The organism is Parviterribacter kavangonensis (assembly GCF_056863335.1).
In genome coordinates this window covers 884,388-1,096,597 of the sequence record NZ_JBXPJA010000001.1, presented here as the reverse complement: position 1 = coordinate 1,096,597, position 212,210 = coordinate 884,388, and the positions used below count along the sequence as shown (strand labels likewise).

252 protein-coding genes, 2 pseudogenes and 1 riboswitch (2 of these 255 cut by a window edge) are annotated in these 212,210 nt (G+C 73.2%); of the genes and pseudogenes, 130 read left to right on the top strand and 124 right to left on the bottom strand.

Annotation, left to right across the window (positions count from 1 at the left end):
• The 9 genes in view from AC1UE4_RS05725 to AC1UE4_RS05685 are tightly spaced (at most 46 nt apart) and all read right to left on the bottom strand, a layout consistent with a single transcriptional unit that may run on beyond the window.
• Positions 1–970: the 5' portion of a glycine betaine ABC transporter substrate-binding protein gene (locus tag AC1UE4_RS05725; RefSeq protein WP_482916256.1), read on the bottom strand. The gene continues 17 nt to the left of window position 1, outside the view; the window shows 970 of its 987 coding nt (coding positions 1–970); its start codon is at positions 968–970; its stop codon lies beyond the left edge, outside the window.
• Positions 967–1,383 carry a response regulator gene (locus AC1UE4_RS05720; protein ID WP_482916255.1) on the bottom strand — a complete coding sequence of 139 codons (417 nt, stop codon included), beginning with the start codon at positions 1,381–1,383 and terminating at the stop codon, positions 967–969. Before AC1UE4_RS05720 ends, AC1UE4_RS05725 begins: the two co-directional genes overlap by 4 nt.
• Positions 1,383–3,125, bottom strand: coding sequence for a sensor histidine kinase (locus AC1UE4_RS05715; RefSeq protein WP_482916254.1), 1,743 nt, complete (start codon positions 3,123–3,125; stop codon positions 1,383–1,385). Before AC1UE4_RS05715 ends, AC1UE4_RS05720 begins: the two co-directional genes overlap by 1 nt.
• Before the next feature lie 46 nt (positions 3,126–3,171).
• The gene (locus tag AC1UE4_RS05710) at positions 3,172–4,566 is read right to left on the bottom strand and encodes an aldehyde dehydrogenase family protein (RefSeq protein WP_482916253.1); all 1,395 of its coding nucleotides are present in this window, start codon (positions 4,564–4,566) and stop codon (positions 3,172–3,174) included.
• Positions 4,557–5,243 carry an SDR family oxidoreductase gene (locus AC1UE4_RS05705; protein WP_482916252.1) on the bottom strand — a complete coding sequence of 229 codons (687 nt, stop codon included), beginning with the start codon at positions 5,241–5,243 and terminating at the stop codon, positions 4,557–4,559. The genes AC1UE4_RS05710 and AC1UE4_RS05705 overlap by 10 nt, the downstream gene beginning before the upstream one ends.
• A gap of 28 nt (positions 5,244–5,271) precedes the next feature.
• Complete coding sequence (locus AC1UE4_RS05700; protein WP_482918208.1) at positions 5,272–5,979, bottom strand: type 1 glutamine amidotransferase; 708 nt, start codon at positions 5,977–5,979, stop codon at positions 5,272–5,274.
• Between the two features lies 1 nt (position 5,980).
• A complete protein-coding gene (locus tag AC1UE4_RS05695) occupies positions 5,981–6,703 on the bottom strand; it encodes a class I SAM-dependent methyltransferase (RefSeq protein ID WP_482916251.1) in 723 nt (240 codons plus the stop codon).
• Positions 6,691–8,070, bottom strand: a complete 1,380-nt coding sequence (locus tag AC1UE4_RS05690; protein ID WP_482916250.1) for a Mur ligase family protein — start codon at positions 8,068–8,070, stop codon at positions 6,691–6,693. The genes AC1UE4_RS05695 and AC1UE4_RS05690 overlap by 13 nt, the downstream gene beginning before the upstream one ends.
• Positions 8,067–8,936, bottom strand: a complete 870-nt coding sequence (locus tag AC1UE4_RS05685) for a diacylglycerol/lipid kinase family protein (RefSeq protein WP_482916249.1) — start codon at positions 8,934–8,936, stop codon at positions 8,067–8,069. Before AC1UE4_RS05685 ends, AC1UE4_RS05690 begins: the two co-directional genes overlap by 4 nt.
• 64 nt (positions 8,937–9,000) lie before the next feature.
• On the opposite strand from AC1UE4_RS05685, the gene AC1UE4_RS05680 reads away from it, so the two are divergent.
• Positions 9,001–9,705, top strand: a complete 705-nt coding sequence (locus tag AC1UE4_RS05680) for a peptidylprolyl isomerase (protein WP_482916248.1) — start codon at positions 9,001–9,003, stop codon at positions 9,703–9,705.
• On the opposite strand, the gene AC1UE4_RS05675 is transcribed toward AC1UE4_RS05680, so the two are convergent.
• Positions 9,702–10,307, bottom strand: a complete 606-nt coding sequence (locus AC1UE4_RS05675) for a hypothetical protein (protein WP_482916247.1) — start codon at positions 10,305–10,307, stop codon at positions 9,702–9,704. The two genes, AC1UE4_RS05680 and AC1UE4_RS05675, sit on opposite strands and share 4 nt — an antisense overlap.
• A gap of 27 nt (positions 10,308–10,334) precedes the next feature.
• Here AC1UE4_RS05675 and AC1UE4_RS05670 point away from each other — a divergent pair, with 27 nt between their 5' ends.
• From AC1UE4_RS05670 to AC1UE4_RS05660, 3 genes are read left to right on the top strand one after another with little or no spacing between them, the layout of a single operon-like run.
• On the top strand, positions 10,335–10,727 hold the full coding sequence (locus tag AC1UE4_RS05670) for a hypothetical protein (protein WP_482916246.1): 393 nt from the start codon (positions 10,335–10,337) through the stop codon (positions 10,725–10,727).
• Between the two features lie 27 nt (positions 10,728–10,754).
• Positions 10,755–11,336: a DNA-3-methyladenine glycosylase I gene (locus AC1UE4_RS05665; RefSeq protein WP_482916245.1), complete on the top strand. Its 582-nt coding sequence runs from the start codon at positions 10,755–10,757 to the stop codon at positions 11,334–11,336.
• A gap of 40 nt (positions 11,337–11,376) precedes the next feature.
• Positions 11,377–11,754, top strand: coding sequence for a response regulator (locus AC1UE4_RS05660; protein WP_482916244.1), 378 nt, complete (start codon positions 11,377–11,379; stop codon positions 11,752–11,754).
• A 2-nt stretch (positions 11,755–11,756) separates the two neighbouring features.
• On the opposite strand, the gene AC1UE4_RS05655 is transcribed toward AC1UE4_RS05660, so the two are convergent.
• Complete coding sequence (locus tag AC1UE4_RS05655; RefSeq protein ID WP_482916243.1) at positions 11,757–12,506, bottom strand: metallophosphoesterase family protein; 750 nt, start codon at positions 12,504–12,506, stop codon at positions 11,757–11,759.
• 37 nt (positions 12,507–12,543) lie between these two features.
• On the opposite strand from AC1UE4_RS05655, the gene AC1UE4_RS05650 reads away from it, so the two are divergent.
• Positions 12,544–13,176, top strand: coding sequence for a nucleotidyltransferase (locus AC1UE4_RS05650; RefSeq protein ID WP_482916242.1), 633 nt, complete (start codon positions 12,544–12,546; stop codon positions 13,174–13,176).
• Here AC1UE4_RS05650 and AC1UE4_RS05645 read toward each other — a convergent pair whose 3' ends face one another.
• Both AC1UE4_RS05645 and AC1UE4_RS05640 read right to left on the bottom strand, forming a co-directional pair.
• Positions 13,177–13,842 (bottom strand): superoxide dismutase, encoded by a 666-nt coding sequence (locus AC1UE4_RS05645; protein WP_482916241.1) that lies wholly within the window; start codon positions 13,840–13,842, stop codon positions 13,177–13,179. It lies immediately after the preceding gene.
• A 219-nt stretch (positions 13,843–14,061) separates the two neighbouring features.
• Positions 14,062–14,646 carry a TetR/AcrR family transcriptional regulator gene (locus tag AC1UE4_RS05640; protein ID WP_482916240.1) on the bottom strand — a complete coding sequence of 195 codons (585 nt, stop codon included), beginning with the start codon at positions 14,644–14,646 and terminating at the stop codon, positions 14,062–14,064.
• A 69-nt stretch (positions 14,647–14,715) separates the two neighbouring features.
• Between AC1UE4_RS05640 and AC1UE4_RS05635 the strand changes: the two genes are divergently transcribed.
• Genes AC1UE4_RS05635 through AC1UE4_RS05620 form a run of 4 tightly spaced genes read left to right on the top strand, consistent with a single transcriptional unit; the run spans position 14,716 to position 18,257 of the window.
• Entirely contained in the window at positions 14,716–15,768 is a 1,053-nt protein-coding gene (locus AC1UE4_RS05635; protein WP_482916239.1) for a sigma-70 family RNA polymerase sigma factor, read from the top strand.
• 11 nt (positions 15,769–15,779) lie between these two features.
• Positions 15,780–16,193, top strand: a complete 414-nt coding sequence (locus tag AC1UE4_RS05630) for a MerR family transcriptional regulator (protein ID WP_482916238.1) — start codon at positions 15,780–15,782, stop codon at positions 16,191–16,193.
• 9 nt (positions 16,194–16,202) lie between these two features.
• Entirely contained in the window at positions 16,203–17,840 is a 1,638-nt protein-coding gene (locus AC1UE4_RS05625) for an ABC-F family ATP-binding cassette domain-containing protein (protein ID WP_482916237.1), read from the top strand.
• Entirely contained in the window at positions 17,841–18,257 is a 417-nt protein-coding gene (locus AC1UE4_RS05620; protein WP_482916236.1) for a Rieske (2Fe-2S) protein, read from the top strand.
• Here AC1UE4_RS05620 and AC1UE4_RS05615 read toward each other — a convergent pair.
• Together AC1UE4_RS05615 and AC1UE4_RS05610 are read right to left on the bottom strand one after the other, a co-directional pair.
• Positions 18,243–19,679: an aldehyde dehydrogenase family protein gene (locus tag AC1UE4_RS05615; RefSeq protein WP_482916235.1), complete on the bottom strand. Its 1,437-nt coding sequence runs from the start codon at positions 19,677–19,679 to the stop codon at positions 18,243–18,245. The two genes, AC1UE4_RS05620 and AC1UE4_RS05615, sit on opposite strands and share 15 nt — an antisense overlap.
• The gene (locus tag AC1UE4_RS05610; RefSeq protein WP_482916234.1) at positions 19,676–21,667 is read right to left on the bottom strand and encodes a GMC family oxidoreductase N-terminal domain-containing protein; all 1,992 of its coding nucleotides are present in this window, start codon (positions 21,665–21,667) and stop codon (positions 19,676–19,678) included. The genes AC1UE4_RS05615 and AC1UE4_RS05610 overlap by 4 nt, the downstream gene beginning before the upstream one ends.
• Positions 21,668–21,803: 136 nt before the next feature.
• On the opposite strand from AC1UE4_RS05610, the gene AC1UE4_RS05605 reads away from it, so the two are divergent.
• Complete coding sequence (locus AC1UE4_RS05605) at positions 21,804–22,139, top strand: STAS domain-containing protein (RefSeq protein WP_482916233.1); 336 nt, start codon at positions 21,804–21,806, stop codon at positions 22,137–22,139.
• Here AC1UE4_RS05605 and AC1UE4_RS05600 read toward each other — a convergent pair.
• On the bottom strand, positions 22,136–22,840 hold the full coding sequence (locus tag AC1UE4_RS05600; protein WP_482916232.1) for a DUF6766 family protein: 705 nt from the start codon (positions 22,838–22,840) through the stop codon (positions 22,136–22,138). The genes AC1UE4_RS05605 and AC1UE4_RS05600 overlap by 4 nt on opposite strands.
• Entirely contained in the window at positions 22,840–22,977 is a 138-nt protein-coding gene (locus AC1UE4_RS05595) for a hypothetical protein (RefSeq protein WP_482916231.1), read from the bottom strand. The genes AC1UE4_RS05600 and AC1UE4_RS05595 overlap by 1 nt, the downstream gene beginning before the upstream one ends.
• A 43-nt stretch (positions 22,978–23,020) precedes the next feature.
• Between AC1UE4_RS05595 and AC1UE4_RS05590 the strand changes: the two genes are divergently transcribed.
• The 8 genes from AC1UE4_RS05590 (at position 23,021) to hemW (ending at position 29,998) form a co-directional block, all read left to right on the top strand.
• Positions 23,021–23,641, top strand: a complete 621-nt coding sequence (locus AC1UE4_RS05590) for a J domain-containing protein (RefSeq protein ID WP_482916230.1) — start codon at positions 23,021–23,023, stop codon at positions 23,639–23,641.
• Entirely contained in the window at positions 23,641–24,033 is a 393-nt protein-coding gene (locus tag AC1UE4_RS05585; RefSeq protein ID WP_482916229.1) for an acyl-CoA thioesterase, read from the top strand. The genes AC1UE4_RS05590 and AC1UE4_RS05585 overlap by 1 nt, the downstream gene beginning before the upstream one ends.
• A complete protein-coding gene (locus AC1UE4_RS05580) occupies positions 24,030–24,773 on the top strand; it encodes a HipA family kinase (RefSeq protein WP_482916228.1) in 744 nt (247 codons plus the stop codon). The genes AC1UE4_RS05585 and AC1UE4_RS05580 overlap by 4 nt, the downstream gene beginning before the upstream one ends.
• Complete coding sequence (gene pdxH, locus AC1UE4_RS05575) at positions 24,770–25,777, top strand: pyridoxamine 5'-phosphate oxidase (RefSeq protein ID WP_482916227.1); 1,008 nt, start codon at positions 24,770–24,772, stop codon at positions 25,775–25,777. The genes AC1UE4_RS05580 and pdxH overlap by 4 nt, the downstream gene beginning before the upstream one ends.
• Before the next feature lie 98 nt (positions 25,778–25,875).
• Complete coding sequence (locus tag AC1UE4_RS05570; protein ID WP_482916226.1) at positions 25,876–27,498, top strand: carbamoyltransferase family protein; 1,623 nt, start codon at positions 25,876–25,878, stop codon at positions 27,496–27,498.
• A complete protein-coding gene (locus AC1UE4_RS05565) occupies positions 27,495–28,421 on the top strand; it encodes a glycosyltransferase family 2 protein (RefSeq protein ID WP_482916225.1) in 927 nt (308 codons plus the stop codon). The genes AC1UE4_RS05570 and AC1UE4_RS05565 overlap by 4 nt, the downstream gene beginning before the upstream one ends.
• Before the next feature lie 72 nt (positions 28,422–28,493).
• Positions 28,494–28,835, top strand: coding sequence for a hypothetical protein (locus AC1UE4_RS05560; protein WP_482916224.1), 342 nt, complete (start codon positions 28,494–28,496; stop codon positions 28,833–28,835).
• A gap of 26 nt (positions 28,836–28,861) precedes the next feature.
• A complete protein-coding gene (gene hemW / locus AC1UE4_RS05555; protein ID WP_482916223.1) occupies positions 28,862–29,998 on the top strand; it encodes a radical SAM family heme chaperone HemW in 1,137 nt (378 codons plus the stop codon).
• A gap of 18 nt (positions 29,999–30,016) precedes the next feature.
• On the opposite strand, the gene AC1UE4_RS05550 is transcribed toward hemW, so the two are convergent.
• A complete protein-coding gene (locus tag AC1UE4_RS05550; protein WP_482916222.1) occupies positions 30,017–30,448 on the bottom strand; it encodes a PaaI family thioesterase in 432 nt (143 codons plus the stop codon).
• A gap of 19 nt (positions 30,449–30,467) precedes the next feature.
• Here AC1UE4_RS05550 and AC1UE4_RS05545 point away from each other — a divergent pair, with 19 nt between their 5' ends.
• Both AC1UE4_RS05545 and AC1UE4_RS05540 read left to right on the top strand, forming a co-directional pair.
• Positions 30,468–31,175 (top strand): class I SAM-dependent methyltransferase, encoded by a 708-nt coding sequence (locus AC1UE4_RS05545; protein ID WP_482916221.1) that lies wholly within the window; start codon positions 30,468–30,470, stop codon positions 31,173–31,175.
• 69 nt (positions 31,176–31,244) lie between these two features.
• Positions 31,245–31,436, top strand: a complete 192-nt coding sequence (locus tag AC1UE4_RS05540) for a hypothetical protein (protein WP_482916220.1) — start codon at positions 31,245–31,247, stop codon at positions 31,434–31,436.
• A gap of 258 nt (positions 31,437–31,694) precedes the next feature.
• Here the strand turns inward: AC1UE4_RS05540 and AC1UE4_RS05535 are convergent, their stop codons facing one another.
• Positions 31,695–32,936 carry a M20/M25/M40 family metallo-hydrolase gene (locus tag AC1UE4_RS05535; RefSeq protein WP_482916219.1) on the bottom strand — a complete coding sequence of 414 codons (1,242 nt, stop codon included), beginning with the start codon at positions 32,934–32,936 and terminating at the stop codon, positions 31,695–31,697.
• Between the two features lie 26 nt (positions 32,937–32,962).
• Here AC1UE4_RS05535 and AC1UE4_RS05530 point away from each other — a divergent pair, with 26 nt between their 5' ends.
• Positions 32,963–33,127 carry a hypothetical protein gene (locus AC1UE4_RS05530; RefSeq protein WP_482916218.1) on the top strand — a complete coding sequence of 55 codons (165 nt, stop codon included), beginning with the start codon at positions 32,963–32,965 and terminating at the stop codon, positions 33,125–33,127.
• A gap of 4 nt (positions 33,128–33,131) precedes the next feature.
• Positions 33,132–33,644, top strand: a complete 513-nt coding sequence (locus AC1UE4_RS05525) for a DUF1697 domain-containing protein (protein WP_482916217.1) — start codon at positions 33,132–33,134, stop codon at positions 33,642–33,644.
• A 70-nt stretch (positions 33,645–33,714) separates the two neighbouring features.
• Here the strand turns inward: AC1UE4_RS05525 and AC1UE4_RS05520 are convergent, their stop codons facing one another.
• Together AC1UE4_RS05520 and AC1UE4_RS05515 are read right to left on the bottom strand one after the other, a co-directional pair.
• A complete protein-coding gene (locus tag AC1UE4_RS05520) occupies positions 33,715–35,010 on the bottom strand; it encodes a cytochrome P450 (protein ID WP_482916216.1) in 1,296 nt (431 codons plus the stop codon).
• 45 nt (positions 35,011–35,055) lie between these two features.
• Positions 35,056–35,985, bottom strand: a complete 930-nt coding sequence (locus tag AC1UE4_RS05515) for a DsbA family protein (protein ID WP_482916215.1) — start codon at positions 35,983–35,985, stop codon at positions 35,056–35,058.
• A gap of 80 nt (positions 35,986–36,065) precedes the next feature.
• Here AC1UE4_RS05515 and AC1UE4_RS05510 point away from each other — a divergent pair, with 80 nt between their 5' ends.
• Together AC1UE4_RS05510 and AC1UE4_RS05505 are read left to right on the top strand one after the other, a co-directional pair.
• Complete coding sequence (locus AC1UE4_RS05510) at positions 36,066–37,625, top strand: serine hydrolase domain-containing protein (protein ID WP_482916214.1); 1,560 nt, start codon at positions 36,066–36,068, stop codon at positions 37,623–37,625.
• 39 nt (positions 37,626–37,664) lie between these two features.
• Entirely contained in the window at positions 37,665–37,934 is a 270-nt protein-coding gene (locus AC1UE4_RS05505) for a hypothetical protein (protein ID WP_482916213.1), read from the top strand.
• On the opposite strand, the gene AC1UE4_RS05500 is transcribed toward AC1UE4_RS05505, so the two are convergent.
• On the bottom strand, positions 37,931–38,140 hold the full coding sequence (locus tag AC1UE4_RS05500; RefSeq protein ID WP_482916212.1) for a hypothetical protein: 210 nt from the start codon (positions 38,138–38,140) through the stop codon (positions 37,931–37,933). The genes AC1UE4_RS05505 and AC1UE4_RS05500 overlap by 4 nt on opposite strands.
• A gap of 341 nt (positions 38,141–38,481) precedes the next feature.
• Between AC1UE4_RS05500 and AC1UE4_RS05495 the strand changes: the two genes are divergently transcribed.
• Positions 38,482–39,678 (top strand): DEAD/DEAH box helicase, encoded by a 1,197-nt coding sequence (locus AC1UE4_RS05495; RefSeq protein WP_482916211.1) that lies wholly within the window; start codon positions 38,482–38,484, stop codon positions 39,676–39,678.
• On the opposite strand, the gene AC1UE4_RS05490 is transcribed toward AC1UE4_RS05495, so the two are convergent.
• Positions 39,590–40,918, bottom strand: a complete 1,329-nt coding sequence (locus AC1UE4_RS05490) for a cytochrome P450 (RefSeq protein WP_482918207.1) — start codon at positions 40,916–40,918, stop codon at positions 39,590–39,592. The two genes, AC1UE4_RS05495 and AC1UE4_RS05490, sit on opposite strands and share 89 nt — an antisense overlap.
• A 129-nt stretch (positions 40,919–41,047) precedes the next feature.
• On the opposite strand from AC1UE4_RS05490, the gene AC1UE4_RS05485 reads away from it, so the two are divergent.
• From AC1UE4_RS05485 to AC1UE4_RS05475, 3 genes are read left to right on the top strand one after another with little or no spacing between them, the layout of a single operon-like run.
• Positions 41,048–41,362 (top strand): STAS domain-containing protein, encoded by a 315-nt coding sequence (locus AC1UE4_RS05485; protein WP_482918206.1) that lies wholly within the window; start codon positions 41,048–41,050, stop codon positions 41,360–41,362.
• 31 nt (positions 41,363–41,393) lie between these two features.
• Complete coding sequence (locus tag AC1UE4_RS05480) at positions 41,394–42,572, top strand: pyridoxal phosphate-dependent aminotransferase (protein ID WP_482916210.1); 1,179 nt, start codon at positions 41,394–41,396, stop codon at positions 42,570–42,572.
• The gene (locus tag AC1UE4_RS05475; RefSeq protein ID WP_482916209.1) at positions 42,569–42,757 is read left to right on the top strand and encodes a hypothetical protein; all 189 of its coding nucleotides are present in this window, start codon (positions 42,569–42,571) and stop codon (positions 42,755–42,757) included. The genes AC1UE4_RS05480 and AC1UE4_RS05475 overlap by 4 nt, the downstream gene beginning before the upstream one ends.
• Here AC1UE4_RS05475 and AC1UE4_RS05470 read toward each other — a convergent pair.
• Positions 42,754–43,101: a hypothetical protein gene (locus tag AC1UE4_RS05470; RefSeq protein WP_482916208.1), complete on the bottom strand. Its 348-nt coding sequence runs from the start codon at positions 43,099–43,101 to the stop codon at positions 42,754–42,756. The two genes, AC1UE4_RS05475 and AC1UE4_RS05470, sit on opposite strands and share 4 nt — an antisense overlap.
• Before the next feature lie 23 nt (positions 43,102–43,124).
• On the opposite strand from AC1UE4_RS05470, the gene AC1UE4_RS05465 reads away from it, so the two are divergent.
• The 9 genes from AC1UE4_RS05465 to AC1UE4_RS05425 all read left to right on the top strand — a co-directional run bounded on the left by AC1UE4_RS05465 (position 43,125) and on the right by AC1UE4_RS05425 (position 49,060).
• Positions 43,125–43,778, top strand: coding sequence for an HAD family acid phosphatase (locus tag AC1UE4_RS05465; RefSeq protein WP_482916207.1), 654 nt, complete (start codon positions 43,125–43,127; stop codon positions 43,776–43,778).
• A 4-nt stretch (positions 43,779–43,782) separates the two neighbouring features.
• Positions 43,783–43,995: a hypothetical protein gene (locus AC1UE4_RS05460; RefSeq protein WP_482916206.1), complete on the top strand. Its 213-nt coding sequence runs from the start codon at positions 43,783–43,785 to the stop codon at positions 43,993–43,995.
• Complete coding sequence (locus AC1UE4_RS05455; RefSeq protein ID WP_482916205.1) at positions 43,992–44,786, top strand: SDR family NAD(P)-dependent oxidoreductase; 795 nt, start codon at positions 43,992–43,994, stop codon at positions 44,784–44,786. Before AC1UE4_RS05460 ends, AC1UE4_RS05455 begins: the two co-directional genes overlap by 4 nt.
• Positions 44,787–44,822: 36 nt before the next feature.
• Positions 44,823–45,512: an SOS response-associated peptidase gene (locus AC1UE4_RS05450; RefSeq protein WP_482916204.1), complete on the top strand. Its 690-nt coding sequence runs from the start codon at positions 44,823–44,825 to the stop codon at positions 45,510–45,512.
• Positions 45,513–45,566: 54 nt separating this feature from the next.
• Positions 45,567–46,391, top strand: a complete 825-nt coding sequence (locus AC1UE4_RS05445) for a sigma-70 family RNA polymerase sigma factor (protein ID WP_482916203.1) — start codon at positions 45,567–45,569, stop codon at positions 46,389–46,391.
• A gap of 21 nt (positions 46,392–46,412) precedes the next feature.
• Positions 46,413–47,888, top strand: coding sequence for a glutamate-cysteine ligase family protein (locus AC1UE4_RS05440; protein ID WP_482916202.1), 1,476 nt, complete (start codon positions 46,413–46,415; stop codon positions 47,886–47,888).
• Between the two features lie 75 nt (positions 47,889–47,963).
• A complete protein-coding gene (locus AC1UE4_RS05435) occupies positions 47,964–48,329 on the top strand; it encodes an STAS domain-containing protein (protein ID WP_482916201.1) in 366 nt (121 codons plus the stop codon).
• 58 nt (positions 48,330–48,387) lie between these two features.
• Positions 48,388–48,753: a hypothetical protein gene (locus AC1UE4_RS05430; RefSeq protein ID WP_482916200.1), complete on the top strand. Its 366-nt coding sequence runs from the start codon at positions 48,388–48,390 to the stop codon at positions 48,751–48,753.
• 85 nt (positions 48,754–48,838) lie between these two features.
• Positions 48,839–49,060, top strand: a complete 222-nt coding sequence (locus AC1UE4_RS05425; protein ID WP_482916199.1) for a hypothetical protein — start codon at positions 48,839–48,841, stop codon at positions 49,058–49,060.
• On the opposite strand, the gene AC1UE4_RS05420 is transcribed toward AC1UE4_RS05425, so the two are convergent.
• Complete coding sequence (locus AC1UE4_RS05420; protein WP_482916198.1) at positions 48,994–50,064, bottom strand: LLM class flavin-dependent oxidoreductase; 1,071 nt, start codon at positions 50,062–50,064, stop codon at positions 48,994–48,996. The two genes, AC1UE4_RS05425 and AC1UE4_RS05420, sit on opposite strands and share 67 nt — an antisense overlap.
• 27 nt (positions 50,065–50,091) lie before the next feature.
• On the opposite strand from AC1UE4_RS05420, the gene AC1UE4_RS05415 reads away from it, so the two are divergent.
• From AC1UE4_RS05415 to AC1UE4_RS05390, 6 genes are read left to right on the top strand one after another with little or no spacing between them, the layout of a single operon-like run.
• Entirely contained in the window at positions 50,092–50,715 is a 624-nt protein-coding gene (locus tag AC1UE4_RS05415) for a peptidyl-tRNA hydrolase (RefSeq protein ID WP_482916197.1), read from the top strand.
• A gap of 19 nt (positions 50,716–50,734) precedes the next feature.
• Positions 50,735–51,316 carry an MBL fold metallo-hydrolase gene (locus AC1UE4_RS05410; RefSeq protein WP_482916196.1) on the top strand — a complete coding sequence of 194 codons (582 nt, stop codon included), beginning with the start codon at positions 50,735–50,737 and terminating at the stop codon, positions 51,314–51,316.
• Positions 51,307–52,125, top strand: coding sequence for a rhodanese-like domain-containing protein (locus AC1UE4_RS05405; protein WP_482916195.1), 819 nt, complete (start codon positions 51,307–51,309; stop codon positions 52,123–52,125). Before AC1UE4_RS05410 ends, AC1UE4_RS05405 begins: the two co-directional genes overlap by 10 nt.
• Positions 52,126–52,137: 12 nt before the next feature.
• On the top strand, positions 52,138–52,923 hold the full coding sequence (locus AC1UE4_RS05400; RefSeq protein WP_482916194.1) for a sulfite exporter TauE/SafE family protein: 786 nt from the start codon (positions 52,138–52,140) through the stop codon (positions 52,921–52,923).
• Positions 52,924–52,944: 21 nt separating this feature from the next.
• Positions 52,945–53,280, top strand: coding sequence for an ArsR/SmtB family transcription factor (locus AC1UE4_RS05395; RefSeq protein WP_482916193.1), 336 nt, complete (start codon positions 52,945–52,947; stop codon positions 53,278–53,280).
• A gap of 9 nt (positions 53,281–53,289) precedes the next feature.
• Positions 53,290–54,678, top strand: a complete 1,389-nt coding sequence (locus AC1UE4_RS05390; RefSeq protein WP_482916192.1) for an RNB domain-containing ribonuclease — start codon at positions 53,290–53,292, stop codon at positions 54,676–54,678.
• Between the two features lie 84 nt (positions 54,679–54,762).
• Here AC1UE4_RS05390 and AC1UE4_RS05385 read toward each other — a convergent pair whose 3' ends face one another.
• The 8 genes from AC1UE4_RS05385 to AC1UE4_RS05350 all read right to left on the bottom strand — a co-directional run bounded on the left by AC1UE4_RS05385 (position 54,763) and on the right by AC1UE4_RS05350 (position 60,911).
• Positions 54,763–54,945: a hypothetical protein gene (locus AC1UE4_RS05385; protein ID WP_482916191.1), complete on the bottom strand. Its 183-nt coding sequence runs from the start codon at positions 54,943–54,945 to the stop codon at positions 54,763–54,765.
• A 322-nt stretch (positions 54,946–55,267) separates the two neighbouring features.
• On the bottom strand, positions 55,268–56,191 hold the full coding sequence (locus AC1UE4_RS05380; RefSeq protein ID WP_482916190.1) for an alpha/beta fold hydrolase: 924 nt from the start codon (positions 56,189–56,191) through the stop codon (positions 55,268–55,270).
• A gap of 40 nt (positions 56,192–56,231) precedes the next feature.
• Positions 56,232–56,546, bottom strand: coding sequence for a c-type cytochrome (locus tag AC1UE4_RS05375; protein WP_482916189.1), 315 nt, complete (start codon positions 56,544–56,546; stop codon positions 56,232–56,234).
• 14 nt (positions 56,547–56,560) lie between these two features.
• Entirely contained in the window at positions 56,561–57,691 is a 1,131-nt protein-coding gene (locus tag AC1UE4_RS05370; protein ID WP_482916188.1) for an acyl-CoA dehydrogenase family protein, read from the bottom strand.
• A 32-nt stretch (positions 57,692–57,723) separates the two neighbouring features.
• Positions 57,724–58,287: a hypothetical protein gene (locus AC1UE4_RS05365; protein WP_482916187.1), complete on the bottom strand. Its 564-nt coding sequence runs from the start codon at positions 58,285–58,287 to the stop codon at positions 57,724–57,726.
• A gap of 10 nt (positions 58,288–58,297) precedes the next feature.
• Positions 58,298–58,870: a TetR/AcrR family transcriptional regulator gene (locus AC1UE4_RS05360; RefSeq protein WP_482916186.1), complete on the bottom strand. Its 573-nt coding sequence runs from the start codon at positions 58,868–58,870 to the stop codon at positions 58,298–58,300.
• A gap of 12 nt (positions 58,871–58,882) precedes the next feature.
• The gene (locus AC1UE4_RS05355) at positions 58,883–60,301 is read right to left on the bottom strand and encodes an MFS transporter (protein WP_482916185.1); all 1,419 of its coding nucleotides are present in this window, start codon (positions 60,299–60,301) and stop codon (positions 58,883–58,885) included.
• A 106-nt stretch (positions 60,302–60,407) separates the two neighbouring features.
• Positions 60,408–60,911 carry a hypothetical protein gene (locus AC1UE4_RS05350; protein ID WP_482916184.1) on the bottom strand — a complete coding sequence of 168 codons (504 nt, stop codon included), beginning with the start codon at positions 60,909–60,911 and terminating at the stop codon, positions 60,408–60,410.
• 78 nt (positions 60,912–60,989) lie between these two features.
• Here AC1UE4_RS05350 and AC1UE4_RS05345 point away from each other — a divergent pair, with 78 nt between their 5' ends.
• Entirely contained in the window at positions 60,990–62,276 is a 1,287-nt protein-coding gene (locus AC1UE4_RS05345; RefSeq protein WP_482916183.1) for a cysteine desulfurase-like protein, read from the top strand.
• Positions 62,276–63,865, top strand: a complete 1,590-nt coding sequence (locus AC1UE4_RS05340) for an alpha-amylase family glycosyl hydrolase (protein WP_482916182.1) — start codon at positions 62,276–62,278, stop codon at positions 63,863–63,865. The genes AC1UE4_RS05345 and AC1UE4_RS05340 overlap by 1 nt, the downstream gene beginning before the upstream one ends.
• On the opposite strand, the gene AC1UE4_RS05335 is transcribed toward AC1UE4_RS05340, so the two are convergent.
• The 5 genes from AC1UE4_RS05335 to AC1UE4_RS05315 form a co-directional block, all read right to left on the bottom strand.
• Positions 63,862–65,601 (bottom strand): alpha-amylase family protein, encoded by a 1,740-nt coding sequence (locus AC1UE4_RS05335; RefSeq protein ID WP_482916181.1) that lies wholly within the window; start codon positions 65,599–65,601, stop codon positions 63,862–63,864. The genes AC1UE4_RS05340 and AC1UE4_RS05335 overlap by 4 nt on opposite strands.
• Before the next feature lie 75 nt (positions 65,602–65,676).
• A complete protein-coding gene (locus tag AC1UE4_RS05330; protein ID WP_482916180.1) occupies positions 65,677–66,531 on the bottom strand; it encodes an aldo/keto reductase in 855 nt (284 codons plus the stop codon).
• Complete coding sequence (locus AC1UE4_RS05325) at positions 66,528–68,111, bottom strand: peptide chain release factor 3 (RefSeq protein WP_482916179.1); 1,584 nt, start codon at positions 68,109–68,111, stop codon at positions 66,528–66,530. Before AC1UE4_RS05325 ends, AC1UE4_RS05330 begins: the two co-directional genes overlap by 4 nt.
• A gap of 9 nt (positions 68,112–68,120) precedes the next feature.
• Positions 68,121–68,750, bottom strand: a complete 630-nt coding sequence (locus AC1UE4_RS05320) for a TetR/AcrR family transcriptional regulator (RefSeq protein ID WP_482916178.1) — start codon at positions 68,748–68,750, stop codon at positions 68,121–68,123.
• Positions 68,747–70,726, bottom strand: coding sequence for an acyl-CoA dehydrogenase family protein (locus AC1UE4_RS05315; protein ID WP_482916177.1), 1,980 nt, complete (start codon positions 70,724–70,726; stop codon positions 68,747–68,749). The genes AC1UE4_RS05320 and AC1UE4_RS05315 overlap by 4 nt, the downstream gene beginning before the upstream one ends.
• 104 nt (positions 70,727–70,830) lie before the next feature.
• Here AC1UE4_RS05315 and AC1UE4_RS05310 point away from each other — a divergent pair, with 104 nt between their 5' ends.
• On the top strand, positions 70,831–71,412 hold the full coding sequence (locus tag AC1UE4_RS05310; RefSeq protein ID WP_482916176.1) for a hypothetical protein: 582 nt from the start codon (positions 70,831–70,833) through the stop codon (positions 71,410–71,412).
• 1 nt (position 71,413) lies between these two features.
• Here AC1UE4_RS05310 and AC1UE4_RS05305 read toward each other — a convergent pair whose 3' ends face one another.
• The gene (locus AC1UE4_RS05305; protein WP_482916175.1) at positions 71,414–72,421 is read right to left on the bottom strand and encodes a cytochrome P450; all 1,008 of its coding nucleotides are present in this window, start codon (positions 72,419–72,421) and stop codon (positions 71,414–71,416) included.
• Between the two features lie 131 nt (positions 72,422–72,552).
• Complete coding sequence (locus tag AC1UE4_RS05300) at positions 72,553–73,383, bottom strand: crotonase/enoyl-CoA hydratase family protein (protein WP_482916174.1); 831 nt, start codon at positions 73,381–73,383, stop codon at positions 72,553–72,555.
• Positions 73,384–73,407: 24 nt separating this feature from the next.
• Here AC1UE4_RS05300 and AC1UE4_RS05295 point away from each other — a divergent pair, with 24 nt between their 5' ends.
• A complete protein-coding gene (locus AC1UE4_RS05295) occupies positions 73,408–73,845 on the top strand; it encodes a DUF488 domain-containing protein (RefSeq protein ID WP_482916173.1) in 438 nt (145 codons plus the stop codon).
• On the opposite strand, the gene AC1UE4_RS05290 is transcribed toward AC1UE4_RS05295, so the two are convergent.
• Both AC1UE4_RS05290 and AC1UE4_RS05285 read right to left on the bottom strand, forming a co-directional pair.
• A complete protein-coding gene (locus AC1UE4_RS05290) occupies positions 73,842–75,014 on the bottom strand; it encodes a ZIP family metal transporter (protein ID WP_482916172.1) in 1,173 nt (390 codons plus the stop codon). The two genes, AC1UE4_RS05295 and AC1UE4_RS05290, sit on opposite strands and share 4 nt — an antisense overlap.
• Before the next feature lie 2 nt (positions 75,015–75,016).
• Entirely contained in the window at positions 75,017–76,057 is a 1,041-nt protein-coding gene (locus tag AC1UE4_RS05285; RefSeq protein ID WP_482916171.1) for a multicopper oxidase domain-containing protein, read from the bottom strand.
• A gap of 141 nt (positions 76,058–76,198) precedes the next feature.
• Here AC1UE4_RS05285 and AC1UE4_RS05280 point away from each other — a divergent pair, with 141 nt between their 5' ends.
• Positions 76,199–77,770: a choice-of-anchor Q domain-containing protein gene (locus tag AC1UE4_RS05280; protein WP_482916170.1), complete on the top strand. Its 1,572-nt coding sequence runs from the start codon at positions 76,199–76,201 to the stop codon at positions 77,768–77,770.
• Positions 77,771–77,791: 21 nt separating this feature from the next.
• On the opposite strand, the gene AC1UE4_RS05275 is transcribed toward AC1UE4_RS05280, so the two are convergent.
• A complete protein-coding gene (locus AC1UE4_RS05275; RefSeq protein ID WP_482916169.1) occupies positions 77,792–78,382 on the bottom strand; it encodes a hypothetical protein in 591 nt (196 codons plus the stop codon).
• 21 nt (positions 78,383–78,403) lie between these two features.
• On the opposite strand from AC1UE4_RS05275, the gene AC1UE4_RS05270 reads away from it, so the two are divergent.
• The 3 genes from AC1UE4_RS05270 to AC1UE4_RS05260 are packed head-to-tail and all read left to right on the top strand — an operon-like array spanning position 78,404 to position 79,941.
• Positions 78,404–79,261, top strand: coding sequence for a DsbA family oxidoreductase (locus tag AC1UE4_RS05270; RefSeq protein WP_482916168.1), 858 nt, complete (start codon positions 78,404–78,406; stop codon positions 79,259–79,261).
• A 12-nt stretch (positions 79,262–79,273) separates the two neighbouring features.
• Positions 79,274–79,720, top strand: a complete 447-nt coding sequence (locus AC1UE4_RS05265) for a type II toxin-antitoxin system RatA family toxin (RefSeq protein ID WP_482916167.1) — start codon at positions 79,274–79,276, stop codon at positions 79,718–79,720.
• A complete protein-coding gene (locus AC1UE4_RS05260; RefSeq protein ID WP_482918205.1) occupies positions 79,717–79,941 on the top strand; it encodes an RNA-binding S4 domain-containing protein in 225 nt (74 codons plus the stop codon). Before AC1UE4_RS05265 ends, AC1UE4_RS05260 begins: the two co-directional genes overlap by 4 nt.
• On the opposite strand, the gene AC1UE4_RS05255 is transcribed toward AC1UE4_RS05260, so the two are convergent.
• Genes AC1UE4_RS05255 through AC1UE4_RS05245 form a run of 3 tightly spaced genes read right to left on the bottom strand, consistent with a single transcriptional unit; the run spans position 79,938 to position 82,903 of the window.
• Positions 79,938–80,735 (bottom strand): ABC transporter permease, encoded by a 798-nt coding sequence (locus tag AC1UE4_RS05255; protein ID WP_482916166.1) that lies wholly within the window; start codon positions 80,733–80,735, stop codon positions 79,938–79,940. The two genes, AC1UE4_RS05260 and AC1UE4_RS05255, sit on opposite strands and share 4 nt — an antisense overlap.
• Positions 80,735–81,634: an ABC transporter ATP-binding protein gene (locus AC1UE4_RS05250; protein WP_482916165.1), complete on the bottom strand. Its 900-nt coding sequence runs from the start codon at positions 81,632–81,634 to the stop codon at positions 80,735–80,737. Before AC1UE4_RS05250 ends, AC1UE4_RS05255 begins: the two co-directional genes overlap by 1 nt.
• Positions 81,635–81,658: 24 nt before the next feature.
• Positions 81,659–82,903, bottom strand: a complete 1,245-nt coding sequence (locus tag AC1UE4_RS05245) for an MFS transporter (protein ID WP_482916164.1) — start codon at positions 82,901–82,903, stop codon at positions 81,659–81,661.
• Between the two features lie 319 nt (positions 82,904–83,222).
• On the opposite strand from AC1UE4_RS05245, the gene AC1UE4_RS05240 reads away from it, so the two are divergent.
• Positions 83,223–83,774 carry a PASTA domain-containing protein gene (locus AC1UE4_RS05240; protein WP_482916163.1) on the top strand — a complete coding sequence of 184 codons (552 nt, stop codon included), beginning with the start codon at positions 83,223–83,225 and terminating at the stop codon, positions 83,772–83,774.
• A 3-nt stretch (positions 83,775–83,777) separates the two neighbouring features.
• On the opposite strand, the gene AC1UE4_RS05235 is transcribed toward AC1UE4_RS05240, so the two are convergent.
• Positions 83,778–85,313, bottom strand: a complete 1,536-nt coding sequence (locus tag AC1UE4_RS05235; protein ID WP_482916162.1) for a serine/threonine-protein kinase — start codon at positions 85,311–85,313, stop codon at positions 83,778–83,780.
• Between the two features lie 45 nt (positions 85,314–85,358).
• Between AC1UE4_RS05235 and AC1UE4_RS05230 the strand changes: the two genes are divergently transcribed.
• The 4 genes from AC1UE4_RS05230 (at position 85,359) to AC1UE4_RS05215 (ending at position 88,719) form a co-directional block, all read left to right on the top strand.
• Positions 85,359–85,826: a hypothetical protein gene (locus AC1UE4_RS05230; protein WP_482916161.1), complete on the top strand. Its 468-nt coding sequence runs from the start codon at positions 85,359–85,361 to the stop codon at positions 85,824–85,826.
• Positions 85,827–85,897: 71 nt separating this feature from the next.
• Positions 85,898–87,079, top strand: coding sequence for a zinc-dependent alcohol dehydrogenase (locus AC1UE4_RS05225; RefSeq protein WP_482916160.1), 1,182 nt, complete (start codon positions 85,898–85,900; stop codon positions 87,077–87,079).
• A 27-nt stretch (positions 87,080–87,106) separates the two neighbouring features.
• Positions 87,107–87,970, top strand: a complete 864-nt coding sequence (locus tag AC1UE4_RS05220; RefSeq protein WP_482916159.1) for a short-chain dehydrogenase/reductase — start codon at positions 87,107–87,109, stop codon at positions 87,968–87,970.
• Positions 87,967–88,719 carry a class I SAM-dependent methyltransferase gene (locus tag AC1UE4_RS05215; RefSeq protein ID WP_482916158.1) on the top strand — a complete coding sequence of 251 codons (753 nt, stop codon included), beginning with the start codon at positions 87,967–87,969 and terminating at the stop codon, positions 88,717–88,719. Before AC1UE4_RS05220 ends, AC1UE4_RS05215 begins: the two co-directional genes overlap by 4 nt.
• Here the strand turns inward: AC1UE4_RS05215 and AC1UE4_RS05210 are convergent, their stop codons facing one another.
• From AC1UE4_RS05210 to AC1UE4_RS05200, 3 genes are all read right to left on the bottom strand, one after another.
• Positions 88,720–89,523 carry an SDR family NAD(P)-dependent oxidoreductase gene (locus tag AC1UE4_RS05210; RefSeq protein ID WP_482916157.1) on the bottom strand — a complete coding sequence of 268 codons (804 nt, stop codon included), beginning with the start codon at positions 89,521–89,523 and terminating at the stop codon, positions 88,720–88,722. It lies immediately after the preceding gene.
• A gap of 29 nt (positions 89,524–89,552) precedes the next feature.
• Complete coding sequence (locus tag AC1UE4_RS05205) at positions 89,553–89,912, bottom strand: STAS domain-containing protein (RefSeq protein WP_482916156.1); 360 nt, start codon at positions 89,910–89,912, stop codon at positions 89,553–89,555.
• Positions 89,913–90,013: 101 nt separating this feature from the next.
• The gene (locus tag AC1UE4_RS05200) at positions 90,014–90,583 is read right to left on the bottom strand and encodes a hypothetical protein (protein WP_482916155.1); all 570 of its coding nucleotides are present in this window, start codon (positions 90,581–90,583) and stop codon (positions 90,014–90,016) included.
• Positions 90,584–90,664: 81 nt separating this feature from the next.
• Between AC1UE4_RS05200 and AC1UE4_RS05195 the strand changes: the two genes are divergently transcribed.
• Positions 90,665–90,937: a hypothetical protein gene (locus AC1UE4_RS05195; protein WP_482916154.1), complete on the top strand. Its 273-nt coding sequence runs from the start codon at positions 90,665–90,667 to the stop codon at positions 90,935–90,937.
• Here the strand turns inward: AC1UE4_RS05195 and AC1UE4_RS05190 are convergent.
• The 5 genes from AC1UE4_RS05190 to AC1UE4_RS05170 are packed head-to-tail and all read right to left on the bottom strand — an operon-like array spanning position 90,934 to position 95,294.
• Positions 90,934–92,196 (bottom strand): cytochrome P450, encoded by a 1,263-nt coding sequence (locus AC1UE4_RS05190; protein ID WP_482916153.1) that lies wholly within the window; start codon positions 92,194–92,196, stop codon positions 90,934–90,936. The genes AC1UE4_RS05195 and AC1UE4_RS05190 overlap by 4 nt on opposite strands.
• A gap of 33 nt (positions 92,197–92,229) precedes the next feature.
• Entirely contained in the window at positions 92,230–92,568 is a 339-nt protein-coding gene (locus AC1UE4_RS05185) for a co-chaperone GroES (RefSeq protein ID WP_482916152.1), read from the bottom strand.
• Entirely contained in the window at positions 92,565–93,329 is a 765-nt protein-coding gene (locus tag AC1UE4_RS05180) for a methyltransferase domain-containing protein (RefSeq protein ID WP_482916151.1), read from the bottom strand. Before AC1UE4_RS05180 ends, AC1UE4_RS05185 begins: the two co-directional genes overlap by 4 nt.
• Before the next feature lie 19 nt (positions 93,330–93,348).
• Complete coding sequence (locus AC1UE4_RS05175; RefSeq protein ID WP_482916150.1) at positions 93,349–94,077, bottom strand: HAD family hydrolase; 729 nt, start codon at positions 94,075–94,077, stop codon at positions 93,349–93,351.
• Positions 94,074–95,294: a mannitol dehydrogenase family protein gene (locus AC1UE4_RS05170; RefSeq protein WP_482916149.1), complete on the bottom strand. Its 1,221-nt coding sequence runs from the start codon at positions 95,292–95,294 to the stop codon at positions 94,074–94,076. Before AC1UE4_RS05170 ends, AC1UE4_RS05175 begins: the two co-directional genes overlap by 4 nt.
• Positions 95,295–95,469: 175 nt before the next feature.
• Between AC1UE4_RS05170 and AC1UE4_RS05165 the strand changes: the two genes are divergently transcribed.
• The 3 genes from AC1UE4_RS05165 to AC1UE4_RS05155 are packed head-to-tail and all read left to right on the top strand — an operon-like array spanning position 95,470 to position 98,456.
• Positions 95,470–96,534 carry a CDP-glycerol glycerophosphotransferase family protein gene (locus AC1UE4_RS05165; RefSeq protein ID WP_482916148.1) on the top strand — a complete coding sequence of 355 codons (1,065 nt, stop codon included), beginning with the start codon at positions 95,470–95,472 and terminating at the stop codon, positions 96,532–96,534.
• Positions 96,531–97,196, top strand: coding sequence for a glycerophosphodiester phosphodiesterase (locus tag AC1UE4_RS05160; RefSeq protein ID WP_482916147.1), 666 nt, complete (start codon positions 96,531–96,533; stop codon positions 97,194–97,196). Before AC1UE4_RS05165 ends, AC1UE4_RS05160 begins: the two co-directional genes overlap by 4 nt.
• 12 nt (positions 97,197–97,208) lie before the next feature.
• On the top strand, positions 97,209–98,456 hold the full coding sequence (locus tag AC1UE4_RS05155; protein ID WP_482916146.1) for a hemolysin family protein: 1,248 nt from the start codon (positions 97,209–97,211) through the stop codon (positions 98,454–98,456).
• On the opposite strand, the gene AC1UE4_RS05150 is transcribed toward AC1UE4_RS05155, so the two are convergent.
• Positions 98,453–98,668 (bottom strand): hypothetical protein, encoded by a 216-nt coding sequence (locus AC1UE4_RS05150; protein ID WP_482916145.1) that lies wholly within the window; start codon positions 98,666–98,668, stop codon positions 98,453–98,455. The genes AC1UE4_RS05155 and AC1UE4_RS05150 overlap by 4 nt on opposite strands.
• A 102-nt stretch (positions 98,669–98,770) precedes the next feature.
• Between AC1UE4_RS05150 and AC1UE4_RS05145 the strand changes: the two genes are divergently transcribed.
• Both AC1UE4_RS05145 and AC1UE4_RS05140 read left to right on the top strand, forming a co-directional pair.
• Positions 98,771–99,124, top strand: coding sequence for a P-II family nitrogen regulator (locus AC1UE4_RS05145; protein ID WP_482916144.1), 354 nt, complete (start codon positions 98,771–98,773; stop codon positions 99,122–99,124).
• 41 nt (positions 99,125–99,165) lie between these two features.
• The gene (locus AC1UE4_RS05140; RefSeq protein WP_482918204.1) at positions 99,166–100,428 is read left to right on the top strand and encodes an ammonium transporter; all 1,263 of its coding nucleotides are present in this window, start codon (positions 99,166–99,168) and stop codon (positions 100,426–100,428) included.
• On the opposite strand, the gene AC1UE4_RS05135 is transcribed toward AC1UE4_RS05140, so the two are convergent.
• The 3 genes from AC1UE4_RS05135 to AC1UE4_RS05125 are packed head-to-tail and all read right to left on the bottom strand — an operon-like array spanning position 100,425 to position 103,351.
• Entirely contained in the window at positions 100,425–102,542 is a 2,118-nt protein-coding gene (locus AC1UE4_RS05135; protein WP_482916143.1) for a CocE/NonD family hydrolase, read from the bottom strand. The two genes, AC1UE4_RS05140 and AC1UE4_RS05135, sit on opposite strands and share 4 nt — an antisense overlap.
• Positions 102,543–102,578: 36 nt before the next feature.
• Entirely contained in the window at positions 102,579–103,001 is a 423-nt protein-coding gene (locus AC1UE4_RS05130) for an SRPBCC family protein (RefSeq protein ID WP_482916142.1), read from the bottom strand.
• 11 nt (positions 103,002–103,012) lie between these two features.
• Positions 103,013–103,351 (bottom strand): cupin domain-containing protein, encoded by a 339-nt coding sequence (locus AC1UE4_RS05125; protein ID WP_482916141.1) that lies wholly within the window; start codon positions 103,349–103,351, stop codon positions 103,013–103,015.
• 17 nt (positions 103,352–103,368) lie between these two features.
• Here AC1UE4_RS05125 and AC1UE4_RS05120 point away from each other — a divergent pair, with 17 nt between their 5' ends.
• Genes AC1UE4_RS05120 through AC1UE4_RS05100 form a run of 5 tightly spaced genes read left to right on the top strand, consistent with a single transcriptional unit; the run spans position 103,369 to position 105,347 of the window.
• Complete coding sequence (locus tag AC1UE4_RS05120; protein WP_482916140.1) at positions 103,369–103,758, top strand: nuclear transport factor 2 family protein; 390 nt, start codon at positions 103,369–103,371, stop codon at positions 103,756–103,758.
• Positions 103,755–104,162: a PaaI family thioesterase gene (locus AC1UE4_RS05115; RefSeq protein ID WP_482916139.1), complete on the top strand. Its 408-nt coding sequence runs from the start codon at positions 103,755–103,757 to the stop codon at positions 104,160–104,162. The genes AC1UE4_RS05120 and AC1UE4_RS05115 overlap by 4 nt, the downstream gene beginning before the upstream one ends.
• A 5-nt stretch (positions 104,163–104,167) precedes the next feature.
• On the top strand, positions 104,168–104,611 hold the full coding sequence (gene merB / locus AC1UE4_RS05110; protein ID WP_482916138.1) for an organomercurial lyase: 444 nt from the start codon (positions 104,168–104,170) through the stop codon (positions 104,609–104,611).
• 6 nt (positions 104,612–104,617) lie between these two features.
• The gene (locus tag AC1UE4_RS05105; protein WP_482916137.1) at positions 104,618–104,833 is read left to right on the top strand and encodes a hypothetical protein; all 216 of its coding nucleotides are present in this window, start codon (positions 104,618–104,620) and stop codon (positions 104,831–104,833) included.
• A gap of 22 nt (positions 104,834–104,855) precedes the next feature.
• Positions 104,856–105,347, top strand: a complete 492-nt coding sequence (locus tag AC1UE4_RS05100; protein ID WP_482916136.1) for a hypothetical protein — start codon at positions 104,856–104,858, stop codon at positions 105,345–105,347.
• Here AC1UE4_RS05100 and mtnA read toward each other — a convergent pair.
• Both mtnA and AC1UE4_RS05090 read right to left on the bottom strand, forming a co-directional pair.
• Positions 105,344–106,276 carry an S-methyl-5-thioribose-1-phosphate isomerase gene (gene mtnA, locus AC1UE4_RS05095; RefSeq protein ID WP_482916135.1) on the bottom strand — a complete coding sequence of 311 codons (933 nt, stop codon included), beginning with the start codon at positions 106,274–106,276 and terminating at the stop codon, positions 105,344–105,346. The genes AC1UE4_RS05100 and mtnA overlap by 4 nt on opposite strands.
• A 21-nt stretch (positions 106,277–106,297) precedes the next feature.
• A complete protein-coding gene (locus AC1UE4_RS05090; RefSeq protein WP_482916134.1) occupies positions 106,298–108,634 on the bottom strand; it encodes a glycoside hydrolase family 31 protein in 2,337 nt (778 codons plus the stop codon).
• A 54-nt stretch (positions 108,635–108,688) separates the two neighbouring features.
• On the opposite strand from AC1UE4_RS05090, the gene AC1UE4_RS05085 reads away from it, so the two are divergent.
• Together AC1UE4_RS05085 and AC1UE4_RS05080 are read left to right on the top strand one after the other, a co-directional pair.
• Positions 108,689–109,714: a BtrH N-terminal domain-containing protein gene (locus tag AC1UE4_RS05085; RefSeq protein WP_482916133.1), complete on the top strand. Its 1,026-nt coding sequence runs from the start codon at positions 108,689–108,691 to the stop codon at positions 109,712–109,714.
• Between the two features lie 10 nt (positions 109,715–109,724).
• Positions 109,725–111,617: a hypothetical protein gene (locus tag AC1UE4_RS05080; protein WP_482916132.1), complete on the top strand. Its 1,893-nt coding sequence runs from the start codon at positions 109,725–109,727 to the stop codon at positions 111,615–111,617.
• A gap of 43 nt (positions 111,618–111,660) precedes the next feature.
• Here the strand turns inward: AC1UE4_RS05080 and AC1UE4_RS05075 are convergent, their stop codons facing one another.
• Genes AC1UE4_RS05075 through AC1UE4_RS05060 form a run of 4 tightly spaced genes read right to left on the bottom strand, consistent with a single transcriptional unit; the run spans position 111,661 to position 113,649 of the window.
• Positions 111,661–112,011, bottom strand: a complete 351-nt coding sequence (locus AC1UE4_RS05075; protein ID WP_482916131.1) for a hypothetical protein — start codon at positions 112,009–112,011, stop codon at positions 111,661–111,663.
• Positions 112,008–112,559 carry a dihydrofolate reductase family protein gene (locus AC1UE4_RS05070; protein ID WP_482916130.1) on the bottom strand — a complete coding sequence of 184 codons (552 nt, stop codon included), beginning with the start codon at positions 112,557–112,559 and terminating at the stop codon, positions 112,008–112,010. The genes AC1UE4_RS05075 and AC1UE4_RS05070 overlap by 4 nt, the downstream gene beginning before the upstream one ends.
• A gap of 12 nt (positions 112,560–112,571) precedes the next feature.
• On the bottom strand, positions 112,572–112,949 hold the full coding sequence (locus tag AC1UE4_RS05065; RefSeq protein ID WP_482916129.1) for a DUF1330 domain-containing protein: 378 nt from the start codon (positions 112,947–112,949) through the stop codon (positions 112,572–112,574).
• A gap of 22 nt (positions 112,950–112,971) precedes the next feature.
• Complete coding sequence (locus AC1UE4_RS05060) at positions 112,972–113,649, bottom strand: alpha/beta hydrolase (RefSeq protein ID WP_482916128.1); 678 nt, start codon at positions 113,647–113,649, stop codon at positions 112,972–112,974.
• Positions 113,650–113,720: 71 nt separating this feature from the next.
• On the opposite strand from AC1UE4_RS05060, the gene AC1UE4_RS05055 reads away from it, so the two are divergent.
• From AC1UE4_RS05055 to AC1UE4_RS05030, 6 genes are read left to right on the top strand one after another with little or no spacing between them, the layout of a single operon-like run.
• Positions 113,721–115,046: a flavin-containing monooxygenase gene (locus AC1UE4_RS05055; protein ID WP_482916127.1), complete on the top strand. Its 1,326-nt coding sequence runs from the start codon at positions 113,721–113,723 to the stop codon at positions 115,044–115,046.
• Positions 115,043–115,840 (top strand): SDR family NAD(P)-dependent oxidoreductase, encoded by a 798-nt coding sequence (locus tag AC1UE4_RS05050; RefSeq protein WP_482916126.1) that lies wholly within the window; start codon positions 115,043–115,045, stop codon positions 115,838–115,840. The genes AC1UE4_RS05055 and AC1UE4_RS05050 overlap by 4 nt, the downstream gene beginning before the upstream one ends.
• Positions 115,840–116,709: a bile acid:sodium symporter family protein gene (locus AC1UE4_RS05045; protein WP_482916125.1), complete on the top strand. Its 870-nt coding sequence runs from the start codon at positions 115,840–115,842 to the stop codon at positions 116,707–116,709. The genes AC1UE4_RS05050 and AC1UE4_RS05045 overlap by 1 nt, the downstream gene beginning before the upstream one ends.
• A gap of 15 nt (positions 116,710–116,724) precedes the next feature.
• Positions 116,725–117,477: an SDR family NAD(P)-dependent oxidoreductase gene (locus tag AC1UE4_RS05040; RefSeq protein ID WP_482916124.1), complete on the top strand. Its 753-nt coding sequence runs from the start codon at positions 116,725–116,727 to the stop codon at positions 117,475–117,477.
• Complete coding sequence (locus tag AC1UE4_RS05035) at positions 117,477–117,905, top strand: organic hydroperoxide resistance protein (RefSeq protein ID WP_482916123.1); 429 nt, start codon at positions 117,477–117,479, stop codon at positions 117,903–117,905. The genes AC1UE4_RS05040 and AC1UE4_RS05035 overlap by 1 nt, the downstream gene beginning before the upstream one ends.
• A gap of 8 nt (positions 117,906–117,913) precedes the next feature.
• Entirely contained in the window at positions 117,914–118,897 is a 984-nt protein-coding gene (locus AC1UE4_RS05030) for an aldo/keto reductase (protein ID WP_482918203.1), read from the top strand.
• Here AC1UE4_RS05030 and AC1UE4_RS05025 read toward each other — a convergent pair.
• Positions 118,894–119,280, bottom strand: coding sequence for a VOC family protein (locus AC1UE4_RS05025; protein ID WP_482916122.1), 387 nt, complete (start codon positions 119,278–119,280; stop codon positions 118,894–118,896). The genes AC1UE4_RS05030 and AC1UE4_RS05025 overlap by 4 nt on opposite strands.
• A gap of 29 nt (positions 119,281–119,309) precedes the next feature.
• Complete coding sequence (locus AC1UE4_RS05020) at positions 119,310–119,684, bottom strand: YybH family protein (protein WP_482916121.1); 375 nt, start codon at positions 119,682–119,684, stop codon at positions 119,310–119,312.
• A gap of 93 nt (positions 119,685–119,777) precedes the next feature.
• On the opposite strand from AC1UE4_RS05020, the gene AC1UE4_RS05015 reads away from it, so the two are divergent.
• Entirely contained in the window at positions 119,778–120,377 is a 600-nt protein-coding gene (locus AC1UE4_RS05015) for a TetR/AcrR family transcriptional regulator (RefSeq protein WP_482916120.1), read from the top strand.
• Here AC1UE4_RS05015 and AC1UE4_RS05010 read toward each other — a convergent pair.
• Together AC1UE4_RS05010 and AC1UE4_RS05005 are read right to left on the bottom strand one after the other, a co-directional pair.
• Positions 120,352–120,684 carry a PilZ domain-containing protein gene (locus AC1UE4_RS05010; RefSeq protein ID WP_482916119.1) on the bottom strand — a complete coding sequence of 111 codons (333 nt, stop codon included), beginning with the start codon at positions 120,682–120,684 and terminating at the stop codon, positions 120,352–120,354. The genes AC1UE4_RS05015 and AC1UE4_RS05010 overlap by 26 nt on opposite strands.
• Position 120,685: 1 nt before the next feature.
• Positions 120,686–121,093, bottom strand: coding sequence for a VOC family protein (locus AC1UE4_RS05005; protein ID WP_482916118.1), 408 nt, complete (start codon positions 121,091–121,093; stop codon positions 120,686–120,688).
• A gap of 102 nt (positions 121,094–121,195) precedes the next feature.
• Here AC1UE4_RS05005 and AC1UE4_RS05000 point away from each other — a divergent pair, with 102 nt between their 5' ends.
• The gene (locus AC1UE4_RS05000) at positions 121,196–122,980 is read left to right on the top strand and encodes a glycoside hydrolase family 15 protein (protein WP_482916117.1); all 1,785 of its coding nucleotides are present in this window, start codon (positions 121,196–121,198) and stop codon (positions 122,978–122,980) included.
• 10 nt (positions 122,981–122,990) lie between these two features.
• Here the strand turns inward: AC1UE4_RS05000 and AC1UE4_RS04995 are convergent, their stop codons facing one another.
• Positions 122,991–123,602: a class I SAM-dependent methyltransferase gene (locus tag AC1UE4_RS04995; protein WP_482916116.1), complete on the bottom strand. Its 612-nt coding sequence runs from the start codon at positions 123,600–123,602 to the stop codon at positions 122,991–122,993.
• Between the two features lie 49 nt (positions 123,603–123,651).
• Between AC1UE4_RS04995 and AC1UE4_RS04990 the strand changes: the two genes are divergently transcribed.
• The 9 genes from AC1UE4_RS04990 (at position 123,652) to AC1UE4_RS04950 (ending at position 128,546) form a co-directional block, all read left to right on the top strand.
• Complete coding sequence (locus AC1UE4_RS04990) at positions 123,652–123,957, top strand: hypothetical protein (RefSeq protein WP_482916115.1); 306 nt, start codon at positions 123,652–123,654, stop codon at positions 123,955–123,957.
• A 22-nt stretch (positions 123,958–123,979) separates the two neighbouring features.
• Positions 123,980–124,198: a glutaredoxin domain-containing protein gene (locus AC1UE4_RS04985; protein WP_482916114.1), complete on the top strand. Its 219-nt coding sequence runs from the start codon at positions 123,980–123,982 to the stop codon at positions 124,196–124,198.
• 85 nt (positions 124,199–124,283) lie between these two features.
• On the top strand, positions 124,284–124,694 hold the full coding sequence (locus tag AC1UE4_RS04980; RefSeq protein WP_482916113.1) for a hypothetical protein: 411 nt from the start codon (positions 124,284–124,286) through the stop codon (positions 124,692–124,694).
• A gap of 3 nt (positions 124,695–124,697) precedes the next feature.
• On the top strand, positions 124,698–125,174 hold the full coding sequence (locus AC1UE4_RS04975; RefSeq protein ID WP_482916112.1) for a hypothetical protein: 477 nt from the start codon (positions 124,698–124,700) through the stop codon (positions 125,172–125,174).
• 19 nt (positions 125,175–125,193) lie between these two features.
• Positions 125,194–125,769, top strand: coding sequence for a dihydrofolate reductase family protein (locus AC1UE4_RS04970; protein WP_482916111.1), 576 nt, complete (start codon positions 125,194–125,196; stop codon positions 125,767–125,769).
• Positions 125,766–126,683: an NADP-dependent oxidoreductase gene (locus tag AC1UE4_RS04965; protein WP_482916110.1), complete on the top strand. Its 918-nt coding sequence runs from the start codon at positions 125,766–125,768 to the stop codon at positions 126,681–126,683. Before AC1UE4_RS04970 ends, AC1UE4_RS04965 begins: the two co-directional genes overlap by 4 nt.
• A 64-nt stretch (positions 126,684–126,747) precedes the next feature.
• Complete coding sequence (locus AC1UE4_RS04960) at positions 126,748–127,605, top strand: VOC family protein (RefSeq protein ID WP_482916109.1); 858 nt, start codon at positions 126,748–126,750, stop codon at positions 127,603–127,605.
• Between the two features lie 102 nt (positions 127,606–127,707).
• Positions 127,708–128,145 (top strand): MarR family winged helix-turn-helix transcriptional regulator, encoded by a 438-nt coding sequence (locus AC1UE4_RS04955; RefSeq protein ID WP_482916108.1) that lies wholly within the window; start codon positions 127,708–127,710, stop codon positions 128,143–128,145.
• Positions 128,142–128,546, top strand: a complete 405-nt coding sequence (locus AC1UE4_RS04950) for an SRPBCC family protein (RefSeq protein ID WP_482916107.1) — start codon at positions 128,142–128,144, stop codon at positions 128,544–128,546. Before AC1UE4_RS04955 ends, AC1UE4_RS04950 begins: the two co-directional genes overlap by 4 nt.
• Here the strand turns inward: AC1UE4_RS04950 and AC1UE4_RS04945 are convergent.
• Positions 128,536–128,697 (bottom strand): hypothetical protein, encoded by a 162-nt coding sequence (locus AC1UE4_RS04945; protein WP_482916106.1) that lies wholly within the window; start codon positions 128,695–128,697, stop codon positions 128,536–128,538. The two genes, AC1UE4_RS04950 and AC1UE4_RS04945, sit on opposite strands and share 11 nt — an antisense overlap.
• A gap of 21 nt (positions 128,698–128,718) precedes the next feature.
• Here AC1UE4_RS04945 and AC1UE4_RS04940 point away from each other — a divergent pair, with 21 nt between their 5' ends.
• Complete coding sequence (locus AC1UE4_RS04940; protein ID WP_482916105.1) at positions 128,719–129,474, top strand: AfsR/SARP family transcriptional regulator; 756 nt, start codon at positions 128,719–128,721, stop codon at positions 129,472–129,474.
• Here AC1UE4_RS04940 and AC1UE4_RS04935 read toward each other — a convergent pair.
• The gene (locus tag AC1UE4_RS04935; protein WP_482916104.1) at positions 129,464–129,970 is read right to left on the bottom strand and encodes an SRPBCC family protein; all 507 of its coding nucleotides are present in this window, start codon (positions 129,968–129,970) and stop codon (positions 129,464–129,466) included. The genes AC1UE4_RS04940 and AC1UE4_RS04935 overlap by 11 nt on opposite strands.
• Positions 129,971–130,121: 151 nt before the next feature.
• Between AC1UE4_RS04935 and AC1UE4_RS04930 the strand changes: the two genes are divergently transcribed.
• A complete protein-coding gene (locus AC1UE4_RS04930) occupies positions 130,122–130,439 on the top strand; it encodes a hypothetical protein (RefSeq protein WP_482916103.1) in 318 nt (105 codons plus the stop codon).
• 3 nt (positions 130,440–130,442) lie between these two features.
• Here AC1UE4_RS04930 and AC1UE4_RS04925 read toward each other — a convergent pair whose 3' ends face one another.
• Positions 130,443–130,778, bottom strand: coding sequence for a winged helix-turn-helix transcriptional regulator (locus AC1UE4_RS04925; RefSeq protein ID WP_482916102.1), 336 nt, complete (start codon positions 130,776–130,778; stop codon positions 130,443–130,445).
• A 70-nt stretch (positions 130,779–130,848) separates the two neighbouring features.
• Here AC1UE4_RS04925 and AC1UE4_RS04920 point away from each other — a divergent pair, with 70 nt between their 5' ends.
• Positions 130,849–132,228, top strand: a complete 1,380-nt coding sequence (locus AC1UE4_RS04920; protein ID WP_482916101.1) for an FAD-dependent monooxygenase — start codon at positions 130,849–130,851, stop codon at positions 132,226–132,228.
• On the opposite strand, the gene AC1UE4_RS04915 is transcribed toward AC1UE4_RS04920, so the two are convergent.
• A complete protein-coding gene (locus tag AC1UE4_RS04915; protein WP_482916100.1) occupies positions 132,225–134,102 on the bottom strand; it encodes an AAA domain-containing protein in 1,878 nt (625 codons plus the stop codon). The two genes, AC1UE4_RS04920 and AC1UE4_RS04915, sit on opposite strands and share 4 nt — an antisense overlap.
• A gap of 69 nt (positions 134,103–134,171) precedes the next feature.
• On the opposite strand from AC1UE4_RS04915, the gene AC1UE4_RS04910 reads away from it, so the two are divergent.
• Together AC1UE4_RS04910 and AC1UE4_RS04905 are read left to right on the top strand one after the other, a co-directional pair.
• The gene (locus AC1UE4_RS04910) at positions 134,172–135,392 is read left to right on the top strand and encodes a thrombospondin type 3 repeat-containing protein (RefSeq protein WP_482916099.1); all 1,221 of its coding nucleotides are present in this window, start codon (positions 134,172–134,174) and stop codon (positions 135,390–135,392) included.
• Positions 135,393–135,397: 5 nt separating this feature from the next.
• Positions 135,398–135,664 carry a DUF1905 domain-containing protein gene (locus tag AC1UE4_RS04905; RefSeq protein WP_482916098.1) on the top strand — a complete coding sequence of 89 codons (267 nt, stop codon included), beginning with the start codon at positions 135,398–135,400 and terminating at the stop codon, positions 135,662–135,664.
• Between the two features lie 18 nt (positions 135,665–135,682).
• On the opposite strand, the gene AC1UE4_RS04900 is transcribed toward AC1UE4_RS04905, so the two are convergent.
• From AC1UE4_RS04900 to AC1UE4_RS04880, 5 genes are all read right to left on the bottom strand, one after another.
• Positions 135,683–136,942 carry a PP2C family protein-serine/threonine phosphatase gene (locus tag AC1UE4_RS04900; protein ID WP_482916097.1) on the bottom strand — a complete coding sequence of 420 codons (1,260 nt, stop codon included), beginning with the start codon at positions 136,940–136,942 and terminating at the stop codon, positions 135,683–135,685.
• A gap of 69 nt (positions 136,943–137,011) precedes the next feature.
• On the bottom strand, positions 137,012–137,644 hold the full coding sequence (locus tag AC1UE4_RS04895; RefSeq protein ID WP_482916096.1) for a dihydrofolate reductase family protein: 633 nt from the start codon (positions 137,642–137,644) through the stop codon (positions 137,012–137,014).
• A gap of 13 nt (positions 137,645–137,657) precedes the next feature.
• A complete protein-coding gene (locus AC1UE4_RS04890) occupies positions 137,658–138,236 on the bottom strand; it encodes a dihydrofolate reductase family protein (protein ID WP_482916095.1) in 579 nt (192 codons plus the stop codon).
• Positions 138,237–138,266: 30 nt separating this feature from the next.
• A complete protein-coding gene (locus tag AC1UE4_RS04885; RefSeq protein ID WP_482916094.1) occupies positions 138,267–138,761 on the bottom strand; it encodes an SRPBCC family protein in 495 nt (164 codons plus the stop codon).
• The gene (locus tag AC1UE4_RS04880) at positions 138,745–139,095 is read right to left on the bottom strand and encodes an ArsR/SmtB family transcription factor (protein ID WP_482916093.1); all 351 of its coding nucleotides are present in this window, start codon (positions 139,093–139,095) and stop codon (positions 138,745–138,747) included. The genes AC1UE4_RS04885 and AC1UE4_RS04880 overlap by 17 nt, the downstream gene beginning before the upstream one ends.
• A 60-nt stretch (positions 139,096–139,155) precedes the next feature.
• Here AC1UE4_RS04880 and AC1UE4_RS04875 point away from each other — a divergent pair, with 60 nt between their 5' ends.
• On the top strand, positions 139,156–139,593 hold the full coding sequence (locus tag AC1UE4_RS04875; RefSeq protein ID WP_482916092.1) for a VOC family protein: 438 nt from the start codon (positions 139,156–139,158) through the stop codon (positions 139,591–139,593).
• Between the two features lie 85 nt (positions 139,594–139,678).
• Positions 139,679–139,996, top strand: a complete 318-nt coding sequence (locus tag AC1UE4_RS04870; RefSeq protein WP_482916091.1) for a DMT family transporter — start codon at positions 139,679–139,681, stop codon at positions 139,994–139,996.
• On the opposite strand, the gene AC1UE4_RS04865 is transcribed toward AC1UE4_RS04870, so the two are convergent.
• The 3 genes from AC1UE4_RS04865 to AC1UE4_RS04855 are packed head-to-tail and all read right to left on the bottom strand — an operon-like array spanning position 139,983 to position 142,566.
• Positions 139,983–141,101, bottom strand: a complete 1,119-nt coding sequence (locus tag AC1UE4_RS04865) for a trans-sulfuration enzyme family protein (RefSeq protein ID WP_482916090.1) — start codon at positions 141,099–141,101, stop codon at positions 139,983–139,985. The two genes, AC1UE4_RS04870 and AC1UE4_RS04865, sit on opposite strands and share 14 nt — an antisense overlap.
• Before the next feature lie 20 nt (positions 141,102–141,121).
• Positions 141,122–141,532: a (R)-mandelonitrile lyase gene (locus AC1UE4_RS04860; RefSeq protein ID WP_482916089.1), complete on the bottom strand. Its 411-nt coding sequence runs from the start codon at positions 141,530–141,532 to the stop codon at positions 141,122–141,124.
• The gene (locus AC1UE4_RS04855; RefSeq protein ID WP_482916088.1) at positions 141,532–142,566 is read right to left on the bottom strand and encodes a zinc-dependent alcohol dehydrogenase family protein; all 1,035 of its coding nucleotides are present in this window, start codon (positions 142,564–142,566) and stop codon (positions 141,532–141,534) included. The genes AC1UE4_RS04860 and AC1UE4_RS04855 overlap by 1 nt, the downstream gene beginning before the upstream one ends.
• 68 nt (positions 142,567–142,634) lie before the next feature.
• Between AC1UE4_RS04855 and AC1UE4_RS04850 the strand changes: the two genes are divergently transcribed.
• Positions 142,635–143,513 (top strand): LysR family transcriptional regulator, encoded by an 879-nt coding sequence (locus tag AC1UE4_RS04850; protein WP_482916087.1) that lies wholly within the window; start codon positions 142,635–142,637, stop codon positions 143,511–143,513.
• Here AC1UE4_RS04850 and AC1UE4_RS04845 read toward each other — a convergent pair.
• From AC1UE4_RS04845 to AC1UE4_RS04815, 7 genes are all read right to left on the bottom strand, one after another.
• Entirely contained in the window at positions 143,506–144,327 is an 822-nt protein-coding gene (locus tag AC1UE4_RS04845; protein ID WP_482916086.1) for an ornithine cyclodeaminase family protein, read from the bottom strand. The genes AC1UE4_RS04850 and AC1UE4_RS04845 overlap by 8 nt on opposite strands.
• Positions 144,324–145,295, bottom strand: a complete 972-nt coding sequence (locus AC1UE4_RS04840) for a proline racemase family protein (RefSeq protein ID WP_482916085.1) — start codon at positions 145,293–145,295, stop codon at positions 144,324–144,326. Before AC1UE4_RS04840 ends, AC1UE4_RS04845 begins: the two co-directional genes overlap by 4 nt.
• Positions 145,292–145,672 carry a DUF1801 domain-containing protein gene (locus AC1UE4_RS04835; protein ID WP_482916084.1) on the bottom strand — a complete coding sequence of 127 codons (381 nt, stop codon included), beginning with the start codon at positions 145,670–145,672 and terminating at the stop codon, positions 145,292–145,294. Before AC1UE4_RS04835 ends, AC1UE4_RS04840 begins: the two co-directional genes overlap by 4 nt.
• Positions 145,665–148,037, bottom strand: coding sequence for an ATP-binding cassette domain-containing protein (locus tag AC1UE4_RS04830; RefSeq protein ID WP_482916083.1), 2,373 nt, complete (start codon positions 148,035–148,037; stop codon positions 145,665–145,667). Before AC1UE4_RS04830 ends, AC1UE4_RS04835 begins: the two co-directional genes overlap by 8 nt.
• Positions 148,038–148,448, bottom strand: a complete 411-nt coding sequence (locus AC1UE4_RS04825; protein ID WP_482916082.1) for a VOC family protein — start codon at positions 148,446–148,448, stop codon at positions 148,038–148,040.
• 10 nt (positions 148,449–148,458) lie between these two features.
• Positions 148,459–148,890, bottom strand: coding sequence for a helix-turn-helix transcriptional regulator (locus tag AC1UE4_RS04820; protein ID WP_482916081.1), 432 nt, complete (start codon positions 148,888–148,890; stop codon positions 148,459–148,461).
• A 186-nt stretch (positions 148,891–149,076) separates the two neighbouring features.
• Positions 149,077–149,379 carry a YciI family protein gene (locus AC1UE4_RS04815; protein WP_482916080.1) on the bottom strand — a complete coding sequence of 101 codons (303 nt, stop codon included), beginning with the start codon at positions 149,377–149,379 and terminating at the stop codon, positions 149,077–149,079.
• A 260-nt stretch (positions 149,380–149,639) separates the two neighbouring features.
• On the opposite strand from AC1UE4_RS04815, the gene AC1UE4_RS04810 reads away from it, so the two are divergent.
• Genes AC1UE4_RS04810 through AC1UE4_RS04800 form a run of 3 tightly spaced genes read left to right on the top strand, consistent with a single transcriptional unit; the run spans position 149,640 to position 150,820 of the window.
• Complete coding sequence (locus tag AC1UE4_RS04810; protein WP_482916079.1) at positions 149,640–150,071, top strand: hypothetical protein; 432 nt, start codon at positions 149,640–149,642, stop codon at positions 150,069–150,071.
• A gap of 10 nt (positions 150,072–150,081) precedes the next feature.
• A complete protein-coding gene (locus AC1UE4_RS04805; protein ID WP_482916078.1) occupies positions 150,082–150,636 on the top strand; it encodes an ester cyclase in 555 nt (184 codons plus the stop codon).
• A 10-nt stretch (positions 150,637–150,646) separates the two neighbouring features.
• Complete coding sequence (locus tag AC1UE4_RS04800) at positions 150,647–150,820, top strand: hypothetical protein (RefSeq protein ID WP_482916077.1); 174 nt, start codon at positions 150,647–150,649, stop codon at positions 150,818–150,820.
• Between the two features lies 1 nt (position 150,821).
• On the opposite strand, the gene AC1UE4_RS04795 is transcribed toward AC1UE4_RS04800, so the two are convergent.
• Positions 150,822–152,123: an NAD-binding protein gene (locus tag AC1UE4_RS04795; RefSeq protein WP_482916076.1), complete on the bottom strand. Its 1,302-nt coding sequence runs from the start codon at positions 152,121–152,123 to the stop codon at positions 150,822–150,824.
• A gap of 64 nt (positions 152,124–152,187) precedes the next feature.
• Here AC1UE4_RS04795 and AC1UE4_RS04790 point away from each other — a divergent pair, with 64 nt between their 5' ends.
• The 3 genes from AC1UE4_RS04790 to AC1UE4_RS04780 are packed head-to-tail and all read left to right on the top strand — an operon-like array spanning position 152,188 to position 155,304.
• Complete coding sequence (locus tag AC1UE4_RS04790) at positions 152,188–153,336, top strand: M20/M25/M40 family metallo-hydrolase (RefSeq protein ID WP_482916075.1); 1,149 nt, start codon at positions 152,188–152,190, stop codon at positions 153,334–153,336.
• Positions 153,333–154,409 carry a pyridoxal-phosphate dependent enzyme gene (locus tag AC1UE4_RS04785; protein WP_482916074.1) on the top strand — a complete coding sequence of 359 codons (1,077 nt, stop codon included), beginning with the start codon at positions 153,333–153,335 and terminating at the stop codon, positions 154,407–154,409. Before AC1UE4_RS04790 ends, AC1UE4_RS04785 begins: the two co-directional genes overlap by 4 nt.
• A 10-nt stretch (positions 154,410–154,419) precedes the next feature.
• The gene (locus AC1UE4_RS04780) at positions 154,420–155,304 is read left to right on the top strand and encodes a neutral zinc metallopeptidase (RefSeq protein ID WP_482916073.1); all 885 of its coding nucleotides are present in this window, start codon (positions 154,420–154,422) and stop codon (positions 155,302–155,304) included.
• On the opposite strand, the gene AC1UE4_RS04775 is transcribed toward AC1UE4_RS04780, so the two are convergent.
• Positions 155,305–155,922, bottom strand: coding sequence for a calcium-binding protein (locus tag AC1UE4_RS04775; RefSeq protein WP_482916072.1), 618 nt, complete (start codon positions 155,920–155,922; stop codon positions 155,305–155,307).
• A 185-nt stretch (positions 155,923–156,107) separates the two neighbouring features.
• On the opposite strand from AC1UE4_RS04775, the gene AC1UE4_RS04770 reads away from it, so the two are divergent.
• Entirely contained in the window at positions 156,108–156,923 is an 816-nt protein-coding gene (locus tag AC1UE4_RS04770) for a TylF/MycF/NovP-related O-methyltransferase (protein WP_482916071.1), read from the top strand.
• Position 156,924: 1 nt separating this feature from the next.
• Here the strand turns inward: AC1UE4_RS04770 and AC1UE4_RS04765 are convergent, their stop codons facing one another.
• Positions 156,925–157,362, bottom strand: coding sequence for a hypothetical protein (locus AC1UE4_RS04765; protein ID WP_482916070.1), 438 nt, complete (start codon positions 157,360–157,362; stop codon positions 156,925–156,927).
• A 97-nt stretch (positions 157,363–157,459) separates the two neighbouring features.
• On the opposite strand from AC1UE4_RS04765, the gene hrpA reads away from it, so the two are divergent.
• Together hrpA and AC1UE4_RS04755 are read left to right on the top strand one after the other, a co-directional pair.
• Positions 157,460–161,140, top strand: a complete 3,681-nt coding sequence (gene hrpA / locus AC1UE4_RS04760) for an ATP-dependent RNA helicase HrpA (RefSeq protein WP_482916069.1) — start codon at positions 157,460–157,462, stop codon at positions 161,138–161,140.
• 47 nt (positions 161,141–161,187) lie between these two features.
• Complete coding sequence (locus tag AC1UE4_RS04755) at positions 161,188–162,594, top strand: hypothetical protein (RefSeq protein ID WP_482916068.1); 1,407 nt, start codon at positions 161,188–161,190, stop codon at positions 162,592–162,594.
• Here AC1UE4_RS04755 and AC1UE4_RS04750 read toward each other — a convergent pair.
• The gene (locus AC1UE4_RS04750; RefSeq protein ID WP_482916067.1) at positions 162,591–163,706 is read right to left on the bottom strand and encodes a DUF3089 domain-containing protein; all 1,116 of its coding nucleotides are present in this window, start codon (positions 163,704–163,706) and stop codon (positions 162,591–162,593) included. The two genes, AC1UE4_RS04755 and AC1UE4_RS04750, sit on opposite strands and share 4 nt — an antisense overlap.
• Before the next feature lie 40 nt (positions 163,707–163,746).
• On the opposite strand from AC1UE4_RS04750, the gene AC1UE4_RS04745 reads away from it, so the two are divergent.
• Both AC1UE4_RS04745 and AC1UE4_RS04740 read left to right on the top strand, forming a co-directional pair.
• Entirely contained in the window at positions 163,747–164,487 is a 741-nt protein-coding gene (locus AC1UE4_RS04745) for an AzlC family ABC transporter permease (protein ID WP_482916066.1), read from the top strand.
• Complete coding sequence (locus AC1UE4_RS04740; protein WP_482916065.1) at positions 164,484–164,795, top strand: AzlD domain-containing protein; 312 nt, start codon at positions 164,484–164,486, stop codon at positions 164,793–164,795. Before AC1UE4_RS04745 ends, AC1UE4_RS04740 begins: the two co-directional genes overlap by 4 nt.
• A 20-nt stretch (positions 164,796–164,815) precedes the next feature.
• Here AC1UE4_RS04740 and AC1UE4_RS04735 read toward each other — a convergent pair whose 3' ends face one another.
• The 7 genes from AC1UE4_RS04735 to AC1UE4_RS04705 form a co-directional block, all read right to left on the bottom strand.
• Complete coding sequence (locus AC1UE4_RS04735) at positions 164,816–165,550, bottom strand: MFS transporter (protein ID WP_482916064.1); 735 nt, start codon at positions 165,548–165,550, stop codon at positions 164,816–164,818.
• Between the two features lie 525 nt (positions 165,551–166,075).
• Positions 166,076–166,279: a cold-shock protein gene (locus AC1UE4_RS04730; RefSeq protein WP_482916063.1), complete on the bottom strand. Its 204-nt coding sequence runs from the start codon at positions 166,277–166,279 to the stop codon at positions 166,076–166,078.
• 180 nt (positions 166,280–166,459) lie between these two features.
• Entirely contained in the window at positions 166,460–166,675 is a 216-nt protein-coding gene (locus AC1UE4_RS04725) for a hypothetical protein (RefSeq protein WP_482916062.1), read from the bottom strand.
• Positions 166,676–166,782: 107 nt separating this feature from the next.
• On the bottom strand, positions 166,783–167,436 hold the full coding sequence (locus AC1UE4_RS04720) for a GntR family transcriptional regulator (RefSeq protein WP_482916061.1): 654 nt from the start codon (positions 167,434–167,436) through the stop codon (positions 166,783–166,785).
• Positions 167,433–168,422, bottom strand: a complete 990-nt coding sequence (locus AC1UE4_RS04715; RefSeq protein ID WP_482916060.1) for a DMT family transporter — start codon at positions 168,420–168,422, stop codon at positions 167,433–167,435. The genes AC1UE4_RS04720 and AC1UE4_RS04715 overlap by 4 nt, the downstream gene beginning before the upstream one ends.
• A 21-nt stretch (positions 168,423–168,443) precedes the next feature.
• On the bottom strand, positions 168,444–169,073 hold the full coding sequence (locus AC1UE4_RS04710; protein ID WP_482916059.1) for a class I SAM-dependent methyltransferase: 630 nt from the start codon (positions 169,071–169,073) through the stop codon (positions 168,444–168,446).
• 5 nt (positions 169,074–169,078) lie between these two features.
• On the bottom strand, positions 169,079–169,459 hold the full coding sequence (locus tag AC1UE4_RS04705; RefSeq protein WP_482916058.1) for an ATP-binding protein: 381 nt from the start codon (positions 169,457–169,459) through the stop codon (positions 169,079–169,081).
• Between the two features lie 71 nt (positions 169,460–169,530).
• On the opposite strand from AC1UE4_RS04705, the gene AC1UE4_RS04700 reads away from it, so the two are divergent.
• Together AC1UE4_RS04700 and AC1UE4_RS04695 are read left to right on the top strand one after the other, a co-directional pair.
• Entirely contained in the window at positions 169,531–169,845 is a 315-nt protein-coding gene (locus AC1UE4_RS04700; RefSeq protein WP_482916057.1) for an STAS domain-containing protein, read from the top strand.
• Positions 169,846–169,847: 2 nt separating this feature from the next.
• Positions 169,848–171,314 (top strand): PP2C family protein-serine/threonine phosphatase, encoded by a 1,467-nt coding sequence (locus AC1UE4_RS04695; protein WP_482916056.1) that lies wholly within the window; start codon positions 169,848–169,850, stop codon positions 171,312–171,314.
• On the opposite strand, the gene AC1UE4_RS04690 is transcribed toward AC1UE4_RS04695, so the two are convergent.
• From AC1UE4_RS04690 to AC1UE4_RS04665, 6 genes are all read right to left on the bottom strand, one after another.
• The gene (locus AC1UE4_RS04690; RefSeq protein ID WP_482916055.1) at positions 171,311–172,201 is read right to left on the bottom strand and encodes a YhjD/YihY/BrkB family envelope integrity protein; all 891 of its coding nucleotides are present in this window, start codon (positions 172,199–172,201) and stop codon (positions 171,311–171,313) included. The two genes, AC1UE4_RS04695 and AC1UE4_RS04690, sit on opposite strands and share 4 nt — an antisense overlap.
• Before the next feature lie 30 nt (positions 172,202–172,231).
• Positions 172,232–172,603, bottom strand: a complete 372-nt coding sequence (locus AC1UE4_RS04685; RefSeq protein WP_482916054.1) for a hypothetical protein — start codon at positions 172,601–172,603, stop codon at positions 172,232–172,234.
• A complete protein-coding gene (locus tag AC1UE4_RS04680) occupies positions 172,600–173,115 on the bottom strand; it encodes a pyridoxamine 5'-phosphate oxidase family protein (protein ID WP_482918202.1) in 516 nt (171 codons plus the stop codon). Before AC1UE4_RS04680 ends, AC1UE4_RS04685 begins: the two co-directional genes overlap by 4 nt.
• Positions 173,116–173,188: 73 nt before the next feature.
• The gene (locus AC1UE4_RS04675) at positions 173,189–173,962 is read right to left on the bottom strand and encodes a thioesterase family protein (protein ID WP_482916053.1); all 774 of its coding nucleotides are present in this window, start codon (positions 173,960–173,962) and stop codon (positions 173,189–173,191) included.
• Positions 173,959–174,369: a DUF3052 domain-containing protein gene (locus AC1UE4_RS04670; protein WP_482916052.1), complete on the bottom strand. Its 411-nt coding sequence runs from the start codon at positions 174,367–174,369 to the stop codon at positions 173,959–173,961. The genes AC1UE4_RS04675 and AC1UE4_RS04670 overlap by 4 nt, the downstream gene beginning before the upstream one ends.
• Positions 174,369–174,827, bottom strand: a complete 459-nt coding sequence (locus AC1UE4_RS04665) for a MarR family winged helix-turn-helix transcriptional regulator (RefSeq protein WP_482916051.1) — start codon at positions 174,825–174,827, stop codon at positions 174,369–174,371. Before AC1UE4_RS04665 ends, AC1UE4_RS04670 begins: the two co-directional genes overlap by 1 nt.
• A gap of 70 nt (positions 174,828–174,897) precedes the next feature.
• Between AC1UE4_RS04665 and AC1UE4_RS04660 the strand changes: the two genes are divergently transcribed.
• Both AC1UE4_RS04660 and AC1UE4_RS04655 read left to right on the top strand, forming a co-directional pair.
• The gene (locus AC1UE4_RS04660) at positions 174,898–176,427 is read left to right on the top strand and encodes an MDR family MFS transporter (protein ID WP_482916050.1); all 1,530 of its coding nucleotides are present in this window, start codon (positions 174,898–174,900) and stop codon (positions 176,425–176,427) included.
• The gene (locus tag AC1UE4_RS04655; RefSeq protein ID WP_482916049.1) at positions 176,424–176,909 is read left to right on the top strand and encodes a universal stress protein; all 486 of its coding nucleotides are present in this window, start codon (positions 176,424–176,426) and stop codon (positions 176,907–176,909) included. Before AC1UE4_RS04660 ends, AC1UE4_RS04655 begins: the two co-directional genes overlap by 4 nt.
• Here the strand turns inward: AC1UE4_RS04655 and AC1UE4_RS04650 are convergent.
• A complete protein-coding gene (locus tag AC1UE4_RS04650) occupies positions 176,906–177,706 on the bottom strand; it encodes an alpha/beta fold hydrolase (RefSeq protein WP_482916048.1) in 801 nt (266 codons plus the stop codon). The two genes, AC1UE4_RS04655 and AC1UE4_RS04650, sit on opposite strands and share 4 nt — an antisense overlap.
• A gap of 62 nt (positions 177,707–177,768) precedes the next feature.
• Between AC1UE4_RS04650 and AC1UE4_RS04645 the strand changes: the two genes are divergently transcribed.
• Positions 177,769–178,146 carry a nuclear transport factor 2 family protein gene (locus tag AC1UE4_RS04645; RefSeq protein WP_482916047.1) on the top strand — a complete coding sequence of 126 codons (378 nt, stop codon included), beginning with the start codon at positions 177,769–177,771 and terminating at the stop codon, positions 178,144–178,146.
• A 31-nt stretch (positions 178,147–178,177) separates the two neighbouring features.
• Entirely contained in the window at positions 178,178–178,921 is a 744-nt protein-coding gene (locus AC1UE4_RS04640; protein ID WP_482916046.1) for a thioredoxin family protein, read from the top strand.
• Here the strand turns inward: AC1UE4_RS04640 and AC1UE4_RS04635 are convergent.
• From AC1UE4_RS04635 to AC1UE4_RS04620, 4 genes are all read right to left on the bottom strand, one after another.
• Complete coding sequence (locus AC1UE4_RS04635; protein WP_482916045.1) at positions 178,918–179,727, bottom strand: alpha/beta fold hydrolase; 810 nt, start codon at positions 179,725–179,727, stop codon at positions 178,918–178,920. The genes AC1UE4_RS04640 and AC1UE4_RS04635 overlap by 4 nt on opposite strands.
• A 10-nt stretch (positions 179,728–179,737) precedes the next feature.
• The gene (gene dinB / locus AC1UE4_RS04630) at positions 179,738–180,832 is read right to left on the bottom strand and encodes a DNA polymerase IV (RefSeq protein WP_482916044.1); all 1,095 of its coding nucleotides are present in this window, start codon (positions 180,830–180,832) and stop codon (positions 179,738–179,740) included.
• 30 nt (positions 180,833–180,862) lie between these two features.
• Positions 180,863–181,564, bottom strand: coding sequence for a septal ring lytic transglycosylase RlpA family protein (locus AC1UE4_RS04625; RefSeq protein ID WP_482916043.1), 702 nt, complete (start codon positions 181,562–181,564; stop codon positions 180,863–180,865).
• A 46-nt stretch (positions 181,565–181,610) separates the two neighbouring features.
• Positions 181,611–181,786, bottom strand: a riboswitch (cyclic di-AMP (ydaO/yuaA leader).
• Positions 181,787–181,834: 48 nt separating this feature from the next.
• Positions 181,835–182,959, bottom strand: coding sequence for an amidohydrolase family protein (locus AC1UE4_RS04620; RefSeq protein ID WP_482916042.1), 1,125 nt, complete (start codon positions 182,957–182,959; stop codon positions 181,835–181,837).
• 292 nt (positions 182,960–183,251) lie between these two features.
• On the opposite strand from AC1UE4_RS04620, the gene AC1UE4_RS04615 reads away from it, so the two are divergent.
• The 3 genes from AC1UE4_RS04615 to AC1UE4_RS04605 all read left to right on the top strand — a co-directional run bounded on the left by AC1UE4_RS04615 (position 183,252) and on the right by AC1UE4_RS04605 (position 188,167).
• The gene (locus AC1UE4_RS04615) at positions 183,252–186,071 is read left to right on the top strand and encodes a phage tail protein (protein ID WP_482916041.1); all 2,820 of its coding nucleotides are present in this window, start codon (positions 183,252–183,254) and stop codon (positions 186,069–186,071) included.
• 87 nt (positions 186,072–186,158) lie between these two features.
• A complete protein-coding gene (locus AC1UE4_RS04610; RefSeq protein WP_482916040.1) occupies positions 186,159–187,460 on the top strand; it encodes a peptidoglycan-binding domain-containing protein in 1,302 nt (433 codons plus the stop codon).
• A 59-nt stretch (positions 187,461–187,519) separates the two neighbouring features.
• Positions 187,520–188,167, top strand: coding sequence for a hypothetical protein (locus AC1UE4_RS04605; RefSeq protein WP_482916039.1), 648 nt, complete (start codon positions 187,520–187,522; stop codon positions 188,165–188,167).
• Between the two features lie 6 nt (positions 188,168–188,173).
• On the opposite strand, the gene AC1UE4_RS04600 is transcribed toward AC1UE4_RS04605, so the two are convergent.
• Positions 188,174–188,722: a sigma-70 family RNA polymerase sigma factor gene (locus AC1UE4_RS04600; RefSeq protein ID WP_482916038.1), complete on the bottom strand. Its 549-nt coding sequence runs from the start codon at positions 188,720–188,722 to the stop codon at positions 188,174–188,176.
• A gap of 104 nt (positions 188,723–188,826) precedes the next feature.
• On the opposite strand from AC1UE4_RS04600, the gene AC1UE4_RS04595 reads away from it, so the two are divergent.
• Genes AC1UE4_RS04595 through AC1UE4_RS04585 form a run of 3 tightly spaced genes read left to right on the top strand, consistent with a single transcriptional unit; the run spans position 188,827 to position 192,450 of the window.
• Positions 188,827–190,281, top strand: coding sequence for a WS/DGAT/MGAT family O-acyltransferase (locus AC1UE4_RS04595; RefSeq protein WP_482916037.1), 1,455 nt, complete (start codon positions 188,827–188,829; stop codon positions 190,279–190,281).
• Entirely contained in the window at positions 190,278–190,694 is a 417-nt protein-coding gene (locus AC1UE4_RS04590) for a thioredoxin-like domain-containing protein (protein ID WP_482916036.1), read from the top strand. The genes AC1UE4_RS04595 and AC1UE4_RS04590 overlap by 4 nt, the downstream gene beginning before the upstream one ends.
• 4 nt (positions 190,695–190,698) lie before the next feature.
• Positions 190,699–192,450: an NAD+ synthase gene (locus AC1UE4_RS04585; protein WP_482916035.1), complete on the top strand. Its 1,752-nt coding sequence runs from the start codon at positions 190,699–190,701 to the stop codon at positions 192,448–192,450.
• On the opposite strand, the gene AC1UE4_RS04580 is transcribed toward AC1UE4_RS04585, so the two are convergent.
• Positions 192,451–192,843: a PaaI family thioesterase gene (locus AC1UE4_RS04580; protein WP_482916034.1), complete on the bottom strand. Its 393-nt coding sequence runs from the start codon at positions 192,841–192,843 to the stop codon at positions 192,451–192,453.
• Positions 192,844–192,910: 67 nt separating this feature from the next.
• Here AC1UE4_RS04580 and AC1UE4_RS04575 point away from each other — a divergent pair, with 67 nt between their 5' ends.
• Entirely contained in the window at positions 192,911–193,861 is a 951-nt protein-coding gene (locus AC1UE4_RS04575) for an RNA polymerase sigma factor (RefSeq protein ID WP_482916033.1), read from the top strand.
• Here AC1UE4_RS04575 and AC1UE4_RS04570 read toward each other — a convergent pair.
• Genes AC1UE4_RS04570 through AC1UE4_RS04535 form a run of 8 tightly spaced genes read right to left on the bottom strand, consistent with a single transcriptional unit; the run spans position 193,858 to position 200,316 of the window.
• Positions 193,858–195,483: an FAD-binding oxidoreductase gene (locus AC1UE4_RS04570; protein WP_482918201.1), complete on the bottom strand. Its 1,626-nt coding sequence runs from the start codon at positions 195,481–195,483 to the stop codon at positions 193,858–193,860. The genes AC1UE4_RS04575 and AC1UE4_RS04570 overlap by 4 nt on opposite strands.
• An 11-nt stretch (positions 195,484–195,494) precedes the next feature.
• The gene (locus AC1UE4_RS04565; protein WP_482916032.1) at positions 195,495–195,929 is read right to left on the bottom strand and encodes an SRPBCC family protein; all 435 of its coding nucleotides are present in this window, start codon (positions 195,927–195,929) and stop codon (positions 195,495–195,497) included.
• Positions 195,929–196,450: an adenine phosphoribosyltransferase gene (locus AC1UE4_RS04560; RefSeq protein ID WP_482918200.1), complete on the bottom strand. Its 522-nt coding sequence runs from the start codon at positions 196,448–196,450 to the stop codon at positions 195,929–195,931. The genes AC1UE4_RS04565 and AC1UE4_RS04560 overlap by 1 nt, the downstream gene beginning before the upstream one ends.
• A 13-nt stretch (positions 196,451–196,463) precedes the next feature.
• Positions 196,464–197,219, bottom strand: coding sequence for a transcriptional regulator FtsR (gene ftsR / locus AC1UE4_RS04555; protein WP_482916031.1), 756 nt, complete (start codon positions 197,217–197,219; stop codon positions 196,464–196,466).
• Positions 197,219–197,710: an FHA domain-containing protein gene (locus AC1UE4_RS04550; RefSeq protein ID WP_482916030.1), complete on the bottom strand. Its 492-nt coding sequence runs from the start codon at positions 197,708–197,710 to the stop codon at positions 197,219–197,221. Before AC1UE4_RS04550 ends, ftsR begins: the two co-directional genes overlap by 1 nt.
• A 30-nt stretch (positions 197,711–197,740) precedes the next feature.
• The gene (locus tag AC1UE4_RS04545) at positions 197,741–197,998 is read right to left on the bottom strand and encodes an RsiG family protein (protein WP_482916029.1); all 258 of its coding nucleotides are present in this window, start codon (positions 197,996–197,998) and stop codon (positions 197,741–197,743) included.
• 27 nt (positions 197,999–198,025) lie between these two features.
• Positions 198,026–198,682 (bottom strand): CDP-alcohol phosphatidyltransferase family protein, encoded by a 657-nt coding sequence (locus AC1UE4_RS04540; protein WP_482916028.1) that lies wholly within the window; start codon positions 198,680–198,682, stop codon positions 198,026–198,028.
• The gene (locus AC1UE4_RS04535) at positions 198,664–200,316 is read right to left on the bottom strand and encodes a proline--tRNA ligase (protein WP_482916027.1); all 1,653 of its coding nucleotides are present in this window, start codon (positions 200,314–200,316) and stop codon (positions 198,664–198,666) included. The genes AC1UE4_RS04540 and AC1UE4_RS04535 overlap by 19 nt, the downstream gene beginning before the upstream one ends.
• A gap of 39 nt (positions 200,317–200,355) precedes the next feature.
• Here AC1UE4_RS04535 and AC1UE4_RS04530 point away from each other — a divergent pair, with 39 nt between their 5' ends.
• Genes AC1UE4_RS04530 through AC1UE4_RS04510 form a run of 5 tightly spaced genes read left to right on the top strand, consistent with a single transcriptional unit; the run spans position 200,356 to position 204,964 of the window.
• Positions 200,356–201,873 carry a hypothetical protein gene (locus AC1UE4_RS04530; RefSeq protein WP_482916026.1) on the top strand — a complete coding sequence of 506 codons (1,518 nt, stop codon included), beginning with the start codon at positions 200,356–200,358 and terminating at the stop codon, positions 201,871–201,873.
• Positions 201,866–202,384: a GNAT family N-acetyltransferase gene (locus tag AC1UE4_RS04525; RefSeq protein WP_482916025.1), complete on the top strand. Its 519-nt coding sequence runs from the start codon at positions 201,866–201,868 to the stop codon at positions 202,382–202,384. The genes AC1UE4_RS04530 and AC1UE4_RS04525 overlap by 8 nt, the downstream gene beginning before the upstream one ends.
• Before the next feature lie 47 nt (positions 202,385–202,431).
• The gene (locus AC1UE4_RS04520) at positions 202,432–203,850 is read left to right on the top strand and encodes a cellulase family glycosylhydrolase (RefSeq protein WP_482916024.1); all 1,419 of its coding nucleotides are present in this window, start codon (positions 202,432–202,434) and stop codon (positions 203,848–203,850) included.
• The gene (locus AC1UE4_RS04515) at positions 203,847–204,509 is read left to right on the top strand and encodes a histidine phosphatase family protein (protein ID WP_482916023.1); all 663 of its coding nucleotides are present in this window, start codon (positions 203,847–203,849) and stop codon (positions 204,507–204,509) included. Before AC1UE4_RS04520 ends, AC1UE4_RS04515 begins: the two co-directional genes overlap by 4 nt.
• A gap of 20 nt (positions 204,510–204,529) precedes the next feature.
• Positions 204,530–204,964 (top strand): group III truncated hemoglobin, encoded by a 435-nt coding sequence (locus tag AC1UE4_RS04510; RefSeq protein ID WP_482916022.1) that lies wholly within the window; start codon positions 204,530–204,532, stop codon positions 204,962–204,964.
• Here AC1UE4_RS04510 and AC1UE4_RS04505 read toward each other — a convergent pair.
• Entirely contained in the window at positions 204,942–205,754 is an 813-nt protein-coding gene (locus tag AC1UE4_RS04505; RefSeq protein ID WP_482916021.1) for an alpha/beta fold hydrolase, read from the bottom strand. The genes AC1UE4_RS04510 and AC1UE4_RS04505 overlap by 23 nt on opposite strands.
• A gap of 49 nt (positions 205,755–205,803) precedes the next feature.
• On the opposite strand from AC1UE4_RS04505, the gene dinB (AC1UE4_RS04500) reads away from it, so the two are divergent.
• Positions 205,804–206,844 carry a DNA polymerase IV gene (dinB, locus tag AC1UE4_RS04500; protein WP_482916020.1) on the top strand — a complete coding sequence of 347 codons (1,041 nt, stop codon included), beginning with the start codon at positions 205,804–205,806 and terminating at the stop codon, positions 206,842–206,844.
• A 72-nt stretch (positions 206,845–206,916) separates the two neighbouring features.
• Here the strand turns inward: dinB (AC1UE4_RS04500) and AC1UE4_RS04495 are convergent.
• Positions 206,917–207,300, bottom strand: a pseudogene (locus AC1UE4_RS04495) (GNAT family N-acetyltransferase); the annotation flags it as partial.
• Between the two features lie 55 nt (positions 207,301–207,355).
• Between AC1UE4_RS04495 and AC1UE4_RS04490 the strand changes: the two are divergent.
• The 3 genes and pseudogenes from AC1UE4_RS04490 to AC1UE4_RS04480 all read left to right on the top strand — a co-directional run bounded on the left by AC1UE4_RS04490 (position 207,356) and on the right by AC1UE4_RS04480 (position 209,028).
• Complete coding sequence (locus AC1UE4_RS04490) at positions 207,356–208,276, top strand: DUF5996 family protein (RefSeq protein ID WP_482916019.1); 921 nt, start codon at positions 207,356–207,358, stop codon at positions 208,274–208,276.
• A pseudogene (locus AC1UE4_RS04485) lies at positions 208,207–208,611 on the top strand (VOC family protein); the annotation flags it as partial. The gene AC1UE4_RS04490 and the pseudogene AC1UE4_RS04485, both read left to right, overlap by 70 nt.
• Before the next feature lie 39 nt (positions 208,612–208,650).
• The gene (locus AC1UE4_RS04480; RefSeq protein WP_482918199.1) at positions 208,651–209,028 is read left to right on the top strand and encodes a VOC family protein; all 378 of its coding nucleotides are present in this window, start codon (positions 208,651–208,653) and stop codon (positions 209,026–209,028) included.
• A 150-nt stretch (positions 209,029–209,178) separates the two neighbouring features.
• On the opposite strand, the gene AC1UE4_RS04475 is transcribed toward AC1UE4_RS04480, so the two are convergent.
• On the bottom strand, positions 209,179–209,778 hold the full coding sequence (locus AC1UE4_RS04475; RefSeq protein ID WP_482918198.1) for a M15 family metallopeptidase: 600 nt from the start codon (positions 209,776–209,778) through the stop codon (positions 209,179–209,181).
• 93 nt (positions 209,779–209,871) lie between these two features.
• Here AC1UE4_RS04475 and AC1UE4_RS04470 point away from each other — a divergent pair, with 93 nt between their 5' ends.
• The 3 genes from AC1UE4_RS04470 to AC1UE4_RS04460 all read left to right on the top strand — a co-directional run.
• The gene (locus tag AC1UE4_RS04470; protein ID WP_482916018.1) at positions 209,872–210,555 is read left to right on the top strand and encodes a response regulator transcription factor; all 684 of its coding nucleotides are present in this window, start codon (positions 209,872–209,874) and stop codon (positions 210,553–210,555) included.
• Positions 210,548–211,699, top strand: coding sequence for a sensor histidine kinase (locus tag AC1UE4_RS04465; protein ID WP_482916017.1), 1,152 nt, complete (start codon positions 210,548–210,550; stop codon positions 211,697–211,699). Before AC1UE4_RS04470 ends, AC1UE4_RS04465 begins: the two co-directional genes overlap by 8 nt.
• Before the next feature lie 93 nt (positions 211,700–211,792).
• Positions 211,793–212,210 carry the 5' portion of a hypothetical protein gene (locus AC1UE4_RS04460; protein WP_482916016.1) on the top strand. It continues 98 nt past the right edge of the window, so 418 of the gene's 516 nt are visible here — the first part of the coding sequence; its start codon is at positions 211,793–211,795; the stop codon falls past the right edge of the window.

The following is a 212,210-nucleotide window of genomic DNA, read 5'->3' as shown; positions in this document are numbered from 1 at the left end:
GCCGGCTGTCGCGCAGGTACGACGTCGCGACCTTCGCCGGCGTCTCGCGGTCGAGGTCGACGCGGGCGTTCAGCTCCTGCATCGCCTCGTCCGTGAGGCCCTGCTCGATGCGCTGCACGGTGTCGCCGAGATCCTTGCCCGCCCGGTCGGCGATGTCGTTGCGCACCACGAACGTCGAGTTGTAGGGCGGGAACATCCCTCGGTCGTCCTCGAGCAGGACGATCCCCTCGCGGCGGTTCTGCGGATCGGTCGTGAACACGATCGACGCGTTCGGGCCGTCGCCCTGCAGCACCGCGTGGCGCCGGTCGATCGGGGTCTCGACGAACTGCTTGAACCGCAGCCCGTAGACCTTCTGCAAGCCGGCGAGGCAGTCGGCGCGCTGGCGGCACTCCTTCGTGCCGTGCAGCGTGAACTCCCGCGCGATCGGCATGAGGTCCGAGATGCGGCGCAGCTTGTAGCGCTTGGCGGTGGCGGCGGTGACGCCGACCTCGTTCGAGCTCGTGAACGGCGTCGGCGGGTACGCGGTCTCGCCCTTGTCGGCGAGGCACGACGCGGCGTCCTCGTAGGCCTGCTGCGGGTCCTTCGGGATCTCGTCGGTCGAGGTGCCGCACAGGGAGAGCAGCGCCGTGCCCGTGTACTCGGGGTAGCCGTCGACGACGCGGTCCTGCAGCGCCTTCTGGGCGGCCTGCTCGTCGCCGAGGCTGAACCGGCGGCGGACGCGGTAGCCGGCGGCCTCGAGCCCCTGGGCGAAGATCTCGCCGAGCACCTTCTGCTCCGTGAAGTTCTTCGAGCCGACGGTGATCGTCACGTCGCCGTTCTCCGCGTTGCGCTTGATCGGGCCGCTCAGGTCCTCGGGCGTGTCGAAGTCCTGCGTCGTCGCGCCGCCCCCGCCGCCGTCGTCCCCGCATGCGCTCACGAGCGCCGCGCACGCCAGCACACCGGCCAGCGCGCGCCCGCACGCTTCCCTCACGGCAGCTCCACCCTTCTCAACCACCAGTGCTTCACCTCGCCGATGAGGTCGACGTAGTCGCCGAGCTCGAGCGGCTTGCTGACGAACGAGTTGGCGCACAGCTCGTAGGCGCGGCGGACGTCGGTCGGCGCCTTCGACGTCGTCAGCACCACGACCGGCGTGCGGCGGACGTGCTCGTTGGCATGGTGGCGGACGGCCTCGAGGACGTCGAAGCCCGACATCCGCGGCAGCCCGAGGTCGAGCAGGATGAGGTTCGGCGGCCGGTCGCCGGCGTCGTCGAGCATCTGCATCGCCGTCTCGCCGTCGCGGGCGATGTGCAGGCTGGCATCCGAGCCCGACTGCTCGAAGGCCAGGCGGGTGAACTCGACGTGGATGTCGGCGTCCTCGACGAGGAGCACGTCGCGATCGGTCATCACGCGGCCTCCGCGCGCTCGGTGGGGGGAGCGGGGCGCAGGGCGACGACGAAGCGGCTGCCCCGTCCGACCTCGGACTCGACGGTGATGTCGCCGCCGAAGCGCTGAACGATCTTGCGCGCGAGCGCGAGCCCGACCCCGGTGCCCTCGACGTCCTGGTTGGTGTGGAGGCGGCGGAACATCTCGAAGATCCTGTCGTGGTCGCGGGGGTCGATGCCCCGCCCGTTGTCCTGGACGGCGACCTGCCACGTCCCGTTCACGAGCCGCGCGGACGCCGTGACGGTCGGCGGTGCGTCGCCACGGTACTTGACGCCGTTGACGATGAGGTTGGCGAACACCTGCGTCAACTGGCCGCGATCGCCGATGACGACGGGCAGCTCGCCACGCTCGACGGTCGCCCCGGCGTCCTCGATCGTGGCCTTGAGCTGCTCGACCGCGGCGTCCCACGTCTGGTCGAGCGCGACCGGCTCCAGCGGCCGGTCGTCGCGCGTGACGCGCGAGTAGGCGAGCAGGTCGCCGATGAGCGCCGACATCTGCCGCGTCCCGTTGAGCGCCTGCTCGATGTACTCGTGCGCGCGCTCGTCGAGCTGGTCGCTCTTCTGGTGCTCGAGCAGCTGCAGGAACCCGCTGACGGTCCGCAGCGGCTGCTGGAGGTCGTGCGAGGCGAGGAACGCGAAGCGCTCGAGCTCCTCGTTCGAGCGGGCGAGCTCCGTGCGGCTGGCCTCCAGCTCGGCGAGCGCGCGGCGGCGCCCGAGCGTCGTGGCGTGGACGAACGCGCCGGCCAGCAGGCTGAGCACGAGCCCGGTGATGAGGATGATCCACGGCACCGACCGCTCGAGCGATCCCACGAGCGGGTCGTCGGTGGCGTAGCCGAGGATCCAGCGCCGCCCGGCGACCGTCAGCGGCAGGTTGCGCGACTGGGCGTCCGCCGCGGCGCCGCGCTGGGCGTAGAGCAGGCGGCGGATCCGCGGCGTGCCGATCAGGCCCTCGTCGTAGAGCTTGAGCGTCGCGCCCTCGGGCGCCAGGTCGGAGAGCAGGTCGCGCAGCCGGACCGCCGCCGCGACCGAGCCGATGAAGAGCCGCTTGCGCTGACCGATGGGCGGGTTCTGGTCGGGGCCCGCGTAGATCGGGAAGTAGAGCGCGACGGAGAGGTTGAGCGGGTCCTGCACCAGCCGGATCGGCAGCGGCGCGGCGACCTGCGCGGTGCGGCGCGCGCGGCTGATCGCCTGCCGGCGGGCCGAGTCGACGAAGAGGTCGGCGCCGACCGCCGAGCGGTTCTCCGCGAACGGGAAGATCTCGGTGATGACGGCGTACTCCGCCCGGCGCCCGCGCGGCATGATGCGGATCTCCTGCGGGTACGGAAGCCCGCTCGCCGTGGCCTCGCGCCGCAGCCGCCTCAGGAACCGGCCGCGGTCGGCGTCGCGCACCTGCTGGATGAACGTGAGGCTGCGCAGGCGGTCGATCCGCTCCGGCAGGCCCTGGCTGGAGAAGTAGTCGTCGAACTGGCGCGGCGTCGGCACCGCCCGCGCGCCCGCGACGAAGCCGCGCGCGCCGTAGAGCTTCTCGACGTAGTTGTCGGTCCGGCGGTCCAGCGCGGTCGCCGCCTCGGCCGCGCGCTGGTCGAGCAGCTGGTCGCGCCGGCGGTCCAGCGAGCCGCTCGTCGACAGGGCGGCGAGAGCGGTGACGAGAAGCAGGGCGACCGCGACGGCGACGGCCGGGAGGCTGGGACGGCGAACGTGCATTCCGGGGAAGGGATGCCGACCCTATCCGGACGGGCGGAGCGTCTGCTCAGCTGCCGGGCACCGCCGGCGCCCGGTGCACGACCTTCGTGACGGTGAGCTCGTCCAGCAGCTCGGGGCCGTACCCGAAGCCGGTCCCGCTCGCCTTGCGCGGGTGCGCCGCTCCGCCGGGAGCGCCGCCGAAGACGGCGTTGATCTTCACGGTCCCGACCTCCAGCTCGCGCGCGGCGCGGCGGGCGTGCTCCTCGTCGGCGGTCAGCACGGTGGCGGCGAGCCCGTACTCGGTGGCGTTCGCCGCCTCGAGCGCCTCGTCGAAGCTGTCGACGACGCGGACCGCGGCGACTGGCCCGAACGTCTCCTCGCGCATGATCCGCATGTCGTCGCGCACGCCGCTGAGCACGGTGGGCGCGTAGAAGCAGCCGCTGTCGCCGACGCGCTCGCCGCCGGCGAGGACATCGGCGCCCGCCTCGACGGCCTCGCGCACGTGCTCCTCGACGACCGCGCGCTGGCCCTCGTCGACCAGCGGGCCCATCTCGGTGCCGGGCTCGAGGCCGGGCCCGACGCGCAGCTGGCGCGCGCGGCGGGTCAGTGCGTCGAGGAACGGCTCGGCGACCGCGGCGTGGACGTAGATGCGCTCCACTGCGGTGCAGATCTGGCCGGCGTTGGCGAACGAGCCGATCGCGGCCTGCTCGGCCGCCCACTCCGGGTCGACGCCGTCGTCGACGATGAGCGCGTCCTTGCCGCCCAGCTCCAGCAGCACCTTCTTCGGGGTGCCGGCGGCGGCGCGCTGGATCGCCCGGCCGGTGGCGATCGAGCCGGTGTGCATGACGAGGTCGACGCCGGGGTGCTCGACGAGCGCGGCGCCCGCGCGGCCGTCGCCGAGCAGCAGGTTCAGCGTGCCGGGCGGCAGGTGGTCCGCGGCGAGCTCGACGCAGCGGATCGCCGACAGCGGCGTCTTCTCGGACGGCTTCAGCACGACGGTGTTGCCGGCGACGAGCGCGGCGGCGACCTGGCCGCACGCGATCGCCACGGGATCGTTCCACGGCACGAGCAGTGCGACGACGCCGCGCGGCTCGTGGACCATCTCGTCCGACGCCGCCCAGCCGCCCATCAGCCGGCTGCCGCGGTGGAGCGGCCCGAGCTCGGCGTACTGCTCGATCGCCCCGATCCCCGCCTCGACGCCGCCGCGCGAGTCGTCGAGCGGCTTGCCGTTCTCGCGCGTCTGACGCTCTGCGACGTCGTCGAGCGCCTCGCGCAGGGCGCGCGCCCATGCCTTCAGCGCTGCGGCGCGGTCGGCGGGGGCGGTGCGCGCCCACGCCGCGAAGGCGTCGCGCGCGGCGCGGACGACCGCGTCGGCGTCGGCCGCGGTGCCGGCGGGGATGGAGCCGATGACCTCGCCCGTCGCGGGATCGCGGACGTCGATCGTCGAGGCCGTCACGGCCATGAGGGCTCCGTCTGGACGGTCATGACGAGCTCGCGCACGTCGGTGCCGGGCGGGCGGGTCAGCGCGAAGACGACGCTCTCGGCGACGGCGCGCGGGTCCATGAGGTCGGCGTCGGGGCCCGGCTTGTACTGCTCGGGGCGGCCGTCGAAGAAGTGCGTCCGCATGCCGCCGGGGACGAGCATCGTCACGCCGACGCGGTCGCCGAGCTCGGCCATCAGCGCGCGGGTGAAGCCGACGACGCCGAACTTGCTCGCGCAGTAGGCCGTGGCGTCGCTGAGCGCGCGGAAGCCGAGCGTCGAGGCGACCGTGACGATCCGGCCGCGGTTGGCCTCCAGGTGCGGCAGCGCGGCGCGCACGACGGCGGCGGTGCCCAGCAGGTTGACCGCGATGACGCGGTCCCACCGCTCGCCCTCGATCTCGTCGAGCTTGCCGCAGGCGTCGGTGCCCGCGGCGGTGACGACGCCGGTCAGGTCGCCGGCCTCGGTGGCGACCTTCTCGACCGCAGCCTCGGTGGCGCGCGTGTCGCTCAGGTCGATCTGCTCGAACGCGACGTCGCCGGCGGGCGGCTCGAGGTCGAAGACGACGGGCGTGCCGCCCGCCTCGCGGACGGCGTGGACGATCGCCTCGCCCAGCCCCGACGCGCCGCCGGTGACGATGACGGTTCCGAGTGCTGCCAAGGTGCCTCTCCGGTGGGTGGGGGTCGGGTCAGGCGACCCCGGCGGCGCGGCGAGCGCTGCGGTGCGCGGCGTCCTCGAGCTCGTCGTCGAGCGGATCGAGGTCGCGCACCCCGGTCGCCTCGGCGATGAGCCAGTCGGCGAACCACGCGTTCTTCGGCAGCAGGGGCCCGTGCAGGTACGTGCCGATGACCTTGCCCTTCCGGACCCCTTCGTAACCGGACCGGCCGTCGTTGCCGTGCCCGTTCAGCACCTTCCCGAGCGGCTGCGCGCCCGCGCCGAGGTAGGTGCGCCCGCCGTGGTTCTCGAAGCCGGCGAGCACGCGCCCGTCCTCGAGCTCGATCGCGACGTTGCCGATGAGCCGCGGGCCGTCCTCGCGCACGGTGCGCAGGTCGACGAGCCCGATGCCCGGGACGTGCTCGTCGCCCAGCTCGTAGGAGTGCCCGAGCAGCTGGTAGCCGCCGCAGACGCCGAGCACGATCTTCCCGGCGTCCGCCGCCGCGTGCAGCGCCTCGCGCTTGGTGTCGACGAGGTCCTGAGCGCAGAGCTGCTGGTCGCGGTCCTGGCCGCCGCCGAGGTAGAAGAGGTCGTGCGCCTCGGGGTCGATCTCCTCGCCGAGGCCCGCGGCCGTGACGGTGAAGCCGATGCCGCGCCAGGCGCAGCGCCGCTCGAGCAGCAGGATGTTCCCGCGGTCGGCGTAGATGTTCATGAGGTCCGGGTACAGCGCGCAGACCCGCATCTCAGCCACGCAGCATCACCACCTCGCTGCCGATGTGGTCCTCGGTCTCGGCGATCTCGCGCCGCGCGGCAACGGTCAAGCCGGCTTGACGGGCTTCGTCCTCCAGACGGTCCGGCGCGATGCGGTCGAGGCGGATCCGGTCCTCGGTGACCGTGCGCGTCCCGTCGGCGGCGACGCGCTCGCGCAGGCGCTCGAGAACGAACCCGTCGCCGTCGTCGCGGACGGCGATCGGGCGCGACGAGTAGACGACGCCGCCGACGTCGCGCAGGTCGGGCAGCGGCGCCTCGACCTCGCCGAACGTGTCGACCGCGTTGGCGAGCGCGGCGGCGAAGAGCGCGCCGGGGGCGAGGTGGCGCTTGACGGCGCGCAGGCACGCGCCGCGCCCCTCGGGCCCGCCGAGCAGCTGCAGCGTCTGCATCGGCGCGAGGATCAGCGGGAACGTGCGGCCGAGGTCGAAGTCCCGCGCGTCGCCGACGTGGATCGTGACCGGCAGGCCGGCGGCGCGCCCGCCGAGCGCGGCGAGCAGCTCGGCGTCGACGTCGAGCGCGTGCACCTCGTGGCCGTGCGCGGCGAGGTCCAGCGCGACGCGGCCGGTGCCGGCGCCCAGGTCGAGGACCGGCCCGCCGCGGGTCTCGGCCAGCTCACGCCAGAGCGGTAGGTCGGCCGCGTAGGCGCCGCACTCGACGTCGTGCCAGATGACCGCGTCGGTCGTCACCGCGTCCATGAGCTCTCCGCGACGCCGCGGGCGACGAGCTTCTGGCGCAGCTCGAGCATCGCGGTGTAGGTCGGGATGGCGTACAGCGGCCCGTCGCCGCTCGTGACCGCGGCGTCGATCGCCCGGTCGAGGTCGCCCTCGACGACCTCGAGCTTCGCCGGGTCGACGCCCGCGTACTTGAAGCGCACCGCCAGCTCGGGCGCGCGCGTGCCCGCGCACACGACGCGGCGGACGTGCGGGGCGAGCAGCTCGAAGTCGGCGTCCCACACCCAGCTGACGTCCTTGCCGTCCGCGGTGCGGTCGTTGAGCACTCCGAGCAGGTCGAGCGACCCGTCCTCCAGCGCCAGCGTCCGCACGACCTCGTTCGCGCCCGCGGGGTTCTTGACGAGCAGGATCGAGAGGTCGCGCCCGCCGATCTTCACGGTCTCCGCGCGGCCGAAGGCGGGGGAGACGGCCTCGAGGCCGGCCTTGACGTCGGGCGGCTCCGCGCCCAGCGCGAGGGACAGCGCGGCGGCGGCGAGCGCGTTGTAGACGTTGTAGAGGCCCGGCAGCGGCAGCGCGACCGGCGTGTCGCCCTGCGGCGTGCGCAGCGTGAACCGCGCCGAGCGGACGCCGTCGAGCGTCACGTCGAGCGCCGCGACGTGCGGCGCCGGGCGCTCCGTGTCGCCGTTCGGGCAGCGGTACCGGCCGAGGTGGCCGAGGAAGACGGTCTCGTAGACGTACGGCGCCCCGCAGAGGCGGCAGTGCTTCGCGTCCGTCGCGTGCGGAAGCCCCGGCAGCGCGACGCCGTCGTCCTCGACGCCGAAGAAGAGGGGGGAGGCGGCGGCCGAAGACGCTCCGGGGGAGGCGGCGGCGCCGCCGCGCCCTCTTCCGAGGCCGGCCACCGTGGGGTCGTCGGCGTTGAGGACGAGCTGCGCGGAGGTCTGGGCGACGACGGCGGCCCACCGCTCCGCGATCGTCTCGAGCTCGCCGTAGCGGTCGAGCTGGTCGCGGAAGAGGTTCGCGAGGAGGATCGCGCGGGGCTCGAGCTCGCCGACGATGCGGTCGAGCCAGAACTCGTCGACCTCGAAGAGGCCGGTGTCGCCCTCCCCGTGCAGCAGCGCGCTGGCGACGCCGCCCGCCATGTTCGCGCCCTGGCGGTTGTGGACGAGGCGGTGGCCGCCGCGCTCGAGGATTGCGGCGACCATCGCCGCGGTCGTCGTCTTCCCGTTCGTCGCGCTGATGACGGCGCTGCCGTTGGGCAGCCGCCGCGACAGCCGCCCGATCGCGTGCGGGTCGAGGCGCAGCAGCACCTTGCCCGGCAGGCTCGTGCCACCGCGGCCGGTCCGCCGTGAGAGCGCTCCCGCGGCGCGCGCCGCCGCCTCGGCCGCCCTCACGGGACGAGCACCTTCAGCGCGCCGGGGACGGCGCGGATCGTCGCCGGCGTCGTGCCGATCGGGTCGCCGTCCGCGTAGATCCGGTAGGGCCGCTCGGCGCCGACGCGGATCTCGGCGGCGCGCAGCAGCTCCACCGCGGGGTCCTCGAGGTGCGTGCCCTTGAAGACCTTGGGGAGGTTGCGCAGGAAGCTCAGCCGCGTCCCGTCGCCGGTGATGACGACGTCGAGCAGCCCGTCCTCGAGGCTCGCCTCCGGCGCCAGCGCCATGCCGCCGCCGAACATCCCCGAGTTGCACGCGGCGACCGCGTAACCCCTCACCGAGCGCTGCGGCCCGCCGTCGGGGGCGAAGTCCAGCCGCACCGCGCGCCACGACCGGAGGGTCCGCAGCGTGGCGTAGAGGTAGACGAGCTGCCCGCGGACCCTCGACGCGTTCGCGAGGTCCTGGACGTCCGAGTCGAAGCCGTAGCTCGCGATGCCCAGGAACGTCCGCCCGTCGACTTCGGCGACGTCCACGGTCCGCTCGGTGCCGCGCGCGAGCACGCCGCACGCCTCCTCGGGATCCGAGGGCAGGCCGAGCTTGCGCGCGAAGTCGTTGCCGCGCCCGCCCGGCAGCACGCCGAGCACGCCGTCCGTTCCGCGCAGGCCGTGGGCGACCGCGCCGGCCAGGCCGTCGCCGCCGAAGCTGACCGCGACCTCGCCCGCCGCGACGGCCGCCCGGCCGAGGTCGGTGGCGTGTTCGATCGAGAGCGTGCGCTCGACGCGGAACTCGACGCCGAGGCGGCGCAGCGTCTCCTGGACCTTCGGCAGGGCCTTCGCCGTCCGGCCCCCGCCCGCATGCGGGTTGACGATGAGGCACACGCGGCGCACGGGTCCAGAGAGTACGAGCGACCCGGCGCTGACGGTCCACGGCGAGGTCTATCCTCCGGCACCGATGCGTCGCCTTCCCGTCGTGCTCATCGCGCTGCTGCTGCTCGTCGCCGCCGGCTGCGGCGACAACGAGGAGACCACCGGCGCCGGTGGCAGCTCCGAGACCACCGCTACCACGGCGACGTCCGACACGACGACCGCCGAGGCGTCGGCCACCGGCTGTGCCGCCGCCCAGCAGCCCAAGCCGAAGTCGGACAGCTTCAAGAAGCCGACCGTCCAGCCGGACAAGAAGGCCAAGCAAACCGCCGTGATCGACACGTCCTGCGGCACGCTCGAGATCGCGCTCGACAACAAGCGCGCGCCGAAGACGGTCGCCAGCTTCGTCTTCCTCGCCGAGAAGGGCTTCTTCGACGGCCTGACCTTCCACCGGATCGTCCCCGGCTTCGTCGTCCAGGGCGGCGACCCGAAGGGCACCGGCGAGGGCGGCCCGGGCTACTCCGTCGTCGAGGCCCCGCCGGAGGACCTCAAGTACACGCGCGGCATCGTGGCCATGGCGAAGACCGAGCTCGAGGAGCCGGGCACTTCGGGCAGCCAGTTCTTCATCGTCACGGCGCCCGACGCCGGGCTGCCGCCGGACTACGCGCTCGTGGGCAAGGTGAGCAAGGGCGACGACGTGCTCGAGAAGCTCGCCAACGTCCCGGCCGACCCATCCGACGGCAAGCCGGCCGACCCCATCCTGATCGACAAGGTCACGATCAAGGAGGGCTAGCCGCCGCGTCTGGCGGCGAGCGCCTTCTGCTGCCGGCGGCGCCCGACCAGGGCGAGCACGCCGAGGATGATCGCGATCAGGACGATCCCGAGCAGCACCGCGCCGGGGGTCGAGATGCCGCCGAACGCGAGGCCGACGAGCTTCGCGAGCGCGAACCCGACGAGCAGCAGGACGACGATGATGCCGACGAGGATCGCGATGCCGCGGACGCGGGCCATCTTCCCGGAGCCGGGCGGCGGCGCGAGCATGCCCATGAGGCGCAGGAGCAGCAGCTGGCGGCCGGTGGGCGGCGCCTGGCCGAGCCGCTCGACGGCGGCCTTCAGGTCGTCCGGCCGGCGCTCGGCGAGCGCCAGCGACGCGTCGGCCATCCGGCGCAGCGCCATGCGCTCCTGCGGCCGGGCGGCCGCGATCGCCCGCTGGAAGTACGACCGCGCCGCCTTGGCGTCGTAGCGCTCGGCCGCGCGCGCGCCGAGGATCGCCATCGCGGCCGCCTTATTGCGCTGCTCGGCCTCGAGCTCCTCGTCGGAGCGGGACTCGAGCTGCTGCATCGCCGCCAGGGCGCTGCGCTGCTCGACGCGGATCTGTCGCTGCTTCGGGGGCATCGACCGCTGAGTGTACGCTCGCGCACCGTGATCGCCCGCATCGCCCTGCTCCTCATCCTCCTGACGCTCGCGGCGCCGGTGGCCGCCGTCGCCCAGGACAGCCCGTTCAACCCGCTGCCGACCCCGTCGCAGCAGTCGCCGACGCAGACCGTGAACACCAACGCGGACCCCAATGCGGACGACGACGACGGGCTCTCGCGCAGCCAGCAGGCGCTCATCGGCATCGCCGGCTTCGTGCTGCTGTTCGGCATCGGCTGGGCGATCATCCGCGACGCGCGCTCGGTCGCCCCGGCGGACAAGCGCGACCCGCTCGAGGAGGGCGAGCGGACGAAGGGCTCGCAGCGGCCGAAGCAGAAGCGCGTGTCGCAGGGGCGTGCCCGCGCGAAGGCCGCGCGGCACCAGCGCCGGAAGAACCGGTGAGGCGCGGCCGATGACCGGACCCGGCCGGTGACCCCCGTCACCGACCTCGCGGAGGGGCCCGACGGGCGGCTGCGGTGCGGCTGGGCGGTCTCCGCGCCCGAGTACGTCGCCTACCACGACGAGGAGTGGGGGCGCCCGGTCCGCGGCGACGATGCGCTCTACGAGCGGCTGACGCTCGAGGCGTTCCAGTCCGGTCTCGCGTGGATCACGATCCTGCGCAAGCGCGAGGCGTTCCGCGCGGCGTTCGCCGGCTTCGAGGCCGAGCGCGTCGCCCGGTTCGGCGACGCGGACGCCGAGCGGCTCATGCAGGACGCCGGGATCGTGCGCAATCGCGCCAAGATCGAGGCCGCGCTGGCGAACGCGAAAGCGCTCGTCGAGCTGCAGCAGACCGGGGAGACCCTCACCGATCTCATCTGGTCCTTCGCGCCGCCAGCGCGCGAGGCGCCGCGCTCCTACGCCGACGTCCCGGCCGTCACGCCCGAATCCAAGGCGCTCGCCAAGGCGCTCAAGCAGCGCGGCTTCCGCTTCGTCGGTCCGACCACCGCCTACGCGACGATGCAGGCGTGTGGACTCGTCAACGACCACCTCGCCGGGTGCTGCGCGCGATGACGCGGCGACCTTCTGCTCCCCGAACCGCTACAACGGTGCCGTGACCCGGGCTCGGATGCTCGTCTGCGAGGACGCGATCGGCTACCGGATGCTGATCCGCCGCTGGCTGGAGGACGCCGACGTCGACGTCGTCGGCGAGGCGTCGTCGTGGGAGGAGGCGGAGCGGATGGCCGCCGAGCTGAAGCCCGACGCCGTGGTGGCCGACCTGTGGATGCCCACGCTCGACACCGAGGCGCTCCAACGGCTCCGCCAGGCGGTGCCGTCGGCCGCGATCGTCTCGCTGAGCGGGCTCAGCTCCGAGGAGGCGCAGGATCTCGTCGGCGACACCGGGGCGATCGACCTCTTCCTCTCCAAGCGCCAGCCGCCGCAGGAGATCGTCGAGGCGCTGCGCGACTTCGTGCGCGAGCGCTTGACCTAGGCTCAGTGCAGCGGGGTCGTGGCCCGCTCGACCCCGGTCAGCTCGAAGACCCAGAAGTCCTGCCGCATGACGGGGACGGAGACGTTGTAGACCGGCACGGTGCCGATCCGGCCCTCGAACGTGCCCGCGTGCGCGTGCCCGTGGAGGACGAGGTCGGGCTCGTGCTCGGCGATCGGCGGCGCGAGACGGTCGGTTCCGAGGAACGCCCAGATCGGCTCCGGCTCGCCGACGAGCGTCTCGCACGTCGGCGCGTAGTGCAGCAGCGCGATGCGCACCGGGCAGTGCGCAACCGCCCGCAGCCCGCGGTCGAGCGCCTCGACCTCCTCGCCGGCCTCCGCGTAGACCCCGCGCAGGGACGGCTCGCCGAAGTCGGGCAGGTGCGAGCCGGGGAAGCCGCCGACGAAGCCCTTCACGCCCGCGACGCCCACGTCGACGCCGCCGACGTCGACGATGCAGTGGTCGCGGTCGAGGACCGTGATGCCCGCGTCCTCCCAGATCGGGAGGAGGTCCTGGACCTGGTTGCAGTGCCAGTCGTGGTTGCCGAGCACCGCGATGACCGGCATGTCGAGCGGCCGGCACGCCTCGGCGAGCACCTCGGCCTGCTCGGGCTGCCCGTGGGTCGTCAGGTCCCCCGCCAGCAGGAGCAGGTCGGCCTTCCCGGCCATGGACGCGAAGGCCTCGATCGCCTCCTCGCGGCGCGAGGGCTGGCAGTGCATGTCGCCGGCGGCGGCGATGCGGACGACGTCGGGCATGTGCGGGCCCCTACCCGATTTCGGGTAGGCCTCCCGTATGGACCTCAACGCCGCCGAGTTCAAGCAGATCGTCGAGTCGCTGCGGCGCGTGGCGGCGTGCCTGCGCGAGGCGGACGTGCGGTGGTGCCTGAGCGGCAGCGTCGCCTCGTGGGCGCGCGGCGGTCCCGAGACGGTCAACGACCTCGACATCATCGTCGACCCGGAGCACATCGAGGAGGCCGCGCGACGGCTCGAGGCGACCGGCATGCGCGTCGAGATCCCGCCGGAGGGCTGGCTGGTGAAGCTGTGGGACGGCGAGGTCCTCGTCGACCTCATCCACACCGTCACCGGCTACGAGTCCGTCGACGAGATCCTCGAGCGCGCCGAGGTCATGCGCGTCGCCTCGCTCGACGTCCCCGTCGCGCAGATGGAGGACGTGCTGACGCCGAAGCTGCTCGCGTTCGACGAGCACTACCTCGACTACACCGGCGCCTTGCGGGTGGCGCGGGCGCTGCGCGAGCGGATCGACTGGTCGCTCGTGCGCGAGAAGACCGAGCACTCGCCCTACGCGCGCGGGTTCTTCGCGCTGCTCGAGGCGCTGGACATCATCCCGGTCGACGAGACGCCGCCGGGCGTCGCGGGCGGCGGCCCGGGCGCGCGGCCCGGGCCGGACATCCGCGTGGTTCGGTAGCTAGCCCTTCGGCTCGTCGCCGACGGACTGCGCGCCGGCGCGCGCCGCCTTCGCCTGCGCGAGCTGGCGGTTGACGTGATCCCAGTCGAGGTTGCGGAAGAAGGCCTCGACGTACTCGCCGCGGCCGTCCGGGGTCGACCCGAAGTCGCGCGCGTAGGCGTGCTCGTACACGTCGAGCGCGAGGATGGGGACCATGTTGTAGACGGCCCAGAGGTTCTGGGTGTCGAGCATGTAGTTGAAGAGCGACCCGTCGTTGAGGTCGTAGCCGAGCATCACCCAGCCGCGGGCCGCGCGGGCCTGCTTGCGGATGGCGTTCTTCCACATCTCGACGCCGCCGGGGTACTCGTTCTCGAGCTCGTCGGCGATCGCGCCCTGCGGATCGGCGCCGCCCTCGCCGCCGAGGTGGCCGAAGTAGAGGTCGTGGTTCTTGAAGCCCAGCAGGGCGAACGTGTAGTTGTCGGTCGCGAGCGCCCGGATCTCGGAGTAGACCTGGTTGCCCTCGGCGGACGCGTAGTCGATCTCCTTGAGCTTCCCGCGGATCTCGTTCGTCTTCTTCACGTACCCCTGGTACAGCTTGTAGTGGTCCTCCATCGTCTGGCGGGAGATCCCGTCGAGGTCCTTGTGGAGGGCGGGGAAGTCGCGGGCGACGATCTCGTCCCAAGGCATGTGTTCGCTCCCTTCGTCGTTGGACGCCTTCCGGCATTCCACCATGCGGCCGCGGCTAGTCGCGTCGTGGGGCAACCACCCGCGGTGACGGACGGTCATTCTTGGCTACCATCGCCGCCGCCGGCGATGCGTTGCGCCTGCCGTACCCCCCAGGACGGCGGGCTGCTTCAACGCGCATCGCCGGCACCCCTTTGGCCGGCGATGGGCGAGAGACGAGGGTCAGACGGACAGCGCCCGGTTGAGGAGCGTGACCATCTCGGCCGCGTAGAGCGGCTGCGAGAAGAGGATCTTCGCCTTGACGGCGCGATCGAGGACGTCGCGGATGACCATCGCGGTCAGCTCGACGTCGATCTCCTGCGACACCTCGCCGGCGGCCTGGTAGTGGGTGAGGAAGCGCTCCAGCCCGCGCCGCCAGCTGCCGGTCAGCGCGAGCCACGTGTCGTAGTCGGTGGCGAGCTCGTAGCCGCGGTTGGCGATCATGAGGATGTCGCTGAAGGCCTCGCCGACGGCGAAGCTCTCCTCCGCGAGCCTCTCGAGCCCGTTGATCAGGCTTGGGCCCTCCGCGGCACGCTCCGCCGCGACGCCCATCTCCGCCGACATGAGCTCTGAGAGCGCACCCGGCAGGGCTTCCTTCGATGGGAAGTACAGGTAGAACGTGCCCTGGGCGACGCTCGCCTTGGTTGCGATGCTGGACACGGTGGTCCGCTCGTAGCCGTGCTCGGCGAGCACCTCGCGTGCAGCAGCCAGCAGCTGCGCCCGCCGGCCGGGCACCCCCCCAGAGGGCTCGGCCTCGATGTCGGTCATGCGACGAACCGTACATGCACAGGCGTCCGCGTGTGCATGAGATCCCTACGGACTGGTGATCACCAAGTCATGGCCGTCGACACGCAGGCACGCCTTGACACGCTCCTGGAGCGGGGCGAGGAGCAGGGGTGCATGAACCTGTCCGAGTTGAGCGACCTCGTCCGCGAGCTCGAGCTCGAGGAGGACGAGGTCGGGGAGCTGCACGCCCGCATCGATGCGCTCGGCATCGAGCTGACCGACGACTGCGGTCGCACCGAGACCCAGAGCACCCGCATCAACCCACGCGAGTTCGTCGGTCAGACCACCGACGCGCTGCAGCTGTTCCTCAACGAGCTCGGCCGCTATCCGCTGCTGACGGCCACCGAGGAGATCGAGCTCGCCAAGCGGATCGAGCGCGGCGACATGCAGGCCAAGGACCGGATGATCCTGTCGAACCTGCGGCTCGTCGTGTCGATCGCGAAGAAGTACCAGGGGGCAGATCTGCCCCTGCTGGACCTCATCCAGGAGGGCATCTTCGGGCTCGTGCGCGCGTCGGAGAAGTTCGATTGGCGCAAGGGGTACAAGTTCTCGACGTACGCGACGTTCTGGATCCGCCAGGCGATCCAGCGCGGGATCGAGACGAAGGCGCGCACGATCCGCATCCCGATCCACGTCGGGCAGCGCGAGCGCAAGATCGCCAAGGCCGAGCGCGAGCTGTCGGCGCGCCTGGGCCGCGCGCCCACCGACGACGAGATCGCCGAGTACGCCGAGCTGACGCCCGAGCACGTACGCGAGGCGCGCGACGCTGCCCGCACGATCACGTCGCTCGACCGCCCCGTCGGCGAGGAGGGCGAGACGGCGTTCGGCGACCTGCTGCCGTCCGAGGGCCCGCAGCCCGAGGAGGAGGTCGAGGTGTCGCTGGCCGAGGAGGCGCTGCACCGCGCGCTCTCGCGGCTGCCGGAGATCGAGCAGCAGATCGTCAAGCTGCGCTACGGCATCAACGGCGCCGGCGCCCCGACCCCGCTGCGCGAGACCGCCGAGCGCGTCGGCATGACGCCCGCCGAGGTGCGCCGCGTGGAGCACTCGGCGCTCGAGCGGCTGTCGATGGAACGCGAGCTCGAAGCGCTCCGGAGCGCCGCATAGTCTTCCCGCCCGTGGCGAAGGTCCACGGGCACCTGCTGGCAGGCGACGCGGGCGAGCTCGTGGGCGTCTCGGGGACGACGATCGGCCAGTGGGCGCGGCGCGGGTACATCCGCGCGTCGCAGTCGGCCGGCGACCCGCACGTCTACTCGGTCGAGGACGTGGGGGAGGCGGCGATCGTCGCCGAGCTGCTCGGGCGCGGCGTCCGCCACGGCGACATCCGGATGGCGATCGAGCGGCTGCGCGACCACGGCGCCTGGCCGCTGTCCGAGGCGCGGTTGGCGACGACGTGCGAGGCGCCGGGCGTGCGACCGCGCATCGTGCTGCGCGAGGACGGCGGGACGTACGTGCTCGTCGACCGCGGCTGGCAGCTCGTCGCGACGCCGATCGAGACCGACGAGGTGCGCATCCGCATCCGGCACGCGTAGGCTCGCGGGGTGGCCCACCTCGCCGTCTCCCAGCTCGCGTACGCGCACCCCGGCGGCGACCTGCTGTTCAGCGACGTCTCGTTCACCGCCGCGCCCGGCCGCCACCTCGGCCTCGTCGGGACGAACGGGGTGGGCAAGACCACGCTGCTGCGCATCCTCGCCGGCGAGCTCGAGCCCGAGGACGGCGTCGTCTCGTCCGACGGCACGATCGCCTACATGCCGCAGGACGGCGGCGTGCGCGACGACGGCGCGACGGTGCGCGAGCTGCTGATGGCCAACGCACCCGGCGCGCTGCGCGCCCCCGGGCTGCGGATGCTCGCGGCCGAGCGCGCGCTGGCGGCCGGCGACGACGCGGCCGGCGTCGAGCTGGCGGGAGCGATCGACGACTGGTCGATGCTCGGCGGCTACGAGCTCGAGGGGCAGTGGGACGCGAGCTGCCGGCGCATCGTGCGCGCCGGGCTCGACGAGCTCGCCGACCGGGCCGCGATGACCCTGTCGGGCGGCGAGCGCAAGCAGCTCGTCCTCGACGTGCTCTTCGCCTCCGACGCGGGCGTGCTGCTGCTCGACGAGCCGGACAACTTCCTCGACATCCCGGCCAAGCGGGCGCTCGAGCGGCGGATCGCGTCGTCGCCGAAGACGATCGTCGTCATCTCGCATGACCGCGAGCTGCTCGCCGCGGCGCCGCACGCGATCCTCACGCTGGAGGGGAACGGCTGCTGGGTCCACGGCGCGACCTACGCGACGTACCCGGAGGCGCGCGAGGAGCGCCAGCGCCGGATGGGCGACGCGGTCAAGCGCTGGAAGGACGAGGAGAAGCGGCTGCGCGACCAGGTGCGCATCTGGAAGGAGCGAGCCCGCTACAGCCCGGACCTCGCCAAGCGCGCCGACGCGATGGAGACGCGCTGGAAGCGCTTCGTCGACGCGGGCCCGCCGCCGGCGCCGGTGGTCGACCAGCACATCAAGCTGCGCATCCGCGGCGGCGACTCGGCGCGCCGCGTGCTCGACCTGCGCGGCGCCGCGATCGACGGGCTGCTCGAGCCGCTGACCGACGAGGTCCACTTCGGCGAGCGCGTCGGCGTCATCGGCCCGAACGGCAGCGGCAAGACGCACCTCATGCTCCTGCTCGCCGGCGAGCTCGACCCGGACGACGGCGCGGTCGTCGTGGGACCGCGCGTCTCGGCCGGCCACTTCACGCAGCTCAACGCGCGGCCGGACTTCGCGGGCCGCGACCTGCTGTCGATCGTCGGCGAGCGCACGGGCGGCCTCGAGCGCTCGATGGGGGCGCTCGCGCGCTACGGCCTCGCCGAGGCGGCGAACCGCTCCTACGAGACGCTCAGCGGCGGGCAGAAGGCGCGCCTCGAGATCCTCTGCCTCGAGCTCGACGGCCACAACCTGCTCCTGCTCGACGAGCCGACGGACAACCTCGACATCGACTCATCGGAGGCGCTCGAGCGCGCGCTCGACGGCTTCGAGGGCACCGTCGTCGCGGTCTCGCACGACCGCGCGTTCCTGCGCAAGCTCGACCGCTTCCTCTTCGTGCCCCACACGGGGCCGGTGACGGCGCTGCCCGACGCCGGCCGAGCGCTCGAGGCGCTCGGCGCGCCGAGTCGTGCATCGCCGACCGGGGTTGGCGGGCAGAGCCGCTAGGTGCCCCCCGATCCGATCCCCGAGGTCAAGACCGACCGCCCGGTCGTCGCCGACGGCAACCGGCTGGTCGCGGTCGCCGCGTTGCCGCCGTCCGGCGTCGTCGAGGTCGAGACCGAGCAGCACGGGACCCTGGCCGTCGGCATGGTCGACGGCACGCCGTTCGCGGTCTCGAACGTCTGCCGCCACCAGTTCGCGAAGATGGGCCAGGGCCAGATCCGCGAGGGCTGCCTCGAGTGCCCGTGGCATCGCGCGCGCTACGACGTCCGGACCGGCCGGATGGTCTCCGGCCCGAAGGGCCGCATCTTCGGGTTCAAGCCCTACTCGAAGTTCATCCAGACCTACACGAACGGCATCGCGAAGCTCCGCCGGTTCCCGGTGGAGCTGCGCGACGGTTCGATCTGGCTACAGCTGCAGTGACTTCAGGACCAAGAACTCCTCGATGCCGTACGGGCCGAGCTCGCGGCCGTGCCCCGACTGCTTGTAGCCGCCGAACGGTGCGAGCGGGTTGAACGCCGCGCCGTTGATCTCGACCTGGCCGGTGCGGATGCGGCGGGCGACCGCCTTCGCGCGCTCCTCCGACGCCGAGTACACGCCGCCGGCAAGGCCGTAGTCGGTGTCGTTGGCGATGCGGACCGCGTCGTCCTCGTCGTCGTAGGGCATGATCGCCAGCACCGGGCCGAAGATCTCCTCGCGGGCGATCGTCATGTCCGGCGTGACCTCGCTGAACACGGTCGGCTGCACGAAGTAGCCGCGCTCGAGGCCCTCGGGCGGCTTGGCGCCGCCGGCGACGAGCTTCGCGCCCTCGGCGACGCCCTTCTCGATGTACGAGCGCACCCGGTCGCGCTGGACGCCGGACACGAGCGGCCCGAGCGCGGTGGTCTCGTCGAACGGGTCGCCGACCGCCGTCTGCGCGACGGCCGCCGCGGCGATCTGCTCGACGATGCCGAGCTGCGCGCGGGGGACGAGCATCCGCGTGAGCGCCGAGCAGGTCTGCCCGGAGTTCAGGTAGCACTTCTGGATCCCGTTGACGACGGCCTTCTCGAGGTCGGCGTCGTCGAGGATGACGTTCGGCGACTTGCCGCCGAGCTCGAGCGCGACCTTCTTGACCGTCGCGGCGGCGACCTCGCTCACGCGCCGGCCGGCGCGCGTGGACCCGGTGAACGAGACCATGTCGATCCCGGGGTGGCCGGCGATCGCCTCGCCGACGACCGGGCCGTAGCCGGTGACGATGTTGAGCACGCCGGGCGGGACGCCGACCTCCTCGAAGATCTCGGCGAGCACGAACGCGTTGAGCGGCGTGACCTCCGAGGGCTTCAGGACGACGGTGCAGCCCGCGACCATCGCGGGCGCGACCTTGGCGCTGATCTGGTGCAGCGGGTAGTTCCACGGCGTGATCGCGCCGACGACGCCGATCGGCTCGCGCACGATCAGCGAGTTGCCGAGCTGCTGCTCCCACGGGATGTGCTCGACGAGGTGCTGCATCGAGCCGAAGTCCATGATCGGCAGGCCGGCCTGGATCATCATCGCGACCTTGATCGGCGCGCCGAGCTCCTGCGCGATGAGGCCGGCGATCTCCTCCTGGCGCTCCTGCAGCCGCAGCGAGATCGCCGCAGTGAGCGCGACGCGGTCGTCGAGCGGCACCTGCGACCACGTCTCGAACGCGGCCCGCGCCGCGGCCACGGCGCGGTCGACGTCCTCGGGCGTTCCCTCCGGGATCCGGCCCATGACCTCCTCGGTCGACGCGTTGACGACCTCGATCGTGCCGTCCGACGCGGGGTCGACCCACTCGCCGCCGATGTAGTGCTGACGTCGCTCGATGAGCGTGGGCGTGGTGGTCATGCGGGGATCTCCTGCTTAGGGGCGGAGGCCGACGCGCCGGCCGCATCGGCGATGTTCTCGGCGGTCCGCGAGGCGAGCGCCATGATCGTGATCATCGGGTTCGTGCCCGAGGGGGTGGGGAACGCCGAGGCGTCGCCGATCCACACGCCGGGCGTGTCGTGCAGCTCGCCGCGCGGGTTCGCGACGCTCGTCCGGGGATCGCTGCCCATGCGGCACGAGCCCATCTGGTGCGCCGAGAACACGGTGAGCCCGCCCGCGCCGAGGCGCAGCCGCTGCACGCGCGCGATGAACGCGTCGAGGTCGTCGCCGACCCGCCACTCGACGGCGCGCTGGCCGAACATCCAGATCCGCCGCGCGCCCCCGACCGCGTGCGCGCGGATCGAGGCGTCGAGGCACTGGGCCATGATCCGCAGGTCGAGCGGGTCGGTGATCGAGTACCACGGCACCGCCTGGCCGTTCGCGTCGATCGTCACCTGCCCGTGCCCGTGGTCGCGGTTGACGCAGACGAACGACGCGCCGTCGCGGTAGGCGGCGAGCATCTCCTTGTGCCCGGCGCCCGACGCCCACGGCACCGACGAGGCGCCGAGGCCCGTCGTGTACTGCACGCTCTCGATGAGGAAGCCGTAGCCGTCCTCGATGTTGGCGAACTCGTTGATGAGGCCGGCCTGCGGCGCCCCCCACCACGACTCCATGTCCTCGCCGTAGTCGCCGAGCGAGACCGTGGCCGGGTGCAGGCGCAGGTACTTGCCGGCCGCGGGGCCGCCGATGCCGGAGCGCAGCAGGACGGCGGGGGACTCGAGCGCGCCGGCGGCGACGACGACCTGCGGCGCCCGGACCGTGACGCGCGCGCTACGGCCGCTCGCGCGATCGGTCCAGACCGCCTCGACGCCCGCCGCGCGGCCGTTCTCGACGAGCACGCGCTCGGCGAAGCACCCGACGAGCATCTCGGTGCCGCGGTCGGCGGCGTCCTGGAGGTACGTCTTCAGCGTCGACTGCTTCGCGCCGGACTGGTCGCCGAAGCCCATGTAGCCGGCGGCCGCCGCGTCGTAGCGGTCGGGATCCCAGTTGCGGAAGATGGTGGCGAACGACCAGCCGAGCCTCTCCGCCGCGCGCTTCATCGCCTGGTGGCCCTTGTTGAGGTCCGAGCAGTCGGCGTTGACCTTCAGCCGCTGCCACACCTCGTCGAGGTGGCGGTCGAAGGACTCCGTCGCGACGTCGGTCAGCCCGTGCTCGTCCGCCCACTGCTGCCGGACCCAGTCCTTGGTCTTCAGCGAGTTCGTCCAGTTGACGACCGTGCCGCCGCCGAGGCAGGAGCCCGCCATCAGCGCCACGTTCATGTCGGCCGTGCGCTGGGGCCCGCCGCGCCAGTAGAGGTTCTGGTAGCCCCACAGCTCGTACTGGTTGAAGTCGGCCTCGTTGAAGTAGCCGCCCATCTCGAGCACGACCACCTTGAGCCCGGCGTCGGCGAGCTTGCCGGCGATGACGCCGCCGCCGGCGCCGGAGCCGATGATCGCCACGTCGGCCTCGAGCGTCGTGTCGCCGTCGGGAACGAGCGGCGTGATCGTCTTCGGCTCGTCGGGCGCCGCGGACAGCGGGCCGGGGTAGCCGAACGTCTTCCAGAACGGGTTCGTGCCGGTCTGCGGATCGGGGTTGCCGTACGTGAGCAGCAGGGTGAGCGCGACGAAGGCGCCAACGCCCATGGCGGCATCCGTCGAGGCGAGCGCGAGGTTCGAGAAGACCTGCTCGCGCGACAGCTGGCTCATCCCGGCGAAGCCCTGCTCGGCCAGCACGTCGAGCAGCTGCACGAGGCCCTCGGCCTGCTCGGGCGGCAGCGTGTCGAGCATCGCCAGCACCGCCTCGTCGGCACCCACGTCGCTCGCCTTGCGGGCCCAGAACCCGTCGGGGTCGTCCGCGCGCTCGACGCTGGGGACGACGGTGTCGCAGACGGCGCGGAGCGTCGCCCGCTGCAAGTCGGTCAGTTCAGGCACCCTTCGAACGCTCCCTCGCAACCGTTTGACAGGGTGTCGAGCCTAGCGGTCGCAACGCACGCGGGTGCGCGCGGCCCCGTCAGTCCGGAGTCCGGTGGTTTGCAGGCGTTCGGCGGCGGGGAACATCGCCCGCGCCATGCCGTCGATCCTCGAACCTCAGATCCCCGTCGTCGCCCCGCGCGGCGAGCTGGACCTCGCCACGTCACGTTCCCTCGCCACGCAGCTGAGCGAGCTCGCCGGGACCACCGGCGTCGCCGCCGTGCTCGACCTCAGCGACGTCACCTTCATGGACTCCGTCTCGCTGGGCGTCGTGCTCAAGGCCGCCGGCCGCTTCCGCCGGCAGGCCAAGCGGTTCGTCGTCGTGGCTCCGCCCGGCCCGGTGCTGCGGCTGCTCGAGCTGTCGGGCGTGAAGGACCGGCTGGCGCTGGCGGCGACGCGCGAGGACGCGGTCGCCGCCGCCGGGGTGCGCTAGCCCTCGGTCGCCGTCGTCGTGTGCGGGTCGCCGACGGGCTTGGACTGCGGCGATCCGCGCTGACGCAGGTAGATGCTCAGGACGACCATCGCGCCGACGGCGAGGAACTCCGACTGCCAGTTCTGCAGCGTCGTCTGCCAGAAGTCGGCGGAGCCGAGGTAGCCCCACAGGCTGAGCTTGTCGCCCTCGTGCTCGAGCTGCTCGGAGTTGTACGCGCTCCAGCCGGCGACCGCCTGGGCGAACCAGGAGCCGAGGAAGAAGAGCCCGAAGACGATGAGCAGCGAGTTCTCGTAGAGCGTGCGCACGAACCCCGCGCTGCGCTTCGCCAGCCCGGGGGAGTCCGGCTTGGCGTGCGCGCCGAGCTTCTGCTCCTCCTCGTTCTCGCGCCCCTCCTCGCCGGGCACCTTCGACTCCGCGGACCCGCGCTGGGTCAGCCAGACGGTCGCGACGAGGAAGACGACGAACTGCAGCCACTCGGACTGCCAGTTCTCGGCGACGGCCTGCGCGAAGTGGGAGGACACGACGTAGCGTCCCCAGCTGATCGTGTCGGCCGGCTCGCCGGTCAGGCGGGCGTGGTCGACCTCGTCGTTGTTGTAGTCGTCATGGCCCGCGATCGACTGCCCGAACAGGGACAGCAGGAAGATGACGAGGAAGAACAGGCCCAGCGCGTTGCGCCGGACGGTGACCCTGAGCGCGACCATCAGTGGTGGCTCAAGCCGATGACCATGAAGAAGACGAGCCCGATGACCACGACGCCGATGTACGTCGCGAAGAGCAGTCGCATGCCGTGCTCCTCACGCGGGTCGACAGGCTCCTTGCCGTCGTTCTGAGTGCTCATGCGCCAACGCTCTACCCAGAGAAGCGCTTCTGATCCCTTCCAGGTGCTGAACGTCAGTCAGGATGCGACCGCCGACGAGCTCGCCGCGGCCTACCGCGAGCTCGCCAAGCGCTTCCACCCGGACGTCGCGGGCGAGGAGGGCGCGGCGCGGATGGCGGAGATCAACTCGGCCTACGACCTCGTCCGGTCCGAGCTCTGGCAGGCCGAGCAGCGCCGGCGCCATGGCGGCGGCGCGGGCGGCCCGGAGGTCGACGTGTGGGGCGACCCCATCGTGCAGCGCGCGCCGCGCCGCCGGCCGGCTAGGGAGTGGCTCGGCGCGCACCTGCGCCGCGCACTCGGCCCCGAGCTGCTCGGCGCGCTGCACCGCGGCGAGCAGATCGAGCTCATCACGCCGGCGTCGGTGTGGGCCAGCCCCGAGGCGCTGCTCGCCGTGACCGACCGGCGGCTGCTGTGGCTGCTGGACGACGCGGTGACCGGCCGCGTGCGCTCGCTCGACTTCGCCGCCATCACCGCGGTCGACCTGCGGCTGGCGTGGCCGCGGCGCCGGACCGCGTCGGTCCGGGTCGCGCGGCGCAACGGGCGGCGGCCGATCAGCTTCGGCGAGCTGCGGCCCGAGACCGCCGAGCGGCTGGCGTCGCTGCTGCGTGAGAAGCTGCCCGCGTGATGGAGCCCTTCCGCCACACGCTGCGCGTCCGCTTCCAGGAGTGCGACCCGCAGGGCGTCGTCTACTTCGCCCGCTACGCCGACTACTACGACATCGGGCTGACCGAGCTGTGGCGCGACCGGATCGGGCCGTACGGCGACATGGTCTCCGAGGGCTACGACATGGTCGTAGCGGAGATGACGCTGCGGTACTTCGCGCCCGCGCTGTTCGACGAGCTCGTCGACGTCGTGATGGAGACCGAGCGGCTGGGGGACACGTCCGTGACCTTCGCGTGCCGGATCGAGCGCGACGGGACGCTCCTGAACGAGGCGCGGATCCGGCACGTGTTCATCGAGCCGGCCACGAAGGGCAAGCAGTCGATGCCGCAGCAGGTCCGCGCGGCGCTGGCATGAGCACCGCCGTCACGCCGCTGCGGACGGTCGCGGCGACCCGGTACGTCACGCCGCTGCGCGAGGGCGGCTCGCTGCCCGGTCTCGTCGAGGCCGACGACGACGGCCTGTACGTCCTGAAGTTCCGCGGCGCCGGCCAGGGCGTCAAGGCGCTCGTCGCCGAGGTCGTGTGCGGCGAGCTCGCGCGCTCGATGGGCCTGCCGGTGCCCGAGCTGGTGCTCGTCGAGGTCGATCCGGACCTCGGCCGGGCGGAGCCCGATCCCGAGATCCAGGAGCTCATCGAGGCGTCGCCGGGCCTCAACGTCGGGATGGACTTCCTGCCGGGGGCGCTGGCGTTCGACGAGGCGGCGGCGCAGCGGCTCGACCCGGAGCTGGCGGCGGAGGTCGTGTTCTTCGACGCGCTCGTCATGAACGTCGACCGCACGCCGCGCAACCCGAACCTGCTGACGTGGCACGGGCGGATGTGGCTCATCGACCACGGCGCCGCGCTGTACCTCCAGCACGGCGCGGACGACCTCGTCGCGACGGCGGAGCGGCCGTTCCCGCTCATCGCGCAGCACGTGCTGCTGCCGCACGCGGGGTCGATCGCCGACGCCGCCGAGCGGCTCGTCGCGCGCGCCGACCCGGGCGTCGTGGACCTGCTGCCCGACGGCTGGGTCGAGCACCGCGGCGCGTACCGGGCATGGCTGGAGGCGCGGCTCGCGCGCTGGCGCCAGATCGCGGCGGAGGTGCCGGCGCCGTGAGCGGCACCCAGTTCTCCTACGCGCTGCTGCGCGTCGTGCCGCACGTCGAGCGCGGCGAGCAGCTCAACGCGGGCGTCGTCGTCTTCTGCCGCCAGCTCGGGTTCCTCGAGGCGCGCGTCGCGCTGGACGAGCAGCGGCTGCGCGCGCTCGCGCCGGACGTCGACGTCGAGCCGATCCGCGCGCAGCTCGAGCTGCTGGCGCGGGTGGCAGCCGGCGATCCGGACGCGGGGCCGATCGCGCGGCTCGAGCCGTCCGAGCGCTTCCACTGGCTGGCCGCGCCGTCGAGCACGGTGATCCAGCCGTCGCCGGTCCACACGGGCCTCTGCGACGACCCGCCGGCGGTGCTCGACCGGCTGTTCTCCTCGCTCGTCGAGGTGCGCGGCGACCTCGGCTGGATGCGCCGCTCCTACGAGCAGGCGGTGCTGCGCGAGGACGACCTCGCCGGCACGTGGCTCGCGCAGTTCGAGCGCTGGTTCGCCGACGCGCGCGATGCGCTCGAGTGGGTCGAGGTCAACGCGATGGTCGTCGCGACGAGCGCCCCGGACGCGCGGGTCGTGCTGCTCAAGGGCGTCGACGCGGGCGGCTTCGTCTTCTTCAGCGACCTCTCGTCCGCGAAGGGCCGCCAGCTCGAGGCCGACCCGCGCGTCGCGCTCGTCTTCCCGTGGCACGCGATGGAGCGCCAGGTCCGCGTCCTCGGCCGCGCCGAGCGCGTCCCCGAGGCCGACGCCGACGCCTACTTCGCCTCACGCCCGCGCGGGTCGCAGCTGTCGGCGGCGTCCTCGCACCAGTCGTCCGTGATCGGCTCCCGCGGCGAGCTCGAGCGCCGCCGCGCCGAGCTGGAGGCGTCGACCGAGGGCCCGGTCGCGCGCCCCGACCGGTGGGGCGGCATCCGCGTCGTCCCCGAGTCGGTCGAGTTCTGGCAGGGCCGCCCCGACCGCCTCCACGACCGCCTGCGCTTCCGTCGCGACGGCGACGCCTGGGTGGTCGAGCGCCTCTCGCCCTAGGCCTTGCGGCCTTAGTGGTGAAGTGCAGCTGTGAGCACGCGCTGACACGCCGTGCGAGAACCGCTTTCGAGTCGCAGCGAGGTGGGCAACCCCTTCCTGTGAACGTCCTCGGCGTCAACGCGGTGTTCCACGACCCGGCGGCCGCGCTGGTCATCGACGGCGAGGTGGTGGCGGCCGCGGAGGAGGAGCGCTTCTCGCGCCGCAAGCACGGCCACCAGAACGTGCCGTTCGCGGCGTGGGAGCTGCCCGAGAAGGCGATGGCGTGGTGCCTCGAGTTCGCCGGGCTGACGGTCGACGACCTCGACGTCGTCGCGTACGGGTACGACCCGGCGCTCGCCACGCCGGTGAACGGCAAGGTGCACGTCGAGGGGTGGGAGCCGCTGCGGACGCTCTACGCCGAGCGCGCGCCGCTGTTCCTGAAGACCGCGCTGCCGGGGCTGGATCCGGCCAAGGTGCGGTTCGTCCCGCATCACGTCGCGCACGCCGCATCGGCGGCGCTCGCCTCGCCGTACGAGACGTGCGCGGTGATGACGCTCGACGGCCGCGGCGAACGCACCTCGTACCTCGCCGGGCGCTACGGCGCCGGCGGGCGGCTCGAGACGCTGCGCGAGCAGGAGCTGCCGCACTCGCTGGGGCTCTTCTACGAGGAGCTCACGACGCACCTCGGCTTCCAGCACTCCAACGACGAGTACAAGGTCATGGCGATGGCCGCGTTCGGGGAGCCGCGGTTCCTCGACCGGCTGCGCGACGTCGTGCGTGTGACCGGCGACGGCGGCTTCGCGATCGACGAGCTCGACTGGGCCTCTCTCGCGCCGCCCGCCGACGCGGTGCACCTCGAGCAGCCCCACTTCGACCTCGCGTGCTCCGTGCAGCGGCGCCTGGAGGAGGTGCTGCTCGAGCTCGCCGGGTGGCTGCACGAGCGCACCGGGGAGCGGCACCTGACGCTCGCCGGCGGCGTGGCGCTCAACTGCGTCGCGAACGCGGAGATCGCCGCGCGCGGCCCGTTCGAGGAGGTGTGGGTGCAGCCGGCCTCGGGCGACGCGGGAACGGCGCTCGGCGCGGCCATGCAGGCGGCGGCCGACGCCGGCGTCCCGGTCGAGCCGATGGGCACCGCAGCGCTCGGGCGCGGCTGGAGCGACGAGGAGATCCGCGACTGGCTCGAGCGTGCCGGCGCGGAGTACGAGGAGCCCGAGGACTTCGAGGGCGCCGTCGCCGACATCCTCGCCGAGGGCACCGTGGTCGGCTGGTTCCAGGGCCGGTCGGAGTTCGGGCCGCGCGCCCTGTGCCGCCGGTCGCTGCTCGCCGACCCGCGGCAGGGCGAGATGCAGGAGCGGCTGAACGCGATCAAGGGCCGCGAGTCGTTCCGGCCGGTCGCCCCGGTCGTGCTGGAGGAGCGGGCCGCGGAGATCTTCATCGGGCAGATCCCTTCGCCGTACATGCTCTTCACGCACGGCGTACGGCCGGAGTGGCGGGAGCGCATCCGCGGCGTCGTCCACCACGACGGCACCGCCCGGATCCAGACGCTGCGCCGCGACCAGGAGCCGCGAGCGGCCGCGCTGCTCGAGCGCTTCGCCGAGCGGACCGGCGTGCCCGTGCTCGTCAACACGTCGTTCAACACCGCCGGGCGGCCGATCGTCGACGATCCGCGCGACGCGCTGGAGGTGCTCGGCTCCGCCCCGCTCGCCGCGCTGGCGATCGGGCGGTTCCTCGTCCGCAAGTGACGGTCGACGCGGTCATCCCCGCCGTTCGCGAGGACCTGGTGCGCCGGGTGCTCGGTGCGCTGGACCGGTCGGTGCTGCGGTCGGTGATCGTGGTGTGGGACGGAGCGGGGGAGCCGCCGGCGCTCGACGGCGCGCGTGTGCTGCGCGGGCGGCGGGCCGGGCCGGCCGCGGCGCGCAACACCGGCTGGCGGGCGAGCGACGCCGAGTGGATCGCGTTCCTGGACGACGACGTCGTGCCCGCCGCCGACTGGGCGTCGCGGCTGCGTGCCGACATCGCCGGCGCGACCGACGACGTCGCGGGGATCCAGGGGCGGGTCGAGGTCCCTTTGCCGGTCGATCGCGCGGCCACGGACTGGGAGCGCAACGTCGCGCGGCTCGCGGACACGCCGGGGATGATCACCGCGGACTTCTGCTGCCGGCGCGCGGCGCTGGCGGCAGTCGGCGGGTTCGACGAGCGGTTCGGCCGCGCCTACCGGGAGGACAGCGATCTCGAGCTGCGCCTGGCGGACGCGGGCTGGTGCTGGACGCGCGGGTCGCGGGCGATCACGCATCCGGTGCGGCCGGCGCCGTGGCACGTCGCGCTGAAGCTGCAGCGCGGCAACCGGGACGACGTGCTCTTCTGGGCGCTCCACGGGGCGCGGTCGGGCGTGACGTTCCGGTGGAAGCTCGCGTACCTCGCGATGTGCGTCGCGGCCGTGCTGGGCCTGCGCGGCTCCCGGCTCGGCCGGCTGGGGTGGCTGCTGTCGACCGCGCGGTTCTTCGGCCGCCGGGCGGCGCCGGGTCCGCGGTCGGTCCGCGAGCTGGCCGGGCTCGCCGTGACGTCCGTGGCGATCCCTCCGTCGGCCGTGTGGTGGACGTTGCGCGGTCTTCTGGGACATCGCTCGTTCGTCCTCGCGCGGCTGCGCGGGGGAACCTCTGGGTGACGTCGGTCACATTTCGCCCGAAAGACCTTTTTCTTTCCGCAAGCGGGCGGGGTACACCGCGTTCCAGGCGGCATGCACGGCCACGAAGACACCCTCCACGGCGCGCCCTCCGGCGTCGCCCGCACGCTGCAGATCTGCGACGCGTGCCACCGTCCCTTCATCGTCCCGCGGAGCATCGTCGACATCCTCGACGCCGACCGGTACCTCGTCGAGCTCGCCTGCTCGAACTGCGGGCACGTCGTCCTCGCGCAGCACTACGACGAGGAGCTCGAGGCGCTCGACTACGAGCTCCAGGCGTCGGCCGACCAGATCCGCGAGGCGCTCGAGCTGATCTCACTGGTCGACGAGCTCGAGAAGATCGACCGCTTCGTCGACGCCCTCGAGGCCGACCACATCCTCCCCGAGGACTTCTAGGCCGCCACGTTCGCCATGCTGAGCGGGTGACCGGAAGGCCGCTCGGCGTCTACGTGCACGTGCCGTGGTGCGCGGCTCGCTGCTCGTACTGCGACTTCAACACCTACCTCGGCGACGCCGGCCGGTCGTCGTACGTCGACGCCGTCGCCGCGTCGCTCGCATGGCAGGTCCCTTCGTGGCTGGGGGACCCGGCCCGGCCGGTCGACACGGTGTTCTTCGGCGGCGGGACGCCGACGCTGCTGTCCTCCGGCGAGCTGGTTGCCGTGCTGGAGCTGGTGCGGTCGTCGCTCGGGCTGGCGGACGGGGCGGAGGTGACCGTCGAGGCGAACCCCGACAGCGTCACGCCCGCATCGCTGGCCGCCCTGCGTTCGGCCGGGTTCACGCGGGTGTCGTTCGGGATGCAGAGCGCGGCGCCGCACGTCCTCGCGTTCCTCGGCCGGACGCATGCGTTCGATCGGCCGGCGGAGGCGGTGTCGGAGGCGCGGGCAGCGGGGTTCTCGCACGTGTCGCTCGACCTCATCTACGGCAGCCCGGTCGAGACGGCGCCGGACTGGCTGGCGTCGCTGGAGGCGGTGCTCGGCGCGGGCGTGGATCACGTCAGCGCGTACGGCCTGACGGTCGAGCCCGGCACGCGGCTCGGCGCCGACGTCCGCCGCGGCCGGGTGCCCGCGCCCGATCCCGACGTGATGGCGGAGCGCTACGTCGTCGCCGACGAGCTGCTGAGCGCCGCCGGGTTCTCCTGGTACGAGATCTCCAACTGGGCGGCGTGCCCGGAGGCGCGGTGCCGCCACAACGTCGGCTACTGGCGAGGAGGCGATTGGCTCGCCCTCGGCCCGGGCGCCCACGGCCACGTCGCCGGAACCCGGTTCTGGACCACCCGTCTCCCGACTGACTGGGCGCGCCGCTCGCTCGCCGGCGACGGAGCGATCGACGGCACCGAGACCCTCACGGAGGAGCAGCGCCACACCGAGAGGATCATGCTCGAGCTCCGCACCCGCGAAGGCCTCGACGCCTCGCTCGTCGCCGAGTCCGAGGTCACCGCCCTCGCCGAAGAGGGCCTGGTCGAGATCGAGCAGGACCATCTCGTCCTCACCCTCCGCGGCCGCCTCCTCGCCGACCACGTCATCCGCCGCCTCGCCACGGCGCCGCTCGCCGCGGCCTGAGGAAGGCCGGGCCGCTCCTCACCGCGTCTTGGCGCCGATCGTCATCCGTCCGGGCTTCGCGGGGAAGATGGCGTACGTGCCGACGGCGGTCGCGAGGATCCGGCCGTCCTCGTGCGTGACCTCGCTGCGCATCGCCGCGTTGGTCCTCGTCCGCCGGTCGACCTGCGAGCGGCAGATGATCTCGCCCTCCGTCGCGGTCTGGAGGTAGGCGATGGCGATCTGGACGGTCGCGATGTGCTCCTGGTCGGTGGTCTGCACCCAGAGCGCCGAGCCCATCGAGTAGTCGACGAGCGCGTACGCGACGACGCCGGACAGCAGGCCGCCGGCGTTGATGAGGTCGTCGCGGATGGTCAGGCGGACGGTCTCGGCGTCATCCCAGCGCAGGCCCATCCATCGAGTCAGCCCGTCGAGCGCACGCGGCCCGCCGGTGGAAGTGGTCTCCTCGGTCACCCGGGCATCATGCCGGTCGGTGCCGCCGACCCGAGTCCCGAACGCCTCGCCCGTCCTGCGCGCGTCCCTGCGCGAGCAGCTCAGCCGGTTGAGCGGGCGCGCGCCGATCCCCGAGGTCCTCGACGTGACGGTCGAGCGGCTGACGCTGCCCGACGGCCCCGCGTACCTCGCGCGGCCGTCGAACTGGTCCGCGCTGAGGGAGGCCGAGCAGGAGGCCGGCCGGCCGATCCCGTACTGGGCGGTGCCCTGGCCGAGCGGCCACGCGCTCGCCCGGGCCGTCGCGTCCGATCCGCCGCGGGGCCTGCGCGTGCTCGAGCTCGGCTGCGGTCTCGGCCTCCCGAGCATCGCCGCCGCCCGAGCCGCGGCCGCGCGCGTCCTCGCCACCGACGCCACGCCCGAGGCCGCCGTCTTCGCCGCCCACAACCTCGCGCTCAACGAGCTCGAGGCCGACACCGCGGTCGTCGACTGGATCACCGGCGCCGACGGCCTCGAGCCCCGGGCGTGGGACCTCGTCCTCGCCGCCGATGTCCTCTACACGCGAGCGAACGTCGAAGGCGTCCTGCGCCTCCTGCCGCAGCTGCTCGCCGAAGGGGGTGAGGCCTGGATCGCCGACCCCCGCCGCGCCGGCGCCGACGAGCTCCTCCCGACCGCGAAGCGCCTCTGGCGCCTCGAGACGACCGAGACCGAAGACGACCGCGTCCTGCTGCACCGCCTGCGCCCTCGTTGAAGTCGGGTGGCGTCGCCGCCCCCCGATCCTCTCCGCGGCATCACCGCTGCCCTCTAGGATCGGGCGCCGATGCAACGCCAGACGCTCTTGTGGACGCTCGTGCTCTTCTTCGGCGCGAGCCTCATCTTCAGCGCCATCAAGAACGCCACCGAGGACTCGCCGGTCTGGGTGACGCTGGGGCTCGAGGTGCTGGCTCTGGGGGCGATGGTCGGCGTGATCGTGCTGCTGGTGCGGCGGCGCGGCGGCGACCACGACGCCTAGAACGTTCGGCCAGAGCCCTTCCCTCGGGCTCAGCCGAGCGTCAACATGTGCTGCGTCGAGAGGCCAAGGCAGGATGCCGAGGCTCCTCGACCCGAGATCGACAAGGGCACGTCCGCCGCGAGGCGGGCACGCAAAGCCGAAGGGTCTCCCCGGAGACGGCTCGGCCACCGCTCGGACCCGTCTCGTCTCAGACCTCCTGTCGAAGACCTCTCCGCCCGAGCGTCATGCACGCACGGTGCCTGGCCCCGTTGTTGCGCCTCAGAGGCGGCAGAGGACGCGGACGATCGCTCGCGCGGTGGTGACGAGGTCGGCGATCGCGACGCGTTCGTCGACGGCGTGGGCGAGCTCGAGGCCGGGTGGGCCGAGCATGACCGCCGGGATCCCCCGCGCGGTGAAGAGGCGCATGTCGGAGCCGTAGGGGACGCCGATGATGTCGGGGTCGTGGCCGAGCTCGGCGGCGGCGGCTTCGGTGACCGTGCGGATGAAGGGGTCTTCGAGGTCGGTCGCTCCGGGGGCGAACTGGCCTCCGGTCCACGTGATCGCCGCCTCGGGGCATGCCGCATGGACGGTGGCCTCGAGCGCCGCGCGGGCCTCTTCGACCGTCTCGCCGATCCGGACGCCGACGCGGCCCTCGAAGACCAGGCGGTCGGGGACCTGGCTCGACCACTCGCCGGCGGCGACGCGGCCGACGAGCAGCGGGTACGGCAGCTCGAGCCGGCGCATGAGCGGGTGGGCGACGTCGGTGTTGACGACGCGCTCGTGGTCCTGCAGCGCGCGGTGGACCTCGACGTAGCGGTCGATCGCCGAGACGCCCTCGAGACGGACCGCCGCGTGGGCGGAGACGCCGGGGACGACGCCGGTGAACGTCAGCGCTCCCGCTTGCGCGGCGGCGATCGCGAAGGCGGTCGGCTCGGGGATGAGCGCGGCGTCGAAGCGGTCGTCGGCCTCGAGCGCGGCGAACGTCCCGAGGCCGCCGTCCTCCTCGGACGGCACGGCCTGGACGACCACCTCGCACCGCGACGCGCCGGTGGCGGCGACCGCGGCCGCCGCGTGCAGCGCCGCGATGACGCCGCCCTTCATGTCCGCCGATCCCCGCCCGTGGACGAAGCCGCCCGAGACCTCGCCGGAGAACGGGTGGCGGGACCACGGCGCCGTGCCGGCGGAGACGACGTCGATGTGGCCGTTCAAGCACACGCGTGGGGTGGAGGCGGAGAGTCCGCGGGCGCCGGCGGCGGTCTCGGGCGCAGAGGCGGGGGTCGTGGCGATCGTCCCGAAGAGGGACATGCGCTCCGCCTCCTCGCCCGGATGGCCGGGGTGGCGGCGAAGCGCGGCGAGGTCGTGCTCGACGACGGTGGCGGCGAGGCCGAGGCGTTCGGCGATCGAGGCGACGAGCTCGGCGGCGGCTCGTTCGTCGCCCGTCAGCGACGGGATCCGGACGAGGGCCGCGGTGTCCGCCGCGATGGCGTCGGCGTCCAGGGCGGCGAGTGCGCGTTCCTCCACCGCGCGGAGGGTACGTTCTCCCTGAGATGGCACAGGACGACGACGACTGGGTCGGGACGCCGCCCGAGGGGCGCTACACGCGGGACCGCGCGAACCCGGGGTTCTGGGCGAACCGCCAGCAGGCGCTGACGTGGGTCTTCTTCGGCCTCTTCGTGCTCATCGTCGTGGTCGTGCTGCTCGCCGTGCTCTGACCCGATGGCGCGCTACGTCGTCCTGCTGCGCGGCATCAACCTCGGCGCGGCGAACCGCCTGAGCATGAAGGAGCTGCGGCCCGCGCTCGAACAAGCCGGCTTCGACGACGTCCGCACGCACCTGCAGAGCGGCAACGTCGTCGTCTCCGCCTCCGGAGGCGCGAAGGCGGTCGAGAGCAAGGTCCGCTCCGTGCTCGCCGAGCGGTTCGACCTCGACGTGGGCGTGCTCGTCCGCACGGCGAAGCAGTGGCGCGACGTCCTCGCCGAGGATCCCTTCGAGGGGCGCGCCACCGACGGGAAGAAGCGGTTCGTCGTCTTCTGCTCTGAGAAGCCGAAGCAGCTGCCGCCCGTGGAGCCACCGGAGGAGCTCGTGCCGAAGGGCACCGAGCTGCACGCCTGGTGCCCCAACGGCGTCGCCGACGGCAAGCTGATCACGCAGGTGAGCCGCAAGCCGCCGGCGACGATCGCGACCTTCCGCAACTGGAACACGGTCGAGAAGGTCGCCGAGCTCCTCTGAGGCTCGACGAGGAGGCGGACGCCTCGGCGGCGCCCCCGGCGACGGTGGCGAGAACGGCGAGGCCGGTGGTTCACCGCCGCGCGGTGAGCACCGCCGGCGTGCCGTGCGCCGGCACGACCGTCACCGGACGGCGCACGAACGGCTCCGCACGGCCGGTCGCCGGCCGCAGCTCGGCGTGCGTGAGCACCGTTCGCAGGACCCGCCGCATCTCGAACTGCGCGAACGCCGCGCCGAGGCAGCGCCGCATCCCGCCGCCGAACGGGATCCACGCGTACGTCGAAGGCCGTGCCTCACCCAGGAACCGCTCGGGCCGGAACGCATCGGGATCGGGGAAGAGCGAAGGTCGCCGGTGCAGCAGGTGCACGGACGCGAACACCGCGGTGCCCGCCTCGATCGTCCCGTTCGCCGTCTCCAACGGCTCCCCGAGGCGCCGCCCGACGTCGTGCACGGTCGGCCGGATCCGCAGCGTCTCCTCGACCACCGCATCCAGGTACTCGTCGCCCCCGTCCAGCGACGCCATCAGCTTCGCGAGCACCTCGGGCGAGCGGAACAGCGCATCGAACGCCCACGCCAGTGCGGTCGCCGTCGTCTCGTGCCCCGCGAGCAGCAGCGTGACGAGCTGGTCGCGCAGCTCGCTCTCGTCCAGCGGAGCGCCGTCCTCGTCGCGCGCCTGCATGAGCATCGAGAGGACGTCGTCGCGCTCGCCGAGATCGGACGAGCCCCGCCGCTCGCGGATCTCCTCGTACAGCACGTCGTCCATCCGCCGCACCGCCCGGTGGAACGGGGTGCGCGGCTGCCCGGCCGCCTCGGCGAGCAGCACGGTGATCTGCGTCGACGCCCGGGTCGTCATCACGAGCACGTCGTCGATGCGCCGCCGCAGCTCGTCCTCGCGCGGGCCCGCCCGCGTCCCGAAGACCGCCCGCAGGATCACGTCGCGCGTGATCGACTGCATCCGCGGCTGGAGCGCGAAGGGCTCGTCGACCGGCCAGCGCTCGAGGTCGCGGAGCGTGATCTCGTCCATGAGCTCGCCGTAGCGGCGCATCCGCTCGCCGTGGAACGGCGGCAGCATGAGCCGCCGGCGGCGCAGGTGCTCCGCGCCCTCCTGCAGCAGCACCGACCGCGGTCCGAGCACCGGCTGCAGCGTGATCCGCCGCCCCGACGGGAGCCCGTTGACCTTGTCGCGCGTCCACACCGCCTTGACGAGGTCGGGGTCGGCGAGGAAGACCATCGGCTCCGTGCCCGGCATGCGCAGCGTGAACGTGTCGCCGTAGCGGGCGTGGCAGCGCTCGACGAACGCCACCGGCCGGTTGAAGAAGCCGACGAGCTGGAGGACGGACGGAAGCCGGGGACCGGGCGGCAGCGGCACGTGGGGGAGTTCACCACACGCCGCCGCCGCGCGGCGCGGCTCCGGCTAGGCGACGTGCTCGCGCGTGAAGCGGCCCTCGGCCTCCACCGTCGACTCGCGGAAGGGCGAGTCGGGCGGGAACCAGAGGACGCCGTCGCCGATCGGCTCGGCGACCGCCTTGCCGTCGGCCGCGGCCTCGAGCAGCTGCAGCTCGGCCATCCGGTCGTCCGGCTGGCCGGTCGCGGGCAGCAGGCACGTGGCGATGTCGCGCGTCGTGATGCCGTAGGGGAACGCGGTGAGGATCTCGGTGACGTCGTCCGGCGCGCCGCGGCGGTCGAGCGTCGGATCGAGGTTCGCGACGCAGACGTCGTACGCCTCGAGCGGCTGGAACCCGCCCGCCTCGAGCGACGCGTCGCCGCGCGCGAAGACGACCGACGGCGCGGTGAAGCGCACCTTGCCGTCCGTGTTCGCCGACTTGCCCTGGAAGTGCGTCGGACCGCCCTCGGCGGTGCGGGACTCCGCGCGGTCGGCCTCGTACGCCTCGACGACCTCGGGGCTGTCGACGAGCGCGAGCAGCTCCCGCGCGTCGACGCCCGGCAGCCGCGACAGCCCGTCGAGCAGCGCCGCGTCGTCGTCGAGCGGCAGGGGCGTCGTGAACTGCGTCAGCTGGAGCGACCGGAACGCGGGCCACTCGAGCTCGGGGTGCGTGTGGCGCACGGCGATGACGGCGCGGCAGGCGCGCGCGGTCGCGGCCATGCGCGGCTTCGGCTGGCGGCCGAAGGGCATGCCGTACTGGCGGAAGCTCCGCTGGCCGGCCATCGCCTTCAGCGGCGTGTAGCCGCGGTCCACGTACTGCTGCGCGTGCTCGGTCAGGCCGATCATCACGTGCCGCCATGCGAGCTGGTCGCCGTAGCGCCACTGCAGGCCGGTGAGGAACGGGGTCGCCGAGTAGGCGAAGGGGCAGCCGGGATCGGAGAAGTGGGTGAGCGCGATCATGATGATTGGTTGCCCGTGCAACGGGTCGCCTACACCATAACCGGCGTGCGAACGGACGGCTCGCGGGTACGTTGCCGTTCATGAGGGGGATGACGAAGGCGGGCGTGCTCGCGTGCGTGCTCGTCGCCGTCGCGGCGCCGAACGCGGCTGCCGCGGCGAAGGCGTGCGAGGAGCCGGGCAAGGACTGGACGCGCGCGACGCCCGCGGAGGCGGGCATGGACGCGGCGAAGGTGCAGGACGCCATGGACTACGGCACGGCGAACCTCGGCTTCGCGGTGCGCGTCTACCGCCGCGGCTGCCTCGTCGGCGAGGACCGCGCGGCGTCGCTCAACCGCGAGTCGACGTACGAGAGCTGGTCGATGGCGAAGTCCGTCACCGCGCTCATCTTCGGCCGGGCCATGACGCTCGGGCTCATCTCCCCGGACGACGTCGTCGGCGGGCTCGTGCCGGAGGCCGACGAGCCGCACGGCGCGATCACGATGCGCGACCTGCTGACGCAGACCTCCGGCCTGCGCTGGAACGGCCTGCGCGACTACAACATCTTCACGATGCCGGACCGGATCCGGGACGCGCTGACGCTGGAGATCGCGCACCCGCACGGCACGTACTTCGAGTACGCCCAAAGCCCGGTCGCGCTGCTCGCCGAGGCGGTCGGCCGCTCCGCGAGCGAGGACGTCCAGGCCTGGGCGCAGCGCGAGCTGATGGACCCGCTCGGCATCGAGGCCGGGACGTGGAAGTGGACGCGCGACCCGGCCGGGCACGTCGGCGGCTTCTACGGCGTGCAGATGCGCCCGGACGACTTCGGCCGGCTCGGCGAGCTCATGCGCCGCGGCGGCCTGTGGCGCGGCAAGCGATTGCTGTCCGAGCGCTTCGTCCGCGAGGCGGTCACGCCGTCGGCGACGAACGGCTGCTACGGCTGGCTCATCTGGCTGAACAGCGGCTCGCCGTGCATCGGCCCGACGATCACCGAGCGCCCCGTCGACCCGAACCGCGAGTTCCCCGACCTGCCCGTCGACATGTACCGCTTCAGCGGGCTCTTCGGCCAGCTCGTCACGGTGTTCCCGTCCCAGGACCTCGTCGTGGTGCGCACCGGCCAGGACCGCGGCCTCGTGTTCAGCGGCGGCAGCGACTGGGAGCACGACCTCTACGCGAAGGTGCTCGGGTCGATCACCGACCAGAAGGTCGTCCCCGCCGGCGATGCGAAGGCGACCGGCACCGAGAACGCCGACTACGGCTTCCAGACCGCGCTGCGGGAGCCCGACCAGTACGCGAAGGGCGTCAGCCAGGACCCGCTGCCGCCGCCCGGTCCGGCCCGCGCCCGCGCCGTGGCGCTCGCGCTCGCCGTCGGCCGCGTCAGCCGCACCGGCGTGGTCACGTTGCGCGTCAGCTGCCCGCCGCGATCCCCGGCCGGCTGCGCGGGCGCCGCGACGGTGACGGGGGCACGGCGCGCCGCCCGGTTCTCGGTCCCGCCCGCCCGGTCGCGGCTCGTCCGCTTCACGCTGACGCAGCGCCGCCTGGCGGCGCTGCGGCGCAGCCGTTCGGGCCCGTTCACGGCGCGCGCGGTCACCGCCGACGCCGCGGGCGGCGTGCCAACGGGGCTCGACCTGATGATCGCCCGCCCCAAGGCCCGGAGGAACTAGCCCTTCAAGTCGCAGGGCGCGGTCGCCGATCATCGGAAGGTGACCATCGACCTCATCATGGGCGCCGCCGCCGTGCTGATCGGCGTGGCGCTGCTCGCCCGCACCGGCCCGATCACGCGGCTCATGAAGGAGGGCGACGACCAGTGGCGCGGCCATCCGGTCTTCAGCCGCTTCGAGCCGACCGACGGCCCGCTCGCCACCGACGAGGGCCGTGTCATCGCCCTGCGCGCGTGGCTCGTCTTCTGGTCCGCCGGGTTCGTGCTCGTCGGCGGGGCGCTGCTCGCCCGCGCCTGGGTCGCGCTGCTCTAGTTCGCGCGGCCGGTCGCGATCGCGACGCAGGCCTCGCACATCGGCCACGGCGGGTTCCACGGGTAGCCGGAGACGTCCTGGCCGCACAGCGCGGTGTCGGGATCGTCCTCGACGAGGTGGCACAGCTCCTCGAACCCGTCCTCGCCGATGCCGGGGACGTTCGCGCAGGTGGGGTGGACGTTCGGCGGCAGCGTCCGCGTGCTCACGCGCCCAACGGTAGCGCCGCGCACCGATCCACTGGAAAGGGGGTGAAGGAAACCGGCGAGGTGTCGATGAACAGGTACAGGCCCAGGTCGGATGGGCGCCAGCCGGGAGACCGGGAGGTCGGGGGAGATCGACGCCCCCCACGGATGGGGAACCATCGCGCCGACCCCGTACGTACCTCGTTGAAAGCGGGTCGGCGCGTCCCTCACCGCTACAGTCTTCGACGGCGGTCGGCACGATGCCGGCCGCGAGGCAACTTGCTTGGGTCCCGCCAGACGGGCGGTTCGGGTCAGGTCTTGTCTCCCGAATCGCAACGCGCGGCCACGCCGCCAGGAGCCTTCAGATGTCCACGCAGTCCTTCGCCGACCTCGGCGTGTCCGCGCCCGTGTGCGGCGCGCTCGCCGAGCGCGGGTTCACCAGTCCCTTCTCCATCCAGCGCCTCGTCATCGCCGACGTGCTCGCCGGGCGCGACGTGCTCGCCAAGTCCCCGACGGGGTCCGGCAAGACGCTCGCCTTCATGACGCCGGTCGCCGACCGCATCGAAGCGACCGACCGTCGCCCCGCGGCGCTCGTGCTCGCCCCGACGCGCGAGCTCGCGCAGCAGATCGTCGAGGAGGGCCGCACGCTCTGCCACAGCCGAGCGCTCAAGGTCACCGCCGTCTACGGCGGCGCCGGCATCCACAAGCAGGCGCAGGAGGCGAAGAAGGCGCACGTGCTCGTCGCCACGCCGGGCCGCCTCGAGGACCTGCTGCAGCGCGGCGAGATCACGCTCGAGCACGTCCGCCTGCTCGTGCTCGACGAGGCCGACCGGATGCTCGACATGGGCTTCCGCCCAGCCGTCGACCGCATCGTCGCGCAGTGCCGCACCGACCGGCAGACGCTCTTCTTCTCCGCCACGCTCGACGGCGAGGCCGGCAGGATCGCCGCGAAGTACACGACCGACCCGGTCCGCCACGAGCACGTCCCGCCGAAGCAGCGCGCCGCGAAGGTCGAGCACCGCTTCGTCAGCGTCGAGCACGAGCACCGCGTCAACGCGCTCGTCAAGGAGCTGCGCGCCGAGCGCGGCCTCGCGCTCGTCTTCGTGCGCACCAAGCGCGGCGCCGACCGGCTCGTCAAGAAGCTCGCCCGCGAGGGCCTCGAGGCGGTCGCCATGCACGGCGACAAGTCGCAGGCCCAGCGCGAGAAGGCGCTCGCCCGGTTCGAGTCGGGCAAGGTCGACACGCTCGTCGCCACCGACGTCGCCGCGCGCGGGATCGACGTCGCCGGCGTCTCGCACGTCATCAACTTCGACCCGCCCGAGGACCGCGAGGGCTACGTGCACCGCATCGGGCGCACCGGCCGCGCGGGCCGCGAGGGCGTCGGCGTGACGCTCTTCTCACCCGAGCAGCGCGGCGACGTGCACAAGCTCGCGCGCGAGCTGCGCCTCGACCACGCCTTCGGCGGAGACGGGGCTACGCCGGGACGGGCTCCGGCGGAGCGTCGCCGACCGCGACCGGCCGGCGATCGCCGAGCACGGCGCGGGCGCCGCGCCGCGGGCTGATCGTGATGCTCCGGCGGCGGGTGAGCTCGCCGCCGGCGCCCGACGGCGCAAGCGTCAGCTGACGGAACACCGCCTTCAGCACGATCTCCATCTCGAGCAGCGCGAAGCTCGCGCCGATGCACCGCCGCCGGCCGCCGCCGAACGGCAGGAACGTGTACGTCCCCGGCTTCGTGTCGAGGAACCGCTCGGGCCGGAACGCGTACGGGTCCGGGTAGATCACCGGGTCGTGGTGGACGAGGTAGGCGTTCGCCGCCAGGCAGCAGCCGACCGGGTACGTCCAGCCGCCGATCTCGATCGGCTCCTTGACCAGCCGCGGCTCGGCGTTCGGCAGCACCGGCCGGTTGCGCAGGATCTCGTTGACGGTGGCGCGGACGTACGCGTGGTCGTCGCCGTCGACGGCGTCCACGAGCGACGCCAGCGCCGCGGGTGTGCGCGCGAGGCGCTCGAAGCCCCACGCCAGCTCGGACGCCGTCGTCTCGTGCCCGGCGACGAGCAGCGTGACGAGCTCGTCGCGCAGCTCCTCGTAGCTCATCTCCGAGCCGTCCTCGTGCCGCGCGTCGACCAGCAGCGAGAGGATGTCGTCGCGCTCGGTGTGATCGGCGCGGCGCTCGTCGACGAGCTCGCGCACGTGGCGGTCGATGTCGGCACGGAGCGCCTCGAACTCGCGGAACGTGGGGTTCCAACGGCGCTGGACCTGCGGGACCATCGTCGTCGGCCCGGAGCCCATCTCGAGCAGACGCGTCAGCTGCCCGCGCATCGCGTCCAGGCGCTCGCCCTCGTCGAGCCCGAATACGGCGCGCAGGATGATCTCGAGCGTGAGGTCCTGGAAGCGCGGGTGCAGCTCGGTGACCGCGCCGCGCGGCCAGCGCTCGACCGACGCCTCGGTGACCTCGGTCATGAGCCCGGCGAGCGCCTGCATCTTCTCGCCGTGGAACGCGGGGAGGAGGAGCTTGCGCTGCTCGAGGTGCGGCCGCTCGTCGAGCAGGATCACGGAGTGCTTGCCGACGACGGGCTCCAGGATGCGCGCGCCCTCGCCCGGATGCAGGACGGCCGGATCGGCCTGGAACACCTGCCGGATGTCGTCCGGGTCGCTCAGGTGCACGAACGGCGGCGTTGCCAGCAGGCGCATCGTGAAGCGCTTGCCGTACCGCTCGCGGCACTGCTCGAAGAACGGGATCGGCCGGCGCCACCAGCCGACCGTCTGCAGGAAGGCCGGCATCCGTGGACCCGGCGGGAGCACACCCTCTGACACGTGTTCCTCCTCGTGAACGTGCGGGACGCTACTTGCCGGGGGGTCGCGATGTGTGCACTGGCGCACAGACACAACCAACCTGCCCGCATCCGGTGCGTTGCAGAGTCCGTGGAGCACATGCAACGGCACTTCGAACTGCACCACTCCGAGCCCTCGGACGATGCGACGGTGCTGCGGGTCATCGGCGACCTGGATCTCGCCACCGCTTCGGCCTTCCGGCAGATGGCGGGTGACCTCATGGGCGCCGGCGTCCGGCACGTCGAGGTCGACCTCAGCGAGACGGAGTTCGTCGACTCGTCCGGGATGGGGGCTCTGCTGTGGCTCGACCATCGCCTGCAGGCGGTGGGCGGGGAGATGGCCGTCCAGAACCCGGTCGCCAACGTCGCGCGGACGTTCGACCTCGCGGGCCTCGGGCAGCTCATCGGGCACTGACGCCCACGGCGATCGGCATGATCCGGCGGGCATGACCCACCGGACGCCGCCACCCCTGCTCGGCCGGCTGCCCGAGCAGTACTTCACGCGGCTCCTCGCTGCCGCGGCCGCCGAGCGCGCGCGCCCCGGCGTCCCGTTCGCCGACCTCGGCCGCGGGAACCCGGACATCCCGCCGCCCGCGCACGCGATCGAGGCGCTGACCGCCGCTGCGCGCGAGCAGACGCCGGCCGTCCACGGCTACCCGCCGTTCGCCGGCCTGCCGTCGCTGCGCGAGGCGATCGCCGAGCGCTACGCCGCCGACCACGGCGTGACGCTCGACCCCGACCGCGAGGTCGCCCTCGTGCCGGGGACGAAGACCGGGATCATGCTCGTCGCCGCCGCCGCGGCGGGACCGGGGGAGACGGTGCTGCTGCCCGACCCCGGCTACCCCGACTACCTCTCGGGCGTCGCGCTCGCGGGCGCGCGCGCCGTGCCGCTGCCGCTCGATCCCGCGACCGGCTTCCAGCCCGGCTGGGACGCGGTCGCCGGGCGCGACGCCGCGCTCGCGCTGCTCAACTACCCCTCGAACCCGTGCTCGACGTGCGCACGGCCGGGCACGTTCGCGACGGCGGTCGAGCAGATGCGCGCGCGGGGCGGCTGGCTGCTGCACGACCTCGCCTACGACGGCCTGACGTTCGACGGGCTGCGCGCGGAGAGCGTGCTCGCGACCGAGGGCGCCCGCGACGTCGCGGTCGAGCTGTGGTCGCCGTCGAAGGCGTACGGCATGGCGGGCTGGCGGATCGGGTTCTGCGTCGGCAACGCCGAGCTGATCGGCCGCATCCAGTCGCTCATCGACCACACGACGGCGGGCGTGTGGACCGGCGTGCAGCGCGGGCTGGAGGCGGCGCTGCGCGGCGACCAGGCGACGGTGGAGGAGCGGCGCGCGACGTACGAGCGCCGGCGCGACCTGCTCGTCGGCGCGCTGCGCGCCGCGGGCGCCGAGCTCGCACCGCCCGAGGGGACGTTCTACGCGTGGTGGAAGCTGCCGGCCGGCCTGACCGCCGAGGCGCTGCTGAGCGAGCACCGGGTCGCCGTCGCGCCGGGCATCGGGTTCGGCGCGCGCGGCGAGGGCTGGGCGCGGCTGTCCTTGGCCATCCCCGACGAGGAGGTCGCGCGCGCGGCGGACCGCCTGGCGGGCTTGATGGCCGGGCTATCGTCGGAAGCACGATGAGCGACGGATGCGACACCGGGGTCTGCGGCGCGGACGTGCCGCCCGTCGTCGGCAGCGTGCTGACCGGCGTGGGCATGACGGTCCCGCAGGCGGCCGCCAGGCTCGAGCGCGGCGAGCGGCTCCCGCTGACCGACGTGCAGCGCCGGCTCGTCGAGAGCTGGGCCGAGCAGCACGCCGTCCGCTAGCCGAGCAGCGTCGCGAGCGCGCCGCCCGGAGCGCCGGAGCGGATCTCGCCGAGCGTCCGCTCGCGCCACTGCACCTCGAGCACGATCTCGAGCCGTGCCGACAGCTGCCGCGCGGCGGCGAGCAGCGCGCCCGCCTCGCCGGACGCGAGGTCCTCGACGAGCAGATAGCCGCCGGTCGTCCGCTCGGCGGCCACCGGCGCGTCCGGGTCGTCGAACCAGCCGGGCGGCGCGGCCGGCCACGCGCGGCTCGAGGCCAGCGACCGCACGGTCCCGACGATCGCCTCGGCGAGCTCGTCGTCGACGGCGTCCCGCGAGAAGAAGACGAGGTAGGGCGGCGGCGACACCACCCTCAGGGTAGGCTCGCCGCGTGTCCCGCCTCCTCGCCGCGGTGCTCGGCGCCGCCGCCCTCACGCTCCTCGTCGCCGGGCTCGCCATCGGCGCCTCGACGCGCACGTCGCAGACGCCGGAGCAGATCCGCGCCTACCACGACTCCGGCGACTACCGGACGGACATCGAGGAGGGCTACGCCGACGCGACGGCCGCGCTGCGCAGCCAGCTCAAGCGCAAGCCGCGCAAGCCCGCGGTCGTGCTCGACATCGACGAGACGACGCTGTCGAACTACGGCTGCCTGGACGCGCACGACTTCGACATCGCGCAGGGCCTCGCCGACTGCGTGATCAACAGCAAGTCGACGGCGTACGCGGCGGCGAAGCGGTTCATCCGCCTCGCGCGGCAGAAGGGGGTGCGGATCGTCTTCATCACCGGCGCGCCGGAGGCAGTCCGGACGCAGCGCAAGCAGAACCTCGCGAAGGTCGGCATCAAGGGGCCGTACACGCTCATCATGCGCCCGCCGAGCGACAAGAACGACTCGCTCGTGCCCTACAAGTCCGGCGAGCGGCGCAAGCTGACGCGCAACGGCTTCACGATCGTCGTCAACGTCGGCGACCAGCGCAGCGACTTGCAGGGCGGGTACGCCAAGCGCACGATCAAGCTGCCGAACCCGATCTACGTCACCACCTGACCCGGTGCTCAAGCACGTCCCCGTTCCGCTCGCCGTCGCGTGCGGCGTCCTCATCGTCGCCGGCATCGTCCTGCTGACCGTCTCGGACGAGCTGACCACCGCGTCGGTGATCGGCTTCGTCGCGCTCGGCCTCGGCGGCATCGGCGCCATGGCGATCGCGTTCTACGCCGTCGGGCGCAGCGAGGACGAGGAGCGCGAGAAGGGCCGCCAGCCGTGAGCCGCGTCATGGTCGTCACCGGCGCCTCGAGCGGGATCGGCGAGGCGGCGGCGCGCCGCCTGGCGCGCGTGCCGGATGCGCGGCTCGTGCTCGTCGCGCGGCGCGAGGACCGGCTGCGCGAGCTCGCCGCGTCGATCGGCGGCAACACGACGTACGTCGCGGTCGACGTGACCGCCGCCGACGGGCCGGCCCGCATCCGCGCCCACGTCGAGGAGCGCCACGGCGGCGCGCTGCACGTGCTCGTCAACAACGCCGGCTCATCGTGGCGGTCGACGTTCGCCGACGGCGGCTGGGAGAACGTCCACCGGCACATGGAGCTCAACTTCGACGCGCAGGTGCGCGTCACCGAGGCGCTGCTGCCGCTGCTGCGCGCGTCGGCGCCGAGCGCCATCGTCAACGTCTCGAGCGTCGCCGGCCGCGTCGCGCGCGGCGGCGCCGGCGGCTACTCGGCGAGCAAGTTCGCGCTCGCGGGGTGGAGCGACTCGCTGTACGCGGAGGAGAAGCCGCACGGCGTGCACGTCGGCCTCGTGCTGCCCGGCTTCATCAAGACCGAGGGCTTCCCGGCGAACGAGCTGACGGCGAAGGCGGCGACCCGCTGGCTCGTGTCCGACGTCGACACCGCCGCCGGCGCGATCGCCGACGCCGCGCTGAAGCGGCGCGGCGAGGTCTACGTCCCGCGCCCGTGGGTGCTCATCCCGATGCTGCGCGCGCTCGCGCCGGGGCTCCTTCGGCGGATGAGCGGCGGGCAGCTCGCGAAGGCCGCGGTCACGAAGACCGGCGCGCAGGACTAGGTCGAGGCGACCGGTCGCCGCACTAGTCTCGCTGGCATGTGCGGGCGGTACACGGTGCGCGCGGACCGGGCCACCGATCTGGGGATCCGGTTCAGCTTCGACGAGCGCGGGGGCATCCCGCGCGAGGCGCTCGGCCGGCCGAACGTCTGCCCGACCGAGGAGGTCGTCGCCGTCGTCGGCGGCGAGGATGGCTCGCGCGAGGCGCGCCTGCTGCGCTGGGGCCTCGCGCCGACGTGGGCGACGCTGCGGGGCATGCGCCCGCTGATCAACGCGCGCGACGACAAGCTGCGCTCCCACGCGACGTGGCGAACGCTGGCCGGCGACGCCGCGCACCGCTGCCTCGTCATCGCCGACGGGTGGCTCGAGTGGCAGAAGCCGGAGGCGCCGCGGCAGCCGCGGCAGCCGTTCTTGCACGAGCTCGACGGCGGCCGCCCGTTCGCGTTCGCGGGGCTGTGGTGCGCCGAACGGCCGAAGGACGCCGACGCTCCCGTCGCGTCGTGCACGATCGTGACGGTGGCGGCGAACCGCGAGGCCGCGGTTCTGCACGACCGCATGCCGGCAGTGCTGGACGGGCCGGATGCGGAGGGGGCGTGGCTGGATCCGGCGGTCGACCTCGACGGAGCGCTCGAGCTCGTGCGCCCGCTCGCCGACGGCTCCATCACGGTCTCGCCCGTGTCGCCCGTTCTCAACAAGGCCGGCGAGGGCCAGCTCTCGCTGCTCGGATGACCCGCGATCCGTCGCACCGTGTAGTGGTGCGAGCGGTGGGGTAGCAACCGTCCGATGTCATCGGGGACCGCCCCTTCCTCCGCGGCTGCGCGCAAGCGCCGCGCGGACGAGCTTCACAAGCTCTGGCGCCAGTACTCGCGCCTGAACGACCCCCGGACGCGCGACCGGCTGATCCTCACGCTCGCGCCGATGGTGAAGTTCATCGTCTACCGCAAGGTGCGCGAGATGCCACCCGAGGCCGAGGCCGAGGACTTCATCTCGGTGGGCCTCGAGGCGCTCATCCAGTCGATCGACCGCTACGACCCCGAGAAGGGCGCGACGCTCGAGCAGTACGTCTGGACCCGCGTGCACGGCGCCGTGCTCGACGAGCTGCGCCGCCAGGACTGGGCGCCGCGCTCGGTCCGCCGGTGGGAGCGCGACATCGAGAAGGCCGTCGAGGAGTTCAACGGCATCCACGGCCGCCGGCCGCACCGCGAGGAGCTCGCGGAGGCGCTCGGCGTCTCGCTCGACGAGCTGCGCCGCCGCCGCCACGAGATCGCCCAGTCCGACGTGACGTCGCTCAACGCCGTCGTGCTGTCCGACGACGAGACGAACGTCGAGCGCGGCGACACGATCGCCTCGAGCGACGTCCGGCTCGACCCCGAGCACCACGCCGCGACCGTGCAGGCGAAGGACCGGTTCCGCGAGGCGTTCGCGAAGCTGCCGGATCGCGAGCGCGAGATCGCGGTGCTGCTCTACGTCAAGAACCTGACGCTCGCGGAGATCGGCGAGGTGCTCGGCGTGTCCGAGAGCCGCGTCTGCCAGATCCACGGCAAGACCAAGAAGACGCTGCGCACGGCGCTCGACGACGACGCCGCGCTCTTCCATCTCGTCGCCTGAACCGCGAGCATCCCGCGAACGATGGGCGAGGAGGTCGCGGCCACCGAGTTCACGCGGGACGACCGGCGCCGGTACCGGGAGAAGGTGCTGCGCTGCCTCGAGGTCTTCGCGACGATGCTCGCCGACCGGCAGTTCGAGGCCGACCCCAAGTCGATCGGCCTCGAGATCGAGCTGAACCTCACCGACGCCGCGGGCGATCCGGCGATGGTCAACGCGCAGGTGCTCGAGCTGATCGCCGACGCCGACTTCCAGACCGAGCTCGCGCAGTTCAACGTCGAGATCAACATCGCTCCCACGCGGCTGGAGGCCGGCGCGCTCGGCGCGCTGGAGGACGGCATCCGCTCGAGCCTCAACCACGCCGAGGAGCGCGCGGGCGACGACGCGCACATGATGATCATCGGCATCCTCCCGACGGTCGACGCGGCGCACCTCAACGCCGAGGCGCTGAGCGCGAACCCGCGCTACGCGCTGCTCAACCAGCAGATCTTCGCCGCGCGCGGGGAGGACCTCCACATCTCGATCAGCGGCATCGAGCACCTCTCGACCTACGCCGACACGATCGCGCCCGAGGCGGCGTGCACGAGCGTCCAGCTGCACCACCAGGTCGACCCGGCCGACTTCCCGCGGTACTGGAACGCGGCGCAGGCGATCGCCGGGATCCAGCTCGTCGTCGGCGCGAACTCGCCGTTCTTCTTCGGCCGCGAGCTGTGGCGCGAGACACGGATCGCGCTGTTCGAGCAGGCCACCGACACGCGCCCGGAGGAGCTCAAGGCGCAGGGCGTGCGCCCGCGCGTCTGGTTCGGCGAGCGCTGGATCACCTCGATCTTCGACCTCTTCGAGGAGAACGTCCGGTACTTCCCCGCGCTGCTGCCGCTGTGCGACGCCGAGGAGCCCGAGGCGATGCTCGCCCGCGGCGAGACGCCGTCGCTGCCGGAGCTGCGCCTGCACAACGGCACCGTCTACCGCTGGAACCGTCCCGTCTACGACGTCGTCGACGGGCAGCCGCACGTGCGGCTGGAGAACCGCGTGCTCCCGGCCGGCCCGACGTGCGCGGACACGATGGCCAACGCGGCGTTCTTCTACGGGCTCGTCGGCGCGCTGGCCCACGACGAGCGGCCGATCTGGTCGCAGATGTCGTTCAGCGCCGCGGAGGAGAACTTCCACCAGGCCGCCCGCGACGGGCTCGACGCCCGCGTGTTCTGGCCCGGCGCCGGGGAGGTGCCGGGAACCGAGCTCGTGCTGCGCCGGCTGCTGCCGCTCGCGCGCGAGGGCTTCGACCGCTACGGCGTCGACTCCTCCGACCGCGATCGCCTGCTCGCGATCATCGAGCAGCGCTGCCTGACGAACCGCAACGGGGCGGCGTGGCAGGCGGCCACGTACCGGTCGCTGGTCGCGGCCGGCCACGACCGCGCGGACGCGTTGCGCGAGATGACGGTGCGCTACCGCGAGCACATGCACGCCAACGTGCCCGTGCACGAGTGGCCCTGGCCGGGTTGACTCTCAGTCACGACGGTTGTCAGCCAACACGACGGTCATCGGTGCGACGGCGGGGCGCGTAGCGTCCTCATGCGGATGACCCTTCCGGAGATGGTGCCCGCCGACCTGCGCATCGAGGTCGTTCCCGACCGCGAGAGCGTCTTCGTGGCGCTGCACGGCGAGCTCGACCTGGCGACTGCGCCGACCGTCGCCAACGAGCTGCGCGAGCTGCGCGCGCTCGGTTTCGCGCGGATCGTGCTCGACCTGCGGGGGCTCGCCTTCATGGACTCCAGCGGGCTCGCGCTCATCGTCGCCCAGCACAACACCGCGCCCGCCGGCGCGTTCGCCATCGTGCCCGGCGACGGGCCTCCGCGGCGGCTGCTCGACCTCACGGCCGTCCTGGACTCACTGGCAGTCGTGCGCGAGCGCGACGCGCCGCTTGCGTCGCCTTCCGCCCGGTGAGAGGCTGAGCCGCGACAGGCCCGGGATCGGGCCCGGGTCGCGAGTCGAGGAGCCATCCATGGCCGATCGTCTGCTGTTCATCAGCTGGGGCGAGCCCACGAAGGGCCGCGAGGAGCGCGCGCGGGAGGTCTTCTACGAATCCGTTGGGCTCTACGGGCGCCTGCAGCAGGATGGGCGCATCGAGAGCTTCGACGTGGTCTTCCTCGAGCCGCATGCGGGCGCGCTCGGCGGCTACTTCGAGATCCACGGCTCGGCGGAGCAGCTGTCCGCGCTCCGCGAGAGCGAGGAGTTCCGCCGCGCGATGATCGACATCGGCCTCATCGTCGACGACATGCGCCTCGTCGACGGCATGACGGGCGACGGCGTGGCGCGCGAGATGGAGCTGTGGACCGCCGCCATCGCGAAGGTGCCGCAGCGCGCCTGACCGACGTTGGCTGACGACGTGGGCGGCCCACCCGGACGGCCGCCCAGTTCGTCCGACCGGGCCGTGGGGTACCCCTTCGGCTCCAATGGATCCCGAAGTCCTCGCCTCGCTCGTCGCCTCGGCCTCGACGCCGTCCTCGCCCGACCGCCACGCGGTCAACCGGCTCTCCCGCCGCTGCTGGCCGCCGCACGCCGACGGCACGCAGCCCGCAGCGCTGCAGTGGGTGCGCCGCTGGCGGCCTCAGCCCGCGGTCGCGGCGCTGCCGGAGTGCGCCTGCGCGACCGGCCGCTGCTCGACCTGCAACTGACCGTCGAGGCCGAACGCCTCGGCGATGAGCTCGTACGACCGGCGCCGCGCGCCGTGGTCGTGCGTGATCGTGACGACGATGACCTCGTCGGCGCCGTAGCTCTGCGCCAGCTCCTCGAGGCGGGCGCGGACCTTCTCCGGCGTGCCGATGACGGCGCGGCGGCCGGGCGGCGAGCCCGTCGCCGGCGCGTGCTGCGACTCGAGGAAGCGCAGCGCCTTCTCGGGCGGCGGCACCGGGATGAGCCGGCCCTGGCGCAGGAGGGTGAGCGTCATGCGGCTGCTGCTCGCAAGCCGCTGCGCTTCCTCCTCGGTCTCGGCGGCGATCACCCAGGCGGCGACCGCTGTGCGCTGCGCCTGCAGGCGGCCGGCCGTGGGGTCGAACTGCTCGCGGTACGTCGCGGCGATGTCCGCGCCGTTGGGGTTGATGAAGTCGGCGAACGCGTAGGGGAGGCCGAGCTGCGCGGCCCAGATGGCGCTCTGCGGGCTCGAGCCGAGCAGCCACGGCTCCGGCCGGTTCGGCAGGCCGGGCAGGTGGCGCGGCAGGCGCGCGAACGGGTGGTCGCCGGGCAGCTCGTCCTCGAGGTGCGCGAGCAGCTCGGCGAGCTGCTGCGGGAAGTCGTCGGGCGCGGCGTCGCGGCGATCGCGCTGGAGCGCGAAGGTCGTCAGCGGGTCGGTTCCGGACGCCCGGCCGATGCCCAGGTCGATGCGGCCGGGGAAGAGGCCGGCGAGGACGCTGAAGGACTCGGCGACCTTGAACGGGCTGTAGTGCGGGAGCATGACGCCGCCGCTGCCGACGCGGATGCGCGCGGTTGCCGCGGCGATCGGGCCGATGAGCACCTCGGGGCTGGGGCCGGCGAGCGACGGGCCGCCGTGGTGCTCGGCCACCCAGTACCGGTGGTAGCCGAGCTCGTCGGCGAGCCGGGCGAGGTCGATCGTGTTCCGGAGGGCGTCGGGGCCGGTCGAGCCCTCGGGGATCGGCGATTGATCGAGGACGCTGAGCAGCACCCAGTCAACGTAGCGTTGGGGTCCTCCGTGCCCGATGACCCGTACCGGATGTACCTCGTGCTGCAGCGCGGCTCCGTCTCGGCGCTGCCGGAGGCCGCCGCGCTGGTCGGCGCCGCGGCCGTCGCGTGCGTGCGACGGTTCGCCGCGGATCCGGCGTACGCGGAGGCCTTCGCCGCGTGGCGCGACCGGCCGGGCAAGGTGTGCCTGCGCGCCCGGTCGCCGTCGCAGTGGGCGGCGGTGCTGGAGGAGCCGCACGCGGGGGAGACGGTGATCGCGCTGCCGCCGCGCCGGCGGTCCGAGCGCGGCTCCGTGCTCGAGCGGCTCCAGGCGATGAGCACGGAGCTGTCGCCCGCTCCCGAGGACGTGCTCCTCGCGCGCGACGAGGTGACCTACGTGCTCAACCCGGACGCGCCGATGTCGTCCGGCAAGACGCTCGCGCAGGTCGCCCACGCGGCGGTCATGGCGGCCTCGGCCGTTCCCGCATGGGCCGACGCGGGCTGCCCGGCGACGCTGGCGGCGCCCGACGCCGACGGGTTCGCGCGGGCGTGCTCCGATCCCGGCTGCGTCGCGAAGGTCGTCGACGCGGGGCTGACCGAGGTCCCGCCCGGCACGATCACCGTCGTGGCGCTCCTCCACTCCACAACGACGTAGTTGTGGTACGGTCGGCGGCATGGTCTTCCGCCAGATCACCCACGACGACCTCGGATGCGCCTCGTACCTGATCGGCGACGAGGACGCCGGCGTGGCGGCGGTGGTCGACCCGAAGCTCGACGTCGACCAGTACCTCGCGCTCGCCCGCTACATGGGCATCGAGATCCGGCACGTGCTCGAGACGCACAACCACGCCGACCACGTGTCCGGTCACGGGCGGCTGGTCGCGGCGACGGGCGCGACGGTCCACGTCCACCGCGGGGCGGAGCCCGACTACGACCACGAGCCGTTCGACGACGGGTGGGAGCTCGAGCTCGGCGCCGTCCGCGTCCGCGCCCTGCACACGCCGGGCCACCGGCCGGAGCACACGGCGTTCGCCCTCATCGACACCGCGCGCGGGCCCGAGCCCTGGGCGGTGCTCACCGGCGACACGCTCTTCGTCGGCGACATCGCGCGCCCGGACCTGGCGGTCGACAAGAAGGAGGGCGCGCACGGCATGTGGGCCTCGCTGCGCGACAAGCTCCTCACCCTGCCGCGCGAGTGCGAGGTCTGGCCCGGCCACCTCGCGGGTCGCTGTGCGGCGGCCCCGGGATGGACATGAAGGTCTCGTCGACGATCGGCTACGAGCTCGACCACAACCCGCTGCTGGCCGAGGACGACGAGGACCGCTTCGTCGAGCGCGCGATCGGCTCGCTCGCGCCGCAGCCGCCGAACTTCAAGGCGATCGTCGCGCTGAACCGCGGCCCGCTCGCCGCCCACCGGCTCGTGATCGAGCCGCTCACGCCGCGCCAGGTGCAGGAGAAGATCGACGCGGGCGCGATCGTCGTCGACGTGCGGACCGACCTGCAGTTCGACGACGCGCACATCCCCGGTGCGATCTGCAACCCGGCCGTCCGCGCGGGCTTCGGCACGAAGCTCGCCTGGGTCGCCGAGCCGGACCGCGAGATCGTCTTCGTCGGCCGTGACGACGACGACGCGGTCCACGCCGCGCACCTCGGCGCGGCCGTCGGCATAACGACGCCCGGCGGCTACCTCGCCGGCGGCATGACGAGCTGGCGCGAGGAGAAGCGGCCGACTGCACGCGTCGAGCGCATCGACGTCGCCGCGCTGCGCGAGCGGCTCGGCTCGGTCCAGGTGCTCGACGTCCGCGAGGCCTCCGAGTACGCGGAGGCGCACATCCCCGGCTCGGTCCACGTGCCGTACCACGACCTGCACTCGATGCCGGACAGCGTCGACCCGGACCGGCCGATCGCGGCGATCTGCTCCTCCGGTCAGCGCAGCGCGATCGCGGCGTCGATGCTCGCCCGGCTGGGGGCGCGGCACGCCGTGCACGTCGCCGACGGTGGCGTCGGCACGTGGCGCCGGCAGGGCTGGCCGGTCGAGAGCACGGCGGGCGCGGGCGTCGCGTAACGCGTGCTGCTGGTGGCGGCACTCGCGCTCGGCGTCGGCGTCGGGCTGGCGGTCGGCGCCCTCGGCGGGGGCGGCTCGGTGCTCGCCGTGCCGGTCCTCGTCTACCTCCTCGGCCAGTCCGTGCCGGCCGCGACCACGAGCTCGCTGCTCGTCGTGGCCGCCGGCGCGCTGGCGGGCAGCCTCGGGCACCAGCGCGAGGGCCGCGTGTGCTGGCGGCACGCTTCCGCGTTCACGGTCGCCGCGATCCCCGGCATCGTCATCGGCACGATCGCGGGCGACGCGGTGAGCCCGCGCCTGCTGATCGCGGGCTTCGCGTTCGTGATGCTCGCCGCCGCGCACGCGACGTGGCGCAAGGCGAACGAGCGGCCGGAGCCCGACCGCGGTCCCGCCCCCGGAGCGGTCTGCCCGCCGCTGCGGCTGGGCCGCGACACCGTGGCGGGGATGGCGGTCGGCTTCCTCACCGGCTTCTTCGGCGTCGGCGGCGGGTTCCTCATCGTCCCGACCCTCGCGCTCGCGCTGGCGTTCACGATGCGGACCGCGGTCGGCACCTCGCTGGCGATCATCACCGCGACCTCGGTCCTCGGGCTGTTGGGCCACGTCGCCGGCGGCCGGTCGATCGACGTCGACGTGACGCTGGCGATGACGTGCGGCGCGGTCGGCGGCGCGTTGCTCGGCGCGGCGGTCGCGGCCCAGCTGCCGCAGCGCCTGCTCGGGCTCGGGTTCGCCGGGCTGGTCACGGTCGTCGCCGGCTGGCTGCTCGTGTCGGCGACCGTCATCGGCTCCGTACCGGGCAGTTGACGCCTAGACTCCAGTGAAGTGGTGAACGACCCGGTCCCACACCCGCTGCCCGAGCCCCTGGTCGGCCTGATCGCCCAGCGCTTCCGCGTGCTCGGCGAACCCATGCGCATCCGCCTGCTCGACGAGCTGCGCGAGGGGCCGGCCACGGTCGGCGAGCTGCAGGAGCGCCTCGGCGCGTCCCAGCAGAACGTCTCCAAGCACCTCGGCGTGCTCCTGTCCGCCGGGATGGTCTCGCGCACCAAGCAGGGCACGTCGTCGCGCTACGAGATCGCGGACCCGTCGGTGTTCGAGCTCTGCGAGCTCGTCTGCGGCGGCCTGCGCAAGCAGGTCGACGGGCTCGCCGCCGCGCTCGGCTAGCCTGCGGCGATGCCCGCCCGCTGGATCCGCGTCGACCCGGCGACGGCGATGCGGGAGGGGTTCGAGGCGATCCGCCGCGAGGCCGGCGTGCCCGGGGCGTTCCCGGCGGAGGCCGAGGCGGAGGCCCACGCCGCGGCCATCGCTCCGCGCGGGCCGGCCCGCAGCGACCTGCCGTTCATCACGATCGACCCGCCGGGGTCCCGGGATCTCGACCAGGCGCTGCACATCGAGCGGCGTGACGGCGGCCACCGGGTCTCCTACGCGATCGCGGACGTCGGCTCGTTCGTCGCCGCGGGTGGGGCGCTCGACCGCGAGACGCACGTGCGGGGCGTCACCGTCTACGCGCCCGACACGCGGACGCCGCTGCATCCGCCGGTCCTCTCGGAAGGCGCGGCGAGCCTCCTCGCCGAGCAGTGGCGCCCGGCGATCCTGTGGACGCTCGGCCTCGACGAGACCGGCGAGCTCACCGACGTCCACGTCGGCCGCGCGGAGATCCGCAGCGTCGCGCAGCACACGTACGCCGACGTGCCGGACGACGTCGCCGAGGTGCTGGCCGAGGTGGGGGAGCGGCGGCTCGAGCTGGAAAGGGAACGCGGCGGCGTGCGGCTCGAGGTGCCCGAGCAGGAGGTCGTGCGCGACGGCGGCGGCTGGACCGTGCACTACCGCGTCCCGCTCGCGACCGAGGAGCACAACGCGCAGATCTCGCTGCTCACCGGCATCGCGGCCGCGCGGCTGATGCTGCGCGCCGGCGTCGGCATCCTGCGCACGCAGCCGCCGCCCGAGCAGCGATCGCTGGACCGGCTCCGCCGCCAGGCGCTGGCGCTCGGCGTGCCGTGGCCGGAGGCGATGTCGTACCCGGACTTCGTCCGCAGCCTCGACCCGGCGCGCCCTGCGGAAGCCGCGCTCATGCACGAGGCGGCGGGCGTCGGTCGCGGCGCCGGCTACACCGCCTTCGAGGGCGCACCGCCCGAGCAGGCCGAGCACTTCGCGATCGCCGCGCCCTACGCGCATGCGACCGCGCCGCTGCGGCGACTGCAGGACCGCTACGTCAGCGCCTGCTGCCTCGCGGCGTGCGCGGGGGAGGCGCCGCCGGCGTTCGTCCGCGCCGCCCTCACCGAGCTGCCGGCGGCGATGGCCGCCGCGGACCGCCGCGCGAAGTCCGTCGAGCGCGGCGTGGTCGACCTCGTCGAGGCCGTCCTCCTGTCGGAGCGAGTCGGCGAACGGTTCGCCGCCGTCGTCGTCGACGACCGCACGGTCCAGATCACCGACCCCGCCGTGAAGGGCAAGGTCCGCGGCCCGTGCCCGGACCCCGGAGCGGAGGTCACGGTCACCCTCGCCTGCGCCGACCCGGCGAAGCGAGAGGTCGCCTTCGAGATCGCGCCGCCGCCAACCGCATGATCTCCGGCGGCGGCGCGACCCTCGGGATCTCCGGGGCGCGGCCGCCGCGCCGTCTCCGGACGGCGCGGCGGCTCTCGACGCGGCCTAGGGCGCGAAGGCCCGCCAGGCGGCGCGGTCGTCGATGCGCCGCGCGGTGCGGGCCAGGCGCAGCGCCAGCGCCGGCCGCACCTTGGGCGGCGGGTGCTTGCGCGGGGGCGGCCATCCCTCGATCACGCGCGCGGTGGGGCGTGTCGATCGAAGGACCTCGTTGTGGAACACGGTTTGCACGGTGCTTCCTTCCGGTTGTGGTGGTTGGTCGTTCCTGAGTGGACGACGACCGCCCGGTCACCGGGGAGGCAGCGCGCGAGGCGATGCCGGCGGGTCACGGGCGGCGCGCCCGTGAGACCCGATCTAGAGCGAGGTCACGGACGCGTGAAGCGCACGACGGAGCGCGCGCCGCGAGAGGCGGCGTTGAGCTTCATCGTGGAGGTGGTGGCGAGTCGCTTCATGCGTGACCTCCCTCATAAGAGGGTCCGCGGACCGTACAGGTCGATCCGGCGGAACGCAACCCCGCGAAGGGAGTTCGAACCGGTCAGCAGGTCGTGCGGCGTCAGGCGGCGGCGCGCAACCGCCGGCGCGTGCGGCCGCCGACGAGCGCCTGCCAGTCGGCCTCGTCGATGTGCGCCGGCTCGGTCGAGTCGAGGAACCCGCGCAGGGCGTTCGCGAGGCCGTTCGGGTCCTCGAGGTGGGGGAAGTGGGCGACGCCCGGAAGCGTCACGAACTGCGAGTGGGGGACCGCCTCGTGGACCGCTCGGCCATGCTCGAGCGGGATCGTGTTGTCGCGCTCGCCCCACACGAGCAGCGTCGGCATCGCCTCGAGGAGGTAGAGCCGGTCGCGCGCGCTGACGCGCTGGCCGCGGACGTCGATGACCGCCCGCAGCGAGTGCAGGAACGCCTCGCGCGCCCCCGGCGGCTCCAGCGGCCGGACGGCGCGGACGAACTGCTCGAGGTAGACCGCCTTCGAGGACCCCCGGTCCCGCAGCGCCCGCGACGCCGCGCGCATCCCACCGAGCAGCCGCGGGTGCGCCGCCGCCCACAGCAGCCCCGACGCGCCGGGCAGCGCGGCCGCGCGCAGCAGCGGGCTGACCTCCTGCCCGAGCCCGCCGCTCGAGACCAGCGCCAGCCGCTCGGTCCGCTGCGGGAACATCCAGAAGAACACCATCGCGACGCCGCCGCCGAGCGAATGGCCGACGATCGACGCCCGCTCGACCCCGATCGACGCGAGCAGATCGCGGATCGTCGCGGCATGCGCGCCGAGCGAGTAGTCGCCGCGCGGCGTCGCCGAATCGCCGTGCCCGATGAGGTCGGGCGCGATGACCGTGTACCGGTCGGCCAGCCGCAACGCGACCTCCTCCCAGTGCCGCGAGGCGTTCAGCATCCCGTGGATCAGCACCACCGGCGGCCCGCTGCCGGCCATGCGGTAGATCACGCGATGGCCGTGGAGCTCGACCTCCCACTCCTCGAACGAGAGCACGTGAAGACGCTAGCGACGCGCGCGAACGCGCGCCAGTGCGCTACTTCCCGGCGTTGTCCGCGACGTACTGCGCGACCTTGTCCGCCGCCGCGCCTTCGAGCAGGTTCGCCGGCATGATGCTCGGGCCCTCGGCGATGGTCTTCAGGACGAGCGCCTTGTCGGGCTTGACCTCGTCGAGGTTCGGGCCCGTCTGTCCCTCGGTCCCCGCCGCCTTCAGCACATGGCAGCCGCCGCACGTGTCCGAGAAGAGCTGATCCGCCGGCTTGGCGGCCGCGTTCCCGCCGCCCGAGCCGCCGTCGTCCCCGCCGCAGCCCGCGCCGGCGGCAAGCACACCGCCGGCGAGGAGCACGGCCATCGCCGTCCTGGTTCTCATAGACCCAGAGTCTTGCCGATGATGTCGCGCTGGATCTCGCTGGTGCCGCCGTAGATGGTCCCGACGAGCGCCCCGCGGACGTGGCGCTCCATGTCGTACTCGGTCGCGTAGCCGTAGCCGCCCATGACCTGCATGCCCTCGAGCGCGACCTTGCGGGCGACCTCGGTGACCTTCAGCTTCGCCATCGACGCCTCGCGGGGGAACATCGCGCCGGGGTTCGCGTCGACGCGCGCGGCGACGTCGTAGACGAGCAGGCGGCAGCACTCGATCTCGGTCGCGAGATCGGCGAGCCGGTGCTTGATCGACTGGAACGACCCGATCGGGCGGCCGAACTGCTTGCGCTCCTTCACGTAGGCGAGCGCGTCGTCGAACGCGCGCCGCGCCTGCCCGAGGTGCTGGGCGGCGATGATGAGCCGCTCGACGTTCAGCCCGGCCATGAGCTGCAGCCAGGCCTGGCCCTCGGTGCCGATCAGGTTCTCCGCCGGCACCTCGGCGTCGGTGAAGAACATGTCGTTCACCTCGCGGCCGCCCATCGTGTCGATGCCGTTGATCTCCATCCCCGGCGTGCCCTGCGGCACCTCGAGCATCGTCAGGCCCTCGTGCTTGGACCCGCTGCGGTCGCTGCGCGCGATGACGAGGATGTGCGCCGCGTGGTGGGCGTTCGAGATCCACGTCTTCTGGCCGTTCAGCACGTAGGAGCCGTTGCGCCGCTCCGCCCTGCACTGCAGCGCGCCGACGTCGGAGCCGGCCTCGGGCTCGGACATCGCGATCGCCTCCACGTTGCCCTTGACGATGCCGCTCAGCATCGCCTCCTTCTGCTCCTCGGAGCCGAAGCGCTCGTACGCGCCCGCCACGATCATCGTGGTGCCGACGCCGGCGATCGGCGCCATGCCGTAGGCGGTCTCCTCGAGGAGCAGGCACATGTCGAACAGGCCGCCGCCCGTGCCGCCGTACTGCTCGTCGATCGACACCCCGAGCCACCCGAGCTCCGCGATGCGGTCGTAGATCGACTGGTTGTGCGGCTCGGGCCCGCGCTGCTCGCGCGTGGCGGTCTCGCGCTTGCAGAAGTCGCGGATCGACTCGACGAACGCCTTGCGCTCGTCCGTCAGCTCCAGGATCGAGGTCATGCCCGGGGTTCTACACGATCGTGACGCAGGCGTCAGGATCGCGAGAGGCGCCGGGTCACCCGGCCGACGCGCTCGGCGGTGGCCTGGAGCGGCTCCACCGTGTCCGCGACGGTCTCGACCGCGTCCTCGAGCTGCTCCACCGTGTCGAGCCCCGCGAGCAGTCGCGGGGTGATCGAACGGAAGAACCGCAGGTGCTCCTCGAGCTCCTTGCTGACCGCGGTCAGCCGCTCGCCGCCGTCCACGATGTCGCGCGTGTCGTGGTGCAGCGTCTCGGCGACCGCGGTGAGATCCTGGCCGCCGTCGTGGATGGCCCGGCCGGTGCGGTCCACCTGGTTCCCGGTCTCGATGAGCTCGCGGCCGGTGCGGTCGACCGACTTCGCGGTCTCGGTCAGCTCGCGGCCGCCGTCGACGATCTCGCGCGCGGTGAGGATGAGCGCCTCGAGCTGCACGAGGAGCGTGTCGATGCGGACGCGGACCTCCTCGACGGGATCCGGCTCGCGGCGCGCGCGATCGGCCAGGTCGTGCAGGTCGTCGAGCGCTCGGGCGACACGGCCGGGGACGAGGAAGGGCGCGACGACCAGGGACTTCGGATCCACGAGGGCGGGGCTACCCGCTGCTCGCGACCCCCGCCCGGTACGTGGCGCGAACGGCATCTACCACGAGGTCGGCGTAGGACGCCCAGACGTCCGGGTCGTGCTCCTCGCGCTCGATGAGGGCTTTGCAGACGCCGTGGTAGAGGACGCGGACCTGCTCGCCCGTCACGTCGGCGCGCACCTCGTCCTCGGCCTGCGCCGCCGCGACCAGCGCGTCGAACGCGGTGACCGCTGCGTCGCGCGCGGCCTGCAGCTCGGGGACGTGCGCGGCGGCGGCGAGCGCGTCGCCGAGCACCCGGTCGTCGACCTGCTTGCGCGCCGAGGCCCGCAGCAGCTCGCGCAGCGCGGTGAACGGGTCGCCGGACTGCGCGGCCTCGGTCGCCCGCTCCGTCCACGCCTCGAGGCGGCCGATCGCGACCGCGGCGATGAGGTGCTCCTTCGTGGGGAACGCGCGGTAGACCGTGCCCTTCCCGACGCCGGCGCGGGCGGCGATCTCCGGGACGCCGGCATCCGTGCCCTTCGAGGCGAAGAGCGCGTCGGCGGCCTCGAGGACCTTCTCGCGGTTGCGTGCGGCGTCGGCGCGCACCGGGTGCTCCCCTCAGCGTTCCTCGGCGAAGGCCGGCTCGGGGAGCGGAGCGGCTGCGCCCGCGTCGGCGAGGTGGGTGCGCGGCTCGCGGTGCTCCTCGGCGCGGGGGATGAAGCAGGCGGCGACGCCCGCGACGACCGCGACGGCGGCGCCCGCGAGGAAGCCCTTCGTGAACCCGTCGTCGGTCGGGATGGTGCTCCCGGCGACCGCGCTGCCCGCGAGGACCGCCGCGGTGACCTGCGTGCCGAGCGACGAGCCGACGGAGCGGACGAGCGCGTTGAAGCCCGTCGCCTCGCCGGTCTCCCGCATCGGGACCGCGGCCACGATGAGGTTCGGCATCGCGGCGAACGCGAACCCGATCCCGATGCCCATGATGCAGGCGCCGATCAGGACGAGGCCCTGCGAGCCGTGCTCCAGCCCGAGGAACGCGAGGCCCGCCGACGCGATGAACGAGCCGAGGGCCAGCGGGACCTTCGGCCCGAGCTTCTGGGCGAGCACGCCGGACAGCGGCCCGATCAGCAGCATCGCCACGGAGGACGGCAGCAGCAGCAGGCCGGAGTCCAGCGCGTCCAGGCCGAAGCCGCCGTGGCGCTCGGGCAGCTGGGCGAGCTGGGGAACGAGGAAGAACGAGCCGAACATGCCGAAGCCGACGAGCAGCGTCGCGACGTTCGTCATGAGGACCGGCGGCTTGGCGAGCGTCTCGAGGTTCGCGAGCGGGTCGCGGGTGCGGCGCTCGAGCGCACCGAACGCAAGCAGGACGGCGAAGCCCGCGGCGATCATGCCGAGGACCTTCGCGCTGCCCCAGTCCCAGTCGTTGGCCTGCGAGACCGCGACGAGCACGAGGACGAGGCCGGCCGCGAGGACGGCGGCGCCGCGCAGGTCGACGCGTGCGGGCGTGCGGTTCGGCGACTCGGGGATGAGCAGCTCCGCCGCCACGAGCGCGACCGCGCCCATGATCGCGCCGACGTAGAAGATCGCGTGGTAGGAGGTCGAGTCGACGATCAGCCCGCCGAGGATCAGGCCGGCGCCGCCGCCGATGCCGGCGATCGCGGACAGCAGGCCGATCGAGCCGGGGACGCGGTCGCGGGGGAACTCGTCGCGGATGATCCCGAAGGAGAGCGGGAAGACGCCACCGCCGAAGCCCTGCAGGACGCGGCCGGCGACGACGACCTCGAGCGAGGTGCCGAGCGCGGACACGACCGACCCCGCGACGAACAGGCCGAGGCTGACGACGAGCAGGCGGCGCTTGCCGAACATGTCGCCGAGCCGGCCGGCTATCGGGGTGCAGACGGCGGCGGCGACGAGGTAGCCGGTGAGCGTCCAGGCGACGCCGGCGGCGTCGGTGCTCAGCTCGTGCTGGAGCTCGGTCAGGGCGGGGATCAGCGTCGTCTGGCCGAGCGCGAAGGCGAGCGCGGCCAGCGACAGGATCATCAGGCTGCGGGTGGGGTGGGGGCGGGAAGCGGACTCCAAGGTCCGCCTACTGTAGCGCGGAACCGGACACCTGGGTCCGCTTCGGTTCGAACCGAGCTGTCGGCGTCTACGAGGCCGCGAACGTGACGGTCACGCGGACGTCCTGGTCCTTCGGCGGGCGACAGCCCTTGCGGCGGTGGAGGACCCGCCGGCGCGTCCCGTCGGCGCGCGTCGAGTACGAGAACCACGACAGCGTCCCGCACCAGCGGCCGGGCCCGAACCGGCCCGTGTTCTGGTCGTACCACCCGAGCGGGTTCGCGTCCTGTGCGACGCCGACGACGTCGCCGGCGTGGAGTCCGCTGGCCGCCGCGAGCGCGTCCGCGGTCTCGCGCGCGTCGGCGATCGCGCGAGGGAACGCCGCCCGCCGCGCCGCCCGAGCCGCCCGCTCGATCGACGCGTTCGTCAACGGCCGTTGCGCGTGGACCGCGTGCTGAGCGGAGCCGTGGACGACGATCGTCCCGGCCGCCGGCGCCGGCGGATCGGGCGGAGGCGGCCCGCCGCTGCCCGTCGCAAGAGCCGCGATTCCCGCCGCGAGAACGACGGTGCCGGCAAAGAGAGAACGGCGCCGCATGCCCCTTCTACGGCGCCGCCGCGCCGAGAGGTCCCGGGGACAGGTCCCTTCACATTCGGTTCGTCCTACGGTGGGCGGATGGCTCGTCGCTTCGATCCCGATGACGTTCGCTCGCTCTTCCCGGCGCTCTCGCGCGCCGACGATGGACGGCCCGCCGTGTTCCTGGACGGACCGGGCGGGTCGCAGGCCCCCGAGGTCGTCATCGAGGCGATGGCCGGGCACCTCCGGAAGGGGACCGCGAACGACGGTGGCGCGTTCGCCACGTCCCGCGAGACGATCGCGCTGATCGCGGAGGCCCGGATCGCGGCCGCGGACCTCACCGGCAGCGCGCCGGAGGAGGTCGCGTTCGGCTGGAACATGACGACGCTGAACTTCCAGCTGGCGCACGCGGTCGCGCGGACGCTCGGGCCGGGCGACGAGATCGTCGTCACCGAGCTCGACCACGACGCCAACGTCTCGCCCTGGTTGCGTGTCGCCGAGGACCACGGGCTGACCATCCGCACGGCGCCGCTCGGCCCGGACGCGACGCTCGACGCCGGCGCGCTCGAGGCGCTGCTGACCGACCGCACGAAGGTCGTGGCGTTCACGCTCGCGTCGAACGCGGTCGGCTCGGTCCCGGACGCGAGGCGCATCGCCGACGCCGCGCACCGCGTCGGAGCGCTCGCGTGGGCCGACGCCGTCCACTTCACGCCGCACCGCCGCCCCGACCGGCGCGCGCTCGGGGTCGACGTCCTGCTCTGCTCGCCGTACAAGTTCTTCGGCCCGCACCTCGGCATCGCCGCGATCCGGCAGGACCTCGCCGAGACGTGGCCCGCGGACCGCGTCAGGCCCGCCAGCGAGACCCCGCCCGGCCACCGGTTCGAGACCGGGACGCCGTCGTTCGAGGCGCTCGCCGCGATGGTCGCCGCGGTCGACTACCTCGCCTCGCTGGGCGACGGCGCCACGCGCGACGAGCGCCTGGACAGCGCCTACGAGCGCATCCGCGAGCACGAGGAGCAGCTCACCGCCCGCGTGCTCGACCGGCTCGCCGCGATCGAGGGCCTGCGGCTGCGCGGGCTCGCCGATCCCGGCCGCGTCGACGAGCGCACGGCGACGTTCTGCTTCACGATCGACGGCATCGCGCCGCGCGCGATCAGCGAGCAGCTCGCCGACGAGGCGATCTACACGTGGGACGGCAACTACTACGCGCTGTCGCTCATGCAGTCGCTCGGCCTCGAGGACCGCGGGGGCGCGGTCCGCGCCGGGTTCCTGCACTACAACACGCAGGACGAGGCGGACCGCTTCTGCGACGCGGTCGCGCGGATCGCCGCGCAGCCGGCGCCGCCGTCCCCCGAGACCCCGGTGCACGACGAGGCGCCCGCCTGATGCACGCCGAGGAGATCTGCTGGTGGCAGCGCGGCGCGATCTACCAGATCTACCCGCGCTCGTTCGCCGACGCGACCGGCAACGGCGTGGGCGATCTCACCGGCATCATCGAGCACCTCGACCACCTCAACGACGGCACGCCGGACTCGCTCGGCGTCGAGGGGATCTGGCTGTCGCCGTTCTACCGCTCGCCCATGGCCGACTTCGGCTACGACGTCGCCGACTACTGCGACGTCGACCCGGCCTTCGGCACGCTCGAGGACTTCGATCGCCTCGTCGAGGAGGCGCACCGCCGCGGCATCAGGGTGGTCATCGACTTCGTCCCGAACCACACGTCGGACCGGCACCCGTGGTTCGAGGCGTCGCGCCGGTCGCGCGACAACCCGAAGCGCGACTGGTACGTGTGGGCCGACGGGGCGACCGGCGGCGGGCCACCGAACAACTGGCGCTCGTCGTTCGACGCGGTCGGCGGCGCATGGACGTACGACGAGCACACCGGCCAGTGGTACCTGCACTCGTTCCTCCCGCAGCAGCCCGACCTCAACTGGGACAACCCGGAGGTCGAGGCGGCGATGCACGACGTCATGCGCTTCTGGCTGCGCCGCGGCGCCGACGGCTTCCGGATCGACGTGGTCCACAAGCTCGGCAAGGACCCGCAGCTGCGCGACGCCGTCGAGGGGCGCCCGCCGCCGTTCGAGGACTGGCAGCCGAGCATCCACAAGCGCCTGCGCGCACTGCGGGGCGTCTGCGACGAGTTCGAGGACCGGATGCTCGTCGGCGAGGTCTACCTGCTGGACCTCCATCGCATCGTCGCGTACGTGAACACCGGCGATGAGCTGCACCTCGCCCACAACTTCGCGTTCCTTCACCTGCCGTGGTCGGCGACGGCGTTCCGCTCGCTGATCGACAGCTTCGAGGCGCTGTCGTCCGACGCCGCCTGGCCCGCGTGGTTCCTCGCGAACCACGACCACGCACGGGTGGCCTCGCGCTTCGACGGTGACGGCCGCGGTCAGCGCCGCGCCCGCGCTGTGCTCGTGATGCTCTACGCGCTGCGCGGCACCCCGTTCGTCTACCAGGGGGAGGAGCTGGGGCTGCCGGACGCGGAGATCCCGCCGGACCGCGTCGTCGACGTCGACGGCCGCGACCCCGAGCGCGCGCCGATCCCGTGGCGCGCGCCGTCCGACGCCGGCCCGGGCGCGGGGTTCACGACGGGCGACCCGTGGCTGCCGCTCGTCGCCGAGGCCGAGGAGCTCAACGTCGAGCGGCAGGCCGCCGATCCGGAGTCGACGCTGTCGCTCGCCCGCCGGCTGGCGTGGCTGCGGCGCGGCGAGCCGGCGCTGCAGACGGGCGAGCAGCGCTCGATCACCGTCGACAAAGGGGTGCTCGCGTGGGAGCGCGTCGGCGACGACGGCGCCATGTGGCTCGCGGCGGTCAACTTCCACGACGAGCCCCGCCCGCTCGGCGCGCCGTCGGACATCGTGTGCACCGCCGGCCTGCGGCTCTCGTCCGATCCGGACCGCGCGCTCGGCGACCTCGCGCTGAACGACGTCGTGCTGGGCCCGCTCGAAGCGGTGCTGCTGCGCCTCTAGGGCAGCATCCGCTTGCCGGCGCGCCGCACGCGCATCCAGCGATAGCCGTACGGCTCGAGCACCACGTCGAGCCGACCGCCGTCCTCCAGCGGCGGCGGATCGGCGTCGCCGCGCAGGTCGAACAGCTCGTCCTCGGCGGTGACGTCCTCCAAGCGCAGCGTCGTCTTGACCGTCCGCTCCGAGAGGTTGTGCGCGGCGACGAGCGTCACGTCGCGCCAGTCGCACCGGTGAGCGAAGACCTCGGGCGCGTCGCACGGCAGATGCGTCGCGCGGCCCCAGCCGATCTCGGGACACTCGCGGCGGCGGCGGATGAGGCGCTCCATCCAGTTCAGCAGCGACTCGCGGTCGCGGCGCTGCGCCGCCACGTTGACGTGGTCGGGCGCGAACGCCCCGGTGCACAGGCCGCGGAAGAGCGTGCGCTCGCCGGGCGGCGAGAAGCCGGCGTGCTCCTCGCTCGACCACTGCATCGGCGGGCGGACGGCGAGCCGGGCCTCCTCGTCGAGGTTGTCGGCAAGCCCGATCTCCTCGCCGTAGAGCAGCACCGGCGTGCCCGGCAGCGAGAACATGAGGCTGTAAGCGAGCTTGATCCGCCGCTCGTCGCCACCCACCATCGGCGGCAGCCGGCGCCGGATGCCCCGCCCGTAGCTGCGCATGTCCTCGTCGGGCGCGAACGCGTCGAACACCTCTTGGCGCTCGTCATCGCTGAGCTTGTCGAGCGACAGCTCGTCGTGGTTGCGCACGAAGTTCGCCCATGCCGCGTCGTGCGGGATGTCCGGGATGTCGTTCAGCGCCTTGGCGAGCGGCTCCGCCTCGCCGCGCGCGAAGGACAGCCACATCGCCTGGTTGACGATGAACGAGAACGCCATGTTGAGCTCGTCGCCGTACGGCCCGAAGTACTCGAGCTGCTCGTCGAACGGCAGGTTGCACTCGCCGAGGAGCACGCCCTCGCCGAAGCGGCGGTTCATGAACGCCCGCATCGAGCGCAGCAGCTCGTGGGCCTGCTCGCGGTCCTCGACGAGGAACGGCACGGCGTCGACGCGGAACCCCGAGACGCCGAGCGCCAGCCAGAAGCCCATCATCTTCACGATCTCGTCGCGGACGGCCGGGTTGCTCAGGTTGAGGTCGGGCTGCTCGCTGCGGAAGTGGTGCAGGTAGTACTGGCCCGCGGCCTCGTCGTACGCCCAGGCGCTGTCCTCCTCGCCGGGGAACACGAGCTCCGTCGGCTCGTCCGGCGGCTCGTCGCGCCAGACGTACCAGTCGCGGAACGGCGAGTCGGGCGAGCTGCGGGCGTGCAGGAACCAGGGGTGGAGGTTCGAGGTGTGGTTCGCGACGAGGTCGATGATCACCCGTATGCCGCGGTCGTTGGCCATGCGCACGAAGCGGGCGAAGTCCCCGAGCGACCCGAGCCGCGGATCGACGTTGTAGAAGTCGGTGATGTCGTAGCCGTCGTCGCGGCGGGGCGACGGGAAGAACGGCATGAGCCAGATGCACGTGACCCCGAGGCCCGAGAGGTGGTCGATGCGGTGGCTCAGCCCGGCCAGGTCGCCGCAGCCGTCCCCGTCGAAGTCGAGGAACGTCTTCATGTCGACGCAGTAGACGACCGCGTTCTTCCACCACAGGTCGCTCGTCTCGTCGAGGCGCACCACGCCGGAGCGGGCGGTGGCGGTGACGGCCGCGCCGATCTCGTCGAGACCCGGCGGCGGCGCGTCGAGCCGACCGGTGTCGAAGGTGGTCACGCTTCCGTTGTCACCGCCCCGGACGGATGACTACCGGGTTCGAGCCGGTCTCGTCAGTCGGAGTTGACCCGCCGCTCAGCCGAGCCGGGCGAGCTCGTCGGACGTCAGCCTGAGGTCGGCAGCGGCGGCGGAGTCGCGGATCGTCTCGGGCCGGCTCGAGCCGGGGATCGGGACGACGGCCGGGCTCTTGGCCAGCAGCCACGCGAGGCACACCTGCTGCGGCGACACGCCGCGCTCGCGCGCGACCTCGCCGAACGCCGCGTGCGCGGAGCCGAGGTCCGACGCCTCCGAGATGCCGCCGAACGGGCTCCATGGCAGGAACGCGAGGCCGAGCTCCTCGCACAGGGCGACCTCGGGCTCGGACGAGCGGAAGCGCGGCGACAGCTCGTTCTGCACCGCGACGAGGCCGGGCCCGACGATGTCGACGGCTTCGCGGATCTGCGCCGGGTTCGCGTTCGACACGCCCGCCATCCGGATCGTGCCCGCGTCGAGCAGGGTGCGCAGCGCGCCCATCGACTCGGCCCAGGGGACGTCCGGGTCCGGGCGGTGGAACTGCCACAGCCCGACGGCGTCGCCGCCGAGCCGCCGCGCGCTCGCCTCCGCGGCGCGGACGAGGTACTCGGGCCGGCCGTCGAGCTCCCAGGCGTCGGCGGACGGCCGCGTGTGGCCGCCCTTCGTCGCGACGAGCACGTCGCCCGCGTCGCCGTCCCACTGCTGCAGCGCCTCGGCGATGAGCCGCTCTCCGTGGCCGACGTCGTCCGGCCCGAGGCAGTAGGCGTCGGCGGTGTCGATGAGCGTCACGCCGGCGTCGAGCGCGGCGTGGATGACGCGGATCGCCTGCGCGCGGTCGGGGCGCCCCGGGTTGGACAGCGGCATGGCGCCGAGGCCGATCGCGCCGACCGCGGCCTCGCCGACCTGTCGCTTGGTCACCGGACGAGCATCCGGTCGAGCAGCACCTCGGGGTGCTCGGACTCGAAGCGCTCGAGCAGGTAGTCGCTCGTGAAGAGGGCCAGCAGGCTGCCGTCGTTGCCGTGCAGGACGTCGCCGCGGCCCGTGCGGCGCAGGACCTCCGCGCCCTCCGCGTCGGTGCGCCGGGCGCCCTTCCATGGGGCGGGGTCGAGGCCGACGGACGCGCCGAACTCGCGCTCGAGCCGGTCGACGGCGACCTCGAACTGCAGCGGGCCGACCCCGGCGAGCACCGGCGTCGGATCGGCCACCGGGTCGCGGCGCAGGACGTGCACGACGCCCTCCTCGGCGAGCTGCTGCAGCCCGCGGTGGAACTGCTTGTGGCGGCCGGTGTCGCGATTGCGGATCGTGACGAAGTGCTCGGGCGCGAGCGTCGGGATCGCGGGGAACGTCACGGGCTCGTCGACGTAGAGCGTGTCGCCCACGCGGACGTCGGTCGCGTTGACGATGCCGACGACGTCGCCGGGGAACGCCTCGGCGACCGTGGCGCGCTCGTCGCCGAACAGCTCGTGGGCGTGGGCGAGGACGAGCGGCTTGCCCGTCCGCGCGTTCATCGCGCGCATGCCGCGCTCGAACCGGCCGGAGCACACGCGCAGGAACGCGAGCCGGTCACGATGGCGCGGGTCCATGTTCGCCTGCACCTTGAAGACGAGGGCGGAGAACGGCGCCTCGACCGGCCGCGCGCCGCCGTCCACGGTCGGTCGCGGCGCGGGGGAGGGCGCCTCGCGCTCGAGCGCGTCGAGCAGCAGCCCGACGCCGAAGTTCGAGACCGCCGAGCCGAAGAACACCGGGGTCAGCTCCCCGGTCGCGAACGCCTCGCGGTCGAACGTCGCACCGGCGTGGTCGAGCAGCTCGAGCTCCTCGACCGCCGTCGTCCAGGCGTCGCCCTCGCGCGCCTCCGCCTCCTCGGGCGACAGCACCTCGTCCTCGGCGCGCGTCGCGCCGCCCGCGGTGCGGGTGTAGCGGTGGAACGCGCCGTTGTTGCGGTCGACGACGCCGCGGAAGTCGCCGGGGATGCCGACCGGCCACGTGGCGGCGACGGGGGTGAGGCCGAGCACCGTCTCGATGTGGTCGAGCATCTCGAGCGGCTCCATGCCGGGCCGGTCGTACTTGTTGACGAAGGTCAGCAGCGGGATGCCGCGCGCGCGGGCGACCTCGAACAGCCGCAGCGTCTGGGGCTCCACGCCGCGGGCGGCGTCGAGCAGCATGACCGCCGCGTCGGCCGCCGACAGGACGCGCAGCGTGTCCTCGGAGAAGTCGCGGTGGCCCGGCGTGTCGAGCAGGTTGAACACCACGCCGCCGTGCTCGAAGCGCAGAGCGGTCGACGTGACGGAGATGCCGCGACGGCGCTCGATCTCCATGTAGTCCGACGTCGCGGCGCGGCGCGTCTTCTTCGCGTGCACGGCGCCGGCCTCGGCGAGCTGGCCTCCGTAGAGGAGCAGCTTCTCCGTCAGCGTCGTCTTGCCCGCGTCCGGGTGGGAGATGATGGCGAACGTCCGCCGGCGCGCTGCCGCGGCGGCGACCGCGGAAGCGGTTTCGAGCACTCGTTCAGGCTAGCTCGACGGGCGGCCGGCCACTGGCTGGCTGGGAGTACGGAGACCGCCGACGAGCAGCGACGCGGCGGCGTCGGCGCTCATCGCCCCGGTCCGCAGCCACCACCGCGCGAGCGCCTCGGCAGCCCCGAGGACGGCGGTGGCGACGGCCTCGGCCTCCAGCGCGACGTCGTCACGGCGGGGATGTCCCTCGGGCACGCCGGCCAGCCGCGCGCCGGTGATCATCGCGACGAGCCGCGCGCGCGTCTCGGCGACCCGCCGCGCGACCTCGCCGCCGGCGGGCGCGGACTCGTCGAAGAGCACGCGCCAGGCGTCGCGGTCGCGGTCGACGAACGCGAAGAACGCGCGGACGCCGGCCTCCACGGCGGCGGCGCCGTCGGGTGCGGCGGCCACCGCCTCGACGATCGCCTCGCTCAGCGCGTCGCCCGCCGGCTCGAGGCACGCGAGGTACAGCCGCTCCTTGTTGCCGAAGTACGTGTAGAGCAGCGGCTTGGTCACGCCGATCGCCTCGGCGACGTCGTCCATCGTGACCTCGGCGTAGCCGTGCTCGGCGAAGAGCCGCCGCGCCGCCGCGAGCGCCTGCTCCTCCCGCTCGGCGCGCGGGAGCCGCTTGCGCGACGCCGCGCTCAAGCCGCCCGCGCGGGCGCCGAGCCCCGGCTGAAGCGCTGTTCGCGGGCGTGGACCGGCTCGCCCGCGCCGGGCACGTGGTGCGCGTCGCCGAGGCAGCTCTCCGGGACGCCGAACGCCTCGACGAGCAGCTCGACGTCCTCGCGGATCTCGCAGCACAGGACGTTCACGTTGCGCACGACCGCCTTCGAGCGCGGCGACGAGAGCCGGCCGTGCTCCTGGTAGAAGGCGCGCTCGGCCTCGATGCGCGACAGCGCGTAGAGGCTGCAGAGGCGGCCGAGCAGCTTCGCGAGCCGGTGGTCCTCGCACTCCTCGACGGCGTCCGCGAACGACTCGAGGACGACGAGGTCGATCCAGCTGCGGGCGACCTCGATGACGTGGTCCTGCGTCTCGATCAGCAGCGAGAACGGGTCGTCGCCCCGGTCCATGCCGCCCTTCAGGCGCCGCGCGACGCCGCCGAGCAGGTGCTCGTGGCGCCAGCGGAAGAGGTCGACCTGCGTCTCGCGCTCGCAGAGGTCGGCGTCGTCGTCGCGGCCGGGCAGCAGCGAGTCGGCGAGGCGGTTGAGCACCTCGCGCGCCGCGCTCTTCTCGGCGACGGTGTCGACGACCTGGCTCGCGAGGAACTGCGCGAGGCCGAGCGGATCGAGCTGGCCGACCTCCGCCTTGTAGTCGGTCAGGAGGTTCTTGGCGGCGAGCTGCAGCAGGACGGTGTTGTCGCCCTCGAACGTCGTGAAGACGTCGGTGTCGGCCTTCAGCGCGGCGAAGCGGTTCGCGCGCAGGTACCCGGCGCCGCCGCACGCCTCGCGGCAGGCCTGGATCGTGTTCGTGGCGTGCCAGGTCGCGATGGCCTTCAGCGCGGCGGCGAACGTCTCGAGCTTGCGCCGGTCGGTGTCCGGCACCGAGTCGGGGGCGGCGGTGAAGACGTCGTGGAACTGGTTGCGCAGGCGGTCCTGCGCGAAGTGCAGCGCGTACGTCTCGGCGAGCGGGATCAGGAGCCGGCGCTGGTGCGTCCGGTAGTCCATGATCAGCGCCTCCTCACCGCCGGGCGGGCCGAACTGGCGCCGGGTGAGCGCGTGGCGCACGGCGATCACGAGCGCGACCTTCGCGGCGTTGACGGCGGCGCCGCCGACGCTGACGCGGCCCTGGACGAGCGTGCCGAGCATCGTGAAGAAGCGCTTGTTCGCGTCCTCGATCGGGCTGAAGTACGTGCCGTCCTCGTTGACGACGGCGTAGCGGTCCAGCAGCGCCTCGCGCGGGACGCGGACGTGGTCGAAGGTGAGGCGGCCGTTGTCGACGCCGTCGAGGCCGAGCTTCGCGCCGCAGTCGCCGATCGTCACGCCGGGCATCGGCTCGCCGTCGTCATCACGGATCGGGACGAGCAGGCAGTGCACGCCGCGCTCCTCGCCGCCGACGACGAGCTGGGCGAAGACCGCGGCCATCCGCCCGTCGCGGGCCGCGTTGCCGATGTAGTCCTTGCGCGCGTCCGGCGTGGGCGTGTGGATGACGAACTCGCCGGCGTCCGCGTCGTACGTCGCGGTCGTCTCGATCGCCTGCACGTTCGAGCCGTGGCCCGTCTCGGTCATGGCGAAGCAGCCGGGGAGGTCGACGGACGCGATGTCGCGCAGGTGGAGGTCGTGGTGCTTCTTCGTCCCGAGGTGCTGGACGGCGCCGCCGAAGAGCCCGAACTGGACGCCGACCTTGACGAGCAGCGAGAGGTCGCCGAACGCGAGCGTCTCGAACGACGCGACGCCGCCGGCGACCGCGCCCTCGCCGCCGTACTCGACGGGGTACATCATCCGCGGGCCGACGCCGTCGGCCAGGTCGCGCAGCTGGTCGAAGACGCGGGCGCGGTGCTTCTCCATCGTGAGGTCCGACGCGGGCTCGTGGCCCGGGGCGGAGAGCCATGCGCGGGTGCGGTCGCGGACCTCGGCGCAGTCGCCGTCGAGGAGAGCCTGGAGTCGATCACGGGCGGCGGGCATGCGCCGTTGTTACCCGGGTATAAGAAGAGGTGAAACCGCGTGTGAGGATCGTCACGTAGCATGTGGCGCGGAGGCGCCGGACCCGATCCTCAGGAGGTCCGTCCATGGCCATGGCCTACGTGCTCGACTTCGCCGCGGCGGGGATGGAGCAGTACACCCGTGTCTGCGCGAACCTGGGGCTCGAGCACCTGCCTCCCGGAGCACTCCACCACGTCGCCGGCGAGCGCGACGACGGGCTGCGCGTGATCGACGTCTGGGAGGACGCGGCGGCCTTCGAGCGCTTTCGCGACGAGCAGCTCGGGCCGCAGATGCCGGTCGTGGGGATCTCGCCGCCGCGCGTCCGCGCGGTCAGGGTCGCTGGTGCGAGCACATGGAGCAGCGCGCGCCCGCGGCTCGCGCAGATCGTGATCCTGCCCGGGCTCGATGCGAAGGGGTTCGCGGCGATGAACGCGGCCGTGCGTCCGGGCGGCGAGCCCCCGGACGGGCTCGCGTGGCACGTGAACGGGCCGGTCGAGCACGGCTGGTGCGTCATCGACGCATGGGAGACCGCCGAGCAGCGTGAGCGCTTCATGGAGGAGCGCGTCGGTCCCGTCGCCGCGCGGACCGACCTCACCGGGCTGCCGTTCAGCGAGGACCTCGTCGTGGAGGCGACCCTCTTCGCCGCGGAGCCCGCGGGCGCCCGGTAGGTCAGCCCCAGACGGCGTGCAGCGCCGGCGGCTTGCGGAACACGAGCCCGCGCGCCGCCGGCCTGTCGTGCTTCGAGTCGAGGCGGAGACCGGGGAGCCGGCGCAGCACGCGGTCGACCGCGGTGACCGCCTCGAGCCGAGCGAGGTGCAGCCCGAGGCAGACGTGCGGCCCGGCCGCGAACGCGAGATGCCGCGCGCGGTTCGGCCGGTCCAGCACGAACCGGTCCGGCTCCGCGAACGTCGCCGGGTCGCGGTTCGCCGCCGCGATCGACACGACCACGAGATCCCGCTCACCGATCTCCGCACCGCCGAACGCCATCGCCTTCGTCGCATAGCGGTCGACCGTCGCCGCCGCCGGCTCCAACCGAAGCGACTCCTCGACCGCCGCCGAGACGAGCGCCGAGTCTTCGAGCACCGCCGCCAGCTCCGCCGGCTCCGAGAGGAGATGCATGAGGACGTTCGCGATCATCCCCTCGGTCGTCTCGATGCCGCCGAAGAGCAGCACCGCGGCGTTCGACGCGACCTCGCCGGGAGAGAGGTCGCCCGCGGTGACCGCCGCCCGAAGGGGTCCCTCCGCGCCGCCGGCTTCGAGGCCTCCGGCCACCGCCTTCGCCAGCTCTTCGAAGGCGGCGGCGCCCTCCGTAGGGATCTCTTCGCCGGCCGTTGCGGTCGTCACGGCCGCGACGATCTCGCGGTACCACCCGAGGACGCGGGCCGCGGGAACGTCGAGGCCGAGGGAGGCGGCGGCGATCGTCGCCGCGAGCGGGCCGGCGAGCTCGGTGCGGAGCTCCGCGGCGCCGCGGGGCTCGACCTCGTCGAGGAGCCGGTCGGTCTCCGCTTCGACGGCGCCTTCGAACCGCGCGTGGATGGGTCCGCGGCGGAAGGGCTCGACGAAGGGCGCTCGGTGACGGCGGTGCTCGGCGCCGTCGAGGCTGAGCATGCTCGGGCCGACGACGCGCGCGGTCGTGAACCGCGGGTCGTCGACCGTGAACCGCTCGCTGTCGCGCATCGCCTCGAGCGCGAGCTCGCGGCCCGTGACGAGCCAGCCGCCGAGCGCGGGGATCCACGCGACGGGCTCGCGTTCGCGTAGCCGCGCGAAGAGGGGGTGAGGGTCGCCCTCGAGCTGCTCGAGCGTGATGCTCAGCCGAACACGCCGGCGGTCGCCCTCGGCGCGGCGGGCTCGGGGTCCGTGAACTCGCCCGGCTGCTTGGTCATCCCGGCCTGCACCGCGGCGATCTGGTTCGGCGACCCGATGAGCGCGACCTGCAGCTCGGTCTCCAGCCGCAGCGCCTCGTCGGCGGGCGCCACCCACGCGGTGTCGTAGAGCCGCTTCGCCGCGCGCACCGCGTCGGGCGAGCGGCCGGCGATCTCGGCGGCCAGCGCGCGCGCCTCCTCGAGCGGATCGGCGGCGACGCGCGTCACGAGGCCGAGCTGCGCGGCCTCCTCGCCGCTGACGACCCGGCCGGTGTACGTCAGCTCCTTGGCGACGTCGGCGCGCAGCAGCTTCGGCGCGGTGGAGGTGATGCCCATGTCGGGCACGAGGCCCCACTTGACCTCCATGACGCTGAGCTTGGCGTCCGGCGTCGCGATGCGCAGGTCCGCGCCGAGCGCGATCTGCAGCCCGCCGCCGAAGCAGTTGCCGTGGATCGCGGCGATGACCGGCACCGGCAGGTCGATCCAGTCCGTGCACGCGCGCTGCGCGACGTTCGACCGCCCGTCGCCGCGCTCCATCAGCGCGTCGAGGGAGACCGGGCCGTTGAGGAACGAGGCGACGTCGAGGCCGGAGCAAAAGCTCTTGCCCTCGCCGTGCAGCACGACCGCGCGCACGCCGGGCGTCGCGGCGACCTCGGCCGCCGCGCCGATGATCCCCTCGAACATCGCCGCGTCGAGGGCGTTGTGCTTGTCGGGCCGGGTCAGGGTGACGACGGCGACGTGGTCGTCGACGTCGATGCGGACGCGCTGCTCGCTCATGCCCCAACAGTACGGTCTCGGTGCATGGCGACGATCTGGACCATCGGCTACGAGAAGCTGCGGCCCGAGTCGCTCGCGGCCGAGCTGGAGGCCGCCGGCGTCGAGCGCGTCATCGACGTGCGCATCCGCCCGCAGTCGCGCAAGCCCGGCATGTCGAAGACGCGGCTGGGGGAGATGCTCGCGGAGCATCAGATCGCCTACGAGCACCGGCGGTCGCTCGGAACCCCCGCCGACCTGCGCGCGCTCTTCCGGTCGAACCGCATCGAGGAGGCCCGCGCCGGCTTCCGCGAGCACGTCGAAGCCACGGCATCCCACGAGCTCGACGCGCTGGCCGAGGGGCTCGACGCCGCGCCGCGCACGGCGCTGCTGTGCCTCGAGGAGGAGCCGGAGGGCTGCCACCGGCGCGTCCTCACCGAAGCGCTGCAGCGCCGCCGCCCCGACCTCCGGGTCGTCGACCTCTAGGCGCTGATCAGTAGGCCGGTGCCGTACAGCACGGCGGCGCCGGCGACGATCCCCGCGACGCTCGCCGGGTGCAGCGCGCGGCCCGCGGCGTCGCGGATCGTCGGCACGAGCTGCACGATCACCTGGACGATCGCGCCGATGCCGAAGCCGAGCATGAGCGTCGCGAGCTCGGCATTGAACGCCGAGGCGCCGATGACCGCGCCGGCGATGGCGGGCGCGCCCGCGATCAGCCCGAGCAAACCGAGGCGCGGCAGCGAGGGCCGGCCGGTCCGGCTGAGCGGCGCGACGATGGCAAGCCCCTCGGTCGTGTTGTGCAGGGCGAAGCCGAAGACGAGGAACGCGCCGAGCGCGAGCTCGCCGACCGCATAGGCCGATCCGATCGCCAGCCCCTCGCCGAGGTTGTGCAGCCCGATCCCGACGGCGATCAGCAGCGACAGCTGCGCGGCGTCCGCGCCCGCCTCGCGAGCCCGCGCGCGCCGTCCCGCCAGCCAGCGGTCGAGCGCGACGAGCCCGAGGTACGCGACGCCCGCGCCGAGGAAGAGCAGCTGTGCGCCGCCGAACGCGCCCGTCGAGCCCTCCGCCAGCTCGCTTCCCTCGAGGTACGCGTCGACGGCGAGGAACGCGAGCAGCCCGACGGTGACCGCCATGAAGAACCGGATCCACCGCTCGCGCACCGTGCGCAGCCACGGGAGGAAGAGCATGCCCAGCGCCACCGGGATCACGCCGACGTACAGGCCGAGCAGCGCCATCAAGCCGTAGAAGCCGCCGCCGGGCGACGGCGTCTCGACCGCGACGTCGATCGCGTGCTCGGTCGTCGCACCCGTCGAGCTGAGGAACGTGACGAGGTACGGCGAGCCCTCCTGCCACGGGTAGTCGAGCGTGAACCGCTCGCTGCCGCGCGCGCCGATCCGGTCGCCGGTGGCGTCGAAGTCGACGTAGGCGTCGTTGACGAACGCCTGCGCGACCGTCACCGCGTCCGGCCCGGTGTTGCGGACGACGAGCTCGATCTCGCCGGGCCGCAACTCGGTCCGCTCGACCGCCAGCTCCTCCACCGGCGGCCCGCGCCGCTCCCCGAGCGTGTCGCCGCCGACGCTCAGCAGCGCGGCGAGCGCGCCGGCGATGAGCAGCAGCGGCACCAGGCCGAGCACCCATGCGGGCAGCCGGCGCACCGTCACGCCACCTCGAAGAAGCCCATCCAGCCGAGGTCCGCGAACTCGGTCTTGTGGGCGTGGAACATGAACGTGCCGGGGTGCTTGAAGCGCAGCTCGAGGATCCCGCGCTGGCCCTGCACCTGCGCGATCGTGTCCGTGTACTCGGACGGCTGCAGACGCGTCCCGGTCGGGAAGTAGTCGAAGAAGTTCCCGTGCAGGTGGAACGTGTTGATCGGGTCGTACTCGAGCATGTTCCCGAGGTAGATCCGGACGAGCTCGCCACGCCGCACGCGCACCGGCTCGTTCATGTGGTGGAACGCGACCGAGTTGACGGCGTAGACCTGGTTGCCCTCGCCGTCGAACGTGGTGTTGAACCCGTTCATGATCATCAGCAGCTCGTCGGCGTCCTCGCGGCCCTGCCGCGGGTCGACGATGAAGCCGCCGTACATGCCGCGCGCGATGTGCTCGGCCAGCGGGCCGGCGTGGCAGTGGTAGAGGTGGAACCCGAACGGCTCGGCGTCGAACTCGTAGACCGTGCTGCCGCCGGGCTGGATGAGGCCCGCGCCGATGCCCGGGACGCCGTCCATCTCGGCGGGGTGGATGCCGTGGAAGTGCATCGTGTGCGGGTGCGCGGAGCCGTTGTGGAACCGGATCCGCAGCCGCTCGCCCTCCCGCGCGCGCAGCGTCGGCCCGGGCACGCGCCCGTTGAACGTCCACGCCGGGAAGCTGATGCCGGGCGCGATCTCGATCTCGCGGTCCGTCGCGACGACCTCCCACTCACGCAGCGTGCGGCCGGACGGAAGGCGCGTCGTCCGGCCCCAGTCGAAGTCGCGCAGCACCTCGGTGGGGTTGAAGCCGTTCGCGTCGTGGTCGACGGCGCGGCCCTGTCGCATCGTCGCGCCGTTCGAGCCGCCGCCCTGCCCGTGGTCGTGGGCGTGCCCGGCGTGCGGCGCGTCCTGCGCCGCGGCGGTGTGGCCGGCGTAGCGGTCGCGCAGGCCGGTCAGTGCGGCCGCGCCGGCGAGCACGCCGCCGCCGAGGAGCTGTCGCCGATCGAGCTTCATCAGTTTCTTGGCATACCTAACTGGCGGATTGGCCATGCCGAATCTACCACCGGGACCGGATTCCGGGCGTCGGTTCTTCGCCGGGCGTCCGCCGGATCGCCCCTCTTGCCCGCCGGTCGGCCCGGACGGAGGCTGCGCTTCATGCTCCGCCTCGCCGCCCTGTCGGGCACGCTGCTGGCCCTCGCCGCGGGGGCGGCGTCGGCGCACGCGGCCACGCTCTGCGTCCACTCGGTCACCCCGTGCTCGCCCGGTGCGCTCGACAAGGGCGACGACCTGCAGGCGGCGATCGAGTCGGCGGAGGCGACGTTCGCCGCCGACGTCATCGAGATCGGGCCGGGCAGCTACCAGGGCCCGTTCGAGCACCAGTTCGGCACGGGGCTCGAGCTGCGCGGCAGCGGCGCCGGCATCACCCAGCTGGTGGGCGGTCCGGGCGACCCGGCGACGATCCGGCTCGGCGGCGCCGACATCAGCGACATGACGATCCAGGTCAAGGGAGCGGCGCTCGCGAAGGGCATCGTCGCCGACCACGACGCGCACATCCGCGACGTCGCCGTCTACGGCGCCCCGATCGCCGGCGGCGTGCGCACCGGCATCGAGCTCAACGACGGAGCGAGCATGCTCGAGGCGTCGGTCGCGATGCCGGGGCCCGATGACCGCGCGCTCGCCACGGGCAACGAGTCGAAGAACCGCTACGTCACCCGCGCCACGCTCCAGGCGGCGGAGGGCGTCGTCGTCAAGAGCGGGAACACGAAGTGGCTGACGGTGAGCCAGAGCACGATCACGAGCCCCGCCCCGGCGGTCGCCGAGGCCGGCCGGCTGGCGCTCAACGACACCGTCGTCGAGGGTGCGTTCGCCGTCGGGCTGCGCGCTCGGTGCACCGGCGCCGACGCGTACATCAACGGCCGCAACCTGACGATCGTGGGCAACGGCGCCGGCGCGGGCGTGAAGGCCGAGTGCGGCACGGCCGGCTCGGAGACCGACGTCGTGCTCGAGAGCTCGGTCGTCGACGGCGTCGGCGCGCCGTGGATCCGCACCGCCGTGGGCGGCGCCGACAGCGACGTGCACCTGCGCTGGTCGAACCTGCGCGGCGAGCCGTTCGCGAGCGGGCCGGGGGAGAGCGACCTCCAGAACGTGCTCGACGTCCCCAGCGGCTTCGCGGACGACGGCCGGCACCTCGCCCCCGACTCGCCGCTGCGCGATGCGGGCGATCCCGCCGTCGCGGGTGGGCTGGACCGCGACGGGCGCCCGCGCGTGCAGAACGGCCGCGTCGACATCGGGGCCTACGAGCTCGATCCGCCGCCGCCCGGCGCGCAGCCGCCCGCCGCGGGCGGCGGCGGCGGGACGACAGGTGGCGGCACCGGCGAAGCGCTGCCGCAGCCGCCCGCGCTGACGCCGGCGAAGAAGGCCGTGACGCGCGCCGCGCTGCTACGCGAGCTGCGCCGCACCCTGCGCGGGCGGAAGGGCCGCCTCTACCGGCACCGCTGGCGCGTGCCCGGCACGCTGCGGATCAAGTGGATCGCGCCCGGCGGCCAGCTCGTCGCCTCGATGCGTGTCCAGCGCAAGGCGACCGGCACGCGGCGCATGCGCGTCGTCGCGACCAAGCGCGGCCGCAGCCTCCTGCGGACCGCGCGCCGCGTGACGGTCCGCGCGTCGTTCACGCCGCGAGGGGGCCGCGCGGTGAGGGCCTCCCGCGGCGCGCGCCTGCGCTCCTAGCCCCGCCGCTCGCTCCGGTTCTCAGCGGCGGAAGGTCGGGAGCTTCACCAGGAAGCGCGGGATGTCCTTGCGCGACCGCGCGTAGGCGTTGCGCAGGGCCTCGGCGGCGGCGGGGCCGTGCACGCCGCCGCCGTGGCCGAAGACCAGGTGGTCGGGTTCGTAGCGGCGCGGCGCGCCCGGCGGCAGCGCGCGCAGGAACGGGTGGATCCCGGCGTCGCCCTGGCCGAGCGCGAAGTACCGGCCGGACCCGACCGCCTCGGAGATCACGAGCGCGCGGCGCTCGGGCCACCACAGCGCCAGCTCGCGCCAGCGCGGCAGGTCGACGACCTTCACGACCTCGAACGGCGTGCCCGGAAGGGTCTTCGGCAGCCGCAGGTGCGGGACGCCGAGCCGCTCGGCGACCTCGGCGCAGTCGCGGTTGTGGCGGTCCAGCAGCTGGATGACGCCGGCGACGTCGCCGAGCGCTGCGGCGCGATCGACCGATCCATCGTGGTCGAGCGGATCGATCAGCCAGACGCGGCCGTCGTCGACGAGGGCGTGCGATGCGCGCGCCATCACCTCGTCGACGATCCAGCTCAGGCCGAGCTCGTGCTCCTCGTAGGTCAGGTCCACGCTGGGTATGGTCGCGCTTCGATGAGCGACGTGTGCGTCAGGATCACCGAGTTCACCGATCCCGGCTGCCCGTGGGCGTACAGCGCGGAGCCGTTCCGGCGCCGGCTGAACTGGCTCTACGAGGGCCGGATCGAGTGGGTCGCGCGGATGGTCGTGCTGTCCGACACCGCGGAGGACAACGCCGCGCGCGGGTTCACGCCCGAGCGGTACACCGCCGGCCTCAAGGCGATCGCGCGCGACCAGCGGATGCCGATCGACACGACGCCGCGCGACCGCGTGCCGGGCACGCGTCCCGCCTGCGAGGCGGTCGTCGCCGCCCGCGTCAAGGCGTCCGAGCGCGCGATGCGCCTCGTGCTGCGCGGTCTGCGGGTGCGCAACTTCTCCGGCGAGCCGCTCGACGACCCCGCGACGATCGAGGCCGCCACCCGCGACGCCGGGATCGACCCCGAGGAGCTCCGCGGATGGCTCGGCGACGACGAGGTCCGCGCCGCCGTCGAGGAGGACATGCGGCTCGCGCGCGAGCCGATGCCCGCCGCGCGCGTGCTCGACAACAAGCTCGCCAACTGGTCGGGCGGGCGGCGGTACACGTGCCCGAGCTACGAGATCACGCGTCTCGACGACGGCGTGACGATCTCGATCCCCGGCTTCCAGCCGTTCGCCGCCTACGACGTCGTGCTCGCCAACCTCGTGCCCGGCCTCGACCGCCGCGACCCGCCGTCGTCGGTCGAGGACGTCCTGCGCTGGGCCGGCACGCCACTCGCGACGCAGGAGGTGGCGGTCGTCTGCGACATCGCCTTCGACGAGGCGCGCCAGGCGCTCGGCCGCGTCGCCGAGGAGCGCCACGTCGGGGCTGATGGCCTCTGGACGCTCGCGGCTTGATACAAGCCCGGCATGGGTGAGCTCGGAGGAGAGGCGTCGATCGAGATCGACGCGCCGATCGACGAGGTGTGGCCGATCGTCGAGGACGTCGCCGCCGCGCCGGAGTGGCAGCACGGGCTCGAGCGCGTGGAGACGCTCGAGACCGACGCGCAGGGCCGGACGGTGGTCGCGAACTCGACGAGCGACGCGAAGGTCCGCCACGTCACGACGCGCGTGCGGTTCTCGTACGACGAGCCGCACACGGTGCGGTGGGAGCAGGAGAAGGGCGACCTCAAGTCGCTCGTCGGCGCGTGGGAGCTGGAGGACCTCGGCGGCCGGACGCGCGCGACGTACAAGCTCCACGGCGATCCGGGGCGGATGCTCGGGATGCTCATCCGCGGGCCCGTCGAGGACCGGCTGCGCCAGATCCTCGTGCACGGCCGGCCGGGCGAGCTGAAGGCGCGCATCGAGGGCGGCTGATCGCGATCGCCCGCGACGTCGAGATCCGCGACGAGGTCATCCGGCTCGGCCAGCTGCTGAAGGTGGCCGGCGTCGTCGACAGCGGCGCCGAGGCCAAGGACGTCCTCGCGAGCGGCGACGTCCGCGTCAACGGCGAGCCGGAGGAGCGCCGCGGCCGGCAGCTGCGCCACGGCGACGTCGTCGACGTCGCGGGGGAGCAGCTGCGCGTCGTGGCTCCCTAGTCGATCAGCCGCTTCTCCATCCGGCTGATCGCGAACCGCCAGACGACGACGGCGAAGATCGCCAGCGCGCTGACGTGCCACAGGTCGACGGTCTCGAAGCCGAACGCGGCGTGCCGGACGAGCTGCACGCAGTGGTAGAGCGGGTTGATGTTCGCCAGCACCTGCGCCCACTCGGGCAGCTTGTCGATCGGGAAGAACGTGCCGGCGACGAGCATGAGCGGCGTGATGACCGTGCTCGTCACGTACGAGAAGTTGTCGATCGACTTCAGGACGGCCGAGATGAGGATCCCGAACGACGCCCAGCCGAAGCCGGTCAGGAACGCGATGAACGGGACGAGCAGCATGCCCCACGAGGGGTCGAGCCCGAACACCATCGCGACGAGCATCGGGACGCAGCCGTAGGTCCCCGCGCGCGTCGCGATCCACAGCGCTTCCGCCGTGACGATCTCCTCGCTGTCGACCGGCGCGGCGAGGATCGCGTCGTACGTGTGCTGGAACTCGCGTTTGACGAACGTGCCGAACATGGCCGGGAAGACGCTCGAGAAGAGCACCGCCGTCGCCACCGTGCCGGTGCCGACGAACTCGACGTAGTCCAGGCCGTCGACCCGCGAGACGAGCGCGCCGAAGCCGAAGCCGAACGCGAGCAGGTAGATCGTCGGCTCGACCGTCGACGAGAACGTCACCGACCGCCAGAACGACGAGAAGTTCACGACCTCGCGGACGAGCACGCCCGCCAGCGCGGCCCGGTCGAGGCGTCCGACCTTGCGATCGGTTGGAGGGGAGACGGCGCTCATCAGGTGATCTCCTCGCCCGTCAGCAGCACGAAGACGTCCTCGAGGTTCGCGACGCGCCGCTCGCCGTCGGGCGCCTGGCCGTCGAGGTCCTCGGCGCGCAGGATCGTCACGCTGGTGCCGGTGCGGCGCGTCGGCCAGCCGTGCGAGTGCGCCTCGGCCTCGACCTCGCGCAGGCGCGCGGGCGGCCCGTAGACCTCCAGCGCCTCGCGGCCGGCGTGCTCTGCGACGAGGTCGTTCGGCCGGCCCGTGGCGACGGCGTGGCCCTTCGACATGACGACGACCATGTCGGCGAGGCGCTGGGCCTCCTCGATGTAGTGCGTCGACATCAGGATCGAGACGCCCTCGCTGCGCAGCTGGTCGATGAGCGCCCACAGCTCCTGGCGCACCTGGGGATCGAGGCCGACCGTCGGCTCGTCGAGCAGGATGAGCCGCGGGCGGTGCACGAGCGACCGCGCGATGAGCAGCCGGCGGCGCATGCCGCCCGACAGCTCGTCCACGCGCGCGGTGCGCCGCCCCATCAGGTTCGCGATCTCGAGCGCGCGGTCGATCGCCGCCTTCCGCTCGCTGCGGTCCACCCGGTAGAGGTACGTGAAGACGAGCAGGTTCTGCTCGACCGTCAGCGTCGTGTCGAGGTTGTCGAGCTGCGGCGTGACGCCCATGAGCGCGCGCGCCTGCTTGGACTCGCCCGGCAGCGCGTGCCCGAGCACCTCGAGCGTGCCCTCGTCGGCGATCGCCTGCGCGGTCAGCAGCCTCATCGTGGTCGACTTGCCGGCGCCGTTCGGGCCCAGCAGGCCGACGCACGTGCCGGCCGGGACGTCGAGGTCCAGGCCGTCGACCGCGGTGACCGGTCCGTAGCGCTTGACGACCCCCCGGAGCGTGATGGCGTTCGTCGCGGTCACGCTCCCGACGGTACTGCGCGGGCCCTACACGCCGGGCGCCGTCTCCGCGACGGGAAGCACCGGCATGCGGGGCTCCTCCACCGGGGCGGCGGCACGGGCGAGTGCGCTGCGCGCGATCGCCCACACGACGATGCAGCCGGCCGACAGCGCGGCGAACGCGGGCCGCGCGCCAAGGGCCGCGACCATGGCGCCGGCACCGAAGAACGCGATGGCGAACGCCCACGAGATGAGCGCGCCCTTCAGGCCGAACACGCGGCCCTTCACGTCGTCCGGGATGACGCGCTGGAGCGCGATGTTCTCCGACACGACGGCGAAGCCGTTGCCGACGCCGACGACGAAGAAGGTCGCGAGCGCGACGTGCCAGCTGGGGGCCAGCGCGCAGGCGCCCAGCGCCAGGCCGCACACGAGCATGCCGATGAGGTACAGCCGCCCGTTGTCGCCGTCGCGCGTCGCGAGGACCGACCCGACGGTGATGCCGAGGCCCATCGTCGCGATGACGAGCGACAGCTCGGTCGACCCGCCGTTCAGCGTGTCCTTGACGAGCAGCACCTCCGCGACGTTGACCGCGCCCAGGAAGCAGACGAACGCGGTCGAGCTGAGGACGATCGTGAGCGCCGACGGCGTCGTGCGCAGCGCGTGCGCGCCATCGCGGATGGCGCGGACGAGGCCCGCCTTCTTGCGGCCGACGGCCTCCGCGTCGCCGCTGAACCGCAGCGTGGCGAGCAGGCCGGCCGAGACGAGGAAGCTCGCGGCGTTGACGAAGAGGACGCCCTCCGTGCCGACGAGGACGAAGCCGACGGCAGCGAGGACCGGGCCGGCGGTGTAGCCGAGCTCGGTGATCGCGCCGTACGTGCCCGTGGCGGCCGGGAGCCGGTCACGGCTGACGAGCTGCGGCAGCGACGCCATGACGGTCGGCTGGAACGCGGCCTGGCCGAGGCCGGCGAGCAGGGCGAAGAGGACGGTGGCCCAGAAGGGCGAGGCGAGGGCGAGGCCGAGGAAGGCGCCCGCGCGAAGGAGGTCGGCGCCGACGAGCAGCGTGCGGCGGTCCCAGCGGTCGGCCAGCGCACCGAGCACAGGCCCGAGCGCCATGGCCGGCAGCAGCTCGCACAGCAGGATCGCGCTGACGGCGAAGGGGGAGTCGAAGCGCTCGACGGCGATGAGCAGCAGCGCGACGTAGGCGGCGCCGGTGCCGAGCGACGACTGGACATGGGCGGCGAGGAGGGGGCGGACCCGCTTCTCGCTCGAGAGAAGAGAACGGAAGGTCTTCATCGTTGGGCTCTCCGGGTGAGCTCGAGGGACGACGGTGGCCGGCACGACGACGAGGCTCAACGTCACCTCGTCGCCGCCCGGGCACGGATCAGGTCCAGCTCGCGCGCTTACGCATCTCCGCGAATCCCCTGTTTCGGGGAGGCAGCTCTGGTTCCCCGTCGAGCGCCCGCTACGACGAAGCTCACACCCCAGCCCCTGCCTCCGGTTGGTGCGAAGCGAACATAAGCGAGGTTCGGAGAGGAACGCGATACGACAAGTGTCCAGTTCGCTCAAGTTCCTCTCAGGTCGGCAGGAGACCCGCTGAGTACGGTGACGGGCGATGTCCCGATGGTTGCTGGCGTTCCTGGTTCTCTCACCGGCTTCCGGGGCGCTGATCGCCTGCGGTGACGAGAAGCTCGATCCGCCGCCGCCGAAGGTGCGGTTGGTGGTGTCGAGCCCCTCGGACGCCGCCGTCGTCGACGGCGACGAGGTCGAGATCAGCGGTTCGGTGGTCCCCGCGCAAGCGTCCGTCGCGATCCTCGGGAAAGCGGTCGATGCCCGCGGCGGGACGTTCTCGACGACCGTCGACCTCGATCCGGGGGCCAACATCATCGACGTCGCCGCCTCCGCGGCGGGCCGCCGACCGGTCGTGACCGCGGTCCGCGTCGTGCGCGAGATGCCGGTCCAGGTGCCCGACGTCGCGGGCGAGCGGCCGGACACCGCGGTGCAGAAGCTGGAGGCCCTGGGGCTGCAAGTTTCGTTGCACCGGGGCGGCGGCCTGTTCGACGACCTCTTCGGCGGGGACCCGCGCGTCTGCGGCACCGATCCCGAGGCCGGCGAGACCGTCAAGCCGGGGACGACCGTGACCGTCGAGGTCCAGCGGGCCTGCTGAACGTCAGCTGTCGGGCCGGACGGCGACGAGGCTGATGCGCGGGCGGTCGGACTCGCGGACGACGGAGAAGACGATCTCGCCGCCGAAGGCGCTCTCGCCGCGGCGGCTGACGCGGTAGCGGCCCTCGGCGCGGCCGACGTCGCCGCCGGTCGCGTCGTCGATGCTCAGCGCGTAGCGCTCGACGGAGCTGTTCGAGAACTGCGACTTGTATGCCGCGACCACGTTCGCGCGGCCGCTCTGGCGATCGCCGGGGAGGACGCGCTCGGCGTCGCGGGACAGCGTCCGGCCGAGCGCCGCCGGGTCCTCGCGCTCGTACGCCTTCGCGAAGCGCGCGACGACCTCGCGCACCTCGTCCGCGCTCACCGAGCCGGTCCCGTCGCCGGGCGACCCGTCGAACGCGTTGACCGCGAAGCCGACCCCGACGCCGATGATCGCCAGCGCGACGATCGCCAGCAGCGCGACGGCCCACCCGCGCACGCCGCGGCGGGTCTTGACCTCGGCGGGGCGAGGGTCGTCCGCGACGCGCGTCCTCGCGTCCGCCGCACCACCGGGGGTCTGTCCCCGGTGGTGCGCGGCCACGCGGGTCTTGGCGGCCGCGGGGTCGTCGAAGAGCGATGGCTTCTCCGGCGCGGGGATCGGCGGGATGACGCGCGTCGGGGCGTCGTGGGGGGCGGCGTCGCCGCGCGCGACGCTGCGCTCGGCGTCGGTGACCGGCGTGCCGCGGGCGGCGGCGGAGGCGGCACGGGCGAGGTCGCCGGCCGACGGGAAGCGGTCGGCGGGGCGCTTGGCCAGCGCGCGGGCGACGACGCGGTCGAACGCCTCGGGCGCGCCGGACTCCGACGGCCGCGGCACGGGATCGGCGAGGTGCGCGCTCATCGTCGCCGGCACCGTCGGCCGCGCGAACGGCGGCCGCCCGGTGAGCGCCGCGTAGAGCACGCAGCCGAGCGCGTAGACGTCCGAGCGGGCGTCGGTCCGGCGGCCCTCGAGCTGCTCGGGCGACGCGTAGTCGACGGTCCCCAGCCAGCGCCCGGTCTCGGTCAGGTCGCCCGCGCCGCCCTCCAGTCGCGTGAGGCCGAAGTCGGTCAGGAAGACGCGCCCGGTGTCCTCGAGCAGGACGTTGCCCGGCTTGACGTCGCGGTGCACGAGCCCCGCCGCGTGCGCGGCGTCCAGCCCCGACGCCACCTCGCCGAGGACGCGCGCCGCCTCGCCGGGCTCGAGCGCGCCGCGATCGCGCAGCACGTGCTGCAGGTCGGTGCCGCGGACGAGCTTCATGACGAGGTACAACCGCCCGTCCTCCTCGCCCGCCGCGTAGACCGGGATGACGTTCGGGTGGTCGATCGCCGCGGCCATCTTCCACTCGCGCTGGAAGCGCGCGCGGAACTCGGGATCGCCCGCACGATCGGCGGGCAGCACCTTGAGCGCGACCGGTCGTCCGAGGCTCAGCTGCGTGGCGCGGTAGACGACGCCCATGCCGCCGTGCGCGAGCACGCCGGAGATCCGGCAGCCGGCGAACTCGGTCCCGTCGACGAGGCTGGGCACACAGGGAGTCTGACGAACGCGCTCGCGCGGCTACCGTGGTTCCCAGTGCCCGGAGAGCACGACAGCAGCAGCGCGTCGCCCGTCGAGCGGCTCCTCGAACGCGACCGCGACGAGCGTCTCGACAGCGGCCGGCCTCTGTCGGACCGCGCCCGCCAGACGCAGCGCAGCCTCGAGGCCTACCTCAAGGCCGGCAACCGCCCGCGGTGGATGGAGCGCATCGCCGAGATCGACCAGGGCATCGCGAACCAACGCCGCCGGCTCGAGCGCACGTACCGCGCACTGCAGGCGGAGCACGAGGACCCGGAGGCGTTCGCCGAGCGCTGGCGCGCCACGGTGCGGGCCTGGCGGTTCGACGAGCTCAACGAGCTCATCACCCAGCACAACGAGTGGTACCCGATCGAGCGCCAGCTTCCGATCGACCTGCGTACACGCGACTACGTCAAGGTCGCCGGCCGCTCCTACCGCCGCCCGCTGCTGACGGAGGCGTGGGTGCTCGAGCAGTTCCCGGCGTGACCGCACCCGTTTTGCGCTGACAGCCGGTCGGGCAGTCCGGGAGAAGGAACCCGAACCCGGAGGAGCGCGACATGAAGGCAGTGGCTTGGCACGGCAGGCGGGACGTCCGCGTCGACGACGTGCCCGACCCCCGCATCGAGGAGCCGACGGACGCGATCATCCGGATCACCACCACGGCGATCTGCGGGTCGGACCTCCACCTCTACGAGGTGCTCGGGCCGTTCATCCGCGAGGGCATGGTCCTCGGCCACGAGCCGATGGGCATCGTCGAGGAGGTGGGCAGCGCGGTCACCGAGATCAAGCCGGGTGATCGCGTCGTCATGCCGTTCCAGGTCGCGTGCGGCAGCTGCTGGATGTGCGGCCAGGGGCTGCAGACCCAGTGCGAGACGACGCAGACGCGCGAGCAGGGCATGGGCGCGATGCTCTTCGGCTACACGAAGCTCTATGGCGACAAGGACGGCGGCCAGGCGGAGTACCTGCGCGTCCCGCACGCCAACTACACCCACATGAAGGTGCCGGACGGCCCGCCGGACGAGCGGTTCATCTACCTCTCCGACGTGCTGCCGACGGCGTGGCAGGCCGTCGAGTACGCGGGCGTGCCGGCCGGCGGCAGCGTCGTCGTGCTCGGCCTCGGGCCGATCGGCGACATGGCCGCGCGGATCGCGGCTCACAAGGGCTTCCGGGTCATCGGCGTCGACCTCGTGCCGGAGCGCTTGGAGCGCGTCAGGCAGCGCGGCATCGAGGTCGTCGACCTCTCCGAGCACGGCAAGGACCTCGCGGAGGTCATCCGCGGCATGACCGACGGCCGCGGGCCGGACTCCGTCATCGACGCGGTCGGCATGGAGGCGCACGGCTCGCCGATCGCCGGCATCGCCCACCGCATGGTCGCGTTCCTCCCCGACGCGGTCGGCGAGAAGGTCATGCAGACCGGCGGCATCGACAAGCTGGCGGCGCTCTACAGCGCCATCGACATCGTGCGCCGCGGCGGCACGATCTCGCTGAGCGGCGTGTACGGCGGCATGGCCGACCCGATGCCGATGCTGCAGATCTTCGACAAGCAGATCCAGCTGCGCATGGGCCAGGCGAACGTCAAGCACTGGGTGCCCGAGATCATGCCGCTGCTGACCGACGAGGACGTGCTCGGCGTCGAGTCGTTCGCGACGCACCACATGAGCCTCGACGAGGCCCCGCACGGCTACGAGATCTTCCAGAAGAAGCAGGACGGGGCGATCAAGATCCTTCTCCACCCGTAGGCCGTTCCGTGGTTGGCTGTACGGGCCATGAGCTCGTACAGCCTCTCGGGGAAGGTCGTCCTCATCACCGGCGCGGCGCGGGGCATCGGCTTCGCGACCGCGCGCGCCTGCGCGCGCCGCGGCGCGTCCGTCGTCGTCGTCGACCTCGACCAGGCGGCGGCCGATGCCGCGGCGTCCGATCTGCGCTCGCCGAAGGCGTTCGGGCTCGCGGCGGACGTGACCGACCGCGGCGCGGTCCAGCGCGCGATCGCGACGGCCACCGAGCGCCTCGGCGGCGTCGACGTCGTCATCGCCAACGCGGGCATCGCCTCGACGGCGACCACCGCGCGGGCGATGGCCACCGAGAACTTCGACCGCGTGCTCGCCGTCGACCTGCACGGCGTCTGGAACACCGTCCAGGCGGCGCTGCCCGAGGTCATCCGGCGCCGTGGCCACATCGTCGTGATCTCGTCGGTCTACGCGTTCGCCAACGGCTTCGGGAACGTGCCGTACGCGATGGCGAAGGCGGGCGTCGAGCAGCTCGGCCGCGCGCTGCGCGTCGAGCTCGCGCACTACGGCGTCGGCGTCACCGTCGCCTACTTCGGGTTCATCGACACGCCGATGGTCCACCAGGGCCTCGACGAGGACCCGCTCGCCGACGTCGTCAAGGAGAACATCCCCGGGCCGCTGCTCAAGCGGCTGCCGCCGAGCGCCGCCGGCGACGCGATCGCCCGCGGCATCGAGAAGCGCGCACCGCGCGTCATCCGGCCGCGGCGCTGGGCCGTGCTGTCGACGCTGCGGGGGATCATCAACCCGCTGCTCGACGCGCAGATGGTGCGCGACCCGCGCGTCCAGGACGTGGTCCGGCGCGTCGAGGAGCGCGAGGGCCAGGAGCAGAGGACGACCGCATGATCGACTGGGGGACGGGCACGTACGAGTTGACGGCCGAGCGGCTCGAGCCCGCCGCCGAGGTGGCCGTCGCCGCGCTCGCGCCGCAGCCGGGCGAGCGGCTCGCCGATGTCGGCTGCGGAACCGGCAACGCCGCGCTGCGCATCGCCCGCGCGGGCGCCACGGCGATCGGCGTCGATCCGGCGGAGCGCCTGCTCGAGGTCGGCCGCTCGCGTGCCGCGGCGGAGAAGCTCAGCGCGGAGTTCGTGACCGGCGAGGGCGCCGCGCTGCCGTTCGCCGACGACGAGCTCGACGGCCTCATCAGCGTCTTCGGCGTCATCTTCGGCGACATCGCCGCCGTCGTTCCCGAGCTCGTCCGCGTCGTCCGGACCGGCGGCCGCATCGTGCTGACGACGTGGACGATGGACGGCGCCACGCCGCGCGTCGCGATGGCGATGGGCGAGCTGATCGGCCGGCCGCCGGGGCCCGCGACGTGGAGCGACCCGGACGTCGTCCGCGATCGCTTCGCCGGGCACGACGTCGCCGTCGCGACGGCGTCCATCGCGTTCGACGGGCCGTCGGTCGAGGCGTACGTCGCCGAGCACGCCGACCACCACCCGCTCTGGCTGGCGTCGGCGCCGGCCCTGCGCGAGCGGGGCCTCTCCGAGCGCGCGAACCAGCTCGCGGTGGACATCTACACCGAGGCCAACGAGGACCCCGCGGCGTTCCGGACGACGAGCACCTACTCGGTGATCACGGTCACCGTGCGCTGATCAGCCGTCCCCGCTGCCGGGCTCGGCCTGCTTGCGGTGCATCAGCGCCTTCGCCCTGTCCGGCAGGAGCCGGCTGCCGCGGCCCTGCAGCTTGGTCGACAGCGACGCCGACTCGACGCGCTCCTTGCCCGCCATGAGCGCCTCGAAGCCGTCGCGCGCGACGTCGGCCGGGTCGTCCTTGTCGGCGGAGCCGATCTTCGTGTCGAGCATGTCCGCACGCTCGAAGAACTCGGTCTCGGTCGGGCCGGGCATGAGCAGCGTCACGGTCACGCCGGTGTCCTTCAGCTCCTCGCGCAGGGCGAGCCCGAAGGACTGGTCGAAGGACTTCGACGCGTTGTAGACGGCCTGGAACGCGCCTGGCATCGTCGAGGCGATCGACGACGTGATGAGGATCCGGCCCTCGCCGCGGGCGACCATGTCGCGCACGACGTACTTCGCCAGGTGCACGAGCGACCGGACGTTCAGGTCGACGATGCGCAGCTCGTCCTCGAGGCGCGTGTCGGTCGCGAACGCGCCGCCGGCGCCGACGCCCGCGTTCAGCGCGACCGCGTCGACCGGGCGGCCGGCGGCGGTCATGCGGCGGTGCAGCTCCTCGACGCCCTCGGGCGTGGCGAGGTCCGTCTGCACGGCCTCGACGTGCGCGCCGAGCACCTCGAGCGCCCGCGCGGCGCCGGTCAGCTCGCCGTCCTCGGCGGCGACGATGAGGTCGAAGCCGTTCTCGGCGAACTGCTTGGCGAGCTCGAAGCCGATGCCGGACGAGGCGCCCGTGACGACGGCGAGCCGGCGAGTGGGGGAAGCGGCCATCCGGCGGTCCTTCCCACCGGCGGCGGGGCTCACCGCCCGAAGGCGCGTTCGGCGGCTTCCTGCGTGGGCGCGAACGTGAAGGTCTGGTCGAGCCGAGTGCGGCTGAAGATGCTGTGCAGGACGGGGCCGACGCCGACGAGGACCATCTCCGCGCCCACCGCCGTCGCGCGACGCAGGACGTTCAGCAGCGACGCGAGCCCGGCCGAGTCGATGAACGGCACCTCGGTCATGTCGACCATGAGCGCCTCGCGCTGCTCGGCGCGCAGAGCGTCCGCCGCCGCCGTGACGAAGCGGCCGACCGTCGAGAGGTCGAGCTCGCCCACGAGCGAGAGGACGATCGCCTGGTCGGTGCGGCCCTCCACCACCACGAGGCTCTCGGGGTGCGTCAACCCGCGTTGCGCACGGACCGCCGCATGGAACCGTTCCGGCTTCACCCCCGTCAGAACGCCGGTGCACCGCCCTGGTTGGACGGTTGCTTGGCGCGACCGAACTAGAGGTGAGGAAGCAGCGGCGAGCGCACGCCGGAGTCGAGCCCGCGGGCACGCGCGAGCCGCTCCAGCATCGCCGCCGTGTCGGCGATCGGCACGCCGGTGAGGTGGTGCTCGCGCCCGGCGAAGTCCTGCACGATCGCGTCGAGCGCGCCAGCGTAGGCGGCGCCATCGCGGGCGGCGAGCGCGGCGATCGCCGTCGCGGTGCGATCGAACGCGTCCGACCCGCCGCGCATCTGCTCGGCCGCCTTCGCGGCGAGCGCGTCGTCCTGGTGCACCAGCGCCGCGATGGCGACCGCGTACGCGGAGGTGGGGGAGCCCGGCTCGTCGCCGATCGTGCTGTGCACGTACCGCGCCGACGTCTCCGCGTCGCCGGCCAGCACCGCGGCCTTCAGCATCCCGACAAGGCGCCCGTAGGCATCCGGGGGAGCGGCCTCCCACGAGGCGCGGTAGCGATCCGAGGCGGCGCGAAGCGCGTCGACGGCAGCGACGTCGTCGCGGTCGAGGAGCGCGCGGTGGCCCTCGGCCTCGAGCTCGATCGCCTCCTGCAGGAGAGCACGGTGGTCCGTCATCGCGCCGGGACGGTACTGATCGGGGGCCGACCTACACTGAGCCGGGCGATGCTTGAACGCCGTCTCGAGGGCTCCGAGCCCATGGCTCTGACGCCCGTCGCCCGCCAGTCGGGTCCGCAGGAGGAGCGGCGGGTCGTCCGCTCCGGTCGCCTTGCCGTCGGGACGCTCGCGTGCCCGCGCTGCGACGCGCCCGTCGCGCCGACCGCCCCGGTCACGCCGGCGGAGGCGATCGCCTGCCCGTTCTGCGACCACGAGGGCCGCGTACGGGACTTCCTCTCGCTCGAGGCGCCGACGCGGCCCGCGCGCGTCGTCGTCACGGTCGTCGACCGCTTCCGCGCCGGCCGCCGGCGCTAGCGGGCGAACCGCAGACGGAACGGGCTCAGCGTCGCCGGCAGCGGCGCCGACGCGTCCAGCGCGGGCGCGCCTGCGCCGCCGAAGCCGGCGGCACGCAGCCGCTCGAGCGCCGCGGTCGTCAGCAGCAGGACGACGTCGCGGCCGGGGCACTCGCCCGGCCCGCGGCTGAACGGCACGAGCGGCGCGTCGGCGTCGCCGCGGCCGTCCCGCCACAGCTCGGGCGCGAAGCGGTCGGCGTAGGGAAGGCGCTCGGCGTCGCGGTGCAGGAACGGCGCGAAGACGACGAGGCCGGTGCCCGCCGGCAGCGAACCGTTCGACCACGACGTCTCCGCGGTCGTGTCGCGCAGGATCGCCGGCGTCGTCGGCCAGAGGCGGACCGATTCGAGCATCGTCCCGCGCAGCGTCGCGGCGTCGTCCGGCGTGCCCGGGTGGGCCTGCAGCAGCGCGAGCGCGCGGAACGTCGCCATGCCGGCGGCGTCGAAGGCGAACAGCCACTGCGGGACCTGGTGGTCGGGGCGCGTGGCCGCGGTCGAGGGCGCGCTCGCGACGAGCGCGGCGAGGCTGCCCGGCTCCGCCCGGTCGAGGTGCCCGTGCAGCCGGTCGAAGAACGCGCTGCGCACGCCGCGGCGCCGCGGCTTGAGGAACGCCCAGTTCGCGTCGCCGCGCAGCCGCGTGAGCAGGTCGGTGAGCGTCTCGTCGTCGCGCGCGCCGTCGCCGAGCACCACCCGCCGGACGATCCGCCAGAACGCCGGCGCCCACGTGTCCCAGTCGAGCTCGCGTGCGGCGAGGACCGGCGCGAGCTCCTCGTCGAGGACCGCGGTGAAGCGATCGGCGCACGGATGGGACGGGCGGCCGGGCCGGAGGACCGCCTCGTTGAAGCGGCGGCGGTCGGCCCGCTCGGCGAGGTCCTGCGTGATGAGGACGCCGTGCGGCTGGAAGTGGCCGAGGGCGGCGCGCTTCTCGCGCGTCGCCGCGGCGAACGGAACCGGGGTCTCGTCGAGCACGCGCCGGGCGTCGGCCGGGTCGAGGACGACCGCGAAACGCCGGCCGGGGATGCGCAGCAGCGCCGGGCCGGTGCCGTGGTCCGCGCGGATGCGCTGCAGCCGCCGGATCGCGCGCCGGTCGGCATCGACGCGGTCGAGCGCGCCGACGACCCGCGGGCGGCGGACGATGACCCCGCGGGCGAAGAGCGGGGCGACGACGTCGGCGACGACGCCGGCGGTCTCGGCGGCGGAGAGGGGCGTGACGCGGGTGCTCACGCCTCGGGCCCTACCCCGGACGGCGCGGCCGACTCAGGCGTCCGACGAGGCGATGTCGGCCGAGGGGGCGCGGACCTCCTCGAGCACGCCGAGGATCTCGGCGACGCGGCAGACGAGCAGGCGCTCCTCGTCGACCTCGACCCACACGCCCGCGCTGGCCGGGAACACGACGTGGTCGCCCGGCTTGACCGGCATGTTCACGCCCACGTGCTCCCACCAGTCGATGCCCTGCCCGACGTCGAGGACGATGCCGTGCTGGGGCGGCGGCTCGTGCGAGCCCGCGGGCACGACGAGCCCGGACCGGCGCATGCGCTCGGGCTCCAGCTCCTTGATGACCACGCGGTCGAACAGCGGGCGCAGGTGGTGCTTCATCCGCTCGGAGAGTAGGGGTCCGAGATCACGAGCCGGAGGCAGCCGTCGAAGCTCGGCTGCTCGCGGAGCTGCCCGTGCTCGGCGTCCCAGCGGCCCGACTCGAGGTCGTCGCGCAGCCGGGCGACGATCCGGTCCTCGACGCCGGGCGGCAGCAGCGCCCACATCGACTGGCAGGCCCGGACGGCCGGATCGAGCATCCGTTCGGGCCGGTTCCAGTAGGCCTCGAAGAACCCGTCGGTGCAGTCGGCGGGCGTCGGGATCGCCTCGATCGTGATCTGCCCGCCGAGCCCCGCGGCGACCCGCTCGATCGACGGGAAGCGATCGCCTTCGATGCGCAGCCCCTCGCCGAAGTGATCGCGCTGCCACGCCGGCAGCGCCGTGAGGTCCATCGTGAAGACGACGACGCGGCCGCGCGCGACGCGGCGCAGCTCCGCCAGCCCGGCCTCCGGCGGGTCCCAGTGGTGAACGGTGATCGAGGCCATCGCGGCGTCGACGGCGTCGTCGTCGAACGGCAGCGCCTCGGCCCGCGCGGCGATGACCGGAGCGGCGCCGGGCGGCCGCTGCGCGCGCATCGTCGCGCTCGGCTCGACCGCGAGGACCCAGCGGTCGCGCGGCTCGTAGGACCCGGTGCCCGCGCCCACGTTCAGCACCGTCCGCGCGTCGCCGAGCGCCGCGTGGATGCGCGCCTCGATGCGCGGATCGGCCCGCCGCATCGTCGCGTAGGTGCGCCCATGGACGTCGTAGTCGACGCGTTCGTGCACCCCTGCAGTTTCGCGGTGTTCAGGCCGTCGCCGCGCCGACGGGCCGCGCTAGGAGCGTCTCGAGCTCGCTCCACGACTCGACGAGCGCGACGGCTCCGGCTCCGCGCAGCGCCGCCGCGCGGGCGTCCCGCTCGGCCGGGAGGACGAACGCCAGGTTCCCGACGACCGGGAAGCCGGCGCCCACCGCGGACCGCACGCCGGTGACCGAGTCCTCGACCGCGAGGGCGTCCGGACCGCGCACGCCGAGCCGCTCGCCGGCGAGCCGGTAGACGGCCGGGTCCGGCTTGGAGGTCGGCGCGGGCAGCGAGTCCTCTGCGCTGAAGCGGACCTCGGGCGGCAGCAGGTCGCCGAGGCCGGTCGCGGTGAAGCAGGCGTCCAGGCGGCGCAGCGCGCTCGAGCTGACGACCGCCAGGCCGAACCGCTCGCCGAGACGGCCCAGCGGCTCGCGAACGGACGGATCGGGCGCCAGCACCTCCTCGAGGTACGCGATCACCTCGCGCTGCTCACGCGCGACCCACGCCTCGAGGCGCTCGTCGTCGAGCGCGACGCCGTGCGCCCGGGCGAGGTCGAGCGCCGTCGCCCGGAAGTTCTTCCCGACCGCGTGCGCCTGCAGCTCCGCGGGCTCGAAGCGGCGATCGATCCCGAGGTCGGCCAGCAGCGCGTTCGTGACCCGGGTGGAGGCGACGAACGCGGGCTCCTCCGAGGGGAAGAGGCAGCCGTCGGCGTCGCAGAGCAGCGTTCGGGTCACGCCGCGAGGAGGCTATCCCCGGCGAGCGCGGCGGCGACCGCGTCGCGGGCGCCGAGGCGCTCGAGCGACCTGCGGGACAACGCCACCTCCTCCGTGAAGCGGAGATCGGCGGCAAGCGCCCCCGGCACCGCGCCCGGCCGGGCGATCGCGGCGACGGCGAGCGTGAGCAGCGGATGGCTGCGCCCGTCGGCGCGGGCGGCCGCGATGGAGGGGACGAGGTGCCGGGCGAGCTTGCGGTCCGCATCGCGGCACAGCCGCTCGACGCCGTCGCCGATGCCCGGGTTCGACAGCCGCCGGAGCACGCAGCGCAGGTGGTCGCCGAGGTCCGACCCGGCGACCGGCGGCAGCGACGGCGCGATCTCCTCGTCCATCATCCGCTCCGTGTAGGCCCGGAAGACCGGATCCGCCATGAGCGCGCCGATGGTCGCGGCCCCGGCGGCGCGGCCGAGCGCGCCCAGCGCGACGTGGATGGCGTTCAGCGTCCGCGTCTTGCGCAGGGCCCACGGGCGGACGTCGTCGACGAACCGCACGCCGACCTCGTCGAGCGCGGGCCGGTCGTTGCACCAGCGGTCCTCGATCACCCACTCGCGGTGTGCCTCGGTCACCACCGGCCACCGGTCGCTGATGCCGTGCTCGCGCGCGAGCCTCCGGCGGTCGTCCTCGCTCGTGCGCGGGGTGATGCGGTCGACCATGCTGCTCGGGAACGCGACCTCCCGCTCGATCCACTCGGCAAGCGCCGGATCGCGGCGGGCGGCCGCGGCTGCCACCGCCCGGCGGGCCGCCTCGCCGTTCGCCGGCAGGTTGTCGCACGACAGCACCGTGAACGGAGCGATGCCGCGGCGGCGCCGCAGCCCGAGCGCCTCGGCCAGCAGCGCCGGCATGTTCGGCCCGGCGCCGGGCTCGTCGCAGTACCCGGCGGCGGTGACCGTGAGCGTGACGAGCTTCGTCCGCGCGTCGGCGAGCGCCGCCACCACCGCGCGCCGCTCGTCCGGCGCGAACAGGTAGCGGCCCATGACCCCGACGACGCGGGGCGCCGCCGCGCCGGGCCCGCGCTCCACGACCGTGTAGAGCCGGTCCTGCGGCAGCAGCGCAGCCGCCATCTCCCTGCGGCGCAGGCCGACGCCGGTCAGCCCCCAGCCGGTGTGGCCGAGCGCGGCGAGCTCGTCGAAGTAGACGGCTTGATGCGAGCGGTGGAACGACCCCACGCTGAGGTGCACGACCGCCGGCTCGAGCGCCGAGCGGTCGTAGATGGGGGCGGCGACGCCGTGTGGCAGTCGCCGGAGCGTGCGGTCGTTGAGGGGGACGGGAGCGGGCAGACCCGTTCATATGCCCTTCACACCGGGTCTTCACCGCGGCGACGTCGCGAAGGAACCGCCGTACAGTGCCCCGCCCGTGACCACCCGCGTGTTCCACAGCTACGAGGGGCGCTACTCCGACAGCCCGCGTGCGATCCACGAGGCGCTCACCGCCCGCGGCGACGGCGCCCGGCACGTGTGGCTCACCGGGCACGGGACGGCCGGCGAGTTCCCGCCCGGCGTCGACCTCGTGCAGTACGGGTCGCCCGAGTGCGTGGACCTGCTGGAACGCGCCGACCTGCTCGTCGCGAACACGCACACGGACTTCGACTGGGAGAAGACCGCGCGGACGCTCTACCTGCAGACGTGGCACGGGACGCCGCTGAAGCGGATCCACTGGGACGTGCTGTGGGCGCCGGAAGGACGGCTGGAGCGCCTGCAGCGCGACGTCGACCGCTGGGACGTCCTGCTCTCTCCCAACGGCGTCAGCACGCCGCTGCTGCGGCGGGCCTTCCGCTTCGAGGGCGAGGTGCTCGAGGCCGGGTACCCGCGCAACGACGTGCTGCTCGGCCCGCGCCGCGATGCGATCAGGGCCCGCGTGCGGGAGGAGCTGGGCATCGGCGACGACCGGACGGCCGTCCTCTACACGCCGACGTGGCGCGACGACGCGGTCTTCGCCGAGGGCGGCCGGGCGTTCGCGCTCGGCCTCGACGTCGACCGCTTCGCCGAACGGCTGGGCGACGACCACGTGCTGCTGCTGCGCCTGCACCGGATGATCGACGGCGCGCGCATCGCGGCCGGTCATCCTTGCGTCATGGACGTCTCGGCGCGGCCGGAGGTCAGCGAGCTGTACCTCGCGGCCGACGCGATGGTGACCGACTACTCCTCGACGATGTTCGACTTCGGCGTGACCGGCAAGCCCATGGCGCTCCTGGCCTACGACCTCGACGACTACCGCGACCGGCTGCGCGGCTTCTACCTCGACCCCGCGGAGGAAGCGCCCGGTCCCGTGGTCACGACGACCGACGAGCTGATCGACGAGCTCGCCGACCTGCCGGCGCTGGCCGAGCGCCACGCCGGCCGGTACGCCCGGTTCAGGGAGCGCTTCTGCCACCTGGAGGACGGCCATGCGACGGAGCGGGTGATCGCGCGCCTGCCGTGATCGCGCACCGAGGCGCGTCGGCGGACGCCCCTGAGAACACGGTCGAGGCGTTCGACCGCGCGCTCGACCAGGGGGCCGACGTGCTGGAGGTCGACGTCCGGGTCACCGCCGCCGGCGAGCTGGTGTGCCTCCACGACGCGACGCTCGAGCGCACGACCGGCGACCCGCGGCGGGCCGACGAGCTCGTCGTGCTGCCCGAGCATCCCGCTGCGCCGCCGGCTCTCGAGACGGTACTCGCCCGCTACGGACCCGAGCAGCGCTTCCTCGTCGACCTCAAGGAGCCCGACCCCGAGTGGGAGGGCCGCGTCGTCGAGACGATCGAGCGCCATGGCCCGCTCGAGCGCGCGGTCGTGCAGTCGTTCGACCATGCGGCGCTGGGTCGGCTGCGCCACGTGGCGCCGCGGCTGCGGCTCGCCGCGCTCTACCGTCGAGCGGACTCGGTCGGCCTCGCGGTGGCCGACATACCGCGGTGGGCGAGCGCCGTCGGCGTCTGGCACGTGGCAGTCGACGACCGCTTCGTGCGGGCGGCCCACCGGCGGGGCCTCGCCGTCCAGCCGTGGACCGTCGATGAGGAGCCCGAGGCGGCACGGCTGGCGGCGCTCGGCGTCGACGCGGTCATCACGAACGCGCCATCGGTCGTGGCCGGCTCGCTCCGCCCCTAGGCTGGGGCGCACATGGACATCGCGCTCGAGCTGCTGGTGGTGGCGGTCGTCATCGCCGGCAACGCGTTCTTCGTCGTGGCGGAGTACGCGCTCGTGACCGCGCGCCGGTCGGCGCTGCGGGAGCGGGGGACGCCGGGCGCGCGCCGCGCGCTCGCGCTCATGAACGACCCCGTGCGGGTCATCGGCACCGTGCAGATCGGCATCACCGGCCTCGGGATCCTGCTCGGCGCCGTCGGCGAGCCGGTCTTCCGCGAGCTCTTCGACGACGCGGTGCCGTCGTGGCTGGCGTTCGTCGCGGCGTTCCTGATCGTCACGTACCTCTCGGTCGCCTTCGGCGAGCTGGTGCCCAAGGCGCTGGCGCTGCACAGCGCGGAGCGGATCGCCGCGCTGGTCGCGCGCCCGATCGACGTGCTGGCGCGGTTGTTCGCGCCGGCGGTGTGGGTGCTGCAGGCGTCGGCGCGGCTCGTCCTGCGCCCGCTCGGCGTCGAGGCGGTCTCGGCCGGCGACCGGCCGGTGACGCGCGAGGAGCTGCGCGGCGTGCTGCGCGAGGCCGAGGAGCACGGCACGCTCGGCGCCGAGGAGGAGGACATGCTCACCGGCGTCATCGATCTGCGCCTGCGCCAGGCCGCGGACGTCATGAAGCCGTGGGAGGCGGTCGCCGCCGTCCACCTCGACCGGCCCGCAGACGAGCAGCTCGACGCGATGCTCGCCGCCGCGCACTCGCGGTTCCCGGCCGTACGGGGCGAGGATGACGTCGTCGGGATCATCCACGCCCGCGACGCGTGGCTTGCGCGCCGCTCGTCGGCGACGCCCAACCTCGCCGACCTCGTGCGTGACGTGATCGTCGTGCCGCCGAGCGTGCGCGTCGACGCGCTCCTGCGCGCCCTGCGCCGCGCGCGCCAGCAGCTCGCCGTCGTCGTCACCGAGTACGGCCGCCCGGCCGGCATCGTGACGCTCGAGGACATCCTCGAGGAGATCGTGGGGGAGATCGAGGACGAGTTCGACGTCCTCGACGAGCGGTTCGAGCGCATCGCGCCGAGCGAGTGGCTCGTCGACGGCGCCGTCTCGATCAGCGACTTCAACCGCCGTGCCGGCGCCACGCTCGACACCGGCCGCGCACGCTCGCTCGGCGGCGTCCTCTTCGAGCGCCTCGGCCGCGTGCCGTCGGCCGGCGAGCACGTCGAGCTCGACGGCGTCGTGCTCAGCGCCGAGCAGCTGGACGGCCACCGCATCGCGGTGGTCCGCGCCGTCGTCGCCTAGCGGGTGGCGCGCCCGCCGTAGCGGTAGATCAGGAAGTTCGCGACGAAGAACATGGCGACGCCGCCGACGATGGCGCCCGTCGTCTCGTTGAAGTCGAACCACCCGGCGACGGCCCAGCCGCCCAGCACGCCGAGGAACAGGCCGGCGACGAGCTGCATGCCTGCGGCCGTCCGGACGTTGCGGTCCTCGAGGTACGGATCGTGCCGTGGCACGGCCCCGGCGTACCCGACCCTCCGCGGCGGCGAACGTCGCGCGGGGATCTTTGTCCAGCGGGATAGAGACGCCCCGGCATCGGGCGGGCAGCCTCCCGCGACGTGAAGCTCATCATCGGGATCGTCCGGCCGGAGAGGGCCAACGACGTCCTGGAGGCGCTCTACCGCGCAGACGTGCGCGGGCTGTCCATCAGCCGCGTCCAGGGTCATGGCGGCGAGCTCGACCGAGTCGAGACGTACCGCGGAACGAGGGTCAAGATGGAGCTCGCCGAGAAGGTGCGCTTCGAGATCGCGGTATCCGACGACTTCGTCGACGCCACCGTCGAAGCGCTCTGCGAGGGCGGGCGCACGGGGGAGGTCGGCGACGGGAAGATCTTCGTCCTCGACCTCGAGCGTGCGGTCCGCATCCGCACCGGCGAGACCGACCACGGCGCCGTGACGCCGGTCGGCACGTGATCGCCGCGCTCAAGGGCGTCGACGCGGGCGACACCGCGTGGATGCTCGTCGCGACGGCGCTGGTCCTGCTGATGACGCCGGCGCTGGGCCTGTTCTACACGGGCCTCGTCCGCTCGAAGAACGCGCTCAACACGTTCATGATGAGCGCCGGCGCGCTCGGCGTCGTGACGATCTCCTTCGCCGCCTTCGGCTACTCGTTCGGGTTCAGCGAGGGCAACGCGATCATCGGCGGCTTCGACCACGTGCTGCTGCGCGGCGTCGGCTTCGAGGCGCGCGAGGGGCTGACGATCCCGCACCTCGTCTACTTCGCCTTCCAGGCCTCGTTCTGCATCATCACCGCGGCGCTCGTGTCGGGCGCGGTGGTCGAGCGCATGCGCTACGGGACGTTCCTGCTCTTCATGGTCCTGTGGTCGATCTTCGTCTACCCGGTGCTGGCGCACTGGGTGTGGGGCGGCGGCTGGCTCGCCGAGGGCGGGACGCTCGACTTCGCCGGCGGCGTGCCCGTCGAGATGGCGTCGGGCTTCTCCGCGATGGCGGCCGCGCTGGTGGTCGGCGCGCGCAAGGACTACGGCCGCCAGGCGCTGCTGCCGCACAACGGCGTCTACGCGCTGCTCGGCGCGGGGCTGCTCTGGTTCGGCTGGTTCGGCTTCAACGGCGGCAGCGGCTTCGGCATCAACCAGGGCGGGATCCTCGCGTTCGTCAACACGCTGCTGGCGCCCGCGTGCACGCTCGTCGTGTGGTTCGTGCTCGACCTCATGCGCGACCGCCGCGTGACGGCGATCGGCGCCGCGACCGCGATCGTGGTCGGCTGCGTCGGCATCACGCCGGCCTGCGGCTACATCAGCCCGATCTGGGCGATGGTGCTCGGCGGGCTCGCCGCGATCCCGAGCTACGCGGTCATCGTGTGGCGCCCGCGCACGCGGCTGGACGAGACGCTCGACGTGCTCGCCGCCCACGGCATCGGCGGGATCACGGGAATCCTCTTCATCGGGCTCTTCGCCCAGCAGTCGTGGAACGGCCTGTCCGACGGCGCCGCCTACGGCAACGCCGAGCAGCTGCTGTGGCAGGTCCTCGCGGTGCTCGCCGCCGTCACGTACGCGTTCGGCGCCACCTGGGTGATCCTCAAGGTCCTCGGCGCCTTCGCGCCGCTGCGCGTCTCCGCCCACGAGGAGGCGATGGGCATGGACGTCGTCGAGCACGGCGAGGAGGCGTACACGAGCGGCGAGGGCGCCATCCTCGTGACCGCCGAGGCGGCGCCGCGGCCGGAGACCGGCCGCGTCGCCGTCCCAGTGGCCCAGCCCTAGCGCTTGACGCGCACGGACTTCGCGGTCGTCGCGAGCCGCTTGCCGCCGGACGTGGCGCTGACGAGCGCCCCGTACCGGCCGCTGCGCAGCCCGCGGAACGTCACGCGGAACGCCCGCGTGCGCAGCGTGAACCGCTTCGTCGCGACGGTCCGGCCCGCGCGGCGCAGCTTGACCACGACGCGGCTGCCCTTCGGCGCGGTGCCCGTGAGCTGCAGGCGGCCGCCCTTGAACGCGCGCAGCCTCGCGGCGAGCGCGGTGCCCGAGGACGCGCCCGTGCTGCGGGTGCGCGACGGCGTGCCGCTCGCGTTGGAGGACGCGTTCGCCGACGGCGTCGCCGCCGTGCCCGCGCCGTTCGGCTCGGCCGGCGTCTGCGGCTCCTCGGTGGTGCCGCCGCCGGCCGGGGCGTCGGTCATCGCGGGCGGCAGGCCGAAGTCGCTCTCCGAGGCGGCGAGCACGTCGGCCGGCACGTTGACCGTGTCGGCGAGGTAGCCCTCGAGCTGCGTGCCCGGATCGCCCTGGATCGTCTCCGTGCGCTTGTAGGTCAGGAACGGCAGCGAGATCGTGCCGCCCTTCACCGTCACCGGCTGCTGGGTGCCGAGCGTCAGCAGCCACCAGTCCATGTTCGTGTCGGTGACGCGAACGCCGATGCGGTGCCCGGCCGGGATCTTCCAGTCGGCCGACATCAGCGGGAGCTCGGCGGGGCCGCTCTCCCGGATCAGGTGACCCTGGCGGGAGACGAGCGGGCCGCTGCCGTTCTCGTCGAGGTCGTAGACGTCGACCACGAGGTTCGCGCGCGGGAACGCCGTCTCGACGTCGACGATCGCCTTGCCCGCGCCCGAGAGGTGGACGTCGTAGGGCAGCGGCTTCGAGATCGTCCACACGCCGGACGTCGCGGTGCTGTCGTCCGCGGCCCCCGTCGACCACGACTGGCCGGTGTCGTCGTACTCGCCGGCGCGCAGCGTCGTCGTGTACTGCGCCGCGTCGGCGGGCGGCCACGACTGCTCCGCGCGCCACTTGCCGTCGTTCGTCTGCACGGCGATCGGCGGATCCTGGACGGCCGGCTCCTGCCCGCGCAGGAAGCGGTCGTAGAACCGCATCACCTCGTCGTACCAGCCGGCGCGGCCCATCTTCAGGCGGCCGTCGTCGTCGGTCTCGGCGCCGCGGACGTGCTCCCAGGGACCGAGCCACGCGCGCTCGTAGCCCGTGTGGTTCTCGAGGTACTCGGCGGTGCCGTCGGGCGCCGTGTTGTTCTCCGTCAGCCCCTGCGTCAGGAAGAGCGGGACGTTCGAGCCCTTCGCGCCGGGGATGAGGTCGCGCTGCTTCCAGAAGTCCGACTGGTGGTCGTCGTCGAGGCCCTGGGACGCGACGTTCAGCGCGAGGCAGTCGGGCGTGTTGACCGACGGCGCGACGTACTCCGGCCCATCGCCGAGCGGGCCGGGGGTGCCGGCGATCGCGTCGTACAGCGTCGGGGTCAGCAGCGAGTTCGCGCGGCGGATGCCGTCGCCGTAGAGGTAGCGGTAGAGGTCGTAGACCGGCTCCTGGGCGACGACCGCCTTGAGCCCCTCGGGCGCGTGGTTGACCCCGATCAGGCCGGTGACGCCGTCGTAGGACTTGCCGTACATGCCGACCGCGCCGCTCGAGGTCTGCAGGCCGTTGCCGTCGGCGTTCGCGGCCCACTCGACCGCCTTGACGACGTCGGACTGCTCGCCGGGGCCGCCCCAGTCGAGGCAGCCGGTCGAGCCGCCGAAGCCGCGGAGGTCGACCATCACGAAGGTGTAGCCGCGCTCCATGAGGTGCGCGCCCTCGACGAAGTCGTAGAAGCGGCCCGAGGGACCGGCGGACGGCCCGAGCGGGTCGTAGTCGGCGTCTTCGGCGGGGCCGGCCGCGCCGACCTCGCCCGCGTGGTTGAAGTACGGGCCGATCGAGAGGATGACCGGGGTCTTCGCGTCCCCGGGCAGGTTCGAGGGGCGCAGGATGTCGGCATGGAGCTTGACGCCGTCGGTCGACTCGATGGTCGCCTCGGACCACGTCGCGCCTTCGGGGATGGTGTTCGCGCTGGCAGGCGCGGCCATGACCGCGAAGGCCAGGAGCGCCAGGAACGGGGAGCGTCGCATGGGGACGGCAACGCAGCCGTCCCCGAGAACTGTCGGTCAGCCGCGCCGCGCGTGCGCGTCCAACGCCTTCTCGATCGATCGCGTGAGCATCTTCTGCACCACGGGGCCGATGCCCGGCAGCTTGCCGTCGAAGACGATCGTGTAGTCGAGGTGCGACCCGCCGGGGCGCGACGAGAACCGCATGACGCCCTCGTGGTCCTTCAGCACGCCGCCCTTGGTGATGCGGTAGCGGATGAGCTCGTTCGGGATGACCTCGGTGTTCGTCTCCACGAACCCGGGCAGCGGGCCCACCTTCAGCTCGCGCGACGCGCCCGCGCCGTTGCGCGTCCCGTCGGTCCCGTCCGACAGCCGCTTGATCTTCGCGCCGAAGAGCTCCTCGAGGTTCTCCTGCTCGCTCAGGTAGGCGTAGAGCTCCTCGACCGGCTGAGAGAAGTCACGGGTCACGTGCACGCGTTGCATGGCGCGCAACGCTAGAGATCCGTCTGCTGCACCGTCGGGCTCGGGTGGACGCTCACGACGCGCAGCTCGCCGCCGCCCGCGTTCTTGAAGCCGTGCGGCGTCTCGCCGGGCACGATGACCACGTGCCCCGCCTCGACGACGACCTGCTCGTCGCCCGAGGTGAACCGCGCGGTGCCGCGCTCCACGTAGAACACCTCGGGATAGGGGTGCAAGTGCAGGTCGGGGCCCTGCCCCTCGTCCGGATAGGCGGTGATGAACATCGAGATGGGCGCCTCGTCGCGGCCCTGGAAGAGCGCCGCGGTCGGGCTGCGCCGCAGGGACGAGACGGAGACGACGGTGGGCGCGCTCATGAGATGATCCTCTCACCGTGGCCAACGCCCGCGACGTGATCGACCGGTACCTCGCCGCCGCGCGCAGCGGCGACTGGGACACCGCGGCCGCGATCTGGCACGAGGACGTCGTCTTCCACGTGCCCGGCTCCTCGCGCCTCGCCGGCGTCCACCACGGCCGCGCGGCCGCCGTGCAGTTCATCGAGGAGGCGCGCAAGCACGCCCGCGACATCGAGATCGAGCACGTCGACACGCTCGTGGGGGATGGACGCGTCGCGCTGCTGCTCGTCGAGCGGTTCCTGCAGGACGACGGGACCGCGATCGAGATCCGGCGGGCGAACGTCTACCGCGTCGAGGGCGAGCACATCACCGAGGTCTGGATCTACGAGCACGACCAGGAGCTCGTCGACCGCCTCTTCGCGACGTGAACGACGACGAAGACCGCATCACGCCGGGGCCGTTCTCGAGCTCGCTGGGGTTCGAGCTGGTCGAGCGCACCGCCGACCGCGTCGTGATGGAGGGCACGCCGAGGCCGGAGCACGCCAACGGCGGCGGCATCCTGCACGGCGGCTACATCGCCGCGATGCTCGACAGCACGACGGGCTGGGCCGTGCACAACGCGCTGCCCGACGCCCGGCCGGCGCCGCACACGCACATGAGCATCCAGTACCTGCGGATGGGCATGCTCGGCGAGCGCGTCCGCTGCGTCGGGATCTGCGTCCGCGCCGGGCGCCGCGTCGCGGCGGCCGAGGCGGAGATCTCGCAGGGCGGCAAGGTGCTCGCCCGCGCCGTCACGACGCACGCCGTCGTCGGCACCGCCGAGGACGACTGATCGCCGTGGACGACCGCGATCTCGCCGTCCGGCAGGCGACGTACCGGCTGTTCGCCGAGGACGCCCGGGCTCCCGCGCCCGCGGAGGTCGCGGCGCAGGCCGGCATGGACGAGGCGGACGTCGTGAGCTCGTGGCGGCGCCTGCACGACGCGCACGCGCTCGTCCTTGACGACACGCGGTCGGCGCTGCGGATGGCGAACCCGTTCTCGGCCGTCCCGACGGCGTTCCGCGTCCGCGCCGGCGGGCGCGACTACTGGGCGAACTGCGCGTGGGACGCCTTCGGCGTGTGCGCGGCGCTCGGCGTCGACGGCACGTTCACGACGACCTGCCCGGACTGCGACGAGCCGATCGAGGTGACGGTGCGCGACATGCGGCCGGACGACGAGACGCTCGTGTTCCACTGCCTCGTGCCCGCCCGGCACTGGTGGGAGGACATCGTCTTCACCTGAAGCACGATGCGTCTCCTCCGGTCGGAGGAGCACGTCGGCCGGTGGCTCGTGGACCGCGAGCCGGGCGCCACGATCCCGGTCGCGACGCTCGCCGAGCTGGCCCATCGCTGGTGGGGCGATCGGCTGGCGCCGGACTGGCGCCCGAAGACGCTCCAGCACAACCAGGGGATCCTCGACGGCCTCGGTTTGACGGGGCCGTTCTGGCGTCTCGACGGCAGCTGAGGAGAGGAGTACGCTCGGCTGCATGAACGTGCATGTGCTGGTTGTCGCCAACCGCACGGCGACGTCCGAGGAGCTCGTGGAGGTCCTCGCGGAGCAGGCGCGCGCGAAGGCCGCGACGTTCGAGCTCCTGGTGCCGCCGAGCGCACCCGGCGCCGAGGCCCGCGCCGCCGCCCAGCGGACGCTGGAGGAGGCGCTCGAGCGCTTCGCCGCGGCGGGGCTCGAGGCGAAGGGGCGGGTCGGATCGGACACCGACGTCGTGATCGCGGTGTGCGAGGCCTACGACCCCCGCGCCCACGACGAGGTCATCGTGAGCACCCTGCCGGCCTCCGCGTCGAACTGGACGCGCGCGAACGTGCCGGCGCGGGTCGCCCGCGCGACCGATGCGCTCGTCCACCACGTCGTCGTGCATGAGCCGCGCCCCGAGCGGGAGCCGTTCGCGCCGCCGCCGCGCTCGAAGCCGGGCGTGCTGGCGCCGCTGATGGCGCTGGGGTACGGCAAGCACCGCCACGTCTAGGGACCGAACGCGTAGGGCGGCCGGAACACGCCGTCGTCGGTGACGATCGCCGTCACGAGCTCGGCGGGCGTGACGTCGAACGCCCAGTTCGCCGCGGGCGCGCCGCCGGGCGCGCCCAGCTCGCCGGGCGAGCGCTCCTCGATCGGGATCGCGCTGCCGTCCGGGATCCGGGGGTCGATGGTGGAGCGCGGCGCCGCGACGTAGAACGGCACCGCGTGCCGCGCCGCCAGCGCGGCCAGCTGGTACGTCCCGATCTTGTTCGCCACGTCGCCGTTGGCGGCGATCCGGTCCGCGCCGACGACCGCGACGTCGACGAGCCCGCGCGACATGAGCAGGCCGGGCGTCGAGTCGGTGACGACGTGGTGGGGGATGCCCTCGGCGCCGAGCTCGTAGGCGGTCAGCCGGGCGCCCTGCAGCAGCGGCCGCGTCTCGGGCACCCAGACCTCGACGACGTTGCCGTCCGCGTGGGCGGCGGTGATGACGCCCAGCGCGGTGCCGACGCCGGTCGTCGCGAGCGCTCCAGCGTTGCAGTGCGTGATGAGCCGCGACGGCCGGTCGAGGAGCTCGGCGCCGTGCTTCGCGATCAGCTCCGTCGCCTTCGCCTCGCGCTCGGCGATCGCGTGGGCAGTGGCGAGCGCGTTGGCCGGCCCGGCCTCGCGCATCCGCTCGAGCGACCAGTGGAGGTTCACCGCGGTCGGCCGCGTGCGCCACAGCCGTTCGATCGCTCCCTCGAAGTCGCCGTCCGCCGCCAGCGCCGCGCCGTAGGCCGCCGCGACGCCGATCGCGGGGGCGCCGCGAACGGCGAGCGTCTCGATCGCCTCGGCGACCTGCTCGACCTCGGTGCAGCGCAGCCAGCGCTCCTCGCCGGGCAGCGCGCGCTGATCGAGGAGGAGCAGCGCGCCGTCCTCGTGGCGCAGGGGGGCGACCATGCCGCTGAACGCTACGGCGTGTCAGCGCACGACGACCGTCGCGGCGCGCGCCGCGGGCAGCGTGCCGGTGCGGATCGTCGCGGTGCGCGAGGCGGCGTCGTAGCGGACCGGGAGCCTCCGCCCGCCGAGCGTCGCTCGCTGCGGCTTCGCGACGCCGATGAGACGGATGGTCCAGTGGCGGCGGCGGACGACGGGCGCGCCGCGCAGGCGGCCGATCGTCAGCGTCGTCGCGCCGTGGCGGCGCCGCTGGGTGATGCGCGTGCGGGCGTACTGGGCTCGCGTGTAGTCGAGCGTGCGGCCGTCGTCGTCGTAGACCGTCGTCGCGCCGCGGCCGGCGTGGGCGAGCAGCACGAGCTCACGCGGCGGGCCGGCGGGCGTGGTGGCGACCGGCGGCTGCGTCGCGACGATGCCGCCCGCGCGGACGAAGACGGGCATGCGCTCGAGCGGCACGGTCAGCTCCTTCGTGGCGGGGCCGCGGTGGCGCTCGCCCGTGAACCAGTCGACCCACGTGCCGGGCGGGAACCAGACCGTCGCCTTCGCCGGATCGCCCGGCGCCGCGACGGGCGCGACGAGGACGTCGCGGCCGAGCGTGTACTGCGACGGGTGCTCGTACGCCTCGTCGCGCTTCGGCCAGCCGAGCCACAGCGGGCGCACCATCGGCACGCCGGTGTCGACCGCCTCGCGGGCCAGCGAGTAGAGCGTGGGGACGAGCGACTCGCGCAGGCGGAGGAAGTCGGCGGCGACGGTGCCGGGCTTGCCGTCGTATTCCCACGGCAGGCGCTTGCCGTGGTGGGAGTGCAGGCGCTCGAGCGGCTGGAACGCCCCGAACTGGACCCAGCGCGCGTACATGTCGGGCGGCAGCTCGTTCGCCCGCGGGGTGAGCAGCGGGCTGGCAGTCTTGTCGCACACGCCGGTCGGCGAGACGGCATGGAACGTCCCGATGTCGTGGCTGACGTAGGGCATGCCGATGCTCGCCGCCGAGGCGGTGAACTCCGACGCGAAGGCCAGCAGCGGCCAGCTCGCGCACGTGTCGCCGGTGAACTGCAGCGACGTCCGGTGCTCGGCGAACGCGCCGGTGCCGCCGTTGCCGCCGAAGCCGAGCTGGTGCGATCCGCCGATGCGCTGGAACGACGGCCAGCGCGATCCGCGCGCACGCTGGCGGTCGAAGTACTGCTTCGAGATCCACGTGTCGGGCGTCAGGCCGGGGAGCTCGGCGCTGCTCGCATCGCAGCACCAGTCGAGCCACCAGAAGTCCATGCCCTGCCGCTCGAACGGCTCGTGCAACGCGAAGTACGCGTCGAGCTGCTTCGGGTCGGTCCAGTCGAAGACCATGCACTGGCCCTTGGGATCGGCCTGCGTGACGCGGCAGCCATCGTCGGCCTTCAGCGCTCCGCCGGCGCGCGCGTTCGTGTCGGCGAAGCGCGGGTCGGCCGAGTCGATCGAGGGGTGCACGTTGAGCCCCACCTCGAGACCGCTGTCGTGAGCCCAGGCGAAGAAGCGCTGCGGGTCGGGGAACAGATCGGCGTTCCAGTCCCAGCCGTTCCACGAGTACGGCGCGCCGGCCGGCGCGCCCGCGACCGTCGTCGCGATCGCGCTGCCCGCGGCGTCGTTGACGCGCTTGAAGTCGGTGTCGAGCGAGATCGTGTCGAGCGGGACGCGCTCGGTCCGGAACTTCGCCAGCAGCGTCTGCCAGTCGCCGGCCGAGTACGGCCAGTAGCGGCTGAACCACACGCCGAACGCCTTGCGGGGCAGCAGCGGCGCGGGACCCGTGAGCGTCCGCAGGTCGCGTAGGCCGTGCGCGTAGTCGGATCCGTAGGCGAACAGGTAGAGGTCCTGGTAGCCGTCGGGCGCGGCGCGCTCGACCGGGCGGTCGCCCTCGATGACCGCGGTCTTCGAGTCGTCGAGCAGGTACCAGCCCGCGCGCGACAGCATCCCCTCGTGCAGCGGCACCGGGCCGTCGACGAGGTCGAGCGAGCGCCGCCAGCCGCCGAGCGGCTGCGGATTCGGCCCGAGCTTCGGCGTCAGCTTGCGCCGGCCGAGGGTCGCGGTCAGAGCCCCGTCGCCGAACCCGTTCGCATCGCGACGCCAGCGCAGCGTGAGCTTGGACGTGCGGATGACGCGCTGCCCGCCGCGGATGGCCGTGGTGAACCGCGGCTCGCGACCGCGCAGCCGCCCGAACGTCGTCTGCGTCTCCCGGTCCTCGAACCGCCCATCCGGCGCGAACTCGAGCCGGATCAGCGTCGGAGAGAGCACCTCGAACCGCGCCTTCCCGTCGACCACCGGCGCCGCCACCGCCGGGGCCTGCAGGAGCGTCGCGCTGACGAACGCGAGACAGAAGAACTTGGGAAGGCGCGACACGGGCGCCGAAGGTAGCCCGCGTCTCGGTCCGGCGCGCCGCTACCGTCGTCCCCGATGTCGACTGCCTCCGCGCCGAAACGAGCCTTCCCTCACCGCCGCGCCGGCCACTGCGGCTCGGGCGCGCTGCGCGACCTGCTCGAGTTCCACGGGCTCGACTTCGGAAGCGGGCCGCTGTCCGAGGGCGCGGTCTTCGGGCTCGGCGGCGGGCTCGGGTTCCTCTTCCTCGAGCTGCCGGGGATGCGGCCACCGGTCTACCTCGTCGGCCGGACCGCCGACCTCGAGCGCGACATCGCGCCGCACATCGGGCTCGGCCTCGACGTGCGCGAGACCGACGACGCCGCCGAGGGCTGGCGCTGGGTCCGCGAGGAGATCGACGCCGGGCGGCCGCCGATGGTGTGGGCCGACATCGCCGAGCTCGAGTACCTGCGCGTGAAGATGTCGAACACGCGCCACGACATCGTGATCGTCGACTACGACGACGAGACCGAGACGGTGCTCATCGCCGACAACGACCGCGACGAGCTGCAGCGCTGCACGTACGCCTCGCTCGCCGCCGCCCGCAGCTCGTCCGCCTTCCCCGGCCCGAACCGTCACGGCACGTTCGTCTACGGCTGGCCCGATCGGCTGCGCGACCCCGCCGAGGCCGTCGCCGCCGCGATCGACCGCGCGATCGGGAACATGCGCCGCGGCGGCGAGGCGCTCGCCGGACTCGAGGGCGGGGGAGGCCTCGACGGCGTCGACGGCTTCGCGGCCTCGTACCCGACCTGGCCCGACCGCTTCGGCGACGGCCTCGACGCCGCGCTGAGCGGCCTGCGCGTCTTCATCGTCAAGGCCGGCACCGGTGGCGCGATGTTCCGGTCGCTGCACGCCGAGTTCCTCCACGACATGGGCGACCTGCTCGGCGACGGCGCGCTGCGTGACGCGGCGGCGATCTACGACGAGCTGGCGGCGACGTGGGTCGAGCTCGCCTGCTGCTCCGAGCGCCGCGAGCATGCCGAAGGACTGGACCTCGTCTCCCGCATCGCCGAGCTCGAACGCGCGGGCGTCGAAGCGATGGAAGGCGCCCGGCCGGCGCTCTAGCATCCGGCGCATGCCACGGAGGGTCGCCGTCCTCGTCGCGCTCGCGGTGATCCTCGGGGTCGGACCGACCTCCGGCGCCGCCGTCTCCTCGGCCGCATCGGCGGCGGCTGCGCCGCCCGCGTTCACCGCGGCGAAGAAGCGCGCGTGCCGCCCCAAGCTCTCCGCGCGGTGTCTCCGCAAGGCGCGCGGCAAGGAGGGCGTCGCGGTCCGGAAGTCCGGGACGATCGATCGCGCGACGGCGCTTCAGGCGTTCGTCCAGACCGTCGCGCCGCTGCCCGGCATCGCTGTCCGTCGCGGAGCGGTCGACAAGCTGCGGTCCGGCTCGGGGCCGATCCGGTGGCTGGCGCCGTACCGGAAGACGCTCACGCCCGCGCAGCGCGAGGTCTACGACGCCATCGCGACCGGCCGCGAGCCCGGTCACGCCCGGAAGATTCGCGCCCGCGCCGCGGTCGCGCCGTCGGCCGCGCAGAAGAAGGCGTGGACGGATCTGCTGACCGAGGCGACCACCCGCCTGACCGCGCACTTCGGCGTGCCGCTCGGCGCGAAGCTCGCGGTGACGCTCACGTCCGGGCCGTCGGCGGACCCCGACGTCGCGGCGGACGCGACGCTCCACGACGGGGTCTGCAAGGTCAACGTCTACCCGGACGCGTGGGCGGGCGGGATGCCGCTCATCGCCAAGCGGTTCATCGCCGCCCACGAGATGACCCACTGCTTCCAGGACCGGTTCGCCGGGCCGCTCTACGACGACAAGGACCGCGCGTGGCTCATCGAGGGCTCCGCCGAGTGGGCCGGCGGCGTCGTCGCGCAGGAGTGGAGCGGCGCGCCGCTCACGTGGCCGGGCTACCGCGAGTGGTACACGTCGTACCTCGAGTCGCCCGCGATCCCGATGTTCATGCGGACCTACTCGGGCGTCGGCTTCTACGGCCACCTCGAGCGCTCCGGCGTCGACGTGTGGGCACGGCTGAAGGCGGCGTACGCGGCGGCGTCGATGCCGCTCGCCTACACGACGATGGTCTCCGCGGCCGACGACGCGTTCCTCTCGACGTGGGCGTCCGGCTTCGCGCGGCGCGCGTCGTGGGGGCCGGCGTGGGACACCGACGGCCCCGGCATCCCGTCGACCGCGGCGCCGATGCCGCTGCGCGCGCTCGGCAAGAGCAGCACGGTGACCGTCGCCGCCGCCGCACGCTCGGCCCCGATCGAGCGCGTCTCGATCACCGCCGACGTCGTCGAGCTGTCCCGCAGCGGCGACGTGCACGGGCGGCTGCGCGACGCCGACGGGACTGAGCACACGCTCGACCCGAACGCGATGTGCGCTAAGGCCGGCGGGTGCGCCTGCCCAGAGGGAACCGAGGGGGCGTCGCTCGGCAGCCTGCCGTCGATCGCCTTGGGCGTGGCGACCGTGGCCGTGGCGGCGCACGTCACGCCGGCGAGCGTGACGCTGCGCGGCCGGTCGCTCGACGAGTTCTGCAAGAAGCCGGGAGCGAAGCCGGCCTTCGCGTCCGACCTCTTCGCGAGCGGAGCCGTCGGCGCCCGCGGCCGCGCCGCCGGGTCATGCCGTGTCGGCGAGGACTTCTTCGCGATCTTCCAGCTCGACGGCCCGGTCGTCGACGGCGGCCCCGGCGTCGGCACGTACCCGAAGCCGTACTACCTCCAGCTCGCCGCGACGTGGGAGGGCCCCGGCACGTACGTGACGCAGGGCCGAGGCGTGACCTCCCGTCCGACGGCGCACTTCACCGACGGCGAGGGCCACACCTGGCAGACCGAGGACGTCCCCGGCTTCGATCCGACCGGCAGCTTCACCGTCAACGACGACGCCCGCAGCGGCACCGTCGACGTCACCATGTACGACAAGGACAGCGGCAGCACCGAGCACGCGACCGGGCGCTGGCGCTGCGAGACATGAGGTCCTTCCGCGGAGACGCACGGGACGAGACGGCCGCGGACGCCTAGGCCACGGTCTCCTCGAGCCGCGCTCGCTGCATCGCGCGCGCCTGGTCCTCGTCGGCCCACATCTCCCACCGGCCAGATGGGGAGGAGCGGGCATCGAGGAACCGGTACGGCCGCCGGCCGCCGAACTCCTCGACGCGCATCCGCCCGGCGCCGCCGAGGACCGAGGCGATCCGCCGCCGCGGCCAGCCCATCGCGTCCTCGATGGCGGGGAACGGGCGCGGTTCGGCCGGTCCGGACGCGAGCGCGTCGAGCAGCTCGCGCATGAGGTCGCTCGCCCGGTCATAGAACCGCGCGATCTCGCCGGGTTCGTGCATCGCGTGGCCCGGCGCGTGCTCGCCGAGCCTCATCGCAGCACGCGGTGATGCAGGTGCACGACGCCGTTGGAGAAGCGGCGCGTGTCGAGCAGCTCCAGATCGAGCCGCACGCCGTCCGGCAGCGCGCGCAGGCCGCCGCCCACGATCACCGGGTTCACGAAGAGGTGCAGCTCGTCCACGACCCCGTGGCGCAGGGCCTGCGCGGCGAGCGTCGGGCCGCCGATCGAGAGGTCCGCCGGCGCGGTCGTCTTCAGCGACCGCACGAGGTCGGGGTCGAACGACCGCTCGATCCGCGTCCGCTCGCTCAGCGGCGCCTCCAGCGTGCTCGAGAAGACGATCTTGTCCGCCGCCCGCCACACCTCCTGGTAGTCGCGCAGCACCGGGTCGTCGGTCTGCATCGTTTCCCACGCGACGAGCACCTCGTACATCCCGCGCCCGTAGAGCGACGTGCCGATCGACCGCTCGAGGTCGTTGACGAACGCGTGCACCTCCTCGTCGGGCATCGACCAGTCGAACCGGCCGTGCTCGTCGGCGACGTAGCCGTCGAGCGAGGTGATCGCCGCGTAGACGAGCTTCGCCATGACGCGGCCGGCTCAGCTCCCGAGCGGCGCCGCCGCGCAGGGGACGAGCCGCGAATCGACGAGGCCGGCGCTGCGGTCGCGGGCGATCTCGAGGTACGACGGATCGCCGACCATCTCGAGGAACGCCGCCCGCGTCGGGTAGCGCACGATCGCCACGGCGTCCCACTCGCGCGCCTGCGGGCCGATGAGCGCCTCGTCGCACGCGCCCGACCAGACCACCTCGCCGCCGACGCGCTTCAGGTGCTCGGTCACCGCGACCGCGTAGCGCGCGTACGCACCGGCCCCTTCGCCCTCGGCGAAGCGCAGCAGGTTGAGCATGAAGACGGGATCCGGACGGTCCGCCGTCGCGGCGAACGCCTCGGCCTGCTCGCGGGTCGGCTCGATGTGCATGTCGCCGGACGCTACAGAGCGCTCACCGCACGAGGTGCGCGGCGAGCTCCTTCGGCCGGGACAGCATCGGGACGTGCCCGCCGGCGATCTCCTCGACCTCGATGCCGAGACGCTCGGCGACGACACGGCGCTGGAGCGCGAGCGGGAACAGCCGGTCGTCGCGGGGCGCCAGCACGCGCGTCGGGACGCCGGGCCAGCGGTCGAGCGGCCACCGCTCGCCGAACATCCCCGGTCCGGGTGCGCCGTCGAACCGCGCGGCCTCCCGCTTGATGTCCTCCGGGACGTCGTGGAAGAAGACCTCGTCGATCTCCTCATCGCCCCATGCGCTCATCGGCCCGAGCCGCTCGAGCAACGGCGCGATCGCCTGCTCGTGGCCGACGTGCTCCCACCACTCGCCGGCGGTCTCGCCGGGGACCATCACCATCGGCGCGACGAGGACGAGCCCGGCGGCGCCGATGCGGTCCGCGACGATCGGCGCAGTGACCGCGCCGAGCGACTGCCCGACGACGACGATCGGTCCCGCGACGCCCTCGACGGCCGCGACGACCGCATCGGCGTGCGCGCTCGGCCCGGCCGCGGGATCGTCGAGCGGCAGCGGCGGAGCGATGCCTTCGTGGCCGAGCTCCCGGAGCTCCGCGATCGTCCACTGCCAGACCTGCGGGTCCACGCCGGCGCCGGGGATGAGGACGAACGTCGTCACCGTGCACACGATCTCAGGGCCGCGGGCCAAGCGGCGCCCAGCGAGGCGGCGGTTGGCATCATGCCGCCGCAATGGGGGCAGGACGGGCAGCCGTCGTCGGTGGGGGGCCGGCGGGCCTCGCCGCGCTGCGCGCGCTGACCGCGGCGGGCGTCGACGCCACCGCGTTCGAGCGCGGTGCGCGGGTCGGTGGCGTCTGGACGCTGGAGGACCGGCCGACCGCGGCGTACCGGTCGCTGCACCTGATCACGAGCCGGCCGCGGACGGAGTTCGCCGAGCATCCGATGCCGCCGGACACGCCGGACTACCCGAGCCGGGACGCGGTGGGCGCGTGGCTCGAGGACTACGTCGAGCGGTTCGGACTGACGGAGAAGATCCGCCTGAACACCGAGGTCAAGGCGGCGCGCAGGCAGCCCGACGGCGGATGGGAGCTCGAGACGGCGAACGGGGAGACCGAGCGCTTCGACCTGCTCGTCGTTGCCAGCGGCCACAACGAGGTCGCGTCGTGGCCGCAACCCGCGTACCCCGGCGCGGACGACTTCGAGGGCGAGCAGCTCCATGCGCTCGACTTCACCGTCGGGCGGGACTTCGAGGACAAGCGCGTGCTCGTCGTCGGCATGGGCAACAGCGCGATGGACATCGCGACCGACGTCTCGCACTTCGCCACGCGCACGCTGCTCTCCGTCCGCCGCGGCAGCTGGGTCATCCCGAAGCGGCTGCTCGGCAAGCCCGCCGACCAGGTCATCCGCCCATGGGTCGCCGCGCACGTGCCATGGCGGCTGCGCCAGCCGATCGCCGAGTCGCTGCTCAAGCTCACCGTCGGCCGGCCCGAGGACGTCGGCCTGCCCGCGCCCGACGGCGGGCTCTTCCAGTCGCACCCGACGATCTCCGACACGATCGTCTCGCGCATCGCGCACGGCCGGATCGCGCCGAAGCCGGGGATCGCGAAGCTCGACGCGGCGGGCGTCGAGTTCACCGACGGGACGCGCGAGGACGTCGACGCGATCGTGTGGTGCACCGGCTACCGCGTGACGATCCCGTTCCTCGATCCGGGTGTGCTCGGGACGGCCGACCCGTCGCAGCTGCGCCTCTACAAGCGCATCCTGCACCTCGAGCACGACGACCTCTTCTTCATCGGCCTCATGCAGTCGACCGGCTCGGCGTTCCCGATCCTCGAGCGTCAGTCGCAGCTGCTCGCCGAGCACCTCACCGGCCGCTGGGCGCCGCCGTCGCACGACGAGATGCGCGCCGACTGCGAGGAGCGGGTGAAGCGCGCCCGCGCGCGCTGGGGCGACCACGGCCGGCCGGTCATGCGGGTCGACTTCGACGGCTACATGCACGAGCTCGCCGCCGAGATCGAGCGCGGCCGCAAGCGCGCCGGCGAGCGGGTCGCGGCATGAGCAGGCGGGCGATCGTCACGGGCGCTTCGGGCGCCATCGGGTCGGCGCTCGTCGCCGCCCTGCGCGCCCGCAGCTGGACCGTCGTCGGGCTCGACCTCCAGGCGAACGACGAGCAGGGCATCCTCGCCTGCGACGTCACCGACGACGAGGCGGTCACCAGAGCCGTCCACGAGGCGATCGAACGGCTCGGCGGCCTCGACGCGCTCGTCAACAACGCCGGGCTGGGCGGGCCCGCGAGCGCGGGGGAGATGCCCGACGAGCACGTCCTCAAGATGCTCGACGTCAACCTCCTCGGCGCCTGGCGCACCACCGCCGCCGCGATCGACGCGCTTGTCGAGTCGCGCGGGCAGGTCGCGCTCGTGGGCTCGCGGATGGCGTTCCTCGGCCTGCCGCTCGGCGTCGCGTACGGCGTCTCGAAGCGCAGCCTGACGGCCTACGCCGATGCGCTGCGCGCGGAGTACGGCACCCACGTAGGCGTCACCTGCGTCCATCCGGCGTTCATCCGAACGCCGATCCACGACCGGACGAAGGCGGCCGGCCTGCAGCTCGAGGGCTTCAGCCGCGAGGAGCCGCTGGAGGGCGTCGTCGAGAAGCTCGTCGCCGCCTGCGAGGGCCGCGGCGGCCGGGACGTCGCCGTCACGCGCGGGGGAGCGGTGCAGCTCGCGGTCGCCCGGCACCTGCCGGGGCTCGTCGACCGCGTCGTCGCGAAGACCCTGCGCAAGCGCGTCGCGGCCGGCGAGCTCGACGATGCGCCGATCGCCGCCGGCGTGCGGCGCCGCCACGGCCGCGCCTGATGGACGACCCGAGCGTCGCCGCCCAGATCGCGCTGCCGCTGGCGCTCGCGGCGATCATGCTCGCGCTCGGCCTGTCGCTGACGCCGCCCGACTTCAAGCGCGTGCTCACCGAGCCACGCGGCGTGGCGATCGGCCTGCTCAACCTGCTCGTGCTCAGCCCGCTGCTCGGCTTCGGCATCGCGGCGCTGTTCAGCCTCGACGCGGCGCTCGCCGTCGGCCTCGTCGTCATGGCCTCGGCGCCCGGCGGCACGATGGCCGCGCTGCTCACGCACCTCGCACGCGGCGAGACCGCGCTGTCGGTGACGATGACCGCGGTCAGCTCGACGCTCGCGCTCGTGACGATGCCGTTCTACCTGGCCCTCGCGATCGACGCCTTCGACGCGCCGGTCGGCGACGACGTGAGCATGCTCGGCGTCGTGGCGCGCGTCTTCGCGATCACGCTCATCCCGCTGCTGGCCGGCATGTACGTGCGCAGCCGCCGGCCCGAGCGGGTGATCGAGCTCGAGCCCCGGATCAAGAAGTGGACGCTCGTGGTCTTCGTGCTCGTCGTGATCGGCGCGGTGGTGAGCGAGCTCGACATCATCACCGACCACTTCACCGACCTCGCGCTGGCGACGCTGTCACTGAACGTCGCGGCGATGACGCTGGCGTACACGGTGTCCCGGGTCGCGCGGCTCAGCAAGCCGCAGACGACTGCCATCGCGCTCGAGCTCGGCGTCCACAACAGCACGCTCGCGATCGCGGTGGCGACCACGATCGCGACCGTCCTCGCCACGCCGGCCGCGGTCTACAGCATGTTCATGTTCCTCACCGCTGGAGCATTCGCCAGGCTGATGTGGCTGCGCAACACACGCGCCGCAGTCGCCTGAGAGAGGATCGGCCGCATGGCCCAGCTCGAAGGCAGGACGGCTCTCGTGACCGGCGCGGGCGCCGGCATCGGCATGGCATGTGCGCAGGAGCTTGCGGCGCGCGGCGCCGCGGTGGTCATCGCGGACCTCGACGGCGCGGCCGCCGAGCGCGTGGCCCGGGACATCGCCGACACGGGCGGGCGCGCGCACGCGGTCGAGGCGGACGTGCGCGACGAGGCCTCGGTCGACCGGATGATGAGCGCCGCGGAGGACGCGCTCGGCCGCGTCGATCTCGCGGTGAACAACGCGGGCATCAGCGCCGAGCGCAAGCCCGTCGGCGACCTGACCGTCGCGGAGTGGCGCAAGACGCTCGACGTCAACCTCGACGGCGTCTTCCTCTGCATGCGCGCGGAGCTGCGCGCGATGAAGGGAACGGGCGGCGGCTCGATCGTGAACATGGGCTCGGTCCTGAGCAGCGTCGCGTTCCCGGACGCCGCCGCGTACACGACCGCGAAGCACGGCGTGCTCGGCCTGACGCGCAGCGCCGCGCTCGACTACGCCGCCGACGGGATTCGCGTCAACTGCGTCGGCCCCGCGTTCATCGCGACCGAGCTCGTCCGCACCTCCCTCAGCGCGGAGGAGCACGAGATCGTCGCCGCGCTGCACCCGGTCAACCGCCTCGGCGAGCCGGCCGAGGTGGCGAACGTCGTCGCCTTCCTGCTCTCCGACGATGCGTCCAACGTCACGGGGGCGTACTGGACCGTCGACGGCGGTTATACGGTCCGGTGATGGCGAAGCCCATCTACACCGCGCAGGCCACCGTCACGGGCGGCCGCGATCACGGACACGGCCGGACCGACGACGGCGCCCTCGACGTGCAGCTGCGGCTGCCGGGCCAGGGCGAGGAGGGGACGAACCCCGAGCAGCTGTTCGCGGTCGGCTACGCGTCGTGCTTCGAGGGCGCTCTCGGCGCCGTCGCGCGACGGCGGAAGATCGAGCTCGGCGACGTGTCGATCGACAGCCGCGTGAGCCTGCTCGCGGGCGAGGACCGCACGTTCAACATCGCCGTCGAGCTGGACGTGACGCTGCCGAAGATCGACGACGCCGGCGAGGCCGCGGAGATCGTCGCCGACGCCCACCAGGTCTGCCCGTACTCCAACGCGACCCGGGGCAACATCGACGTCGTCCTCACGGCCAACGGAGCGCAAGTCGGCTGATGGCGTCGCTGCCGCGCCGCTCGCTCGCCGGGCTCGACGTCTCCGCGATCGGGCTCGGCTGCATGGGCATGTCCGCGTTCTACGGCGAGGCGGACGAGAGCGAGGCGCTCGCGACGCTCGACCGCGCGATCGAGCTGGGCTGCACGTTCCTCGACACCGCCGAGGGCTACGGCCCGTTCGAGAACGAGAAGCTCATCGGCCGCGCGATCGCCGGGCGGCGCGACCGCGTCGAGATCGCGACGAAGTTCGGGCTGCGCGTCTCGCCGACGCCCGACAACCCCACGCGGCGCGTGATGGATGGCTCGCCCGAGAACGTAGGGCGCTCGATCGAGGGCTCGCTCGAGCGGCTCGGCACCGACCACGTCGACCTCTACTACCTGCATCGCGTCGACCCGGGCACGCCGATCGAGGAGACGGTCGGCGCGATGGGGGAGCTGGTCGCCGAGGGGAAGGTGCGCCACCTCGGCCTCAGCGAGGTCTCCGCGCGCACGCTGCGCCGCGCGCACGCCGTCCATCCGATCACCGCGCTGCAGAGCGAGCTGTCGTTCTGGACCCGCGACGTGCTCGACGAGATCCTGCCGGCGTGCCGCGAGCTCGGGACCGGGTTCGTCGCGTTCTCGCCGCTCGGCCGCGGCTTCCTCTCACGGCGGTTCACGTCGCTCGACGACCTCGAGGCCGGAGACCTCCGCCGCCGCTATCCGCGCTTCGACGGCGAGGCGATCGAGCACAACCTGCGCGCCGCCGAGACGTTCGCGGAGCTCGCGCGCGAGCGCGGCTGCACGGCGAGCCAGCTCGCGCTCGCCTGGGTGCTCGCGCAGGGCGAGGACGTCGTCCCGATCCCGGGCACGAAGCGCCGGAAGTACCTCGAGGAGAACGCGGGCGCCGCGGCGGTGGAGCTCACCGCGGACGACCTCGCGCGCATCGAGGCGGCGGTCCCGCCGGCGATCGGCGATCGCACCGACGCCGCCGGCATGGCGACCGTCGACCGCTAGGAGCGAGCGGCCGGCTGGAACAGCTCGATCGGGTTGCCCTCGGGGTCCTCGAGGACGATCTGCTGCCCACCGGGTCCCGTCACGATCTCGTTGCGGAACGTGATCCCGGCGGCGCGGAGCCGATCCACCTCGCTCGCGAGGTCGTCGACGATGAAGTGGATCCGGTTCCAGCCGCCGGGCTCGGGCACGCGGCCGTCGGGCATCGGGCGCCCGGCGGAGCTCTTCGGCCCGCTCAGCAGCAGCCGCAGGTTGCCACGCACGACGTCGGCGAACGCGGGCGCGGCGCTCGACCGCACCGTGAAGCCGAAGTGCTCCGTGTAGAACGCGACGGCGCGCTCCACGTCGTCGACCATGTACCGAACGTTCACGAGCTCGTCGCTCACGGGCATCACCTCGCGGCGAGCGTACCGGTCTAGTCGGTGCCCCAGGGGTTGTCGATCACGAACCGCCAGGTGCCGTCGCCCTGCCGGCGCAGGACGTCGGCGTTCTTCGCCTCGAGGCGGACCGGCTCGCCGTCCGGGCCGGTGCCGTCGAACGACCAGACGCCGACGACGAGCGCGAGGTCGTCGACCTCGAGCACGCGCGTGACCTCCAGGTCGAGCGTGCCGTTCATCGAGATGAAGCCCTTCAGCGCCTCGCTGATGCCGGGCGTGCCGGGAGCGAGGCTGCCCGGCTCGGTCGCGAAGGCGGCGTCGCGCTCGTAGAGCGGGAGGAGGCTGTCGAGGTCGCCGGTGTTGATGCCGGTGACGATGGTGGCGAGGACCTCGTGGGGGGTGGTGGCGGGCATGCGACTTCGTCCTTTCGGTAGTCAGTGGTGTGTCGTGAACTGATGGCGACCATACGGACGGCCGCTCGATGTGTCAAGATCTACGACACACGCATGAGTCCCGAAACGAAGTCGAAACGGAAGTACGAGCTGAAGAAGCGCGCGGAGGGGGTGGACCGGACCCGCCGCCGGATCACCGAGGCCGCGATCGAGCTGCACGGCACGCTCGGGCCGTCGCGCACGACGCTGAGCGCGGTCGCCAAGCGCGCGGGGGTGGAGCGGCGGACGCTCTACCGGCACTTCGCGACCGAGGCCGACCTGTTCGCCGCGTGCTCGTCGCACTGGTTCGCCACGAACCCGCTGCCGGATCTCGAGGCGTGGCGCTCGATCCGCGATGCCGACGCGCGGCTGGCGCAGGCCCTGGACGAGCTCTACGCGTACTACGAGCGCACCGAGCCGATGCTCACGAACGTCCTGCGCGACGCCGAGGTCGTCGACTTCGCGCGCGATGCGATCGCGCCGCTGGGCGCCTACCTCGACGAGGCCGCTGAGGTGCTGCTGGCGGGGCGCGGGGGGCGCGGCCGCCGGCGGACGCTCGTTGCGGGCGCGCTGCGCCACGCGGTCGCGTTCTCCACGTGGCGCTCGCTGTCGGCGAACGGGATCGCGCGCGCCGACGCCGTCCGGCTCGTCAGTGCATTGGTGACGGCGGCGTAGCGGAGGCGAGGAAGGCGCGCAGCTCGGCCTGGTGCGCCAGGTCCTCGAAGCGCAGCGCGTACTCGTTGTGGCCGCGCTGGCGCAGCACGCGCGCCGTCCCGTCGAGGTGGCAGCCTCCGGCCGGGAGATCGAGGTCGAAGTGCAGCTCCTCGTCGATGTGCAGCGGGCGGTCGCACCTGACGCACGCGCCGCCCTCGCCGAGGTTGACCGTGCGCGCCGCGAGCGCGCGCCCCGCCTTGCGCGCCAGGCGCACGTCGATCGTGACGGCCGCGCGGGCGCTCGACCGCTGCTCGCTCCGGGTCTGCATCTCAGTGCCCCGAGGACGGTGCCGCCTCCTTGGGCGCGTAGCGGTGGTGGAGCAGCAGCGGGTTGCCGTCGGGGTCGGTGAAGAACGCCATGTGGCAGACGCCGCTGTCGAGCGTGTCGTTGCGGAACTGCACGCCCTTCGCCTCGAGGTCGGCGCGGGTGCTCTCCACGTCGTCGACCTGCAGCGCGACCCACGACGTGCTCGTCTTGAACTCCTGGCCGAACGCGTCGGGCTGCAGGACCGCGAGCGTCAGGTTCCCCGCCTGGAACTCGCCGGCCGGGAAGTCGCCCCAGCGCTTGACGAACGGCAGCCCCAGCACGGAGCCGTAGAACTCGGCGGCCGCCTCGTAGTCGGTGACCGGGATCGCGACGAAGTCGACGCCCGTGACGGCGGTGGTCTGCGTGGACATGGCCACACGGTCTCACAGGCCGCCATCCGGGGTTGTGCGCTTGTCGGCCGGAGGCGTGTCGACATCCTTGTCGGTCAAGTCCCGGAGCTGCAGCGTTGGCCTGTGCTCATCGAGGACTACGCGCTGATCGGCGACATGCAGTCTGCCGCGCTGGTCGGCCGCGACGGGACGATCGACTGGCTGTGCCTCCCGCGCTTCGACTCCCAATCGTGCTTCTCGGCGCTGGTCGGCGACGAGCGGCACGGCCGTTGGGTGCTGGCGCCCGCCGGCGACGTGACCGCGGTCGCCCGCCGGTACCGGCCCGGCACCCTCATCCTGGAGACGGACTCCGAGACCGCCGACGGGGCGGTCCGCGTCGTCGACTTCATGCCGCGCCGCGGTGGCGGACCGCCTCGCGTCATGCGCGTCGTCGAGGGACTGCGGGGGAGGATCCCGATGCGGATGGAGCTCGTGCTGCGGCCCGACTACGGGTCGATCCGGCCGTGGGTCGAGCCCGCCTCCGACGGGGCGGTGGCAACGGCGGGGCCGGACGCCTTCCGACTCAGCACGCCGCTCCCGCTGCTGATCAGCGATGCCACGGCGCACGCCGACTTCGTGATGGTCGAGGGGGCGCGCGAGCGCTTCACGCTCACCTGGCACGCCTCGTACGACCCGCCACCGTCGGTCGAGGACGCGGATTCCGCCCTCGCGCGGACGCAAGCGTGGTGGCGCGAGTGGAGCGGGCGCTGCACGTACGACGGGCCGTACCGCGAGCAGGTGCTCACGTCGCTCATCGTGCTCAAGGCGATGACCTCGGAGACGACGGGCGCCGTGGTCGCGGCGCCCACGACGTCGCTGCCCGAGGACCTCGGCGGCGTGCGCAACTGGGACTACCGGTACTGCTGGCTGCGGGATTCGGTGCTCGCGCTCGAGGCGCTGCTCGCGGCCGGGTACACCGAGGAGGCGCTTGCGTTCCGCGACTTCCTGCTGCGCGTCGGGACCGGCGATCCGAGCACCACGCAGATCATGTACGGCGTGGGCGGCGAACGGCGCCTCACGGAGTTCGAGCTCCCGCACCTTCCGGGCTACGAGGGCTCAGCGCCGGTGCGCGTCGGCAACGCCGCGTCCGAGCAGTTCCAGCTCGACGTCTTCGGCGAGGTAGCCGGCGTCATGTTCATCGGCGTCGAGGCGCTCGGCCGCGTCGACGACCGGCTCTGGCCGCGCTGGAGGGCCATCGTCGAGCACGTCGAGACGCTGTGGCGGCTGCCGGACGACGGCATCTGGGAGGCACGCGGGCCTCAGCGCCACTACACGTACTCGAAGGTCATGGCGTGGGTGGTGTTCGACCGCGCGGTCCGCGTCGCCGAGCGCTTCGGGCTCGACGCGCCCCTCGGCCGGTGGCGGGCGGTGCGCGACGAGATCCACGCCGAGATCTGCGAGCGCGGCTACGACCCGGAACGCCGGACGTTCACCCAGTACTACGGGTCGCGCGAGCTCGACGCCAGCGTCCTGAACATCCCGCTCGTGGGCTTCCTGCCGGGCACCGACGACCGGGTCACGGGCACGATCGACGCGGTACGGCGCGAGCTCGGCCGCGACGGGTTCGTCTCCCGGTACTCGACGGCGGAGACCGACGACGGTCTGCCGGGGGACGAGGGGCAGTTCCTCGCGTGCTCGTTCTGGCTCGTCAACGCTCTCGCGCGCAATGGCCGTGAGGACGAGGCCCGCGCGCTGTTCGAGCGGCTCGTCGGCCTGTCGAACGACCTCGGTCTGCTGGCCGAGGAGTACGACGTCGCGCGCAAGCGCCAGGTCGGGAACTTCCCGCAGGCGTTCAGCCACCTGACGTTGATCCTCGCGGCGCGCGCGATCGCGTCCGCCGCCGCGCCGGCGACGCCGGCGCTCGTGTGATCACCGCGTCTCAGCGCGTCGGCACCGTGGCGACGAGGACGCGGTACCTGCGGGTGCCATGCTCCTCGTCGACCGTGAAGCCCGCCGCCGCGCACATCGCCTTGAGCGCGCTGGGCGTGAAGCCCCACCACCAGCCGTTGTAGCCCGCGCGCGCGTCGAGCGGCTTCTCGATGTTGGGGTGGAGCTCCGGTCCGGGGGCGAAGACGACGGACCGCTTCCGCTTGGTCTCGCGGATGACCTCGGTGCCAAGCAGCAGCGTCCGGCCGGTGATCCGGTGCAGCGCGCGGAGCGTCGAGATCGGATCCGGCGCGTGGTAGATGAGGCCCGAGCACCAGACCACGTCGTGGACGCCGACCTCGGCCAGGACGGCGTCGTCGTGGACGTCGCCCTGCACGAACCGCACGGCGGAGCTCCTCCGCTGTCGCTCCTCCTCGAACCGCGCGCTGGCGGGCATCAGGTCGACGCCGGTCACGCTCGCCGCTCCGTGCTCCTCCGCGAGGAACGCGATGCGCCCGTCGACGCTCCACATGCAGCCGACGTCGGCGAACGAGGCGCCGCGGGCGAACCGCCGGACGAGCTCCTCCCGGTCGAACCGCCTGTGCCGCAGTCCGAACGGGCTCACGGAGTGGAGCCTAGGGGGCGAGTTCGGGCGGCGCGGGGCTCGTGGAGGCATGCACTTCGAATCGCTCCGGCCGGTCCAGCCCACCGAAGCCAACGAGAACCTGGCCTACGAGCTCGTGCGGTGCTTCGCCGCGCTCGAGCGGATGCTCGACGACGACCTTGGCGCACCCGGCTGGACGCCCATCGAGGTCGCCGACGAGCTGATGAGCCGCATCAAGCGGCGCCTGCACGACTTCGTGATCGTGTACGGCGCCGACGACGTCTCGGACTGCGGCAGCATCCTCGCGGAGGCCATCGACGAGCTCGGCGCCGGCGAGTTGCTCGAACCCGACCGCGTGCGCGCGTTCGAGCGCTGAGAACGGCGCTAGATTGCGGCAGGTGAGCGCGGTGATGTACGTCAAGCCGGGCTGTCCGTACTGCCGGGACGCGCGCGACAGCCTGACCGCCGCGGGGGAGGACTTCGAGGAGCGCGACGCGACGACGCGCGCCGACTGGAAGGCAGAGCTCATGGAGCACTCGCGGGGCACCGGCGTCGTCCCGACCATCGTCCGCGAGGGCGGGGCCGTGCAGGTCGGGTTCCCGCCCGGCCGCGGGTGACGGGTGCGCTGAGCGGCCGGTCGGCCGCTGTCGCCTGCAGCTCTTCGCCTTCCCGGCGCCGTCTGGGCGGCGTACGATCGGCGTCGTGAAGCGTCTGCTGCTCATCGGGCTGGCATGCGCCTTCGTCGTACCGGCGAGCGCGTACGCGGGAGCGGTCAACCTGCGCGTCACGGCCGACACCGGTCCGGGAACGAAGGTCCGCCGTGCGACGCTGACCTGCGACGCGAAGGGTCCGCGGGCCACGGGGTTCCTCCGCGCTCGCGATGCCGCGAAGCTGTGCCGGCGTGCGTACGCGCTGGAGCGGTTCCTCGGGCGAGCGCCCGACCGCACCCGGCAGTGCACCCAGGTCTACGGCGGGCCCTCGCGGGCACGCGTGCGCGGGAACGTCAGGGGCACCGCGGTGGACCGCCGGTTCGCCCGCGGCGATGGATGCGAGATCGCCGACTGGGAGCGCGCGAAGCTCCTCCTCCCGCGGCCGGCTGCACCGGGGCGCTGAGCGGTGCGCACCGACCCGACCGACAACGGCGGGCTCTTCATCGGCCGGCGACCGGGCACGGCACCGATCCGGTACCGCGTCGAGCCCCGCCGCAGCGCCGGCCGGCGCCGCGCGTTCGACCGGGTCTTCGGAGGCTCGCTCGTCGCGGCGATGCTGGTCGTCTCGATCGCCTTCTGGGGACCGATCCCCGCGGCGTGGTTGTGGCTCGGCGGGCAGGTCAGGCACTGGACCGGCTCCGGCGGCTTGGCGATCTCCGTGTCGTCGATCGGGTTGCTGCTCACGCTGCTGGGCGGCCTCGTCGCCCTCAAGCAGCTCGACCAGCTCTGGATCCTCGTGCGGCGCGCCGCCGGCCACGACCAGCGGACGGGGATCATCGGTCCCGTCTTCGCGATCGCCACCGCGATCGGCGTCGCGCTGTTCGTCCTGTGGTTCCTGCTCTTCGCCGGATCCGGTTCGGAGCTCGTCGGCGGCCGTCGCTGAGGCGGGCAGGCTTCGTTCCGTGCTGATCTACTCGATGGGCGTCTCGGTGGACGGCTTCATCGCCGACCGCGACGGCGAGTTCGCGTGGACCGCTCCGAGCGACGAGCTGTTCCGTTTCCACACGGATCAGGTCCGCGAGCTCGGCGTCTACCTGTGCGGCCGCAAGCTGTACGAGACGATGCTGGTCTGGGACACGGATCCGTCGCTGCGCGCCACCGACGAGCTCCGGGCTGAGTTCGCGGATGTCTGGAGCGCGCTCCCGAAGGTCGTGTTCAGCCGCACGCTCGACAGTGTCGAAGGCAACGCCCGGCTCGCGAAGGCGTCGGTGGCCGAGGAGGTCGCCGCCGCGCTCGACGCGACTTCGAAGGACGTGGCGATCGCCGGCGCCGGCCTGGCGGCAACGGCGTTCGAGCTCCGGCTCATCGACGAGCTGCGCATGTTCCGCCACCCGATCGTCGTCGGAGGCGGGACGCCGTTCCTACCGCAAGTCGCCGAGGACGTCCCGCTCGAGCTGATCGAGACCAGGACGTTCGGGTCTCCGGTCATCTTCGAGCGCTACCGGCTGGCACCCTCGACTCGGGGAGGTCCGAGATGAAGGCGATCGTCGCGACGGATGAGGCCGCGGGGACGGCCGGGATGACGCTGGTGGACCGGCCCGAACCGCCGCCGGCCATCAACGACGTCGTCGTCCAGGTTCATGCGTCGGGGTTCGTCCCGACCGAGATGGAGTGGCCATCGACTTGGACCGATCGCCGCAACCTCGACCGGAGACCGTCGATCCCCGGCCACGAGCTGGCCGGAGTGGTCAGCGCCCTCGGCTACGGCACGACGGGGCTGTCGGTGGGCCAGCGGGTGTTCGGCCTCACCGATTGGCATCGCGACGGCACCCTGGCGGAGTACGTGGCCGTCGAGGCGCGCAACCTCGCGCCGCTCCCGGGCGACGTCGACTTCACGGTGGGCGCGAGCCTGCCGATCTCCGGTCTGACCGCGTGGCAGGGCCTGTTCGACCACGGTCGCCTTCGGGCGGGGCAGAGCGTCGTCGTGCACGGTGCGGGCGGCGCAGTCGGGTCGATGGCGACGCAGCTCGCACGCGAGTTCGGTGCGTACGTCATCGGCACCGGACGCACCGCCGATCGGCAGACGGCGCTCGACTTCGGAGCGCACGAGTTCGTCGACCTCGGGAACGACGCGTTGGAGGACATCGGCGGCGTCGATCTGGTGTTCGACGTCATCGGCGGCGACATCCAGAAGCGGTCCGCAGACCTCGTTCGGCCCGGAGGAACGCTCGTGACCGTCGTCGGCCCGCCCGAGGCGCGGCCCGCGGACGGCCTGGCGATCGACTTCGTCGTCGAGTCCGATCGTGCCCAGCTGATCGAGATCGTCCAGCGGGTGCGCGACGGACGACTGCGGACGAACATCGGCAACGTCGCGACGCTCGACGATGCGGTCGCCGCCTTGAACCCGACCGAGCGACTCAAGGGCAAGACCATCATCCGCGTTCGTCCTTAGCGCGGTCGCCGACGACGGGAGTTGCGGACGGAACCTGGCCGCAACCGGACTTAGCGTCTCGTCTATGAACAACGAGCGCTACATCCCCGGAGTCCCCTGCTGGGTCGACTCGACCCAGCCCCATCCGGCTGCGGCCGGCGCGTTCTACGCGGGCCTCTTCGGCTGGGAGCTCACCGAGACGATGCCACCGGACGCCGACGGCTCGTACCTCATGGCGACGATAGGCGGCGACCACGTCGCGGCCATCTCATCGGGTCCCGCCGGCGCTCCTGCCAGGCCGTCGTGGAACACCTACATCTGGGTCGACTCGGCCGACGAGGTCGCCGCACGGGTGCCGGCCGCCGGGGGCACCGTCGTGTCGGAGCCCTTCGACGTCTTCGGTGCGGGCCGCATGGCGGTCTTCGCCGACCGGGAAGGCGCGCACATCAGCGTCTGGCAGCCCGGCGAGCACCGGGGCGCCACCCACGTCAACGAGCACGGCACGGTCAACTTCAACGACCTCCACTTCCGCGACGCCGAGGCCGCCAAGGCGTTCTACGGCGAGATCTTCGGCTGGGGAACGCTCGAGCTCGGCGGCCCGGGATGGATGTGGACCCTTCCGGCTTATGGCAACCACTTGGAGGCGATGAACCCGGGCACGCGCGCGGGCATGGCCGAGATGGGAGCACCCGAGGGGTTCCTCGACGTGGTCGCAACCGCGCAACCCCTCGAGGGTGATGGCGTCCCGCCGCACTGGGGCGTGACGTTCGCCGTCGACGATGCCGACGCCGCCGCAGCTGCCGCGACCGAGCTCGGCGGCCGCGTCCTCGTCGAGCCCTTCGACGCGCCATGGGTCCGCATGACCGTTCTCGCCGACCCGGCCGGCGCGACGTTCGTAGCAAGCAAGTTCGTCCCCGAGAACAAGGACCTCGGCGCGCCTTAGCCGCTCTTCCTGGTCTACATAACGCACGCTATCGAGCGTTGAAGGTGGCAGCGAGGACGAACGCCGCTTGACAGGTAGTACGGACCACGTACTATCTAGTACGTGTCCCGTACCAATCGCGCGGTCACGAACGACGTCGGCTTCCTGCTCGCGAAGGCGTCGGCGCACTTCAACGCGCTGCTTCTCGAGCGATTCCGCCAGGCCGGCTACCCGGAGATCCGCGGGTCGTTCGGGTCGGTCCTGGTGCCGCTCTTCGAGCAGGACGGACGGCGGGTCGGCGAGCTGGCCGCCGTGGCGCGGCTCTCCAAGCAGACCATGACCGGACTGGTCGCCGCCTGCGCGGAGGCCGGGCTCGTCGAGCGCGACCGCGACCCGATCGACGGCCGCGCGTTCGTCGTGCGCCTCACCCCACGCGGGCGTGAGTTCCAGGGCGTCGCCGAAGGCGTGCTCGACGATCTCGACAGCGTGCTGCGCGAGCGGTTGGGACCGCGCAACCACGACGCGCTGATCAAGGCGCTGGAAGGAGTCATGGAGCTATGAGGAGCAGGACCGTGACGACCGTGCTCGACGCAGAGCCCGAGACGGTCTTCGACTACCTGTCCGACATCGAACGGCTGCCCGAGTGGGCGACCGAGTTCGCCCGCGAGCTTCGGCACGAGGGCGACGACTACAAGGTCGTCAACGGCCTCGGCGAGTTCTACTTCGCCATCGAGGCAGATCGCGACACGGGCGTCATCGACATGTTCGCCGGCCCGACGAAGGAGGAGCTGGCGGTCTTCCCCACCCGCGCCGTCGCGCTGCCGGGTGGCCGGACGGCCTACAGCTTCACGATGTTCCAGGGCCCGGGCATGCCGGACGAGCTGTTCGACGCCCAGCACGCGTCGCTTCAGCGCGAGTTCGCCAACATCGAGCGGGCACTGAACCGGGCGCCTACTCAGTGACCTCGATGAGCGCGACGATCTCCTCGCGCCCGATCCGATCGGCGAGCTGCGGGTGGTCCTGCCGGAGGTGCTCGAGCGTGCGGTCGACGACCTCGTCCTCGGTCTCGCCGAGGACGAGGTGCCCGCATTCGCATGTGATCTGCCTGGCCATGGTGAGAGCATCGACCCGACCATGACCTACGTCCAGCTCTGCGGGCGCCTGGTCGTCGAGCTGCACGGCCGTCGCCTGGACGAAAGCCTGCCCGGTCGTCGGGGACGCACCCTCTTCGCGTTCCTGGTCCTCGAGCGCCGGCGGGCCGTCGCCCGCGACGAGCTCATCGAAGCCGTCTGGGGCGACGATCCGCCCGAGGACCCGGCAGCGGCGCTCTCCGTGCTGCTGTCGAAGCTGCGGGCGGCCGTCGGCGCGGACGTCGTCGAGGGCCGCGGGATGGTGCGGGCGGTGCTGCCGGCCGGGGCCCGCGTCGACGTCGAGCAGGCGCTCGACGCCCTGCACCAGGCCGAGTCGGCGGTGGTGCAGGAGGACTGGGCTCGCGCCTGGAGCGCCGCGCTCTGCGCCCGGTACGTGAGCGCGCGGCCGCTGCTGCCGGAGTGCGAGGGCCCGGCCTGGCTGGACGCCTGGCGCCGGCGGCTCGGCGACGTGCACGACGGCGCACTCGAGGCGTACGCCGCGGCCTGCCTCGGCCTCGGCGGCACCGAGCTCGCAGGTGCGGAGCGGGCTGCGCGACAGCTTCTCGAGCACAACCCCCTGCGCGAGTCCGGATACGGCCTGCTCATGCGCGCGCTCGCGGCGCGGGGCAGCGTCCCCGAGGCGCTGCAGGTCTACGAGCGCCTACGCACGCTCCTGCGCGATGAGCTCGGGATCCCGCCCGGCGCCGCCGTGCAGCAGCTCCACGCGTCGCTGCTCGCCGGCCAGGGCGTCAAGGCGTGACGGCCGCCCGCCCGGCCTCGAGGAGCCGTGCGAGCCGGTCGAGGCTCTCGCTCCAGCCCCGCTCGTGCAACGCGCGGCGCTCGCCGGTGAGGAACCCGGTGTGCGTGAGCGCCACCCTCGTGTGCGGGCCGTCCGCCTCCAGCGACAGGCTCACGAGCGTCTCCCGGTCGTCCGGGTCGGGCGGCAGCCAGCGGAACGTGAACGCCAGGCGAAGCGGCGGCTCGACCTGCCGGAAGTCACCGACGAGGTGGAACAGCTCGCCGTCGGGCGGCTGCATCGCGATGCGGTACGCGTCCCCCACGCGCGGCTCGAACTCGACGCTCGGCACGGTGAAACCGGCCGGACCCCACCATCGCGCCAGCTCCTCCGGCGTGGTCAGCGCTTCGTAGACGACCGCGGCCGGCGCGGGCACGACGCGCTCGATGCGCAGGACGTGCCCGTTCGCCGGGGATCGTGGGTCTGGTGCGACGTTCTCGGCCATGGTGCCTCCGCTCAAGTGGTGAAGACCATCCTGGATCGCGGTCCTTTCGCCGGCCTTTCGCCGACCTTGCCCGCAGCCGCCGGAAGGGTCGTGGAAAGGTGCGAGAAAGCGCGGCCGCCGAAGCTCGGCTCCTCCATCACCCATCCCCAAGGAGCCACAGACCCCCATGGCCACGTTCGCCCTCATCGCCGAGCACTCGCCCGACCTCTGCCCCACCTCCAACGCCAAGACGCGGGAGCTGCTGAAGACCGGCGCCCGCGAGATCCCGCGGCTGGCCGACCGCCTCGGCGTCGGCATCGAGTCGCTCCGGATCTTCGGTCCCGAGCACATCATCCTCGCGGTCGTCGTCGCGGACGACATCGAGTCGGTCAGGACCTTCGCGCTCGAGAGCGGGCTCATGCAGTGGAACACCGTCCGGATCAACGCGACGTACTCGATCGAGGAGGCGGTCGAGATGGTCGACCGGGTGCCGGCGCTCTTCTAGCCCCTAGGTCCAGCGGTCGAGGTCGTGCTCGCCCCAGGCGGCCATCGCCTTGAGGACGTCGCGGAACCCCTCGCCCTTCGGGGTGAGCGCGTAGACGACGCGCGGCGGCACCTCGGAGTGGACGGTGCGGGTCACGACGCCCTGATGCTCGAGGATGCGCAGTCGCTCCGTCAGCGTCTTCGGGCTCGTGATGCCGAGCGCGTCGCGCAGCTCGCCGAAGCGCTTCTCGCCGGCCATGAGCTCGCGCAGGATGAGCGTCGACCAGCGGCCGTCGAGCACAGCCAGGGCCCGCTCGATGGGACAGCCGCGTGCGGGGTGGGAGTCGGCGGTGGCGCCCATGGGCGATCTCGGTCCGACGGTACCGGTTCCGTGCTGGGTACCGCCAGGCCTCCCGCCGTAGAAGTGCGGCATGAACCCGACTCCCCGCATCGTCCCCGTCCTCGTGGCCGGCGCCGGCCCCGCCGGCCTGGCCGCCGCGGTCACGCTCGCTCGCCAGGGCGTCGGCGTGCTCGTCGTCGACCGCCGCCGTGAGCCGCTCGCCCACCCCCGCGCGACCGTCCTGAGCACCCGCACGATGGAGCTCCTGCGCGGCTGGGGCCTCGAGGACGAGATCCTCGCCGCGGCCGAGGACGTCGACTGGTCCCTGCTCCAGACGCCGACGCTCGCGCGTGCGGCCGAGGGCATCCCCCACCCGACCGGCTACCCGACGCGCGCGCAGGCCGCGCTGCTCAGCCCGTGCGCGCCCGCGTGCGTGGCGCAGGACCACCTCGAACGCGTGCTGCTCGCCCACCTGCGCACGCTGCCGACCGCTCGGGTGGCGAGCGAGACGGAGGTCGCGGGCGTGCACCAGGTTCGCGGCGCCGCGGAGGTCCAGCTGCAGGGATCCGGCGCCGGCCGCGTGTGCGCGCGCTACGTGGTGGGCGCCGACGGCGCGCGCAGCGCGGTCCGCGCGTGGACCAGCGTCGCGCTGCGTGGCCCCGGCGTGGTCGACCGTGCCGCGAGCCTCGTGCTCCATGGGCCGCTGTGGGACGTCGTCGGCCGCCACCGCCACGGCGTCTACGCGATCACCGACCCGGCCGGCGAAGGCGTCTTCGTGCCCGCGGGCGGCGACCGCTGGGTGTACGGCAGCTGGGCCACGCCGCCGGATGAGGTCGTCGCCCGCATCCCGCACGCGATCGGTGCGCCCGGCCTGCCGCTGGAGCTCGGCGACGTCCGCGAGTGGAGCGTCGCCGCCCTGATCGCCGACCGGTACCGCGAGGGCCGGGTGCTGCTGGCCGGCGACGCGGCGCATCGCGCCACGCCGCGGGGCGGCACCGGCCTGAACGTCGCCTTCCAGGACGGGCACGCGCTCGGCTGGCGCCTGGGCTGGGTGCTGCGCGGCTGGGCCGATCACGACCTGCTCGACGACTACGAGGCGGCGCGCCGCCCGGTCGCCGAGCACACCGTGTACCGCTCGATCGATCCGATGGGCTCCCGCCGCGCGCCGGTCGGCGAACTGCACGCCGACCTCGCCGGCCGGCTGCCGCACGCGTGGCTGAACGCACCCGGCGACGAGCCGGTCTCGACCCTCGACGTCATCGGCGAGGGCTACACGGTGCTGCTCGCCCCCGGCGCCCCCGCCCGCACCGACGTCCCCGCCGGCCCCGGCCGGCCGCCCGTGGCCGTCCGGCGCGTGGACACCATGGCCGCGTGGGCGCTCGGCCTGGGGCGTGCCGGCGAGCTGGTCGTCCGCCCCGATGGCGTGCCGCTCGGGCGCGAGGCCGCCGCCGCGTCCGCTGTCGCCGCCTAGCGAGGGTGCTGGTCCCGGCCCCACCGCAGGACGTCCCGGGCATCGACGACGCGGAAGCTCGGGTGGCCCTCGAGGGCGGCAAGGGCGCGCATGCCCGGTGAGCCGTGGTTGCGGACGAAGGTCCAGTCGGCGATCACGTAGAGCTTCTGTTGCGTGCGAGTCAGGGCGACGTTGAGCAGCTTCGCTCCGGACACCTGGCGCTCGGACCCGTGCAGGTCGGCCGCGGCGGCCCAGCGCGGCCGGTCGTCCTGCATGAGGTCGAGCACCACGATCTCGAACTCGCGGCCCTGGAAGCGGTGCGCGGTGCCGCACTCGATGCCGAGGCCGGCCCGCATCGAGATCCCCCGGGCCCGCTCGGCCTGCGCCCTGTACGGGGTGATGTAACCGACGTGCCGCCCCTCACGCGCGAACCGGCCGCCGACGATCGCGAACAGCTCGAGGTCGAGGTCGTTCGTCCATGACTGAGGGAACGCCTGCACGAGCCGCCGCTCCTCCAGGGCGGAGGTGTCGATCAGCGTGACCACCGCGCCGTCGGCCGGATCCGACGCCCGGTCGCTCTCGAGCAGGCCGTCGTAGCAGAAGCCGTTGACGAGATCGGCGATGACCGACGGGAACCGGTACTGGCGGCGCAGCGCGACGCAGCGCGGATGCTCCTCGGCCGACGGCCGATCGGTGATGCCCGCGAGCGAGAACACGTCATCGGACAGCCACGGCTCACCGACGGTGTCGTCCTCTTCGTCGACGGCCTCCGCGATCGGCGCGTTCTGGAGGAAGTCGCCGACGAGCCCGAACGTGCGGTCCGCCCGCGAGCCGGCGACGACGACGTACGGCGGCTCGATGCTCGCGGCCTCGTCGAGAATGACGACGTCGAACCGCCGTCCGTCGCGCTGCGTGCACAGCGACGCCAGCGTGCACGCGACCACCTTCGCCCCCGCGAGCAGCTCGGCGCGCGTCTCGCGCAGCTCGGCGTCGAGCTCCTTGCGGTCCTCGGCGATCGCCGCGACGTCATCCGGCGAGAGCGCCTCCTCGGCCGCACGCTCGTCGAGCTCGTCGCGACGCTCCGCGGCTCCCGTGATCACCTCCGCCGCCTTGCGCGCGAGCAGGAAGTCGTGCTCGGCCACCCGCGGCGAGACCTTCTCCTCGGTGAGCGGACTGGCCACCCGGATCACGTCGCCGGGCTCGACGTCCATCCGCGCGACGACGCCCTCGAGCACGTTGTCCACCGCGACGTGGGTGTGCGACGCGATGAGAACCGTGCGCTCCTTCGCAAGCGCGTCGAGCACCGCCTCGACGATGACCTTCGTCTTGCCGGTCCCCGGAGGTCCCCAGACGAACGCCGCCCCACGGCGCGTCAGCGCGGCGAGCGCGTCGCGCTGGCTCGGATCCAGATCGGCCGCTCCCTTGCGCTTACGAGGCGCCGGGGCCAGCGGCTTGCGGTCGGACCACAGCGCCTCGACGAGCTTCCCCGACGACGCGTTCTTCAGCGAGCGGCGCAGATCCTCGGCGAGGCGCACGCGCACGCCGTCGACCGCGAACACCCGCACGCGCTTGGCTCCGCTCAGCGCCCTGGCGGACTTCGACGGCACCTCGAAGATCGCCTTGTCGCGAGCGACGCGCTGGAACGTGACCAAGTGGCGGTCGCCGGGCCCGCCGGCGCCTCGGTCGACGTCGACGGCGTAGAACTGCAGGTCGTACCAGCGCCGCCGCTCCCCGGACGGCACCTCGAGCCGCCGTCCGAGCGCCGGCATCCGCACGCCGTCGGAGGTGAGCGGCGTGCCCTGCTCACCCGCACGCACGAACGCGGCCAGCCGCGCCTCGACGGCCAGCAGCGCCTTGCGGTGGATCGTCTCCCACTTGAGCTCCGGGGCGGCCATGGCGGCCCGGCATCATCGCCCACGGACCGGCGTCACCCGCTCTCCCCGGGCCTCGGGTAGTGTCGGCCGGTGACACGGATCGCCGCTCTGGTCGGCAGCGTCTCCGCCGCGCTCGCGGCGCTGGTGCTCGCCGCGCCCGCCGGCGCGCAGACCGTGCATTCGGCGGCGGGCGCGAACGCCGCTGCGATCCAGCCGACCGTCGACGGGTTCCGGACCTCGCTCGGGCCGCTGAACCCGAACGTCGCCGGCTCGCAGGCCGGCGGCCGGCGCGAGATCAACTGGGACGGCGTTCCTGATGCGCGATCGTCGCCGAACGCGTTGCCGGCGGACTTCTTCAACGTGAACTCGCCGCGGGGCGTCGTCTTCTCGACGCCGGGCACGGGCTTCGAGGTCAGCGCCGGCAGCGCGAACCCGACCGCCACGCCGATCGAGTTCGGCAACATCGACCCCGCCTACCCCGGGTTCTTCGGGACCTTCTCGCCGCAGCGTCTCTTCGTCGCCCGGGGCAGCACGGTCACCGACGTGAGCTTCTTCGTGCCCGGGAGCGCCACCCCGGCGCTCACGTCCGCCTTCGGCGCGGTGTTCACCGACGTCGACACCGCGGGCTCGAGCACCATCCAGGTCTTCGACGCGCAGAACCAGAGCCTCGGATCGTTCGCGGTGCCCGCGACGTCCGGCGACCAGACGCTGTCCTTCCTCGGCGTGTCGTTCCCGACCGCGCGGGTCTCGAGGGTGCGGTTGACGGCGGGCAACCAGATCCTCTCCGCGGGCAACGTCGGCGTCGACTCGGTCGTCATGGACGACTTCATCTACGGCGAGCCGGGCCCCGTCACCGCCACAGCCACCGACGCCGACTCCGATGGCGTGCCCGACGCGAGCGACAACTGCCCGGCGACCGCCAACGCGACGCAGTCCGATGCCGACGGCGATGGCGTCGGCGACGAGTGCGACGCGACGCCAGCGCCGTCCTCCTCGCCGCCGCCGGGGACCTCCACGACGCCCTCACCGACGCCGTCTTCCCCCGCCCCGACGACACCGGCGCCGACGACGACGCTGCCGTGCACCACGCGCCGCCTGTTCGTGCTCCGCCGGATCGGGCTGCGCCGCGGCGAGCGAGTCGTCCGCGCGGCGATCGTCCGCCGCTCGAGGATCGTCCGGCGCTTGCGGGTGACCAAGCGAAGCGTGCGCATCGACCTGCGCCGCCTCTCGCCGGGGACGCATCGCGTGCGGATCACCGTCCGCCGCGGGACCCGCGCCCGCACCGTGAATCGGCTGTACCGGACCTGCTGACCGTCATGGTGCGTGAGTTCGACGCTCAGCTTCAGAAGGGCGACAACCCGGGCGCATGGACGTGCGTCGTGATGGACGACGTCGCCGAGCTCTTCGGGACCCGCGGCCTCGTGAAGATCCGCGGCGCGATCGACGGCGAGCCGTTCACCGGCGCGCTGATGGCTCAGGGCGACGGGACACACCGGCTCCCGGTCAGGGCCGCGCTGCGCAAGGCGATCGGCAAGGAAGCGGGCGACACCGTCCACGTCCGGATCGACGAGCGGACCGGTTAGCGGTCCGCGCGAAGCGCCTCACGACGAAGCAGATCGGCCGTCGGCGCCCGATCGCTGCTCGCGATCGCGCAGCGGGCCCCCGATCCAGTCGAGGCACAGCGCCGTGGCGTCGTCCTCGAGCTGGCCGCCGCTGGCTTGCACGGCCGCTTGGATGAGGCGCTGCACGGCCTCGCGGGGATGGTCCGCGCGACTGGTGGCGAAGACGCGGGTGATGTCGGCATCGGCGGCGTCACGCTCGAAGACCCCGTCGGTGAGGAACATCAGCCGGTCGCCCGGCTCCAACGGAAGCCGCTGGACGTGGTAGGTGCTGTTGGGGATCGCTCCGAACGGCGGGTCGGCGCTCAGCGGGATCTCCTCGACGACGCCGTCACGCAGGCGCAGCGGAGGCGGATGTCCCGCGTTGACGATCGACGCGTTGCCGGTCGTCAGATCGATGCACGCGATCTGCCCCGTGACGAACTGCGAGCGGCCCGCGTGCGTGACCAGGGCCTCGTCGGCGAGGGCCGCCTGCCGGGCCAGATCCGCGTTCTGCCGGCGCCCGTTGCGGATCGCGCCGATCATCAGCGTGGCGAGCAGCGCCGCGTTGACCGTGTGCCCCATCGCGTCCGTGATCGAGAGGTACAGCTTGTCGCGCCCGAGCGAGAAGTCGAAGGTGTCGCCGCCCACGTTGCCGGCCGGCTCCAGCCACGCCGCGAGCGTGAACTGCCCGGCCTCGCAGGTGTAGGAGCCCGGCAGAAGGCGGTGCTGGATCTCCGCGGCGAGCGACAGCGGCACCGAGCGCTGGCCCCACTCGAACAGATCGGTGTAGCGACGGTTGGCGATCACGATGTACGCCAGCGCATGGCCCGCCTGCGCGATGTGCCCGATCATCTGATCGTCGGGCCGGCCCGGGACGCGCAGCTCGATCACGCCAACCGCCTCGCCGCGGCTGGTGACCGGGGCGTAGAGCCACGTCCCACCGCCGTCCTCGACCACCTCGACGGCCTGCCGGCGCAGCGCCTGCCCATGCGGTGTGCCCGCCAGCGGGACACGCTCGGCGCTCTCCGACCCGGAACGGCGCGTGACGGCCTCCGGGGAGGCGCGTCCCAGCCGGATCAGGGCATCCCCGCTGAAGTCGGCGATGAGGAAGCTGACGTGCTCCGCGGCCACCATGTCCTTCAGCGCGGCGGCCACGACGTCGATCGCCTCGACCGGTGCGGCGGCCTCCGCAGCGGCCAGCAACGCCCCGACATCGAGTCCGACCGCCGTCCCGTGGGCCCCGAGGTCGTCTGCGCGCATGTGCGCAGCAATACCACGGAGTCCGTGTCCGCAACCTGACGAGCGCCGGGCGCTCGGCGGCGCGCTCGCTCAGTCGTTCCGCGCGAACGTCATGTGGGTCACGCCGCTCGGTGACGAGACGGACTCGATCGTGTAGCGCTCCTCGAGGCCCTCGAGCCCGTCCCACAGCCGGACGCCCCGCCCGAGCAGGATCGGCACCACCACGACGTGCATGTGGTCGATGAGGCCGGCGGCGAGGAACTCCCTGATCACCGTCGCCCCGCCGCCGATCCGCACGTCCTTGCCGCCGGCGGCGGCGCGGGCGGTCTCGAGCGCCTCGCCCGGCGAGGCGTCGAGGAAGTGGAACGTCGTGCCGCCCTCCATCTCGATCGGCGGTCGCGGAGCGTGATGGGTGAGGACGAAGACCGGCGAGTGGAACGGCGGGTTCGGGCCCCATGCGCCCTTCCAATCGGGGTCGTCCTCCCAGCCCGGATGGCCGAACTTGCCGGCGCCCATGATCTCCGCGCCGATCCCGCGATCGTGCCGCGCGACGAAGACGTCGTCGACGCCCTCGCTGCCGCCCGGCGCCCACGTCCGGGTCCTGAACATCCACTCGTGCAACCGCTCGCCGGCGTGGCCGAAGTGCAGGTCGCGCGTCTGGCCCTCCCCCGTGCCGAAGCCGTCGAGCGACACCGCGAAGTGATGGACGTACGTGCGTGACATGGGACGCCTCCGATCAGCCGTGCAGGGTCGGCCGGTAGATCAGCTCGACGATGCGGCCGTCGAGCGTCCGCTGCCCGATGAGCTCGAGGTCGAAGTCCGCCGCGCCCTCGAAGATGCGGTCGAGCCCCGTCTGGCCGGTGATCACGGGGAACACCGTCACCTGCACGTAGTCGACGAGACCGGCCGCCATCAGCGCCCGGTTCATCGACAGGCTGCCGTGCGAGCGCAGCGGCACCTCGGACTCCTCCTTGAGCCGGGCGACGACGTCGACGGCGTCGCCGCTCACGAGGGTCGCGTCCGGCCAGTCGAGCGGTTCCTCGAGCGTCGTCGACACCACCGTCGCGGGCAGCTCCCGCATCCGCGTGACCCAGGGGTCGCGCACCTCGGACTCCTCGGTGCTCGACGCCAGCATCCGCGCGAACAGGCGGTAGGTGTTGGCGCCGAGCACCATCCGCTGCTCGCCACCGTAGAGGCCGAGGCGGTGGTCGAGCAGCTCGGGGCCCTGCTTGCCCCAGTAGCCGGCCCACGGCGGCGGGGCGGCGCCGAAGCCGTCCAGGCTCGAGAACACGTCGAACGTGTAGGTGGCGGTCATGGAAGGAAGGACCCGGGATCCCGCCCGAGCTCATCGCTCCCGTTCGAGCGAGATCGCGACCTGCTCGAGCCGGTCGAACGCGTCCTGCAGGCCAGCTTCCATGCCGGAGTTGACATGCATGTCGCGGTGCTCGGGGGCCTGGTGCTGAACGAGCGTGCGAAGCAGCGTCGCGCCGTCGCGCTCGACGAGCGTCATCGTGTTCGTCGACGCCGCGTCCGGGAACGGCGCGAACGTCTCGGTCTGGACGATCTTCTCCCCGGGCACGATCTCGAGGAACTCGCCGTAGAACGCGAACTCCTCGCCGCCCTGCGGCCGCATCGCGTACCGCCAGGCGCCGCCGACACGCAGGTCGATCTCGCAGGCGGTCATCTCACCGCGGCCGGCATGCCACCACCGGCGCACCAGCTCGGGCTCCGTGACCGCGCGCCAGACCAGGTGCGCCGGCGCCGCGAACTCGCGCTCGATGAGGATCTGGTCGTCGGCCGGAAGCGTGACCTTCGCCGTGCCGCTACTTGCCACTGACATCTCCCTGCTCCTTCTTGAGGTCTTCCAGGACGTCGTCCAGCAGCTCGAAGCGCGCCGACCAGAGCGCCTCGAAGCCCTTGACCCAGTCGTGGACCGGCTTGAGCGCGGGACCGTTGAGGCGGTACAGCCGTTGCCGCCCCTCGTCGCGCACCTCCACCAGCTCCACGTCCCGGAGCACGCGCAGGTGCTTGGACACCTGCGGCTGGGCGAGCCCGAGCGCGTCGACCAGGTCGGAGACCGACCGCTCGCCCGCGGCGAGGAGCTCGACGATCTCTCGCCGCCGGGGCTCCCCTATCGCGTTGAACGCGTCGGTCGTGGTGGCTGCTCGGGCCATGGCGGACACCTTACATTCCTATATGGGCATGTGTCAAGCCGGGCCGCTTAGGATCCGCCCATGGCTGTTCAGCGGATGGACCACGTCGGCGTCATCGTCGACGACCTCCCCGCGGCGATCGAGTTCTTCGTCGCGCTGGGGCTCGAGCTGGAAGGCGAGATGTCGATCGGCGACGACGAGCGGGTCGACCGCCTGCTCGGGCTCGACGGCGTCCGCACCGAGTTCGCGTTCGTCCGCGCGCCGGACGGGACCGGGCTCGAGCTCATCAAGTTCAAGTCGCCGGCCCACGGCGGCGCCGTGGCGGAGGACGCGGCGAACGTCCCCGGCCTGCGCCACGTCACGTTCGCCGTCGACGACATCGAGGCCACGCTCGCCCGCCTCCGCGAGCGCGGCGCCGAGCTCGTGGGCGAGCTCGTCAACTACGACGACAGCTACTGGCTCTGCTACGTCCGCGGCCCGGCCGGGATCATCGTCGAGCTGGCGCAGAAGATCGGCTAGCTTGATCGTCGTCACCGCTGCGGTGACGACCGGACGAGAGCGCGCGCCGTACCCGGACCGACGACGGCGTGCACGGGAGGCCACCATGGCTTGGATCCTGCTCGTCACCGCCGGCGCCCTCGAGGTCGTGTGGGCGATCGCCCTCAAGCAGTCGGATGGCTTCTCGCGCCCGCTGCCCACCGCCGTCTTCGGTCTCGGCCTCGTCGCGAGCATGGCCTTGCTCGCACAGGCGCTGCGGACCGTGCCCGTGGGAACCGGCTACGCGGTCTGGACCGGGATCGGCGCCGTCGGCGCCGCGATCGCCGGCATCGTCCTGCTCGGTGACGCGATGGCGCCGGCCCGCGTGCTGTTCATCGGCCTGATCGCGGTGGGCGTCGTCGGGCTCGGCTTCACGGGGCACTAGCCGCGAGCGCGCGGTCCAGGTCCTCCCAGAGGTCCTCGACGTGCTCGCAGCCAACGCTCACCCGCAGGAGGTCCTCGGGCACGAACTCGCGCTCAGCCGGGTAGCGGGCGCGCCGCTCGAGCGTCGTCTCGACGCCGCCGAGGCTCGTGGCATGCGTCAGGACGCGCACGCTCTCGACGAGCGCGTCGGCGCGCGCGGCGCCGCCGCTCACCCGGAAGGTCAACATGAACCCGCTGCCGGCGAGCAGCTCTCGCGCACGCTCGTGCTGAGGGTGCGAGGAGAGCCCCGGATACCGGACCTCGATGACCTCGGGATGCTCGCTGAGCCGCTCCGCGAGGATCGCGGCGTTGTGCTGCGAGCGCTCGAGGCGCAGCGGCAGCGTGCGCAGGCCGCGGAGGCACAGGTAGGTCTCCAGCGCGCCCGGCGTCGCGCCGCCCAGCTGACGCGCGGTGCGCAGCGCCCGCAGATGGGCGTCGTCGCGGACGATCGCGACACCGAGCAGCAGATCGGAGTGGCCGCCGATCGCCTTCGTCGCGCTGTGGACCACCACGTCGGCGCCGAGGTCGAGCGGCCGCTGCAGCAGCGGCGTCGCGAACGTGCTGTCGACGATGGTGAGCACGCCGCGCCCGCGGGCCGCGGCGCACAGGCGCGGCAGGTCGGCGATGCCCAGCAGCGGATTGCTCGGCGATTCGACCCACAGGACGGTCGCGCCCTCGCACGCGGCGAGCACCGCCTCCGTGTCGGTGACGTCGACCCAACGCACCTCGGCCCGCCCGGCGTCCTGCATCTCGCGCAGCGTCAGGCGGACGTCCGTGTAGGCGACCTGCGGCGCGACGACGACCGGGTTCGCGTCGAACAAGCGCATCGCGGCGGCCGCCGCCGCCATCCCCGACGAGAACGTCACCGCCTCCCCGCCTTCCAGCGCCCCGAGCACCTCCTCGAGCGCTTCCCACGGCCCATGGCCGTCGCGCGCGTAGCCCGACGGGCCGCCGGCCTGCAGCGCCGACGCCGGCGAGATCGGCACGTTCAGCGCGGCGTCGGGAACGGAGGGCGGCCGCCCGAGCGCGATCACCGCGGACTCGGGGCGCAGGTTCGATCCGGTCATCGCGATGACCGTATCGGCGGTCAGCGCGCGGCGCCGTACTGCTCCTCGCTGACGTGCTCGCCCCAGGACACCATCCCGCCCACCCCGCCGGTCTCGTCGTTCTGCTGCATCGCGAGGTGGACCATGAAGCGGTCCGGCGCGGCGCCGTGCCAGTGGTTCTCGCCGGGCTCGAAGAACACGCGGTCACCGGGACGGATGACCTCGATCGGCCCGCCCTCGCGCTGGCACAGCCCGACGCCCTCGGTGACGAAGATCGTCTGGCCGTGCGGGTGCGTGTGCCACGCCGTGCGGGCGCCGGGCGTGAAGTGCACGAGCGCGGCGGCGAACGTCGACGTCCCGGCGGGCGCGGCAACGGCGTCGATGTAGACGTCGCCGGTGAACCAGTCCGCCGGGCCCTTCTGCGTCTCGGTGCTGCTGCGCGTGATCTGCATCAGGGGGTCACCATCACCTTGATCGACTCGCGGTCGGCCATCGCGCGGTACCCGTCCGGGACGCCGTCCAGGCCGACGGTGCGGTCGAACACCTTGCCCGGGTCGATGCGGCCCTCGAGCACGTCCGGGAGCAGCTCGTCGATGTACGCGCGCACCGGCGCCGGGCCGCCGCCGATGACGACGTTGCCGTAGAAGGCCGGCATCGAGCCGGGGATCTCGGCGTGCTGCGGGACGCCGACGCGGCCGACGGCTCCGCCGGGACGGGCGATGCCGATCGCCGTCTCCATCGACGCGCCGTGGCCGACGCATTCGAGCACCGAGTGGACGCCCTCGCCGCCGGTGACTTCCCGGACGCGCGCGACGCCCTCCTCCCCACGCTCGGACACGACGTCCGTCGCGCCGAACTCGCGCGCCAGCGCGATCCGGTCGGGATGGCGACCCATGATGATGATCTGCTCCGCGCCGAGCCGCTTCGCCGCGATGACCGCGCACAGCCCGACCGCGCCGTCGCCGACGACCGCGGCGCGCTTGCCGGCGGACACGCGCGCGACGACCGCGGCGTGGTGCCCGGTGCCCAGGACATCGGAGAGCGTGAGGAGCGACGGCATGAGCGCGTCGTCCTCGCCGACCGGCAGCGGGTACAGCGTGCCGTCGGCGAACGGGATGCGCAGCGCCTCGGCCTGCGCGCCGTTCATGCCCTGGTTGCCGAAGAAGCCGACGTGCACGCACGCCGTCGGCAGGCCCTCATGGCAGAACGAGCAGGTGCCGTCGGAGAAGGCGAACGGCATCACCACGACGTCGCCGCGCTTGATCGTCCGGACGTCCGAACCGACGTCCTCGACGACCCCGATCGCCTCGTGACCCATCGACTGGCCGGCCTCCGAGTTCTCCATCGACGCGTACGGCCAGAGGTCGCTGCCGCAGATGCACGCGCGCGTGACGCGCACGACGGCGTCGGTCGGTTGCTCGATCGCCGGGTCGGGAGCGTCGACGACGCGCACGTCGCCGGCTTCGTACATGAAGGTGGCTCGCATCGTCCTACTGTGCGACGCTCGTGCCATAGCTTCAAATGCCAGTTGTTGAACTAGCATTGGCTGTGCCTATGGATCCGCGCCGCCTGCTCACCTTCCGGACGGTCGCGCACGAGCGCTCGTTCTCCCTCGCCGCGCGGCGGCTCTCGCTCTCGCAGCCCTCCGTGTCGAGCCAGGTGGCCCTGCTCGAGACCGAGGTCGGCGTGCGGCTGCTCGAGCGCGGCCGGCGCGGCGTTCGGCTGACCCGTGCCGGCGAGGTGCTGCTCGAGCACGCCGACCACGTCGCCTGGCGACTCGAGCTCGCCGAGAAGCAGATCGCCGCGCTCGCCGACGAGCACCGCGGCGAGATCCGCCTCGGAGCGTTCCCGACGTCGCTGGCCGGCCTCGTCCCGGCGGCGCTCGCCGCGCTGCAGACAGGGGTCCGGGTGCGGTTGAGCGAAGTCACGCCCCGATCCCTCGAGCCGCGGCTGCTGAGCGGCGAGTTCGACATCGCCCTCGGCTACCAGGACGCCACCGTCGAGCGGCGCGAGATCAATGGCGCCGAGCGGATCGACCTCGCGCGCGAGACGTTCCTCGTCGGCCTGCCGCCCGGCCATCGGCTCGCCCACGACGATGGGCCGCTCGCGCTGTCGCAGCTCGCGGACGACGACTGGATCCTGCCGTCGATGGAGGGCTTCCTCGTGAACGCGTGCCGCGAAGCCGGCTTCGAGCCGCGCGTCGTCGCGATCACGCAGGAGACGTTCGCGGCGCGCGCGATGATCGAGCGCGGCCTGGGCGTCGGGTGGGTCCCGAGCCTCCTCGCGGACGACTACGGCGATGTCGTCGTCCGCCCGGTCGATGGTCCGATGCGCCACCGCGACATCTACGCGCTCCTTCCACCGGGCGACCGGCACCGCCACGCGGGCGACGTCCTCGACGCCCTCCGGGACGCCGCCGAGCAGTTCAGGTGACGAGCGCGCTGGCGACCACGGCGTCCTCCCAGCTCATGCCGGTCGACTTGAAGAAGCGGGGGCGGCGGGCGGGGACCTCGGTTCCCGCGACGAGCTCGGCGAGCGTGGTGAGCTGGTCCCCTGCCAGGCCGGCCGCGATGACGTCGCCGGCTTCACGCAGTGCCGACGTGCGGGACTCGACGACGACGGTCGCCCGGATGACGAGGTGATCGTCCACCTCGCGGGCGCCGGGTTCGTGGGAGCCGACGGCGATGACGAGCGCGTCGTCCTTCACGCGGGAGCCGTCGAAGAGCGGCTCTCTCGCGGTCGTGGCGCAGCAGATCACGTCGGCCTCCCCCACCGCGGCGTCGACCTCGTCCGGCAGCGCATCGCGGCCGAAGACGGTCGTCTCCTGTATCGCGCGGACCTCGGCGATCGCCTCGGCGTGAGCGCGGGCCTGGGGACCGCGGCCGAAGACGACGAGCCGCCGGGCGCCCGGTGGGGCGAGCCGGCGGGCGGCGACGAGCGAGACCGCCGGCGTTCGGAGGTTCGTGAGCGCGACTCCGTCGACCAAGGCGACCGGCGCGAGCGTGCGCGCGTTGAAGACGACGCAGACGCCCTGGATGCGCGGGTCGCCGCCGATGCTGACGAGCTTGACCACGCCGTGCGTCGCCGTCGCGGACGGCATGACGAGCAGTTCCCCGTTCCCCACCGGGAGGCTGATGCGCGGCGGGTCGGACTCCGGGTCGAGCCCCGCGGCGAGCGCCGCTTCGAGCGCGTCAGCCGCGGCGGAGACGCCGAGACTGCGGGCGTCGACGAACGGGAGGTCGTTCACCGCAGGACGAAGCCCGTCCCGAGGTCGTCGCGCGGGTCGAGGACGAAGCGGTGCTCGCCGGTGCGGAACGCCGTTCCGGCGACCTCGGTGAGCACCCCTTCCGCGCTCTCTCCGATCGCCCGAGCGCGGAACGTCGTGCCGGCGATCGAGTCGTTTCGCCACTCGTCGCCGGCGCCGATCTCGCCGTCGGCCAGCAGCAGCGCGGTCCGGGCCGACGTCGCCGAGCCCGTCGGCGACCGGTCGACCTCGCCGTCGGCGAAGATCGCGACGTTGCGGTGATGGCGCGGGCCGACCCGCTCCGTCAGCACCGTCCCGTAGATCCCGGACAGGCGGTCGTCGGTGGGATGCCGCGAGACCTCCGTGCCGTCGAGCGCCCCCTTGACGGCGCGCCCGGCGGAGATGAGCCGGGGAAGAACGTCCGGCACGACGCGCAAGCCGAAGGCCTCCGCGGGAACGAACGCGTAGAACGCGCCGCCCCACGCAACGTCCGCCTTCACCTCGGCTGCGGTGACGTCGCGCGCGATCACGCGCGCGGGGACGTTGACGAACGCGACCTCCTCGACGACGCCGCCGGCGCACCGGACGCGCGCGGTGACGCGGCCGGACGGGACGTCGATCACGACGTCGACCTCTCCGTCGGCAGGCGCGCCGACGCGGCCGGTCTCGACGGCCCACGCACCGAGGGCGATCGTCCCGTGCCCGCACGCGGTCGAGTAGCCGTCCTTGTGCCAGAACAGCACGCCGAAGTCGGCGCCGTCGTCGTCCGGCGGCACGACGAAGCAACCGTACATGTCGGCGTGGCCGCGGGGCTCGTGGCAGAGCAGCCGGCGGACGCGGTCGATCTCGTCCGACCCCGAAGCGCTCTCGCGCCGCTCGACCACCGCCGCGCCCGCGATCTCGCCGACGTCGCTGACGACGATCCGGAAGGGCTCGCCGGCCGTGTGGTAGTCGATCGTCTCGATCGTCATCCGCGTTCGTTGAGCGCGACGGCCGCCCGCACGAGCTCGCCGAGCGCCGCTGCGTCGATCGCCTCGCCCTCGCGGATGTCGATCGCCCGGCGCGTCTTCCCTTCGAGGCTCGAGTTGAACAGGCCCACGGGATCGTCGAGCGACGCGCCCTTCATGAAGGTCAGCTTGACGACGCTCTTGTACGTCTCGCCCGTGCAGACGATCCCGTCGTGGGACCACACCGGCGTGCCGGGGCTCGTCGCCTTCGCCCACTTCCATTCCTCGACGATCTCCGGATCCGCGTCGCGGATGATCGCCCGCACCTCCGCGAGCGTCGCTCCGCGCCAGTCGTCCAGCTCGGCGATCCGCTCGTCGATCTTGCGGGATGCGTCATCCATCGCGTTCTCCTTCCACGTACGCCGCGAGGTGCTCGCCGGTCAACGTCGGCCGGTCGGCGACGAGGTCCCCGGGCGTCCCGGTGAAGACGACCCGTCCCCCGTCCTGCCCCGCCCCCGGGCCGAGGTCGATGATCCAGTCGGCGTGCGCCATGACGGCCTGGTTGTGCTCGATGACGATGACCGACTTGCCGCCGTCGACCAGCCGGTCCAGCAGGGCCAGCAGCTGCTCGACGTCGGCGAGATGCAGGCCGACCGTCGGCTCGTCCAGCACGAAGACGCTGCCCTTCTCGCCCATGTGCACCGCCAGCTTCAGCCGCTGGCGCTCGCCGCCGGACAGCGTCGTCAGCGGCTGGCCGAGCGTCAAGTAGCCGAGGCCGACGTCGGCGAGCCGCTCGAGCACCTTCACCGCCGCGGGCACCGGCGCCGCGCCGTCGGCGCCGAAGAACGCCAGGGCCTCCGCGACCGGCATCGCGAGCACCTCGCTGATGTCGCGCCCGCCGAGCTGGTACTCGAGCACCGACGCCTGGAAGCGCTTGCCCCCGCACTCCTCGCACGTCGACGCGACGCCGGCCATCATCGCCAGGTCGGTGTAGACGACGCCGGCGCCGTTGCAGGTCGGGCACGCGCCCTCCGAGTTCGCGCTGAACAGCGCCGGCTTGACGCCGTTGGCCTTCGCGAACGCCTTGCGGATCGGCTCGAGGACGCCGGTGTACGTCGCGGGGTTGCTGCGGCGCGACCCGCGGATGGCGCTCTGGTCGACGGTGACGACGCCGTCGCGCCCGGACACGGACCCGGCGATCAGCGAGCTCTTCCCCGACCCCGCCACACCGGTGACGACGACGAGCACGCCGAGCGGGATGTCGACGTCGACGTCCCGCAGGTTGTGCAGGGAGGCGCCGCGCACCTCGAGCACGTCGGACCACGGACGGACCGCCTCCTTGAAGGAGGCGCGATCGTCGAGGTGCCGGCCGGTCAGGGTGCCGGAGGACCGCAGCCCGGGGACGGTGCCCTCGAAGACCACCTCGCCACCGCCGGCACCGGCGAGCGGGCCGAGGTCGACGACGTGGTCGGCGACGGCGATGGTCTCCGGCTCGTGCTCGACGACGAGCACCGTGTTGCCCTTGTCGCGCAGCTGCAGCAGCAGCTCGTTCATGCGCTGCACGTCGTGCGGGTGCAGCCCGATCGTCGGCTCGTCGAACACGTACGTGACGTCGGTCAGCGACGAGCCGAGCTGCCGGATCATCTTCGTCCGCTGCGCCTCGCCGCCCGACAGCGTGCCCGTCGGGCGATCCAGCGACAGGTAGCCGAGCCCGATCTCGACGAACGACTCGAGCTGCTCGCGCAGCGCCGACAGCAGCGGCGCGACCGACGGCTCGTCCAGCTTCCCCACCCACGCGGCCAGCTCGCTGATCTGCATCGCGCACGCGTCGGCGATGCTCACGCCGGCGATCTTCGACGACCGGGCGCCCTCGCTCAGCCGCGTCCCCTCGCACTCGGGGCAAGTCTGGAACGTCACCGCCCGCTCGACGAACGCCCGCACGTGCGACTGCAGCGCGTCGACGTCCTTGGAGAGCATCGACTTCTGCATCTTCGGGATCAGCCCCTCGTACGTGAGGTTGATCCCGTCGACCTGGATCTTCGTCGGCTCCTTGTGCAGCAGATCGCCGAGCTCGCGCTTGTTGTACTTCGCGATTGGCTTGTCGGGATCGAAGAAGCCGCAGCCGCGGAAGATCCGCCCGTACCAGCCGTCCATCGAGTAGCCGGGGATCGTGATCGCGCCCTCGTTGAGCGACTTGCTCTCGTCGTAGAGCTGCGTCAGGTCGATGTCGCTGACGGCGCCGCGGCCCTCGCAGCGCGGGCACATGCCGCCGGTCCGCGTGTACGTCGCCTTGACCGTCCGGCGGTTGCCCTTCTCGACGGTGATCCCGCCGGTCGCACGCACCGAGGGGACGTTGAAGGCGTAGGCACTCGGCGGTCCGATGTGCGGGTCGCCCAACCGGCTGAAGAGGATCCGCAGCAGCGCGTTGGCGTCCGTCGCGGTGCCGACCGTGGAACGGGGGTCGGCGCCCATGCGCTCCTGGTCGACGACGATCGCCGGCGTCAGGCCGTCGAGCAGGTCGACCTCCGGGCGCGAGACCGTCGGCATGAAGCCCTGGACGAACGCGCTGTAGGTCTCGTTGATGAGCCGCTGCGACTCCGCGGCGATGGTGCCGAAGACGAGCGAGCTCTTACCCGACCCCGACACCCCGGTGAACACCGTCAGCCGCCGCTTCGGCAGCTCGACGCCGACGTCCTTGAGGTTGTTCACCCGCGCCCCGACGACGCGGATCCGCTCGTGGCTGTCGGCGGCGTGGTCCGTCGCCATTCAGCGCAGCTCTTGGATGCGGAGCAGGTTGCCGGCCGGGTCGCGGAACGCGCAGTCCCGGATGCCGTAGGGCTGGTCGGTGGGCTCCTGCACGACCTCGGCGTCGCTCGCCTGGATGCGCTCGAAGGTGCCGTCGACGTCGTGGGTGGCGAGGTTGATGCTCGCGAACGTCCCCTTGGCCATCATCTCGGCGATCGTGCGCTGCTCGTCCTCGGTGATGCCGGGCGTGGCGTGCGGCGGGTAGAGCACGATCGACGTGCCGGGCTGATCGGGCGGGCCGACGGTGATCCACCGCATCCCCTGGAAGCCGACGTCGTTGCGGACCTCGAAGCCGAGCACGTCGCGGTAGAACGCGAGCGAGGCTTCCGGATCGCTCTGCGGGAGCATGGCCTGGTAGATCGAGATGTCCATGGCGGTCAAGCTACGTCGCGGCCGGGGCCCGCGCTTCTCGATTCCTGATCGGTCTCGTGACCTGCTTGGCGACGCACGGCGCCATCCCGTCTGTGGCGCCCGCCTGCTTGCGGCGATACGCGCCGGGTGGCATGCCGACGAGCTCGGTGAACCGCGTCGTGAACGTCCCGAGCGACGCGCAGCCCACCTCGAAGCACACCTCGGTGACGCTGAGGTCGCCGCGCCGGAGCAGCGCCATCGCGCGCTCGATGCGGCGCGTCATGAGGTAGCTGTACGGCGACTCCCCGTACGCGAGCTTGAACTGCCGGCTCAGATGCCCCGCCGACATGTGCACGCCGCGTGCGAGCGCCTCGACGTCGAGCGGCTGCGCGTACTCGCGGTCGATCCGGTCGCGGACGCGGCGCAGCAGCGCGAGGTCGTTCAGGCGCTGTGAGCTCGTCATGGTGCGATCGTGCCAGACGGCTCCCCCCGAAAGCAGACGGGCCCGCACTAGGCGGGCCCGCTGGCTAGATCGCATTGGGAGGAGGAGAGTCCCGGGTCGCTTCTGGCCCGGCGGCTTCAGAAATCGCGGCTCAGAGGCCGCGTGAGCGATCTGCACCCGACGTCATCGGCCGCTCGGCGAGCACCTTTAGGGCCTGACGAACCCGACGAGGAGCTTGCCGATCTCGATCGTTCCCGTGCCGCTCGTGACGGCCGGGTCCTCGGCGGCATGCGCGCGCAGCGCGTCCTCGTCCGCGTCGTCCCCCTCGACGACGCCGAGGCCCCACGATCCCTGGCTGTCGAGCACCGGCCCGAAGACGACCATCCGGCCCTGCTCTATGTACGGCTGCCAGTGCGCGGCGTGGCGCCCCATGATCTCCCGCTCGGCGTCGGTCATGTCGAGCGCGAACGTCGGTCGCGGTCCCTTGAGGCGGATGACGAAGGTGGCCATGCTCCGCGACGCTACGCACGCATCCTCAACGGCGCCTGAAGCAGCGGTAGAAGGTGGTTGAGCGCTCTGTCGCACGATCGTCCGGCGCCACGGCCGCATCGTCAACCGCTGCCGCCTGCGGAGCACGGCGTGGAGCGCGACGCTGCCGCTGCAGCCCGTCGAGTCGCCGGCACCGTCGTCGCCGGCGCCCACGCCGAGCTCTCGCCGCCAAAGGGCGAAGGCGCCGATGAGGATCGGCGCGTGGCAGGGTCCCCATGGACATGACCGATCGAGATCCGGCCCTGGAGCCCTTCGACGCGCTCATCGGCACCTGGGACACCGAGGCGACCCATCCCGAGTTCGACGGCGTGGTCACCGGCTGGGTGACCTACGAGTGGCTCGAGGGCGGCAAGTTCATCGTCGTGCGCTCGCACAACGACCACGAGCTCTTCCCCGACGCCATCTGCGTCATCGGGCGCCCCGAGGAGGGCGAGGGCCTCGTCCAGGAGTACTTCGACTCACGCGGCGTGCGGCGCACGTACGGCATCGAGCTGCAGGACGGCGTCCTGCGCATCTGGCGCGACCACCCCGGCTTCGACCAGCGGATGGAGACGCGGATCGGCGTGGACGAGTACGAGGGCCTGTACCAGCTGGCGCGGGAGCCGGGCGAGTGGAAGGACGACCTCCACGTGAAGTACCGCCGGCGCCGTTAGGGTCGGCCGCATGCTCTCCGAGGACGTCCGGGCCCGCCGCGAGAAGGTCGTGCTCGACCACTTCCGCGACGAGGTCGAGCAGGACTGGGACGCGGTGCTCTCGACGTTCCCGCACCCGCGGTACGAGATCGTGCCGACGCAGACGGTGCACGACGGTGACGGCGCGGTGCGCGGCTACTACCACGACACGCGCACGGCGTTCCCCGACCAGCACCACGAGATGATCGCGCTGCGCCACAGCGACGACGCGGTGATCGTCGAGTTCCACCTCCTCGGCACCCACCTCGGGCCGTTCGGCGCGGTGCCGCCGACGGGGTCGAAGTTCAAGGTTCGCATGACCGCGTACTTCGTCTTCGACGAGCGCGAGGAGCTGGTCACGGAGCGGATCTACTTCGACCAGCTGACGTTCATCCGCCAGCTGCTGAGCGGCATCGACGCGAAGTCGCCCAAGGGCGCGCTGCTGCTCCTGAAGGTGCTGCGCGGCCTGGCGAAGATGAGCCGCGAGCCGAAGGACGTCATCCCCGACGACCCGGCGCGGACGGCCGCGCCCGCACCCGCCGACTAGCCTCCCGGCCGTGCAGCGCTCCAAGTTCACCGAGCCGATGCTGATCGTCCTCGCGGTGCTCGTGCCGCTGGCGGGCCTGGTGCTCGCCGTGCTGGAGCTGTCGCGCGGCGAGCGCGCCCTCGCCGTGCGCATCGGCGCGGCGACGGTCCTGGGGATCTGCCTCTACGCGCTGCTGTTCAGCTGAGTCACGCGGCGGCGGTGATCGCCGCCTCCTCGAGGCGGCCGTCCTCGTGAAGGAGGTGCGCGCGGTCCTCGTGGCAGATGACCGACCGGGCGGTGCTGCCGGTCGCGCGGGCGGCGAGCAGCGCGGCCGCGATGCGGTGGACGTCGCGGACGAGGCCGAGGCGGAAGAGCGAGCGGGTCTCGTTCGCGAGCTCCCCGTCGCCCGCGCGCAGGACGACGCGCAGGTCGGGGTTGAGCGAGCGGGCGGCCATCGCGATCGAGATGTTCTCGAGGTCGTCCGGCGTGACCGCGGCGAGCGCGACGGCGTGCGACAGCGAGAGGCGCCGCAGCAGCGACGGGTCCGCGCCGCGGCCGATCACGACCGGCAGCCCGAGCTCCTTGGCCGTCCCGACGTTCTCCCCCTCCTCGCGATCGTCGACGGCGACGACGCCGATCCCGCAGCGGCGCAGGAGCAGGCACAGGCGCAGGCCCACCTGCCCGACGCCGACGACCACGACGTGATCGCGGCGCGGGACGGCGCGACGGCCCGCGATGCCGGTCAGGCGCCGGTCGATCAGGCGGTTGACGATGCCGGCGGTGAAGAGCGCCTCGAAGACGAGCGCCAGCAGCATCAGCACGCTGATGACCACCTTGAAGCCCTTCGGGCCGTCAGCGACCTCGTCGTTCGGGTCGACGGTCACGAGCGTCTTGGACGCGCCATAGAACGCGTCGACCACGTTCTGCTCCAGCACCGCCACCGCGGTCGCCGTCTCCGCCGCGAGGCAGCCCGCCAGCCCGAACGCGCCGACGAGCATGAGCGCCGCGCTCTTGTCGTAGGGCCGGACGAGCGCCCGCGCGATGGCGCGCACGCGGCGCTGTGGCGGCACCTGGATGCGGACCTCCTCGATCTCGGAGCCGTCGTCCGCCGGCCGCAGCCCGACCGGCGGCCCGTCGTCGACGACGCGGACCGCCTCGATGTCCTCGCCCATGCAGGGCCCGGCGAGCGACGGGGCGACGATGTCCGCCAGCGAGGTGACGTCGGTCTCCCCCAGCTGGTCGAGGTGGCGGACCGTGGTCGGGTCGAACGCCGTCACGAGCATCGGCAGGTCCGGCGCGGCGGACCGCACCATGAGCGCGGTCCGGATGGCGAACGCGTCGTCGCTCGACACGACGACCGCGCGGTCGACGTCCGCGGCGATCCGCTCGACCTCGCGATCGGAGGGCTCCGGCAGCCGGATCACATCCGCCTCGAGGGCATCGAGCGCCTGGCGGACCTCCTCGGCGAGGTCGCCGGCGCCCAGCAACATGATCCGTTCCGCGGGCACGGCCGCGCGGAGCCTACGCCGCACCGGGATCCGAAGCGGTGGCGGACCGATCCGTTGACCCGCCATGATCACCGCCATGCGCGAGGACCTGACCGCTCTGCTCCGCGAGCTCGTCTCGATCGATTCGGTCAACCCGTCGCTCGTGCCGGGCGGCGCCGGCGAGGCGGCGATCGCGGCCCACATCGCCGCGTGGTCGCGGGCCGCCGGCCTCGACGCCGACGTGCTCGAGGCGACGCCGGGCCGGCCGAGCGTCGTGGTCCGCGCCCGCGGCACCGGAGGCGGACGCACCCTGCTGCTGTGCGGCCACATCGACACGGTCAACGTCGAGGGGATGGCCGATCCGTTCGGCGCCCGCGTGGACGGCGACCTGCTCCACGGCCGGGGCGCCTACGACATGAAGGCGGGCGTGGCGGCGGCGCTGGTCGCCGCGCGCCAGGCGGCACGGGCCGGACTGGCCGGCGACGTCGTGGTCGCGGCCGTCGCCGACGAGGAGCACGCGAGCCTCGGCGTGCAGGAGGTGCTCGCCGGCGTCAGCGCCGACGCGGCGATCGTGACCGAGCCGACCGAGCTCGAGGTCGTCGTCGCCCACAAGGGCTTCGTCTGGCAGGAGGTCGAGGTGACGGGCCGCTCGGCGCACGGGTCCCGCCCCCACCTCGGCGTCGACGCGATCGTGCGGATGGGCGGCGTGCTCACCGCGCTCGGTGCGCTGGACGAGGCGCTCGCGGGCCGGGCGCACCACCCGCTGCTCGGCCGCGGGTCGGTGCATGCGTCGGTGATCTCGGGCGGCGTCGAGCTGTCGAGCTACCCGGCGTCGTGCGTCCTCGGGCTGGAGCGCCGAACGCTCCCCGGAGAGACCGCGGCCGACGTGGAGCGCGAGGTGGCGGAGCTGCTCGACCGCTGCCGCGCGGCCGATCCGGCCTTGGAGGCCGAGGCGCGGACGCTGCTCGTCCGCGAGCCCTTCGAGGTCGGGCGGGACGCGGAGGTGGTCGGTGCCGTCGAGGCTGCCGCGGCGGAGGCCATGGGCCGCACGCCCGCCGTCGGCGGCGCGAGCTACTGGGCCGATGCCGCGTTCATCGCCGCCGCCGGCATCCCGACGGTTATGTTCGGGCCCGGCGGAGAGGGAGCCCACGCCATCGAGGAGCACGTCAGCCTCGGCGACACCGAGGTCGTCGCGAAGACGCTGGTCGGGGCGGCCCGGAGGATCTGCGGGTGAGCGGCGGAGACGACGACGCGCCGGCCGGCGCCTCCGGCGGGCATCTCGCCGTGCGGACGTTCGTCAACCCCGCTCTGGGCGAGGCGGCGGTGCCCGCGCCGGTGCGCGACGCCGCGGCGTTCCACACCTCGCTGCCCGGCTACGCGCCGACGCCGCTGCGCGAGCTGCCCGGCATCGCCGCCGAGCTCGGCCTCGGCGCGGTGCTGCTGAAGGACGAGTCCAACCGGCTCGGGCTGCCGGCGTTCAAGGTGCTCGGCGCTTCGTGGGCGGTCGAGCGGGCCCTCGCCGAGGCCCCCGGGACGCGCGTGCTGGTGGCCGCGAGCGCCGGCAACCACGGCCGCGCGGTCGCGCACGTCGCCGCGCAGCGAGAGCTCGCCGCCCGGATCTTCCTGCCCGAGCGATCGCTGCGAGCGCGCCGCGAGGCGATCGAGGGCGAAGGCGCGGAGGTCGTCGTGGTCGACGGCACCTACGAGGACGCCGTCGCAGAGGCGGAGGCCGCGGCCGCCGAGCCCGGCGTGCTGCTCGTGGCCGACGTCGGCGCCGACGGCCCGGCCGCGTGGGTGGTCGACGGCTACGCGACGCTCTTCGACGAGGCCGCCCGTCAGGCGCCGTACGACGTCCTGCTCGTCCCCGTCGGCGTCGGGTCGCTCGCTGCGGCGGCGGTCCGCCACGCCGCGTCGACCGGTCGCGTCGCGATCGGCGTCGAGCCGGTCGCCGCCGCCTGCCTGACCGCCTCGCTGCGCGCCGGCGAGCCGGTGACCATCCCCACGCCGGGCACCACGATGGCCGGCCTCGACTGCGCGGAGGTCAGCGAGGCCGCGTGGCCCACCCTGCGCGCCGGGATGGCCGGCACGACCACGGTCTCCGACGCCGAGACGGCCGCGGCGATGGCCGAGCTCGAGCGCCACGGGCTGCGCATCGGCGAGTCCGGGGCGGCGCCGCTCGCCGCGCTGCGCGCGCTCATGACCGAAGGCGAGGACCTCCGCGCCGCCGCCGGGATCGGCCCGGAGACGCGCGTCCTCCTGGTCGCCACCGAGGGAAGAACCGGTGAGGCGCCGCCATCCGGGGAATGACCGCGGGACGATGTCGCTGAGGCCGATCGCAGTTCTCGCCCTGCTGCTGCTGGCGCTGGTGGCCCCGGCTTGCGGCAGCGAGGACATCGACCGGGCGCGGACGCAGGCCGAGGAGCTGCGCGACCGCGTCGAGCAGCGGATCGACAAGGCCAAGCAGGAGTTCGAGGACCGCCGCGAGCGCTTCGGCAAGCGCATCGAGGAGGTCATGAACGAGCTCGAGCGCGTCTTCGAGCGGCCCGAGCAGACGCTGCCACAGGTCCAGGCGCGCGGCCGCAACGAGGCGACGACGATCGACGCGTTCCTCACCGACCTCCTCACGAACATCGACGCCTACTGGACCAAGACGTTCCGCAACGCCGACCTCCCCACCCCGCGCGTCAGGTACGACTGGATCGCGCCCGGCGCCACCGTGCTCACCGGCTGCGGCGAGCCGGCCGGCGACAGCGCCGCGTTCTACTGCCCCGCCGACGACACGATCTACGTCGCCCAGCGCTTCGCCGCCGACCTCTACAACGGCGTCGTCGAGGGCCTGCCCGGCCAGCAGGCGGGCTACGGCCGCGCGGCGGGCGACTTCGCCGTCGCCTACGTGCTCGCCCACGAGTACGCGCACAACCTGCAGGCGGAGCTCGGGATCTTCGACGGCACGCTCGGCCGGTCCGCGAAGCCGTTCGAGCTGCAGGCCGACTGCCTCGCCGGCGTCTGGGCGTACTCCGTCTACGCCGAGCGCGCGCTCGAGCCCGGCGACCTCGAGGAGGCGACGAACGCGGCGCTCGCGGTCGGCGACTTCGACTACTCCAACGCCCAGCACCACGGCACGCCGCAGGAGCGCCGCGAGGCGCTGCTCACCGGCTTCGAGGACGGCCAGCCGTCGAGCTGCGACCGCTACCTGACCTGATCAGTTGATCGGCGTGCCGCCCTGGCCGGGCGACGCCTTCACGGTCACGCGCTCGCAGTTGCGGACCTTGTACTTGTGCCCGCGCTTGTTGCGGCCCGACGTGTAGTAGATGTCGTTGCCGGGCCCGCAGTCGACGGTGCCCCAGCCGTAACGCGCCTTGACGAAGTCGTTGCCGGGGCCGGCCTTGATGATGTTGTGGCCCTTGCTGCCGTAGATGAAGTCGCGGCCGGCGCCACCGGTGAGGCGGTCGGTCTGGCTGGGGCCGCCGCCCGGCTTGTAGTCGCCCCACAGCACGTCGCCGCCGGGGCCGGCCCAGATCGTGTCGTCGCCGTGCCCGCCGAGCAGCTTGTTGTGCACGCGGCCGTCCCTGACGCAGCGGCCCGTCACGCAGCGCTGCAGCCGGTGGTGGCAGAGCTGCCCGTTGCGGTGCTCGGCGTCGCAGCTGTAGGACGAGTCCACGCCGTGGAACGGGTCCCGGCCGGGCCGGCCGTCCAGCGGCCGGGCGTCGTCGTCGAACTGGTTGAGCAGCACCATGCCGGTCGTGGCGGGCCAGCCGTCCTCGCGCTGGTTGACGGCCCCCTCCGGGGCGGCCAAGGCGAGCGCGGCGGTGGCGGACATGGACAGGGCAAGGCAGAGAGCAAGCAGGAACGGGCGCATGGGAAGAGGGAGACTCGGGGGCGGGCGGGTCTGCAACGGTGATCGGCAATCGCCGGACCGTCCCTGAGCCTAAGACGCCAGTCCCCGGTTCCTGTCAGCACGAACTGACGGAATCCGTGGGGCGCCGGGCCGGTACCGTGCCGCGCTTGGGCGTCAAGGGGACGATCAACGCCGGGCTGTCACGGCTCGGCTACCGGCTGGTCCGCGAGGACACCCTCGAGGAGACGCTGCAGGCTGCGCGGGCTGCGAGGAAGGCGGGCAAGCGGCGCGGCAAGCCGAAGCCGGCGCCCATCCCGGCTCACGTCGACCCGGCCGCCAAGGCGACGATCGCCGCGGTGCGGCCGCGCACGATGACCGCGCCGGACAAGCTCCACGCGCTCATCGTCGCGACCCGCCACGTCGTCGACCACGATCTGCCCGGCGCGTTCGTCGAGTGCGGCGTGTGGCGCGGCGGGAGCATGCAGGCGATCGCGCGGACGCTGCTCGACCGCGGCGTGCGCGATCGCGACCTGCACCTGTTCGACACGTTCGAGGGCATGCCGCCGCCCGGCGACGAGGACCGCCGCCACGACGGGCGCAGCGCGGCCGAGCTGCTCGAGGCTGCCGACCGCAGCGCGAACGTCTGGGCCGTCGCGGGCCTCGACGACGTCCGCGCCGGCATGCAGGAGACGGGCTATCCCGAGCAGCGGATCCACCTCCACCCCGGCCGCGTCGAGGACACCATCCCCGGCGACGCGCCGGGGACGATCGCACTGCTGCGCCTCGACACCGACTGGTACGCCTCGACGCGCCACGAGCTCGAGCACCTCTACGACCGGCTCGTCCCCGGCGGCGTGCTCGTGCTCGACGACTACGGCTACTGGGAGGGCGCGCGCAAGGCGGTCGACGAGTTCCTCGCCGACCGCGGCGAGCGGTTGCTGCTCGTCCCGATGGCGTCGGGACGGATCGCGGTGAAGGCCTGAGCTACAGCGACTCGGACCCGGCGGGGTCCCCGAGCGCCGCGGCGAGCGCGTCGGCGCGCAGGAGGTCCATCGGCGCGAGCATCGCGCCGGTGACCGGCAGGGCCTCGTCGTCGTCGGACCGTGTCCAGCCGCGGGCATGGCGGCTGTCGACCCACTCGTGGAGCGCGTCGTGGAGCACGATGAAGCGGGCGAGCGGCAGGACCACGCGGGCGTGACCACCGTGGCCGGCGAGGTGGTCGAGCTCGTCGCGGACGCTCGTCAGCTCGCGCAGCGCGAGGACGTCGTCGATGTCGAGATCGTGGCCGCGATGGCGTTCGAGCACGATCTCGGCGATCGCGTGCTCGGCCGCACGGAGCTGGTCCGTCGACACGTCGAACGCGACGTTGCACACCGGCGTGCCGTCGGGCTCGTGGAGCGTCGTGATCTCGCCGTTGATCATCAGTGAACGGTAGCTACCCGGTAGGTCGGCATCGCGTGCACATCCTGTCGCACCACAACGTCATCCGTTTCATCGGCCCGCTCGCCAAGATCTGATGGTGGACGTCCACATCGCCTATCCGCCCGAGCTGCCGGTCAGCGCCCGGCGCGACGACCTGCTCGAGGCCATCCGCGACAACCAGGTGGTCGTCGTGGCGGGCGAGACGGGGTCCGGCAAGACGACGCAGCTGCCGAAGCTCTGCCTCGAGCTCGGCCGCGGCGCGGACGCGATGATCGCCCACACCCAGCCGCGGCGGATCGCCGCGCGGACGGTCGCGGACCGGATCGCGCACGAGCTGCAGGTGCCGCTCGGCACCGCCGTCGGCTACGCGGTCCGGTTCACCGACCGCAGCAGCGAGGAGACCCGGCTGCGGGTGATGACCGACGGGCTGCTGCTCGCCGAGATCCGCCACGACCGGCTGCTGCGCCGGTACGACACGATCATCGTCGACGAGGCGCACGAGCGGTCGCTGAACATCGACTTCCTGCTCGGCTCGATCCACCGGATCCTCTCGCGGCGCCCCGACCTCAAGCTCATCATCACGTCGGCGACGATCGATCCGGGCCGCTTCGCCGTGCACTTCGGCGACGCACCGGTCGTCGAGGTGTCCGGCCGCACGTACCCGGTCGAGGTGCGTTACCGCCCACCCGAGGAGGACGCCGACCAGGTCGACGCGATCGGCGACGCGGTCGACGAGCTCATCCGCGACGGCAGCGGCGACGTGCTCGTGTTCCTCAGCGGCGAGCGCGAGATCCGCGACACCGCCGACGCGCTGACCGGCCGGCTCGGCGCGTCCGCCGACGTCCTGCCGCTCTACGCGCGGCTGTCGACGGCCGAGCAGCAGCGCATCTTCCAGCAGCACACGAAGCGGCGGGTCGTGCTGGCGACGAACGTCGCCGAGACGTCGCTGACCGTGCCGGGCATCACCGCCGTCGTCGACCCCGGGACCGCGCGCATCAGCCGTTACAGCGCGCGGCTGAAGGTGCAGCGGCTGCCGATCGAGCCGATCTCCCAAGCGTCCGCCGACCAGCGCAAGGGCCGCTGCGGCCGCACCGCCCCCGGCACCTGCATCCGCCTGTACTCCGAGGAGGACTTCGCGGAGCGACCGCGCTTCACCGATCCGGAGATCCTGCGCACGAGCCTCGCCTCGGTGCTGCTGCAGATGCTGTCGATCGGCCTCGGCGACATCGAGGACTTCCCGTTCCTCGACCCGCCGGACCGGCGGCAGGTGCGCGACGGCCTGAACCTGCTGCAGGAGCTGGGAGCGATCGACGACGGGCGCCGCCTCACCCGCATCGGCCGCCGGGTCGCGCAGCTGCCCGTCGACCCGCGGCTCGCGCGGATGGTCGTCGAGGCCGACCGGCTCGGCTGCGTCGACGAGGTCATGGTCATCGTCGCGGCGCTGTCGATCCAGGACGTGCGCGAGCGGCCGGCCGACAAGCAGGCGCAGGCCGACCAGCTGCACGCGCGCTTCACGCAGGAGGGCTCTGACTTCCTGACGCTGCTCGCGCTGTGGCGGTACCTGCGCGAGCAGCAGCACGCGCTGTCGGGCAACCAGTTCCGCCGGCTGTGCAAGTCCGAGTACCTGCACCACCTGCGCGTGCGCGAATGGCAGGACCTCGTCTCGCAGCTGCGCCGGTCGGCGCGCGCGGCCAAGGTCACGCGCAGCCGCGAGCCGGCCGAGCCGCGCGAGATCCACCAGGCGCTGCTGTCCGGCCTGCTGTCGCACGTCGGCATGCGCGACGGCGCGCGGCGCGAGTACGCGGGCGCGCGCAACGCGCGGTTCGCCATCTTCCCCGGGTCGGTGGTCGCGAAGAAGCCGCCGGCGTGGGTCATGGTCGCGGAGCTCGTCGAGACCTCGCGGCTGTTCGGGCGCACCGCGGCGCAGATCCAGCCGCAGTGGCTGGAGCCGCTCGCCGAGCACCTCATCAAGCGCCAGTACAGCGAGCCGCGCTGGGACCGCAAGCGCGCCTCGGTCGTCGCCACCGAGCGCGTGACGCTCTACGGGCTGCCGATCGTCGGTGGGCGCACCGTCGCCTACGGCGCGATCGACCCGGCGCTGTCGCGCGACCTGCTCCTGCGCCGCGCGCTCGTCGAGGGCGAGTGGGACGCGCCGCACGCGTTCCTCGAGGAGAACCGCCGCCGCGTGCGGGAGGTCGAGCAGCTCGAGGACCGCGTGCGCCGCCGCGACCTGCTCGCCGACGACGGGACGCTGTTCGCGTTCTTCGACGAGCGGGTGCCGGAGAGCATCGTGTCGGGGCGGCACTTCGACCGCTGGTGGCGCGACGAGCGGCGCCGCCATCCGGACCTGCTCACGTACCCGCACGAGGTGCTCGTCGACCCGGCCGCGGCGGCGGCGCTCGACCCGAAGGCGTTCCCGTCGCGGTGGAAGCAGGGCGACCTCGTCTTGGAGCTGTCGTACCGCTTCGCGCCGGGCGAGGAGGACGACGGCGTCACCGCGCACGTCCCGCTGCAAGCGCTGGGGCAGATCACCGGGCGCGGCTTCGATTGGCTCGTGCCGGGGCTGCGCGAGGAGCTCGTGACCGCGCTGCTGCGGTCGCTGCCCAAGGAGCAGCGCCGCGCGCTCGTGCCGATCCCCGAGGTGGCGGCCGAGGTGCTGGAGCGGCTGACGCCGCGCCGCGATCCCTTGCTCGACGCCGTCGCCGCCCAGCTCGCGGCGCTGCGGGGGGTGCGGGGCGCGCGCGAGGCGCTCGACCTGCGGCGGCTGCCCGACCACCTGCGCATGCGGTTCGTCGTCGAGGACGGCGACGGGGCGCCGCTCGCCGCGGGGCGTGAGCTGGACGCGCTGCGCGCGGAGCTGCGGCCGAAGCTGCGCGCCGCGCTGGCGGGCGCGGCGCGGCCGCTCGAGCACCGCGGGCTGGCGGCGTGGACGATCGGCGACCTGCCGCGGACGATCGCGCTGCCGGGCACGGGACAGGCGGTGCGCGCGTACCCGGCGCTCGTCGACGAGGGCACGACGGCGGGCGTGCGCGTGCTCGACACACCGGAGGAGCAGGCGGCGGCGATGCGGCTCGGGACGCGGCGGCTGCTGCTGCTCACGATCCCCGATCCGCTCAAGTGGGTCGCCGGCCGGCTGACGTCGGCGGAGCAGCTCGCGCTGGCGGCCGCGCCGCACGGCAGCGTCGCCGCGGTGCTCGACGACGCGCGCGCGGCCGCCGTCGACCACCTCATGCAGCGCGCGGGCGGCCCGGCGTGGACCGAGCAGGACTTCGCGCGGCTGCGCGAGCGCGTGGCCGGCGAGCTCGCGGACACGACGCTCGCCGTCGTGCGGCAGGTCGCGCGGATCCTCGACGCCGAGCGCGACGTGCGCCGGCGGATGGAGTCGACGACCGCCGATGCGCTGCAGTCCTCGGTACGCGACGTCGCCGCGCAGCTGCAACGGCTCGTCGGGCCGGGGTTCATCGCGCCGACGGGCGTCGCTCGCCTCGCGGACGTCGAGCGCTACCTGCGCGCCGCCGACCGGCGCCTCGAGCGGCTCCCCACGATGGTCGCCGGCGACCTCGACCGGATGCGCGCGATCCACGAGCTCGAGGCGCTGCACCGCGAGCGGCTCGCGGCGTGGCCGAAGGGCCGGCCGCTGCCCGACGAGCTGCGCGAGGTCCCGTGGCTGCTCGAGGAGCTGCGCGTCAGTCACTTCGCGCAAGGCCTCGGTGTGCGCTCCCCGGTGTCGGCCAAGCGGATCAGGCGGGTCCTCGACGCCGTGGGGGCACGCAACTAGGCAACCCCCCGACGCCACCCCGGGCGGCCCCGGGAGAACGTGGGGCCATGCTCCGCTCCTCCCGACTCCTCCTCACCGCCGCCGCGGCATGCGTCGCCGCGGCGGTCCTCGCCCCGATGGCGTCGGCCGACTCGATCGCGTACGTCAAGGACGGGAACGTCTGGCTCTCGACGCCGGACGGATCACGCTCCTTCCAGGTCACCTCGACCGGCCAGTACGCCGACGTCTCGCAGGCCGACGACGGCACGATGATCGCGCTGACCGGGGTCCGGCTGCACCGCCTCGACCGCATGGGCAACGTGCTCGCCGACTTCGACACGCCCGTCTCCGATCTGCGCGACGCGGGCGCCCGCACGTTCTTCGGCCCGTTCGATCCGGCCATCTCGCCGGACGGCACGAAGTTCGCCTACACGTACTACTACAACACTCAGGGAACGTCCTCGACGTGCTACCCGCCGCAGTGCGTCGTCGCGTACAACGAGGGCGGCACGGGCTACTCGTGGGCCGACCGGCAGACGAGCTGGGACGACCCGCAGCTCGGCCGGCACTCCGGCTGGCGGCACCCGTCGTGGATCGACGACGACACGCTCATGCTGAGCAACCCGACGCACCTGCCGAACAGCGACGTCGTGCTCGACACGCTGAGCGACGGCTCCGCCAACAAGGGCGTCATGGTCCACAACTGGTTCAGCGACACCGTCGAGGGCAACAAGGGCCTCGCGCACGGCGACATCACGCGCGACCGCAAGAAGATGGCGTTCGTCACCGGCGGCGCCGACGAGACGCTGACGGTCTACGCCGTGCCGAACTTCCCGACGACGTTCAAGGACGGCATGGCCGCCTCCTCGACGTACCCGAGCGTCTGCTACCGCTACTCGAACCCGAACGGCGGCAAGTTCGCCGTCCCGACGTGGTCGCCGCACGGCACGAAGCTCGCGATGCAGCAGGGCGACGGCATCCACATCGCGGAGGTCCCGTCGTTCGACGGCGGCTGCACGACCGCGGGCGCGACGGAGAACCCGCCGCTCGTGATCGCCGGCGCCACCGAGCCCGACTGGGGCCCGGCGGACGTGCCCGCGGACCGTCCGGTCACCGACAAGGGCGCTCAGCAGGGCGGCGGTCCGGCCGACACCGGCGGCTCGGCCGGCGGCGCTATCAGCGCGAAGGCGTCGCGGTCGTCCGTGAAGGCCGCGCTGCGCAAGGGCCTGCGCGTCACCGTGTCCGTGCCGGGCGCCGGCAAGGTCGGCGTCGTCGTCAAGCGCGGCGGCAAGACGGTCGCGAAGGCCGCGGCGAAGCAGGTCGCGGGCGGCAAGGTCGTCATGACCGCGCGGTTCACTGCTGCGGGCAAGCGTGCGCTCGCCCGGACGCGGAAGGCGAAGCTCGCGGTCAAGGTGACGTTCGCCCCGGCGGGCGGCGCCACCCAGACCGCGTCCTTCTCGGCGTCGCTGCGCTAGGACGCCTTCCTCACCCACGTGGCAGCTTGCCGGCGCACGACGTCGGCGAGCTGCCCGAGGGCGATGTTCGCGTCGACGAGGTGCAGGCCCCAGCCGGCGTCGGGCGAGGGCTGCAGCGCGGGCGCTCCCCCACGCGGCGTGATGACCAGCGCCTGCGCTCCGTCCTCGTCGACGCACCGCGCGGTGTACGGGCCGACGACCTCGATCCACGGCGTCCGCGCCGTCGGGAGGTCGTTGCCGACGATGTCGATCACCGCGGCGATCGTTCCCTCCGCGAACGGCGTCGACGGGTAGATCGACGTGACGGTCGCCGGGCCGCCGCCGAGCGCGGCGGGGTTCGTGCAGGCGACCTCGTTCTTCGTCGCGTCGGCGGCGCGGCCGAAGCGCGAGCCCTGCGGCGGCGTCTCGCCGAACGTCGAGAACGCGAGGACGCAGCCGGTTTGCGTCGACTTCGCGCAGGTCGGGACGTTCTTGAACGTGCCACCGCGGTCCGAGCCGCGCTTGGTCTCGACGTTGCCGCCGAGGAGCACGGCCGAGATGAGCTTCCGGCGCACCTTCGGGTTGGTGTCGATCTGCTCGGCGATGAGCCGCTTGAGGACGAACGTGCCCTGCGAGTGGCCGATGAGCACGACGCCGCGGCCCTTGTTGTCCTTCTCGAGGTACTCGCGCCAGGCCGCGAGCACGTCGGCGTAGCCCTGGTCGCGCATGGTCGTCGTGATCTTGTCCGGCTCGAGCAGGCCGCGCAGCGTGATCTGCCGGTAGACCGGCGCGTACATGCGGCAGTCGCGCGTGTAGCGGGCGGCCTGGTAGAGCGCGATCGATCGCAGGACGTCGTCGACCTTGCGGTTCGCCTGGATCGTCGTCTGGTCGCTGACCGTCGGGTAGACGTAGAAGCAGTCGAACTTCGGCCTCTTCGCGCGCTGGATGCGGTCGATGCCGAGCACCTTGCCGGTCGGCGTGACCTTCGTCGTGGTGAGCGAGACGCGGCAGGCGTCCTGCTTGAGGCCGGGGTTGCAGAGCCATGTCGTCTTCGCGTGTGCCGGGGTGGCGGCGAGGGACAGGAGGAAGGCGGCGGCTGCGAGCAGGGGCAGCGCACGGCGGGCGGTGACCATCGGTCGGAGGCTATTCGTCGCGTTCGTAGAGTGAGCGCTCATGCCCGCCGACCCGTCGCCTCGTGCTTCGTACCGCGACGGGTTCCGCGCCGGGACGCCGTACGCGCTGGCGGGCTTCCTCGTGTCGTTGTCGTTCGGGGTCCTGGCGCGCGACGTCGGGATGACGGCCGTGCAGGCCGTCGTCATGTCGGCCATCGTCTTCGCGGGGTCGGCGCAGTTCGCGGCGCTGTCGATCGTCGCGTCGGGCGGGTCGATGGGAGCGGCGGTCGGAGCGGCCGCGCTGATGAACTCGCGGTTCCTGCCGATGGGGATCGCCTTGGCGCCGTCGCTGCCGGGCGGCCCGCTGTTCCGCGGCGCGCAAGGGCAGGCGGTGGTCGACTCGTCGTGGGCGATGGCGGCGCAGGGCGACGGCAGCTACGACCGCTGGTTCCTGTTCGGCTCGACCGCCGTGCAGTACCTGACGTGGTTCAGCGGGACGCTCGTCGGCGCGCTCGGCGGGTCGGTCATCGGCGACGCCGACCGGCTCGGTCTCGACGCGGTCTTCCCCACCTTCTTCCTCGCGCTGCTGCTCGTGGAGGTGCGCAACCGCGACGCGCGGCCGGTGGCGATCGCGGGCGCGCTGATCGCTCTGGCGACCGTGACCTTCCTGCCGGCCGGCCTGCCGGTGCTCCTGGCGAGCGTCGCGGCCCTGTACGGGTTGCGCGTCTACCGGCGCGCGGACGAGACCCCGGTGGCCGGGGCCACGAGCGGCGAGCGCCCCGGTCCGGGGAGCGAGTCGTGAGCACGGGCGCGTTCTGGGCGCTCATCGCGCTGTGCGCGATCGTCACCGCGATCATCAAGGCCGCAGGCCCGGTCGCCCTCGGCGGCCGCGACCTGCCCGAGGCGTTCTCCGCGGTGATCCGGCTCATGGCTCCTGCGCTGCTCGCCGCGCTCGTCTGCGTCGCGGTCTTCGCCGATGAGCAGGAGCTCGGCGTCGGCGCCAACACCGCCGGCGTCGCGGTCGCCGGCGTCGCCCTGTGGAAGGGCGTCTCGGTGATCACCGGCGTGCTCATCGCCGCCGTCGTCACCGCGCTCCTCCGCGCCGCCTGATCACGCCGGCGCCGCCGCGTTCACGCCGCGCGCGTCTCTCCCCCGTCCAGCGCGACCCTTCGCGCGAGGACCGTCACCGCGGCGAGCGCGGCGGCGGCCGCCGCGGCGAGGAACGCGGTGCCAGTTCCGCGGTGCTCGACGATCGCGCCGCCGAGGACGCTGCCCAGGCCGACGCCGATGCTGTTGGCGGCGCTGAGCCAAGCGAACGCCTCCGCGCCGCCGCGACCGCCGCTCGCGCGGTCGAGGCTCACCGACGCCGCGGCCCACTGCGCGGCGGACGGCGCGCCGGACACGAGGAGCAGCGCGCCGAGGACGACGGCCGCCTCGACGGGCGCCATCAGCGCGAGCAGCGCGGCGCTCACCGCGGTCGCGGCGGCGAGCTGCACCGACGGCGCGCTGCGCCACGTCCGCGCGCCGAACGCCAGCCCGCCCATGACGCCGCCGACCGCGAAGAGCGCGAGCAGCACGCCGGCCGCGCCCGCCGCTCCCCGTTCCTGAGCGAACGCGGGCACGGCGACGTCGACGACCCCGAGCGCGACGTCCGCGATCAGCGTCACCAGGACGAGCACGCGCACGCCCGGCCGCCGCATCGGCGAGCGCGGGACATGGCCCTCCGCATGCGTGACCGGCGGCGCCGCAAGAGCTGCGAACGTGAGCGTCCCGGCGATCAGCAGCACGCCGGACAGCGCGAGCGACACCCGCGCGCCCGCGAGCGCGATTCCCGCGCCGGACAGCAGCGGCCCGACGACGAACACCCCGGTTTGCAAAGACGACTCGAGCGCGTATGCCCGCGGGAGGAGAGATCCGGGGGGTTCGCCGCGCCGCGATCTCTCGGCGGCGGCGCCCGCGTCGCCGCCGAGGAGGCGCTGCCATTCGAGCCTCATCGCGGCGACGAGCGGCGGCGTGGTGAGACCGGACAGCGCGGCGAGCGCGGTGAGGACGGCGACGGGTGTGGCTCCCTCTCCCGTCAGGGCCGCGAGGGCGATGAGGCAGGCGCCGCTGATCGCGACGAGCGGCGGGAGGGCGCGGGGTGAGCCGCGGCGGTCGACGAGGCGGCCGCGCAGCGGGGCGCCGAGGGCGACGCCGGCGGAGAAGCCGCCGACGACGATGCCGGCGGAGGCGAACGAGCCGGTCGCCTGCTGGGCGGCGAGGACGAGCGGCAGCCCGAAGGCGCCGATCGCGAGGCGCCCGGCGACGGACGCGGCGACAAGCCGCCGCGCCGTCGTCGTGGCGAAGAGCGGTGCGTAGACGCGCGCTGCGCGTCTCAGCGTTGAAGCGCTCTAGATCGGGGTGACGTTGACGGCCTTGGGGCCCTTGTCCCCGGCCTCAGCGTCGAAGGACACGCGCGCGCCCTCGTTCAGGGTGCGGAACCCGTTCGAGTTGATCGCGCTGTGATGCACGAAGAGGTCCTTGCCGCCCTCATCGGGCGTGATGAAGCCGAAGCCCTTGTCGTCGTTGAACCACTTCACAACACCGGTGGCCATTGGTGGCGCTCCTCCGTCTTGTCTCTGTGCACTGCGGACGCCGACGGATGCTGGGTGCAACGACTGCGAGCGCGAACTGCACGCTTGGTGCCGGACCCGATGCCCGGTCAAGTTGCGCGGAACCTAGCAGTTGCCGCGGGCGAAAGGAAAGCCGGTTTGCAGGATGTTCCCGGGGTTCCCTCAAGAACTCGCGAGCGCGGCGATCGAGATCGCAACGCCGACGGCGATCGCGACCGCCGCGAGCGCCAGCGCAGCGGACGCCACACGGGGCACCACGACCTGCGCGCGATGCGCCTCCGCACGCGCGCTCGCACCGAACAGGACAGCCCCGACGCCGGCCGGCACCGCGACCGCCGGCAGCCATGACGTCACGAGCGCGAACACCGCGAGCGCCAACCCCGCCGTCGCCCGCCGCGAGCTGGTCTTCGTCTCGGGAACCACTCCACTCCGGTTTCCCGCGCATCGCCTCGCGCACGCGAGATCCGCGTCACACAAGCAGTCGATCAGCCGGCGGGCGACAGCGTGGCGAGCACGGCGTGCGCTGCCTCGCGGAGATGGCGGTTGAGCGCCTCCGGCCCTTCGCGCTCGAGGTCGTCGACGAGCTGGGCGTGCTCCGCCGCCATGACGTCGGGCGTCCAGCGGCGCGGGAGCTGGACGACGAAGAGCCGCGTTTCGCCTGCGAGCGCGCGGTGCGCCTCGGCGATGCGGCGAGACCCCCCGGCCTCGACGAGCGCCCGGTGCACGCCGTCGTGCGCGTCGACCATCGCGGCAGCGTCGCGCGCGTCGCACGCCTCCCGCAAGACGGCGACCGCGTCGCGGACCGCATCCGGCAGCCGGCCGTCGTGCCGCTCGAGCGCCAGGCGCACCGCCTCGGTCTCGAGCGCGGTCCGCAGCTCGAAGAGCCCCACGACCGCCTCGGCGTCGAGCGCGGCGACGGACGCGCCGCGGTTCGGCTCGATGACGACGAGCCCCTCCGCCGCAAGCGACCGCAGCGCCGCCCGGACGGTGTGCCGCGCGACGTCGTACGTCGCGACGAGCTCCTGCTCGCGCAAGCGCGCGCCACCGGAGAGCTCGCCCGAGAGGATCCGCGCCCGCACCGCATCCGCCAGCGCGTCGACCGTCGACCGGCGCGCGAGAGGAGCCGGCTCCGCGCTCACGCGCTCGCCTCCGCCGGCCGGCGAAGGCCGTCCTCACCGGCGGAGATCGTTCCGGTGGGCCGGCGACTGCCGTCCTCGCCAACGGAGATCGTCTCGGGGACCTCGGCGGCGGCCTCTCCGACCGGTTCTCCGCGGCGGCCGGGCAGCGCGAGGGCGGCGAGGCCGGCGAGGACGAGGGCGGCTCCGCACACCGCGATCGTGCCGGGGCGTTCGCCGAGGACGATCGCGCCGAGGGCGGCGGCGGTCAGGGGCTCGGCGAGCGTGAGCGTCGCGGTCTCGCCCGCGCCGAGCGAGCGGAGGCCGCGGGCGAAGAGGACGTACGCGATCGCGGTGGGGATCGCGCCGAGGTAGAGCGCCAGGCCGATCCCGTCGGCGTTGCCGAGGTCCTCGCCGCCCGCGAGGACGAGGACCGGGAGGAGCGCGACGCCGGCCAGGCCGAACCCGCGCGCCATGACGGCCTCGGGCGGATGGCCGTCGGCGATGAGACGCTTCGACGCCAGGGTGTACGCGCCGTAGGACGCGCCGGCGATCAGCGCGAGGCCGATGCCGGGCGCGCTGACGCGGCCGTCCGCGCCGCCGAGGACGAGGAGCAGGACGCCGGCGGTGGCAAGCGCCGTGCACGCGGCCCAGCGGCCGGTGAGCGGTGCGCCATCGACGACGCGCGCGAAGGCGCCGGTCAGCGCGGGCGCCGAGCCGAGGGCGACGACGGTGCCGACGGCGACGCCCGTGTCGTCAACGGCGGCGAAGAACGCGAGCTGGTACGCGACGATCCCGACGGCGGCAGCGATCGTGTCCTTGCGCGCCCACGGCCCCTCCGACACGGCCCCGCGCCGCCGCAGCAGCTGATCGATGAGGACGAGCAGCGCCCCGCCGACCGCGATCCGAGCGGCCCCGACCGCCAGCGGCGACGCATCGGGGCCGAGAGCCTGCGCCGTCCCCGTCGTGCCGAAGAGGACCGCCGAGAGGAGAACGAGGACGCGAGGCATTGTGGGATTGTTCCACAATCTTCATGGAGGGGCAAGGCGCATCCGGAAGACGCGGACTGTCGGGACCTCGGGGTCCTTCGTCTCGCGCCACTGGAACAGCGGCGCGGCGCGGTCGAGGAAGCGCGGGAGGTTGCGGCGGTTGGGGTCGGCGAGCCACAGCTCTCCCCTCTCGTCGATCAACCGGGGAAGCAGCGCCATGAGCTGGTCGAGGTTGCGGTTCTCGTAGAGCACGTCGGCGGCGAGGACGAGGTCCCAAGGGGCGCGGGAGACGAGAGCTTCGGGCTCGCCCCACGCGGCGCGCGCGACCTCGATCGACGCCTCGTTGCGCCGCGCGTTCTCCGCCGCGAGCTCCAGCGCATCGGCGGCCCAGTCGCTCGCGAGCACCCGCGCGCCCGCCAAGGCAGCCGTGATCGACGGCAGCGCGAGGCCGCCGCAGCCGAGCTCCAGCACGCGCCGCCCGCGCAGCGACGCGCCCGAGACCGCCCGCGCGAGTGCGACGCCGCTCGGCCACAGCTCGGCCCAGTACGGCATCTGCTCCTCGCGCTCGAAGGCCTCCTCGTCGATGAGCGCGTCCGCGTCCCGCGGCCGCAGCACCTCGAGGACGCGGTCGCGCAGCGGCACGACCTCCTCGACGAGGTCGTCGTCGTCCACGGCGCTCAGTTCTGCAGGGCCGGCATCTCGAACCAGACGCAGGTCGCGCCGTCGTTCTCGACGCCCCAACGAGAAGCCGTACGCGCCAGGATGTGAAGCCCCCATCCGGACGACGAGTCCTGCTCCTCGTCACGCGGCCGCGGCGTGAAGCCGGGGCCGTGGTCGAGGACCGCGACGTGCAACGCGCCGTCCTCCAGCGCCACGCGGAGCTCGATGTCCCCCGTCTCTGCGGGCACATGCCGCACGACGTTGGTCACGAGCTCGGACACCACGAGCCGCGCGTTGCGCAGCGTCTCGTCATCCAGCGCCGGCGCGACGCGATCCAGGACGCGCCTCGCAGCCGGGATCGCATCGGCGTCGTGTGGGAAGGAAGCGCTGAACTGCATGTGCGTCTTGCGTAGTCTCCCCGAAGGGGCCATAGCGCAGACACGGACTTCGCAGCGCTCGGGCGCCAGGCATGCCGATCCAGATCGAACGTCACGAGGAACAGGAGGCGACGCGCCTCGTCGTACGGGGCGACATCGACCTCACGACGGCCGATGAGCTCGAGCGCGCGGTGCTGCGCGCGCAGAGCAACGGCCTGGACCTCCTCCTCGACCTGACGCACGTCGAGTTCATGGACTCGAGCGGCCTGCAGATCCTGCTCGACGCCGACGTCCGCGCCCGCCAGCACGGCACCGACCTCATCGTCCTCGCGGGCGACGGCGAGGCGGCGCGCGTCATGGCCCTCGCGCAAGTGATCGATCGGCTCCACGTCACCTCGGTCGAGTAGCGGTGCGAGTCGTCATCGCCGAAGAGGCCGACAGCGAGCGGGCCGAGCGCCTGCGCGCACGGCTCGAGCGCGACGGTCACGAGGTGCTCGCGGTCGGAACGGGCGCCGACGTGCTGACGCTCGCCCGCGAGGACCCCGACGTCGTGGTCTGCGTCCCGGGCCCGGACTTCCCGGCGGCGCTCGGCTCGCGGCCCGACGATGGAGCGGCGGCGTCCGCCCGCCGGTCGACGTTCCTCGCCCAAGCCTCCCCCCTGCTCGACGCCTCGCTCGACCTGCGCGAGACGATCGACTCGCTCGCCGGCATCTCGGTCCCGTCGCTCGCGGACCTCTGCCTCGTGCACCTGGTCGAGGGCGACCGCGTCCGCCGCGTCGCCGCCGTCGCCGCCGACGCGCGCGGCGAGCGGATGCTGCGCGCGCTGCCGGAGATCATCCCGGTCCCGAGCGAGCCCGACCCGGTCGCCGCGGTCATCGCGACCCGCCGCGCTCAGCGGACGGAGTCCGGTGACGTCTCGCTGCTCAACGCCGGCCTCGGGATCGAACGGCCCCCCAGCAGCGTGCTCCTCGTGCCGCTGACGGCCCGCGGCGAGGTCCTCGGCGTCCTCACGCTCGCGTCGACCGACCGCCACCGCAGCTTCGGCGACGACGAGCTCGTCCTCGCCGAGGACCTCGGCCTGCGCGCCGCGCTCGCCGTCGACAACGCGCGCCTGTACGCGCGCGAGGCGGAGATCGCCCGCGTCCTGCAGGAGAGCCTGCTGCCCGAGCGCCTGCCGCGGCTCGAGGGGCTCGAGCTCGGGGCCGCCTACCGACCCGCCGGCGACGGGACCGAGGTCGGCGGCGACTTCTACGACGCCTTCTCGACCGACGACGGCGCGACGATGGTCGCCATCGGCGACGTGACCGGCAAGGGTGCGCGCGCCGCCGCGCTCACCGGCCTGACGCGCCACACGATCCGCGCCGCGGCTCACTACGAGGCGCGGCCGAGCGGCGTGCTGCACGCGCTCAACCGCGCGCTCAACGCCCAGCGCGCCACGCGCGGCCGCTACTGCACCGTCGCGCTCGCGCGGCTGGAGCCGCTCGGCGACGCCATGCTCGCCGAGGTCAGCTGCGCCGGCCACCCGCTCCCGCTCGTGCTGCGCGCCGACGGCAGCGTGGAGCCGGCCGGCCGCCCCGGAACGGTCCTCGGCTTCGTCGACGACCCCGACCTGCACGACGAGCCGATCCGGCTCGATCCGGGCGACGCGCTCGTCTTCTACACCGACGGGATCACCGAGGCGCGGACGCCCGACGGCCTGCTCGGCGACGAGAAGCTCGCCGCGATGGTGCGGCGCTGCTCGGGCATGGGAGCGAACGCGATCGCCGCGACGCTGCAGAACGCGGTCGTCTTGGCGCAGCGCGGGCGCCCGCGCGACGACGTCGCGATCGCGGTCGCGCGCGTGCCGGGCATCCCGGTCGAGCCGGCCGTGGCCTAGCGGGGTCCGCCGACCCCGACGCGCTCGGTCCGCGCGTCGGTCGCCGCCCGGCGCCGTTTCTGCGGCAGCAGGCCCTCCGGACCGCCGCGGATCGGCGGGCGGTCGCGACGGCGGCGCCGGCGGCGCAGCTCCGCGTTCGTGGCGACGCCCGCGCCGATGAGCATGACGGTGGCCATCAGGTAGAGGCCGAGGAGGAGCACGGCCAGCAGCAGGAACAGCCGCACCGCCGCGAAGCCGGCGGCCGCGCCGAAGTACAGGCCGACGAGCGCGGGGATCGCGGGCGTCAGGATCCCGGCCGGCAGCGCGCCGAGCAGCGCCGGGCGCCAGCCGAGCCGCGACCGCGGCGCGTAGCGGAAGATGAACATGAACACGACGACCGACCCGAACGCGTTCGCGACGAACGGCGCCCACGTCGGCGTCTCGCCCCAGAGGTCGAGCTGGTCGGCGGCGCGGCCGATCACCGGCGCGCCCGACGCGGCGGCGACGAACATCGCCGCGACGAACACGCCGAGCCCGACGTTGCGCAGCCGGCCGGTGACGACGTGGTGGCGCGGGCAGTCGAGGATCCGCGACTCGCAGCGCTCGATGACGCCGATCGCGCCCGACGTCGTCCACAGCATCGAGGCGACGGCGACGGCGAGCAGCAGCGGCGAGTTGTCGCGCGTGCCGAGGATGAGCCGCTGGATGTCGGCGTGGACCTCCTCCGGCAGGAAGCGGTTGACCTGCTGCGCGACCTCGACGGCGGAGAGCACGTCCTTGAGGAGCAGCGCCTCGAGCGCGGCGACGCCCAGCGCGAACGGCGCCAGCGACAGCACGAGGTAGTAGGTGAGCGCCGGGACGTCGTCGGCGATGCCCTGGCCCCACCAGAAGTCGAAGATGCGCCGCACTCGGTGCATTGTCCCCGCTCCCTTCGGCGGCTACCCGCCGGAACCTTGGTGCGGAGCCTGCTGGCCGAACACACGGAATCGCACGGCCTGGATCTGCCGCTGGCCGTAGGAGCCGCGGTAGACCGGCCCCGCGCCCCCGGCGCGCTCGCCGATGTGCGGGTCGCGCCGCGGGCGCAGCGCCTTCTCGACGTCGATCGACGTCAGGCCGGGCAGGCTGATCGAGCCGGCCGCCACGACGACGTGCAGGTCGCCGTCGCCGTCGGGGTCGACGCGCTCGACGTAGACGATCGTGCCGGTCACCGCGCGGCAGCCGGCGACGGCGGGCGGGCAGTGGACCCGCGGCGGCGGAGACGGCGCCGGCGGTACGCCGAGGGCGAGGACCGCCGCGAGCAGCGCGCTCACGCGGGCACCGACGGCAGGCCGTCGATGCTCTGCGCGTTGCGCACGCGCGCGTCGCGCCGGTACGTCTCGGCGCCCTTGGTCCGCAGCTTCTTGCCGACCGACAGCGCGTAGTGCTCGCGGTCGCCGACGTGCTCCATGAGCGGCACGCCGTACCCGCACGAGGTGGCGACGCGCTCGACGTCGACGCGGATGATCGCCCGGCGCGCCTCGGGTGGCCCGAGGTCGTCGAACGACCACTGCTCGAGCAGCGCGTCGAAGCGCGGGTCCTCGGCGAGCACGACCTCGCCGCGGCCATGCAGCCGGACGATCTTCGGCGGCCCCTCGAACGCGCACAGCATCACGACGATCCGGCCGTTGTCGCGCAGGTGGGCGATCGTCTCCGCCCCGCTGCCGAACACGTCGAGGTACGCGACCTCGAGCGGCCCGAGCACGCGCAGCGTCCCGCCCGGCCCCTTCGGCGAGACGTTCACGCGGCCGTCGTCGTCGCTCGGCGCCGTCCCGACGAAGAACATCGGCTGGCGGCCGATCCACCGCGCAAGCGGCGCGTCGATGTGCTCGAGGACCTTGGCCACGGTCCAAGCGAGGCTACCGGGGCGCCACGAAGAGGGACTGATGCGCCATGCCGATCGCGGCGCCGCTCTCGTCGTGCAGCGTCGACGTGGCCATGCCGACGCCCGCGCGCTCGAGCACCGTCCGCGCGTCGAGCGCGATCCACTCGCCGGCCGGCGGCCGGTGCAGGAACACCGAGAGGTCCGTGTTGATGAAGAGCCACTCGCGCCAGTCGAGCTCGCGGCTGACGCCGTTGCCGAAGTCGGCGGCGGCGACCGCGCGCTGCACCGGCGACGGCTCCTCCCCCTCGACGAGCGCATGGTTCAGCCGGAACCAGGCCAGCGCGGGGCCGTTCTCGCCGAACGAGCTGCGCGCGAAGCGGATCTCCATGCCGGTCAGGTGGAAGCCCTCCTCGCCGTGGCCGAGCGGCCACTCGTGCACGGTCGCCTCGTCCGGTCCGGCGTCGAGCGGCGGCTCCGGCGCGCCCGGCGGCACCCCGTCGACGTCGTCGACGCGCAGCAGCACGGCCCGCGCACGCAGCACCTCGCGCCCGTTGCTGGCGAGCGACGCCTCGGCGAGCTGGAAGCGCCGGCCCCGCTTGACGATCTCCGCCTGCACGGTGACGGGCGCCAGCGGCACGGCCCCGAGGAACTCGACCGTCAGCCGCGTCAGGTGCATGTCGGGCGCGAGGCGCTCGACCTCGCGGGCGACCAGCGCGCTCGGCCCGCCGCCATGCAGCTGCCCGGGATCCCACGGGCCCACCGCGTGGCCGGTCGGGACGTACGTCTCGCCGTCGCGCGCGAAGATCACCGCAGCTCCTTGCGCACGACGAGCTTCAGGCCGCTCCACGTCGCGTCGATCGCGATGACCTTCACGTCGACGAGGCCGAGGGGCAGCGCCAGCTCGCGCACGACGTCCTCGGTGACGTCGGTCGCGACGCCCGAGCTGCGCTTCGGCCAAGCGATCCACGCCGCGCCGGCGGGGAACACGGCCTCGCGCAACGCGGGCAGCCGGCGGCCGAGCTCCGCGCGCGCGGTCACGAACTGCACGAGCACGTCGAGGCCCTTCGCGAGCCGCCGCGACACGCGCGTGCCGTCGGGCAGGTCGCCGACGAGCCCGTCGAACCCGTCCGGCGCACCGAGCCAGGCGACGCGATGGCCGGGCTTGACGCCGAGCTTCTTGACGAGCGGCGTGCCCGAGTAGCCGGCGTCCGCCATCAACCGCGCAGCCGGCCGGCCAGCGGCTCGAGCGCGCCGGCGAGCCGGCGGCGGTCGTCGCGGTCGAGCTGCGCGACGAACCGCTCCACGCCGGCGCGGCGCTGCGCGGCGAGGCGATCGAGCGCCCGGCGCCCCTCGGACGTCAGCGAGTGGCGCTTGACGCGCCGGTCCGCCTCGTCCTCGCGGCGCGCGACGAAGCCGGCCCGCACGAGGGAGTCGGCGGCGCGGCCGGTCGCCGCGACGGAGAGGTCGATCGCGGCGGCGAGGTCCATGAGCGACGGCTCGCTCTCCGCGCGCACGAGCACGTGCATGACCCGCAGTTGCGTGAGCGTGAGGTCGAGCTCCGACGCCAAGTGGAACACGTCGCCCTGGCTCGCGCGCATCACGTGGGCGAGCACCTCGTAGAGGTCCTCGGCGACCCGGTCGGTCGCGTCCTCCTGTGCGGCAATCGCTCTCATGCACACGAATGGTACATGCTGCGCGATGTTCGCGTCCACGCGAACGTTGCTACGCTGAGAGTAGTTCGGGATGCCCACAGACCGCCCTGCCACCCACCGCGAAGTCCTCCAGGCCATGTCCGGCCTGCTCATGGCGATGTTCGTCGCCATCCTCTCCAGCACCGTCGTCACGACGGCGCTGCCGCAGATCATCGGCGACCTCGGCGGCAGCCAGTCGTCGTACACGTGGGTCGTCACCTCCACGCTGCTCGCCCTGACGGTGACGACGCCGATCTGGGGCAAGCTCGCCGACCTCTTCGACCGCAAGCTGCTCGTCCAGGCCGGGCTCGTGATCTACGTGTCCGGCTCGATCCTCGCCGGCCTCGCTCAGTCGACGTCGTGGCTGATCGGCTGCCGCGTCGTGCAGGGCCTCGGCGTCGGCGGCCTCACCGCGCTCGTCCAGGTGATCCTCTCCGACCTCGTCTCCCCGCGCGAGCGCGGCCGCTACAGCGGCTACCTCGGCGCGGTGTTCGGGCTCGGGACCGTCGCCGGCCCGCTGCTCGGCGGCCTGGTCACCGACGCGTTCGGCTGGCGCTGGTGCTTCTACATCGGCGTGCCGTTCGGCGTCGCCGCGTTCGTCGTCCTCCAGCGGACGCTCCATCTCCCGCGCCGCCGCCGCGAGGCGCGCATCGACTTCCCCGGCGCGCTGCTCATCGCCGGCGGCGTCTCCAGCCTGCTGATCTGGGTCTCGCTCGCCGGCGAGCAGTTCGACTGGCTCTCACCGACGAGCGCGCTGCTCGTCGGCGCCGGCCTCGTCCTCTGCGCCGCCGCCGTCGCGGTGGAGCGCCGGGTGCGCGAGCCGCTCGTGCCGCTTCGGCTGTTCGCCGACCGCACCGTCGTCATGGCGGTCATCGCAAGCGTCGCCGTCGGCATCGCGATGTTCGGCACCACCGTGTTCCTCAGCCAGTACATGCAGATCGCGCGCGGCAAGTCGCCGACGGAGTCGGGCCTGCTGTCGATCCCGATGGTCGTCGGCCTGTTCGTCGCGTCGACGGTCATCGGGCGGATCGTCACCCGCACGGGTCGTTACAAGCGCTTGATGCAGGTCGGCACGCTGCTCTTCACCGCCGGTCTCGCGCTCATGGGCACGATGGACGAGACGACGAGCCTCGTCGAGATCGGCGCGTTCATGCTGCTCGTCGGCGCCGGCGTCGGCATGGTCATGCAGAACCTCGTCCTCGTCGTGCAGAACTCCGTCGCCCAGCGCGACATCGGCGCCGGCAGTGCGCTCATCGCGTTCTTCCGGACGCTCGGCGGCGCCATCGGCGTCAGCGTCCTCGGTGCGCTGCTCGCCCACCATGCGCGTGCGGAGATCGGCGGCTCCGGTCAGGTCCCCGATCTGTCGACGCTTCCCGACGGCACGGTCCACGTGGTGGAGCACGCGTACGGCACCGGCATCGCCGAGATGTTCCTCGCCGCCGCGCCGCTCGGGCTCGTCGCCTTCGCCGCGCTGTGGTTCATGCACGAGAAGCCGCTCGGCCAGAAGAGCGGCATCGAGCTGACCCGCGAGGAGACCGAGCGACGGTTCCACCGCGAGACGACGGAGCACGTCGCCGCATGACCGAGCGACTCGACGAGCTCCACTACCGCCGGCTGCTGGTCGCCATCGACGGTTCGGCCAACGCCGACCTCGCGCTCGCCATGGCCGTCACCGCGGCGCGCCGCGACAACGCGTCGATCGCGCTGGTGTCGGTCGCGCCCGACGTCTCCGACGTCAGCCGCTGGCCCGGCGCCGCGATCGACGTCGTGCGCCTGCAGGCGGACGCCGACGCCGAGGCGGACGCGACGCTGCGGCGCGCGATCGACCGCATTCCGGAGGAGCTGCCGGTCACGACGATCTTCCGCCGCGGCAAGGCCGGGCCGGAGATCGTCGCGCTGGCGAACTGCGGCAAGTACGACGCGGTCATGCTCGGCGCGCGCGGCGTCGGGCGGGTCGGCGCCCTGATCGGCAGCGTGAGCGGCCACGTGCTGCACCACGCCGACGTCGCGGTCTTCGTCGCGCACGCGCCGCGCGACGGCGATGGCGACGCGGACGCCGCCTAGAACCGCGCCTGCTCGGCGACCTCGGCGATCACCTTCGAGAGCTGGCCGCCCTGCCAGGCGATCGGCGACTTGCCCTCCTCCTCGACGACGAGGCGCGCGCCCGGGATGACGCGCGCGTAGTCCTCCCCCACGCTCAGCGGGTGGCCCGGATCGGCCTCGTCGCGGTCGGCGACGACGACCGTGGGCGCTTCGATCTGCTCCAGCGCGTGGAGGTCGTCGAACGGGCGCGACCGGGGCACGACCTGCAGCGCGTCTGCGACCGCCTCGGGATGCTCGTGGCGCTCGAGCCGCTGGCGGACGACGCGCAGGACGGTCTCGCGCCACTCGTCCGGCACGCCGGGTTCGCCGTAGGCCTCGACGAACCCGTCGACGCCGCCGGTGCGCAGCCCCTCGGCCAGCGCGTCCCAGCGCGCGAGGCTGGCCTCGCCGCCGTGATCGACGGGGTCGTACGCGGGCGTGATCACGACGAGGCCGGCCGCACGGTCGGGGTGCTCGATCGCGACGCGCAGCAGCGTGTGCGCGCCCATCGACGCACCGGCCAGCACCGCGCGGTCGATGCCGCGGTCGTCCAGCACGTCGAGCAGATCGGAGGCGAGGTCGGCGTACTCGTAGGCGTCGGACGAGGGCGCCGGCGCGGACTCGCCGTGGCCGCGCGCGTCGTAGGCGATGACGCGGTGACCGCTGCGCTCGAGCGCCTTCGAGCCCATGACCACGTAGCGCCGCGTGGCGGTCAGCCCGTGGAGCAGGACGACCGGGAGGCCGTCGCCGCCCGTGTCCTCAACCGCCAAGTCGTGCATGCCGGCCAACCTAGCCATTGACCCGGCCCACTCCGACGTGGGAGTGTCGATCCATGGCCGCCATGCCGCCAGCGGACGTCGTCCGCCTGCTCTTCGAGGCCCGCGCCGCCGGCGATGACCGGCAGCTCGTCGCGCTCATGGCACCGGGGGTCACCGCCCTGCCGCCCGGGAGCGGGAACGTCATCAAGGGCGTCGAGGGCGTGCGCGCGTTCCTGCGCGCCGAGTCGCGTCCGGGATCGCGGCGCACCGAGGTCCAGGCGCACCGGATCGTCGCCGACGGCAACGACGTGCTGGTCCACGGGCGCATCCGGATCTTCGACGACAACTCGCTGTCGGACTCGCCCGCGTCGTGGCGCTTCACGGTCGTCGACGGGCTCATCGAGCGGATCGTGCCGTTGACCGCGCACGCGGACACCGGGCGCGGCCTGGCCGTCGCCTGACGTACCGCGCGGCCTTCCTACCATCCGTCTCATGACGGTCATCGACGTCACCGACGCCACGTTCCGTGCGGAGGTCCTGGACCGCTCGAAGGAGCTCCCCGTCGTCGTGGACTTCTGGGCCGAGTGGTGCGGCCCGTGCCGGCAGCTGGGGCCGCTGATCGAACGTGCCGCGACCGCCCGCGAGGGCAAGGTCGTGCTCGCCAAGCTCGACACCGACGCGAACCAGCGGACGGCGGCGGAGTTCCGGATCCAGGGGATCCCCGCCGTCAAGGCGTTCCGGGACGGCGAGGTCGTCGACGAGTTCGTCGGCGCGCTGCCGCCGCAGGCCGTCGAGCGGTTCTTCGACGGGCTCGTGCCTTCGGAGGCGGAGCTGCTGGCCGCGGCGGGCGACGAGGCGTCGCTGCGCCGGGCGCTCGAGCTGGAGCCCACCCGTGCCGACGCGGCGGTCCCGCTCGCACGCATCCTGCTCGGGCGCGGCGAGCGCGAGGAGGCGCTGCGGGTCGTCGCGAACCTGCCGGGCGACTTCCAGGCGCAGGGCATCGCCGCGCGCATCCGCCTCGAGGACCGCGGCGAACCGGACCTGAAGGATGCGTGGGCGGCGCTCGACGCCGGCGAGCACGAGCGCGCGATCGACCTGCTGATCGGGGCGCTGCCGTCGACCGACGGCGCGAAGGACGACATCCGCCAGGCGGTCGTGGCCGTGCTCGACGAGCTCGGGGTCGAGCACCCGCTCGCCCGCGACGCGCGCCGCCGGCTCGCCGCCGCTCTGTACTAGGCGCCGGTTCGTGTGAGGGCGTGCTCGCGCAGCAGGTCGGCGCTGCGCTCGGGCCGCTCGATCCAGAACATGTGACCGACGCCGTCGAGCACCTCGAGGCGGGCGTTCGGGATCCGCGAAGCGATGAGGTGCGCGTTGGCGACCGGGAGCATCTGGTCCTCGGTGCCGTGGACCACGAGCGTGGGCGCCCTGATCTCCTCGAGCCGCGCGAGCACGTCGTGGCCGCCGATCGCCTGCATCTGGGCGAAGATCACGGGCAGCGGAACCGGGAGGTCCATCGCGCGCTGCCGGAACGCCGAGAACTGGTCCTCGTCCCCGGCGAACGCCGCCGAGACGTTGACCTCCCAGCCGGCGCGCAGCGCCTTCTCGCGATCGCCGCCCGACCAGCCGGCCTGCAGCTTCTCGAGCACCGCGGGCCCGGTGAGCGCGCTGCCCTCGCCGCCGCTGTAGGTGCAGCCGAGCGCCAGCGTGCGGACCCGGCCGAGATGGCGCAGCGCGAGGTGCTGGGCGACCATCCCGCCCATCGAGATGCCCAGCACATGCACGCTCTCGAGGGCGAGCTCCCCGATGAGACCGGCGGCGTCGTCGGCCAGGTCGGCGATCGAGTAGCCCGCGTCCGCGCGGCCGCTGCGCCCGACGCCGCGGTGGTCGTAGGCGATGACGCGGAAGTCGCTTGCGAGGAGGTCCAGGAACGGGTCGCCCCACGACAGGTGCGTGCCGCTCATCCCCATGATCAGCAGCAGGGGCTCGCCCTCGCCGCGCTCGACCCAGTGCAGGTCGTGGCCGTTGACGTTCGCGGTCGGCATCCGCAGGACGTTAGACGCCGACGGGCAGGCGCAGCTGCGGCGACGCCCCGTTCTCCTCCACGGGCTCGTCGGCCGCCGGGCGGTCCTCGAACGCGGCGAGCCGGACGCCGAGCAGCCGCACGGGTCGCGCGGGCGCGTACGCGCGGAAGAGATCGAGCACGACGGGGATGACGACCTCGGGGTCGTTCGTGCGGTCCTCGATCGTGCGCGCGCGTGTCACCGTGGTCCAGTCGTCGAGGCGGACCTTGATCGCGATGTTCCGGCCGGCGACCTCCTTCCTGCGCAGGCCGGCGCAGAGCTCCTCGGCGAGCCGGCGCAGCGTCGCCTCGAGCTCGCCGTGGTCGGCGACGTCCTCGGGGAACGTCGTCTCGTTCGACCGCGACTTCGCGGCGCCGACCGCCTGCACGGGCGAGTCGTCGTGGAACCACGCGCGGCTCGACAGGTAGCGGCCCATCCGCTGCCCGAAGCGGGCGACGAGCGGATCCTCCCCCGCGCGCTGCAGGTCGCCGATCGTGTGGAACCCGGCCTCGGCGAGGCGCTCCGCGGTCTTCGGGCCGACGCCCTGCAGGATCCGCGTCGAGGCGCCGGCGAAGCGCTCGCACGCCTGCTCGCGCGAGAGGGCGGCGAACGCGCGCGGCTTGAACGTCGAGCTGACGGTCTTCGCGACGAGCCGCGACGGCCCGACGCCGACCGACATCGTCATGCCGGTCGTCTCGTGGAGGTCGGCGACGAGCTCGCGCAGCACGCGCATCGGCTTCTCGAACCCGGTGACGTCGAGGTAGGCCTCGTCGATGCCGACCTGCTGGATGCGGTCGACGCGCGAGCGGACGAGGTCCCAGACCTCCTTGCTCTTGGCGCGGTACGCCGTGAAGTCCGGCGGCAGGAACACCGCCTGCGGGCACAGCGAGCGCGCCCGGGCGGCGGGCATGGCCGAGTCGATCCCGAACTTCCGCGCCTCGTAGGACGCGGTCGTCACGACCGACCGCGGGCCGGTGCCCGCGACGACGAGCGGCTTGCCCGCGAGCTCCGGCCGCCGCAGCAGCTCGACCGACGCGTAGAAGGCGTCGATGTCGCAGTGGGCGACGACGCGGCGCTCGGCGGACACGGCCCGAACAGTAGTTCGGGCCGAGGACGGCTAGTGGCTGACCCAGACGGTCCCGGTCGAGCCGAACCCGAGGCGGTTCTTGGTCGCCTGGGTGAGGTCGAACTCGCGCGCGCCGACGTACGGGCCGCGGTCGATCACGCGGGCCTGGACGGTGCGCGAGCCCTTGCGCAGCACGAGCTTCGTGCCGCACGGGAGGTTCTTGTGCGCGACGCCGATCGTGCCGGAGCTGAGCGTGCCGCCGCAGGCGAGCTTGTTGCCGTAGAGGCCCGGGCCGTACCAGGACGCGAGCGCGGGACGGAAGACGCTCAGGCGACCGATGCGGCGCTTGGCCGGCTGCGTGCGGGCGTCGCCGCCGAAGCGGACGCGGACGGGCGCGGTCGACGCGGTGCGGAACGCACGGCGCAGCACGAACCGGCCCGAGCGCGACGTTCGCGCACGGTCGATGGTGACCCAGCGTCGATGACCACGGCGCTGCAGCGTCACGATGCGGCCGGCGGCGCCGGGGCGCAGGACGCCGGCGACGACGGCGCTGCGGCCGGTGCGGACGTTCAGGCGATGACGGGTGATCTGGAAGGTGCTGTTCGCGCGCGGTGCGGCGGCGGCAGCAGCGGTCGGCGCCGTCTGCGCGGGCGCGGGCTCCTGGCCGGCGGCGGCGGTGGCGCCAAGGGCGATGAACGTTCCAAGCGTGCCGGCGCCCAGGGCGGCGCGGGCGCGCGTCAGTTGCGGCCTCACGGTCGTGCGTACCTCCTGCGTCGCACCTCCGGACGGGCGGGTGCGACACGTCTGTCTTTGGCTGCCTACGAGGTGAGCTGTCGGGCTCGCGACCGTCTTGAGCGGCCGCTACGCCGGGAGCACCCGGCGATTCGCCCCGGCCGTCGCGCTCTCTTCGAACACGCCGGCAGTGGGTCCCCCGCCCGGCACGATCAGGTCGTGCCGGTTCGGCTTCGTTACGAACTTACGTTCGGACTGTACGTCGGTCCATTGAACTGCATGTGCGGTACGTCACACACCGTGCGCCGCAGTTGCGGCAAGGAGCTGCCCGACGAGCGCGCCATACGTCGCCTGGGACAGGCGTGGCGGGCCGCTCGCGATGACGTCGAACGTCCCGTCGATCAGCTCGAGGATGGCGCGCGCGACGTCGTTCCCATCCAACCGTTCGCACGCGAGCGCCGCGAGCGACAGCGGCTCGGTCGGGTCGCCGCCGCGGAACGCCATGTGGCACGCGGTGCAGAGGTAGCTCGCGGTCCGCTCCCACCCGAGGTCGCGGCCGCCGAGCTTCGCGATGCCCGGAGCAGGCCCGAGGTCCGGCGCCGGCTCGCCCTCGAGGATGAGCTCGAGCGTCCCGCCGGCGATGCCGGCGAGCGCGTCGCCCTCGAGGCCGAGCGCGGTCGCACAGCGCAGGAACGCGTAGCCGGCGAAGAGCGCGCTGCCGTACGGCGCGTCGCTCGCGTAGACGATGCGGCCGGGCGGGACCGTCGCGTACAGCTGCAGCAGGTCGCCCGCCTGCCACCACGAGGTGTCGAAGAGGACGTTGTCGAGCTCGGCCGCCGGCGGCCCGATCCAGCCGATGTCGCTGATGCCGGCGTGGGCGAGGATGAACCGCGCCCCCGGGTACGTGCGGGCCAGCTCGATGATCGTCTCCCCCAGCCGCGGGATGCCGCGGCCGGCGTGGAAGAGCACGGTCGCGCGGGCCTCGTGCGCCAGCTTCACGACCTCTTCGACGATGGGGTGCGGCAGGCCGAAGTGGTCCGAGCGCGGGTGGAGCTTGAAGCCCTCCGCGCCGTTCTCCAGGCAGCGCCGCGCCTCGTCGACGGCGCCGGGGAGGTTCGGGTTCACGCGCCCGAGCGCGCGCAGCCTGCCGTCCGACTCGGCGACCGCCTTGAAGACGATGTCGTTCGCCTCGCCGTAGCCGTCGGGCTCGTGCAGCGGGAACACGAGCGCCCCGTGATGGCCGCCGCGGTCGAGGCTCGCGAGGATGTCCGGCGGGTCGGCCTCGAGCCCGTCCGGGTCGTTGTGGCCGATGTGCGTGTGAGCGTCCCACCACTGCACGCCGGACGGCAGCGCCGCGAGTGCGCGGTCGTAGAACGGGCGGACCGTCTCGTCCCAGGGTGCAGTCGGCGCGGGCACCCGCGGGACCGTAGCGGCCCGCCGCCTACCCCCTTCGTTCGGAAGGGCGCCGGGGAGTTCTCCGGCGGCGAGACCGTCAGGAAGTCCCGTGGACGCTGATTGACGTGGCTAGCCCTGCGGAGAAGCGCCCGGTGAGTGACCTCGCCGAGCGCTCGGGAGTGCGAGCACCCCGATTTAGAGAGCCGCACGAGGAGGTCTCTTCGGCACGGGTGATCTTGCGTTTCCCGCTCCCGCGCGCCGTGCTAATCCACCGAGATCACCGTCGACTGGCGAACCAGTCGACCTCGAGTTCATGGACCGTGGGACCTCACCCAACCCGGCCGCCCGCGCGCGCCTAACGACGCTCCTCCTGCTCGCGACGCTCCTCCTGCTCGCGATCCCCACCGCCGCGGCCACCGCCCAGTCGCTCGACCCCACTACGACGGTCGAGGCAACGACGACCGCGGCCGAAGAGACGACGTCCGCGGCCGAACCCATCACCACCGCGGCCGAAGAGACCACGACCACGGCCGCACCAACGAGCGCTCCGGTCGACGAAACGCCTGCGGCCGAGCCCACCCCCGCGCCAGAACCCACTCCCACGGTCGAGTCCACGACCACGGCCGAACCCCAGGCCGCGACGACCGACACCACTGAAGCCGTCGTCGAGCCGGCCGCGGAGACGTCGCCCACCACCACCGACGCACCGACGGCGACGACCGACTCGACCACCAGCACCGTCGACGCCGCAGAAGAGACGACGGGCACCACAGCGCCGTCGACCGAGACCACCGATCCAACCGCCGGCACGACTGACTCGACGACGGAAACCGTCACCGACACCGTCGACCCAGTCATCGCGCCGGTCACCGACACCGTCGACCCGGTCACCGACACCGTCGACCCGGTCACCGACACCGTCGACCCGATCATCGCGCCCGTCACCGACACCGTCGAGCCCGTCACCGACACCGTCGAGCCGGTCACCGACACCGTCGAGCCCGTCACCGACACCGTCGACCCGATCATCGCGCCGGTCACCGACACCGTCGAGCCCGTCACCGACACCGTCGACCCGATCATCGCGCCGGTCACCGACACCATCGAGCCGGTCACCGACACCGTCGACCCTGTGATCGCGCCCGTCACCGAAACCGTCGATCCTGTCGTCGAGCCTGTGGCTGAGGTCGTCGAACCTGTCGTCGAGCCGATCGTTGAGGTCGTCGATCCGGTGATCGAGCCGGTTACCGAAACCGTCGATCCGGTTGTCGAGCCGGTCACCGACACCGTCGATCCCATCGTCGAGCCGGTCACCGAGACCGTCGATCCGGTGGTCGAGCCAGTCGTCGACACGGTCGAGCCCGTCGTCGATCCGGTCACCGAGATCGTCGACCCGGTCATCGAGCCCGTCGTCGACCCGGTCACCGAGATCGTCGATCCCGTCGTCGAGCCGGTCATCGACCCGGTCACCGAAATCGTCGATCCCGTCGTCGAGCCGGTCATCGACCCGGTCACCGAAATCGTCGACCCCGTCGTCGAGCCGGTCATCGACCCGGTCACCGAGATCATCGATCCCGTCGTCGAGCCGGTCATCGATCCCGTCACCGAGATCGTCGACCCCGTCGTCGAGCCGGTCATTGACCCGGTCACCGAGATCATCGATCCCGTCGTCGAGCCGGTCATCGATCCCGTCACCGAGATCGTCGACCCGGTCGTTGAGCCGGTCATCGATCCCGTCACCGAGATCGTCGACCCGGTCATCGACCCGGTCACCGAAATCGTCGATCCCGTCGTCGAGCCGGTCGTCGATCCCGTCACCGAGATCGTGGACCCGGTCGTCGAGCCGGTCATCGACCCGGTCACCGAGATCATCGACCCGGTCGTCGAGCCGGTCATCGACCCGGTCACCGAGATCATCGATCCCGTCGTCGAGCCGGTCATCGATCCCGTCACCGAGATCATCGATCCCGTCGTCGAGCCGGTCATCGATCCCGTCACCGAGATCATCGATCCCGTCGTCGAGCCGGTCATCGATCCCGTCACCGAGATCGTGGACCCGGTCGTCGAGCCGGTCATCGACCCCGTCACCGAGATCGTCGACCCCGTCGTCGAGCCGGTCATCGACCCCGTCACCGAAATCGTCGACCCGGTCGTCGAGCCGGTCATCGACCCGGTCACCGAGATCGTCGATCCCGTCGTCGACCCGGTCATCGATCCCGTCACCGAGATCATCGATCCCGTCGTCGACCCGGTCATCGATCCCGTCACCGAGATCGTCGATCCGGTTGTCGAGCCGGTCATCGACCCGGTCACCGAGATCGTCGATCCCGTCGTCGAGCCCGTCGTCGACCCGGTCACCGAGATCGTCGATCCCGTCGTCGACCCGGTCACTGAGATCGTCGACCCCGTCGTCGACCCGGTCACGGAGATTGTGGATCCCGTCGTCGAGCCGGTGACCGACGTCGTCGAGCCGGTCGTCGAGCCGGTGGCCGAGACGCCGGTCGACGCGGCTCCGGAGACGACCGTGGTCGAGTCGAGCGGGACTGTCGCCGAGGAGCCTTCGGTGGCGCCGGCGGATGCGGGTCCTACGACGATGTCGGAGCCCGTGGTCGTCGCTTCCGTGGGACCGGTCGCGCAGCCCGCCATCGATGCGCCGGCTTCGGTCGTCGAGGCTTCCTCCCCCGCTTCCGTCGACAGCGCCGAGGTGCCGGTGGTGGCCGATCCGAAGCAGGCGCTTCATGCGGTGACCTTCCCGAAGGCTCCGGCTCGCTGTGACGTCCCGATGGTGTCGCCGCTCGAGACCGGGCTGCTGGACTCCGTGGCGACGGCTCTGTCGCTCGTGGCGCAGCCGGTGCTCGCCGCCGAGGCCGCCCGTCAGGTGGCCGAGGACGCGGCCAACCGCGTCAAGGGCGTCGACTCGATCGCTCCGGACGCTCCGACGCGCTCGCCGCAGGCTCCGGGACCGGCCGGCAGCTCGAGCGCTTCGGGCAGCTCGGGTGGCGCGGGCACGGCGTTCTGCGTGCTGCTGCTGGCGCTCGTCGTCCTGCTCGCCGTTTCCTTCAAGAACGTGGATCTCGCCCCGGCGCCTTGGCGCCAGGCGGCTTTCGTCTCCCTCATCGAGCGGCCTGGCTGAGGGGCTTCCCGCCCCCCACAGCCAGCGCCCCTGCGCGCCCGCGGACGCGCGCGCAGAGGCGGAACCAAGCTCGATGAAGGAGACACGATGCATCCGCAGTTCAAGAAGGCAGCGACAGCCCTCGCGATCACCGGCCTCGCCGTGGTCCTCGCGATGGCGATGCTGCCGGCCCCGGCGAGCGCCCAGCAGGGTGACGAGCCGTCGGCCACCGCGCTGCTCAGCCGCGGCGCGGGCTACGACCAGCCGCAGGGCTCCAAGCGAGTCCAGCAGCTGCAGATCCGGCTGCGCGCGGTTGGCGCCCAGCCGGGCCCCGTGGACGGGCGGTTCGGCCCGCTCACGGAGGCCGCGGTCCGCCGGTTCCAGCTCCGGCACGGCCTGCCGGTCGACGGCATCGCCGGCCCGAGCACCGACGCCGCGCTGCGTCGGCAGATGACGACGCTCACCACGGGCGCCGGCTTCGCCGGGGCCGAAGGGTCGCAGCGCGTGCGCACGCTGCAGCGGCAGCTGCGCCGCGCCGGCTTCGAGCCGGGAGCGATCGACGGCCGGTTCGGCGAGCGGACGCGGGCGGCGGTGCTTCGCTTCCAGCGTCGCGCCGACCTCGCCGCCGACGGCATCGCGGGCATCCGCACGCGGGCCGCGCTGAAGCGCCGGCTCGCCGAGGACACCCAGCCGGCAGAGCAGCAGCAGCCGGCGGATCAGGACCAGCAGCAGCCGGTGGAGCAGCCGCAGGACCAGCCGGCCGACGCCGGGACCACTCGCCAGGTCGCTCAGAAGGAGCCGCAAGGCGAGGGCCAGGACGACCAGCAGCTGGTCGGACCGGCCGTGGAAGGCCCCGAGGACTACAAGGACGAGCTCCTCGTCGCCCTGGCGATCGCGATCGCCCTGCTCGGGGCGCTCTTCGCCGTCGCGGTCCTGCGGACGGGCTCGCCACGACCGGAGCCCGAGGCCGCCGGTGACGACGCGACCACGCCCCCGGCCCCAGCCGTCCCCGTCGCCGCGCCCGCGCGCACGGCAGCGGACCGGCCGCGCGTCCTGGGCTACGCCGCCCTGGCCCGCCGGCGAGGCGATCCCGGTGACCGGGATCTGCAACGGCAGGCGCAGCGCATCCTCGCCGAGTGCGACCGCCGCGGCCTCGTGCTCGAGGAGCTCGTGCGCGAGCACCAGTCGGAGACGGGCGACCGCAGCGCCCGGCCCGGGCTCGCGTACGCGATGGAGCGGATCAAGAGGCGCGAGGCGGACGGCCTCGTGGTGACCGATCCCTCGATCCTGACCGAGTCCCCGGCGGAGCTCGGCGACGTGCTCGCGTGGTTCAGCGAGCACGGCTCGAAGCTCATCTGGGTGAACGAGGGGGTGGACTCCGCCAACGGCGACCGGCGGCGGCGGTCATGAGCAGCTTCGGGGTGCAGATCTCCCCGAGCGCCGAAGTCCCGGCGGCGTACGGTGGCGGCATGGACGCCGCCGCGCCGCCGGGACTGGCTAACGCCGGAGCGCTGCTGGCAGATGCGGGCGAGCGGCTGCGCGCGCGACGGGACGCGCTCGCGCCGCTCGTCGAGGAGCACGACCGCATCGCGGCGATCCTCGAGGCGTTCGGCGCCCTGCCCGAGCGCCCGCATCACCACGGAGACGGCGACGCCGACGCCAACGCCGCGGTCAGATCGGAGCTCGACGCGACGCTCCACGAGCTGCACGACCTCCGTGCCGCGCTGGACCGGCGATGGCGCCGCATCACGCCGCTCGTCCGCGAGCACGAGCAGATCCTCCACGTTCTCCGCGCCGTCGAGTCGGCGGACGAGGTGCCCGCCGACCCGGATGCGGTCCGGCGACGCGGGCGGCCGGGCCGCCGCGGCTCGGCGGCCGCGAGCGAGGCGCGCCTGGACGAGCTGCGCGCCCTGCTCGCCGAGCCCCGCGGACGAGCGGAGCTCGCCGACGCGCTCGGTCTCTCCCCCTCCCGCGTGACCGAGCTCGTGGACGTGCTCGTCCGGATGGGTGAGGTCGTGGAGACCCGCGACCCGGCGCGGGCGAACCGCAAGCTCTGGAGCCTCGGCGCGAAGAACGGGAACGCGAGCGACGCGCAGCCGCTCGCGAGCGGCTCCTGAGGCCGGTCAGGCGGCGAGCGCCGGCTCGGCGGCGATGCCGTCGATCTCGGTGCGCAGCTTCGCCAGGCCCAGGCGGATGCGAGACTTCGCCGTGCCGAGCGGAACCCCGCAGCGGCGAGCGATCTCGTCGGCCGTCATCCCGCACCAGTACGCGAGCACGACCGCCTCGCGCTGAGCCTGCGGCAGCAGCCGCAGCGCGGCGCGCACGGCGGCGCGGTCCTCGTCGCGCTCGGCGAGCGTCGACGGGCGGTCGTCGGGGAGCGCGTCCGCCTCGACCGCGGTCGCGTGCTCCAGCCGGTCGCGGGCCCGGCCGGCGGCCTGCCCCTCCCGCCAGAGATCGAGCGCACGGCTGCGCGCCATCAGCCGCAGGTACGAGCCCAGCTCGCCCCGCCGCTCGTCGAACCGGCTCGGGTTGCGCCACACGCGCAGGAACACGTCCTGAGTGACGTCCTGCGCGCGGGCGGGGTCGCCCAGGATGCGCAACGCAGCGCCGTGGACGCTGCGGGCGTGGGCGTCGTACATGCGGGCGAAGGTGCGGGGGTCGCTGAGGTTCATGGCGTGGAACACAGCTTACACAACTTGTTGAAGGTTGCTGCAGAAGTTTGTTGAACCCGCGTGAACGGGTTGCGGAACAACGCTGCGACGGCGACGATCCCGCCGTGCCGCGCAATCCCGATCGGCTGTCCGCGCTCGACAGCGCCTTCCTGCACATCGAGGACGCCGGGGCCTTGATGCACGTCGCCTCGGTGATGGTCTTCGAGGGCCAGGCCCCGCCCTACGACGACCTGCTCGAGGCGCTCGACCACCGCCTGCACCTCGTGCCGCGCTACCGCCAGCGGCTCGCCGAGATCCCGTACGGGCAGGGCCGGCCGGTCTGGGTCGACGACCCGCACTTCAACCTCCGCTACCACCTGCGCCACACCGGCCTGCCGAGCCCCGGCGGCGACGAGCAGCTCCGCGCGCTCGCCGGCCGCGTCTTCTCGCAGAAGCTCGACCGCCGCCGCCCGCTGTGGGAGATCTGGCTCGTCGACGGGCTCGACGGCGACCGCTTCTCGCTGGTGGCCAAGACGCACCACGCGCTCGTCGACGGCGTCTCGGGCGTCGACGTCACGACCGTCCTCTTCGACGCCGCCGCGGACCCGGAGCCGACCGCGCCGCCCGAGCACCCCTGGTTCCCCAAGCCGCCGCCGAGCCGCACCCAGCTGCTGGCCGACGCGCTCCTCGAGCGCCTCACCGTCCCCGGCGAGGCGGCGCGCGGCGTGCGCGCGCTGACCCGCGCGCCCCGCCGTGTCTCGAGCGAGATCGCGGGCCGCGCCGCCGGCGTCGGCGCCACGCTGCGGGCGACGCTGCGCCCCGCGCCGCCGAGCCCGCTCAACGTTCGCATCGGCCCGCACCGCCGCTACGCGTGGGTCGACGCCGACCTCGCGCAGTTCAAGGCGATCAAGGACGAGCTGGGCGGCACCGTCAACGACGTCGTGCTCACCGTCGTCGCGCTCGCGCTCGGCCGCTCGCTGCGCCGCCACGGGCACCCGACCGACGAGCTGGAGCTGCGCGCGCTCGTCCCCGTCTCGGTGCGCGCCGACGTGGAGCGCGGAGCGCTCGGCAACCGCGTCGCCGCCGTCCACGCGCCGCTGCCCGTCGGCGTCGAGAACCCCGAGCTCGCGTACCGGCGCGTGCACGAGGCGATGGCCGGGCTCAAGGAGTCCGGGCAGGCCGTCGGCGCGCAGGTGCTCACCCAGCTCGGCGACTTCGCGCCGCCGACGATCCTCAACCAGGCGGCCCGGCTGCAGGCGCGGCAGCGGTGGTTCAACGTCGTCGTGACGAACGTGCCGGGGCCGCAGCTGCCGCTCTACGTGCTCGGGCACCGCCTCCTGCGCCTCTACCCTGTCGTGCCGCTCTCGCTCAACCAGGCGCTGGGCATCGCGATCATGAGCTACGACGGCAAGCTGGGCTTCGGGCTGCTGGGCGACTACGACGCCCTCGCCGACCTCGACGACGTCGCCACGGACATCGGGGCGTCGATCGAGGCGCTCGCCCGCGAGGCCGGCGTCGGCCCCCGTCCCCCGCGGCCGCGACGGCTGCGTCCCGCGGCCCCCGCACCTGCCTCGGCGTGAGGCGCGCCGGACTTGTCGCGCTCGCGATCGTCGTCGCGCTCGCCGGCGCGATCGGGCTGATCGCGTTCTTCCAGTCGCGCGACGACGCGAGCCTGGACCACGACGAGTCCAACGCGCCCGGCGTCGCGGCGCCGGACCTGAACCGCGAGGAGCTCGCGCTCGGCAACGTCGTGCTCACCTACCGCTCGCCCGGCGAGCGCGCGCTGCTCAAGTCGCTCGGCGAGGAGATCTCCGGGCCGGCCGACAAGACGCTCGAGGAGGCCGGCCAGGCCGTCATCGTCCACGCGCGCGCGTCGGGCGGCGGCGGCGTCGTAGCCGAGGCCTACGAGCGCCGGCTGGAGGTCCCGACCGCCGCCGATCCACGGCTCCGCGAGTTCGTCGAGTACTGGCTCGGCCGCGGCCGGGCAGGATGAGGGCATGTTCCGCATCGCCCTGAGCCAGATGAACGCCGTCGTGGGCGACGTCCACGGCAACGCCCGCCGGATCGCGGACGACATCGCCCGGGCGAAGGAGGCCGGGGCGAAGCTCGTCCTGTTCCCCGAGTGCGCGCTCGTCGGCTACCCCGCCGAGGACCTGCTGCTGAAGGAGCACTTCCTGCGCGACACGCGCGCGGCGCTCGAGGAGATCGCCTCCGGCGTGGAGGGGATCGTGGCGATCGTCGGCTACCCCGAGCGGCACTTCGACGTCTACAACGCCGCGGCCGTGCTCGCCGACGGCGGCGTCCAGGCGATCTACCGCAAGATGAACCTCCCGAACTACGGCGTGTTCGACGAGGTCCGCTACTTCCAGGCCGGCACGCGGCCGGGGATGATCGAGATCGACGGGACGCTCGTCGGGCTGACCGTCTGCGAGGACATCTGGCAGCCGGGAACGCCGGCGTCCGACGAGGCGCTGGCGGGCGCGACGCTGATCGTGAACATCTCCGCCTCGCCCTATGACCGCGGCAAGCCGCAGCGGCGCGAGGGCATGATCGTCCAGCGCGCCCGCGACTACGTCTGCCCGATCGCGTTCTGCGCGCTCGTCGGCGGCCAGGACGAGCTCGTCTTCGACGGCCACTCGTTCGTCTGCGACCACCACGGCACGGTGCTCGCCCGCTCCCCGGGCTTCGCGGAGGACCTGCTGATCTGCGAGGTCGACCCCGCGGCCGCGGCGGCCGGGCGGCTGCGCGAGACGCGCCACCGCGTCGCCGCGCGCGCGGCGTCCGATCGCGTCGACGTGCTCGCGCGGCTGACCGTCGGCGACGACTCACGCCAGCGGACCGAGGCCGGCGGCGTTCCCGCCCTGGCCGGCGCGTCCCACGGGCCCGTCGCGGAGTTCCTCGACGACGAGGCCGAGGTCTACGCGGCGCTCGTGCTCGGCCTGCGCGACTACGTCGAGAAGAACGGCTTCAAGCACGTCGTGCTCGGCCTGTCGGGCGGCATCGACTCGACGCTGGTCGTCATCCTCGCAGTCGACGCGCTCGGCGCCGACCGCGTCAGCGCGGTGTCGATGCCGTCGCACTACACCTCCGAGGGCACGCGCTCCGACGCCGAGGTGCTCGCCCACAACCTCGGGATCGACTTCCGCGAGCTGCCGATCGGCGAGCTGATGGACCAGTACGACGGGCGCCTCGCCGAGGCGTTCTCGGGCCGCGACCCCGACATCACCGAGGAGAACCTGCAGGCCCGCATCCGCGGCAACCTGCTGATGGCGCTGTCGAACAAGTTCGGCTGGCTCGTGCTGACGACCGGCAACAAGAGCGAGCTGAGCGTCGGCTACTCGACGCTGTACGGGGACACCGCGGGCGGCTTCGCGGTCATCAAGGACGTGCCGAAGACGCTCGTGTACAAGCTCGTCGAGGTCCGCGCCCACCGCGACGCCGACAACCCGATCCCCGAGTCGATCGTCACGCGGCCGCCGTCGGCCGAGCTGCGCCCCGACCAGAAGGACGAGGACTCGCTGCCGCCGTACAACGTCCTCGACCGGATCCTCCAGGGCTACGTCGAGGAGGACCTCGGGCGCGAGCAGCTCATCGACGAGGGCCTCGCCGCCGAGGACGTCGACCGGATCATCCGGCTCGTCGACCTCGCCGAGTACAAGCGCCGTCAGAACCCGCCCGGCATCCGCGTGACGTCGAAGGCGTTCGGCCGCGACCGCCGGATGCCGATCACGAACCGCTACGGCGGCTGATCAGCGGACGGCGATCGTCATCCGGGTCAGCGCGCAGCGCCGGCCCGCGTCGTCCGTGATCTCGACGTCCCACACCCACGTCGTGCGGCCGCGGTGGATGCGGCGCGCGGTGGCGTGGACGGTGCCCTCGGTGATCGGGCGCAGGAACGAGGTCGCGTTCGACAGGCCCATCGCCATCTTCCCCTCGTCGGCGACCGCCATTGCGGTGGCGATCGAGGTGATCGACTCGGCGATCGCGGCGTACAGGCCGCCGTGGACGAGGCCCATCGGCTGCTTGACCTCGTCGCGCACCGGGACCGTCGCGGTCACCTCCTCGTCGGAGACCTCGTGGACCTCCAGCCCGTACAGGGCGTCGAAGGTGCGGTCGAACGGAACGACGGGCTCGAGGGCCATGGAGCGGGCACCCTAGCGGGGGGAACCGTCGGGAGCCGTCTGCCGAACCACTAGTCTCTCCGGGCCGATGAGCCGACTCGACGAGCTGAAGCCCGACCAGCGCGCGTCGCTCCAGCTGCTGCTCAAGCAGGGCCGCAGCTACGAGGAGATCGCCTCCCTGCTGCGCATCGACCCGTCCGCCGTGCGCGAGCGCGCACGCAGCGCGCTGGACGCGCTCGGGCCCGAGGACGTCGGCGACCTCTCGCTGAGCGAGCAGGACGACATCGCGGACTACCTGCTCGGCCAGCAGTCGGCCTCGCAGCGCGCCGCGACCCGCGGTCTGCTGGAGCGCTCGGCCCCGGCTCGCGCCTGGGCGCGCGTCGTCTCGGGCGAGCTGCGCGACCTGGCGCCCGACGCGCTGCCCGAGATCCCGGCGGAGGCCGCCGAGGTCGACGAGGCGTTCGACGCGCTGCAGAAGCGCGAGGAGCACCGCGAGCGCGTGGAGCGCTCGAGCAAGGTCGGCGGCGCCATCCTGCTCGGCGCGATCGCCCTGCTGATCGCCGGCGTGCTCGCGCTCGTGCTGAACGGCGGCGACGACGACTCCGGCGACGACAGCGCCCAGACCGGCACCACCGCCGCGCAGACGCAGACGACCGCCGGCGAGCCGAAGTTCGAGGACCAGATCAACCTCACCCCGCCCGGCCAGGCGTGCAAGAGCGGCGGCGTCTGCGGCGTCGCGCAGATCGCCAGCCAGGGCGGCCAGCGCGCCGTCGCGCTCGTGGCGCAGGGCCTCCCCCGCGCGACGCCGAACCCGCCGCGCTACTACGCGATCTGGCTGTACTCCAGCGCCGACAAGGCGAAGTTCCTCGGCTTCCCCGATCCGCAGCCCGGCAAGAACGGGCGGATCGAGACCGGCTTCCAGCTGCCCGCCGAGGCGAAGGACTACGACGCGATCGTGCTCACGCGCGAGACCGCGAAGCAGCCGAAGTCGCCCGGCGAGATCGTGCTCCAGGGCGCGTTCGGCGGCAGCGACGGCTAGCTCGCGGGCGCGAGCAGCTTCCCCGGGTTCATCACGCCGGCCGGGTCCAGCTCGGCCTTGACGGCGCGCAGCGCGGCGATGCCGAGCTCGCCGACCTCGGCCGGCAGCCACTCGGCGTGGTCGCGCCCGACCGCGTGGTGATGCGTGATCGTCCCGCCCGTCGCGACGATCGCCTCGCTGGCCGCGCGCTTGGCCGTGCGCCACTGCTCGAGCTCGCGGCCCTCGTCGGCGCGCGCGAAGAACGTGAAGTACAGGGAAGCGCCCGACGGATACAGGTGCGAGATGTGGCACATGACGATCGGCGGCGTCCCGAGCGCGCCGAGCGCCTCGCGCAGGGCCCCGCCGACCGCGCGGTGCAGCGCCTCGATGTTCGACCACTGCGTCGCCGTCTCGAGCGTCTCGACGAAGACGCCGCGGCCGAGCAGGTCGTCGCGCAGGTACGGGCCGTGGTAGCGCCCGTGCTCCCACGCCCGGCCGGGTGAGCCGCCGAGCGCGACGGCGCCGTGCTTCTTCAACAGCGCCTTCGTCCGCTCCCGCGCGCGGCCGACGGCGGGCTTCGAGCCCTCCCAGCCGCAGATCGCCAGCGCGCCGCCGGCGACCCCACGCAGCCCGAGGTAGGCGCCGGCCGCCCGCGTCTTCCAGCCGCCGCCCGCCATGGCGAGCGACACGCGCGTCTCGTCCCCGTCCGACAGCCGGGCGACGTGCGGCGCCGCGCCGGACTGCTCGAGCACGCGGAACGCCTCGGCGCCCGCGGCGAACGACTCGAACACGAAGCCCTCGTAGCGGCGCTCGGCGGGCAGCGGCCGGACCCTCAGCGACGCGGACGTGATGACGCCGAGCGCGCCCTCGCTGCCGACGAGCAGCTCGCGCAGCTCGGGGCCCGCGGCGCTCGCGGGCTGGGCGCGCAGCGCGACGTCGCCCACCGGCGCGGCGAGCCGCAGCCCCAGCACCAGCTCGTCGATGCGCCCGTAGCCCGTCGAGGCCTGGCCGGCCGAGCGCGTCGCGACGCAGCCGCCGACCGTCGCGTACTCGAACGACTGCGGGAAGTGGCCGAGCGTCAGCCCGTGCGGCCGCAGCGCCGCCTCGGCATCGGGAAGGCGCACGCCCGCCTCGAGCTCGGCCGTGAGCGAGCGGACGTCGACCGAGACGAGCCGGCCGAGGCGCCGGAGATCGAGAGCGACGACCGCGTCGAACGGCCCGCGCAGCGGCTCGACGCCCCCAACCACGCTCGTGCCGCCGCCGAAAGGAACGACCGCGACGCCGTGCTCGGCGCACGCTCGCAGGACTGCCGCGGTCTCGTCGTGCGAGCCGGGCAGGACGACGGCATCGGGCGCCGCCGTCGCCTCGCCGGAGCGTTGGCGAACGAGATCGGGATACGACTTGCCCGCGGCGTGGAGAACGCGAGCGTCGCGGTCGTCGCGGACATGGTCCGGTCCCACGATCCCCGCCAGAGCGGCCCGCGCGTCGTCACCGAGAGCGGACGCGGAGAGCCGGACGTCCTCGATCGCGACCGGCGGCCGCGAGACGCCGGGCGCCACACCGAGCTCGGAGAGCAGCGGCTCCGCCGCCTCGGGTAGCCCGTCGCCCGCGTCCGCGTCGACACCCCAGCCCCAGAACCTCATGTCCCGGGGGCTCACAGCAATCCCTCCAACCGGTCCAGCGCCTCGTCGAGCTGCTGCTTCGTCGCGCGGCGCAGGAACATGCTGCCGCCGCCCATCCGCGAAAGGCCCTTCAGCTTGCGCTCCATCGTGATCGACACGGACGAGCCTCCCTCGGCCGGCTCGACGACGAGCTCGGTGGCGTTCAGGGCGAGGAAGCGCTCGAAGGGCGTGCCCTCGATGTCCTGCTCCCAGCGCTTGCGGCGGGTGCCGTCGTCGACGAGCCGGAAGTCCTGCCGGACGGTGCGGCCCTTCTTCGACCGCAGCACCTGCGTGAACTCCTTGCGCTTGACGCCCTCGACGCGCTCGACCATCGGCCACCAGCGCGGCAGGTGGGTCGGGTCGCCGACGATCTGCCAGACGCGGTCGGGCGAGGCGGCGACGGTCCGTGACCGGCGGATGGTCGGCATCACTCGTGCTCGTAGACGATGAGCGACCGCACGTCGTACTCGGCCAGGCGGGCCCGGCCGCCGAGGAACGCGAGCTCGAGCAGGAAGTGGCAGCCGACGACCTCTCCGCCGAGCTGCTCGACGAGCTGGCACAGCGCCCGCGCCGTGCCACCCGTCGCCAGCAGGTCGTCGTGGACGAGCACGCGCGCGCCGCGCGCGACCGCGTCGGTGTGCAGCTCGAGCGAGTCGACCCCGTACTCGAGCTGGTACTCGGCCCGCACCGTCTCGTGCGGCAGCTTGCCCGGCTTGCGCGCCAGCACGAACCCGGCGCCGAGCTCGCGCGCCAGCGCCGCGCCCAGCAGGAACCCGCGCGCCTCCGCGCCGATCACGACGTCGACGCCGAGTGAGCGGGCCTGCTCGGCCAGCTCGCAGACCGCGGCGTTCAGCGCCCCCGCGTCCGCCATCAGCGGCGTGATGTCCTTGAAGACGATCCCCGGCTTCGGGAAGCCGGGGATGTCGCGGATGTAGTCCGAGAGCTGCAGAGCGCCGGGGAAGCTACCCGACGACCTGCCGGAGGTCCCGGATCAGGAGCAGGTGCTTGAGGTGCGAGGCGACCGCGGCGAGGTTCTCGAGCGCCTCGATGGCCTCCTTGCGGCGCTCGGGGTTCCGCGACCGCAGCGCCGGCGCGAGGATCGTCTGCAGCAGCTGCGCCTCACGGTCGGCGGAGGTGCGGAAGACGCGCAGGTTGCGGCCGCCGACGCCGTAGCGGGCGAGCTCGGTCACCGCGCGGACGATCTCGCGCTCCGTCTCGTCGTAGTAGCGGACGCCCTGGCGCGTCTGGCCCTTGATGACGCCGTAGTCCTCGAGCTCCTTGACGAGCGAGGCCTGCGCGCGCGTCTCCTCGAGGACCTCCTCGAGCGAGTACAGCGCGCCGCCGCCGTCGCGGACCGAGACGCTGGGGCGCCGGGCCGACGACCGCGGCGACCGCGCCGCGGGCACGACCTCGGTCGGCTCGTCGGCGCGGCCGGTGGCCAGCTCCTGCCGGATGACCCGCAGCGGCAGGAACTCGTCGCGCTGCAGCCGCAGGATCGTGCGCAGGCGCGCGACGTCGGACTGCGAGTAGAGCCGGTAGCCGCCGGGCGTGCGCTTCGGCGCCAGCAGCTTCTGGTCCTCGAGGTACCGGATCTTCGAGATCGAGATGTCCGGGAACTCCTGCTTGAGCGCCTTCGTGACGGCGCCGATCGTGAGCGACTTCTCGCGGCGGCCGTCGGTCGGCGCGGTGGGCTCCTCGGTGGGCAGCTCGACGTCCATCAGCGCTGGAGGAAGGTGAGCTTGTACTTGCCGATCTGCATCTCGTCGCCGTCGGCGAGGCGATGCGACTCGATGCGGCGCCGGTTGACGTAGGTGCCGTTCAGCGAGCCGAGGTCGTCGAGGTAGAAGTCACCGCCACGGCGGACGACCAGCGCATGGTCTCGCGACACGGTGACGTCGTCGAGGAAGACGTCGGAATCCGGCCTCCGCCCGACGGTCATGCGGTCGTTCTCCAGCGGGAACGACTCGCCGACGCGCCCGCCGCCCGACCGGATGACGAGCGCGGCATGGCCGTGCGAAGTGATGTCCTCGACGTCGACGGGGATGAGCTCACCCGTCTCGCCGACGCGGTAGGTGGCTGTCGTCGACGACGCCTCCTTGCCGCCCGCGGAGTGGACCTGCGTCACGTCGCCGAGGAACGAGCCGCAGCGCGCGCAGTAGTTCGCTCCCTCCCCGTTGAGGAAGCCGCACTCGGGGCAGTGGACCGCCATCAGCCGATCCCCCTCGACCGGATGAGGGGGCTACTCGCCTTCGACCTCGCCGCCGCTGCGACCGGCCAGGATGTCGGTGAGACGCTGGACGTCGGCGCCGGTGATGACGTCCTCGCCCGTCTCGTGCTTCTTGCGCAGGCGGTTCACGAGCTCCGCGCGCAGGATGTCGATCTTCCCGTGCAGGATCCGCCGCTTGTACGAGATGTCGACCTCTTCCTCCGTGAGCTGCTGGATGAGGTCCTTGAGCTCTTGATCGGAGAGCGAGCCGAGATCGGGGAACGTGTCCATGCCGCGGAGCGTACCTCCCCCGGCACCTCAGGTCGAGGTTGAGCCTTCTCGGATGTAGAGCGCTGTGGCCCAGACGGCCAACACGAGGCCGATCACGAGCATGATCGTGCCAAGCGTCCACAGGCCGCACTGGGCGAAGAACAGGCCGCTCCACACCGGCGTGACGGCCAGCCGGCCGGGCCAGTTCACGGTCAGGTCCTTGCCATGTCGCAAGGCATGTTGCGCGTAGAGCACCTGCACGACCTCGCGCGCGACGAGCACCGCGAGCGCCCAGTGCGGCAGCAGGTCGAAGTGCCAGCAGACGACGACGCCGGAGATCGCGATCAGGCGATCGATCGCGGGGTCGACGAGCGCGCCGAGCTTCGAGTACTGACCGGTGACGCGCGCGGCGATGCCGTCGGCGTAGTCGCCCCACGTGACGACGGCGAACAGGATCACCGGCAGCGGGTCGGTCCCGGTGTCGCTGGACAGCGCGAGGATCAGGTAGACGGGGACGAGCGCGAGCCGCGAGAACGTGATCGCGTTCGGGATCGTCCACGGCCGCCACGGAGCCTCGCGGAGGGTCTCCGGCGGCGGCGGGCCCGAGCGGTCCAGCCCGGTGAGCCGCCGGAACGTCAGCCGGGCGCGCTCGACCGGGTGGTCCGGGTCGAGACGCCGGCGCTCGTCTACGGGGCCGCCCGCCACTGCTCCCTCACGGGCTCCTCCGGCGACGCGAGCGGCACCGGCTCCAGCTGCTCCTTGCCGCGCCGCAGCATCGACTCGGCGCTGCCCGACTCGAGGCTGCGCTTGCCGACCGTCAGGCGCAGCGGGCAGCCGAGCAGCTCGGCGTCGGTGAACTTCTCCCCCGCGCCGGCGGCGCGGTCGTCGAGCAGCACGTCGAGGCCGAGCGCGCGCAGCGACCCGTAGAGCTGCTCCGCCGCCTTGGCCTCCTCCGTGCCCGGCTTGCCGGCGGCGACGACGTGGACGTCCCACGGCGCGATCGCCTTCGGCCACGAGATGCCGCTCTCGTCGGCGAACTGCTCGACGGCGGCGGCGGCGATGCGCGCGGGGCCGATGCCGTACGAGCCCATCCAGATCAGCTGCTCCTTGCCGTTCTCGTCGAGGTACGTCGCGCCGAGCGGCTCGGAGTACCGCGTGCCGAGCTTGAAGATGTTGCCGACCTCGATCGCGGGCTCGATCTCGATCGCGTGGCCGTTGACGGTGTCGCCGGCGACGACCGTGCGGACGTCGAGGCGCGGGCCGTCGGGGATCTCGCCGACACGGTGGAACCCCTCGCGGTTCGCCCCCATCACCCACGGCCCGCCGTCGAGCGCGGCGTCGAAGACGGACTCGACGTCGTCGGTCGGGCCGAGGTACCCGGCGGGGCCCGCGAGCTCGTCCTCCTGCGCGGGGCGGAAGCCCTGCTTGAGCGCGTTCTGCAGCTTGATCTCGTTGATCTTGTGATCGCCGCGCACGAAGACGTTGCGCAGGCGGCCGTCGTCGCCGATCACCGGGAACGCCTTCAGGCAGCGCGAGGCCGGGACGCCGAGCACGCGCGCGACGTCCTCGATCGTCGTCGCGGAGGGGGTCTCGTAGTCGCCGGGCTCGAGGTTCAGCTCGCCGGCGGGCTGCGGGTCGGCGCTCGCGATCTCCACGTTCGCCGCGTAGCCCGGCGCCAGCGCGACGTCGTTCTCGCCGGCCGCGCACGGCGCCATGAACTCGTGGGCCTGCGAGCCGCCCATCATCCCGACGTCCGACTCGACCGCGTACCAGCGAAGGCCGCAGCGGTCGAAGATGCGCTCGTAGGCCTGGTAGTGCAGGTCGTAGCCGGCCTGCAAGCCCTCCGCGTCGCGGTCGAAGGTGTACGAGTCCTTCATGATGAACTCGCGGGTACGCAGGATGCCCGCGCGCGGGCGCGGCTCGTCGCGCTCCTTGACCTGGAAGTGGTAGAGGATCATCGGCAGCTGCCGGTAGGAGCGCACGGCGTTGGCGACGTGCAGCGTGACGATCTCCTCGTGGGTCATCGCGAGGACGTGCTCGGCGCCCTTGCGGTCCACGAGGCGGAACTGCTCGTCGAAGCCGTAGCGCCCCGACCTCTTCCAGATCTCCGCCGGGTGCATGACCGGCATGAGCAGCTCCTGGCCGCCGATCGCGTCGATCTCCTCGCGGATGATCTGCTCGACCTTGCGATGCGTGCGCCAGCCCGCCGGCAGCCACGTCCACAGGCCGGCGCCGACCTGGCGGACGAGCCCGGCGCGCACCATGAGCTTGTGCGAGAGCGCCTCGGCATCGGCGGGCGGCTGACGTTCGGTCGGCAGGAAGAGCTGGCTCTGACGCATCGATCGCAAGCGTATGGTGTTCTGCGGCCTGTGCCCGTCTTGACCCGCCTCGCCCTCGCGAGCCTGCTCGCGCTCGCCCTCCTCGCCCCGGCCGCCTCGACCGCCTCCGCGAGCGATCAGCAGCTGTCGATCATGATGGACGACGACAACCTGCTCTACCGCGGCGATCAGGTGCGCGACGCGACGCTCAAGCGGATGCAGCAGATCGGCGTCGACGTCGTCCGCGTGACCGTGCTGTGGAGCGTCGTGGCCGAGCGCACCAAGGCGAAGAAGATGCGCGGCGCGAAGGGCGCGAACCCGCGCAACTACCCGCGCCTGAACTGGGATCGCTACGACCGGCTCGTCCGGGCGTGCCGGAACCTCGGGATCATCCCCTACTTCAACATCACCTCGCCGGGGCCGCCGTGGTCGCGCGGCAAGAAGCCGCCGAAGGGCCTGCGGTCGGTCGTCAAGCGCGCGTGGAAGCCGGACCCGGCCGCCTTCGCCCGCTTCGTCGAGGCCGTCGGCAAGCGCTTCAACGGCAAGTACAAGGACGAGAACGACGGCAAGCAACTGGTCCCCGCCGTCCGCTTCTGGTCGATCCTCAACGAGTCCAACCAGGGCGGCTGGCTGGCGCCGCAGTGGGAGAAGGGCAAGATGGCCTCGCCGCGCCTCGCGCGCGAGCTGTACCTCCGCGGCCGGGCGGCGCTCGACCGCACCGGGCACGGCAAGGACATCATCCTGTTCGGCGAGACGGCGCCGCTCGGCTCGAGCGCGAAGAACGTCACGTCGCCGATCCGGCCGCGCAAGTGGCTGAACGAGTTCCTCTGCTCGAACAAGCGCGGCAAGGGCTGCTCGCTGTTCGACAAGTACGGGCCGATCCGGGCGACCGGCTTCGCGCACCACCCGTACACGAAGAACGTCGCGCCGACCGTCAAGGACCGCAGCCGCGACTCGCTGACGATGGCGAACATCGCCGAGCTGCCGGCGCTGCTGGACTCGCTGGCGAAGAAGACCGGCAACCTGAAGGAGGGGCTGCCCGTCTACATGACGGAGTTCGGGTTCGAGACGAACCCGCCCGACACGTACTCCGGCGTGCCGCTCGACCGCCAAGCGCAGTGGAACATGGAGGGCGAGCTGCTCGCGTTCCTGCAGCCGCGGATCCTCGGCCAGTCGCAGTTCCTCCTGCGCGACGTCCCGCCGGTCAAGGGCGCGAAGGGCAAGGCCAAGTGGTTCACCTACCAGTCGGGCCTGTACTTCGCGAACGACACCCCGAAGCCGTCGCTGAACGCCTACTACTTCCCGTTCCTCGTCACGGGCGCCGCGAACGGGCAGGTGCAGGCGTGGGGGCAGATGCGCTTCCGGCCGAACGGGCTGCCGCCCGGCGCGCAGGACCAGGTGCAGCTGCAGTGGAAGCCCGCCGACGGGTCGTCGGACTTCGTCAACGTGGGCGAGCCGGTCACCGTCGCCAACGCGCTGGGCTACTTCACCGCGAGCGTCGCGGTGCCGGGTCCCGGCCAGCTGCGCGCGGCCTGGACGGCGGCGCCTCTGATGAGCCTGCCCCAACCGGTTGGCTGAGCTCCAGCTCGACGCGCCGACGCTGCGGGATCTCGGCGACTACCGGGAGATCTTCCTCGACCCCGAGATCGGCGCGTGGCTGCGGCCCGCGCCGCTGCGGCCGTTCGGGCCGGGCGACGTGCTCGCGCTGCTCGAGCGCGACGTCTCGCTGTGGCGGCGCGAGAGCTGGGGCCCGTGGCTGGTGCGCGCGGGTGGCGCGCTGGTCGGGCGGATCGGGCTGGACCGCACGATCGTCGAGGGCCGGTCGGCGGTCGAGCTGGCGTGGTCGGTCGTGCCCTCGCAGCAGGGCCGCGGGTACGCCACTGCCGTGGCGCGCCAGTCGATCGCGCTGGCGCGGCGGGCGGGCATCGAGGAGCTGATCGCGCTCGCCCTGCCGGCCAACGCGGCGTCCCGCCGCGTGATGGACAAGCTGGGGATGACGTACGAGCGGGAGGTGCGCCATGCGGGGCTCCCTCACGTGCTCTACCGGCTCGAACTCGGCGCGGAGCAGCCAGGATCCGGCGAGGCATGAGCCCTCGGCGCGCAACTCGCCGGGCGCTCGTGCGTTCTGAACCGCCGATGCTGCGTCGCTCGCTCCTCCTCTCGATGTTGCTGCTGGCCGCTGTCGCCGGCACCGCTTCCGCGTCGTCGTCCATGGAGGTCGGGGTGGCCGACGACCGGCTGCTGCTGGGTGATCCGGCGGCCGCGCAGGCCGCCGTCGACGAGTGGCGCGAGAGCGGCGTCGACGCGGTGCGGATCATCGCCCGCTGGGGCGCGTACGCCCCGGCGCCCGACAAGCGCTCCGCTCCCTCGGGGTTCTCGGCGAAGGATCCGAACGACCCGCAGTACTCGTGGGGCCCGCTGGACCGGGCGGTGGCGATGGTGCGCGACGCGGGCATGAACGTCGTGCTGTCGGTGACCGGCTGGGGGCCGGTGTGGGGCTCGCAGTTCCCGGTCAAGCGCAACCCGCGCTACAAGCCGGATCCGAAGAAGTTCGCCGCCTACGCGACCGCGGTCGCCCGCCGCTACGGAGCCGACGTCGACCGCTACATCGTCTTCAACGAGCCGAACCAGGCGCAGTGGCTGCAGCCGCAGTCGGAGTGCACGCGCAGCGGTTGCTCGCCCGCGGCGCCGCACGTCTACCGCGCTCTCGTCCGTGCCGCCGGCCCCGCGATCGTGAAGGCCGACCCGGGCGCGCAGATCGCGGTCGGCGCGCTGGCGCCCCGCGGGACGTCGGGGACATCGGCGAACGCGGCGCTGAAGCCGCTCGTGTTCCTGCGGTCGTTCGGCTGCCTCTCGCGCACGTACAAGAAGCTGCGGTCCGGGCTGTGCCGCGGGTTCAAGCCGGCCACCGCGGACCTCTTCGCGTACCACCCGCACAGCCTCAAGCTGTCGCCGACGGCGCACGACCGCGACCGCGACAACGCCTCGCTCGGGGACCTCGGGCGGCTGGCGAGCGCCCTGGACAACGTGCAGCGCCACGGCGGGTTCGAGGTGCGCGGCGCGCGGAAGATCCCGCTCTACCTCGACGAGTACGCGTACCAGACGAACCCGCCCGACAAGACGCTCGGCGTCAGCGCCAAGGCGCAGTCGCGGTGGATGCAGCAGGGCGCGTCGATCGCCGCGCGCAACTCCCGCGTTCGCGGGCTGGTCTGGTACGTCTGGCGCGACGAGCCGATGGGCCAGTTCGGCACCGGCTGGCAGTCCGGCTTCCACTACCTGTCGGGAAAGGCGAAGCCGGGTCTGGCGGCGTTCTCACGTCCGTTCTGGGCGTCGCGCATCCGCAGCGGCGTCGCGCGGCTGTGGGGCCAGATCCGCCCGGGCGGCCGGCATGACGTGGTCATCGAGCGCAAGAGCGGGTCGTCGTGGAAGCGCGTCGCGTCGCTGAGGACGTCGAAGTACGGCACGTTCGGGCGCGACGTGAGGATCGGCGCTAAGACGACGTTCCGGTTCCGCTGGGACGGCGGCACCTCGGACGCGCGCGCCGTCGCTCCGTGAGCCGCGAGTACCCGCAGCGGGCGTTCGCCCTGCCCGCCGGCGCGACCGAGGTCGTGCTCGTCCGGCACGGAGCTTCCGAGGCGGCAGTGCCGGGTCAGCGCTTCGAGCTGCTCGAGGGGCGCGGCAACCCGCCGCTGGCGCCCGAAGGCGAAGAGCAGGCCGCGCGAGTGGCCTCGCGGTTCGGCGGCGAGGACATCGCCGCGGTGTTCGTCACCCCGCTGCAGCGGACGGCGCAGACGGCGGCGCCGCTGGCCTCGGCGCTCGGCGTCTCGCCGGTGGTCGTCGAGGAGCTCGTCGAGGTCTGCCTCGGCGAGTGGGACGGCGGCGAGTTCCGCATCCGCGTCGCCGAGGGCGACCCGCTGGTCGCGCGCGTGCTGGCCGAGCAGCGCTGGGACCTCATCCCCGGCGCCGAGACCTCCGAGGCGATCGAGCGGCGCGTGCGCGCCGGGCTGGCCCGGATCGTCGATCAGACGGGGCCCGGCCGCTCCGCCGTCGCGGTGCTCCACGGCGGGATCATCGGCGAGCTCTGCCGGCTGGCGACGGGCGCCGAGCCGTTCGCGTTCATCCATGCCGACAACGGCTCGGTCTCGCGGCTGGTCGTGCTCGAGGACGGCCGCTGGCTGCTGCGGTCGTTCAACGAGACGGACCATCTGCCCTGACCGCGCGCCACACTGACGGCGTGGCCGACCAGGACATCGAGACACGCGACGACTGCGAGCGCCTCGTGCGCACCTTCTACTCGCGCGCGTTCGAGGACCCGATCATCGGGTGGATCTTCGTGGACGTCGCGAAGCTCGACCTCGAGGAGCACGTCCCGGTGATCACGGCGTTCTGGGAGACGATCCTGCTCGGCGCGCAGAGCTACAGCGGCGGCGCGTTCCGGCCGCATGCCGAGCTCAACGAGAAGGTGCGGTTGCGCGCCGGCCACTTCGAGCGCTGGCTCGGGCTGTGGAGCGCCACCGTCGACGACTTGTACGCCGGCCCCACGGCGGAGCTGGCCAAGAGCCATGCCGCCCGCGTCGCGCACGCGTTCAGCAGCCGGCTCGGCACGATCACGCCGGGTCCACCGCCACCGCCGGCGACCCTGCAGATCAGCCGGCACGTGCCGGACTGAACCCGGCGATCAGCTCCGCCGCTTCGAGCGGCACGTCCAGCTGCGGCGCGTGCCCGACGTCGTCGAGCACGACCCAGTCGGCGTGCGGCAGCCACTCGCTGCGGTAGCGCGCCGCCGCCGACGGCCACGGCAGCAGCTCGTCGGCCGTGCCCCAGACGACGCGCACCGGGCACGTGATCCTCTCCGCATCCACCGGCCACCCGGTCCGCTGAGCGCCCTCGAGCATCGGGTCGACCTCCGGCGCGGCAGCGACGCCGGCGAGCAGATGGGCGATCAGCTCGCGCGGGATGTGCTCGGTCCGCGTCGTCAGCGCGTGCATCGCCTGCGCCCGGCCCGCCGGCGTGGCGAGCAGCCTGTCGGCCCGAGGCGCAAGCGCCTTGAGCTGGTGGTGCACGCGCCGGTTCGTCGCGAGGATCTCTCCACGCGCGGGGTCATCGGCCGCCCACCCACCTGCGGGCGCGAGCGCGACGACGCTCCGCGCCCGTCCCCGCTCCGCCAGCTTCAGCGCCAGCCATCCGCCGAGCGAGTTCCCGGCGGTGTGAGCGGTCGCGAACCCCGCCTCGTCCATCGCCCGCTCCACCGCGGCGACGACCTCATCGATCGGCTCCCCCGCTCCGAGAGGCGGCCCACCGGCGTGCCCCGCGAGCGTCGGCGCCAGCACGTCGTGCCGCCGCTCGAGCGCGGGCAGCATCAGCTCCCACGACCGCCACGTCTCCATGAACCCGTGCAGCAGCACGAGCGGCTCGCCGGCGCCACCGCGACGCTGCGACGTGAAGGGCAAGACGCGCACGCACCAAGTCTTGCGGTCCCTCCGGCGGAGGTGCGAACGTACGTTCGCCTTGATCCTCCATGCCGACGTCGACGCCTTCTACGCCTCGGTCGCGCAACGCGACGACCCGTCGCTGCGCGGCAAGCCGACCGTCGTCGGGTCCTGGGTCGTGATGGCGGCGAGCTACGAGGCGCGGGCGCGCGGCGTCAAGAGCGGGATGGCGACGTCACGAGCGAAGCGCCTCTGCCCCGAGTTGCTGCTGGCGAGCCCGGGCTGGGAGGCGTTCACCGAGGCGAGCAAGGCGGTCTTCGACGTCTTCGAGCGCCACACGCCGATCATCGAGCCGGGCTCGATGGAGGAGGCGTTCCTCGACGTGACCGGATGCGAGGCGCCACCGGTCGACATCGCCAAGCAGATCCGCAAGCAGGTCCGCGACGAGGTCGGCCTTCCGCTCAGCATCGGCGTCGCCCGCACGAAGGTCCTCGCGAAGATCGCCAGCCGCTCGGCCAAGCCGGACGGGCTCTTCGTCGTCGAACCCGAGCACGAGCTCGCGTTCCTCCACCCGCTCGACGTCGACCGCATCTGGGGAGTCGGCCCCGCCACCGCCCGCCGGCTGCGCGCGTGCGGGATCCGGACCGTCGGCCAGGCCGCCGGCCTCGAGGAGGCCCAGCTCATCGCGATCCTCGGGAAGGCCTCCGGCCGCTACGTCCACGCGATCGCTCAGAACCGCGAGTTCCGCCGGGTCCGCCGGCGCCGCGGCCGCCGCTCGTTCGGAGCCCAGCGAAGCCTCGGCCGCTCTCCTCGCACCCGCGAGGACCTCGAGACCGCGGTCAACGACCTGGCCGAACGCCTCGCCAACCGGATGGAGCGCAAGGCCCGGGCCGGCCGGACCATCGTCCTCCGGCTGCGCTTCGGCGACTACGCGCGAGCGACCCGCTCGGTCACCCTGCCCCACCCCACCGGCGACGCCGACGCGATCGCCCGAGCCGCCCTCGGCCTCCTCGACACGGCGATGCCGCTCGTCGACCGCCGCGGCATCACGCTCATCGGCCTGACGGTCACGAACCTCGCCGGCGGCCCGGCCGCCGCGCAGCTCGCGCTCCCGGTGTGAGAGCGGGGCCGGCCAGACGTAGAGGACGTCGGGCGCCCGCTCCTCGTTGTCGCGACCGTCGGTGCGGCCGGCCTCGACGAAGCCGTGACGCTCGTAGAACCGCTGCGCGCCGGCGTTCGAGGCGAACGTCCACAAGCGCAGCCCGCCCGGGCGTTCACGCTTCGCCACGTCCAGCAGCGCCGCTCCGATCCCCTGTCCCGTCCTGGCCGGGTCGACGTAGAGCTGGTCGATCCAGTCGCCGTCGAGGACGAGGATGCCGACCGGTGCGTCGCGCTGGTCGACCGCCATCCACAGCTCGGCTCGCCGCACCACGTGATCCGCGAACCATCCGCGTACGTCGTCGTCGTCGTGCACCGGCGCGGGGATCGCGCCGTGGGCGGCCCGCCGCGCGCGCAGCCACAGATCGGCGGCGGTTCGTGCGTCCGCCTCCGTGCCACGGCGGATCGTCAATGCCATCGCGCGATGATCCCCCGGGCAGCCCTCCTCGGCCGCCAGCCGATAGCGTCGCCCCATGCCGACGCCTTGGCCGGCGGTGAACTACGAGTCGTGGGCCGCCACGTGCGACACGCTGCACGGCCACGCGCAGCTTCTCGGGAAGTTCGCGGTGGCGCTGGCGCCGCCCGAGCCGCAGTTCCAGCACGTGGCGCTGCGTCTGACCGCACGCGGCTGGGAGACCGCTCCCCTGCCGGCGCCCGAAGGCAGCGGGGCGATCGTCGTCACGCTCGACCTGCACACCCACGAGTCGGTCGTCACGCACAGCGACGGGAGAACGCGGCGGATCGCGCTTCAACCGCATCGCTCGGTCGGCGAGGTCACGCGGGACGTGCTCGCCGCGGCCGGCGAGCTCATCGGGTCGATCGAGCTCAACCTCATGCCGCAGGAGGTCGCCTGGACGGCTCCCCTCGATCAGGACGACGAGCACGCGACCTACGAGCCCGCGGAGGTCGCGGACTACTTCGCGGCGGCGACGCAGGCGGCGCTCGTCCTCGCCGCGTTCCGCGCGCCGTTCCGCGGACGGTCGACGCCGGTCAACGCCTGGTGGGGCTCCTTCGACCTCGCCGTCAGCCTCTTCTCCGGGCTGCCCGCCGATCCGCCCTCGGACGACTTCATCATGCGCAACGCGATGAACGCCCAGGAGATCGCCGTCGGCTGGTGGCCGGGCGACTCCCGCTACGGCAAGGCTGCGTTCTACGCCTACGCGCATCCGGCGCCCGACAGCTTCCCGGACGGGACCCTGTCTTCGCCCGCCGCGCGCTGGGACGCCGCTCTCGGCGAGTTCATCCTCGACTGGGACGACGCGCGCTCCGCCCCCGACCCGGCCGCCGCGGCGCTCGGCTTCGCGCGCGCGGCCTTCCAGCACGCGTGCGAGGTCTGCGACTGGGACCCGGCGCTGCCGGCCAGCGCCGCCGGCAGCCCACCGCCCATCGCGTAGCCTCCGGCCGCGTGTTCGATCACGTCGGCATCGCCGTCTGGGATCTGGCGGCCTCCGAGCGCTTCTACCGCACCGTGCTGGGCGCCCTCGGCATCGAGCCGAGCCATGCGGACGCCGAGCTGGTCGAGTGGGAGGACTGGGACATCGGGCCGACGGACGATCGGCACCCGATCACGCGCGGGCTCCACGTCGGCTTCCGCGCCCGCGACCGCGCGCAGGTCGACGCGTTCTGGCAGGCCGGCATCGATGCGGGCTACCGCGACGACGGGGAACCCGGGCCGCGCACGCAGTACGACCCCACGTACTACGGCGGTTTCCTGCTCGACCCGGATGGCAACAGCGTCGAGGCCGTCCACGTCGACCGGGACGACGCCGTGCCCATCGGCTGCATCGACCACCTGTGGATCCGGGTCCGCGACCCGCAGGCGTCCCGGGGCTTCTACACGACGATCGCCCCGTACGCCGGGTTCGAGCTGACGCGCGACGATCCGGATCGAGTGCATTTCGCGGGCACCGACTTCGACTTCTCGTTCGTCCGGGATGAACGGCCGCTCACGGAGAACGTCCACCTCGCGTTCCCCGCGCGCGCAGACGCGACGGTGCGAGCGTTCCACGCCGCGGCCGTCGCGGCGGGCTACGAGGACAACGGCGCGCCGGGCGAACGCGCGGTCTACCACCCCGGCTACTACGGAGCGTTCGTGCTCGACCCCGACGGACACAACGTCGAGGTCGTCAACCACAACCGCCCCTGAGGGCATGGCCGCCACCCTACGCCCGCCGGCGCATCCAGTGGCGGTCGCACGCGACGCGCTCGGATCACCCGAGCTGGGTATCAGCCGGTTCACGCACGAGCCGGGAGCCCGCATGCCGTGGGGTCACCGGCACCGTCATCAGGGTGAGATCTACTGCTGCATCCGCGGATCGTGAGTGGGGTCGGAGTACATGGGCGGGCAGCCCTGCTCGGTCGCCTTCGGCCGCAGCTCGAAGTGCCAGGGCTCGTTGCCGTAGATGCGGCATAGCCCGTACGCGGGGCCGTGCTCGGACAGCCATGCCGCGGCGGTCGAGGGGCCGATGTCGACGGCGTCGCCGGACACGTGCGCGGACCGCTTGGGTGTCGCCACCCAGCGGGCGGCTTCCTCGGCGGATCCGTACTTCGCGATCGCCTCGTCGAGCAGCCGCTGCTGGTAGCGCGGGGAACGCCAGCCACTGTCGACGTGGAGCTCGATGCCGTCGGCTGCGGCCTCGCTCGCAGCCCGGCGCAGCGCGCCGAGGAGCGCCGGGTCGAGCTTGGCGACGCCCGGGATCGCGTCGTCGAAGACCGTCGTCCGATCCGGGACGGCGCCGTCGGCTTCACCGTGGCGGTCCACGGGAAGAGCGCGGGCCGGTGACGGGGCCCTCGTCGGCGCGGCCGCCGGCAGCCGAGCGCCGAGGGCCGCGGCGACCGCGACGACGACGAAGAGGAGCGTGGCGACACGCCGCCAGCGGATCGGTGTCCGGTGGATCGTCACGCCGCGCAGTCAAGGCGGCACGCTGTTGCCGGCCCGTATGCGGCTTTCCATACGCCGGCGATATGCGCCCGCTCGTAGCATCGACGCATGCGGGTGCTGGTCGTAGAGGACGAGCCGTACATGGCGGACGCGATCCGCGACGGGCTCCGTCTCGAAGCGATCGCTGCGGACATCGCGGGCGACGGCACCACCGCGCTGGAGCTGCTGACGGTCAACGCCTACGACATCGCCGTCCTCGACCGCGACGTTCCCGGACCCACCGGCGACGAGATCGCCCAGCGGATCGTCGCCTCCGGCAGCGGGATGCCGATCCTCATGCTGACCGCCGCGGACCGGCTCGACGACAAGGCGTCGGGGTTCGAGCTCGGCGCCGACGACTACCTGACGAAGCCGTTCGAGCTGCGAGAGCTCGTGCTCCGGCTCAGAGCGCTCGACCGCAGGCGCACCCACAGCAGACCTCCGGTGCGGGAGATCGCGGGGCTACGGCTGGATCCCTTCCGCCGAGAGGTCTACCGGGACGGCCGCTACGTCGCGCTGACGCGCAAGCAGTTCGCGGTGCTCGAGGTGCTCGTGGCTGCCGATGGCGGGGTGGTCAGCGCCGAGGAGCTCTTGCGGCGCGCGTGGGATGAGAACGCCGACCCGTTCACGAACGCCGTGCGCATCACGGTCTCGGCCCTGCGCAAGCGCCTCGGCGAACCGTGGATCATCGCCACGGTGCCCGGCGTCGGGTACCGCATCGACGGCGGTCGCGACGGAGGCGGCGGTGCATAGGGCGCCCGGGTTGAGCGTGCGCCTCAGGCTCACGCTGAGCTACGCCGGGTTCCTCATGCTCGCGGGCGCGTTGCTGCTCGCCGCCGTGTGGGTGTTCCTCCTGCGGTACGTCCCCGACCGCGCGATGCTCATCAACGCCGAAGACCGCACCCCCGGCGTCTTCCCGATCCGGTCGGAGCTCCTCGAGGTGTTCGCTCCCAGGGCCGCCGCCGTGCTGGGGTTCCTGCTCGTGTTCGGCCTCGTCGGAGGGTGGTTCCTCGCGGGCCGCATGCTCTCCCCCTTGTCTCGCATCACCGACGCGACGCGGGTGGCCGCGAGCGGATCGCTCTCCCACCGGATCCGGCTGAGGGGCCGCCGGGACGAGTTCCGCGAGCTCGCCGACGCCTTCGACTCCATGCTCGCCCGGCTCGAGGCGCACGTCGCCGAGCAGCAGCGTTTCGCGGCGAACGCCTCCCACGAGCTGCGCACGCCGCTCGCGATCTCGCAGACGCTGCTCGACGTCGCGCGCAAGGAACCAGCGCAGGATCACGAGGAGCTGATCGAGCGCCTCCACTCCGTGAACGCGCGGGCGATCGACCTCACCGAAGCGCTGCTCCTGCTCAGCCGCACCGACCGGGCGGCCGTCCCGCGCGAGGACGTCGACCTCTCTCTCGTCGTCGAGGAGGCCACCGAGACGCTCCTGCCCGTCGCCGAGGAGCGCGGGATCACGCTCACCGTGGCCGGCGAGTCGGCTCCGACGGCGGGCTCGTACGCGCTGCTGCTGCGGATGGTCACGAACCTCGTCCAGAACGCGATCGTCCACAACGTGGGCGACGGCGGCACGGTCACGGTGCGCAGCGGGTCGCAGTCCGATGCCGGCGTGCTGCGGGTCGAGAACTCCGGACCCCCGGTTCCCGCGGACCTGATCCCAACTCTCACCGAGCCCTTCCAACGCGGAACGGAGCGCACCCGGACCGACGAGCGCACCGGCGTCGGCCTCGGACTGGCGATCGTGCAGAGCATCGTCCGAGCGCACGGTGGAACCCTCGACCTCGGACCACGTCCCGCCGGCGGGCTCGTCGTGACGGTCCGATTGCCCAGCGGTCCGCGGGTGTTGCCGGGCGAGATGACGGACGCCGAGCGGCGCGTCAGGGCACCGCGCTAGCCGGCCCGGGGTTCGTTCCCTGCACCGTGCGAACGCCGTTCGCCGTTGCGGGTATGGCGTGCCGATGACCTTCGTAGCGCTGCGGTGCGAGTCATGAGGACAGGGGCCGGACCCACCGTCGCCGCGGCCGCGGCGCGCGGCGCCGCAGCAGGACTCGGGGGCGTCGCGGTGATGACGCTGGCCGAGAAGCTCGAGCAGCAGCTCACCGGTCGCCCGAGCTCGTACGTGCCGGCGCACACGCTCGCGCACATGATGCGCCTCCGCGACCCCGACGGCGATCGCTGGGGGCGCAACATGGCGATGCACTGGGCCAACGGCGTGGTGCTCGGGGCGGTGCGCGGCGTGATGTCAGCGGCGAACCTGCGCGGCCCGTGGGTCGCTGCCATGCACACGCCCATGCGGCTCGGCTGGGATCAGACGCTCGAGAACCTCACCGGGGTCGGCGCCCCGCCACCGACCTGGCCGCGCGACGAGCTCGTCATCGACGTCGTGCACAAGACGATCTTCTCCC

Excerpts from the sequence above, each read along its gene's own strand:
- AC1UE4_RS05450 (WP_482916204.1), top strand. The coding sequence starts at position 44,823 with ATGTGCGGGCGGTACACGGTGCGCGCGGACCGGGCCACCGATCTGGGG.
- AC1UE4_RS05580 (WP_482916228.1), top strand. The coding sequence starts at position 24,030 with ATGAGCACCGCCGTCACGCCGCTGCGGACGGTCGCGGCGACCCGGTAC.
- AC1UE4_RS05650 (WP_482916242.1), top strand. The coding sequence starts at position 12,544 with ATGGACCTCAACGCCGCCGAGTTCAAGCAGATCGTCGAGTCGCTGCGG.
- AC1UE4_RS05340 (WP_482916182.1), top strand. The coding sequence starts at position 62,276 with ATGCACGCCGAGGAGATCTGCTGGTGGCAGCGCGGCGCGATCTACCAG.
- AC1UE4_RS05475 (WP_482916209.1), top strand. The coding sequence starts at position 42,569 with ATGAGCGACGGATGCGACACCGGGGTCTGCGGCGCGGACGTGCCGCCC.
- AC1UE4_RS05265 (WP_482916167.1), top strand. The coding sequence starts at position 79,274 with ATGGGTGAGCTCGGAGGAGAGGCGTCGATCGAGATCGACGCGCCGATC.
- AC1UE4_RS04810 (WP_482916079.1), top strand. The coding sequence starts at position 149,640 with ATGACCGATCGAGATCCGGCCCTGGAGCCCTTCGACGCGCTCATCGGC.
- AC1UE4_RS05085 (WP_482916133.1), top strand. The coding sequence starts at position 108,689 with ATGTCGACTGCCTCCGCGCCGAAACGAGCCTTCCCTCACCGCCGCGCC.
- AC1UE4_RS05125 (WP_482916141.1), bottom strand. The coding sequence starts at position 103,351 with ATGAGCGCGCCCACCGTCGTCTCCGTCTCGTCCCTGCGGCGCAGCCCG.
- AC1UE4_RS04825 (WP_482916082.1), bottom strand. The coding sequence starts at position 148,448 with ATGGACATCTCGATCTACCAGGCCATGCTCCCGCAGAGCGATCCGGAA.
- AC1UE4_RS05155 (WP_482916146.1), top strand. The coding sequence starts at position 97,209 with ATGGACATCGCGCTCGAGCTGCTGGTGGTGGCGGTCGTCATCGCCGGC.
- AC1UE4_RS05040 (WP_482916124.1), top strand. The coding sequence starts at position 116,725 with ATGGCCCAGCTCGAAGGCAGGACGGCTCTCGTGACCGGCGCGGGCGCC.
- AC1UE4_RS05080 (WP_482916132.1), top strand. The coding sequence starts at position 109,725 with ATGCCACGGAGGGTCGCCGTCCTCGTCGCGCTCGCGGTGATCCTCGGG.
- AC1UE4_RS05240 (WP_482916163.1), top strand. The coding sequence starts at position 83,223 with ATGTCCCGATGGTTGCTGGCGTTCCTGGTTCTCTCACCGGCTTCCGGG.
- AC1UE4_RS05295 (WP_482916173.1), top strand. The coding sequence starts at position 73,408 with ATGGCGACGATCTGGACCATCGGCTACGAGAAGCTGCGGCCCGAGTCG.
- AC1UE4_RS04860 (WP_482916089.1), bottom strand. The coding sequence starts at position 141,532 with ATGCAGATCACGCGCAGCAGCACCGAGACGCAGAAGGGCCCGGCGGAC.
- AC1UE4_RS05515 (WP_482916215.1), bottom strand. The coding sequence starts at position 35,985 with ATGATCGCGCTCACCCACTTCTCCGATCCCGGCTGCCCCTTCGCCTAC.
- AC1UE4_RS05405 (WP_482916195.1), top strand. The coding sequence starts at position 51,307 with ATGGACATGAAGGTCTCGTCGACGATCGGCTACGAGCTCGACCACAAC.
- AC1UE4_RS05215 (WP_482916158.1), top strand. The coding sequence starts at position 87,967 with ATGATCGACTGGGGGACGGGCACGTACGAGTTGACGGCCGAGCGGCTC.
- AC1UE4_RS04965 (WP_482916110.1), top strand. The coding sequence starts at position 125,766 with ATGAAGGCGATCGTCGCGACGGATGAGGCCGCGGGGACGGCCGGGATG.
- AC1UE4_RS05015 (WP_482916120.1), top strand. The coding sequence starts at position 119,778 with ATGAGTCCCGAAACGAAGTCGAAACGGAAGTACGAGCTGAAGAAGCGC.
- AC1UE4_RS04915 (WP_482916100.1), bottom strand. The coding sequence starts at position 134,102 with ATGGCCGCCCCGGAGCTCAAGTGGGAGACGATCCACCGCAAGGCGCTG.
- AC1UE4_RS04835 (WP_482916084.1), bottom strand. The coding sequence starts at position 145,672 with ATGGATGACGCATCCCGCAAGATCGACGAGCGGATCGCCGAGCTGGAC.
- AC1UE4_RS05070 (WP_482916130.1), bottom strand. The coding sequence starts at position 112,559 with ATGGCGAAGCTCGTCTACGCGGCGATCACCTCGCTCGACGGCTACGTC.
- AC1UE4_RS04645 (WP_482916047.1), top strand. The coding sequence starts at position 177,769 with ATGCCGCCAGCGGACGTCGTCCGCCTGCTCTTCGAGGCCCGCGCCGCC.
- AC1UE4_RS05445 (WP_482916203.1), top strand. The coding sequence starts at position 45,567 with ATGTCATCGGGGACCGCCCCTTCCTCCGCGGCTGCGCGCAAGCGCCGC.
- AC1UE4_RS05005 (WP_482916118.1), bottom strand. The coding sequence starts at position 121,093 with ATGTCCACGCAGACCACCGCCGTCACGGGCGTCGACTTCGTCGCGATC.
- AC1UE4_RS04730 (WP_482916063.1), bottom strand. The coding sequence starts at position 166,279 with ATGGCCACCGGTGTTGTGAAGTGGTTCAACGACGACAAGGGCTTCGGC.
- AC1UE4_RS04880 (WP_482916093.1), bottom strand. The coding sequence starts at position 139,095 with ATGGCCCGAGCAGCCACCACGACCGACGCGTTCAACGCGATAGGGGAG.
- AC1UE4_RS04605 (WP_482916039.1), top strand. The coding sequence starts at position 187,520 with ATGGACGCCGCCGCGCCGCCGGGACTGGCTAACGCCGGAGCGCTGCTG.
- AC1UE4_RS05100 (WP_482916136.1), top strand. The coding sequence starts at position 104,856 with ATGAACGTGCATGTGCTGGTTGTCGCCAACCGCACGGCGACGTCCGAG.
- AC1UE4_RS04775 (WP_482916072.1), bottom strand. The coding sequence starts at position 155,922 with ATGTCCGCCACCGCCGCGCTCGCCTTGGCCGCCCCGGAGGGGGCCGTC.
- AC1UE4_RS04840 (WP_482916085.1), bottom strand. The coding sequence starts at position 145,295 with ATGACGATCGAGACGATCGACTACCACACGGCCGGCGAGCCCTTCCGG.
- AC1UE4_RS05210 (WP_482916157.1), bottom strand. The coding sequence starts at position 89,523 with ATGGCCGCTTCCCCCACTCGCCGGCTCGCCGTCGTCACGGGCGCCTCG.
- AC1UE4_RS04850 (WP_482916087.1), top strand. The coding sequence starts at position 142,635 with ATGGATCCGCGCCGCCTGCTCACCTTCCGGACGGTCGCGCACGAGCGC.
- AC1UE4_RS05435 (WP_482916201.1), top strand. The coding sequence starts at position 47,964 with ATGACCCTTCCGGAGATGGTGCCCGCCGACCTGCGCATCGAGGTCGTT.
- AC1UE4_RS05480 (WP_482916210.1), top strand. The coding sequence starts at position 41,394 with ATGACCCACCGGACGCCGCCACCCCTGCTCGGCCGGCTGCCCGAGCAG.
- AC1UE4_RS05245 (WP_482916164.1), bottom strand. The coding sequence starts at position 82,903 with ATGAAGACCTTCCGTTCTCTTCTCTCGAGCGAGAAGCGGGTCCGCCCC.
- AC1UE4_RS04745 (WP_482916066.1), top strand. The coding sequence starts at position 163,747 with ATGCCCGCCGACCCGTCGCCTCGTGCTTCGTACCGCGACGGGTTCCGC.
- AC1UE4_RS05635 (WP_482916239.1), top strand. The coding sequence starts at position 14,716 with ATGGCCGTCGACACGCAGGCACGCCTTGACACGCTCCTGGAGCGGGGC.
- AC1UE4_RS05615 (WP_482916235.1), bottom strand. The coding sequence starts at position 19,679 with ATGACCACCACGCCCACGCTCATCGAGCGACGTCAGCACTACATCGGC.
- AC1UE4_RS04750 (WP_482916067.1), bottom strand. The coding sequence starts at position 163,706 with ATGGTCACCGCCCGCCGTGCGCTGCCCCTGCTCGCAGCCGCCGCCTTC.
- AC1UE4_RS04815 (WP_482916080.1), bottom strand. The coding sequence starts at position 149,379 with ATGGCCACCTTCGTCATCCGCCTCAAGGGACCGCGACCGACGTTCGCG.
- AC1UE4_RS05390 (WP_482916192.1), top strand. The coding sequence starts at position 53,290 with ATGCCCGCCCGCTGGATCCGCGTCGACCCGGCGACGGCGATGCGGGAG.
- AC1UE4_RS05540 (WP_482916220.1), top strand. The coding sequence starts at position 31,245 with ATGCAACGCCAGACGCTCTTGTGGACGCTCGTGCTCTTCTTCGGCGCG.
- AC1UE4_RS04580 (WP_482916034.1), bottom strand. The coding sequence starts at position 192,843 with ATGGCCCTCGAGCCCGTCGTTCCGTTCGACCGCACCTTCGACGCCCTG.
- AC1UE4_RS04940 (WP_482916105.1), top strand. The coding sequence starts at position 128,719 with ATGACCTACGTCCAGCTCTGCGGGCGCCTGGTCGTCGAGCTGCACGGC.
- AC1UE4_RS05185 (WP_482916152.1), bottom strand. The coding sequence starts at position 92,568 with ATGAAGCACCACCTGCGCCCGCTGTTCGACCGCGTGGTCATCAAGGAG.
- AC1UE4_RS05310 (WP_482916176.1), top strand. The coding sequence starts at position 70,831 with ATGGCCATGGCCTACGTGCTCGACTTCGCCGCGGCGGGGATGGAGCAG.
- AC1UE4_RS04670 (WP_482916052.1), bottom strand. The coding sequence starts at position 174,369 with ATGGCGGACGCCGGCTACTCGGGCACGCCGCTCGTCAAGAAGCTCGGC.
- AC1UE4_RS05695 (WP_482916251.1), bottom strand. The coding sequence starts at position 6,703 with ATGGACGCGGTGACGACCGACGCGGTCATCTGGCACGACGTCGAGTGC.
- AC1UE4_RS05315 (WP_482916177.1), bottom strand. The coding sequence starts at position 70,726 with ATGCCCGCCGCCCGTGATCGACTCCAGGCTCTCCTCGACGGCGACTGC.
- AC1UE4_RS05640 (WP_482916240.1), bottom strand. The coding sequence starts at position 14,646 with ATGACCGACATCGAGGCCGAGCCCTCTGGGGGGGTGCCCGGCCGGCGG.
- AC1UE4_RS04875 (WP_482916092.1), top strand. The coding sequence starts at position 139,156 with ATGGCTGTTCAGCGGATGGACCACGTCGGCGTCATCGTCGACGACCTC.
- AC1UE4_RS05050 (WP_482916126.1), top strand. The coding sequence starts at position 115,043 with ATGAGCAGGCGGGCGATCGTCACGGGCGCTTCGGGCGCCATCGGGTCG.
- AC1UE4_RS04790 (WP_482916075.1), top strand. The coding sequence starts at position 152,188 with ATGATCACCGCCATGCGCGAGGACCTGACCGCTCTGCTCCGCGAGCTC.
- AC1UE4_RS04545 (WP_482916029.1), bottom strand. The coding sequence starts at position 197,998 with ATGGACACGTTCCCCGATCTCGGCTCGCTCTCCGATCAAGAGCTCAAG.
- AC1UE4_RS04805 (WP_482916078.1), top strand. The coding sequence starts at position 150,082 with ATGCTCTCCGAGGACGTCCGGGCCCGCCGCGAGAAGGTCGTGCTCGAC.
- AC1UE4_RS04900 (WP_482916097.1), bottom strand. The coding sequence starts at position 136,942 with ATGCGCGCAGACGACCTCGGGGCCCACGGGACGGCGGTCGGACTCGAT.
- AC1UE4_RS05495 (WP_482916211.1), top strand. The coding sequence starts at position 38,482 with ATGTCCACGCAGTCCTTCGCCGACCTCGGCGTGTCCGCGCCCGTGTGC.
- AC1UE4_RS05715 (WP_482916254.1), bottom strand. The coding sequence starts at position 3,125 with ATGCACGTTCGCCGTCCCAGCCTCCCGGCCGTCGCCGTCGCGGTCGCC.
- AC1UE4_RS04520 (WP_482916024.1), top strand. The coding sequence starts at position 202,432 with ATGCTGCGTCGCTCGCTCCTCCTCTCGATGTTGCTGCTGGCCGCTGTC.
- ftsR (WP_482916031.1), bottom strand. The coding sequence starts at position 197,219 with ATGGACGTCGAGCTGCCCACCGAGGAGCCCACCGCGCCGACCGACGGC.
- AC1UE4_RS04990 (WP_482916115.1), top strand. The coding sequence starts at position 123,652 with ATGCACTTCGAATCGCTCCGGCCGGTCCAGCCCACCGAAGCCAACGAG.
- AC1UE4_RS04885 (WP_482916094.1), bottom strand. The coding sequence starts at position 138,761 with ATGTCAGTGGCAAGTAGCGGCACGGCGAAGGTCACGCTTCCGGCCGAC.
- AC1UE4_RS04755 (WP_482916068.1), top strand. The coding sequence starts at position 161,188 with ATGCTCCGCTCCTCCCGACTCCTCCTCACCGCCGCCGCGGCATGCGTC.
- AC1UE4_RS05345 (WP_482916183.1), top strand. The coding sequence starts at position 60,990 with ATGGCTCGTCGCTTCGATCCCGATGACGTTCGCTCGCTCTTCCCGGCG.
- AC1UE4_RS05605 (WP_482916233.1), top strand. The coding sequence starts at position 21,804 with ATGCCGTCGATCCTCGAACCTCAGATCCCCGTCGTCGCCCCGCGCGGC.
- AC1UE4_RS05010 (WP_482916119.1), bottom strand. The coding sequence starts at position 120,684 with ATGCAGACCCGGAGCGAGCAGCGGTCGAGCGCCCGCGCGGCCGTCACG.
- AC1UE4_RS05700 (WP_482918208.1), bottom strand. The coding sequence starts at position 5,979 with ATGCGGGTCTGCGCGCTGTACCCGGACCTCATGAACATCTACGCCGAC.
- AC1UE4_RS04930 (WP_482916103.1), top strand. The coding sequence starts at position 130,122 with ATGGCCACGTTCGCCCTCATCGCCGAGCACTCGCCCGACCTCTGCCCC.
- AC1UE4_RS04610 (WP_482916040.1), top strand. The coding sequence starts at position 186,159 with ATGCATCCGCAGTTCAAGAAGGCAGCGACAGCCCTCGCGATCACCGGC.
- AC1UE4_RS05045 (WP_482916125.1), top strand. The coding sequence starts at position 115,840 with ATGGACGACCCGAGCGTCGCCGCCCAGATCGCGCTGCCGCTGGCGCTC.
- AC1UE4_RS05135 (WP_482916143.1), bottom strand. The coding sequence starts at position 102,542 with ATGCGACGCTCCCCGTTCCTGGCGCTCCTGGCCTTCGCGGTCATGGCC.
- AC1UE4_RS04820 (WP_482916081.1), bottom strand. The coding sequence starts at position 148,890 with ATGACGAGCTCACAGCGCCTGAACGACCTCGCGCTGCTGCGCCGCGTC.
- AC1UE4_RS04905 (WP_482916098.1), top strand. The coding sequence starts at position 135,398 with ATGGTGCGTGAGTTCGACGCTCAGCTTCAGAAGGGCGACAACCCGGGC.
- AC1UE4_RS04550 (WP_482916030.1), bottom strand. The coding sequence starts at position 197,710 with ATGGCGGTCCACTGCCCCGAGTGCGGCTTCCTCAACGGGGAGGGAGCG.
- AC1UE4_RS05130 (WP_482916142.1), bottom strand. The coding sequence starts at position 103,001 with ATGCAACGCGTGCACGTGACCCGTGACTTCTCTCAGCCGGTCGAGGAG.
- AC1UE4_RS05595 (WP_482916231.1), bottom strand. The coding sequence starts at position 22,977 with ATGAGCACTCAGAACGACGGCAAGGAGCCTGTCGACCCGCGTGAGGAG.
- AC1UE4_RS04585 (WP_482916035.1), top strand. The coding sequence starts at position 190,699 with ATGTTCCGCATCGCCCTGAGCCAGATGAACGCCGTCGTGGGCGACGTC.
- AC1UE4_RS05430 (WP_482916200.1), top strand. The coding sequence starts at position 48,388 with ATGGCCGATCGTCTGCTGTTCATCAGCTGGGGCGAGCCCACGAAGGGC.
- AC1UE4_RS05140 (WP_482918204.1), top strand. The coding sequence starts at position 99,166 with ATGCTCGTCGCGACGGCGCTGGTCCTGCTGATGACGCCGGCGCTGGGC.
- AC1UE4_RS05355 (WP_482916185.1), bottom strand. The coding sequence starts at position 60,301 with ATGATCCTGTCGCTGGCCGCGCTCGCCTTCGCGCTCGGCCAGACGACG.
- AC1UE4_RS04570 (WP_482918201.1), bottom strand. The coding sequence starts at position 195,483 with ATGAGGTTCTGGGGCTGGGGTGTCGACGCGGACGCGGGCGACGGGCTA.
- AC1UE4_RS04650 (WP_482916048.1), bottom strand. The coding sequence starts at position 177,706 with ATGCACGACTTGGCGGTTGAGGACACGGGCGGCGACGGCCTCCCGGTC.
- AC1UE4_RS05655 (WP_482916243.1), bottom strand. The coding sequence starts at position 12,506 with ATGCCCGACGTCGTCCGCATCGCCGCCGCCGGCGACATGCACTGCCAG.
- AC1UE4_RS04715 (WP_482916060.1), bottom strand. The coding sequence starts at position 168,422 with ATGCCTCGCGTCCTCGTTCTCCTCTCGGCGGTCCTCTTCGGCACGACG.
- AC1UE4_RS04640 (WP_482916046.1), top strand. The coding sequence starts at position 178,178 with ATGACGGTCATCGACGTCACCGACGCCACGTTCCGTGCGGAGGTCCTG.
- AC1UE4_RS05440 (WP_482916202.1), top strand. The coding sequence starts at position 46,413 with ATGGGCGAGGAGGTCGCGGCCACCGAGTTCACGCGGGACGACCGGCGC.
- AC1UE4_RS05020 (WP_482916121.1), bottom strand. The coding sequence starts at position 119,684 with ATGCCCGCCACCACCCCCCACGAGGTCCTCGCCACCATCGTCACCGGC.
- AC1UE4_RS05305 (WP_482916175.1), bottom strand. The coding sequence starts at position 72,421 with ATGCGCGACAGCGAGCGGTTCACGGTCGACGACCCGCGGTTCACGACC.
- AC1UE4_RS04945 (WP_482916106.1), bottom strand. The coding sequence starts at position 128,697 with ATGGCCAGGCAGATCACATGCGAATGCGGGCACCTCGTCCTCGGCGAG.
- AC1UE4_RS04470 (WP_482916018.1), top strand. The coding sequence starts at position 209,872 with ATGCGGGTGCTGGTCGTAGAGGACGAGCCGTACATGGCGGACGCGATC.
- AC1UE4_RS04600 (WP_482916038.1), bottom strand. The coding sequence starts at position 188,722 with ATGAACCTCAGCGACCCCCGCACCTTCGCCCGCATGTACGACGCCCAC.
- AC1UE4_RS04635 (WP_482916045.1), bottom strand. The coding sequence starts at position 179,727 with ATGCCGACCGCGAACGTCAACGGCCACGACCTGCACTGGGTCGAGCGC.
- AC1UE4_RS05720 (WP_482916255.1), bottom strand. The coding sequence starts at position 1,383 with ATGACCGATCGCGACGTGCTCCTCGTCGAGGACGCCGACATCCACGTC.
- AC1UE4_RS05710 (WP_482916253.1), bottom strand. The coding sequence starts at position 4,566 with ATGGCCGTGACGGCCTCGACGATCGACGTCCGCGATCCCGCGACGGGC.
- AC1UE4_RS05585 (WP_482916229.1), top strand. The coding sequence starts at position 23,641 with ATGGAGCCCTTCCGCCACACGCTGCGCGTCCGCTTCCAGGAGTGCGAC.
- AC1UE4_RS04855 (WP_482916088.1), bottom strand. The coding sequence starts at position 142,566 with ATGCGAGCCACCTTCATGTACGAAGCCGGCGACGTGCGCGTCGTCGAC.
- AC1UE4_RS05255 (WP_482916166.1), bottom strand. The coding sequence starts at position 80,735 with ATGAGCGCCGTCTCCCCTCCAACCGATCGCAAGGTCGGACGCCTCGAC.
- AC1UE4_RS04765 (WP_482916070.1), bottom strand. The coding sequence starts at position 157,362 with ATGATCAACGGCGAGATCACGACGCTCCACGAGCCCGACGGCACGCCG.
- AC1UE4_RS04665 (WP_482916051.1), bottom strand. The coding sequence starts at position 174,827 with ATGAGAGCGATTGCCGCACAGGAGGACGCGACCGACCGGGTCGCCGAG.
- AC1UE4_RS05055 (WP_482916127.1), top strand. The coding sequence starts at position 113,721 with ATGGGGGCAGGACGGGCAGCCGTCGTCGGTGGGGGGCCGGCGGGCCTC.
- AC1UE4_RS04680 (WP_482918202.1), bottom strand. The coding sequence starts at position 173,115 with ATGTTCTTCGTCGGGACGGCGCCGAGCGACGACGACGGCCGCGTGAAC.
- AC1UE4_RS05300 (WP_482916174.1), bottom strand. The coding sequence starts at position 73,383 with ATGAGCGAGCAGCGCGTCCGCATCGACGTCGACGACCACGTCGCCGTC.
- AC1UE4_RS05525 (WP_482916217.1), top strand. The coding sequence starts at position 33,132 with ATGGCGCGCTACGTCGTCCTGCTGCGCGGCATCAACCTCGGCGCGGCG.
- AC1UE4_RS05075 (WP_482916131.1), bottom strand. The coding sequence starts at position 112,011 with ATGAGGCTCGGCGAGCACGCGCCGGGCCACGCGATGCACGAACCCGGC.
- AC1UE4_RS04575 (WP_482916033.1), top strand. The coding sequence starts at position 192,911 with ATGAGCCGACTCGACGAGCTGAAGCCCGACCAGCGCGCGTCGCTCCAG.
- AC1UE4_RS05645 (WP_482916241.1), bottom strand. The coding sequence starts at position 13,842 with ATGCCTTGGGACGAGATCGTCGCCCGCGACTTCCCCGCCCTCCACAAG.
- AC1UE4_RS05600 (WP_482916232.1), bottom strand. The coding sequence starts at position 22,840 with ATGGTCGCGCTCAGGGTCACCGTCCGGCGCAACGCGCTGGGCCTGTTC.
- AC1UE4_RS04890 (WP_482916095.1), bottom strand. The coding sequence starts at position 138,236 with ATGACCGCCACCTACACGTTCGACGTGTTCTCGAGCCTGGACGGCTTC.
- AC1UE4_RS05375 (WP_482916189.1), bottom strand. The coding sequence starts at position 56,546 with ATGGCCGTGCTCCTCGCCGGCGGTGTGCTTGCCGCCGGCGCGGGCTGC.
- AC1UE4_RS05675 (WP_482916247.1), bottom strand. The coding sequence starts at position 10,307 with ATGCCCCCGAAGCAGCGACAGATCCGCGTCGAGCAGCGCAGCGCCCTG.
- AC1UE4_RS04865 (WP_482916090.1), bottom strand. The coding sequence starts at position 141,101 with ATGACCGGATCGAACCTGCGCCCCGAGTCCGCGGTGATCGCGCTCGGG.
- AC1UE4_RS05530 (WP_482916218.1), top strand. The coding sequence starts at position 32,963 with ATGGCACAGGACGACGACGACTGGGTCGGGACGCCGCCCGAGGGGCGC.
- AC1UE4_RS04565 (WP_482916032.1), bottom strand. The coding sequence starts at position 195,929 with ATGCCGACCATCCGCCGGTCACGGACCGTCGCCGCCTCGCCCGACCGC.
- AC1UE4_RS05225 (WP_482916160.1), top strand. The coding sequence starts at position 85,898 with ATGAAGGCAGTGGCTTGGCACGGCAGGCGGGACGTCCGCGTCGACGAC.
- mtnA (WP_482916135.1), bottom strand. The coding sequence starts at position 106,276 with ATGGTCGCCCCCCTGCGCCACGAGGACGGCGCGCTGCTCCTCCTCGAT.
- AC1UE4_RS04960 (WP_482916109.1), top strand. The coding sequence starts at position 126,748 with ATGAACAACGAGCGCTACATCCCCGGAGTCCCCTGCTGGGTCGACTCG.
- AC1UE4_RS05680 (WP_482916248.1), top strand. The coding sequence starts at position 9,001 with ATGCGTCGCCTTCCCGTCGTGCTCATCGCGCTGCTGCTGCTCGTCGCC.
- AC1UE4_RS05270 (WP_482916168.1), top strand. The coding sequence starts at position 78,404 with ATGAGCGACGTGTGCGTCAGGATCACCGAGTTCACCGATCCCGGCTGC.
- AC1UE4_RS05195 (WP_482916154.1), top strand. The coding sequence starts at position 90,665 with ATGGCTCTGACGCCCGTCGCCCGCCAGTCGGGTCCGCAGGAGGAGCGG.
- AC1UE4_RS04490 (WP_482916019.1), top strand. The coding sequence starts at position 207,356 with ATGCCGACGCCTTGGCCGGCGGTGAACTACGAGTCGTGGGCCGCCACG.
- AC1UE4_RS05425 (WP_482916199.1), top strand. The coding sequence starts at position 48,839 with ATGGATCCCGAAGTCCTCGCCTCGCTCGTCGCCTCGGCCTCGACGCCG.
- AC1UE4_RS04705 (WP_482916058.1), bottom strand. The coding sequence starts at position 169,459 with ATGCAGTTCAGCGCTTCCTTCCCACACGACGCCGATGCGATCCCGGCT.
- AC1UE4_RS05485 (WP_482918206.1), top strand. The coding sequence starts at position 41,048 with ATGCAACGGCACTTCGAACTGCACCACTCCGAGCCCTCGGACGATGCG.
- AC1UE4_RS04615 (WP_482916041.1), top strand. The coding sequence starts at position 183,252 with ATGGACCGTGGGACCTCACCCAACCCGGCCGCCCGCGCGCGCCTAACG.
- AC1UE4_RS05350 (WP_482916184.1), bottom strand. The coding sequence starts at position 60,911 with ATGCGGCGCCGTTCTCTCTTTGCCGGCACCGTCGTTCTCGCGGCGGGA.
- AC1UE4_RS04535 (WP_482916027.1), bottom strand. The coding sequence starts at position 200,316 with ATGCGTCAGAGCCAGCTCTTCCTGCCGACCGAACGTCAGCCGCCCGCC.
- AC1UE4_RS04780 (WP_482916073.1), top strand. The coding sequence starts at position 154,420 with ATGTCGCTGAGGCCGATCGCAGTTCTCGCCCTGCTGCTGCTGGCGCTG.
- AC1UE4_RS05220 (WP_482916159.1), top strand. The coding sequence starts at position 87,107 with ATGAGCTCGTACAGCCTCTCGGGGAAGGTCGTCCTCATCACCGGCGCG.
- AC1UE4_RS04870 (WP_482916091.1), top strand. The coding sequence starts at position 139,679 with ATGGCTTGGATCCTGCTCGTCACCGCCGGCGCCCTCGAGGTCGTGTGG.
- AC1UE4_RS05285 (WP_482916171.1), bottom strand. The coding sequence starts at position 76,057 with ATGAAGCTCGATCGGCGACAGCTCCTCGGCGGCGGCGTGCTCGCCGGC.
- AC1UE4_RS04655 (WP_482916049.1), top strand. The coding sequence starts at position 176,424 with ATGACCGAGCGACTCGACGAGCTCCACTACCGCCGGCTGCTGGTCGCC.
- AC1UE4_RS04950 (WP_482916107.1), top strand. The coding sequence starts at position 128,142 with ATGAGGAGCAGGACCGTGACGACCGTGCTCGACGCAGAGCCCGAGACG.
- AC1UE4_RS05510 (WP_482916214.1), top strand. The coding sequence starts at position 36,066 with ATGAGGGGGATGACGAAGGCGGGCGTGCTCGCGTGCGTGCTCGTCGCC.
- AC1UE4_RS05200 (WP_482916155.1), bottom strand. The coding sequence starts at position 90,583 with ATGACGGACCACCGTGCTCTCCTGCAGGAGGCGATCGAGCTCGAGGCC.
- AC1UE4_RS04895 (WP_482916096.1), bottom strand. The coding sequence starts at position 137,644 with ATGTCACGCACGTACGTCCATCACTTCGCGGTGTCGCTCGACGGCTTC.
- AC1UE4_RS04925 (WP_482916102.1), bottom strand. The coding sequence starts at position 130,778 with ATGGGCGCCACCGCCGACTCCCACCCCGCACGCGGCTGTCCCATCGAG.
- AC1UE4_RS04700 (WP_482916057.1), top strand. The coding sequence starts at position 169,531 with ATGCCGATCCAGATCGAACGTCACGAGGAACAGGAGGCGACGCGCCTC.
- AC1UE4_RS04920 (WP_482916101.1), top strand. The coding sequence starts at position 130,849 with ATGAACCCGACTCCCCGCATCGTCCCCGTCCTCGTGGCCGGCGCCGGC.
- AC1UE4_RS04830 (WP_482916083.1), bottom strand. The coding sequence starts at position 148,037 with ATGGCGACGGACCACGCCGCCGACAGCCACGAGCGGATCCGCGTCGTC.
- AC1UE4_RS05410 (WP_482916196.1), top strand. The coding sequence starts at position 50,735 with ATGGTCTTCCGCCAGATCACCCACGACGACCTCGGATGCGCCTCGTAC.
- AC1UE4_RS05560 (WP_482916224.1), top strand. The coding sequence starts at position 28,494 with ATGCACGGCCACGAAGACACCCTCCACGGCGCGCCCTCCGGCGTCGCC.
- AC1UE4_RS05065 (WP_482916129.1), bottom strand. The coding sequence starts at position 112,949 with ATGCACATCGAGCCGACCCGCGAGCAGGCCGAGGCGTTCGCCGCGACG.
- AC1UE4_RS05105 (WP_482916137.1), top strand. The coding sequence starts at position 104,618 with ATGCGTCTCCTCCGGTCGGAGGAGCACGTCGGCCGGTGGCTCGTGGAC.
- AC1UE4_RS04660 (WP_482916050.1), top strand. The coding sequence starts at position 174,898 with ATGCCCACAGACCGCCCTGCCACCCACCGCGAAGTCCTCCAGGCCATG.
- AC1UE4_RS05035 (WP_482916123.1), top strand. The coding sequence starts at position 117,477 with ATGGCGAAGCCCATCTACACCGCGCAGGCCACCGTCACGGGCGGCCGC.
- AC1UE4_RS05280 (WP_482916170.1), top strand. The coding sequence starts at position 76,199 with ATGCTCCGCCTCGCCGCCCTGTCGGGCACGCTGCTGGCCCTCGCCGCG.
- AC1UE4_RS05370 (WP_482916188.1), bottom strand. The coding sequence starts at position 57,691 with ATGACCTCGATCCTGGAGCTGACGGACGAGCGCAAGGCGTTCGTCGAG.